Consider the following 169,248-nt stretch of genomic DNA (forward strand, 5'->3'; position numbering starts at 1 on the left):
CAAGCTGGGATCACCGCAGCGTATCCGCGTCACCTACGAGATGCGCCCCCGCAGGATAACACCGACAGACAGCCGGATCGTAGCCAGCATCTGACAGCCCCGTGCCGATCGCAAAGATGGTCCGTCCGAGCATCGCCATCGCGGCCTGTCCGCCGGCTTCCTCGACAGCCTCGATCGCCTGTTTGACCTCCGTACCCAGCAGCCCCGCGTCTGTCGAGAACGTGCGTGCGCCATGCATGAGTTGTTCGATCGTCGGGGTCGCAACCAGCGCCGAGAGCGCTCGTTCGCCAGCGGTGGTTACGGCCTCCGTCTCCCCAGAGAGGACCGACTCCGTCGAGAGTTCGCCGAACGTGCAGTATTCGATCCGTGGCGACGCAGGGACGCCGTCGAGTTCACCAGAGCCGGGTGCGCCCGGCTCCAGTCGAATCGGTACACCCCCACGGGCTTGCGCGACCACATCGCCGAGGCCGGTCCCCGCTTTGACTTCCGCGCGGTGGGCAATCGCGGTGAGTTCGTTGACAGACCGACCACAGTCGAAGTGCGCGTTCGCCACGAGGGCGGTGCCGAGCGCGATCGCACCGGAAACACCGAAGCCCGCCCCGAGCGGGAGCGGAGTCTTCGCATGGACCTCCGCAGAGACGTTAAGCGATCGAAGCACCGACATAACAGGCTCGATCGACGTTGGCTCTCCGTTCAAAATGACAGTCGGGTCTGTGGCTGGCGAGATCGAAACCGAAACACCGTGGCTGAGCGCGATCCCAGCCCCGCGACTGCCAGCGACAAGCGGATCTGGGTCTGGCTGTGGGCTGAAAAATGCCGTGATATGACCGGGAACGAACGCGGTCGGTGCCGGATCATCGCTGCCGTCCATGTGTTCGTTTCGAACAGTGACACCGCAATGAACCCTTCTTTTTGACTAGTCAAATGTTAGTCGGTTGTTGCTACCGAAGTTCGAACTGATGTATTACCTTACTGGTATGGATTGGACTTCATTATATCGCCCGTCATACTATAAAATGCAATTTATGACATCGGCCAGTGCGTTATTGTTGGGTGCACAGGGCGGATTACTACAGTCTTCACAGACGCAAACTGAGATATTCGAGTACATTCTGAGTGACTCGCTGCTAGCGAGTTCGTTCGTTGTCAACATCGCGCTCGCGGGGTTGACGATCGTCGCGATCGCATACCTCGCGAGAAACGTGACTGATCCACGGGCGAAGCTCATCGTCATCTCGACGATGCTCATTTCAGTTGTTTCGATTTCAAGCTACACGGGGCTCGCGTCAGGGCTAACCGTGAGTTTCCTCGAAATGCCTGCTGGGCACGCCTTAGAAGGCCAAGAAGTGTTCACTATGTGGGGGCGGTATCTCACGTGGGCGCTTTCGACGCCGTTCATCCTGATCGCGTTGGGGCTGCTTGCAGGCTCTAACCTCACCAAGATCTCGACGTCGGTCGCGTTCACGATCGCAATGTGTGTCACGGGGCTTGCCGCAGCACTCACCACCTCGTCTGTCGTCATGCGCTGGTGGTGGTTCGTGCTGAGTTCGATCTTCTTCCTCGTCATCATCTACATCCTGCTCGTCGAGTGGCCCGCAGATGCACAGGCCGCAGGGACGACGGATATCTTCAACACGCTGAAGATCCTGACCGTCATCACCTGGTTCGGCTACCCACTGCTTTGGTTCCTCGGCGTTGAGGGAATCGCAGTGCTGGGAACGGGCATCACCTCGTGGGGCTACAGCCTCCTCGACGTGATCGCGAAGTACGGGGTGACGCTGCTCATCGTGACGTACGTCGCGAAGGAGCCAGACGAGGTCACCGCCGGGTCCAATTACGGTTCCAGCCTCTCGAAGGTCGTCCCGTCGGACGACTGAACAGTCCGAACAATCAATTCCGGGTCGATCGCACGGTGCAGGCGATCGACGTCCTTTTTTAAAAGAAATAAGAGGAATACTGATAGGCACATAGTGCGTAAGGGTGTGTGTGTCGGGGCATCACGTACTCAGTGTCGTGCCGGAATGGAACGATCAAATCGCCACTGCGATAGCTGATCGTGGACATCGTGTCACAACTGCAGCAACACCGACGGAAGCGGTTGCAATCGCGCTGTCGGACCCGATTGACCGCGTCGTCGTTAGCGACGAACTCGGCGATGAACTCGAAACGCTCCAGAGCGTGCTGGCAGAACACTGTCCAAGGCTGCCCGTGGTATCGTTCTCTCCGAGATCAGCTAAATCTGTGGGCACAAAAGCTAATGAGCAGTCCGCGGCGCTTGTGCACGCAGATCGGACGGACGCACTCGAAGATCTGGTCAGGGAACTCGAGACGGCCGAACCGCCGGTCCAAACGGACCCAACAGCACGATCGGATTCATCGCGTTCGTCTACGCGTAACTCGACAGCAATAGAGGACGGAGATCCGACAGTCAGTGGGCTGAGCGACGACCAACTGTTTCGGGCGATCGACCACGCGCCCGTTGGAATCAGCCTGACTGATCCTTCCAAACCGGATAACCCACTCATATATGTCAATGACGCGTGGAAGGAGATCTGTGGCTACGAGCGCTCGGAGGTGATCGGAGAGAATCCTCGGCTGTTGCAAGGATTAGAGACCGATGAAGAAACAGTCGCTGAGATCCGCGAGGCGATCGAAAACGACGAGCCAATTACGACGCGAATTAAAAACTACACCGCCGACGGCAGCCCCTTCTGGAATGAATTGACCGTCGCTCCTGTTCGCGACGAGATCGGTAGAGTTCGCCACTACGTCGGATTCCAAAACGACGTCACGCACCTACACGCGACAGAGGAACTCGCCGAACAGCGTCGGACCGATCTTGCTCATGAAGTTGCCGTGCTCGAACGGATCCTCTCACGAGTGAGCGGGCTCTTGTACACCGTCACGCAGATACTTGTCACCGAAACCAATCGTCGCGCGGTCGAGTCACGGATCTGTGAGGTTGTCGCCGAAACTGACGGCTACATTGCTAGCTGGTTCGGTACAGTTGATGAGGATGATTCAACGCTGACAATTCGAACCGCACATGGGGTCTCAGTGAACCAATCAGAGCCCCTCGCACTCGAATCAGTACCCAGGGAACTCGTCGAAAGCCAAGTCGACGGGGCGGTACGCTCAATCGATCTCTCGGCTGTACAAGACGAACGTCTCGTTCCAGAGGCCGGCAACTCAGAGGCGCTGCTCGTCGTCCCGCTGCAGTACTCACCGAAGCGCTACGGACTATTTTGTGTGTACACCGATGACGCAGACATACTCGACAATCGCGAAAAGGAGCTGTTCGAATCGATCGGCAACACGATTGCGGCTGGGCTCCACGTGATCGAAACAGTTCGGATGCAAACCACAAAGCGGGTTCACGAGACGCGCTTTGAGATCGCAGATCCGTCGTTCGTGCTTGCAGACATTGCAGCCCGGATGGAGACAGACATTGAGTACACGGGAATCACCGGCGGAGGAGAGGGATCTGGATACGAACTGTACCTCCAAGCAAGCGGACCGATCGACCACGAAATCAACGGCCTCACCGGCTGTGAGTCCATCGAGTCCGCGCGGGTGATTACCGAATCTGAGACGTCGGTGACGTTCTCGGTGACGGCGACGGCGCTTTCTCCGTTCGTCGAACTCTCGCAGTACGGCGCGTCGGTCGTCGACGCGGCGGCGAGCCCAGAGTGCGCAGAGATTGTCGTTGAATCCCCGGCTGAACAAGACGTCAGATCAATTTTTGAACGACTCGAATCGATGTACGAGACGGTTCGACTAGTGTCCCAATGCGAGCGCGATCGCCGCCGCAAGCCACAACAAGAGTTCAGCGCACAGCTAGATACAGAACTCACAAACAGACAGCAGACGGCGATCAAAAAAGCGTACTTCAACGGCTACTTCGAGTGGCCGCGGCCAGTCGACGGGAGTGAGGTCGCCGAAACAATGGATATCTCAAGACAAACGTTCCACCAGCACCTCCGGGCCGCAGAAAAAAAGCTGATCGGAGCGTATCTCGGCGAGTGACGCGTTTGGATTGTTGCAGCCACACCGCCGAGCGATCGCGTGTGAATTAAACTGTCGAAGCCGGGGTTACGGCGAAAGCCGCTGGCGATCGCGCGGGAACAACACGGCCTCGCGGATGTTCTCTAAGCCGAGAACGGTCATGACGAGCCGCTCGCCGCCGAGTCCGAAGCCGGCGTGTGGCGGCATCCCGTATTTGAACATCTTCGTGTAGTACTCGAACGCGTCGGGATCGAGGCCCTGTTGTTCGAATCCCTCGATCAGGTGCTCGTAACGGTGTTCGCGCTGACCACCCGAGACGAGTTCCATTCGCGGGTGCATCAGATCGAAGCCGGTCGACAGCGATTCATCGTCTTCGTGGTCCATAATGTAGAACGGCTTGATATCCGAGGGCCAGTCGGTGATGAAGTAGTGCTCGCCGACATCCTCGCCAAGGGCGTGTTCGCCCTCTGTCGGGAGGTCGTCGCCCCAGACGAGCTGTTCGTCGAGCGCGCCTGTGGCGTTGATCCGTTCGATCGCCTCCTCGTAGGTGAGCCGCGGAAAGTCACCCTCGGGGACCTCGAACTCGTCGGCAATACCGAGCGCGTCGAGTTGGGCCTCGCAGTTCTCCGCAACCGCCTCGTAAACGGACTTGACGATCGCCTCGGCGACGTCCATCGCCTCGGTGTGGTCACAGAAGGCGCCCTCGAAGTCGATCGAGGTCGCCTCGTTGAGGTGTCGCGGCGTGTTGTGTTCTTCTGCGCGGAAGATCGGCCCGATCTCGAAGACGCGTTCGATGCCCGAGCCCGCAATGAGCTGTTTGAAAAGCTGTGGGCTCTGGTTCATGAACGCCTCCTCGCCGAAGTAGGTGATCGGGAACAGCTCTGTGCCGCCCTCCGTACCGGTTGCGACGATCTTCGGGGTGTTGATCTCCGTGCAGTCGTGCTCACGGAACATCTCGCGGGCCGCACGCTGAATCTCGGAACGAATCTCAAAGATCGCTTTTACTTCCGGTTTGCGGAGATCGAGCGTCCGGTTGTTGAGCCGCGTCGACAGCTCTGCGTCGACCTTCCCGGAGGGGTCAAGCGGGAGTTCGGTGTCGGCCGCAGCAACGACCTCAACTGCCGTCGGTGTGATCTCGACACCCGTCGGCGCGCGCGGCTCTTCGTCAACTGCGCCAGTCACTGAGATAACAGATTCTCGGGAGACGCCGAGCCCAGTTTCGACGAGGTCGTCGTCCATCTCGTCTTTCTCGAATTTGACCTGGATCTTGCCCGTCCGATCGCGGAGAATGAGAAAGGCGATGCCGCCGAGGTCGCGGATCTCGTGGACCCATCCGGCGACGGTGACGTCTGCACCCGGCGCTGCGTCTTCGGTATACGTTCGGTTTCGCATACTCATTGGTTGCCGTGGGATACGCATAAAAGACCCCGTTTCGATCCGATCGATCCGGCGACTAAAAAACAAGTAACCCGGGCGATCCGATCGGGAGTAAACGTGTCCCTGTGTCCTCACTCAGCCGACGGCGAGGTCGAGTGGGCGTCTTTGACCCCGTCGACAGTTTGTGCGACCGCGTCACAGCCTGCGTCGTGGAGCAGATCGCCGACGACTACCACATCTGCGTGCTGACCCATCTCGTAGGCTGCATCGTAGTCGCGGATTCCCCCGCCGTAAAACAGCGTTGCATCGTCGAGTCCATCCTGCGCAGCAGCGACGATCTCGGGGTCGCCAAACGTTCCAGAGTACTCGATGTAGACGATTTCCTGGCCGAACATCTTTTCGGCGACGCGGGCATAGGAGGCGACATCTTCGGGTGATTGATCGCAGTCAGCCTCGGTGTACTCCGCGACGGACGCATCGGGGTTCATCACGATGTACGCTTCTGTCGTGGTTCGGTCCCAATCGAGGCCGTTCTCGATGCGGACCCACTCTTTGTGTGCGCCCACGATCCAGAATGGATCTGTCGAATTGAATACCGTGGGAATGAGGTAGCCATCGAGCGCCGGCGAGTCGATGACGACGCTCGGGTTCGAAGGCTCTTGATACAGCGGCACGTCGTAGGCCGCACACGCATCGATCACCCGCTGCATCTTTTCTTCGGTCATCCCGAGGGTGCCGCCGATCTCGATCGCGTCTGTGCCAGTTTGACAGACGTCCTCGAACGTCTCACCGGCCAGCAGCTCTTTGTCGGGATCGATCTTGAGGATGTGATCCCACGCCTCCCACGGATAGGTCATTACTGGTTGTTGTTCCGTGTGATAATAAAAAGCGTGCGATGGCGGATGGCAGCGGTATCTGTGCCGCAGTCGAAGGCCACAGCCGATCGAGAGCGTCAGCGATCGACAGCCCGCACCCCCAACACCGACGCAGATACCCCGCCGATCGCCGTCGGAAGCCAGAAGATCCCGCCGCGAAACACCAAGACTGCCGCGGTGATCGACGCGACAGCCACGCCGGTTGTCGGCACGAGTAGCCCAACGAGTGCGGCTTCGATGCCACCGAGGCCACCGGGCAGCGGCGCGGCTCCTGCGAGGTACGAAAGCGGCACGACGAACAGTGGAACGTACAACGGGATCGGCTGCCCGATCGCCGCGAAGGCGGCCCCGAGCGCAGCAGCCTGACAGAGCCACCCAGCGAGAGAAAACCCAACAACACCCACGAGCGCGGTTCGATTCTCCCCGATCACCTCGATCCGATCAGTAAATCCCGACAGCCGATCGGCAATCGCCAGTTCGATTCCAGCGGGGTCGATCCCGAATCGTGAGAGCCGCCGAGCGATCCAGCCGACAGCCGGTGGGACCCGATCGACGACGATCGCCCGATAGTGCCACAGGATCCACAGAACGAGCACCATCGTGGCGATGACCACCGCGGCTGATCCGACGGCCGTCTCGATCCGATCGCTGAGCGCGGTCGTTGTCGCGTGGTAGCTGACCCCAACAGCGATGAGCGAGACTGACGGCACCACGTTGAGTACGTCGACGGTGGCGATCCCGGCCAGTCCAGTTTCGTAGCGCGACCCAGAGACATTCGAGATGAGAAGGGCGGCGACCGGTTCCCCGCCGGCCTGTCCAAACGGGGTGACGTTGTTCGAAAACACGGCACCCGCGTAGACGAGCACCGCCGTTGGCACGGACATGTCGACGTCGAGTGTCAAGAGAACGGCACGAAGCATGAGACTCCACGCGAAGAGCCACCCAAGCGAGAAGGCGATCGTGACCGCGACCAGCCGCAAATCAGCCGAAACTAGCGCGTCAAGCACGCGTTGTGGCCCCACGATCGCAAAGAGCACAACGAGAATCGAGATTGCCCCGATCGCGCTGAAAACGGTGGCCCAGCTGCGCCTCGCTGTCATACCGAACATCGGGGAAGGTATCGACTTGAAATGTCCGATACGATGAGATACAGCAAAATATCTGGGCCAGTTCGCAGTCTTACCAGAGACCGACAAAAATAGGTGCTCGCCAAGTGACGTTCCCGTAGATGGAGGACCAGCGCTTCCTCGAGTCTGAGTGGGATTACTGCATCGTCTTAGATGCGTGTCGGTATGATACGTTCGCGGAGGTGTACAATGAATACCTCGACGGAACCCTCGAAAAGCGTCGCAGTGTTGGGTCCTCGACGCCGGAGTGGGCGTTTCGGACCTTCACTGGCGAGCACGATATCGCGTATTTTTCAGCCAATCCGTTCATCAACAGCCTCGGAATCCCACTAAACGAACTCAAGTGGGGGGCGAGCTGTGACTACGACTGGACTGCAAGCGAGCACATCTCGACAGTGTTCGACGTGTGGAAGTCCGGATGGGACGACGACCTCGGAACCGTCCCGCCTGCGAGCATGATCGAGGCGTTCGACGCCAACACGGCGGCGATCGATCGCGCCGACAGAACAGTCGTACACTACATGCAGCCACATGCGCCGTACCTTGCACGCGAGAAGAGTGGAAAGCTCACCCAGATTCAAAAAGGAATCAAACGACAAGAAGACGCCGACGAAGGCGACGGTAGCGCGCTGTCGGGGCTTGCGGACACGATCCGCCCGAAGATCGAGGGGCGCCTCGACAACAGCACCCTGGCTCAAAAGGCCGGGCTGTGGCTCGAACTCGATCCGGCGGACGTGCTGAAAAACGGAACTCGCGAGGCGGCGCTGGCACTCTACGAGGAGAATCTCCGCATCGCGCTCGAATCGATCGCCGACCTCGTCGAGCGCCTCGACGGTCGCGTCGTCGTGACCGCCGACCACGGCGAGGCGTTCGGCGAACAGGGCGTCTGGGAGCACCACATCGAGACGCACATCCCGCCACTCATCGAGGTCCCGTGGCTCGAGATCAGCCGGTGAGGACACACAAGGAGAACTTCGAACATGAAGGTATCACACTACTTCGAGTTCGAAGAGCACGTGACCGGCGGGATCCGCGAGTCCGTGATCCACCAGCGGAAACTTCTCGATCGGCTTGGAATGGAGTACACAACCGAGCCAACACTCGACGCGGACGTCTTCGAGTGCAACCTCGTCGGGCCGCGGTCGGTCTGGTACGCCCGACGGGCTCGAAAGCGCGGAATTCCAGTGATCGCCCACACCCACGTCACCGCCGAGGATTTCGGTGACAGCTTTCGGTTCACGAACGCGCTCTCGCGACCGTTGCGGCCGTATCTTGAACGAGCCTACGGGCTCGCAGATCATCTCGTGTGTCCCTCCGAGTACAACCGAGACCTGATCAAATCCTACACAAATACCCCGACGACGGTGATTTCGAACGGTGTCGATCCTGAGAAGATCGATGGGCTTGAAGCGCTTGAGGCGACCTACCGCGATCGGTACGACCTCAACCCGCCAACGGTGTTCATGGTCGGCCACGTGATGAAGCGCAAAGGGCTGGAGACGTTCGTCGAACTGGCCCGCCGGATGCCGAACATCGACTTCGCGTGGTTCGGCCCGATCGATCGAGCCCTGAAAGGCAGAGAGACGAAACGGCTCATCGACAACGCGCCCGAGAACTGCACGTTCACCGGCTATATTGAGGATATCCGGGGCGCGTACGCTGCCGGCGACATCTTCTGCTTCCCAACTCACGAAGAAAACGAAGGGATCGCCCTGTTGGAGGCGATGCTCACGGGCCACCCGGTCGTTGTCCGTGACATTGAGACGTTCTCGTGGCTCGCTGACGGCGAGGACTGTCTGAAGGTCGACGGCGGTGTACAAGCGTTTGAGACTACAATCGAACGGCTCACCGACCCCGAGTTCCGCGACCGACTTGGGACAGCCGCCGCAGCGAGAGCGGAGGGGTTCACACTTGCGTCGATCGCCGACCAGTATCGATCGCTGTACGAAACGATCGTCGAATCGCACGCACAACCAATCGCCGATCAACACACCAAACTCGCATGAGAATTGGATTTTTTACTGATAGTTACTTCCCGGGGATCGATGGCGTCACGTACACGATCAAGCTGTGGCGTGAAAAACTCGAAGCGCGCGGCCACGAGGTGTACATCATCTACCCAGACGGGGACTACGAGCCGGGCGAACGGGAGATCCCGATCCGATCCCTCCCGAATCCCTTCTATCCGGGGTACCGCGTGCCGACGTTCAAGCCGCCATCATCGCTGCCCGAGTTGGATATCGTCCACTGTCATGGGCCGGCTCCTGCGAGCCTCCTCGGGCGATACTACGCACACGAACACGATCTGCCGGCGGTCTACACCCACCACACACCGATCGAGGCCTACCTGGACCAGAGTGTCGGCGTCGAATCAGTCGCTGAGGCGATCGGACGACTCTACGTTCCCCTCGAAAACGTCTACCTCCGGAGCTTCGACGTCGTGACTGCCTCGACCGAGCGGATCGGCCGGCGCGTCGAACACATTCCGTTGCCGGTCGGGATCGACATGGACTTTTTCAAACCGACCGAAGAGCGGTGGTACCGTAATCGGACGGTGATCGGCTACAGCGGCCGGCTGAGCATGGAAAAACACGTCGCAGAGATCCTCAAGGCGGCACACGAGCTCCCTGAATACGACTTTGTCATCGTCGGCGACGGCCCCCAGCGCGACAGGCTCGAACGAGAGGCGCCGGAGAATGTCGAGGTTCGTGGCTTTCTGCCGCGTGAGGAGTTGCCGATCTTCTACTCGTCGCTCGACGCGTTCGTCACCGCCTCAAAAGGCGATACACTCGGGTTGTCGACGCTCGAAGCCAACGCCTGTGGGACGCCCGTCGTCGCTGCCGACACGCCGCCGTTCGATCGGACGATCCAGGCCGGCAACGGCGAGCGGTTCGCTCACGGCGAAGTCGACGCCATGCTTGAAGCGATCGAAACGGTCCTCCAGACCGATCGGGATACCCGGGCAGCGGTTGATCGCTTCGACGTCAGGCGGACGATGGAGGATCTCGAACACATCTACCGGCGATCGAAGAATCCGACGGGCGATCCGGCTCCCGCGGAGGTCGGCGTCAGCGCAGACGACCTTCCAAGAACATAACAGCGCTCACAGCAGTCCGAATAGCGTGCCGGTGAGGAGGATCGCCCACAGGACCACGCCGGCGACAGAGAGCTCGTTTAGCCGCGTCGATCGGGCCGCCCGTCGGGCCGCACCGGCCGCAAAGAGCCCGATCGCAACGACGACGAGCATTCGGTGAACGACGACGTCGACCGGCAGCGATTCGATTCCGAGATACCCGTAATCGAGCCACAGACCGACTGCGAACGCGCCGCCAGCGACGACGGCAGCGTCCAACCGGCGTTCGAGCCCGGCGGCGATGAGATACGTCCCAACCGGGAGGCCGATCGCAATGAACGGGTACAGGAGTGCCGCGATTCCGTGCATCGAGATCCCGGTGTACTGTTCGAGCGCGATTCCAGCGAACCGGACGCTCAAAAGCAACGCGGGGATGAATCCAGCCAACAGCAGGTGTTCGAGTTCGATGCGATCGGCGGCCACAGCGAGGCGACGGCGATCGGCGGCGGACAGGTGCGTGCGAAGCCGATCGCGTACCTGACCGATCGAGCTGACGCCGACAGAGAACCCAAGGAGAACCCCGGCCGCGATCGTTCCGAGCAGATCGACAAAGGTCGCCCAGCCGTCGGCGTCCGAGCCGTTCTGGTTGCCGAGGTAGATCCGGCTTACGTCCGTCCTCGGCTCGATTCCCGGCAATCCCATCAGGTCAGACTCCACGCGGACCTGCGCTTCCTGTGAGCCATCCACGCGGTGTCTGAGGGTAAACCAGTCGAAGTGTTCGCTGTGGGTCTGCATCGCGACCCATGGATCGTCTGGGTTCGGATTCTCGTACAGCCGGATGTGGTAGCGGTAGCCGTAGTACGTCCCGTCGTGGACCTGGGCGGTTTCGGTGATCCACCGGCCGCTGGAGCCATCACCAGGATTGACGTATGCATACCTCGTCGCCCCTGAGGTTCGCGACCACGTGATCTCTGTTGAGCCGATCGAGATTCCCTCGTCGACGCTGTCGTTCGAGCCGTTGAAGAGTGCGTGTGTCTCCGGATCGGCTTCGAGTTCCTCTTCGTCGCTTTCGGTCCAGTCAGCGTCGCGAGCCTGCGTCAACAGCGTAAGTACCGAGTCGGCGTCGCCAACAACGACGACATTGACCGGACTGCGTCCCTCGAAGGATTGCTTCGAGTTCAGAAACGGCCAGAAGCCGCTCTCGCCGTCTGTCGGATGAATGAGTTCCGGTTCAGCGTCGGGCTGTTCAGGAGCCAACTCGTTCGTCGCCGGCGAAAATAACAGTGAGGGGCCGCCGACGAGGAGAAACGCGATCGAACATAGCGCGAGAACCACGACGATCGATCGACGCATGTGTCTGTCGTAGCATACGAGTGGACTTAATCTGTTGTGTCGGCGATCGTGACGTTCCTTGCTGTCGCGTTGTAGATCGTGACATGCTGTCGAGGCTGATCACGGTATACCGTCGAGGTCGATCGCGCTGAGATCAGCGTGCTCGCGGAGTAGCGCTGCCGCGGCGGCGTAGGGATCGTGTGCGGCGTCTCCAGCGTCCCCGGAACCATCCAGGCAGTCCGGATCAGGACGCGATCGATCGGCTGACGCGTAGACCGCATCGACAAACGACTCTCTGACGCCCTCGTTTTCGAACAACCCATGGAGGTACGTTCCGAGTACCTGCCCGCGTCGATAGCCAAGCGAAGCCGATCGAGTTCCGTTGCGGACGAACGGCAGCGCCTCCCGGGTAGCCGCTGACTTGGCGTCGTCAACCAGCGTCGTTTCGCCGGTGTGGATCTCATAGCCCGAGACGGTCCCCGTCACGCCCGAAATCGGCCCCGTACCGTCGATCGACAGCTCGATCGGCCGAACACGCTTTTCAGCTGAAAACACGGTCCGAACGGGAAGCAGCCCGATTCCAGTAACTGTCTCGTCGTCGATCGTCGTTTCGGTGGTTGCCTCCGCGGTGACGTTCTCCAGGCGCTCGCCGAGCATCTGGTAGCCGCCGCAGATCCCGACGATCGGTCCGTCGAACCGGCGGATTCGATCGGCCAGCCCGGATTCAATGAGCGCAAGAAGATCGTTGACAGTGTTCTTCGTGCCCGGCAAGACGATCGCGTCAGCGTCCGACAGGTCTGCTGAGAGCGGGACGTACGCCACGCGGACACCGGGAACCATCGCGAGCGGTTCGAGGTCGGTGACGTTTGACGCCCGGGGGAATCGCGGGACGGCAACGGTAACAGTCTGTTCCGATGGAACCTCGTCGTTGCCGACGATCGCGCGATCGCCCGCTGCGGGCAGCGAGACGCTGTCTTCCTCTGGAAGGCCGGGGTCGTCGTACGGGAGCACGCCGAGAACGGGGACGCCCGTCCGCTCCTCAAAGGTGTCGAGGCCGGGATCGAGCAGGGACGTGTCGCCGCGGAACTTGGTGATGAGTGCACCACAGACGCGAGCGCGGAGGTCCGCTGGCATCAACTCAAGCGTTCCCACGAGCGACGCGAAGACGCCGCCGCGTTCGATATCCGCCACAATCAGGATGTCAGCGTCAGCGAACCGGGCTGTCTCGACATTTGCGAGATCGCGGTGATGAAGATTGATTTCGGCAATCGACCCTGCGCCCTCGGCGACGATCACGTCGTGACGGTCAGCAAGACGGGCGTGGGCAGCGATCGCCGCCTCGCGGGCGTCCGTCCACCCGTTTTCGTAGTACGATCCCGCCTCGAAGTGACCGAGTCCGACGCCGTCGATCACCAACTGAGACTCGCCATGGCCGCGTGGTTTCAACAGCACGGGATTCATTTCGGTCGTCGGTGGGACACGAGCGGCCCGCGCCTGAACGTACTGAGAGATGCCGATCTCGCCGTAGGCGGGTCCGTCGGTCGTCGGTCGCGGGACCGCACGGGCATTGTTGCTCATGTTCTGGGCCTTGTACGGCGCGACCGATACGCCGCGATCGGCGAGCACCCGACACAGCCCCGCGGCGACGGTGCTTTTCCCGACGTGGCTCGCGGTACCGGCGACGAGGATCGTCCGGGCTGAATCCGACGCCATCGCCGCTCAGTACTCGGTGCCGCGGCGGGCGCGCTGGCCGGCGTCGATCGGGTGTTTGCGTTTCGTGACCTCGGTGACGAGATCCGCGGCGTCGTAGACGTACTCGGGTGCCGCGTGACTACCAGTGAGCACGAGTTCAAGGCGATCGGGCGCGCGATCAATAACCTCGAGGACGTCCGAGTCGTCGATCAATTCCTGATCGGCCGCGTAGAGGATTTCATCGAGGATGAGCATGTGGACCCCGTCCTCCGGTGGCGCGTCGAGGTCGATCGGCCCAGAGAGGTCCGCGTCGGCGCTCGCTTCGAGGAGCTCGAACGTCCGTTCCAGGGCCGCTTTGGCGTTGGCTTGGTGGGAATCGTCGTCGCTGCCGTCGGCGAGTCCGTGCCAGCCGTAGTGGCCGGTGTTCTCGTAGCTAAATCCGGGCATGGCTGCGATCGCGTTGTACTCGCCACGAACCGCCTCGACGCTGTCTGCGCCGCCTTTCATGAACTGCAGCATGTGGACGCAATAACCGTGACCCGCCGCGCGAAAGCCCATTCCCATCGCCGCGGTTGTCTTACCTTTCCCATCACCCCACCACACCTGCACGAGTCCGAACTCCTCGGGGGCATCCGGGGAGATTTCGTGGGCGGTTGGCGTGACACCGCGTCCGGGCGTATTTTTCCGTACCTCGGCTGGATCGGTCATGCTCGCAGTGAGGGAGGCGATCGATTAGTGTGTTGTGCTGTCTGGTGCGGTATGTCGGTGGCCTCGAGACTCACCGATCGATCGAATCAACAGCGGCACGGGCCGTCGTTTCGACGCCGTACTCGGCTGTATCGACAGATTCTGGGATCGACTCGTCGGCGTATCGCGATCGGAGCGACGCACAAAGTGCATCTCGCACGCACGCGCGAGCGGCAGCACCGACGTCAGTCGCCGACCCCGAAAATTCGCACGCGTGGCCGTTTGGATCACAGCCGACGACGATCGCATCGCTCGTCGTCCCGGTAAATCCCGTCAGGGCGAGTAGCGTCGCCGTCTTGGCCTCTGTGACAACCGAGACGAGGTTTGCGAGCGCGCCAGGCGGCAGTGATGCCGTCGTTGTCAAGATGACGTTTACTGTTCCGGGCCTGTATTCCGATGGTTGATCGGGACACGATGGGCGATCAGACGCCGTCGATTGTGCGTCCGAATCAGCAACAGACATCGGCAGCGTTGCAGGGTTTGAGATGCCAGCGGTGACGATCGCTTCCACGCCGTCGAGACGAGCGCGCCGGGCGTGGACAAGGTCCACCCCTGTCAGGAGCGCCGGCCCAGGATCTTCGAAGCTGGCAGTCGAACAGCGACGATCGACGTACTGACGGAGATCAGTCCGCCCCCAGCCGTCCGGAACCGAGATGTTGTACGCCGCATTGGCACGCGTTCGACCGCCGTCGAACCCCGTCGAAAGCCACTCCGTTTCTGGCCGGCGGGCCTGTAAGACGCCCTCGCGGATCGCCGGTTCGAGGATCGCCTCAGACATCCAGGGCCTCCAGCAGCCGATCGTTCTCCGATCGACGTTTTACGGCGACTCTGACGTGCGAATCAAGTCCACGGAACGATCGCGCGTCGCGAATCGCCACGCCGTGTTCACGCGCGCGGTCGATGATGCGATCGACCGACACGTCTGGTACCTCCAACAACAAAAACGGCGCGTCCGACGGTAACACCTCGAAGCGATCGGCAAGCCGATCGGCCAGCCGCTCGCGCTCGTGTTCGACGCGATCGATCGTTTCCTCGACGAACACAGTCCGCCCGAGACAGTGCTCACCGACTGCGGCCGCAGGTGTAGACAGCCCCCACGTGGGTTGGGCAGTCACGAGACGCTCAGCCAATGAGTCGGTTGTCGCAAGAAACCCCGCCCGGAGTCCGGGGAGTCCGAAAATCTTGGTGAGTGATCGGGCAACCACCACGCCCTGTCGGTCGGCCATCGACGACTCACGGGTGAAGTCGAGAAACGCTTCATCGACGAGCAGCGTCGTGTCGGCGGCCGTACAGCGCGCCGCGAACTGTTCGAGCCGATCGCGATCGTACGTCTCCCCGGTCGGGTTGTTCGGGTTGCAAACGATCGCCAGCGCGTGGTCCGCCGGATCGATATCGAGCACGCGATTGTGGTCGACAAACGTTGGGGTTGCTCCCTGTAGGCGGACCTCTCGAGCGTATTCGCTGAAGCTCGGTGTCGGAACGATCGCCGAATCACCCGCCGAGAGTTCACACTCGAGGGCGAGTCGGATCCCGATCAGCCCGCCAGCGGTGGGGACGATCGTCGGCGAGGGCCCATCGTCGTGGGCTATCGAGTCACTGGTGGTTCCGTTCGCGGCCGCCGATCGTTCCCAGTCGAGATACGTCGCCGCAGCAGTCCGGAAGGCCGGATAGGCAGGGTCGGGATATCGGCGGGCGCGATCGAATGCTGCCTCGTAGACATTCCGTGTACCCGCCGGCGAGACCGGATTTGTGTTCGCGCTAAAATCGAGCACGTCGGGATCTGTGTCGCCGCCGTGGACGACACGGCTGACGGTGTCGATCGCCTCGGAGTCCATTGGCGTTCGTCGGCGCTGGACGTACTTAATCCTCCAGTTGCGCGCTTACTCTGGAATGAGCCGGACGATCGGCGCGTCGGCGTCGTCAACAGCCACGTACAGATGTCCCGCGTCAGGATCGACTTCGACGGCTCGGACCCGCCAGCCGCGATCGGTCAGGATCGGATCGAGCGGCGTGACCGATCGGCCCTCTATCGCAAAGTGTCCCAGTTCCTGCCCTGCGAGGTTTCCCACGAACAGATCGCCCTGCCACTCGGGGAACGCCTCGCCGTCGTAAAACGCCATGCCAGCGGGCGGAAAGCCTCCCGATTCGCAGGGCCAGTAGTACACCGGGTCGACGATGTCATCCCGTTCGTGTGGATCGACGCCGATCGGCTCGCCGGAGTCGTACGTACAGGCGTAGGTCGCGATCGGCCAGCCGTAGTTGCCGCCGCGTTCGATGATCCGGATCGAGTCCCCGTCGTTCTCGCCGTGTTCGCTCTGCCAGAGATCGCCGGTCTCGGGGTGGACCGCCATCCCCTGGGCATTGCGGTGGCCGTAGCTGTAGATCGAATCGCGTGCGTCAGAATCATCAACGAACGGATTATTATCTGGGATCGATCCATCGGGTTCAAGCCGGAGGGTCGCGCCGAGTTCGTTCGTCAGGTCTTGGGAGACGTGGTCTGGCCCGAAATTTTTGAACTGTCTGTCACCGGTGGTCATGTAGACCATCTCGTCGGACCCGAAAGCGATCCGCGAGCCGTAGTGAGCCGTCGAGTCGACGAACGGTTCGGCGACGTGGAGCACTGACACGTCCCCGAGTTCCCAGGAGTCGCGATCGAGTTGGCCGCGACAGAGGTGTGTTGCTGTGTCTCCCGCCTCATTTCGGGCAGCATATGTGAGGTATACCCACGGTTCATCGGGAAATGCGGGGTGGATCTCGACGTCCAACAGCCCTCCCTGGCCGGCCGCGTACACGTCCGGGACCCCGTCGATCGACTCAGTCGTGCCGTCCTCGCGATCGACGGCGAGCAGCCGACCCGGGCGCTCGGTGACGAGAATCCGCGGGTCGTCCGGGAGAAACGCGATCGACCAGGGGTTTTCGAGACCGTCGACAACCGTCTCGGTGGCGTACGCGTGGTCATCACTATCGTCTGTTCCGCTCGTCTCGTCCGTCCCGCCCGTCCCGGTACCATCCGTCTCGTCGGGTGTGCCAGTCGGCGATCGCACACAGCCGGCGATCGACAGCGTGGCGGCTGTCGTGGCCGCCTCGAGGAGCGTTCGGCGATCTATCAACGTCGATGGGGTCCGGTTGCGATCTCGCTCATCCACGGTATAGGGCTACGTACGAGTGAGAACCGTTTCACCGTTCCGGGACAATTATAGTAGCGTTTACAATTATTTTCTCACTTCGATTCAAGAACCGGTGATTCACGCACACGCAGACCGCTTTTCGAGGTACGTGGTGCAAAGCGTTGCAAACGTTACTTAGGTGATCATACGTTTTTGCTGAAGGATCGAGACACAGGGTCGGAGGATACTATCGAAGCCTCCGGATGGCTACGATAATCGGTAAATGAGTTAGGATTGTTCTGAAACCAGTATAAAAAAGACCAGCGTGTGTGGGGAACGAACCGTGATATATGCACTTGATGAGAATCGGCTCGGGTTTATATCCAGTATCCAGCCGTATCTGTATGTGTAAGAGGTGACAGACGATGTCCACACAAGCACGTAACCAACTCGAAAGCCGCGTCGGTGGAATCACGCTCGAAGGAACGCCCCATGCTCTCTCAGCGTGGTTCGTTGTCGCACTGCGGTTCGTCATCGGCGGAATGATCCTGTTTGCAGGGATCGGCAAAATCCAGGAGTGGCCATTCGACGCTGCAGGCTACCTCGCGAACGTCGATCCAGCCAGCCCCGTTAGCGGCCTGTTCGCTGCGATGGCGTCCAGCCCAGCGTTGATGGAAGTCGTCAACGTGATCGTCCCGGTCACGCAGGTGTTGATCGGTGTCGCGCTGATCTTTGGCGGCTTCGTCCGCCTGGCTGCACTCGGCGGCGCGATGCAGATGATGCTGTTCTACCTCGGCGGGTGGAGCGGTGACTGGCTCGCGCTGTTCGACTCGACGCTCATCTACGCGATCGTCTTCCTGGCGGTCGCGGCGTTCGGCGCGGGTCGAATCCTCGGCGCGGACAAATACATCGAACAACTCGATGTCGGCGGCCAACCGCTGATCGATCGCTTCCCGAAGATGCAGTACCTCCTCGGCTGAACAGTCGCAGGGAAATTTCGATCGTACCTTCTGTTTTGTCTGTTCGCCGTATCCTGAACTCCGCTGATTGAGGACGCCCAGCGTTCTTTTCGAAACCCATTCTCCAGCTGCTATCGAGATACTGAACGACGATGGAGAATTGGCATTCATATTAGGAACTAAGCTATTATAGTTCAAACTATTATAGTTCAAACTCTAACTTCGGAGCACATATGTATCTCCCACGACAACTGGAGATATGGACCAGTTCGTCAATCGTATTGATGAACTCGATCGACTACAGACGCTCTATGAGAGTGACACTGCGGAACTCGCAATTATTTATGGGCGGCGGCAGATCGGCAAGAGCGAACTCGTTCGGCAATCGATTGCCGACCGCGACAGTGCCGTGTACTATCAGGCGGTGCAAGGAACAGCGACGACACAGCTCAGACGGTTCGTTGAGGCCGCAGCAACAACCTATCCAGACATTACGGCTATCAAAGAGGAGTGGGAACCACTGTTGAGATACCTCACCGACAGAGACGCCATCGTCGTCATCGACGAATTTCCGTACCTCATCGAATCGAACGAGGGGCTCCCGTCGATCATTCAACATCTATGGGATACAGCCGTTAGCGAGAGCCAGGCAACGCTCGTGCTCACAGGCTCTGCAATCGGCATGATTCATACCTACGTCCTCGACGGCGGCGCGCCACTCTACGGCCGCGTGTCACAGACACCGAATGGCCGGCTGGAACTCACCCAATTGCCGTTTCGATCCATCCACGAGTTCGTGCCAACGTACGATCCCGAAGAGCGGGTATTCGTCTATGGCGTCTTCGGCGGCACACCCCGATATCTCAATCCGCTCGATCCATCACGGAGCCTTGGGGAGAACATCTCGCGGCTGCTATGGGATCCGGATGGCCCACTCCACGACGAGCCCGAAACCGTGCTCCAAATGGAACTGAAGGAGGTGAACACGTATTTTTCGGTGCTGGAATCGATGGCCAGCGGGAATCGGAGTCGGAACAAGATCGCCCAGGGAGCCGGCATCGAAAGCACAAATACGTCGTACTATTTCGATCGGCTGGAAACGCTCCAGATCATCGAGAAACACTACCCGGCACTTGCCGATCCGGCACGCAGCAAGCGCACGCGATACCAGATCCGAGATCCCGTATTTCGATTCTATTTCAGATATCTCTACGGCCGTGAGGGACAGTACGAACTCTACGGCGAGAACGCCTACGAGGACCTCATCGAACCCGAATTACCTGACTTCGTCAGCGGAACGTTCGAATCCCTCTGCCACCAAGCGGTGCCAGCGCTCTATGCAGACTACCAGCTCACACAGGTACCAAGCCAGTGGTGGTACAAGAGTCGGGAGGTGGACGTCGTTGCACCAACCAACGAATCAACACTGATTGCTGGCGAAGCGAAATTCACCAACACGCCCCTCGGTTATGACGTGCTCTCGGACCTCGAAGACGACGTGGAGTACATCGATTGGACACCCTCCGAAGGTGGTGAACCGACGTACGAATTCGCCTTATTCAGCCGCTCTGGGTTCAAATCCTCTGTCGAGGAAGCCGCAGACGAGCGTGATAATCTTCGCCTCTTCGATCTGTCCGATATTGTTTCCGTTCTCGAAAGGAGCACCAAAAGCTGAATATAATCTCACTCTGCCAGTGACAGTCACAATCACCGCTGACACCACACGTTTGCGATCTGCAGATCGCGCGGGCGGTTGACGTTCACCGCCAGCGCCCGATCGCGCCGAACCACGAATTCCTCTCCCGGCTCGGCCACGACGTTGAGACCGCAGGGTGCGAGCGGCCGGTCGTACTCCTCGGGTGTAAGCGACGTGTCAATGCTAACCCCGAGCGATCGTTTCGTCTCGACTGGCACACAGACCGTCGTCGACTTTTTTGACTCAATCGAATCGAGAACTGAGTCGACGATCGACCCTGTAAGCAACGGCAGGTCTGCTGCCACGGTCAATACAGGCGTCTCAACGCGATCGAGCACGAAGCCGAGATCCTCGACATAGCCGTTACCGGGCGTTTCGATGAGTTCGACATCGCCGGTCGATCGGCCCGATCGGAGATACTTCTCGGTCTTGGGGGCGTGCGGCGACACGGCGGCGACAACGTGGTTGATTTCACTCGCAGCGAGTGCCGCACAGACGCGATCGACCATCGACCGACCACACACCTCGACGAGCGGTTTTTCGGTGTCAGTGCCGAGCCGGGTGCCACGACCGCCACAGAGGACGATCACCGTTTCAAGGCTCACAGGAACACCCACCCGAGCATCCCGGCGTGAAGTGCGATCGCCCGGCCGAGTTCGTTCGTCGCGCCGATCACGTCGCCCGTGACGCCGCCCAGTTGGCGGTTCGCCCACCAGAGGAGAACGAGCGCGATCGCCAGCGGCGACAGGAGGGCCGCAAAGATCGCGCCCGAAGCGAACGCCGGCGGGTACAGCGCAACCGGCAGCGCCGCCAGCAGGGCGACCCCGAACGATCGCGGGCCGTTCACGTCGGTCAGCTGTGATCCTAACCCCTTGTGGGCCGCCTCGCCGTAACAAATCACAAAGACCATCGCGAGTTTCGCGCCGACCTCCGCAGCCAACACGAGCCGGAAGGCAGTCAGTCCGGTCCCAACCCCACTTATTCCCGACGCACCAGTCAGGAGGACCAGAAGCATGACCGCGAGTGCGAGGGTGCCGCCAACGCCTAGTTGGGAATCGCTCATGACCGCCAGGCGATCGGCCGCATCACCGTGGACCACGGCGCCATCCCCGAGGTCTGCGAGTCCGTCGGCGTGGGTGATCCCCGACAGCAAGTAGATCGTGAGGAGATAGACCGCAACTGTGGTGTTGATCGGCAACGGCAAGACGAACGCGAGCCCCGCGACCGCGCCGACGAGCGTGCCGACGATCGGGATCGTCACCGGGAGCCGGCGGAACGCCTCCCAGTCGTCTGTTGTTGTTTCGACGGGAATCCGGGTGAAAAAGCCGATCGCAGCCCGCAGCGCCCCAATCATCTGCAATCACCACACACAGCCGTCACAGACATCTATATCGCCCCCGACGGCGTCCCAATCGCCGTGACGAGCACACACGCGCCAATAAACAACCATCCGGCCCGCGAGGCAAGGCTGACGCCGCGATCGGCCTCGTCGTGGGTCGGAAGCTGACCCAGATCGTTCAGGACGTACGCACCCGGCTTTTCGAGTTTGACGTGCAGCGCGGCGGCGATCGTCGCCATCGGCCAGCCAGAGTTCGGCGATGGCGGGCGATTCGCCCAACGACGGCCAGCAAGCAGGGGATCCGGGCTCGGGACCGCCAGCGAGATAAACGCCGCAGCGATCCGCGCCGGAAACCACATAACGACATCATCGAGCCGGGCACTCGCGGTTCCGACCCGCTTTTCAGGGTATCCGAGCATCGAGTCCAAGGTGTTGACCGCCTTCACCCATGCAGCGGCGGCGATCCCTGCCGAAAGCGGGAGCACTCCGATCGCGATCGGGCCAGTGCCGATCGAACCGACGGCGTCGACTGCACCAACCGCATACCACTGCACGAGAAATCCGACGACGGCGAACGCCCCGAGCGGCGCGACAAGTCCGTCGGCGAGGTTTTCGGCGGCGCTTTCGATCGCCGCGCTGCGGAGTTCCCCAGCCGACAGTGTCTCCGCATCGCGTCCGGCTAACGCACGGAGTTCGACCCGCGCGGCATCGAGATCGTCATCGATCAGCCCGACCACCTCGGCGGCGGTGTCGATCAGCATCCGGTGGCTGAACAGTGAAAACAGGAGCACGCCGACGACGATCGGAGCCGCCACGGGCGAGACAGCTCCGACAACGGCCGTGGTGGCCACAAAGACGGTCGCAAAGCCGATCGGCAGCACGATCGCCGCGAGTATCCCCACACTGAACGAGGATTGGTACTGATCGTCTATCGGCTCAATCACACGACCCAACAGCGCGATCGGGTGGACCGCCACGGGCGGTTCGGCGACGGTTCGATCGAGAACGGCAGCCACGACGATCGCGATCGGCAGTGAGTACAACGCGATTCCCGATGCCGGGAGCGAGGCCGGGACTGTCATACGGACGCCTCAAAGCGATCGGCAAGCGCTGAAAGCGGTGTTTCGGTGACGTTTACAAAGCGACCACTGCAGGCAGTGATCCCGCCGTCGGTGGCTGGATTGTCGCCGACGTGGGTGATCGACTCGACCGGACAGCCGAGCCGAGATGCAACGGTTTCGAATGTCTTTGGGTGCGGCTTTCGCCACCCGCAGGCAACGCTCGTGACGATTGCGTCGAACGAGGCGCGATCGAGTTCGGATCGGATGAGCGTCCGGGAGACGAGTTCAGGGACCGAACAGTTCGAACAGATCCCAACCGACCCACTGTTGGCGGCGGCGTCGACAGCAGCGACGGCCCCTGGACGCGTCTGGACCTCGGGATCGAACGCGTTTATCACCGCTCGTCTGACGGCGCTGTCCTCGAAATCAACGCCGCGACTCGCAAGCGCGGCCGAGACGTGTGCCGGAAGCGGGACCTCAGCGCCGTCCGGTGCGTCGATATGCGGTTCGACGTACGCGTCACTCCAGTCGGGCGGAACCGCCACGCCGAGCGATCGAAGCTCCTCGGCAACCACCGCCGCGGGCTCACTCGGGTACGTCGCGGTGACGAGCGTGTCGAACAGATCGAACGTAACTGCCACGGTTGACCGTACGACAGCAGCCGCTTGAAAACATCGGTCCGCAGTGTCCCCGACCGCCTCCGCCAGCTCGGAGAGTTAGCTCATCGGATAACGTTCGACTCCAGATCCCGCGGGAAGTACGTCAGCATCTCGGTCCCTGACTCGGTAATCGCAACCGTATCAGAGTGGCGGTAGCCGGCGGTGTCTGTGTACAATCCGGGCTCAATCGTGTACACGTGACCAGGTGCCATCTCGACGTCTCCGTCGTCATCCTGTGTGTCGCCCCAGCCGCGATCGATATACGGCGGTTCGTGGCCGCCGAGCCCGATGTTGTGTCCGACGTGGTGTTGGGCGAGGTCAGTAACGCCCTGTTCCTCGAAGTACTCCCAGACGAGCTGATCGACGTGGCTGACGGGGACGCCGGGACCGAGCGCATCGATCGCGATCGTCTGGGCCTCCAGCATGAGCTCGAAGTAGTGTTCGTCCTCATCGGTGTACTCCTCGACGAACATCGTCCGTTCGAGCTCTGAGTAGTAGCCGTCAACGTTCGCGGTCGCGCCGGTGATGAGCACGTCACCCGCAGAAAGTCGCTCGTTCGGGGTGTGCCCGTGCGGGAGCGCGGTCTCACGCCCGGAGATGTATCCCGCGTGGACTGGGCCGTCGCCGCGGACCCGAACGGCGTAGCGATCGCCAAGCGTGTCCAACATCACCCGGGAGGCGTCCGTCGAGGCACGCTGGCTAACCGTCGCTGGATGTTCGCCGACTTCCGTATAATCAGTGAGATACTGATGGCCGAGGTTCGCCCACTTCGCAGACTCGCGGATGAGATCGACCTCTGCGTCAGATTTCTCCCAGCGCATCCGAGTGACCCACGACTGCGTCTCGACGGCAACATACTCCGACAGCGCCGGCCCCTCGTAGCCCATCACGCCCGGCGCGCCGTCGCTGTCGGCGACGACGGACTCGACGCCGAGTTCAGCGAGCATTGAGGAGGCTGTCTCGATCGGCTTGCCGCCTGGATAGTCGAAGTAGTGGTGAACCACGTCGATTCGCGGGTTTGGCTCGACCCGTTCGACTTCGAGGCGGGGAACCGTGATCTCGATCGCCTCTGGTGTCAGACAGAGTACCACCGGCCGTTCGGTCTGGATGTGGTGAAAGCCGGTGAGGTATTCGATGCTCGTCGCGTTGAACCAGACCGCCGCGTCGGCGTCGGTCGCTGATAGTTTGTCACGCACGCGCGAGATGCGATCGTCGAACGCTTCGGGCGGGAGCTGTGTCGCCATAGCGGGCGATCGGACCGAACAAATATATGTCTCAGGGAACCGGCGGTTCGAGGTTCAACAACTGAGATTGAGACGGTGATCGAGAAGAAACGGTGCCGTCTTACCCGTCTTACGCGATCCGCGCGAACGCGAGGTTGCCGCTGATGTTTTTGATGTAGATCTCGACCTCGTCGCCTTTCTGTGCGCCGGGGACGAAGATCGTGTACTTGCCCTTCTCGGCGACGCCGTCACCCTTGCGGCCGGTGCCGGTGATCTTGACCTCGTAGGTCTTGCCCTCTTCGAGGTCCGGCACGTCGCGTTGGGCCTGTTTACGCCGGCGCTTTGCAACCGGACGGAATGCCCCACACGCCTCACAGCGGAGCATCTGGGTACGGTTCTCCATGACGAGGCGGGTATCCGGCAAGCCACATTCCGAGCAGGTGACGTACTCCTCGATGTAGGCGTCGATCGCCGCGGAGAAATCCGACGGCGTGAACGTCCCGTTGTACCGCCCCCGGCCGTTTTCAAACTGTCCGGCGGTCCCGAGCTCACGCTGGATCGTACTGTGGAGGTGCTCTGGATCCCGCGAGAGCGCGTCCGCGATCGCCGAGAGGTTCGTCAGCCGCGTAAACGCGCCGTCTTTCTGTGTTTCCGGGTCCGGAACCGACAGCCGCTCGTCAGAGCCGCTGAAGTCCGGGAGCTCATCCATCGCTCGATCGAGCCCTGCTTCGTAGTCCATATACGAGGAAACGCCGGCGTGACGTATCAATTCTTGCATCTTCGTCTTCGCCGGCACCAACAGGAAATCACGTCGGGAGTGGACTCACCACCGGTGATGCACGTGCTCGCGAATATGCGTGTCATACACGTCAGAAACGGCCGCGCGTTCGGCGTCTGACAGCGATCGTTTGTCGGCGGCCGCGACGTTCGATCGGATATGGTCGGGGTTTGTCGATCCCGGAATCACCGTGCTCACTGCATCGTGATCAAGGATCCACCGCAGCGTAAACGTCGCCAGCGACCAGTCGTCAGGGGCGATCGCCGCGAGTTCGTCGGCGGCTTCAACGCCCGTTTCGAACGGAACGCCCGCAAATGTCTCGCCCACGTCGAAGGCCTCGCCGTCACGGTTGAAGCTGCGGTGATCGTTTTCGGGGAATTCTGTGTCTTTCGAAAGTGCACCGGTGAGGAGTCCAGAGGCGAGTGGAACCCGAACGATCACGCCGACGTCGTTGGCTTTTGCCTGTTCGAAAAACAGCTCAGCAGGTCGCTGTCGGAAGGGATTAAAGATGATCTGAACGGTCTCGACGCCGTCGTATTCGATCGCTTTGAGCCCTTCTTCGACACGTTCGACGCTCACGCCGTAATGGTCGAGACGTCCTTCCTCACAGAATCGATCGAGCGCCCCAAACGTTTCGGGCTCGTAATACACGTCTGTCGGCGGACAGTGCAACTGGACTAAGTCGATGGTGTCGACCCCAAGGTTCTCGCGGCTGCGATCGAGAAATTCGCTGAGGTTTGCTTCGGTGTACCGATCGGCCTCATGTGGCGTGAGTCGTCTGCCGATCTTCGTCGCCACGGTGACATCGTCATACGCGTCGCGTGTCTCAAGCACGTCGGCGATATGTTGTTCACTGCGACCGTCGCCGTACACGTCCGCGGTGTCGAGAAACGTAATACCCGCGTCAAGCGCAGCGTTGATCGCGGCACGCCCGGTTTCGTCGGAGACATCACCCCAATCGGAGCCAATGTTCCACGTTCCGAGACCAATCTCCGTAACCTCACCGACAGCACCGAGTGATCGGGTATTCATACTCGACGCTTGTGTGCCCACTCACAAAGGAATACGGACACCGGCGATTGTCCACAGCGGACACCGGCGATCGCCCACAGCGGACACCGGCGATCGCCCACAGCGTACGCCACGCGTCAGACATCGCGTCTCACAGTACGTCAAATAGGAGATAGATTAATGTAGAATGGGCCATATCACACGGTTATGAGTAAGGTCACGTTCCGAGCCGACGACGACCTCATCGATCGGCTCGACGCGCTCGAGGTCTCGAAAAGCGAGGCCATGCGCCGAGCGCTGCGCTCATACCTCGACGACGCAAAACGTGACGCGTCTACCAGACAGTCAGACGATCCGCCGTCGAACGTAAACGATCGGCCGTTTGGATCGTTCGACGCGATGCTGACCGATCGCATCGACGAACGGATCGATCGCCGTCTGTCTGCACTACTCGCTGACCACAATGGCCGAAAATCTGCTGAGACGCCGCCGGTAACAGTAAACGTGACTATCGATGAGGCAGGCGTGCGGACTGGCCGATCGACCGAACACACGAGCGAGACCGACACAGCAGACACTGACGAACTGAATACGAATCTCGCCGACAGCGCGGCCGAACCGCGTAAGACACCACCAGCGCGGGCGGACAAATCGACCGAGTGTGGACAGTGCGGCGAGACGATCGCACCTGAGCACGTATTCTGTCCAAACTGCGGGCAGAAGGCCGTACACCGGCTGTTCTGTGAGTGTGGCGACGAGATCCGATCGGATTGGGCGTTCTGTCCAAGCTGCGGCCGACGGACACCAGCAGCAGATGTGTTACACAATGGCTGAGAGTGCGTAAGACAAACAGCGAGATTTTGTCTTACATCGCCGGTAGTTTTTTATCCTCTGCGGGTTAGGTTACCAATGCGTAAGACAGTCGTCTTACACCGGGGCCGATCGTGGATTCGATTGTGCGATCCGGCTCAGATTGTGAGACGATCACCGGCGATGTCGCCTGTCTTACCGGGGGAATACACAACTATGGAGCGTGTGACACTACGGATTCCGAAACAGCAGATCGAGGAGGTTGAACAGATGGTCGAAACCGGCCAGTTCCCGAACCGGAGCGAAGCGATCCGGTCGGCTGTCCGAGAGATGCTAAGCGAACAGAGCGAGACCGAGACGCGCCAACGGCCGACAGAGCGCAGCTGGGCGAAGGTGTAACTATGCAGGATATTGTTCAAGAAGCCCTTGAGAACGCCGAAGCCGAAAAGCGCGAGATGGACATCGACAGCGAGGGTGATGAGTTCGGTGATCCACGGATCGTCATCGTCGGTGCTGGCGGTGCCGGAAATAACACGATCAACAGGCTGTACAACATCGGTGTCGACGGCGCAGACACAGTGGCCATCAACACTGACAAACAACACCTCGAGATGATCGAGGCTGACACGAAGATTCTCGTCGGCAAGTCGCTGACGAATGGGCTCGGTGCCGGTGGCGATCCAAGTATGGGCGAGCGCGCCACCGAGATGGCACAGGGAACGATCAAAGAGGTGCTCGGCAAGGCAGACCTTGTCTTTGTCACTGCCGGAATGGGTGGTGGCACCGGCACAGGTGCAGCACCAGTCGTCTCGAAGATCGCCAAAGAACAGGGCGCAATCGTCGTTGGAATGGTTTCGACGCCGTTCAACGTCGAGCGAGCTCGGACCGTCAAAGCCGAAGAGGGGCTCGAACAGCTTCGCAACGCGGCAGATTCGATCATCGTGCTCGACAACAACCGCCTGCTCGATTACGTCCCGAACCTGCCGATCGGCAAGGCCTTCTCGGTGATGGACCAAATCATCGCCGAGACAGTCAAAGGGATCTCCGAGACGATCACCCAACCGTCGCTCATCAATCTGGACTACGCAGATATGTCCACGATCATGAACCAGGGCGGCGTCGCCGTGATGCTCGTCGGAGAAACCCAGGATAAAAACAAGACCCAAGAAGTGGTCAACGACGCGATGAACCACCCGCTGTTGGACGTCGACTATCGTGGTGCGTCTGGCGGACTCGTCCACATCACTGGCGGCCCCGACCTCACGCTCAAAGAGGCAGAGGGCATCGCCCACAACATCACCGAACGGCTCGAAGCGAGCGCGAACGTGATCTGGGGTGCCCGAATCCAAGACGAGTACAAAGGCAAGGTGCGCGTCATGGCGATCATGACCGGCGTGCAGAGCGCACAGGTCCTCGGCCCCACGACCCAAAAGCAGGCCGACAAATCCCGTGCGAGCATCGACGGCATGTCCGAGCGCAACGCTGACGAGGCACGATCGGCGACTGCAAGTGACAATTCCTGGCAATCCGACGGCGGTCGTGACCAACTCGAAAAGAACAACGGCCTCGACGTAATCCGGTAGTCAGCCCGGCCGAGCGGCCCGATTTTTATACGGCGGTAATCGCATCGACGAGCTTGCACTTTCGACACCGCGTGCCACTCGTCTTCGCCCCACAATTCTCACAGTCGTTGAGGTCGGCCTCACCGGCACCGCGATACTCGTCAGCAGCGAGCTTTGCGAGTTCTTCGTAGCCGGCGACGATCGAATGTCTCGTTCCAGGGTGATTTTCTTCGAGGTCCCATAGCAACTGTTGGATCTCACCACGATAGGCCTCACTGGCGTGGGGACATTCAGTGATGTGTGCCGGCAGATCCTTGAGATGGGCGTACAGCGCGACCTCTTTTTCAGGGATGTCTCGGAGCGGCTTCGCTCGCGGAACGAACTCGTTCTGTGTGTGGCGATCCTCAAAGCTCCCAAGACTCGCATCAAAGTGTTTTGCGACCTGTTTAACATCGCCCTCAAGGAAGTTCATCAGCGCAGTCTGAGCTTCGTCATCGAGGTTGTGGCCCGTCAGGAGTTTGTCTGCGCCGAACTCCTCGGCGTAGCGTTCGAGCAGGTCACGGCGGAACACCCCGCAGTACGCACACGGGGCCATATTTAGTGGGTCCGATTCGGCTACGTCGTCCATGCGGACGCCAAACTCTTCGTCGTAAGACACGAGTTCGTGGCGCATGTCGAGATCGTCGGCGAGTTCGACGCACGCCTCAACGGACTTGTCTCGATATCCCTCGATCCCCTCGTGGATCGTCAACGCGAGCATCTCGATGCGAGGGTCCTTCCCGAACGTCTCATCAAGGATGTGAGTGAGCACGACGCTGTCTTTGCCGCCAGAGAGCCCTATTACCCAGCATTCAGGCTCATCTGGCGTCGCATCCTTCGGAATCAGCGCGTCCGATCGGATCCGGCGACGGGTCCGCTTTTCGACCGATCGACAAAAGTGGACCTCACAGAGGTGTGCGCCCGAATACGCCGCGTTCATGACCGCCTCGCGGTCGCACTTGTCGCATTCCATTACTGGTGGTTGTGAAGCGAACGGCATACCCGTTTCGTCTGCGTTCGACAGCCGGCGATCACGACAGCCGCTTGTATGGACAGTCCCTATGACCGATATCGATATGTCGCTTGCAGGGACGATCGCCGACGTGATTTCGACGGATCCTGATGAGTTCCGTACGCGCGTGCCCGAGCGGCTCCCGAACAGATACCACCCTGATCGGCTGGACGGGCCGATCGACGCAGCGCCGCTTCCGCCAGCGTCAGCTCTAGAGGGAATGGGCGGAGCCCTAGAGGACCGAGAGCGCACGCTCGTGTGGGAGCTTTGGACTCTCAATCCGGGTGTCGGCATGACGATCACCCGCCCAGCATACCAGGATACGCCAATCCTCTACGTCAATCAGCGGTTTCGTGAGATCACGGGATACTCGATGGCCGAACTGCGTGGGCAGAACCCCCGAGTGTTACAGGGCCCAGACACAGATTCTGCGGCGATCGCCGCTCTCCGAGAAGCGGTGTCGATCTGGGAAGGTGTGACAGTGACGCTTCGAAACTACCGACGCGACGGGACGCCCTTCGAAAACCAGGTGACGCTGGTGCCGATCGCCGACGAAACGGGGACGATCGGAAACTGGCTCGGAATACAGGTACCGACCACAGATCGGTGACCACGAAACCGCTCGTTTTCTCGACCGTACGAACGTTGATTGCTCCAGCCGTTCACATAGGACCATGGCCGAAATTCCAGATGAGCGACAACTCGTGCTCCGGGCGCGTTCCCGGTTGGACCAGTGGACGAAGCGGGCCCGAGTGGAGGCGTACGCTGAACTGTTCGACGGTGACGATCCCCTCCTTTCGACTGAAGAGATGCAACTGCTCGACGCGCTCGACTCTGAACTCGAGCGAGAGGGTGGCGATGGAGTCTGGGGAACCGATCAGTACGGGATCCACACGGCAGGAACCTCGCGTTCAGATAGGCCACTCGGCGTAGTCTGTGTGTACCACCCACAGATAACCAAAGACTCCGTCCTTCGTGGGGCCGACGACCTTGACGACGAGACCGAAGAACGGCTCAACACCGCACTCTGGCAGTATAGCGAGCGGGTTGCAACAATCATCGAAGCAAAACTCGACGAGTTTGTCCGTCAGAGCTAGCGGTAAGCCTGGGCACCCGGCGGCGGGTTCGGTGTCGCCTTCGAGTACGATATCGAGTGCTCCGTCCGACAGACTCGGGTTCAGTATTTGGGACGAGTTCGCCTGATTCCCAACCGATATGTGCCGAACCGCGCAACGGGGGACATGAAACAGATACGCTTCCGAGATGAGGCGGGCACGACGCGCATGGGTACGTTCGATGATGGGACGATTGCCGCGGCCGGGCGGACGTACGCGATCGACGAGGTCGAGGTGTTGCCGCCGTGTGAGCCGACAAAGATCGTCTGTATCGGCCGCAACTACGCGAAGCACGCGGAGGAACTCGGCAACGACGTGCCGGATCGTCCGCTCTTGTTCCTCAAGCCGCCGAACACGCTGTCGGCCCACGGCGACACGATCACACTGCCGGCGGGCAAACAGAAGGTCGAACACGAAGCCGAGCTGTGCGTGGTTATCGGCGAGCAGTGCAGAAACGTCGACGCCGAAGACGCCGAAGACGTGATCGCCGGCTACACCTGTATGAACGACGTGTCAAACCGGGACGACCAACGCAAAGAGAAAAACTGGGTCCGGGGCAAGGCATTCGACAACGCCGCGCCGCTCGGCCCGGTGCTAGCGTCGCCTGAAGAGCTGCCCGACGACGCGACGGTCAGCGCGCGTATCAATGGAGAGACACGACAAGAATCCACGATCGACCACATGATTTTCAAGATCCCGGAGCTGATCGAGGAGATCACACAGTATCTCACGCTGGAGCCCGGCGACGTTATCGCAACGGGAACCCCAGAAGGCGTCGGCCCACTCGCAGACGGCGATAACGTCGAGATTGAGGTCGAAGGCGTCGGCACGCTGGAACACGACGTCGCTGAGTAGGCCCCGTCCGGTCGGCTTAGCGCCAGGGCTCAGGCGCGATACCGAGTCGTAATACAATTGGCCGGTACAGCGAGGCGATAATGATGACAACGCCGAGTTCAATCCAGAAGCCGAGATCACCGACCAGCGCATTTATTACCGAGAGCGCGCCCGCAATGATCAGCAACATCGCGATGTAGTGTGGAACTACTGCGATGACGTGGTCTAGGTCCATACACGGTGTAGGAGGTCATCTCTCGTGAATCTTCGCTCCGCCGTCACAGAGACCCGACCAACGCATGCGCGAGCAGTTCGCTCGGCGTTTCGCATGAACCGTCCAAGCTGACAGAGCACGGAAACCGAATTGATATATCGGTATGTGGTTTATTGGGTGACTCGTCGGGCTTTTACTGCCCGCTATCGGAGGTGGAGACATGGTACAGAACATCGCGGCGATCGTCCGCGAACTTGAACCCGAGGACTTCTACCTGCTTTCGGGGGTCGAACAGGGGATGCGGTTCTCCGAGTGGGTCAACCGCGAGAAGCTCCCGAGCTACTCTCAGCTCACCGCCGAGGAGATCGACTATCGGCTCGATCGCTGTATGCGCCACGAGTTAATCGAGCGCCGAACAATACAGTACGAGGGATATCAGCTCACCTTCGAGGGGTACGATGTCCTCGCGTTGCACACGTTCGCCGAGCGCGAAACCGTCGACGGCATCGGCGCACCCCTTGGCGTTGGCAAAGAAAGCGATGTCTACGAGGCGATCTCCTACAAGCCGTTGGCGATTAAGTATCACCGCGAAGGATACACGAACTTCCGGGAAGTGCAAAAAGAGCGTGATTATACCTCGGATCACCACCACGTTTCGTGGCTGTACACCGCCCGAAAAGCGGCCGAACGCGAGCACGAGGCATTGCAAGCGGTGTACCCGGACGTGTCGGTGCCGCGTCCGATCGACCAGAATCGCCACGCGATCGTGATGGAGAAGTTCGACGGCGTCGAACTCGCGCGCGCAAAACTCGAATCCGAGCAGGTCGTCGCCATACTCGATCTAATCCTCCGAGAGCTGGCAACCGCCTACCGCGAGGGCTACGTCCACGCGGACATCAGCGAGTACAACGTCGCGATCGCCGAAAGCGGGATTACGATCTTCGATTGGCCCCAGTCGGTGCCGACCGATCACGAAAACAGCGACGAACTCCTCGAACGCGACGTCCGAAACATCCACAAGTATTTCAAACGCAAGTACCCCGCCGAAACGCCATCAATCGACATTTCGGGAGTTGCGGGGGCGATCGCCTCGAAATCATTCGATTCGATCCGTTCACACGAGAAGCAATAAACTGAATTACGCGATATCAAATATCTGTATCCAGATTTCTCTAACCGTTTGTGTTCGACCACTCGTTGCAAAATATTGATAAAATGTATCGGAAACGATTTTGTGTGTGTGTATGTACACACAAACTATGGGGACAAAGACGATCGGGCTCCGTAATGATGTGTATGAGCGGTTGAAGGCCCGGAAACGAGAGGACGAGAGTTTCACTGACCTGATGGATCGCCTCTTGGATGAAACAACGGTCAGTTGGCGAGAGGGATTTGGAACACTCTCCGAGCAGGATGCCGGCGAACTTGAAGAAATTGTTGCGAACTCCCGCAATCAACTGGCAGAAGGACTGTCCACGCGACAACGAGCGGCACTGAGCGAGCTAGCAGAGAAAAATTCAGACAATGAAGCTCCTTGATACAACGTTTCTTATTCACTACTGGGCCGGACGAGAAGCGGTGAGAGAGTATCTCAGAGCGCACGAAGAAGACGAGTTTGTGACGACAACACTGAATATCAAAGAAATCGCCGTTGGGCGAGCGATTCAAGAGAAACTTGATCCAGTCGAGATTCAAACCGTTTTTGAGTGGATAACAGTCATTCCGTTTCAGGAGGAACACGCGTTCGTTGCTGGCGAGTTAGAAGCGAAACTCCACCAGGATGAGCGCATCAATCAAGACAAAATCAACGCGCTTGCGGGTGATCTGTTGATCGCCGCGGTTGGGAAAGAAACAGGTGCACCAATTGTCACACAGAATATAGAAGACTTCCAGATATTCGATGGAGTAACGGTAGATGTATACTGATATTCATCACGGCGTAGAGGGTACAATATGCAGGTTTCGAGCAGCGAGTCCGAAAGCGAACAGCGTCCAAAACAAAATGAGTAAGAATGATCCCTACAACCTCGATTCGGGGCCAGACCCAGCGACGTATGCGGCTGCCGAACCGGAGTCGACCACCGATGCCGACCGATCGGTCGCTGCGGTGGGCATTGGCCCGGGCAACCTGGAGTACCTGACACCGCGCGGACGGCGAGCGGTCCAAGAAGCAGACGTCATCGTAGGCTTTCAGACAGTTGTTGACTACATTGCCGACGAAACTGACGCCGACCTGCTCACCTGTGGCTATGCTGATGAAGCAGACGCACTTGGTGAGTTCGCCACTCGAGTGCACGACAGCGCGATCGGGACGGCAGTCCTCATGGGCGATCCAAACTACTCGGGATATCAGTTCCTCGGGAAGGTCCAACGAGTCGTCGACACCCCGGTTACGGTGATTCCGGGTATCTCTGCGCTACAAATTGCTGCCAGCCGCGCCCGGACACCGATGGAGGACACCCAATTCGTCACGCTACATAAGAGTGGATCGATCGAGGCCGATCTGGATCGGCTTGCGGAGGCAGTCGGGGAGCGCCATCTGCTCGTGCTTCCGCGTCCGTTCGACTGGATGCCGGGGGACATCGCGGCGTTTCTTCTCGATGCGGGTGCCGACGAGAGCCTTGATGCGCTCGTCCTCGAGCGGCTGACGCACGACGACGAGCAGATCACCCAGACCACACTCGGCGAGCTCAGTGTGTCTGCCGGCGGCAGTGGATCCGAGTCAACGCCGTACTCAGATCTCTCGGTTCTTGCCGTCCGAGCGCCGATCGAAGCGGAGGCCGATCGATGAACGAGAACACGGAGGCCGATCGATGAACGGCTTCGTCCTCGCCGGCACGAGTTCCGGCGTTGGCAAGACTGTCGCAACACTGGCGATCATTCAGGCACTCCAAGAGGACGGGTATAACGTCCAGCCAGCGAAAGCCGGGCCAGATTTCATCGACCCGAGCCATCACGAACAGATCGCCGGACGACCGTCGCGGACGCTCGATCTGTGGCTCGAAGGTGAGGAGGGCCTGCGTCGCAACTACTATCGGGGCGAGGGAGACATCTGCGTCGTCGAAGGCGTGATGGGACTGTACGACGGCGACGGCTCCAGTACCGCCATGGTTGCTGAGGCACTTGGGCTGCCGGTCGTGTTGGTTGTCGACGCGAAAGCCGGCATGGAGAGTGTCGCGGCAACCGCTCACGGCTTCCGCGAATACGCGTCTCACGCCGGACGCGACATCGACGTGGCCGGGATCATCGCCCAGCGGGCCCACGGCGGACGCCACGAGCGTGGAATCAAGAACGCACTGCCCGAGGAAATGACATACTTCGGACGGATTCCGCCGCGATCGGCGCTGGAAATTCCCGATCGCCACCTCGGGTTGTACATGGGCGATGAGTCGCCGCTAGAGGTGGACGCACTTACCGATGCAGCTCAGCATATCAGCACCGATCGGCTGATCGAAGCTGCGGACACACCGTCGCGTCCGCCATCGCAAGCACCATCGACAGCGGTCGATGCACGGGTCGCCGTCGCCCGCGATGCTGCGTTCTGTTTTGTGTATCCAGCAACAATCGAGCGATTACGAGAGCGGGCAGAAGTCGTGCTGTTTTCACCCCTCGCTGGCGAGGAACTGCCGGTGTGTGATGGCGTGTATCTGCCTGGTGGGTATCCCGAGTTGCACGCAGAAACACTGGCGGACAGTCCCGCACTCGACGACATTGCCGATCGTGCAGCCGACGGACTCCCAATCCTCGGTGAGTGTGGGGGACTAATGGCACTCACTGAGTCGTTAACGACCGACGAAGGAACCTTCCAGATGGCCGGCGTGTTGCCGGCAGCGGTGACAATGTGCGATCGATACCAGGCGTTAGACCACGTCGAACTCGAAGCGAGAAGCGATACCCTCACCGCGGGTGCGGGAGCGACACTCCGAGGCCACGAGTTCCACTACTCCAGCGCCGACGTCGGTGGTGATGCCGGGTTCGCCTTCGACGTCGTGAGAGGCAGCGGGATCGCGGATCAGCGCGACGGGCTATCGGAGTACCAGACGCTCGGGACCTACTGTCACGTGCACGCAGAAAGTGGGGCGTTTGATACGTTTATCGAACAGCTGTGAAACGCCCGAACGGGCGTTGTGTTACGCCAGCCGCAGCGTGATCGACTCGGCTTCGATGTCTTCGACGAACGCGCCCTGGCCACCGATCGCAACGGCGTCGCCGTCGTCGGTTTCGACCGTGAGGCTGTTTTCCACCGGAAACATGTTGTTCGTTGGCGATACGAGCCCTTGGACGACTTCGACAACGCGGCCTTCCACGGTGACGGGTTCGTTCGTCTGAGTGTCGCGGCCAGTTACCTCTGCGCGGAGTTCTGATTCGGACCACAGCCACAGCGTCGACTGGAAGACAGCCCGCCGGAAGTCGGTGTACGTGGCGGGGAGCTCATTGGGTTCTGCAACTGAGACCTCCTCAGCGACCGGCCAATAGTTCCCGAAGAACGAGCCGACGATCACCGGGCCGAGCTGTTCCTGTGCGAAGACGATTGCCTGTCGGCCGGTGTTCGATCGGACGAGCATTTCGGCGGGCGCAACGAGCCCGAGGCGACGATCGACGGTGACGAGCGTCGGCATAAGCTCACGCCAGATTCGCGTGACGCTGGCGATCGAATCTGCGTGTTCGGGCGGCTCAGTTGTTCCTGAGACGATGAGCAACACGAGGACACCACGATCGACCGCACGTTCGAGGGCCGGCCGAATTACCTCAAGCATCGCTTTGGGCACCGAAATCGTGAGTTCGGCTTCGGCTTCGTCAATGAGTGTTTGGAGGCGTTTCTCGACGGTGACTTTTGATTTGATTACCTCGAACTGCTCGATAGCCGGTTCGGTCCGCGAAAAGCGCGCCTCAAGGGCCGGCTGCATGGATTGAACATCGTCTGTCAGTTCGGCGACGACCTCCTCGGGGTCTCTGGCTCTGATGACGGTTGGCACCACGTGATCGTCCACGTCGACGAACCCGCGGGCTTCGAGCGTCTCGCTCACGCTGTACACGTAGCGTTTCGAGACGCCCGCAGCCTCTGCGATCGTACTCGCCTTCGCTTCGCCGTGTTCGAGCAGCGTCAGGTAGGTGTCGATCTCCTTCGCCGAAAAACCGAACCGGCCGAGGAGATCCCGCAGCGTCGAATCGTCCATATACCACAGAGCCCACGGAAGCTATTTATATACCATGGTGATTGCCCACGTTTTTTGAAGTTATGAATAACAATTACACCAATAATTTATACGTGCGGAGTACGCTGGATTCGGTAATGCAGTTACGCGACGCGCTGGACGATTACAAGCGATTTCGGACAGACGAGCGGCGACTCCCGGGTGAACGTCGGACGACACGAGGGCGGTTTTCCGGCGACGAGGGACGGTTAGTACACGTCTCGCCTGACGGATCGATCCGCGACTTTGGCTATCCGCTGTCGGGATTGACTGGGATAACGCGATCGCGGTTCGGGATCCACGTCGCTGGGCAGACGAGGTGGTTCACTGCGCAAAAAGACACGCAACGATATGTGGCGGACTCCTCGATCGTCGAAACCACCCACAACACGTGCGTGGGGACCGTTGTGCAGCGCGATTTCACGGCCGGTGGCTGCCACCTGACCGGGTTCGAACTCAACGTTGATCCGACGCTCGCGGGCCCGATCGTCGACTCAATCAAACTCGTCGCTGCAGTGTCGCTGTCGCCCGACGGCCGAGACACCAGAATCGGAACGCTCACGCACGAGGCAGCGATCGAGGTGTACCACGGGACCGAACACGACTTTTTCGCAAGCGCAACCGCCGTTGAATCTGTCCGTGGACAGGTTCCCGGAGTGTTCGAAGAAATCCTCGCTGAAGCTCCGATGGAGTACCCGCTGCCCCCTGCGGATGGACGCTACGAGGAGGACAAACTCAGCGGTGATTTGGTCTGTCACGTTCCGCTCGAGTCGGGCTCGACGGTCATTGGGACGCTGTTGACAGACCAGACAGAGACCGATCGCGAAGCTGCGGTAACCCAGCTCACCGAGCAGGTCGAATCCGGTCAGGCCTGGCTCTTCGATCCGGATCAACGGGAGGCCACCCAAATCGCCGGTGGTCCGACCGAAGCGAGTGCCCAGAGTGACCTCGTTCGAGACGACCTCCACGTGCTGTCACTGTTGTCCGCCCCGTCGGGGCTGCGAATCGCCGGCCCAGATTTCGATCCGTACTATGTTCACTCGGGCGGGTACGGCTATACGTGGTTTCGCGACGACGCGGAGATTTCACGCTTTCTGTTGGACGCCGACGATCGGCTCGAACTTGGACTTGACAGCTGGCACGAACGGAGCGCGCGGGCGTACTGTCGGACCCAACGCGAGGACGGAAGCTGGCCGCATCGGGTGTGGCCACGAGACGGCTCACTCGCGCCCGGGTGGGCAAACGCCCGACTCGAAGCCGGCAGCGACGACGACTATCAGGCAGACCAGACCGCGAGCGTCATCTCGTTTTTGACGTCCTACCGTGGCAAAATCAACGACCGAACGCTGCGCGAGCAGGTAGACAGCACGCTCAGAGACGCCGTCGATAGTCTCGACGACACCCTCGAGACCGATGGGTTGCCGATGGTCTGTCAGAATGCGTGGGAAGACACGACTGGCCGGTTTGGCCACACCGCCGCGACTTTCCTCGAGGCCTACAGCACCCTCGCAGCAACAGACCTGTCAATCGCTGACCACGCCGCCATGCAGGCCGATCGCGTCTACGAGGCAATCGACCGGCTGTGGGTCCCCGAGCGAGGACAGTACGCGATGCGTGAGTGCCAGAGCCCTGTACGATCGGCTGGCACGTGGCTCGACCCGCGGGCAGATTCGGCGACGCTCGCACTCGCAGGGGCACACAAGTCGTATGCAGCGATCGGTACTGTCGACGACCAGCGGCTCGATCGGTTAGTTGCGCACATGGAGGCGATCGTCGATCGGCTGTACCGCGATCCGGACGGCACCCCTATCGAAGGCCTCGTTCGCTACGAGGGCGACGACTGGCGGACCGGCGAACAGGCCGGCGAGAAGATCTGGACGGTGTCGACCGCGTGGGGGGCAAACGCAGCCGCCCAGCTCGCAGTGCTGCTTGGGTCAGATCCCCGAGCCGAGGAGATGGACGCGCTCGCACGCCAACTGCTGGCACTCATCCGTCCTGACGGACCACTCTGTGCGCCGACGGGATATCTCCCTGAACAGTTTTTCGACGATGGAACCCCAGACAGCGCCACACCGCTTGGCTGGCCGCACGCGCTGCGGACGGCAACCGCAGTGTTGCTACGCGAGTCAGCAACGACGACAGGTATAGCAACGGGCGAGTAAAACAAACGGACGTTACGCCAGTGCGGAGAGACGCTGTTCGTCAGCATTGACGACCTCACCGTCAGGGTCAAACAGGTGCAGATCGCGATCGTCGAAGTCGACGGTGATGCGATCGCCGATCGCAGGCTCCACGTGAGAGTCGACGCGGACGATGAAATCCGTCGCGAGATCGAGATGAATGTAGTTGTCGCTGCCGACGGGTTCGACGACGTCGACGGTGGCGTCGATTCCATCGGTGTCGACCACGTGGACATCTTCGGGGCGGATCCCAGCGGTCAGTTGCGTCTCAGTGTCGATCGTGGCCGAGTCAGTCTGGTAGCGGAACGAGCCATCCTCGCTTTCCAGTGCAACCGCGTCGCCAGCCGGTCGGGCGAGCACGTCGATGAAGTTCATGCTTGGCGAGCCGACAAAGCCACCGACGAACTCGTTGACGGGGTGTCTGTACACCTCTTTTGGGGCGCCGATTTGCTGGAGGACGCCGTCTTTCAGGATGGCCATCCGATCGCCCATCGTCATCGCCTCCTCTTGATCGTGGGTGACGTAGATCGCCGTGATGTTCAACTCCTCCTGGAGCCGCTGGATCTCGGTACGCATCTCGACGCGGAGCTTCGCGTCAAGGTTCGACAACGGCTCGTCGAAGAGGAATACGTCGGGCTCGCGGACGATCGCCCGCCCGAGCGCAACGCGCTGTTTTTGTCCGCCTGAGAGCTCGTCGGGCTTTTGCTCGAGTAACTCGCCGATCCCCATCATATCAGCGGCCCACTCGACCTTCTCGCGGCGTTCGGACTCTGAGAGGTCAGTTGACATCCGTAGCCCAAACGCCATGTTCTGGAACACGGTTTTGTGCGGGTACAGCGCGTAGTTTTGAAACACCATTGCCACGTCGCGCTTGCGTGCGGACTGGTCGGTCACATCTTTTTCACCGATGTACACCCGCCCGTTTGTTGCGCGCTCGAGGCCGGCGACCATCCGCAGCGTTGTCGATTTGCCACACCCCGACGGGCCGACAACGGTGAGAAACTCGCCGTCCTCGACGGTGATCGACACGTCGTCCACCGCGACGATATCGCCCGCGTCGAACTCCTTTCGGAGGTTTTCGAGCCGTACAGTTGCCATATACTCTGTGTGGGGGTGTGTCAGGGTATAACTCTTTTCCTTCTGGAGAGATTTGTGATGCGATAATTCATCGTGAATTTAGAAGTGGGATGAAACGGTGGACGACAGCTACGAGTCTGATTCGTGCCAGACTGCGGCGGAAACGGGCGGAAGTGTGATCTCACATCCCGTCGCGCCTGTTTTGACACCGTCTGTAGAAATGAGGACATCGACAGCGGATCCGGTGGTAGCACTGTCTGTGCGGCCAACGGGAATCGAAACAGAATCAGCGCCGCGGTTGAGTCCTACCACGGTGTCCGGATCCCCAAGCCGCCGATAGATGAGCAGATCGCCGGCAGATCGATCGCGATCGAAGCGAACCCGACCGTTGCGGAGTGCATCATCCGCTGTTCGGGTCGCAATGAGTTCGCGAACAAACGCACGAAGGTCGAGATCCTGCTCGGTGCGGTCCCAGATCATCGGTCGGCGGCAGTCGGGATCGTCCCCGCCGGTCATTGCGATTTCGTCGCCGTAGTACAGACACGGCGCGCCGCGGAAGGTCAAAAGCAGTGTCAGCGCGAGTCGGAGGCGATCGCGATCGCCATCGAGGCGGTATAAGAGTCGGGGCGTGTCGTGGCTGCCGAGGAGGTTGAACATGACGTCGTTGACCCGATCGGGATACCGCGCGAGGAACCGATCCATTCGGTTTGCGAACCCGGCGGCGTCGATTTCCTCGTCAACGAGGAAGCCGTAGACAGCGTAGCTGAACGGATAGTTCATCGCGGCGTCGAACTGATCGCCCTCCAGCCACGGCTGGGCGTTGTGCCACACCTCGCCGAGGATGTACGCGTCGGGTTTGATGCGTTTCACTTCCCGGCGGAACTCCCGCCAGAAATCGTGATCGACCTCGTTGGCGACGTCGAGCCGCCAGCCGTCGATGTCGACGGTCTCAATCCAGTAGGTCGCCACGTCGAGAAGGTACTCGCGGACTTCGGGGTGTTCGGTGTTTAATTTCGGCATATACGGCTCGAAGGCGAACGCGTCGTACGTCGGTCGAGGCTTCTCGCGGATCGGGAACTCACGGATGTGAAACCAGTCTGCATACTCGGAGTCCGCGCCGTGTTCGAGGACGTCTTGGAACGGCTCGAACCCACGTCCACAGTGATTGAATACCGCGTCGAGTACCACGCGGATGTCCCGATCGTGAGCTGCGTCCACGAGCTGTGAAAGCGTTTCTTCATCACCGAAGGCAGGGTCGACGCTCATGTAGTCAGTGGTGTTGTACTTGTGATTCGATGGGGACTCGAACACCGGCGTCAAGTACAGCGCGGTTGCGCCGAGATCGTCCACGTAGTCGAGGCGGTCGATGATGCCCTGGATGTCGCCGCCGAAGAAGTTCGATCGGGTCGGTGCGTCTTCCCAGTCGGCGACATCGTCTGGATTGCGCGAGGGGTCACCGTTTTCGAACCGTTCGGGAAAAATCTGATAGAACACCGCGTCGGCGGCCCACGCAGGAGGGCCTGCGATATCGATCGGATTGATGAAGGGATACTCAAAGTAGTGTAGTGCCCGCTCAGTCCCCTTCGTGGGAAGGTCGGTTACCGACCCCGGTTCGAAGCCCCACTCGGTGAGCCACAACGACTCCTCGCCGTCTGCGAGGTAGAAGGCATAACAGAGCCGCCGATGGGGCGGTTCGATCGCGACCTGCCAGTAGTCGTGGGTGTCATCTCGGCCGATCCGCTCCATTGGCACGCGAGTCGCGCTTTCGGGAAAGTCGTACTTGTCGGCTGCGAGCAGTTGCACCCGTTCGACGTCACCTCTGGCTGTTTTAATCCGGATGTGGACCGTCGTCTCCGTGTGTGCGTACGCCTGATTGCTCTTTGGGCGATGAGAAACCGCCCCGCGACAGATCGTCATAGTGGGAATGTGACGGAGTCTCCGGGCTAATCCACGTTGCCACGCCTGGATCGATCACTCGAAGATACACCGTCTTGTGTTTCGTAAAGATCCAACACGGGTGCTTTATACTTGTGGTGTACAATTACATCATATGTATACCAGTGTTTGAGCGGTCCTAAACTCTGTTTTCGCCGTTTTTAGAAATTCGAACAATAACTATCACGAACGTCTATCCCCAACCTTTAAATCATTGAATTTATTATTCATCATAGATTCACGCATGACCTGGAAGCGACGAAAACTGCTGACGACACTGGGTGGAACAGGCGCGGTCGCACTGGCTGGCTGTGCGAGCGTCGAAGAAGACGGCAACGGTGGGAACGGCGGCAACGGTAACGGTGGAAACGGAAATGGCGGCAATGGTGACGACGGGAACGGAAACGGCGATGAGACTGTCGCCGGTGAAGCCGAGATTTGGTACGATCTCTCAGAGAGCGAACTAGAGATTATGGAAGGCTCGATCGAGGAGTACAATGCTTCGACGGACTTCGAGATCGAAGGCGTCGACGTCGCAGAAATGCAGGATCGGTTAACAAGCGCGATCCCAACGGGTGAGGGGCCAGATGTGTTCATCTGGGCACACGACTTGGCAGGTGATTTCTCCGACAGTCAGTTCCTCTCCGCACAGACGGGCAACTTTGATTTGGACGTGTTCACGCCAGCGGCGCAAGACGCCGTCGAGTTCGAAGGAGAGGTGTACGGGTTGCCGTTCGGCGCAGAGACCGTCGCGCTGTTGTACAACCGCGAAATAGTCGATGAGCCCCCAGAGACGATCGAAGAGATGCAGTCGATCATGGACGAGTACCACGATCCGGCGAACAACCAGTACGGCCTGTCGTACCCAATCGATGCGTACTTTGTGAGCGGGTACGCCCACGCCTTGGGCGGATTCTATTATCAGACAGACGGCCACGAACTGGGGCTCACAAATCAGGAAACAGTCGACGGACTCAATATTGTGATCGAAGAACTCTATCCGTACTCGCCGGATGATCCAGAATACGACCCACAGATGGCCGTGTTCACCGAGGGGAACGCACCGTTCGCGATCAACGGTCCGTGGGAGCTCGGGAATTTCGACTTCGACACTGGCGTGACAAAGCTGCCGGCACCAGACGGAGGCACGGCGTCACCGTACACGGGCGTGCAGATGTTTTATTTCGCCGACGGCGTGGAGGATGAAGATTCGACGGCCGAGGCCGCGCGTGACTTCACAGAGTGGTATACGACGAATACCGACGTGTCGAGAGAACTGGCCGAACAGCAGGGATTGATACCGGTACTCGATGAGCTTGCTGGGACAGACGATCTCTCTGATGCAGTCCAAGGATTCACCGCTTCGCTTGCGGACGGGACACCGATGCCAGCACATCCACGGATGAACGACGTCTGGGGGCCCGTTGAGGACGCAGTTGGCAATACACTAAGTGGGGAAATGTCTCTTGAAGATGCGCTCGCAGATGCCGAAGAGCGCGTCCGGGACAACTGGGAGTAATGGCAACGAGCGACGTCACCCGTCGGGTCGCCGCGATCGAACCGCCTCGGTGGGTGAGTGACAACGTCGGGCTGTTTTTGGTGCTACCAGGGCTGTTTTTCTTCCTGTCGTTCGTGGCGATCCCGCTTGTGTATCTGATCGGGCTCTCTGTGACGGACGCGACACTCGGGACGATGTTTCGCGACGCACCCGGGTTGTGGGGCACGGTCTTCGGCGAGGCGCAGTTCGTTGGAGTCGAAAACTACGCCTCACTTTTGACTGATTCGCAATTCTACCGATCGTTCGGAATCACGTGGCTGTTCGTCGCCACAAGTGTCGTCGGCAAGGTGCTCCTCGGCGTTGGGCTGGCGATGTCGTTAACGCATTCGTGGGTCCGCGGCAAGCGCGCGATGCGTGCACTCGTCATTCTCCCGATGGGACTACCCGCAATCTTCACCATCACTGTGTGGCGCGGGGTGTTCTCTTCGGCGCAGTTCGGACTCGCAAACCAGCTGCTCGGGGCGTTCGGCATCGGATCGATCGCGTGGTTCAACAGCCGGTGGCTCGCGTTTGCGACGTACAACGTCGCAGAGATGTGGCTTGCGTATCCGTTCATGGTCATAATCACCGTCAGCGCGCTACAGAACGTTCCCACGGAGCTACACGAGGCCGCGAAGGTCGACGGCGCGGGATTCTTCCACCGGTTTTGGCACGTCACCGTGCCAGCGATCAAGCGGCCGGTGCTGTTTGCGTCGATCCTCACTGCCGCCGCGTCGTTCCAGCAGTTTTTGATCCCGTTCATCTTCAACCGGGGCGGACCCGCGCGGGCGAACGAGCTCATGCTCCTGTATGGCTACCGTGAAGCGTTCACCTCTGGCGAGATCGGCGAGGGGTCAGCAATCATGCTGACCGCGGTCGCCATCATCGGCCTGTTCATGATCGTTGCCGCAACGAAAGGCGAACTCGCGGAGGGAGCACACGGATGACGCTGCTTTCGTCTATCGCCCAGAAGATACGGGCGGATCTCCGGGCGATTCCGGAGGCGATCGCCGACTGGGGCAAAAAATCGCGGTACAAGATCGATCTGTATCGGCGCGGCAAGATCGGGGCACTCCAGCTCATCGCCCCGGTACTCGCGACTGCAGGCGCACTCGTGCTCGTCACCGCACTGTTGTTCCCGGTGTACTGGATCGCGCTGGCGGCGCTGTCGGGCGACGGCGGCTCGCTGTACTCCGCGAGTGGATTCAAGCTGCTCCCGGATGGATTCAATCCTACGCTGCTCATAACTGAGGGCGATCTCTGGATGGGAATGGATCTCTCGGCGTTCGTGTGGGTGATTGGGGACCTCGTGATCCCGAGTCTCCGGATCAGCATTCCGCTGACAGGGCTCAGTATCGTCACAAACGAGATTGTGTTGTTCGAGGCCGCGAACTACGGCGTCGACAATCCCTCACAGTTCACCCACTACGCGTGGAACTCGCTGACGGTCGCGATCCCAACGGTGATTCTCGCGATGGCTGTCGTGGTTCCGGCGTCGTACGCACTTTCGCGGCGTGAGTTCCTCATGCGAAGGAAGGTGCTGTATGGCTACATCCTCTTTACCCAGGTCGGCGGCGGGCTCGGACTCGCGATGCTCATCGCTGTTTTCGCGATTTTTGCGGAGCTCGGGCTGACGAACGACAAGTTCGCGCTGGCAGTCTACTATGCGGCAATGGCGGTGCCGTTCAACACCTGGCTGTTGAAGACGTTCATGGACTCGATCCCGGCGTCCTACGAGGAGGCCGCGGTGATGGACGGCGCGCCGCCGTGGCGGGTGGTTTGGGAGATCATTCTCCCGCTGTCGAAGGCCGGCCTCGCGGCTGTGTTCATTTTCGTGTTCCTCACCGGGTGGATGGAGTTCATCGTCGCCCAGACCGTGCTGCGGCCCGAAAACTACACACTGCCGGTTGGGCTGTTCGCGTTGATCGACGAATACACCGTGCCGTGGGCGCGATTTTCGGCGTTCGCGCTGACGTTCGCCGCACCGCTGATGTTCATCTACCTCTTCGCGCAGCGGTACATCGAGTCGGGGTTATCTTTCGGCGGAATGGAAGGATAGCTGCCCCGACGCGAGTTTTCCCAGCGGCAACGCGGTGGCTTTCGAAGCCCTTAATTGACCCACGAGGGTAAATCATACAACTCGCTGGTGTGCGGGCTTCCAGTGGGCACCCGAACAGTCGGGACGATATGTGGCGGTCTGACCGCTGAATCATCAATCGCCCGCGGTGAAACAATGGCACGAAGCTTCTACTCACACATCAAGGAGGCGTGGCGAAACCCCAAGGAGGGGAAACTCGCCGAACTGCAGTGGCAACGAAAACAAGAGTGGCGCAAGCAGGGCGCGATCGAGCGGATCGATCGCCCGACCCGGCTTGACAAAGCTCGCGAACTTGGCTACAAGGCCAAACAGGGCGTCATCGTCGCTCGCGTGTCCGTCCGCAAAGGCGGCGCACGGAAAGAGCGCTTTACCGCCGGGCGACGATCGAAGCGCCAGGGCGTCAACCGGATCGGTCGCCGCAAGTCGATCCAGCGGATCGCCGAAGAGCGCGCGACGCGCAAGTACCCGAACCTCCGCGTGCTGAACTCCTACTGGGTCGGCGAAGACGGCTCCCAGAAGTGGCACGAGGTCATCCTCGTGGATCCGAGCCACCCGGCGATCGAAAACGACAGCGACCTCTCGTGGATCTGTGAGAGCCAGCACACCGATCGCGCGCTCCGTGGGCTGACGAGCGCGGGCACAAAAGGTCGCGGCATGCGAAAGCGCGGCAAAGGGACCGAGCACGTGCGCCCCTCTGTCAACGCGAACAGCAACCGCGGCAAATAACGCGTCTCGAAACTCTCGTTTTTTGTCGACCAACACCCCTAGCGACGCAATTATCAGAGGTCGAGAATTTCGGCCGTGGATTTAGTATTCGACAGAAGAACGTCTGCGCATGCAGTCATCGCTTCGAGACGGATACGAGTCTCTGCTATGGAAAACGATGGACGTACTCAGGGTGACAGAATCCGTCGAGCGGAAGATCCTCGTCGCAGTCGGCATTCAATTCAGCGTGTCGATCGGGATGTTCCTCGCGCCGCTCATGGTTTCGGGCACCACGCTCTTAGTAACGCAAGGCGGGCTCTTTTTTGCGGCCGGTGTCGCGTTCGTCAATACAACGCTGATCGCCCGCCGCGATCTGGTCACTCCACTCGACCGTATCGCGGCTGCGATGGATTCGATGGCTCGCGGGCACGTCGACACCGATCCCATCGAAACCAGCCAACGCGATGAGGTTGGCGCGCTCGCCCAGTCGTTCAACGGCCTCCAGTCGTATCTGCGGACGGTCGGCGGACAGGCCGACGCGCTCGCCGAACAGTCCTTCGACGATCCGGTGCTCGAAGAGCCAGTGCCGGGACCGTTCGGCGAATCGATCACGACGATGGCCGAGCGGTTAGAAGCGCACACCACCGAACTCAAAGCTCGCTCTGCGCGGCTCGAAGGGCTCGTCGCTGCGTTCGAGTCGTCAACGGCGGCAGCTGGTGACGGCGATCTGACAGCGACGATCGACGCCGATCTCGGCGGTGATGGGACGTACCGACAGGTAATCGGCGGCTACAACGAGCTGCTGGGTCGCCTCGGCGGATCGATCGGCGACGCTAGCCGGTTCGGCCGGACCGTCGCAGCGTCGGCCGACGACGTGGCCGACCGGGTGGGTGAACTCGATCGCGCGGGCACGGAGATTGCCACAGCAACCGACGATATCGCCGCGGGTGCAGAAACACAGCGCGATCGGCTCGAATCGGTGTCTTCGGAGGTAAATACCCTCTCGGCGACCGTCGAGGAGATCGCCGCAACCGCTGATGCCACAAGCGACACTGCGACGACCGCAAACGAGATCGCTCGGACGGGACAGACAGAAGCAACGGAGACGCTTGCGGATCTCTCTGCGATCGAGTCAGCCATTGAAGACGTGTCTGCGTCCGTTGAGGCGCTGAGCGGCCGGATCGACGAGGTCGACGAGATCGTCGCGCTGATCGAAGAGATTGCCGAGGAGACGAACTTGCTCGCGCTCAACGCGTCGATCGAAGCCGCGCGCGCCGACGGAGGCGACGGCTTTGCGGTCGTCGCGGATGAGGTCAAATCGCTCGCCGAGGAGGCTCGCGAATCCGCCGAGGAGATCGCGACACTGCTGTCTGAGATACAACAGCGTTCCGACGAGTCGGTTTCGGAGGTCCAGACCACAAAAGACAGCGTCGCCGAGAGTATCGACTCCGTCGAGTCGTCGTTGGAACGATTCGACGAACTCGCCGCGGTCGTGACTGACGTGACCGACAGCGTCCACGAGATTAGCGACGCGACCGATCAGCAGGCGCGATCGGCTGAGGACGTCGCTACGCTCGTCGAGGAAGTGACCGAGATCAGCTACTCGACGGCCGACGACGCCGAGGCCGCCGCAGCGGCCGCAGAAGAGCAGACGACCGCGCTATCTGGTGTCGCCGAAACCGTCGAAGAACTCTCCACTGGCGCGACGGAACTGGCCACGATGTTGGGACGCTACGAGACGCCCAGAGAGCGCGAGGAGGCGGCAATCGAAGAGTCGGCGGCGGTGCCAACCGTAGACTGAGCGGCCCGCTGTGAGCGTGACCACGGTGGCCGGCGAAGGCTTATTTCGGACGCTGTCGAACCAGACGGTATGACACTCTCACTCAATTCGACACAGCTCGATCGATACTCCAGACACATCATCATGGACGAGGTCGGACCCGAGGGCCAAGCGCGCCTGCTGTCGGGATCGGCGCTGGTCATCGGCGCGGGCGGGCTGGGCGCGCCGGTAATTCAGTATCTCGCCGCAGCAGGCGTCGGGACGATCGGGATCGCCGACGATGACATCGTCGAACGGTCGAATCTCCAGCGGCAGATAATTCATACTGACGCGAACATCGGCACCCCAAAGGTCGACAGCGCGGCGGCGTTTGTCGAAGCGCTCAACCCCGACGTGGCCGTGGAGACCTACGAAACCCGTGTGACCGCCGGCAACGTTGAATCGTTGCTCAACGGCTACGACGTGGTCGTCGACACCTCCGACAATTTCCCGACGCGATATCTCGTCAACGACGCCGCGCGGCTCGCGGGTGTGCCGGTGAGCCACGGCGCGATCTACAAGTTCGAGGGACAGGTGACGACACTCGCTCCGGACGGGCCGTGCTACCGATGCCTGTTCCGTGAGCCACCCGAGCCTGGTGCCGTACCGGACTGTGCGACTACCGGGGTGTTAGGAGTGTTGCCCGGAACCGTCGGGTGTATTCAGGCGACAGAAACGGTGAAGTTGCTGTTGGACGCCGGCGAGCCGCTCGTTGGCCGACTGCTGTTCTATGACGCGATGGACATGAGTTTCGAGACGATCGACTACCAAGCGAACCCCTCGTGTCCAATCTGTGGGGACGATCCGATCGAGTCGATTGAGGGAATCGAGTACGAGAGCGGCTGTCAGGTCCGCGCTGACTGACCTGACGCTCGGTTTGTCGGTAGCTCTCCAGGCAAAACAACCGCTTGTCCGATTGTTTCGGTTCACGGACATTTTTGAAATCGGTTGTCGAGTAGAGAGTATGGACGGGCTCGCAGAGCTGTTGAATGACACCCCATTCGTGGCAGACATGGGAATCGAGGTACTCGAAGCGGCCGACGGAACGGCGATCGGTCGGCTCGAACTGGCTGAGAGACACTCATCGGTTCCGGGCGGCGGTGTCGCTCATGGCGGAGTCACGTACGCACTCGCAGATACCGTCGGCGGCGCGGCGGCAATTTCGCTGGCCGGCGAACCAACGCCGACGATCGACATGCGGATCGACTACCTCGCACCCGCAAAAAGCGACCTCCGAGCGGAGGCGACAGTCGTTCGTGCCGGTGGAACCGTGACCACCGTCTCGGTTCGGATTACCGACGCAGACGACACACACGTCGCCGACGCACAGGGAACATTCAAATCAGCCGGCGGAACCGAGACCTCTGTGTGGGGAACGCCAACCGCCACGGAGTCAGCCGATCGAACCGCAGACAACTCCCGGCAGGACAGAGGGTGATGCTAAGGGTTATTACTTTTAGGGTATCTTATTAATATATGACTGTTGTCAGCGTCTCGATGCCCGAGGAACTTCTCGAACGGATCGATCGCTTTGCGGACGAACACGGCTATACCGGCCGCAGCGAGGTCGTTCGTGAGTCCGCACGGAACCTACTTGGGGAGTTCGAGGACAAACGCCTCGAGGATCGAGACCTGATCGCAATCGTGACGGTTCTTTTCAATTACGAGACGACGAGCGTCGAAGAGCGGATGATTCGGCTCCGACACGAACACGAAGGACTTGTCGTTTCGAACTTCCACAGCCACGTCGGGAATCACTACTGTATGGAGCTTTTTGTTCTCGAAGGCGGACTCGAGGATATCTCGACGTTTGTCGGAAAGGTACGGGCGACCCAAGAAACACTCACCGTCGATTATTCGGTGATGCCGGTCGACGATTTCGGTCCGTTTGCGTCTGAGATGAACAGCACACACGGCCACGATCACGATACCGCAGACCAATCGACACAAACAGAGTGAGACCGATCAAGAGCGGGCTTCGGCTGGCTCGTCTGCAGTCGACGAACGGCCGATGAACGAACCAGTCTTTACGTAGCGCCGAGCGCCCTCGACTGAGACGACCGCGAGGACGATTCCGGCGATCACATCGAGTAGCCAGTGGATACCGAGATACATCGTCGAAATGAAGACGCTGACCGCCAGCACGATCGAGATCCACAGCCAGATCGGATACTCTCGTCGGGTATGAAATGCTAACAGCGCGACAGTCGCTGACAGTGACGTGTGCAGTGAAGGAAACACATTCGTTGGGACGTTGACCGACCGCGTGAGGAACTGAAACTGCGGATACGTATCGAACAGCAACGACTCGACGAGACCTGGGCCAAACGAGTTTCGCGGACCGTACGCAATGAATATCAGATAGCATATCAGTCCGAGGCCGTAATTCAGCGTGTACGCGAGGACCAGGCTTCGAAAGTGCGTCTGGTCAGACAACGAAAGGTACGCCAGAAACGGGAAAATCAGCAAAAACCCGTAACCAAACACGTAGATGTATGAAAAGTACGCAGTAAGCAGTGGCGTCGCAAGCGACTGAATGTAGATGACGACGCCGCCCTCAATCTGCCTGATGAGCGGTGTGATGTTCCAACCGAACACCCACGAGAGGTTTTGCGTCGCGTCGCGAATCAACCCATTGGTTACGAGCACGACGAGAAGGACAGCGATGAGATGCTTCGCATCGAGCAGTCGGGGAATGGCCTCTTTTCGGAGTTCGAGCAGTCGCGCAGGACCGATAAACGCGATCGAAGCAACGAGACACGCTGAGACGATGACGATCGCGACCTGAGTGAGTACAGATACTAATCCCATTAGCGATTCCTCACGACGAGTTCGTCCTCATCGTTGAACTGAAAGCCGTGTTCAGTAAACTGTTCTCTGGCCATCGTGACGTTTAGTTCACCGGACCCGTCGTCGAAGAAGGGAACGATGGGATCGCGTCCATCCCACTCAAGCGACGGCGCGAGCCACTCGGTTCCAGCAACCGGACTTGTGATCGGCTCTCCAAAATCATCGGTCACATCCGCAACGAGTGCAGCCTTGTCAAGCAGTTGTGCAACGGTACGTCGAAAGTGGGGATTGCCAAGCGGCGATCGACGCGTATTGAATCCGAGATGGTAGAATCCGTGTGATGGGCTGACGATGAGGTCGAGCGCAGATTCTTCCCTGATCCGAGGGATAACGCCAGGACCGAGTGTCGAAAGCGTCGCGTCTGCATCGCCGATCGAGACCAACTCAACCGCGCTGCTGTCTGTACCTGCCAGTTGAATCTCCAATCGATCAAACGCAGGCCCAGACCCATACGGCTCAGGTATTGTTGTTTCGCGGCCGTCAACGAGAAAATGTTCGTCGAACAGTTCGAATGCGGCGCGTTCGCCATCAGTCGCCGATTCGAATCGAAGCGGACCACTTCCGACGGGTTCGGGGTTGTTCCACACAACTGCTTCGGTTGTTTCGCTGTTGACTTCAATCCCGGCGATCGTCGCAGGGCCAGTCTTGTCAGCCCAGACGTGTTCGGGGAGTAGTGGGACGGTGAGCGCAGTCGGCGCGATCTCACGACTCACATCGTCGAAGGAAATTCTGGCTGACCTATCAGATTCAACGACGACATCGGAAACAAGCGAGGAGCGCCCACGGTATTTTGATGTCGGGATCGGATCCTCGGCATTTCCAAGCGACGTGTCCGTGAGGAACTGGTAGGTAAACGCGATATCATCAGCGGTGATCTCGGTCCCATCGTGCCACGAGAGATCCGGGCGAACGCTAACAGTCGCTTCGACCCCGTCGTCACGCCGATCCCAGTCAACAGATTGGGCGAGCCACGGGATCAGTTCGTCGCCATCGCGCCTAGTGAGTGGATCGTAGAGCAGTCCGATAATCGCGCCGTGCCGTCGGAACTCCGCGGCGATCGGGTTCCGGTTGACCGTAATCCGTTGGTCATTACTCGCCAGCCGGAGGGTGTCTGTCTCATCGTCAACACGGGTAATCCCCAATAACCCGAGCGGAGCGGTTGGCCGGACTGGATTCCACTCATCAAATTGGTCGGTCCGAATTGCCGTCAGTTGATCAATGAGTGCGATCGGAACGAACGGCGCAGTCCGTGCGAGATGTTCTTGCAGGTCGAAGACAGTCTCACGGCGTTGGCCACCGCTCTGTGCGCGTTGGGCCTCAAGGAGATCGTTACATTCGAGATTGGTGAATCCGAATGGATTCTGCCACCCGGGCTCAGCGTCGAACATTGAGTGCGACAACGGGTAGAGTGCGTCGGGATCGAACTCAAACTGTTCGGGAAATTGGCCGACGTAGATATCGAAATTGTGGTTGATGAGGACCTGTCGGTAGAACTCCTCGGGTTCCAGTGGCGTGAGCTGCGCGTCAATGCCGACCGCATTCAGTGACTCAACGAGTCGGTTCGCAGTCGCGAGCCCAAAGGGAGCGGCGTCACCAGGGATCGTCTTGACGTCGAGTGAGAGCTGTTCAGGACGGTCGCGGCCGGCAACATTTCGAGCTTGGCGGACGCAGCCAGCGCTTGCGAGTACGCCGAACGCACCGCCGGCTGCGAGGAGCGATCGGCGAGTCAGCGTGGAGGATAGTGCGTTCGACATTCGTTGTTCTCTGTAAAATATTGCGTGCTACATATAACAGTACTGCGATCGGCCGTCAACTATCGGCGTCGGTACGAACGTTGGTGGTTAGCGGCCTTCGACGAGTCGGCGGAGCTGTTCTGGTGGCACAGCCCCCCGAGCGGCGTATCCGTCGTAGGCGAACGTCGGAACGCCCGTAATCCCGTGGCGCTGGGCGTCAGTGAATCGCTGTCTGACGTCCTCACGGAGCGTTTCGTCGTCCAGGGCCGATCGAACGTCCTCGCCGTCGACGCCAGCGTCGGTCGCGAATTTGACTAACAGCTCGGTATCGCCGATGTCGCGGCCCTCTTCCCACAGCGCCGCAAAAATAGCCTCGTCGAAGGCAAGCCACGTCTCGTAGTCGTAGTGTTCGTGCACATAATAAGAGGCGATCTGGGCGGGTAGTGAGTCGATGTCGGTCGCGATGTCGAGGTCCATGTCGACGTCATATTTCTCTGCGAGGCGGCGGACGTTTTGTTTCGCCTGCTGGAAGTACGCGTCGTCTTTGCCGTCGTCGATCGAATGATCCATCGTCCCGTCCGGCCGGCGCTTCTGGCTGCGAAGATCGAACGGATGCCACTCGATCTGGAGTTCGTCTTCGCGTGTCTCCTGATACTGGTCGAGAGATGTCCGGCCCAGATAACAGAATGGGCAGACGTAATCGGAGTAGACGGTGATCACTGCTGGGTCCGCGTCAGCCGATCTGTCCGTCGCCGTAGATGAATCGTTTTGATTGTGGCTCATGGTAGTCTGAAGTCGTTCGACAGGGAAGAACGTACGGTGGTTTTCGTGCCAGCCTGCACAGCCGGTCACGCCCAACCAACTGACGCTATCGAGAGTAGCGACGATCACGTCAACAGCGCGATCGACATACGTATGATTATCGAGTAGTATCACCTACGTATGATCTCGTACGAACCACGATCGCCGCCAGTTGCGGCGACGATCGCCGGCAGCGACAGCGGTGGCGGCGCAGGCATTCAGGCGGATCTGAAGACGATGGCGGCCCACGGCGTCTTCGGCACCTCGATCGTGACCGCAGTGACCGCCCAGAATACCCGTGGCGTCGAAGGGTCGTATCCGCTCGACACCGAGCAAGTCCGAGCCCAGTACAAGGCTGTTGTCGATGATTTCGACGTTGGAGCGATCAAAACTGGCATGCTCGCGACCGCGCCGATCGTCGAGACCGTCACCGCGTCGGTTCGGTCCTTTGAAGGGCCAGTCGTTGTCGATCCAGTGATGATCGCTGCGACGGGCGATCGACTGTTGAGCGAAGCCGCCGAGGACGCCTACGGCGAACTCATCGCCGAGTCGACGCTCGTCACCCCGAACGCCGACGAGGCGACAGCGCTGACCGGAATGCACATCCGAACGGCGGCGGATGCAGCCGCAGCGGGACGAGCACTCGTCGATCGCGGGGCGGACGCGGCGCTCGTGAAAGGCGGGCATATCGACGGCGAGACCGTCGTCGACACGCTGGTGCGTCGGAAGAGAGACGCCGTGGCGGTCGATCGCTTCGAACACGAGCGCGTCGACACCGACGCGACCCACGGTTCGGGCTGTACGCTCTCGAGTGCGATCGCGGCGCGGCTGGCGCGCGGAGCGGCTCTCGACTCGGCGGTCGAATTGAGCGTCGAGTTCATGGGTCGTGCGGTCCGCTATGGCGTCGACGTCGGTGGCGGCCCCGGAGCGGTCAATCCACTCGTCGACAGCAGAGAGTAACGTCAGATCGAGAACGGATCGGCCCCGAATCCTTCATGGACGACAAATTCGAACGCATTGACGATGTAGTGTGCGAGGAAGACCGCCACAAGGCTATCGGTCACGATGAACAGCCACGCCAACGCGAATCCAAGCGAGCCCGTAACCGCGATCCCGGCTTTGCCCTGGGCGCCGTGGCCGAGCCCGAACGCGACCGAAGAGCCGATCGCCAACAGCCACGGCGAGACGCCGAATCCGGTGTGCATCGCCCCAATCAATACCCCGCGGAACAACAGCTCTTCGAATCCCGCGATGACCGGAAGCACAACGACGAGCAGGACGATCCAGCCGCCGATCGATTCCGGGGCGAGCAGCGTTCGAAGCCGTTCAGATCCAGAGAGCCCCCACTTTTCGGCGTGGCTCGCACCCATCTCGTTGAGCACATAGAGCACAACCCCGGTTGCGGTCCCGAGTGCGAGCGCACTCGGTGAGAGGCCTGCGGGATCGACCCCAATCGCCGACAGGGGGATCGCCGCGAGCCAGATGGCCGAAACGAGCAAGCCGGCAAAAAGCCCGTGCGTGAACAGCACGTTTGCGAGCAACAGCCACGAGGGAATATCGTCAGACCCCGAGGCGACCCTCTCCTCCGGTGCCGGTGGCCCGATTGCAGCGGGATCTTCAGAGGACGATTCAGGTGGGGCTGGCTCGGACCGATCGTCCACGGCGGACTGTAGATCGGACTGATTATCCACAGTCGAGGCTGGCTTAGATCGGTCGTCCGCGATCGGGGTCGACTCAGATCGATCGTCTGCGATCGTCGGCGTCAGTTCTTCACTGCGGGTAACCGCCGGGCTCGAAGCACGCGCTAAGCCAAGCAACAAAAGCAAAAGAACAAGCGAGACGGCTGTAAACGCCGTCCACGCTGTCATCGTCTACTGCGGACTCGGACTCTTCGGGCCGGCGACGGCCTGGTTGTCCGCGAGCGCAGAGCCGGTGATGCTTTTCAGCCGCGAGACGAGCGAGTCCTTGTCGCCCTCGCTTTCGAGCGCGATGTCGAGTACCTCGCTGATATGGCTGACCGGCCGAATATCGACCATCTCATCGTACTCGTCTTCGATCATCACGTCCTGTTCGTTCGCCTTCGGGATAATGACCGTATCACAGCCAGCCTTTGCGGCGGCCTCGATCTTGTGAGTCACCCCACCGACGGGAAGCACGTCGCCGCGGACCGACAGCGAGCCGGTCATCGCCAGCGATTGGCGCACGCCGACATTCTCAAGCGCGGAGATGACCGCCGTGGCGACGGTGATCGACGCGGAGTCGCCGTCGACACCCTGCTGGCCGGTCTGAACGAACTGGATGTGAACGTCTTTTTCGGCCAGATCCTGATCGGAGAACTTCTTGATGATTGCCGAAACGTTCTGGACAGACTCTTCGGCCATCTCTTTGAGTTGTCCGGTCGCGATCACTTTTCCGGGCCCCTGTGAGGGCGTGACCTCCGCCATCACGGGAAGCATAATGCCTGAATCTTCGCCCATCACGGCCAGCCCGTTGACGCGGCCGACCTCGTAGCCGTCCGAGACCTGCAGTTCGTAGTCCTTGCGGCGCTCGATGAACTCGTCGGCTAGCTGCTGTTCGATCGATCGCGAGCGCTGTTTGGCCTGTAGGACGTGGTCACGGGTAGTGTATTCGGCACCCTCGCCGCGAGCGATGTCGCCGGCGACCCGAACCAGCCCACCGAGGTTCCGGAAGTGAAGCGTCAGATGACCCTTCCGACCAGCCCGGCGCTTGGCTTCGAGGATAACCTCCTCGATTGCCTCGGCCTCGAACTCCGGCAGCCGACCGTCGTTTGAGACCTCTTGGGCAACGAACCGTGCGTACTTGCGGCGCATATCGGGGGTGTCGTCGATCGTGTCGTCCATGTACACCTCGTAGCCGTATCCCTTGATCCGGCTGCGCAGTGCCGGGTGCATGTTCTCCATGGCGTCGAGGTTCCCCGCTGCGATCATGATGAAGTCCGTCGGGACCGGTTCGGTCTGGACCATCGCACCCGAGGAGCGCTCGCTCTGGCCGGTGATCGAGAACTCGCCCTCCTGGATGGCTGTCATGAGGTGCTGCTGGCTGCGGATGTCGAGGGTGTTGATCTCGTCGATGAACAACACGCCCTTGTTGGCTTTGTGGATCGCACCGGCCTCGACGCGGTCGTGGCTCGGCGTCTCCATGCCACCGGACTGGAAGGGGTCGTGGCGGACGTCACCGAGCAGTGCACCCGCGTGCGCGCCGGTTGCGTCGCGGAACGGCGCGGACTTGGTGTCGGCGTTGTTCACGAGCAGGTTCGGCACCATCGCGTCGCCGCCACGGGAGGCGTAGCGGAACGCGAGGTAGATGATACCCGCCGCGAGGATGCCAAGGAGGATCTGCCCGGCGATGATGAGCGCGTAGCCGAGCACCACCGCGATGATGATCCACATGAGGAACGTCCGCATCTGGTTGCGCTTTCTGGCCTCCTCTTTGTGGGCCTCGACGATCTGTTCGCCCTTGCCCGCAGGGACCGTCCGAACTTTCGGCTTGTTGCCGTCGTCAGGGTTGTGGTAGACGAGAACGTCCTGCAACTCCTCTTTCGGGAGCAGTTCGGTCATCGCCTTTGCGAGCATCGACTTGCCGGTCCCCGGCGAGCCGATCATCATCACGTGGCGGCGCTGCTTTGCGGCCTTGATGATGACGTCGCGGGCATGTTCTTGTCCGATTACCTGATCGACAAGCCGATCGGGGATGTCGATTCCCTCGGTTGACTCGATTTTGAGGCCCCCAAGCAGGTCATCTTCGTCGATCTCATCGGCAATTTCCGCGTTTACTTCAACATCACTGCCGAGGTCGTCGATCGACGGGAGATCCTCGTCGGCTTCGTCTTCGGCTCCATTGTCGGACGCCTGTCCGGTGTCGTCACCAGCGCCATTCTCGTGGATCGGTTCGAAGATTTTGTCGTCGGTATCGGCCTGATCAGGCTCGGATGCCGACGGCTCACGGGGGACGTCCGTGTCAGTCCCCTCAGTGCGGCCCGATGGGTCGCCCGAACCGTCAGCGAGATCCGACGAACGCCCGTCTTCTATCGGGCTGTCGTCGTTGTCGGTTTGATTGCTCATAGAATCTTTTCGCTACATGAAATCACGTGCTGTCGACTGATATACTTTCTCCCACTCGCCGCGTTTGCCGTTTCGGTATAAAATGCCGGTAGCCGCGTTCTACGTCCAATTGAGCGGATCTACCTCGACTCGCGGGCTTTATAAATAATCCGTTTGAAATACCAGTATGCGTGGGTTCTACATCGGCCGGTTCCAGCCGTACCACCACGGCCACCACCACATGGTCGAAGAGATCGCCGAACAGGTCGACGAACTCGTTCTTGGAATCGGCAGCGCGGGCGACTCACACTCCCCGCGAAATCCGTTCACCGCCGGTGAGCGGGTGATGATGGTGACGAAATCAGTCGCGGAGTTCGATATGACGACGTACGTCGTCCCGATTGAAGACCTCGATCGAAACTCCGTGTGGGTGAGCCACGTCGAGAGCATGTCGCCGGCGTTCGATGTTGCGTTCTCAAATAATCCGCTCGTCGTCCAACTGTTCACGGAGGCCGGCGTCGAGGTGCGTCAGTCGCCGATGTTCAAACGTGAGATCCTTGAGGGCACCGAGCTTCGACAACGAATGATCGACGGAGACGAATGGCGCGACCTCGTGCCCGGGCCGGTAGTAGACGTGATCAACGAAATCGGCGGCATCGAACGGATCCAACGGGTGAGCGACACCGACGCAGACAGCGTATGATCACGATCGCCTCCGATTTTGGTTCGGTGTATCCGGCCGCGATGAAAGGCGTGATTCTGCGGGAGACAGATGCGAGGCTCGTGGACATCGCGCACGATCTCCCTCGTCAGGACCCACGGGGAGCGGCGTTTTGGCTTCGATTTGCGCTTGTCGAGTTCCCGCCGGCAGTCCACCTCGCGGTTGTTGATCCGGGCGTGGGGACCGATCGCCGGCCGATCGTCCTCCGTGCGGGCGAACACGCGCTCGTCGGTCCAGACAACGGCTCGCTTGTGCCAGCCGCGCGAGCGCTTTCGGACGGCGCGATCGACGCGTACGAGATCGAGAGTCCGGATCCAGCCTCCGCGACGTTTCACGGTCGAGATGTGTTCGCGCCCGCAGCTGCGTGGGTTAACGAGCAGGGTGTCGATGCGATTGAATCGATCGACCAACTCTCGGCGATCGAGCGCTACGTCGATCTCACACTTCCAGAGCCCGACGTTTCGGGCACACAGATCGACGGGACGGTGCTCGTCGTCGACAGCTTCGGGAACGTAATCACAGACATTCCGGGGTCGGCGATCGATGCGGTTGATCGCTGTCTGGTCAACGGCGAGTCGGTTCTGGTCGTCGAGACGTTCGAGGCGGTCGATCGTGGTTCGGCGCTCGTTACTGTCGGGAGCCACGGCTACGTCGAATTGGACGTAAACCACGGCCGCGGCGACGAGCGCTTCGGAATCGATGCGGGAGATTCGATCGAGCTAGTGCTCGTCGACTGCAACGAGTAATAAAAAGGGGAATTGGGCGAAGCGGCGTTTACTCGGCGGCGATCACGTCGTCGATCCGGAGGATCATCGTCGCAGACTCGGTGGCAGACTCGACCGCCTCGCGTTTGACCGCAGCGGGGTCGAGGATACCCGCGTCGATCGGGTTGCCGATCTCACCTTTTTGTCCGGTTGCGATAACGCCGGCGATGCCCTCGCTGTCGTAGCGAGCGCGGAGGTCGACGAGCGCGTCGATCGGGTCCATGCCGGTGTTCTCCGCCAGCGTGCGCGGAAGCGCGTCGACTGCGTCGGCAAACGCCTCGATGGCGAGCTGTTTGCGGCCTTCGACACCAGCGGAGCTGCTGCGGACGTGTTCGGCGATCCCGACCTCGGTCGCGCCTGCACCGGGAACGACGCCGCCGTCTTCGAGCGAGTCGATGACGACGTCGATCGCGTCGTTGAGCGCGCGTTCGAGCTCGTCAACGATGTGTTCGGAACTCCCCCGAACGAACAGCGTGACGTTCTTGGCGTCGCTGCCGCCCTCAACGAACGTGAGGTCGTCGTCGCTGAACGTCTCGACAGAGATCGAGGCCGCTGAGCCGAGATCGGACGCTTCGATGTCCTCGAGCGTGCCGAGGCGCTTTGCGCCGGTCGCGCCTGCAAGCGCCTTTGCGTCCTTTGATTTGACGCTCTTGAACGCGAGGATGCCCGCGTCCGCGAGGTAGCCGGCGACGCGGTCTTCGATCTTTTTCGTACAGAATAACACGTCGACGCCAGCCTCCGAGAGTGCCTCCGCGTAGCCGCGGAGCTCGCCCTCTTCGGCTTCGATCGCCGCGTTGAGCTGATCGACAGAGGTGATGTTATACTCGGCGTCAGCCTCGCCGGTCCGGACATCGAGTTTCGAGTCCAGAATGGCGACGGTTGCGTCTTCGACCGATCGCGGCATGTTGTCGCTGACAGGCGCTTTGTCGATAATAACCCCTTCGACCAGCTCCGTTGCACTCGTCGATGCGCCGGTACGGGTGTGGATGCGGATCTGCTCGCGTGGGGCGTCCGCGCCGGCGACCTGCTGGACCGCGCTGACGACCTGCTCGGCGAGGACATCGGCGGTCACGTCGCCGGTTCCCTTGCCCGTCATGCTCGATTCGGCGACCTGTTTGAGGACCTCGTCGTCAAGATCGACATCGAGAACCTGACTGTCGATCGCCTCCTGGGCGATCCGAGCAGCCTCGTAGTAGCCTTCGACAATGACTGTGGGGTGAATATCCTGTTCGAGCAGATCCTCGGCCTGCGCTAATAGTTCGCCGGCGAGCACGGCAGCAGTCGTGGTACCATCGCCGACCTCGACCTCCTGTGTTTCTGAGACCTCGACGATCATCTGTGCAGCGGGGTGTTCGATGTCCATCTCGTTGAGGATCGTCGCGCCGTCGTTCGTGATGACGACGTCCCCAGACGAGTCGACGAGCATTTTGTCCATCCCGCGCGGACCGAGCGTGGTTCGTACGGCGTTCGCGACGGCTCGTCCAGCCCGAATATTCGAGTCTTGGGCCTCCTGGCCGCGCGTTCGTTGACTACCCTCCGAGAGGATGAACAGTGGTTGCTGCATTCGTGATGCCATGATGAGTAACCTCGTTAGGGAGATGGTTTGCGGTTCTATATAAATATTTCTAATTCAATCGAGGAAATCGCCATACTCCGGCACGATACGGTGTGTCACACACCGGATCAATGAGGTGTCGATCGGGTCAATACCAAGCCGTGAAACCCATGTATCCCGCCCGTATGAGTACACACGATGTTGGAGCTCGAACACGGCTTTCGCATCGTCGATGTGCACGCACACCTCGACGCTGATGCGGTTGCCGTGGAAGTACACGGTCGAGATATCACACCGGAACGGCTGGAACGAGAGCTCCACCAGGCAGGAATCGTCCGATCAGTGGTCGCACCAAGTCCCAGCGCCCCAGAGAAAGGATATCTCCGAGCCAACAACGCCGTCGCACGGCTGAGCGTCGATCGGCCATTCCTCGCATTTGCCCGGTTAAACGGTCCACGAAGACCCATTGTCGGGACCGGCTCGCGGCTTCGGAACACCGTCTCTCGGCCGGACGATCACCACACAAACCCAGACGACGTCGAACAGTACGCCTACGACGATCGCTTTCATGGATTCGTCGTTGATCCCGCCGCTGATGGGGTTCCAACACCTGCGGTAATAGAAACATTACGACAGGTCAAATCGCCCGTGTTGGCGTTTGCGCGCCCGGAGAGCCCGCCAAGTGCGATCGTGGAGGCGCTCTTGCCAGCCCCGTACCCGGTGATCGTGACTGGCTTTGGGGGCTACCCGATGGATCGCGATCGGATGGAACAATCGATCGAACTCCTTGGAGAGTTCGATTCACTGTATCTGGATACCTGGGCGGTGCGGTACCGCGATTTACTGAAACGCGGGTTGTTAGAGCACCCTGATCGAATCCTATTTGCGAGCGGAACGCCAGAGATTCATCCGAACGTCGCAGTCATGGAAATCCTCACGCTCGACGTCTCTGAAGACGCGATGCACCGTGTGTTCGATAAGAATCCGAGACGTGTGATACCTGGACTCGGCCCCGGTACCGTGTGACCGCGGCCGCCAAATTGTCGATCAGCCAGTGATCGGTCAGTCGCTTGGCGGTCACTCGGTCGACAGCTCAACGCCACGCCAGTCGTATCGCGCGACCGCTCGGTCGGCCCGTTTCGAAATCCCGTGCGGGTTTCGGGTCGCGGATCGATCGCGGGCGCGGGCGACCAGGCCATCTGAGAATCCCGTTGCCATCCCGCCCATCACTCGCCAGCCGGAACCGAACCATGCGGTCGGGCGGTTGTCGCCGTGGAGGACGTCACGGGCGGCCGCGAGGCTATCGCTGGTGGCGTGTGACAACGTCCGTCGAAGGACCGTCGGACGGATTCCGTAGTTCTTTGCGAGCCGATATGCGAGTGCGCGGTACTTCCAACCCCAGTCGCGCTCAGGAGGAGACGCACCCGGCTCGGGCGTGGCCGCCATCGCAGGCTCGTAGGCGACCGGCTCGTCCATGCCTGCGAGGCGGTGGGAAAGATCTCGGGTTCCGCCAGTTGCGAGATACTCATCGTAGCCATCCGCAGCAAGGAGCGTATCCGCGTCGAAGACCACGTTGCCACGCTCGAGGTAAACGACTTCTCTGCCGGCAATCGACCGCCGCTCAGGCCCACTCGTCGAGGTATCTGCTTCGGCTGCGACGGGCCCAGTGACGACTTTCGCCTCCGCGAGCCCGGCTTCGATGCCTGCAAGCCAGTGAGGTGTGGCCCGCAGATCGTACCCTAAAAGCGCGATCACGTCGCCGGAGGCGACCTCAATACCGGCATTTCGGGCAACGTTGACCGTTCGATCGGAAATCTCGACGAGCACATCGACATCGTCTCGATCGCGGATCATCCCGGTCGTCCCGTCCGCAGAGGGGCCGTTGACGACGATCGTCTCGGCGGCAGGCGCGACAGCCGTCAACGCGTCCAGACAGCCGGCGAGTTGGTCGCGGCCGTTGAGCGTCGGGACGACCACCGACAGATCCATAGTTGGTACTCGACGAGCGACTACATAAAAGGCCGGATGGCAGACGGCGGGTCAGTCAACGCCGTCAACCAGCGGCTGAAAAATGAATTCCTCTCAGGTGTTGAGGTAGTACACCTGTTTGCGGGCGTCTTTGAAGCTGTACCGCGAGCCGATGAGCCCGGATTCATCGAGGCGGTTCAACGCGTACCGGACAGTGCGATCCGGTAACAACGATTCCTCGGCGAGTTGGCCCTGTGAGAGTGGCGCATCGGTTTCGAGTACTTTTGCGACGAGCTTGGCGCTCGGTGGGAGTTCGCGGAGCCGATCGCGAAACTCCGACTCTGAGAGGTGTTCCTGGCGGTTCGCCTCGACTGGACTAGTGCTCATACTATCCATGAGTCAGAGCTACATGGTAAAGGTTAGCTACATATAGGCCCAACAGATCAATATAATATAATGTGCTAATATCACACTAAATTTGTATGGTAGTTTGTGATGATAATTCGATTATAAATCACACAGCGATGAGAAGTGGGAGTCATCAGTACGGTTTTACTCCTTCGGCGTGCAGAACGTGATACCGTGAAAGGAAAGGAGTGGTATCAGGCCGACGAGGTAGCCGAGGAGTACGATAACAAGCGATTCTCGGAGGGCGGCCGGCTGATCGACCGTCGTGAGAAGGCCGCGGTTCTGTCGGCGCTCGGACCCGTCGAAGGCAAACAGATCCTCGAAGTCGCCTGTGGAACGGGTCGATTCACCGTCATGCTCGCCGATCGCGGCGCGGACATTGTTGGACTAGACATCTCACCGGCGATGATGGCAAAAGGACGACAAAAAGCCAAGGATGCGGACGTCGCCGATCACGTCGAGTTCATGCGCGGGGACGCCGCCCGGTTGCCGTTTCCGGACGATCACTTCGACGCAGTGTTTGCAATGCGGTTTTTCCACCTGGCAGATACCCCAGTCACCTTCCTCCGAGAGCTGCGCCGCGTCTCGAAGTCACAGGTGTTTTTCGACACCTTTCGGCGGCCGAGCACCAGAGTGTTATACAACTGGCTGTTGCCGATGGGTTCACGCCTCTACTCGAACCGAGACGTCGAGAGTCTCTTGGCCGACGCAGAGTTACGGCTCGAAAACGCAAGCTACGACTTCGTGTTGCCGTACGGGTTTTATCGGAGCCTCCCGGGATCGATCGCGCGGCCGTTTCGCTCGATTGACACCGCAATCGGGGCGACAGAAATTGGCGATGCGATCGCCTCAGTCTCGTATTGGGACACTCGCGTCGAGTGAGCAGGGCGCTTCGTTGTAGCGCTATATTTCTTCGTCGACGATTTCGCCGACCGCAAAGTTCGATTTGACCTCGGTGACCTCGATTTTGACCCGTTCACCGACCTCCGCATCGGGCACGATAATCACGTAGCCGCGTTCGACGCGGGCGATCCCGTCGCCCTGTTTGCCGAGGTCTTCGATTTCGACGTATCGGAACTCGCCGGGCTCGACCGGCGGCTGTGGGCCGTCAGTCGGGACGTGCTCCTCATTTTGGGGAGCCGTATCCGAGTCTGGCGTCGCCTGCGAGATGAGCGCCACGCGGTACGTTTTGCCGGCTTCGATCGAGCCGGTTTCGATCTCACGGCGGGGAACCTCAACCGTGTACGTGTCGCCGTCGTCAGTCACTTCCGCGCTAAACAGACAGAGGAGTCGATCCGAGATTTCCATAGGACGTACCCAAACATATGCGGCGATACTCATAGAATTACCGCCCGAGCGTGGTTCAGTCGGAATCGATCGGGCTGCCATCGGGTCGCTTTGGCCCCTCCGAGTCGTAGATGACAACCGGCTCGTCGCCAACACGAGTGTACGAGTCGCGGACACCGATCGCCTCGGTCAACTCCCGAATTACCCGCGTTTTCAGCGCCGCAGCAAGCGCTTCGGCGTCCGATCGCGAGATGTCGCGGCCAAGTCCCTCACACTCGTGGGCGCGAACGTGCCCGACCTCGTCGACCGCCTCGCCCATCGGCTGGCTGGTGCCGCCGAGAGCGACGCTGAACGGGTATGTCTGACAGATCAGCGGTCGGTCCTCGTGTATCGAGCACGCGCCTACGCCGTTAGTCTCGGTGTAGAAGGTGCAGTCGCCACAGCCGTCGGTCGATAGCGCCCACTCGAACGTCTCGCCCGTCTGCGTGCCGTCTGTCTCCGAGAGTCCATACGGCATCGGCCTCGCAACGTCGCGCCAGTCGTAGCCAGTCACGTCCTGAATATCTCTGATTTCGTCAGGGAACACCGTTGCAGTGTGAGGCTCCCGGTCGCCGTCATGGCAGCTGTCCGCAGAGTCGTCTTCGGCCGTCGAGTCGTTCTCGGTTGGTTCGTCGTAGCCTTTACAACACGCCCCACAGCGGGTGCACTCGAAGCCGATCGACTCGATCGCATCTGCGAGGTCCGACACCGACAGGTCACAGGCGCGATCGAGTTCGGCTTCGAGCGATTCCATACAGTCGTTCGCGGACGAAGCGACAAAACCCCGTCGGCAGGTGGACAACCGGCCGTCACAGCATTGTGGCGATCGAGCCGTCCCACGCAAGTTGTCCCTCCGCAGCCAGCTTCTCGAGGTGAGCGATCGTGCTCAGGCGAGCAAGATCGCGGACCCCAGCGAGATCTGTGTCGTAGGCCGCCTCGACGATCGCATCGGGATCGCGCGCGCCGTCAGCGACTGCCTCGTAGATTCGGCGTTCGCGGTCGAGGCGATGCCGGATCAGCCGCTCGATCGTCCCAGCCGGGTCGGTAATTGGCTCGCCGTGTCCAGGGTACAACACGTCCGGATCGCGGTCGGCAAGCAGTCTGAGCGACCGGAGATACACGGCCATATCTGCGCCCTGTCCGCCAACGAAGACACTTCCTGGTTCGATTGCCAGATCGCCGCAGAAAATCGCGGTCTGTTCTTCCTCGAGTTCGTAGGCCACGTGATCGGGTGCGTGTCCGGGTGTGGTGATCGCCGTGAGCGGGCCGATCCGATCGCCGTCTCGAAATGTCGACCCGGGATAGAGGTCGATCGCCGCCGCAAGCGCGTTCTCGGCGCCGTGGAGCGCCCAGATGGCCGCATCGGTCTGCATCCCGTACGCCACGACGCCGCCAAGATGATCTGGGTGGGTGTGCGTCAACACAATGTGTGCTGGGGGAGTGTCGGCGATCGCCGTATCAAGCGCAGGGGTTCGACCGGCAGGATCGACGAGAACCGGTTCGTCGCCGTGGACCAGGTACGTGTTCGTCTTGCCAGTTGGGACTGTGCCGTCAACAGGGACCGGAAACCGATCGACTCGATCGCTCATCAGTCAGCGTCTCCGACGTCAACCGGGCGATCGTCCCCGCCGGCGAACGCCGAAAGGTCGACCGTCCCGTCGAGTGCGTCGCTGAGATCCGCCGTTGAGGCGTAGGGCCGCCCAACAATGAGGTCGCCGGCGCGCTGGCGACCGATCTCCGGCAGCGCGGTGAGTTCGGCCATCGACGCGGTGTTGAAATCGAACGGATACGGGACTGCGGTGACCGATCGGTAGCCGTGATCGACGATCGCAACGTCGATCACTGATCCAAGCGGCCGCTCGCCCGGAAGACCGACGAGAAGCGGATACGTCCCAAGTTGGCGGCCAAATGTCCGGCCATCCTGGTGATACTCCAGATGCACGTCCGGAAGGACGGTTCCGACCGGCGCGAGCCGTTCGAGCATGGGCTGGTCGATTTCCTCTCGAATCTCGCGTTTGTACGATTTGAATCGCTGTTTGTGGTCTTCGGCGATCGCCGCGCCCGTCTCAGACATCTCGGTCCCTGAAAACGCCATGACCTGCCGGATGTTGATCCGTCTGACCATCAACCCGACGTCGTACACCCGCTGGAGGAAGCGCTTGTTGTGTTCGAACGTCTCCAGGGACTCACCTTTCAGCCCGTGGAGGAGATTAATGCCAGGAAGGAGCTTCGGCAGGCGGTTCGCGGCGTCAGGGCCGTGGGTTGGCGCGTCCGCCGGGTCCTCGCCGGGTCGCCAGCCGGCTTCCTCGTTGACGACTTTGATCGCCTCGAAACACTCGTCAGCCGTAACGTTGAGGTTGTTCTCTTCCTGGACGATCGGATCGGCCGATTCAAGTCCGAACGCCGCCGTGTCGCCGGGGGTGTTGTGCTCGGCGATAATCCGGATGCACTCGCGGCTCTCCTCGGGCCAGCGGGCGATCGTGATCGGGTTCATGTTGTCGAGGTGTAACGTCCCAATGTCTGGAACCGCCTCGCGGATCCCCCCGTAGAGCTCTCTGAGTGCGTCTGGGTTCGGCGCCTCGCCGTCGCCGCCGAACGCGAGGATGTCGGCCTGTCGGCCCAGCCGGAAGTGGTTCGCGCCGCGATCGGCGAGTGCGGCGACCTCCGAGACGACTGAGTCGGCCGTCCGGAAGGCAGGATTTCCGTACAGCGGCTCTGTACAGAACGAACAGCGGTACGCACAGCCCCGAGAGGTCTCCATCTCGCAGATGAGATGGTCGGGGTGGTTCGGGTGCTGTTCGACGACGAACGCGCCCGCAGTCGCCCAGCGATCGAGTTCGACGTTATCGCGCATCCGGTTGTTGAACCCCTCGAGCCCACTTTCGATGAGATCGAAGGCGGCGGCCTCAACGTCACCCTTTGCGACGAAATCGTAGTCGAGATCCTTGCGCTCGGTTTCGATGCCGCCGGCGTTCTCTTCACCGACGCCGAACCGAACCGGTCCGCCCATGAGCGCAACGCCGTCGGCCGTCCACGCCAGCTCTTTGACTTCGTCGGGTTCGGCTGGTGTGCCGCCGACGTACTTGCCGGGGACCGTCATGCCCCCGACGTAGATGAACAGGTCTGCGTCAGCGACGTCACCGCGTTTGTGTCGGTCCTCGCGGAGTTCGTCGATCGTGTGATACGTGATCTGCGACTCGGGAACACCGGCGTCGACGAGCGCTCCCGCGGTGACCCGTGGGTACGTCGAAATGTACGGCGGCACACCGAAATGCGCCGGCTCGTCTACGTACCCGTCGACGATCGTGACCGTGAGATCTGACGGGTCTATCATGGGCGTTGATTGCGCGGGAAGACGGTAAAGTCGTGCGGATCAGCCGGCGTGTCTGTGACGGCGAGCGCCACTCGATTTAAGATGCTCCCGACCCAACAGTTTCGTATGCCTTCGACAAAGGAAATCAGGTGTCTCAGCGACGACTGCGAGTTAGACATGTTCGAGAATCATTATACCTACGACGTCCCTGAGGAGCACAGCGTTGCAGACCTTTCATGTCCGTACTGTGGCCGAAACGACAGCCTCGAACTCATCGAATTATGAACGGGTTCGCAGAATACGGCCGATCGGCTGTCAACGCGGTACTCTCGCGAGTCGGTCGCAGCCTCGGACAGGTACAAGAGCGGCGACCGCTCTCGTACGATCTGCTCGAAACTGACGAGGAGTACCTTGTCGTGTTTGACGCGCCAGGGGTCGAACCCGAAGATGTCCAGGTCAAGTTCGCCGACACAACGCTTGAGGTCCGACTCGATCGCTTCCGGAACTTCTACGATGGCTTTGAGATGCGGTTCCCCGGCCGTGGTCTCCGCCTGTCTGGCTCAGTTACCCTCCCGGATGACGCGAGCGTGACCGGCGTAGACACGAACGCCGCAGCGACGCTCACCCGATCGGGCACACTGCAGGTCACGATTCCGAAATCCACGAAGACACAGAGTCTTAAAGTCGAAGCCGAACCGGAGCCAGCAGACGAAACCGAGTCTGAGCCAGCAGAATCCAGCAGCGACGACACGTAGCCGCCCGCGTGCGGTGTTTTAGTTTCACACGGGAAAGTCAGCGTCAGGGTCGACGACCCGATCAACGTTCGGTGGGAGTGACCAGTCAGTCACAAGTTCAAGCAACTGAACGAGCATTTGGCCGGTCGCTCCCCAAACAGTGTAGCCGTCGACGCGAAAAAAGTGGATCCGTATATCGCCGTAGGACGGATGATCTCGGCGTTCGGATTCGTAGTTGTCTAAGTCGATAAGCTCACCAACAGAGAGCAACACGACCTCGGCGACCTCCGCTTCGTTTGGAACAAACGGTTGCTCTGGGACCGTTGCAACGAATGGTCGAACCGCGTACCCAGTGGACGTCTCGATCTCGTCGAGTTGGCCAACAAATGAGACTGTTTTGGGAGCCAGCCGAACCTCTTCGTAGGCCTCTCTGAGCGCGGTGTCGCGGAGATCAGTGTCGATCGGTTCCCGCCCGCCACCTGGAAAGCTCATCTGTCCGGGGTGTTCGCCGAGATGTTCGGCGCGCTTCGTGAACAGTACGTGTGGCTCGCCGCTACGATCGACAATCGGTGCGAGCACAGCCGCCTGTCTGCGCGGATTGTCAATCGTCCGCGGACAGTGCTCACGCAGCGGTCCAAAGTCCAGTGTGTACACGTCCTTGCTCGCAGCTACGGCGTTCTTGGATAAAAATCCGATCGGATACAGTCGGTCTGCGAAACGTTACTGGACAGCGGGGGATGCATCCGCGAGATCGGCGGCGGCAGCGGTACGAACGTCGTCGGGGTCGATCGGCGCATCGGCCCACGCGGGGAGACGATCGTCGCTTATTGGCGGCGCGATGGCGTCGGCGTACTGCTCGACCTGTTCGAGTTCCCCAGTCCGATCGTACTCGAAGCCGTTGAACGCAGCATCGATCGCGTATTGGTCGACGAACTCTCCAGCAACCGCACGGTAGCGACCCGCAAGTGTCTCGAAATCAGGGTCGATACCGTGCTCTGTGAGCGTCTGAAAGAGGGTCTGACCAACAGATCGGCTCATATCAGACAGGCCAGTCGGCCCCTCGACCGAGCGGTGTTCGTGTTCGTAGCTCCCCAGATCAACCTGTGCGGTTCGATCGAACCCAGCGTGCGGGAAGACCTCGCCGAGCGTTCCCACCTCGAGTCCCCACGATCGGGGAAGCCGGACGTGTTCGAGCAGCTCCGACGTCGCGGCAAACTCCCCAGCAAGTGCGTACCGGAACGCGCCGAAGTACTGGAGGATCTCGGCGTCGTGAGTGTCCGAAAGCGCCCGAATGATCGGCGCGTAGAACAGCCGAAACAGCCGACCGTAGAGGCGGTTGTTCTCGATTCGGGCGTAGTAGCCCTTCGAGAATGTGTACCCGTGGGCCAACGGGAACACGAGCCGTGGGACATAGGTCGCGTTGTACGTCTTTGTGTCGGCGTCGTGGACAGCGACAAATTGTGAGTCAAGTGCAAGCCCGAGTGCGAGCCACAGATCGCGGCCTTTGCCCCGCTCGCCGTCGAGTCCGTTGTTGGCGAGCAGCGCCGAGACCGCTGGTCCGCTACACCAGAGCAGTTCAACGTCGAGGTCGAACCCCGCGAGCCAGGAACGAAAGGATCCAACCGAGTCAGCGTTGGTTCTGAGGGGGACGATGACGCGTTCGGGTGAGACGCGTTCAAGTTCTGTGAACATACGGATCGCTGCTGGGGACTCAAACTCGCGTTGGGTCATCGGCACGACGACGGCAGTTCGATCGACGGGCGCGGGCTGGCAGGCCGTCGAAAACGAGTGGAGCGTAGAAATTCGCTCTTGGACATACTCCATTTACCACGTTTAGGGGAGATTCACCCAAATATGTCTCGGTGGCGATCAATGCGGTGAGTGTAGTGATTCGGTAAACGACCCGATCAGGCGCTCGACTCCCCAGGGAGGTAGCCGGCACGATCGACAGCGAACAGGCCGAGGCCTATGAGAATGAGCACGGCTGCCGCAGCACCGAACACCGCATCATAGGTGTAGCCCGCCTCGATTACGTACCCAGTTGCCGACGAACCCGCAGCCTGAACGAGCATCGCGATCGAGCTGAACATGGCGTACGCGCTGCCCCGCGTAACGTCTGGCAGCGTATCGAGCAGGTAGGTATCGACCGCCGGAAACGCCGTGTGGATCACGAAGCCAATGAGTGTGGTCATAATGACGATCGCCGGTACTGAACCGACGATGGTGAGCACAAGCAGACACGTCGAAAAGGCGAGCACAATTCCAATGAGGTACGGCACGTGCGGGAGCCGATCGGCCAGATCGCCGCCAAAAAAGAACGCCGGAACGCCCGCAACAAATACGAGCGTCAATAGAGTCGAAGCCATACCCGAAGAGAGCCCCTTCGCCTCCATATACAGCTCGTAGAAGTTGAACAATCCCTGCCAGACGAACGCGATCGCGCCGATCAACACGACCGCTGTGGCAATAATTCGCCACTCGGTCTTCGCCGCACCGAGGAGATCGCGATCGGCCGTACCCGCAGTCGGGAGATCAGTTCGACGGGCAGCGAGCCAGGTGTAGGCCGTGACGATCGCACTCGCGGCGGCGATTGCCCAAAGCGAGAGCCGCCAGTCGACGAGCAGCGTCACCGCGACGAACGGCGCAGCGATGACCGCGGCAACCTGGCTTGCAGTCCCGTGGATACCCATCACGCGACCGACGCGTTTAGGATACAGTTCGCTGAGCAGCGGATTCGCGGAGACAAAATAGACCCCCGAGGCCAGACCCATAAGGAAGGCACCGACCATGAGTTGGACGACCGTCACAGAGGTTGCAGCGATCGCCGAGGCGATCGTGAGGATGACACCCGATGCCAACACCACGTAGTGTCGAGGAACTCTCGTAAGAATCCAGCCCGTCGGGAGTCGAAGGGACGCGCTACCAACCCACGCGAGCGTCACGATGAGCCCCGCAGTTCCCTCGCCGATCGCAAACTGGTCGATGAAGACACTCAAAAGCGGCGCGAAGACGATTCTGGCGAGGTTGACGAGAAAGACCAACCCACAGAGCGAACCAAAGAGCCGTGTACGTCCCACAGCGAGCGTATCCATTGGGACGGTTCAAACGTTCCGAAATGTGCTCGACAGCCGCGAGAATCAGGCGTCAGACGAATGGCTGCCGGAGTACAGGGTCTTTTTGAGAGTCCGAACCGAACCGCCGGGTATGGACTCAACTCGGAAGGGACTCAGGAAGGGCGATCTCTACAAGGACAACTACGAGCGGCTGAAATGCAGCACGTGTGAGAAGACACTGAAAAAAAAGAACGATCCTGATGAGGTCTTTTCAGTCCGAACGTGCCCGGAGTGCGGGATGGAGTGGAAAGAACTCAGGTGACATGCCACGAGCGAGAAACAAACGCAACTGGTACTGATTGTTAGGAGAGGTCGGTCCCGCACTGGTACGGACGATCACGGGCCTGTTGGACGGGAAGAATCGCCTGTTTGACCATGATTTATGTTTAAAATAGTGAACATACGGTATTTCGAGGAGTTCGGACAAACTTCTTAACGGATGGCCTTGAGTATGAACTGTATGGGCACCGCTGTCAGCGCTGGGGAGCGTTACGCCGAGTTAGCGGACTTCGTCCAGTCTGAACCCGCACTTGTCTTCGCCGGAGTCGTGTTCGCACTGGGGCTCATTGCAGCGGCGTACCTCGTCGCTCGGTGGCGGCGGCCAAAGGGGAAACGCTTCGCGAAGCTGATCGGCGAACGCGACGAGATCACGATTCTCATGCATCCGAACCCCGATCCCGATGCCATGTCGGCTGCGATGGGGGTCGCCGCACTCGCCGAACAGTTCGATACTGAGAGCACGATCCAGTACGCCGGGCAGATCCGCCATCAAGAAAACAGGGCGTTCCAGACGGTGTTGGACCTCGAGTTCGATCCGATCGACCACGTGACCGATCTCGACGCCGAAGATGTTGTACTAGTCGATCACAACGAACCACGGGGGTTCACCGGCGCAGACGGCGTGTTGCCGATCGCAGTGGTCGACCATCATCCAGGCGATGGCACTGGCGAGTTCTTCACCGACGTTCGGACGGACTACGGCGCTTCTGCGAGTATCATCGCGGAGTATTTCAGAGATATTGGCGCGACGCCCGTTCCGGCCGATCGACACGCGAGTGAGACCAGATCGAAGTACACCCTCCCCTCGGCAGTGGCGACCGGGCTACTCTGTGGGATCCTTACTGACACGAACCGACTGACGATCGGTGCGACCGCCGCAGACTTCGACGCGGCTGCGTACCTCTATCCGGGGGTCGACGACGACAGGCTCGATCGAATCACGAACCCCGCGGTTGATGCGGAAGTGCTCGAGGTGAAAGCTCGGGCGATCGCCGGCCGGAAGATTCGAGGCTCATTTGCGGTGTGTGACGTCGGCTCGATCAACAACGCAGACGCGATTCCACAGGCGGCTGACGAACTTATTCGGCTCGAAGGCGTGACTGCGGTAGTCATCTGCGGGGAACGCAACGGTACGCTTCATATCTCCGGGCGCTCGCGAGACGATCGAGTGCATATGGGTCGAGCGCTCGAGAACGCGGTTGAACATGTGCCGAACGCCGGCGCTGGCGGCCATGCCCGCATGGGTGGCGGGACGATACAACTACAGCCTGGATTACCCGATGGCGGGGAGACCTCCCCAGAGTCACAGTTTTCTAGAGACTCGTTCACTGACCGACTGTTCAAAAGTCTCGCTGGCGACGTCTGATCCGTATCCTTTTGCGCGCTCCGAACCGACCGAACGCTATGGGAACCGCGGACGGCACCTGGCGGTACCGCGATCGCTTCGGCGGATCGTACGGCCGAACATTCTTCCGGCGGTACCCGCCTGGGGTGTGTTCGAGCATTGGGCTCGGGACGTATCTCGGCGCGGCGACTGACGAGCGCGACGAAGCGTACGTGGAGGCGATCGTCGAGGGACTCGAACACGGGGTCAACGTCGTCGACACGGCGATCAACTACCGAAATCAACGGAGTGAGCGGGCAGTCGGCGAGGCGATCGAGCGGGCCGATATCGACCGCGAGTCGATCGTGGTTTCGACGAAGGGAGGATTTCTGCCATTCGACCGCGAGCGGCCAGCAGACCCAAGCCAGTACATCCGCGAGACGTTCATCGACAGCGGGCGAGTCGATCCAGCTGGACTGGTTCGAGGCAGCCATTGCATCGAGCCAGCGTTCATTGACGACCAACTGGACGCGTCGCTCGCGAACCTCGGCGTAGAGACGATCGACTGCTACTACGTGCACAACCCCGAGACACAGCTGCTCGAACGCGATCCAGCGGCGGTGTATGACACGCTCGAATCGACGTTCGAACGGCTCGAACGGCGGCGGGCAACCGGCGATATCCGTCAGTACGGCCTTGCGACGTGGCACGCGTTTCGAACCCCCTCATCTGACGATCGGCATCTCTCACTAGCGCGGCTGCTCGATCTTGCGGCCTCGGCAGCCGATCGGGTCGGCACAGTCGAACACGGGCTGACGACAATCCAGCTCCCGTTCAACGTTCATATGGCGGACGCGTTTACCCAGAAGTGCCAGACGGTGACTGCGGCGGACGGAACCACACGATCGGTGAGCGCGCTCGAATTCGCCCACGAGCACGGACTGTTCGTGTTTACAAGTGCGAGTATTGGACAGGGTGAGTTGTCGGAGGGGCTACCAGCAGACATTGCGGAAACAGTAGCCGGCGACACCGCAACCCAGCGGGCGATCAACTTCGCTCGAAGCGCACCGGGAGTTACCTGTTCGCTCATCGGGACCGGCTCGCGGCTGCATCTCGCAGAGAACGCCGCAGCCGGGACGTTCGATCCGTTGGGTGCGAGCGCGTTCGACGCAGTGTTCGAGTAGGGCTGACAGCGTGGCGGCGGTTTCGGGCTGTCACGGGGGGAACGTTGATACGTTGGGACATGAGATATCGAGGCGAAATGAGCTATCGGATCGCATTGATCGCTCACGATCGAAAAAAGGATGACCTGATCGAGTTCGCACAAGCCCACGAAGAAACTCTACTGGAGGCAGACCTCCTCGCGACCGGCACGACCGGCAAGCGGCTAATGGAGGCAACAGACCTCTCGATCGATCGCAAAGAGTCCGGCCCACTGGGAGGCGATCTCCAGATCGGCGCGGAAGTTGCCGACGGAATCTGTGACGCCATTATTTTCCTTCGGGATCCGCTTCGTGCACAGCCCCACGAGCCAGATATCTCCGCACTGTTGCGGATCTGTGATGTTCACGATGTGCCGTTGGCGACGAATGTTGCGTCAGCAAATCACGTGTTGGACGGGCTGTACCCCGACTGACCACCTGAATTATCAGTGCTGAATCCTACAGCACAGCAGTTATGATGTTTGATCGGGTCGAGACACGTATGGAGTTGGTTTCGTATGCTGTTGCGATCGGACTCTCGATCGTGCTCGTCGCCTCGCTTGCAGCGCCGGTCGGCGCGATGGTCGGTGCCGGTCACGACGCGGAGATAGACGGACTCAACAGCGCCGAGACCGGACAGGAAGTATCACTACCTCAACAACAATCACCTGTCGGTGCGTGCTTTCCCGGCGATGGCTACGAGCTGACGATCGGTTCAGAGGGCCCGCAGATCGACGCAATCGTCCACTATTCGCTGTTGACAAACCTCGGTGCACCCGGATCGGTAGGGATCGAGATGGCCGGTACTACTGGTAGCCAGTATATTATCACACTTCGGACCGGCGTGTTGTTCGAGGGCGTCGGGGATGCGCAGTCGTTCGTTACCGACCCCGTCTCGCAGTTTTCGGTCGCCTTCGAGTTCGACTTCTCGCTGCCAATGTTTGCAGGGGTCACAGGCGGTGATTTTGACTACAATAGCGACGAGGCACCGATCGATCGACCGATCGGCGATGCAGTCTGTGAGTCCAGTACTGCCTGAGATTCACAAAGAGGCGTTTGTATTACCGTTCGACAGTGAGCGTAGCCGTTAGCACTGCCCCATTCGAGAGCGCAGCGACCAGATCGCGATCGAGGTCTGCAGCGGCTTTGTCCGTTCCAACGGCAACCGTCCGATCGTCGACATAGTCGCTCGTACGCACGACTGCGCTGCGATCGCCCTCGAACGTGAGTGCCGGATCACCACGGCCGACGATCGTCTCCATGTGACCGTCGGCTTCGAGCGTAATCTGTATCCTCGCGTCCGCGTGCGCACACGCCTGTTTGAATTCGTCAGCGAACCCAGCGGGCGTTCGATCGGCCTCGATGGCGAGAATACAGTCACCCGCAGGGGTGAGCCAGCCGTCGCTCGTGAGTTCGAGTGTGCTTTTGTGTTCGGCTGAGACATGTTCGTGGCCCCGTGCACGAATTGTCTCTGAGAGATCGCTCATGTGGAGCCGTCGACCCTCGCCGCTGAAAGCGCTAGCGGATTACCGGGGCCAAGATCACGGGCCGAAGCCGGTAACGTTACTCTCGCGAGACCGTGATCGTCACCGCACCGCACGCACATTCGTACACCCGACGCGTCCCGAGTGGGGTTGTCATAGCCAAGCGAAACGCCGGCTCGTCGAGCGAGCGATCGCAGCCTGGTGCGTCGCAGACAAGTTCGATCTCCTCGAGCATATACACACAGATGGTTGCCGAACATATCAACCCGCGCCAACCGCTCGGTGAAAGTGAAAGTGAAAGTAAACCACACTCACCGGGAGACACAGGTCGTGTTTTATATGCCAGCGACAAAAACATGGTACCAGCTAACATGCCGAATTCGGGAGGTATGGTACCTGTAGACACCCGATTTCTCACCGACATATTTATGTATGGCAGGTGAGTATGTGCAGGTACCAGAGCGCCTCCGGCGCTGGTGGCATCGCACGCAGAATGATCGGGAATTATTATCCACGGAAGATTGCGTATCGACAAGCCACTGCCACGCGCGGAGCGGTGATGGTATCGAGGTTCAAATCATGAGTATTGCTGAGGAATTCAACATCGAAGAGCTCGACGAGTCAGACAACGTAGACCTAACAGACGAACAGCTAGAAGATGGTTCGAAGGGGCAGCTTATCAAGCGTGCCGGCCAGCTTCGAGACCGACGAAACGAACTCAACCAGATGGCCTCTGAACGGGCCTCTAAACGAGACGACCTGAACGCAAAAACACGCGAAAAGGTAGATAAGGCCCAAGAACACCGCGAACAGCGCGATTCGCTCAACGAGCAGGTCCAAGAGCACAAAGAAAAACGCAACGAGCTGAACGCGGAGGCCAACAAGCTGTTCGACAAGGTCGAGTCGATGAAAGAGGATCTCGAACTCGACGATGGAAAGTCGATCGAAGAGCTCAAAGAGGAGATCCAAGCGCTCGAATTTCGACAGCAGACCGAGGTTCTCTCCGCAGAGGACGAACGAGAGCTGATCGAGAAGATCGAGGACAAACGCGAGGAACTCGCAGGGAAAAAAGAGAAGGTCGAAGACGGCGGCGAACTCGAAGCACTCGTCGAGGAGGCAGAAGAGGTCCGATCGGAGGCCTCAAAACACCACCAGAAGGTGACTGAACTGGCTGACAAGGCCCAAGAGCACCACAACCAGATGATCGAGGCCTACCGCGAGGCCGACGACGTCCGCGACCGTGCCGACGAGATGCACGAGCTGTTCGTGCAGGCACAGGAAGCGGCCGACCGCCACCACGAGGACTTCGTCCGCGTCCAAAAGCGGCTCCGCGAACTCGACAAGAAAGAGGAAAAAGAGCGCAAGGACGAGCGTGCCGAAAAGCGCGAAGAAGAAAAGGCCGAGGCCGAGGAGATCTACCAGAAATTCAAGGAAGGCGAGACCCTCGATACCGAGGACCTGATGAAGCTCCAGAAGACCGGCCTTCTATAACCACACCGCTCCGGTGTTTTTTTCGAATTTGTTTAGCAGAATCGACCCGTACCTGCGGGTGTGATCCAGTTTAGCCGATCGGCGTACGACGAGATCGTCTACCAGGCGTACAACGGTGGCGACGAGGAGATCTGCGGCGTGTTAGCCGGCGAGTACGACGCAGGCCACAGCCGCGTGACGGACACGTACGCGGCTGAGAACGTCGCCGAAACACCCCAGACGAGATACGTAATGGACCCAGAGGAGCAGTTCGAGATCATCGAAACAATCGAGGACGCGGGGTTAGAAATCGTCGGCTTCTATCACTCTCATCCGGCCGGTCCGACGAATCCAAGCAAAACGGACGCCGATCGGGCGACGTGGCCGGAGTATTCGTACGTCATCTGTGCGCTCGATGGCTACCCGTTCGTCGGGTCGTGGCGTTGGCGGGCCGATGAGGAAGCCTTCGAACAGGAGACGATTGCGGTCGAACAGCACTAGCTGCAACCAACACACATAGCATTTATCAAGTGTCTGGAAGCCATTCTGTGGAAACAGCGACGATAATGAAGGAAGTTACACCAGCGGAGGTCAAAGAACGAATCGAGTCCAGAGACATCCAGGTTGTCGACATTCGATCGCCCGCAGAATTCAAGCGGGGGCACATTCCAGGAGCGATCAACATTCCGATGATGGAGCTTCCCGTGCGCGTTTCAGAAGTCGACTGGGGCGATGAGATCGTCTGTGCGTGTCCGATCGGACAGTCCTCGATTCAAGCCGCCCGCCTGCTCGCGAGCTTCGAAGGCGTACCAGACGATGCGAGCGTTGCAAGTATGGAAGGCGGATACGAGGCCTGGGACTACGAACTCGAACACGAGTGCTAAACCGTCTCGTTTTGATTTTTCTGCAGCGTAGGTTCAAACAGATTGTTGATACACACCGCTGACCACACAGTATTTCCTAACTTGAGGTTGGGAAACCAAGCGTCCATCCGGTGGATATTTTTTACTTGCCGTTCGAGTAGCAACAGTAAACTCACAGGCGGCCACGTACGGGATGGCTTTTTATTTCGTGGGGTGCTTCGAGCGATTGTGACCACGCTCGTTCTCTGTGTCGATCGGACAAATGACATCGCCGGCAAGACGAGCGTGCAGTTTCCCGTTGCCGGCTGGGAGGCAGTTCGTTCGCTCATCACGGAGATCGGACTCGCAGACCCCGAGAGTTCTGCGGTTAATTGCCTGCTTGAGGCGCTTCGCGTGACAAGAGAGCTTCGTGACGAAAACGAGTCAACCGTCGTCGCCGTGGTATCCAGCGGCGGTGACTCGCTCGTGAGAACCGATCGATCGCTCGCTGACCAACTCGATACCCTCATCGATCGCTACAGCCCGGACTCGGCAATCATCGTCACCGACAGCGCACAGGACGAGCGGGTAGTGCCAGTGATCGAAAGCCGGCTGCCGGTCGACGGAGTCGATCGGGTCGTCGTTCGACAGGCACGAGACATCGAATCAACGTACTACCTCCTCAAGCAGTTCCTGGCGGATGAGGAACTCAGAGCGACCGTCCTCGTTCCGCTCGGAGCTGGGCTCTTGTTACTGCCGGTCCTTTTGATCCGATTTACGCTTGCGGTAGCACTTGCAATGCTCGCGGCGTTGCTCGGCGCGGGGCTGCTGTACAAGGGGTTGGGAATCGATGTACTCGTCGAAACCATTCCGGAGCGGACGCGTGAAGCGCTTTATTCCGGACAAGTATCGGTCGTGACGTACGTCGTCGCCGGAGGGCTTGCGCTTGTTGGCATATTTATTGGCGCGCTTGCAGTGTCTGAGCCAGTCGCGGAGAACGCGGTGTTGCTCCCCGCGATGGAGTTCATCCACAGCAGCGTGCCGTGGCTTGCAACCGCAGGCGTCACCGCCAGCGCTGGTCGGCTCCTTGACGAACTTATCACCGGCGGAGAAAACCGGACACAGTACCTCAATCTACCAGTCGGTATCATTGCGGTCGGTGTCGTTATCCGCGGATTTTCGGGCTACTTTCTCAACCAGGGAGTCACCATGGCAGGGATCGTCCTGAACGCTGGCCAGCGACTCGCCGCATTCGTCGTGTTGGGATTGCTGATCAGTCTGGTGGGAATTCGTGTAGTAATGTCGATCGGGGACGCAGTTGAACTCACTGCAGAAGAGAGTCGGTGATTGCCGGGTCACTCACCGATGTGTACTCCGGATGGTCGATAGCCGATTAGTTCGTCGCGCGATGTTCGCCGTATTTGATTCCCAGTCCAACCATGAGTGCACCGAAAATTGCCATTGATGGTGCGACCATCATGAGAACTGTGTCGGTGGTCATAACACCAGACCCGGCGAGGCCGCCGACACCGATCGCAATGATGACCGCGTACAGTACGAGCGTCGTAACACCGTTGAACTCCATACGATCGATAGGAGTTCCTGAAAAGTAATCCCGTCGATCGAGAGTGCCCGACGCCAATCACGTAGGTGATAGCGACGGTCAGTCGTTTTTCGGCCGAATGAGGTTCGCGAGTGCAACCAAGAGGCCGAGCCCCCATCCCAGCGGGACCGAAATCGCGAGCCACATCAACACGTACCCGAGGCCGGGTAGCCCGAAGTCTTCACCAAATGTCTCGAGATTGCCCGCTGCGTGGAAGTACTCGTTGATCCCACCGACACGAAGCGGGTTCGCGAGGATCCACGCCGCGAGATCATAGCTCGCCGGCAGGATGATGCTTCCGAGCGGTTGATAGGAGATCGCTGCAACGATCGGCGGGAGAAACAGTGCCGTCATCGCAGCAGGGTACGCCAACAACACCGTCGTGGCTCGCCCGCCAACCCGGCTGAAAAGCACCGCCAATCCCGCCGCAACGGTTGCGACAGCACTGGCCGCCAACACTGCCATGAATCCATCGAACGGGAGCCGGATGCGGGCAAGAACAGTAAGCCCACCCCAGACGACTACTGAAACCAAAACGACCCCGATGATCCCAAGCCGTGTGGCTGCGGAGTCGAACTTACCGGCGTAAAATCTTGTCGCAAAGCCGATCAACAACATCGGATAGCCGATAACGACAAGTGGGAGCCCGATCGCAGCCCACGCGTAATACCCAATCTTTTGCGGCAGCGTTTCTGGCATCCACTTTCCAAGCACTCGACTCGGGTTCAACTGGCGCGGAAACAGGATCTCCATCCACGTCTCGTGAAGGCGAATGATGTCGATCCGGATCGCGCCAAGTAACCCCGGTGACCCACGTGACATTGTTGAGTACTGTCGGCTGGGGGGATGTGAACTTTGTGACTTTTCGGCTCGAATACGTAAATGCCAGACTATCTGACCGTCCGAACGCTCGAATGCGTGGATCCGGAGGTTACTGATTCCACGGTCCAAAAGACGGATCGACCCGGCGATCGGTGCGGTCGATCGCGTTGATTTGAGCGATTTCCTCGTCGGTGAGTTCAACATCGACCGATCGCCAGTTATCGAGGATGTGTTCCTCGCCGGTGGCTTTTGGAATTGCCGTGACGCCCTTCTCGCGAAGCCACGCGAGGCTGACCTGCGCGGCAGAGACGTCGTGTGCCTCAGCAATCGAAGTCAGTTCAGAGACGTTGAACACCTCACCGCGGGCCAGCGGCGAGTACGCGACGACCTCAATATCGTGTGCGGCGCTCGCCTCACGGACAGCGTCCTGCGGCAACAGTGGGTGGCATTCGACCTGATTTGCGAAGATCGGCGCGTCGCTCAGTTCGACAGCGGTCTCGATGTCCTCGGGCTCGAAGTTGCTGATCCCGATCCGATCGATTGTGCCATCGTCGTACAACTCGTTGAACGCGCGCAGGGTCGGTTCGGGCTCGTATTCGCGGGCTGGCCAGTGGACGTACAGTAGATCAACTGAGTCGACACCAAGGCGATCGAGACTCGCCTCGGCTGTTTCGAGCACATCCTCGTAGGCGAGGTTGTCGATCCACACCTTCGTCGCGAGGAACACGTCCTCTCGATCGACATCTGCGCGGGCAATGCCCTCGCCGACGGCTTCTTCATTGCCGTACGCTTGGGCGGTGTCGATGTGGCGATACCCCGCGTTCAGCGCGGTTTTGACGCTCTCGACACACGCCTCGGGGTCGTCATTTTGCCACGTGCCGAGCCCGAGCATCGGCATCTCATTGGCTCGCGGGCAGTCCGTCGTGGTAGGCAACTGTGTTGAATCCATACGCGGTGATACATGGCGACGACTCAAAAGGAAATGGAAACCGGACGGTTCGACGCGCGTCACCGCGAGTCAGTCTTCAGTCAGTCGATTGTCGCCCTAAAATCAACCCTCAGGGCCGACGAGAACAAAGTTCCAACGTCAGGACTACTGCAATGAGAAAACGCACAAGCTTGATAACCGCTATGGATAGATACATAAATATGAGTGAATCAGACAATCGACACCAGTTCTCGGTTTCGGCGATCGGCAACACCGAGACAAAAGCGACCGTCTCGGTACGCGATTTTGAGTTCGTGATCGACGAGCCAGCCACCCTCGGGGGGACAAACGAGGGACCGAACCCTGTCGAGTATCTACTCGGCGCGTGGGCGGGCTGTATGAACGTCGTCGCCCAGAAGGTCTGTAAGGAACACGGCGTCAAACTTGACGGGCTCAACATCGAAGTCGAGGGAGATCTCGACCCCCGAAAGTTCCTCGGCATGGCCGAAGAGCCTCGCGCGGGCTTTCAGGAAATCCGCGTCGAACTTGCCGCCGAGACAGACGTTGACGAAGAGATGCTTGAGACCATTGTCGAAGAAGTCGAAGCCCGCTGCCCGGTTGGCGACAATATCATCGACCCGACGCCAACCGACGTGACGATCACGGCCGTCTGAGTCGATCGACCGCCCGACGATCCTCGTTTATGATGTTGATATCACTGCCGTCACTGAGCAGCTTCTGGAGTTGCTGTGGCAGGCTTATTATGTGAAGTACCTCGGGGTCAAGCCCCGAGGCACTCTGCCTGCTTTCTCTGTAGAGCTATGTCCTCGAGACAAATACGGTGAAGCCATTATCAGACATCTACGCGTTGTTTCACACAGTGGACAGCGGTTTCAGCGGCTGACGAAAGTCGTACTGTGGCCCGATCGTAGCGACGTGTCCTCGGCTGAGGACCAAAAGAGGAGCGGACCAGACTAGTTCCAGCTCGATCGATTCGCGATCCGCTCTTTGGCGTACTGAGCCAGGAACGGAATGTCTGAAAGATGCAACAGCTTCCGCAGCGCGGGGAGGTTGCCGCCGTTTATTTCTGAGAGTGAGTCGAAACCAAGCTGATCAAGATCGGCCATAAGCGTATCATAGCGCTCGTTCGGTGCGAGATACAGTAGTTGGGTCATCGTCAACCGCGATCGCATCTTCGGGGCCACGTTTTCGTGCCACAGCGTATCGTAGGTTTCCATCGCTGCCGCAGAGACATCTGGCTTTCTGGGTGTGAGGCATTTGTCGACAGTGATGGCGGCCGCGCGCCCAGAGCGCATGCCCTTATGGATGCCCTCTCCCCACAGCGGATCGATCGTCGGAACGGTGTCGCCGACCGCCATAAAGCGGTCGGTGCTGAGCTTCGCGGGCATCTGGATGTGCGCTGAGCCGCGGTGTTGGTTGCCTTCGATCTTCTCGGCAGTGTCAAATCGCGGATCGCTCTCGAGCCAGTACTCGAGATAATCATCGACAGTCATCCCCGCCTTTGCATACTCTTGATGGCGGTTGTTCTGGATGTAACAGAGCCCGACCTTGGCGGTGTCCTCGCCGGTGTGAAAGATCCACGAGTACCCCCCGGGCGCAAGTTCGTGGTCAAGCCGCAGCATCATCGCGTCGTGGAGGTCCGCATAGCGAGGATGGTCAATCTCGATTCCTTCCATCTCGTACTCGATGCCGATCGCCTGATTTTCCCGTTTCAGATCGCAGACATCGAGCGCTTTTGCCAAGGGAGCGGCCGGGCCGGTCGCGTCGATCACGATGTCGGCATAGACCTCCTCGTCGCCGTTGTACCGGACACCACAGATCTCCTCGCCGTCCATGATCGGCCGGGAGACCCGCGAATCGAACCAGTATGTTGCGCCTTTCTTGCGGCTATCTTCGACGAGGAACCGTTTGAAATCCGCAAACTCTAAGACCGCACCGGCCTGCGGCTGCACGAAGTGGTTGTTTGGTGATTCGAGCACGACGCTGTCGGTGAACTGCATCACCACGTCATTAGGAATCCCAAACGACGCCATCATGGAGGGAAACGTCCCTGCGGTGGACTTGTTGCTCTGTCTCGGGAATTCGTCTTCGGACTCGGTTTCGAGTACGACGACGTCATAGCCCCGGGCTGCGATGTCCCGCGCGCACTGTGCTCCCGCGGGGCCCGCCCCGGCAACTATCACGTCGAAACGGTCGGACATATACTCAAAAGTATAGCCTCGTGATAATGAGTGTTTCCGAAATCAACTGACACGGCCAGATTCCGACGGAAAAGACAGGTCAGATACCGATGACGAGAAGCGCTTGCTCAGTAGAACTCTCGAACCAAATCCATCGCGTCTTCGGGCGCGCCCTCGCCGATCTCGGTCATGTCTTCGGTGACGCCGTGGGCCTCGCCGTACGGCACCGCGTTCTCGTCGCGGTACATCACGCCCTGATACTCCTTTTCGGAGTCAAGGATGACCGATTTGGCGGCCTCGTAGTCGGTTGGATCGTGGCCGTCGTCTTTGAGGTCGACAAGCGAGTCACGGAAGTAGTCATAGGTGTCGACGTCGTTGAACGTCACGCAGGGGCTAAACACGTTGACGAAGCCGAAGCCGTCGTGTTCGATCGCCTCCTGGACGATCTCGGCGTGTCTGAGCGCGTCCGAGGAGAACGACTGTGCGATGAAACTCGCACCTGAGGCGAGTGCCAGCGCGAGGGGATTCACCGGCGACTGTTTCGGTCCCTCCGGGGAGGTCGAGGTCTCGAAGTCCGATCGAGATGTTGGTGAGGCCTGTCCCTTCGTGAGGCCGTAGATCCGGTTGTCCATGACGACGTACGTCATGTCGATATTGCGCCGAACTGCGTGGATGAAGTGGCCCGCGCCGATCGAGTAGCCATCACCGTCTCCGCCAGCGACCATCACCTCGAGATCGGGGTTTGCGAGCTTCACGCCCGTCCCGACCGGCAGCGCGCGGCCGTGGACGCCGTGGAGCGCGTAGCTGTGCATGTACGTCCCGATCTTCCCCGAACAGCCGATCCCGGCGACAATGAAGGTGTTGTCTGGATCGTTACCCGTGTTCGCGAGGGCTTTCATCATTCCGTTCATCGTCCCGAAGTCACCGCATCCGGGACACCACGTCGGCTGTTTGTCCGATTTAAAATCGGTGAATCTAACGTTCGAGCTCATTGGCTGACCTCCGCGGGTGCTGTGTCCGCGAGTGTGTCGGTAATTCTCTCTGCGAGTTCGTCGGCCTTGAACCGCACGCCGTTGTACTTGTTGATCCGATCGACGCGACAGAGTGCGTCGTGTTCGAGCACGTCGGCAAACTGGCCGGTGTTGTTACATTCGACGACGATCACATTCTCGGCGGCGTTGATCTCCGCGGAGAGATCCGGCCGCGGGAAGATGTACGGCACCGAGATGACGTGCACGTCGATATCGTCGGCTTCGAGCAGTTCGAGCGCCTCAATGAGCGCGCCCTCGTTCGACCCCCATGAGATGACAAGGTTATCCGCGCCAGGGGTTCCGTATTCGCGGTAGTCGAAGGACTCGCGTTCGATCGCGCTTTCGACCTTCCGGTTGCGCTTGTCGACCTGTTCGACGCGCATCTGAGTGTCCTCTGTCCGTCGACCGAGCTCGTCGTGCTCGAGGCCGGTCGACATGTGTGCGCCCTTGGCGGTCCCGGGTTTCGCACGCGGACTGACCCCGTCATGTGTGATCGCGTGGGTTCGGAAGTGACCGGACTCGTCGAGCCACTCGTCGATTTCGTCTTCGTCGACGAGTTTGCCGCGATCGATCTCGACGGCGTCCATGTCGAACGCCTCGGGTTCGAACGTCTGTTCAGTAACCGCAAGCGCGAGGTCGGCGGTGAGGTACACCGGGATGTTGTACTTCTCGGCGAGATTGAACGCCTCGACGGTCTTCCAGAAGCACTCGTCGATCGTCGTCGGCGCGAGGACGAACCGGGGAACCTCGCCGTGGCCGCCGTAGAGCATCTGGTTGAGATCGCCCTGTTCCTGTTTGGTTGGCATTCCGGTCGAAGGCCCCGATCGCATCACGTCGACGATGACGAGCGGCGTCTCACTGGTGGCAACGAGTCCAAATGTCTCGGTCATGAGATCGATGCCCGGCCCGGAGGTGGCGGTCATCGATCGTGCGCCTGCGCGGGCGGCCCCGAGGGCCATGTTGATCGCGGAGAGTTCGTCTTCGGCCTGCACGACGTGGCCGCCGTAGTGCTCAATCCGGCCGACGAGGTACTCCATGACGTTGGTAGCGGGCGTGATCGGATACCCGGCGTAGAACCGGCAGCCTGCGGCGAGCGCGCCCATGCCGATCGCCTCGTCGCCGTTGAGCAGCACATAGTCGCTGTCGGTTGTCTCCAGGCTATAGTCGAACTCGTGATCGTACTCGTCGGTGACGTAGTCACGGCCGAGGCGGGCGGCCTGTTTGTTATTGTCGACGAGCTTCTGGCCCTTGTTGCCGAAACGTTTCTGCAAAGCCGAATCGAGGTTCTCGATCGGGAAGTCGGTGACTGCACACGCCGCGCCGAGTGCGACGACGTTGCGCATGATTGCGCCGCCAGCGTCCTCGGCGAGCGATTTCAACGGGACGTCCAGCCCGACCATCCCGTCTGGAATTTCGACGTTCTGCATCGTCGTCCGATCGCCGTCGTAGACGATCACCGATCCTTCGTGTAGTTCTGAGAGGTTCTCCTCGATCGTGCGCGGGGTCAGCGCGATCAACACGTCGAGTCGGTCCACGACGCTCTGGACCTGCTCGACCGACGTGCGGATTTTGTACGCCGTATATCCACCGCGGATACGTGACGCGAAATCCTTCGACGTAAACACGTGTCTCCCAGCCCGAGAGAGCGCCTGAGCGAAGATCTTCCCAGTGGAATCGATTCCATCGCCGGCTTCGCCACCGATGGCCCAATTGAAGTCCGCAGGCATATGCTATCGTCCGACCCTTCCAGTGGACAAATCAAAAGCCTTCTGAAAGGGGGCCCTCTCAGATTCTGGAATGATCCAAAAAATCCCCGTAAGAAGGACAACAAATGGGTTGTTTTTATCGGTTAACCAGGGACCGAATCATCGTTTCCTTCGTAAATAGAGCCACAGGTTTCTTTTCGGAAGACACGAGACGATCGTGTGCTGAGCATTTGGTGTACAATTGATATTGGTACTGATTCACAGACAGACGGTTTGATGTATTCCATGCAACCACCGACCTGATGAGACGTCGAGCAGTGGGAGGCGAGATATTCGATGGTGGATGCGGTCTCACCGAACATCTCTATTAATACCGTCACATAGATGTAAGCAGGAAGCCCACGATTTCAGTCGTAGCAAAAATAGCCGCTGTGGGGGCCTAATCGTCCGTTGTCTGCGGGGGTACGGGTATCGTACGGTTGCTGGTTGAATATGATTCGATGAGATCGTTCTCTGCGATCGTTCCAGTGAGCTGTGGCACGGCAACCATCTGATCTTTTTCAGCCCACGATTGAAGCCCTTTGGTGTCTTTCGGAAGGCAGTGGCCGCCGTATGGCCATCCCCCCTGCATGCCCATGTTCGGTCCGAACCAAGGTGAAATATGGCGAATTCCCATCAGCACATTGTTTGGATCGATTTCATACGGTTCTGTCTGATGACTTTGAGATGCAAGTCGCCACATCTCATTAGCGAATGATATTTTTGTGGCCCCAAGCACACTACTTCCAAATTTGATGAATTCTGCCTCAGTCGGCGCAACCTCGACGTAGGCAGAGACCTTCGCTCCGAAGGCACGTTTGACCGTGTCTTTTGCTTTCTGTGTATTCGCACCGACGACGAGGGATTCTAGCTGTTTGAGATCTTCGTAAGCACTGTCTTCAAACAGAAACTCCGGTACCATCGCGTAGTGGGTCAAGCCGAACTTATCGGCGAGCGTTTCGGTCGTCGTCGGAGGTACCGTACTTCGAATAGCAACCACTTGAGGATCCTGTTTCATCAGCGTCTCAAGTGCGCGCTCGACAATGTCTGTCTTCATTTGACCAGAATCTGCATCGTACGGCGTTGGGACCGAAATAATTGATAGCTCGGCGTCGATCGATTCAGTTGGATGGGCGGTTCGATATCCGGACTCAGATAGCTCCCTGAGAACGCGGTCGTCGATATCTTTGAATACGACACGATGACCCCAGTCAGCAAGTGCACGTCCTGTTGCACTCCCAACAGTACCTGAACCGATGATTTCAATTGTAAGATCCGATTGCTCGCTCATACGAGATCACTCTGGAAAATGTTGATATGTGCAACTTGCTGAATATGGATATTGCGCGGCTGTGCCGGTTGTTTTGCGACGTAGCTTAGACCGATAGTCATGGTACAGCCGATATCAGGGTACACAGATGATAGTAAAAATTAACATATTCTTGATTGTCAAAAAAATCTGAAAGTAAGGTATACCTAGTCTAACACTGTTTACTGGCGGTTGATGGAGTTTGACGTGATCAATGCCACGTCGGATACCACGGTAAATATCACATCAAAACGCCGAGCGGTAACACAGACCTACTGTACACAGTACGCGAAACTCACGTGGTTGAGTTAAAACAGACCAACCGGATAAGTATATATTAAAGAGAAATTCGTACCGAAAGCCCACATTTCGAGGTGGCGATGGAGTTGAAAGGAGAACGGTTCGGAAACAGTATGAAAACACTTAACAATACTATCGTCACGTTTGCACGGCTTTGCAACAGGTATCCGCATATTCGGTTCGAGACCGTTTGAGCCGATCTGTCCTGAACAGCAGTAGAAGATAATTGCAAACGCTACGATAATCATCAACGACAAGCAAACAAACAATCTTTCACCCGCCAACGCCACCTTCGAGTATGGACGCAACAGTCACGGTCCGATCGACGTCCGAGGTCGGCGCAGACACGATCGCGATCGAGTTTGATTCGCCGGACGGCTTCGAGGCCGAACCGGGTCAGTTCGTGAGGCTCACCGGAACCGTCGACGGCGAATCGTACGCGCGGTTTTACACGCTCTCTTCGCCCGACATGACCGAGAGCTTCGAGGTGACAATTGGTATCGACGAGGCAGAGGGTGGCCCGTTTTCCGCGCATCTTGCCTCGCTGTCGGCGGGCGACAGCTTGGAGATGGCGGGACCATTCGGAAGCGACTACTACGAGGGCGAATCCCGTGTGGTCGTGCTCGCAGGCGGACCCGGTATCGGTCCGGCTGTCGGGATCGGCGAGCGGGCGCTCACAGAAGGCAAACAGGTTGCGATCGTCTATGCAGACCGCGAACCCGCCCACGAGGCCAGACTGGCCGAACTTGAAGCCACCGGCGCGACCGTCTACGTGGTCTCAAGTGCGATCGAGGACGCCGTCGCGGCGACACTCTCCGGAGAGCCCGGCGAGCAAGTGTTCGTCTACGGCTTCGGATCGTTCGTCGACGAGGCAGAGGCGGCGATCGACGCCGCTGGCGGCGATCCCACAGAAGCGAAGGTCGAAAATTTCGGGTAGCTCGATCGTCCTGACGTTCCACGCCGAGTGGCCCACCCGGAATCCTTAATGATTAGTCCGGCAAAAATTGCGGCATGTACGACCCCGACGAGCTCGATCGGATCCGTGAGGCGAAAGCCGAGTGGGACGAGACAACTCTCGGACCGACGCTAGAACGGTTTGGGGAGCGAAAAGAACGGTTTGCGACGGTCTCGAACCTCGAGGTCGATCGGCTCTATACCCCCGCAGATGTCGCCGAGTTGGACTACCTCGAGGATCTCGGTTTTCCGGGCGAGGAACCGTACTCCCGTGGGGTCTACCCGACGATGCACCGCGGGCGGACGTGGACAATGCGGCAGTTCGCTGGCTTCGGGACCGCCGAGGAGACGAACGATCGGTTTCACTACCTGATCGAAAATGGTCAGACCGGCCTTTCGACGGCGTTCGACATGCCGTCGCTTATGGGAAAAGACTCCGACGACCCCCTCTCGGACGGTGAGGTCGGCAAAGAGGGAGTCGCGGTTGACACCCTGCGTGACATGGAGATTCTCTTTGAGGGAATCGACATCGGCGAAGTGTCGACTTCTTTTACCATCAACCCGAGCGCACCGGTCATCTATGCGATGTACGTTGCACTCGCCGATAAGAAGGGCGTCCCTCGTGAGGAGATCCGCGGCACCCTCCAGAACGACATGCTCAAAGAGTTTATTGCCCAAAAGGAGTGGGTGATCCCACCGGAGCCGTCGCTGTCGCTTGTCACCGACGTGATCGAGTTTGCCGCCGCCGAAACTCCAAATTTCAAGCCGATCTCGGTGTCGGGATACCACATCCGAGAGGCTGGCTCGACGGCGATCCAGGAGCTCGCGTTTACGCTCGCGGACGGCTTCGCATATGTCGAAGATGCGATCGACCGTGGGCTCGATGTCGACGAGTTTGCGCCACAGCTATCGTTCTTTTTCAATTCACACAACTCGATTTTCGAGGAGGTCGCGAAGTTCCGCGCGGCGCGACGGATCTACGCGCAAGTCATAGACGGGTGGTACGACGCCGACGATCCGCGATCGAAACAGCTGAAGTTCCACACCCAGACCGCCGGTCAGTCGCTGACCGCCCAACAGCCGCTGAACAACATTGTCCGGGTGACGATCCAGGCGCTGGCAGGCGTACTGGGCGGTACCCAGTCGCTGCACACGAACTCCTTCGACGAGGCGCTCGCGTTACCCTCCGAGGAGGCCGTTCGAGTCTCACTTCGGACCCAACAGATCATCGCCGAGGAGTCCGGCGCAGCCGATTCGATCGATCCGCTGGGCGGGAGCTTCATGATCGAGTCGCTCACTGACGAGACCGAACAGAAGGCGATGGCCTACATCGAGGAGATCAAATCGATGGGCGACGGCTCAATCCGCGACGGCGTGCTCGCCGGGATCGAGGAAGGCTACTTCCACCGGGAGATCCAAGACGCCGCCTACGAGTATCAATCGCGGGTCGAAGCCGGCAAAGAGACTGTCGTGGGAGTGAACAAATACACGATCGATGAGGATACGAGTCCGGATCTCCTCCACGTCGACGAGACGACCCAGGACAGACAGCTCGATCGACTCGAATCGGTGAAAGCCGATCGCGACGACGCGGCCGTCGATCGCACACTGGGAGAACTCGAGGCGGCGATTGATGCCGGCGAAAACGTCATGCCGGCGATGGTCGAGGCGGTAAAAGCGTATGCAACAATGGGCGAGATTATGGATATCTTCGAGGCCAAACACGGTAGCTATCAGGAAATGGTTCGGCTCACGTAGCCATCGAATCGATCGTGATTTCGATCGAGAATCCGGGCAAAGTATACCTGACTGGACGTTCCGTATGGTGGTATGGATGCGCCCACGGGCGATCGGTCCTCGTCCGACGAACCACCGTTCGATGATCCAATCGAGCCGCCGACAGCGTTCGTCGAAACCGCCAACGTGTCAGATCGATCGATCTACGAGCGGTTCGACCGCTCGTGGCCTGCGTGTTGGGGCGAGGCAGCGGCGCTGCTCGAGTGGGAGGCCCCCTACGAGACGGTGTTGGACGACACGGATGCGCCGCTGTATCGCTGGTTTTCGGACGGCGAGCTGAACGCCTCGTACAACTGTCTCGATCGACACCTTGAGGAGCGCAAAAACCAGGTCGCGATCACGTGGATCGGCAAGCGTGACGAGCGCCAGAGCTATACCTACCTCGATCTCCACCGGGAGGTCAATGCGGCAGCAGCAGCCCTCCGAGAGCTCGGCGTCGAGGCCGACGACGTCGTCACGCTGTACCTCCCGATGATCCCACAGCTACCGATTATGATGCTCGCGTGCGCGCGGATCGGCGCGCCCCACAACGTCGTCTTCGCGGGGTTGTCCGCGGAGGCGCTCGCCCAGCGGATGGGGGCTGCAGAGTCCGAAGTACTCGTGACGTGTGACGGCTACTACCGCCGCGAGGACGCGTTCAATCAAAAGAGCAAGGCCGATAACGCCCGGATTCGACTCGACTACGACCTCTCGGCAATGGTCGTCGTCGATCGACTCGGTCCAGAACTTGCCGTGCATCTCGGGAACAACGAATACGACTATGACGAACTCGTGACGGCACACCGAGGCGAGACCGTCGAGCCGGTCGCCCGAAACGCGACAGACCTGCTATTTGTGATGTACACGTCCGGGACGACCGGCGAGCCAAAGGGCGTCGAACACGCGACGGGCGGGTACCTTGCACACGTCGCATGGACGACGCAAGCAGTGTTAGACGTAAAGCCCCAAGACACCTACTGGTGTGCAGCCGACATCGGCTGGATTACCGGCCACTCCTATGGGGTGTACGGCCCGCTCGCGCTCGGGACCACCTCGATCGTCTACGAGGGGACTCCCGATTATCCGGACAGAAACCGAATCTGGGAGCTCATCGAGCGAAACGCGGTAAACGTGTTCTACACCGCACCGACAGCGATCCGATCGTTTATGAAGTGGGGCGCGGAGTTTCCCGAGCGCCACGATCGCTCGTCGCTGCGGTTGCTCGGAACCGTCGGTGAGGCGATCACCCCACGGGCATGGCGGTGGTACCGCGAGCACGTCGGCGACGGAGAGACCCCGATCGTCGACACGTGGTGGCAGACCGAAACCGGTGCGATACTACTCGCGACGCTGCCGGGACTCTCGAAGATGAAGCCGGGCGCGGCGGGCCCGCCACTACCAGGCATCGACATCGCGGTCGTCGACGAGACCGGTGAGCCGATCGCGCCGGGTGAAACAGGATATCTCACGGTAACGAAGCCGTGGCCCGGGATGTTGCGCGGCCTGCGCGGCGGCACGGATCGATACATCCGCGAGTACTGGCGCGAGACCGACAACGGATGGGCGTATCAGACGGGTGACGGCGCGACGATCGACGAGGACGGCTACGTGACGATTCTCGGGCGAGTTGACGACGTGATCAACGTCGACGCCCACCGACTGACAACGACCGAACTGGAGGCGGCGATCGTCGAGGTACCGGGGGTAACAGAAGCGGCCGTGGTCGGCGACGGGGCAGGACTGATCGCGTTTGTGACGGTTCGTCACGACACCGGCGAGGACGAAAAGTTGCGTGAGGCGATCCGCGCACGGTTGCGTGAGGCGATCGGAGCGGTCGCAGTCCCCGATCGAATTGTGTTCACGCCCGAACTCCCGAAGACGCGGTCCGGAAAAATCATGCGTCGCCTCCTCGAAGATATCGCGTGTGGCAACGAGTTCGGCGACATCAGTGCGCTCAGGAATCCCGAGGTCGTCGGAGAGATCAGTTCGACGATCGGAAATACGTAATGGCGTTGGTCCGTCGATCGGGCGAGTGTCAGGAGGACAGCTGTGAGTAGCCGACGCGAGCCGACCCCGCCCAGCGAGCGAATCGTCAGCATCGACGTGCTTCGTGGGTTCGCCCTGCTTGGTATCCTCTTGATCAACGTGTGGGTTTTCGCGATGCCAGAGGTGACGCTGTCGAATCCCACAGTTTACGGCGATTTTAGCGGAGCCAACTACGCCGCGTGGTTCGCCAGTCACGTCCTCGCCGAGGGGAAGATGATCTCAATCTTCACACTGCTTTTCGGCGCGGGCGTGTTGCTTTTCACCGAGAACAAACCTGGAAACGCCATCGGGCTGTTCCAGCGGCGCAACGCGTGGTTGCTCGTGATCGGACTGGCGCACGCGTACCTGCTTTGGTACGGCGATATACTCGTTACCTACGCGCTGTGTGGGTTCGCCGTGGTGTACATCCGCGAGTGGCCCGCCCGGACCCAGATCAGCGTTGGAATCGCACTGCTTGCGATCATTTCTGTCTCTGAGCTGGCGGTGGCGATCTCAGTCGGGGAGGACGCGATCCGCGCCCAGTGGGAGCCGACCACGGCGGCGCTGCAATCGGAGATCGAGACCTACCGATCGGGCTGGCTCGCGCAGATGGACCACCGCGTCCCGACCTCGTTCCGCCGGCAGACAAGCGGCTTCATCGGCTACTCGGCCTGGCGAGTCGGTGGGCTCATGGCGATCGGCATGGGGCTGTACAAATCCGGCGTGTTAACGAACGAGCGATCGGCCCGAGAGTACCGCAGGCTGGCACTGGCGAGCGGGACTTTCGGGTTCGCGATGGTTCTCGCCGGCGTGTGGTACATCACAGCCGCCGACTGGAGCGCCGGGGCAGCGCTGTATTTCCGGCAGTTCAACCACTGGGGGAGCCTGTTTGTCGCAGTCTGTTACGTTTCGGGCATCATGTTGTTTTGCCGCCGATGGGGCGAGGGGATCGTCGCAGGCGCACTCGCGGCGGTCGGCCGAACCGCACTGTCGAGCTACCTGCTGCAGACTGTGTTGGCCACGTTGATTTTCTACGGTCATGGGCTCGGCCTGTTCGGCTCGGTGAGCCGCGTCGAGATGCTCGGTGTCGTGGGTGTGATCTGGGCGGTGCAGCTCCCGCTATCGGTGCTGTGGCTTCGGTACTTCCGATTCGGGCCGATCGAGTGGCTCTGGCGGACCGCAACCTACGGCGAACGACAACCGCTTCGGAAAGAGAGATCGTAGTGTGTTTCGTATTTGTAGAATATCCGAATCAATTAGTCGGATAAATTCAGCGGATATACTGCAACTAGACGGATAATATGTGGTGAGTATGAAAGAACGCTGCTCACGCCGAGTCGTCAACATTTATTATTTCGTAATTTCGTAGTAAAACGAAATGAGCGGATCGGACCTTGGCGTGAGCGAGCCAGCGTACGAAGCACTCGTCGAGCACGCGCCGACTCACCAGGCGGCGATCGCCGTCCGGCTAGGGGGCGAAGCCGGCCTCCGGAGCGCGGAGATCCCACGCGTTCGGCCGAGGGGTCTCGATCGGAGCGGGCGGGTAACGGTGCTTTCGGTGCCTGGCGAGACGGGGATCGACAGAACCGTACCGCTTTCGAGCTCGCTTGTCGCGGCGCTCGATCGGTACGCCGACACCGCTGGGGTTGACAAGGAGACACCGTACGTGCCGGTGTCGGTCCGTCGGGTGCAGATGCTGGTCACAGAAGCGGCAACAGCGGCTGAAGCAGCCGTGGGGATCGATCCAGACGGGATCACACCCTCGGCGCTCAGACAGCGCTTCGCGCGGACGCTGCTTCGCGAGCGTGGCGTCGATCCGCGGATTGTCCGTGCGATCGGCGGCTGGGCGTCGCTCGGATCGCTCGATCCCTACGTCGAGGAACCGCCGCAGTCGGAGATCATCAGGGCGTTTACAAATCCTGCACAGCACTCCGATAAACAAGCAACTGCGGGCTGGCTTGTGGCTGCCGTTGAGGCGATCATCGAAAGTACTGATCGGAAAACGCTGTACCGTCGCGTCGTCGAAGCGTTCGTATCTGTTGATCGGTGGGAATACGCATGGATTGGGCGTCGCGACCACAATGCTCAGGAGACGGCAGTGCTTGAGATCGCACCAAAGCCCGAACAGACGAACGGTCTACAGACGGTGGATCAATCGTTCGAGATGTCCCACGAAGAGGTGCCTGATGCGGGAACAGACCCGTTCGTCTCCGCAGACCAGACGACAGCGGCGGTCGCGTGCGCAGACGGCGAATCGACGTACAGCATCCTCTGCGTCCGTGCGAGCGACGGTCATCCAATTGAACCGGCAGACAAACAGGCGCTTTCGATCATCGGCCGTGGTGTAGGACAGACAATCACGGCGTATCGCTGGCGAGATCTGTTACACTCGGATACGGCCCTCGCCCTCGATCTCGCCGTAGAAGACAGGGGAGCGTTTCTCACCGCGGTAAGCGCAGAACTCGGCTGTCAACTGCGGCTCAACTCGACAATCGCTGTGTCGAATACGGCCCTACTGTGCTACGTAACAGTCGTGGGTGCGACCGCCAAGGCCGTCGCAACAGTCGCCGATCGATTCGAAGCGATTGATGATCTCCGTGTCGTCAATACAGTCGAAAACGGCGCGACTGTCGGGTTCGTCGCTCGCGGCGATTCAATTGTCCACGGGATCACGATGCAGGGAGCGCAGGTCCGAACAGCGAACGCTGCGGAGGGACGGCTTGACGTCGTCGCAGCGGTACCCACGGGAACAGACGTTCGTGCGATTCTTGACGGTCTTCGTGTGGACTATCCCAAAACCAGACTTGTTCGACGGCGGACAATCGATCGCCCGCCGACGCCCGCGGAAAATCCTCGTAATGAACTGCTTGAGGGATTGAGCGATCGCCAGCGCGCGACGATTGAGGCGGCCTACCGCGGCGGCTACTTCGATTGGCCTCGCGGCAGCACGGCCGAGGAGATGGCTGACGCCATGGACATCTCATCGCCGACGTTCCACAATCACCTGCGGAAAGCCCAACGGGCGCTGTTGGATGCAGTGTTCGAGACGGTCAGTGGCGAACAGATGGCGAACAGACAGCTCTAATAAAAATGATTATTTTGTATAATTAGCACCCCCGTTTATTAGGGCATACTAATTGTATTACGATAGCCATGACAGATGATGACGGAGAACTCGAAGCACGGCTGGCCGAAGGTGAGTCCTTCGAACCACCCGCGTCGTTCGTCGAACAGGCGAACGCGGCTGATCCAGCCATATACGAAGAGTTCGAAGAGAACTGGCCGGAGTGTTGGGAGCAAGCAGCCGACCTCATCGATTGGTACGAAGACTACGACGAGGTATTAGACGAGAGCAACGCCCCGTTTTACGAGTGGTTCGTCAACGGAAAGACAAACGCCTCGTACAACTGCCTCGATCGCCACCTCGAAGACCGTGGGGACGAAATCGCCCTCCAGTGGGTCGGTGAGCCAGTTGATGAGGCAGACCGAGCGTTCACCTACGAGGAACTCCACAAAGAGGTAAACGAGTTCGCAGCTGGGCTTCGCGATCTCGGCGTCGAAGCGGACGACGTCGTTACCATGTACATGCCGATGGTCCCCGAATTGGCGATCGCGCTGTTAGCGTGTGCACGCATCGGCGCGCCTCACAGTGTCGTCTTCGCAGGCTTTTCTGCAGACGCGCTCGCGACGCGAATGAACGCTGCAGAGTCGGAGTATCTCCTGACATGTGACGGCTACTACCGACGAGGTGACCCGCTCGATCACTTCTCGAAGGCGAACAATGGACTGTCTGGGGTTGACCACGACGTCTCGACGATCGTCGTCGATCGGCTGGGCGACGACGGCTTCGGCCACGATCTGAGCGACGACCAGACCGCCTACGCCGATCTCATTGCCGAAAACGAGGGCGCGACGGTCGAACCGGTCGAACGCGACGCTGAGGACATGCTGTTTTTGATGTATACCTCAGGAACGACGGGCAAACCGAAGGGAGTCAAACACACAACGGGCGGCTATCTCTCGTGGGCCGCCTGGACCGCACAGAACGTTCTCGACATCAAGCCCGAAGATACCTACTTCTGTTCGGCCGATATTGGCTGGATTACCGGGCACTCGTACATCGTCTACGGCCCGCTCGCGCTCGGGACGACGACGATGATGTACGAGGGGACCCCGGATTACCCGGACAAAGATCGCCTCTGGGAAATCATCGAAGAGTACGAGGCAACGCAACTGTACACTGCGCCAACGGCGATCCGGGCGTTCATGAAGTGGGGTAGATCCTATCCGGATAAACACGACCTCTCCTCGCTACGCTTGCTCGGGACGGTCGGCGAGCCGATTAACCCCCGCGCCTGGAAGTGGTACTACACCCACATCGGCGACGAGGAGTGTCCGATCGTCGACACGTGGTGGCAGACCGAGACCGGCGGGATGATCGTGACGACGCTTCCAGGGCTTAAAACGATGAAACCAGGGTCGGCCGGACCGCCACTGCCGGGTGTCGACGTACGTGTGGTCAATGTCGCCGGCGAGGAGGTCGATCCCGGGCAGGCAGGGTACCTCACCGTTCACAAGCCGTGGCCAGGCATGTTGCGGACGCTGTACAACAACGATGAGCGGTTCATCAAGGAGTACTGGCAGGAGTACTCAGATCCAGAGGCCGACGAGTGGGTGTACTTCCCTGAAGACGGGGCAAAAATCGACGATAACGGCTACATCACTGTCCTCGGACGGGTCGACGACGTAATCAACGTTTCCGGGCACCGGCTGGGGACGATGGAGATCGAATCAGCGATCGTCGGCGTCGAGGGCGTCGCCGAAGCCGCGGTTGTCGGGGGCAGCCACGACATCAAAGGCGAGGCCGTCTACGCCTACGTCATCACCGAAGAGGGATACGAAGAGAACGAAGAACTCCGCCAGCGGATCATCGACGGCGTGAATGAGGCGATCGGGCCGATCGCAAAGCCCGAATCGGTCGTGTTCACCCCGGAGCTGCCGAAGACGCGATCGGGCAAGATCATGCGGCGGCTGCTCGAAAACATCGCCAACGGCGAGGAACTCGGGAACACGAGCACGCTGCGAAACCCTGACGTCGTCGAAGACATCCAAGCGAGGGCACAAAACAGCTAATATAGGCATTATTGAGCAGGAACTGATCGGCTGGTGACAGCCGGTCGATCGATCTCGTGTAGACACCTGAACACAAACCACAATGAGAAAATACGCTCCCAAACAGCAATGACAGACACTGACAGCCACGATGCCGCGACCGATTGTTCCGTCGAGACTGACGGCGGTGTGACCGCGGGTGCAGCACAGGCGCATCGACAGACAGACTACCTCAGCTCGGAGGTAAACCTGCTCAAGCCGAGTACGCCCTACATGCGCGAACACCTCCGCATCGTCTGGACCGGCTTCATTATCTGGGCGCTCGTTGTGTTCGGGCCGGTCACACTCACACGGCTGGCACCGGAGATGATGACCGTCGAGATGCCAATACTTGGATTTCCACTGCACTATTTCCTCGTCGCGATCGGCGCGCCCGGCGGTGCGTTGATCCTGTCGGCGTGGTACGCCTGGCGGCGAGACGCACTGGATGAGAAGTACGGAATCGAACACGACATCGTGGAGGGCGAGCCATGAGCAAAGCACTCACCATCGTTCTGCAGTCGGAGTTGCTCCCGGAGGGACTCAACGTCTCGTTCAAGACGCTGCCGGCGATCCTTGTGATCGGGATGCTCTTGGTGTTTATTGCGATCGGCTTCATTTTCCGGGTTGCTGATGCCGAGAACATGTGGGTTGCCGGGCGGTCGATCGGCAACCTCGAAAACGGGATGGCGATCGGTGCAAACTGGATGTCTGCGGCGTCATACCTCGGGATGGCAGCGTCGATCGCGCTGTCTGGCTTTTACGGGCTGGTGTTTGTCGTCGGCTGGACGACGGGCTATTTCATTTTGCTCATCTTCCTGGCCGCACAGCTTCGCCGATTCGGCAAGTACACCGCACCAGATTTCGTCGGTGATCGGTTTAACTCAGACACGGCGCGGGCGATCGGCGCGGTCACGACGTTCCTGATCGGGTTCGTCTACGCGATCGGACAGGCCCGCGGGATGGGCCTCGTTGGCCTGTACATTTTCGGCGATCTGGGTATTCTCGGTCTGAGCGGCTACCAGGCGATGGTCATCATCATGATGGCCATTACCGTCGGCTACCTGACGTTGTCGGGAATGTTGGGTGCGACGAAGAACATGGCCGTCCAGTACGTCATCTTGATTATCGCGTTCGTCGCCGGACTGTACGCGGTTGGGTTCGTAAACGGCTACTCGACGGTGCTGCCACAGATCGAATACGGCGCACTCATTGGCGAGCTCAGTAGCGAATTCTCCGAGCCGTTCGTCGGCGAAGGCTACTACCTGTGGATCGCAACCGCCTTTTCGCTCATCGTCGGAACCTGCGGGCTTCCGCACGTCCTCGTGCGCTTTTACACGGTCGAAAACGAGCGGACTGCGCGGTGGTCGACCGTCTGGGGACTGTTTTTCATCTGCATCCTCTATTTGAGCGCGCCGGCGTTCGCGGCGTTCGGGACCGACCTGTACGGCAGTGAGCTCGGTGCAGTGTACGGTGATCCCGGGATGACCGCCGAGGCGGCCGACGTGATTGTCGTGCTTGCCACACAGCTTTCAGGGCTCCCGGAGTGGTTCGTCGGATTGGTCGCGGCTGGCGGTATTGCAGCGGCGATCGCAACCACCGCTGGGCTGTTCATCGCCGGCTCCTCGGCGATCTCACACGACATCTACACGAACATCATCAATCCCGAAGCGACCCAGCGCCAGCAGGTCTTCGTCGGGCGGCTGAGCATCGTTGCGCTCGGAGTCATCACGACGCTCGCGGCACTGGATCCGGCGGCCCCGATCGCCGCGCTTGTCTCCTACGCGTTTTCGTTGGCCGGCGCGGTGTTGTTCCCGATGTTCTTCCTCGGAATGTGGTGGGAGAACACAAACAGACAGGGCGCGCTTGCAGGCATGACGACAGGGCTCACCATCTGGTTTATTCCAATGATAAACGAAGTCGTCCCAACGTATATCAGCGGCCTCGATGCACCGCTGAACGCGACGCTCGAACAGTGGGTGCCTGCGATCGGCTCTGCGCTCGTCGCTGTCCCAATCGTGTTCGCAGTGACGATCGTCGTGTCGCTGCTCACCGATGAGCCGCCGATAGAGACAAAACGAATCGTCCGACAGTGTCACAGTCCAGAGCCGATGCGTCAACAGCAGACTGCCGAAGACGTTGTCGCAGCTGACGGTGGGGAAGACGTCGCGACCGATGGCGGCCAGGACGTCGCGACCGATGGCAGCCAGGACGTCGCGACCGATGGCGGCCAGGACGTCGCAACCGATGGCAGCCAGGACATCGCGACCGATGGCGGCCAGGACGTTGCGACTCATCGCGACGAAGACGTTGCGACGGACGGAGGTGAGTGCTAATGTACGATCGGATTCTCGTGCCGACCGACGGCAGCGACGTGGCAGAGACCGCACTGAATCACGCGCTTGATCTCGCCGACAGGTACGACGCAGAAATTCACACACTGTACGTGGTCGACATCGATTCAGTTAACCTCAGCTTAGGGACCGAGCAGGTCGATCGGCTCAAGCAGGGCCACTACGAGGAAATGGACGAGGTTCGCGACCGTGCGGATGCCGCGACGGGGACGATCGCCAACCGCGCTACCGCACACGGAATCGACGTCGTAGAACATGTCTCGGCGGGCCGACCACACAAGCTCATTGCCGAGTACGCCGAAAACCACGACATCGACCTCATCGTGATGGGCAGCCACGGCCGCGCAGGCGTCCGGCGGGCACTGCTCGGGAGTGTGACCGAGCGGACGCTGCGATCGACGCACGTCCCGGTGTTGGTGGTCGATCACCACCCCGAGTAGCGGCCCAACGCACCGTTGAGACGTGCAGAGACGAATCGACGCTTTGAGAAGCGATCGAACGAAGGAACAAATAGCGTACTAATGACAGTCCGTGACCAACTCAAGACACACCTGCGGGAAAACCGTCGCGGGATGCTCTTCGATTTGACTTTCGCGATCGTGTGGGTCACCGCGGTGACGATCCTCGTCGACTACGTGTTCGTCGGCGCGCCGACCTGGGCATACTACCTGTTTTTGGCAGCCGGCGTCCCGGGATACTTCGGGTTTGTGTGGTCGTGGGATGCGGCGAGGAACCAACAGCAGTGAGTCGGCGACGCTAATCGGATGCGCTACAGAGTATCGCCCGATGAACTCCGAGCGATCTTTACTCAGCGAGAGAATCCCGCCGTTCACGGCGGGCGAGGATGTCACTCTGTGTCGGTATCGAGCCACTCGTGGAGACATCGTTCATCACAGATGTATCGAGCGGTCTCGCGATCGCTGTCAGCCGAGACTTGCAATCGGACGACAATGTGTCGTTCTGAGAGCGGGAGATCAGCTGCGCAGTTTGCACACGGCTCAATCGACTCGCCGCGTTGATCCCACAGTCGGTGGTGGTTGATCCGTCGAATCTGTGCGGACGTGTCGAATCCCGGCGGCGTTTCGCCCGTGTAATCCGAAAGGGACATACTGGCTATTCGCAGCGACAGTCCGTAAGTATTTTCAAAAGTTTGATACATACACAGACGGTATCGTACCAATTGGTAACCGTGTAAATGTATGCCACAGCGATCGAACGCCAGTGAGTATCGCTCGATTACGCCGTCAAATCGTCGGATTCGGTTTGTTTGACCAAGAAAACGGGAATTTCGGTCTGTTTGATCACGGTTTCGGCCACGCTGCCTAACAGGAGTCGATCGAGCCCCGATCGGCCGTTGGTTCCCATCACGATGACGTCGGCGTCCTCCTCGTCAGCGTATCCGACGATCGTATCCGCCGGAATTCCCTCGCGGATGACGGTTTTCGTGTCGATGTCCGCCGCTGCGGCCTTTTCGGCGACCATTGAGGTCGCCCGCTCGCCCTCAGCAGTTAGTGCCTCACGGATCTGTTCGGAGCCGAGTTCGGGCGCCATTCGGCCGAGGCGCTCGTGATCGACGACATAGAGAATGTCGAGGTCAGCGTCGTGTCGCTCCGCAAGGTCCAGTGCGTGTTCAAGCGCTGCGATCGCGGCGTCGCTGCCGTCCGTTGGAAGGAGAATTCGATCGTACACGAACAGAGATTACACAGCAGGGAAATTGAATCCGACGGTCTGTTCTCATGAGTTGGCATCGGTTAGATGACGAGCGGTGTGGTGGCAGAGACGGCCGATCCCAATACATTTGTTCACATACGACAATAATACGGTATGGGTGTCGCGTACGCCGCTGTTGAGGCGGCCAACCTCCTCGCAGTCGTGGTGTTAGTGGGGGCAACAATATCGATGGTGCTCGTCGTGCTTCCGGTGGTTCGTCGGGGAATCGTTTCGACGGCAGTCGTGCGGTCGATCGGCCGGCGCTTTGCCGGTGTGACTGCCGTGTCGGGAACTGGAGTGCTCCTCACGGAAGCGTATCTCACGTCGACACAGCATACACTATCATCGCTTGTGACAACCATGTCTGGCCGACTCGTGCTGGCATCGATGCTCCTTTGGGTCGTCTTGGTTGCCTGTGTGACGGTCGGGACGGGCCGGTTCGCGAAAGCCGTGGCGACCGGAGAGACAGAAGCCGCTGCCGCACGAAGTCGGCGCTGGTACGAGATCTCAGCGATCGTGGGCGCGGCAAGCATCGCGTTGACTGGGTTGTTTTGAACCGGGCCTATCGGTCGTCGCAGTCGACGTTTCAGGTGTACTTCCCAAGAAGCTGTTCAAACTGTGATTTCGGCTGTGCGCCGACGATCCGCTCTTCGGGTGAGCCATCGGCGAACAACACGAGGTTCGGAACGCCTTGTACGCCGTACTGAGCTGCGAGACCCTGATGTTGGTCGATGTCAACCTTTGCGATCGCAGCGTCGGTTTCAGCAGCCAGTTCTTCGAGCGTCGGCTCGAGCATCTTGCACGGCCCACACCACTCCGCAAAGAAATCAACGAGTACGACATCGTGGGTATTCGTGACTTCAGCGAGGTGATCGGGGCCGTTGATGTGAATCGGCGTATCGGGGGAATCAGCGCTTTGACTCTCGTCTTCGCCGGATTCGTCGGCGAGTTGCGCCGCTAGCTGTTCGCGTTTTTGTTCGCGGATCGCGTCGAGGTCGTCTGAACGACTCATAGAGGGTGATACGGTGTGAAGAGAGATAAGTATTGTCCAAGTTGTGCACAACTGCTGGAAAACCGCCGGGGCGGAAAACCCGCGATCGGCGGGCAGCCTACAGTCCGCCAGCACCGGAGGCGGTTTCAGGGAGTGTAGCCGCTTCAATCGGGAGCCCGAGTTCTTCAAGCGCAGCTTTCAGGTGTTCGCCTTTTGCGTACTCAGAGCCGTCCGCGACGCGCTTTTGATGTGCAAGCGCAAGTACCTCGCCGCGGCGATCGTCGGGAATCTCGTATTTGTCCGTCGAGAGTTCGATCACGAAGCCGTTGTGGTCGGTCGTGTACAGCGAGTAGAAGATCCCGCGGTTGAATTCGTTGAACCGATAGCCGTTATGGCGCAGGCCCTGTTTGACTTCTTCGAGTCGCTCGGGATCGAAGCTAAAGGAGATGTGGTGGACACCACCCAACGGCGTGCGCTGGGGCGATCGATTCGACTGTCTGCCGTCCTCGACGAAGAACGTGATAATCCGGCCGTCACCAGCGTCGAAAAACAAGTGCGTCACGTTTGGTGCGTCGAGATTCGGCTGTTTGAGCACGAGCGACAGCCCGAGGATGTCACGGTAGAACTCGATCGTGTCCTCGGCGTTGCTGCCGACGAGCGTCACGTGGTCAACACCGGTGACGCCGACAGCGCTCTCTGGGTTTTCGGCGGTGATTGGGGCGTCTAACTGATCGGCTGGAGTTTGATTGCTCATACGCTGTATACGTGTTCAACGCGTATATATTCGGCAGCGACGATCGCGTGACCACGTGACATCGGTGTCCGGTGATGGGTGTGCACACCGAGCGCGGGCGATCCGCTGAGAGAGATCAGCGGTCTGGGGTCTGGCGATCGTACGCTCCCTCTTTGCGCAGCCGTCCGGCCCGTTTGAGCACCGCCGGAGTCCGGCACACCCCGGGCTCGCCGGCGGCCTGCGGCACGACGCAGTTGTTACAGTTCTCACAGACGACAGCGGTATCTCCGTCGGCGTCTGCGGCGAGCAGACGGGCGGGTAGCTCCGGTTCGGCGTAGAACGGCCGTCCAAGCCCAACCATGTCGCAATCAGTCCCCAGGAGTCGATCGATCGTCCCACGCGTCCGGATCCCGCCCTCTGCGAGGACAGGCATATCGACCTGGCGGCGCACCCGACAACACAGTCCAGCGTTCCACGCAGGTTCGAAGTCGTAGACGAACGACTCCACACGATTTGCGGCAGCGACAAGTGCGGCTCGCAGCCGTCCGCCAAAGGCGTCGGCGTACCCCGCCTCGAAGCGATTGTCGCGCCACGCTCGGCCCGGATACTCGCCTTTGATGATACTCATGTCCCAGAAGACCGAGCCCGTGACCGGGACAACCGCGTCGTAGCCGATCGCGTCGAGCCGTCCACAGATACCGATCGCCGCGTCAACGTCAAGGCGGCGACGGATGATGGGCGGGGCAGCTTCCTCGGCAGGGACCTTTGTCATGATCGGGACAGATCCGGCCTGCGATCGGATCTCGTCGTAAACGAGTTCAAGGAACCGAACACCGTCGGCAAACTCGTCGTCGCGGCGGTTGTAAAACGGCGAGAGGAACTGGTGGATGATCCCCATGTTCGCGCCAGCGAGGTGGACGATGTCGTAGCCGGCGTCGACCGCGTAGCCGGCTGCACGGCCGAAATCCGCCGCCAGCGCGTAGACCTCGGCGGTCGTCATGACGTGTGGATCGTAGCTGAGAAGTCCCGTCTTTGCGATCGCCCGCAGTAGTGCCGGCGGCTCCGAAACTGCGAGCTGAGAGAGTGCAGGGTGACGCTCGCGAAAGCCGGCGTGCCAGGTTTCCATGCTTCGCAGCCCGCCGTGTTCAAGCTGGATTGCGATCGACGCGCCGTGGTCGTGGATCCGATCGGTGAGCGTCTGCAGGTCCGAAACGAAGTCCAGATCATCAACGTAGGTCATTCCCGGCGCGGCACAGCCGCCAGGTGAGCGGACGATCGTCGCACCCTGACAGACGAGTCCCGCGCCGGCGGCCGCCGCTGGTTCGAGGTCGGCAACGAGTGTCTCGATCGCATCGGGCCCGTTGCCCGCACACTCTAAAAGTGGGGCGCGATACAGGCGGTTGCGAACCGCGTGGCCGCCGATGTCGATCGGCTGGTGCAGCGTCGCCATCAAGCGAATGTACGGCACCCGCACGCTTATGTATTGGTAGAATCAGCGGCGCAGCTCAAGACACGCAGGCCGTTCGCTGCCCGGTTCGGTCCCCAGTTGCTCGTGGCTGTGGTGAAAGAATCGAAGCTTCGCCCCCGTCTCCTCGGCGATCGGGTCGAAACACACCCGCTGGTAGCGAGCATTGTCGAGGAGATTGACCATCACGCCAGATTCGTGCTGTGAGACTGACTCGTAGGGGCACGCACAGACTGGACACCGATCGGGACGCTTGTCGGGCACCTCCATACGTACACAGAGGATTTAGCCGGACAAAAGCGTACAGTTGGCGAGCAGACAGTCAAAAGAGAGAGTCCCTGACGGGGCTGCTCGTTCGATTCGTCGTCGAATCAAGCGTGTGTCGATCAGACCGCAGGCTGTTCAGTCGGGGTGTGACCGTCCTGCATCGTGGTCTCAGGGCGGACATCCGCCCACGTGTGGCCGATGACGTAGTACGCAGCGACAACCGCATAAAACGACACGAATGCCGCAGCGATGAAGCCGGCAACCGGGATTGCACCAACGAGTCCACTAACGATACCGCCAGCAATGATGAGCGCCGCCGCGGTAAGCCAGCCCATCGCGTACGTTCGATCGACGAGCGCCGGCCACAGGGTCCGGATCGCGAAGCCGTCACGGATTCGACCGGTGTCGGCGTAGTGTGCGATCGCGGCCGGCGAGATGTACATCCCGGCCAGCGCGATGACGACCCCGAAGAGCCCGACGAGGACGACAACGCCAAACCCAACAACGCCCGAAAGCGTCGCCAGTCGTGGGGGAAGCGATGAGGCCGACAGGACAGACACCGCCGCGATCGCGGCCGCGATTGTCAGGATGAGCGCGGGCAATACGAGGTACACAAAGACGATGACCGACGCCTTTGCGCCGTCGACAGTGGTGTCGACCCACGCCTCAAACGCTGGTGGTTCGTCGTTACCGCTCGACGTACGACGGATAACCTCGAGGATGTATCCGGTTACGGTGAACACCGGGAGCAAAAGCGGTGAAAGAATGAGCAACAGGCCCCCGATGAGTATCGTTTTGACGGGGTCTGTGGACGATCGAAGGTATTGAACTGACTCGTTGAACATGGTGAATCGAAGGTATGAACGCGCTGTGACTACTTAAATAAGTGCCTGGGACATGTGAGCGGCAAGATGACCGCGATAACAGGTAGTGGATCAAAAGCCGCCTTCCCGATCGAACATCTCCGCCGAGAGCGGTGCAGGATCACCCTCGGTGACGTTGTACCGCGAAAAATCAGTCACACCGGCGGCCTCGAGGATGTCTTCGACGTACTCGGCGTTGCCAGTGTACTCCGCAGGGTCATTCGAGAGCATCGTAAGCACCGCGTCAGAGACGATTTCGGGCGTTCGCCAGTCGTCTTCGGTTCCCAGCCCAAAGTACCGCGTGGCGCGGGTGTCGACCGCCGTCTTCGGCCAGAAGGTGTTACAGCCGATGTCATGCGCTGCGAGCTCGTCGGCCAACGAGAGCGTAAGAAACGACATCCCGAGCTTCGACCAAGCGTAGGGGGCCAACCCGGGAGCGCGATCGACCGTTACCGGCGGCGCGTTCGTCAAGATCCAGCCCTCGTCCGAATCGGTCAGATGTGGGATAAATGCCCGCGAAACGAGGTACGTCCCACGGACGTTGACGTCTGTGAGCAGATCGAAGCGCTTCGGCGGAAGGTCCGCGACGTTCGCAAGCTGGATCGCACTCGCGTTGTTGATGACGATGTCGACGCCGCCGAATCGGTCGATCGTCCGCTCGGCGGCCGCTTCTACCGCCTCGGGATCGCGGACGTCCAGTTGAACCGCGAGCGACTCAACGCCGCGTGCGTCGCATGCAGCAGCCGTCTTGTGAATTGTTCCCTCGAGATCGCTATCAGTGTCATCGACCGTCTTGCCGGTGGAGACCACGTTACAACCGGCATCCGCGAGCGCAAGGGCGATCGATTTACCAATACCGCGGGTCGTCCCGGTGATAAATGCGGTTCGGCCTGTGAGATCCGGAATGTCCATGGATCCACCACGATCGGTAGTGGGAAAACTGTACGGGTGTGGATTGTTTATTAGAGCAGCTCGATCGGAGTCCACCTCGGTGGATAGCAGATATAAGTAGGCTCTCGTGAAAGCGAGATGTATACGATGTGTTCGCGGTTCAACACCGATCCCGAAGCAATACAGCAATCGATCGACTCAGTCACGTTGCCAGCCTGGTTCGATCCGGTGTTTAATCGATACGAACGGACAATTGGTGACCGCGATCGGCTGCTCTGGAAGTGGCTATATCACATTATCCCGACGTTTCAGCTCTCATCAGTGCCAGAGACGTACACCGACGCTGCACGGAACGCGAATTTCGGGATGTCGGTATACATGACGATTCTTGACGATATCGCCGAACGACATTGCGATCGGCCACTGTTCGAGGCCGGCAGACAGATCCCGTTTTCGAAGGTGACCCCACGAGCACCGGCTGATGACGACGGTGCAGTTCTCTCGTTACTCGAGAAGGTATGGGAGCAAACCGAGTCGTTCCTCGCGAAGGGGCCCCGGGCGGACGAGTTCCGTGAGATCCTGGAGTTCGACCTCCGACAGTCGCTCAACACGATGGAGTACAATCGGCTCGTAAACACCGACCCACGGATCGTGAGTTGTCGATCGATCGATCGCCGCGACGTGTATAATATGCTATTGTTCATTTATACTGACATTGATCTTGCGTTCTCGCCGCGGTTCGACCGCAACGAGCACGCCGCATTTCGTGACTTCGTGTGGGACACACAACGGCTCGCACGAATCAGCAACTGGGTGACCACGTGGGAACGGGAGGTCCACGAAGGCGATTACACATCAAAAGTGGTCTTACGTGCGGTCGAACGGGGTATCGTAACAATGGACGGGTTGGACAACAACCCAGATGATGCCATTGCGCGCATCCAGGCATCGGATATCGAATCCGAACTGTTAGCCGAGTGGGATCGGCGCTACACCGAGCTTCAATCGAATGAGATCGGGCTGGCAAGTATTGATGCCGCGGCGTTCTTAGACGGGATACAATACATTCGCATGGTCGATGAGGCACTTCGAGGAAAAAAATAACCGCTTGCAGTGTGTCGCGAGCGGTTGCACGCACCGGTCGCCAGTTCGTCGTCGTGTACCTTCTACGAGTCCAGAGGTTATGAACTGACGATCGAATACAAAGATCACTATGCGACCACGTCATTAATATACACATCCCGTATAACGTTGTTACATAAATGTCGGGGGAAGATCGATGCGTGTACCAGGAGGTGTTCGAGTCGATCCAGAACCCCGTATTGATCATCGACCCGAACTTTGTCATCGAGGATGCAAATCCTGCTGCGGCCGAGTTTCTCGATTATCCGTCGAAAACGGCGTTACAAGGAACTGCGGTTTCATCGATGCTATACGATCCAGATGTTATTGAAGAAGTTGCCGAAGCAATCGCTGCGGGCAAGCCCTGGGAAGGCCGAACCGAACTCCTAACACACGGTGGGGAGGTAATTGCTGGACGCGGATCGGCCGTCCCGATTACTATCGATGGGGAGTTTACTTGTATCGCCGGGCTATTTGTTGATCTGACGAGACAGGAACAGTACAGCCGCTCGCTCAACATTTTGAACCGGGTGCTGCGGCACAATATCCGAAATGAGATAAACATCATCCAAGGGACACTTGGAATGATCGACGAAGACTGTCTCGCCGAGGGAGATGTCGAACGACTCAACTCTGTGGAAAAACGGCTGGCCACGATCGTCGATCGAGCCAATACTGCGCGGCGTCTTGAAGAGTTATTAGACTTTGATGACGACCAGATCGAAGCAACCGTTCGGATCGATGAACTGCTCTGTGAGGCGATCGCGACAGTCGCATCCGAGTACCCAGAGGCGAAGTTCGTGTTCCCAGACTCGTTCGGGGCACGCTATGCGACCGCGAACCGGACAGCGGTGCGGGCATTCGAGGCCGTGTTAGAAAACGCCGTCGAACACAACGATACCGCGGAACCCACTGTCTGGATCGACGTCAGCGAAAACGACGATTCGGTTACAGTGGAGATTGAAGACAACGGTCCAGGGATTGATCCCGAACGGGAGGATATCGTGTTCGGTCGCGAGGAAACAGACCAACTCAACCACGGAGACGGAATTAGCCTGTTTTTTGTCGATCAACTGTTCCGGATATACGGCGGCAGTGTAGGGGTCCAAGCGGGCGAGGAGGGCGGAGCACGATTTTGTTTGACGTTTCCACGGACAGGAGACACTGAGTAGGGCTACTCCGATCGGTTTGACTCCCACAGCCGGATCCACGCCGCCAATGGCGCACGATTGCCGTCGATCGTCACCCGAACAGTGCCGTCAAACCGCCAGCGCGCACGCGGCGGGTCTTCGCCAAAGCGGGCTGGAACGTCGATCGACAGTTCCTCGGCAGTCAACTGGATCGCTTCAGATCGATCGACACCCTCGTCTAAGAGCCGATCCATGATCGACAGCCATGATTCATCTGAATCGTCCGAAGAGTGCTCAAGCGTGTCGGCTGCTGCTGGGTCCGTTCGTCCGCTCATACGTACCTGTTGGAGCGCAGCTACCTTACTCCACCGGCAATTCCCATCCAGTGCTATCGCATCGTGTTGCCGACCAGTCTTCATCCGCCTACCCGAGGCGTCGGAGCGTCGCTTTGAAGATCCCGATCGGCAGGACGGTCACGTTTTCATCGCGGATAACCGATCGAAGAGCGCTGTCGGCGGGGAGTCCGTTCAGCCGGACAATTGGGGCCCGCCGAACCTGGAGTTCGATCGGCGGTAACACCGCGGCGGGGTCACGACCAGGAGGAACAGCCTGCACAAAAAGCGGTCGGAGACGATCGAGTGCGGTTCGGAGTCGAGAAAGCGAGCGAAACGATGGGGCGTTGAGTATAATTCGATTGTCCTCAGACCAGATCGAAAACGACGTGCCGTCGGTTTCGAGTTCGAGCGAGACGTCGATCGAGAGGGTTGGTGACACAGCTAGTCGTCGCGTTCTTTCGTTCCAATGGTCAGCGTTCCATCGATGCGCCAGTGTGCGTATTCAGGATCCGCTCCGACCTTGCTCGGTACGTCAATCTCCATATCTTCGAACTCATAGGTCATTTCTGCACCGCGACCGGTGAGCCGATCGTACAACGCGATCGCGAGCTCGGGCCACGTCTGTGCCTCCGCCTCGTCGTACCGACCGGTGGACCCTTTCTGTGTCATACCCAATTGTTCGATCGCCAGCCGCTTAATCTTCCGGTTCGCTGCCCTGTCGCCTGAGCATCACTGGTGAGTTCAAAGATGCAAGGCAGGATTCCACGGGTCACCTGACCCGTGGTGGAATGCCGACAAAGACCAAAATAAAAATTTTAAATAACCAAACTACTTATTGAAAGTAGAGTGGACGACTACCTGAGACGTACAGCCATCACCCGCATCACCGTGAGCGACGAGCAAGACGCTGAATTGCTCGAAGCCACGATTAGCGACTGGCAACATGGAGCCACTCTCGCCTCCCAAATTGGATGGAGAGAAAACGAGGACTCCAAATATGATCTCCAACAACTCGCGTACTCGGATGTGCGCGAGGAAACTCGTCTCGGGAGTCAACACGCAATACTCGCCACTCACCAAGCCGCAAGCGCACTCAAAGGCGTCAACGAACTCAAAGACAAAGGCGGAAAAGTCTCGTGTCCCGAGTTCACCAGTCCAACCATCAAATACGATGCAAACACACTGACGCTCTTTGAGGACAACACTCTCTCACTCACCACCGTTGAGAGTCGGGTTCGGTGTGAACTTGTTCTCCCAGACGACGAGGACGGCTACCAGTACCAATTCTTGAACGACGACGAGTGGAGCGTTACCGAAAGCACGCTCACCGCTCGTGACGGTAACTACTTCTTGAACCTCGGGTTCCGTAAACCGAACCCGTTCGATGATCAAGAATCTCCTGCCGAGGACAGAACAGTTCTCGGAGTAGACCTCGGAATCGATAACCTCGCCGTCACCAGCACTGCACAGTTTAAATCGGGAAAGAAACTGGTTCACGACCACGACCAATTCGAGCAAGTTCGTGGCGGTCTCCAACAAACGGGGACTCAATCGGCTCACCGAACACTTGTTGCACGAGGCGACCGAGAAGAACAGTATTCACAAGACAAACTACACCGTGTCTCAAACGCGATTGTTGAGGAAGCCGTCGAACATGAGTGTAGTCACATCGTGTTCGAGGACTTGGAGTATATTCGTGAACGGATGCCGAACGCGAGGAAGTTCCACCAATGGGCGCACCGCAAACTCGTTCAGTTCGTGACGTACAAAGCCGAATCACTCGGTGTTCGTATCGAGTTTGTGGACGCGGCGTATACGAGTCAGCGATGTTCTGAGTGTGGACACACGAGTCGTGGGAACCGACTTGTGCAAGCACGCTTCGAGTGTGAGAAGTGCGGTAAAGTGCTTCACGCAGATTACAATGCGGCGAAGAATATCGGGTGGCGGTTTGTCCGTCGTGGGCTAAAGGACTCACGGCGGACGGGCAACAGTCAACTTGCCCTCAAGTCAGGAACAGTGACGCCAAACCGGGGATTCGTCCCGTACTCCGTAGTGAGTTAGAGGCTGAGAACACTGACAAGCCCCGGGTCACCCGACCCGGGGTCGTTGACCGATCTCAACTATTAACCCACCGGCCGATAGAGCGTCAGTATGACCGAGATACATCCCGACCAACGCGTTGCCGTACTGGCAGACTCACAGAATCTCTATCACACCGCGCAGAGTTTGTATTCGCGGAACATCGACTACTCTTCGCTGTTGGAAAAGGCAGTCGCAGATCGATCGCTCGTGCGGGCGATCGCGTACGTTATTCGTGCAGATTCACCTGAAGAGGAGAAGTTCTTCGAGGCGCTCGTCGACATCGGCTTCGAGACAAAAATCAAGGCGATCAAGACATTCGGCGACGGCTCGAAGAAGGCCGACTGGGACGTCGGAATGAGTCTCGACGCGGTGACCCTCGCGAGCCACGTGGATACGGTTGTCCTGTGTACCGGTGACGGTGACTTCTCGCGGCTGTGTTCACATCTCAGACACGAAGGAGTCCGCGTCGAGGTGATGAGCTTTGGCTCCTCAACTGCCGAGGAACTGATCGACGCCACTGATGCCTTTATTGACCTCGCCGAGCGCGAAGATACCTTCTTGCTTTGAGGATGTCTGACAGCACCACCTCGGAGACAGAGCCGTTTCCGGTCGAAATACTGGCTGTGCCGTTCATTGTTGGAATGGCCGTCGGAATCGCTTTCGGCCGCGTCGCGTTTCAGAGCACGCTCGTCGGTTTCGCGATCGGGGTTGCCCTGTTCGGGCTGCTCGCGATCGTCCGTGTTCGGCTACTGCCGGTTCGATCGCAGTAGGGGTCGAACGGCGATCGTCGCGGACTCGTGACGCAACCGATTTGTACGGCTACGCGGTATCGCGTGCATGAGCAACCTCGCCGATGAGACCGCCCTTGATCCGCTCCGAACGATCGCGGACTACCAGTTCGGCTCGGGCGCGGGCCCGGCGCTGTTTCCGGCCGACGAACCGATCGAGATCCGTCGATCGAGCGGCGGCCGCCCGCGACAGGTGCTCGTTTCCGGTACCCGCGTGGTCTCCTATGGGACCGACGGCCGATTCAGACTGGGCTACGAGGGCGGCAAACGACTCCAGGCAGCGCTGGACCCGCCGGCCTACCGGGTTGTCGTCGGCGACGAATCTGCTCCCTTCGTCCGAGACGGAAAGAACGTCTTTGCGAAGTTCGTCACCGAGGTCGATCCGGTAATCCGCCCCGGCGACGAGGTGCTGGTCGAACATCACACCGGCTCGCTGTTGGGCGTTGGCCGCGCGGAGCTATCGGCGGACGGGATCGAAGATTTCGAGTCGGGGATGGCCGTCAAGGTGCGGGACGGAACGCCCGAGTAAGTGGCTAGGAGGGCGCCTCTATCGAAAAAACTGGATTTATTCATAAGGATCAACAGACAGTCGTTGGATCTGATTCATGGGAGTGTCGTAGCCAACCAGAGATTTCGGTACCGCTTGAAATCCCATGTTATGATGTGTTCGTTCGATCTAGTTGCCCGAACAGCGAGGAAACTAAATATGTGTAGAATCTACACATAAACGGATGGCTGAAGAGAAAACCCGCATCGATTTCAACGCTCCGCGGTCCCTCGTCGAGCGCGCCGATAGTATCGTTGAAATCCTCAATATCTCTCGCACTCGCCTCTTAATCGATGCTCTAGAAGACGAACTCGAAGAACTCGCAAACGACAAAGAATTCCGTCGACGACTGAGCGAGGCCTACTACGATGGCCGGATCGAGTATGACACCGTCGAAGCAATCCTCGGTCGTGAAGAGGCGATGCGGTTGAAACTCCTCCGGGAATCAATTACCCGGACACCTCCCATACCCAAACTCGAGAGCGACCTCCCGAGTGATGAGACGTTCTATGACGGCGAAATTGTCGAATGGACAGAGTCGAGTTCGGCTGAATCATCGGATGACAAATCACGTGGATACTGATGGCAGAACAGCCCGTCGCTGTCGTCGACACGAATGTACTATTAAATCTCGCGACACCAGTCGTTGACGGGCGGACACGGGCACCTTCTGGTGCAGATCCACTCAAAACACTCCTCACCGCCTACGATGTTCATACACCCGCAAGTGTCCTTGGCGAGGTCACCGAAGCGACAGGGGACAATGACCTCCTCGCTGCAGCTGCCGATCTCGTGCTCCAAGCAGCCAATCATGTGACGACACACGACGTTGACGATCGGACCAACGGACCACTCGATTATGGGCTCGATCGCGGAGAATCCGATTGTATCTGGCTGGCTAACGAATTGGAGACAGACCTGTTCATCACCGATGAGTTCAATACGACCAACTACTTGTTCGTCGCCCTCGGGCTCAATGATCGGAATATTCTCTTTACGACACCGCACATCCTCTGCACACTCGGAAGCCACGAGATACTCCCCGCAGAATACGTCGATGCGGCACTCACCTACTACGTCGAAACAAAAAACTGGGATGCACAATATGTGACCCAATTGCGGCAACTGTATCTCCGCGATTGATTTCCTCTCCGCGCTGAAGCGCGAGGATTCCTCTGTGGGGGAAGCGACAGTCCCGTGGACACTGCTCGATCACCGAACCGAAACGATCTCGACGTCAAGGACGAGCGTTCGCCCTGCGAGTTCGTGGTTGAAATCCACCTCGACGACGTCGTCGCGGATCGCCGTCACGTCTCCGTGCATCCCGTTTTCGGCGTGGACGTGCAGCCCGATTTCCGGCGGTTCCCCGACCATCCCCTCGAAGGTTTCGCGATCGTACTCACGGATTTTCTCGGGGTCGAACTCGCCGTAGGCCTCCTCGGGTTCGATTTCGATCGTTGCTTCCTCGCCGGCAGCGAGCCCAATGATTGCCTCCTCGAGTCCCTCGATCACCGCCCCCTCGCCGACGACGAACGACAGCGGAGTGTAATCGTCTGGATCGCGTCCCTGTGCCTCTGCGAGCCCTGAATCGGCCGCGACCTCCCACTGGGAGGTCCCGAAGACGGTGCCGTCGGGGAAGCGGCCGGTATACTCGACGACCACGTGGTCGCCCGGTTCGATGCTCATAGAGGCCGTTCTGTGCGACCAGGGTAAGGTTCGTCGATCGTGGCGACTTGCGGAGAGTTACACACTCTGGCAGGGAGACGGGGATCAGTCCAGTTCCACGCCGCTTTTGCTAATCGTCACCCGGTTTGTAGGCCCCGGGGCGTTTTTCAATAGTATAAATCCATACCGTTTGGTCAGTCTGAGTTGCCTTACAACCGAGCCGAAACGCACCGATTCGGAGTTTTGAGTGGGGCACACCAGTAAGCGGCTCCAGGTAGTCGATCGGATCGCGCCACTGGTCGGTAACGATCTCATCGAGCTTTGAGACAATACGCTCCTGTTCGTGCGACTGGAGCTTCTCGTACGCCCGTTTTGCAGGCTCAGTGAACTTTTAATCCCACTCGTCGTCACTCGCTGGCATTCGTATCTTGATTCAGACCTGCTCGAATCTCGTCGCTGCTGTAGGTTCGCCCCTCGCCGGTCGCCAGTTGGTGTTCGCTAGCGGCGATGTCCTTCCACCCCTTACCAGTAGTTGGCAATATGATCCAGATTTATATACGAATCCGACTGAATAGCGACTGGAACGGCATTATACGCGTTCCGAATTGAATAAAGACAATCAAATTGCCAACAACTGTTACGCGAGAACGAGGGATGCTTGATAGCATCCCGGAGCGCCTATCGAATAAACTCGCTTCGGGACGGGAAGTTTTCGGCCCGCCACGTCGCATCAAGATCGTCGAGAAACGCCTGTGGAATCTTGAGCGTGATCGTCGTCATGTTGGGGTCGTCGTTGGCCCCCGCGTCAGCATCGGATATACCTGCGTATTACGTGCGTATTATGGTAAGCGTTGTCGATGGGTGAGGATGAATCAGAGAATACCCGCGACCCCGATCGCTTCCAGAAGTGGCACACCGGCAACAATCGAGCCGAGGAGGTACCCGCCGATCGCCCCGCCGTTCAGAAGCGGCAACCCGGCGTGTGCTCGGCCTTTCAGGACCATCCACATGAGCACGAGCAATCCGAGAAGGGTGCCGATCGCCGCAGCTAGTGCCGGCGTGTTGAGCTCGATAAGCGGGAGGTTGTAGTTCGGTGCCGAAGAAAAGAACGCGGCACTGGCAACGAGGACCGCAGGGATCACCGCATCGCCGAGGCCGATAAACAGGGCGTCACGATCGCCGATCGGGTTCGGGTTCGCGTTCGCGTTCGCGTCCGCGTCGGCTTCCTGAACTGCCGTGTCATTGCTTTCCGTGTTGTCAGCGGCTGTTGTAGCCTCGTTTCCGTCCTGATCGTTCTCACTAATGGGCGATCGATCCTCGTCGAACATTGAGTACGACAGCGAGAGGGGAACGACGAGGATGACTGGGATTCGAAGGTCCATGACACCGTCGGCGAGATCGAGCATGTGTTCGGTGCCGTAGACACTGATCGCGTCGTACACCGCAAGGACCGACAGGAGGATCAACGCCGGGAGGAGCCCGAATGAGATCCCGAACAGTCCCGCCGCGCCTGCGCCCATCAACACGCCAGCGGTGTCGATGACGTACCACTCTGGGTAGACAAACAGCGCGATCGCGACGATCGCTCCCAGCCCAATACTGACCAGGGGCGAAAACAGCGCTGAAAAGACGTAGAATGCGAGCATCCCGCTGACAAAAATGATGAGCCCACGGATGATCCAATCGAGGTCGTATTTGAACGCCGCGAGCATGAGCACAGTCGCGATGAGAATCGCCCCAATGTAGACGACGCTGTTTGTCGGATCGTCGGGGTTCTCGACGGCCTGGTATCCCTGCTCGAAGAACGTCTGGACGAGCGCGAGCGACCCAGCCTGCACGAGGACGAAAAGCAACACCGCAAAGGCGACGCCGCGGTACGCACGGGAGGTCATTGGTCGGTATTATGGGAGGGGCCGTTTGCCGGTTGTGGTTTGCTGCGGAACGATCGGCCGGTCAGTCACCGCGGCTGGCGCGTCTCACTGGCGATCGGCTGGGCGATCAGCGCGCGTAGAGCTTCTGGCCGACAATCTCCGCGAGCGTCCGCGAGCCGGTGAGCGTGATCCCAATGTAGGGCCGATCGACCGGTCCAAACACGTCGACGACCCGGCCGACCGTCGTCATGGATTCGTCGATAACCATCGTCCCGATGTCGGGATAGGCGGCGTCTTCACAGCGGACGATCGCTAGTCCGCCGGCGGTTCGAGAAACCGTCCCGACGCGCGTGAGGCTCACGTGATCACCCACAAGAGAATGCCTCGGGTCATCAGTCTCTGAGGATCCCTAGATAGGCGGCAACCGCATGCACAAGGTCGTTTTTGGAGGAGTCGTCCGATCGATTCACGAGCACTCGCCCGCGAGCCTCGTACTCTCTTGAGTACGTCGCGTCGCGTTCGATTGTGGCATCGTAGCCGATCTGCTGGACAGCCTTCGCCAGTTCGTCGACGGTCGGCTCCTCGACTGCGAGGTCTTCGGGAACCCGTCGGCCGTCCGAGCGGCTCAACTCGGCGTCGAAGTACGCAGGGTAGATGACGTTTTCGACCATGCAAGAGGTGGCGCGGCCGATCGTAATACCGTTTCGGAGCGCGGCGGCGATTACGGTGGCCGCGGTATTCGACGAGTCTGCGACGGCTTATCGATCCCGGCGCGCGAGCAGGGCGCTCAACGCGATCGCGAGTGCTGCGGCGGCGATTCCGAATCCGGGAACGCCGTCGTCGGCGGTGGAGTCACTCTCTTCGGCATCGTCTTCCCCATCATCTGTGGCCGTATCTTCATCGTCGGTAGAGAGCCGATCGCGCGCTTCCTCGCGACTCACAAAGTCGCCCTCGTCGTAGGCGTCAGGATGGAGCTGCATCGTGATGTTTTGCGTCGCGTATACCACGCTGCGTGGTGCAGGCTGGTTGAGATAGTTCACGTCAACGCTGGCCGTGGCATTCTCTTGTCCAGCTGTCGTCGAGGCGTAGGGCTCTTCATCGACGATGTATCCGGTGTTTTCAGTTATCAGAAGGACTTCAGGATCGAGTTCGAGGATGCGCTCGTCGTTCATCTGCTGGTAGCCGTTGAACTCTTCAGCGCCGAGGTTCTCCGCGCCAGAGGTGACGACAATTTCGTGGATGAACGTCTCCCCACCGACGACGTATCCGCCGCCGAGTGGGTACATGAGTCCAGGACGATCGACGTCTGCAGTTGCATTCTCGACCGACTCGACGTTCGCGTCCATCCAGGCGATTGCCTCAGCGGCTCCCTCGCAGTTGCCCGTTAGCTGCCCGGTGACTTCTGTTGCCGTCGCGACGTCTTCAAAGTCAGTATCCTCTGGGAAGTGATAGACCGTGATTCCGGTGTCGCGCAGCGCGGCGATCGTCTCCTCGTCGGTCGAGTTCGGCGCGAGTACGAGATCCGGCTCTGTCGCGACGACTCGTTCAACGCTCACACCGATGTCCGTCGAGGAGACGTTCGCCACGTCATCGTTCGGCATCCCCTCCAGGTAGTGGGCGAACTGGGAGGTGCCAACAACCTGCTCTCTGCCGCCGATCTCCCACATGATCTGGGCGGCGCTCGGGTTCGTCGTCGTCACCCGTTCGGGGCGCTCTTCAATTGTCACTGTTTCGCCGGTTGCGTCTGTCACCTCGATCGGAAACTCACAGGATGCGTCGACCTGTGGATTGGCGTCTGAACGATCCGATACGCTCGCAGGCCCGATCGCTGCGGCGGGCGCGGCGGCGAGCATCGAAATCACAAGCAACGCCGCGAGGGCAATCGAACCGATCAGCTGTCTGTCTCGCATTATCCAGATCCAGACGCTAACCCAATAAGTATTTATCTAATGCAAGTGCGTTTGCAAACAATGGGCGTTCGACAGCGAGCAGCAACGTACTCCGCAGCGTTAGCAGTGCTACTCGCGGTCGTTATGACAGTCAGCGCGGGAATGGGGCCGGTATACATCGAGCCGATCGCGGTGACGAAGGTCATCCTGAACGCGGTTGCAGTCCCGGTGGGAATGACTCTCTCGTCGACGCCGATCAGCGCCGGTCCGCTGCAGGCACCGGCGATCGAACTCGTCTGGCACGCGCCGTTTTCGTTCGGGACCGAACGCGTTCACGAGCAGATCGTCCTTGGCGTCCGATTACCGCGGATTATCCTCGGGGCGACAGTCGGGTTCGCGCTCGCGACCGCGGGGACGGTCATGCAGGGGTTTTTCAAGAACCCGATGGCCGATCCGTCGATTATCGGCGTTTCTTCGGGAGCGGCCGTCGGCGCGGTCGCGTTCATCGTCGTTCCGTCTGCGATTCCCTTCGGTATTGGGTTACGCGGCGCCGCGTTTGTGGGTGCGGTCGTCACCGCGTTTCTCGTGTACCTGATCGCCACCCAGAGCGGGCGAACGCCGGTCGCGACACTCTTGCTCGCAGGGATCGCCGTGCAGGCGTTTCTCAGCGCAGTGATCTCGTTTTTGCAGTTGTACAGCGGCGAGAGTCTCCGACAGGTCGTCCACTGGCTGATGGGCCACCTCGGCAACGCCCGCTGGGGAGACGTGGGTGTGACCGTCGTGTTAGTGCCCGCGTTGTTCGTGATCATCCTCGCGTACGGGCGCGATCTGAACGTGTTGTTGCTGGGCGAAGCGGACGCGAAGAGTCTCGGGGTGGAGGTCGAACGGACGAAGAAGATCCTGCTCGTGTTGTCGAGTGTTATCACTGCCGCCGGGGTGGCTGTCTCGGGCGTGATCGGCTTCGTCGGCCTGATTGTTCCCCATATGGTCCGGCTGATTGTCGGCCCTGACCACCGGGTGTTGTTGCCCACCGCGGCGCTCGCCGGTGCGTCGTTTCTTGTGCTCACCGACACGATCGCCCGGACTGCCCTCGGTGGGTCTGACATCCCCGTCGGCGTCGTGACCGCGGCGCTCGGGGCCCCGTTTTTTTTGTACCTGCTTCGATCCCGGGAGGTGCATTCGCTGTGAGTAACGTGCACGCTGTAGGGTCCACGAGTGAGGACACAGCCACAACCGAGGACACAGCCACAACCGAGGACACAGCCACAACCGAGGACACAACGGAGCCGATCGTGTCGGTCGAGAATCTCAGGGTTTCACTCGGCGGAACAGACGTGCTTCATGACGTCTCGATCGACGTACCCGAGGGGCGGTTGGTCGGACTGATCGGCCCGAACGGCGCAGGCAAGACGACGCTGCTTCGGGCGATCAACGGAACCGTGTCGATCGATTCGGGGCGTGTAACCGTCGCGGGCGTTGACGCGGCGACCTGTTCGTCGCGTCGACTCGCACGGCTTGTCGCAACCGTCCCACAGACGACGACGCTGTCGTTCGGGTTTTCAGTCCGTGAGACGATCGAAATGGGCAGACACCCACACATTTCGCGGTTCGGCGCGATGGACGACACCGACGTGGCGGCCGTCGAATCGGCGATGGCGGCGACGGCGGTCGAAGCACTGGCCGATCGGTCGATCACCGACGTCAGCGGCGGCGAGCGCCAGCGGGTGTTGCTCGCACGGGCGGTAGCTCAGGAGACGCCGGTGTTGGTCCTCGACGAGCCGACCGCGAACCTCGATATCAATCACGCCGCACGCACGCTGGAGTTGGTCCGAGACGCCGTAACGAGCGAAGCGCTCTCGGGTCGGGCGGCGATCGCTGCAATCCACGACCTCGATTTGGCCGCGCGCTACTGCGACGAGTTGGTGTTGCTTGCTGATGGCGAAATCAAAGCATACGGCTCTCCGGAGGCCGTGCTGTCGGCGGAATCGATCGGCTCGGCGTTCGCCACGGAGGTGGCGATCGGAACCGATCCAGTCACCGCAACCGAGCGGGTCGTGCCGCGGGCGACAGTCCCAGCAGGTGCCGCAGATACCGATTGTTACGTCCACGTCCTCGGTTCTGGGATGCTTGCCCGCGAGACGATCGCTCGGCTCGCTGAGACGGGGTGTTCAGGGAGCGTTGGACCGATTCCGACAGGCGATATCGCCGCCGAGACAGCGCGGCTCAACGGGTTCTCGATCGTCGACGCACCCGCGTTCAGGTCGCTTTCGATGACTGTGAAAGATCGGGTTCGAGCGCGCTGTCAGGAGTCCGATGCGGTGGTGGTAACTGAGGCGATCGACTCCTGGCAACGACGCCTGCTCGCTGGGCTCGACTGTGAGACGATCGCGGTAAGCGGTGGACCAACACAATCCACCGAGGGTTCTCCTGCGGGCAATGCAGACAGCGTCGATCACCGGTGTTCGGTCGAAGAGTTGGTCGGCGAACTGTTCGATCGCGACGAGACATGAGAGACGGCGCGATTCGCTAGCGTCAGACTCGCCAGCGATCGTGGAGTCGATCGCCGACGATCGTGCCGATCAACACGGAGATGACGACGAACGAGCCAACAGAGATGAGCACAAACGTGAGCCACTGAGAGATGGGGTCGGTTGGGGGCCACAGGAATCGCCTCGACGCAGCGACCGCATCACGGAAGACAACGAGTTGGAGGAGGGCGACGACCGCGCTCACCACCGCGCGGGTTTTGAGCCGCTCGATCGACGGACCGGGATTTGGCTGCGGAAACCGATCGTCGTCAGGGAGCTCGTCCATGCGAGCGGTAGCAGGTGCGATCGAAAAGGGTCGTCGGTCACAGTGCGATTCAGAATAAAACGGTTCGCTTACCCGCGTACACTGCGATCGGTTTCGTATGAACGACGAGGCGGCTGTTCCGTGCGTTCGCGTCCCACGAACCGACGGCGAAAAGACGCGACAGGCGCTCGCAACCGCAGACCTGCTCGACACGGAGCACGAGATCACCGTCGACGGTGAGACGCTCTACATCCCGGTCGTCGACCCTGAATCAGTTTCCGACGACTATGACATCGTCCACCGTTCAGCCGAGCAGCGCAGCTCTCCGAAGTCACCGGCTGAGCTGCTCGGGTACGAGCCCTCGATCGAACGCCTCGGGGATCTGGTGATCCTCGACGAGGACGACCCCGATCGAGCCAGAGAGATCGCCGACGCGGTCGTCGACTCACACGTTCCCGCGCGGGCGGTGTTGAACCGAGCCTCGCCGATTCAAGGCGAGCTTCGGGTCCGCGAGTGGGACGTGTGCTACGTCGACCCGGATGTCCTGGGCGATCGATCGCCAACAGAAACGATTCATCGCGAATACGGCCACGAGTTCGAACTCGACGTCGCGTCGGTGTACTTCTCACCACGGTTGGCAACCGAGCGCCACCGCGTGATCGAGCAGATCGAACCGGGTGAACAGGTGTTCGACATGTTCGCTGGTGTTGGTCCGTTTGCGATCCCGGCCGCGAGTCAGGGCGCGACGGTGATCGCGGTCGATCTCAACGAGACCGCGGTCGAGTACCTGCGCCGAAACGCCGACAGAAACGACGTGGCCGATCGCATCCAGGCGATCCACGGCGACGTCCGCGAGGTCGCCGCCGAGTACGAGAACTGGGCCGACCGGATTGTAATGAACCTCCCACATAGCGCCGAGGAGTTCGTTGAGACGGCGATCGGACTGGCCGGCGAAACGTGCGTGATCCACTATTACGACATCCAGCCGGACGACGATCCGTTCGACGCGGGGATTGAGGCGATCCGATCGGCTGCTGGGGATGAGTACGAGATTTCGGTGCTTGAGGAGCGGGCCGTGCGATCGTACGCGCCACACGAAGAGAATATTTGTCTGGATGTGCGACTCGATCGGCGGACGTGACGGTGGAGATCGATCGCAGCGTATGTTTCGCAACTCTTATTTAATCGATTGGGGTACTATGGAGTAGACACCGATCGATCGGTGGCGTGCCGGAGTAGCTCAGCTGGCAGAGCGAATCCTTCGTAAGGATTAGGCCGAGGGTTCAAATCCCTCCTCCGGCTCTTTTGTCGAACAAAGTGAGGCGAAGAGCTAGCAGTTTGATCTGGATCGGAGAACATAACAAAGCAAAGTGACTCAGTTCAAATCACCGCCGAGTTTTATCATCGAACGCACGCCGCTCATCGATCCCGACCATGGACGCGATAAAAATACCCGGCCAAAGTGAACACAGGAGAGATGTAGAGCAATGTCAACAGATACCAAGACAGCACGTGCGGAGTGGGGTACCCGATTTGGGTTCCTCATGGCAATGATCGGCGCTATGGTCGGCGCTGGAAATGTCTGGCGGTTCCCCTTCGTAATGGGACAAAATGGCGGCGGTGCGTTCATCGTCGCGTTTGTGACACTGCTTTTTTTCATAGCCGTACCAGGACTGATAGCCGAGACGGCGTTCGGTCGGTACACAAAAAAGGGAGTCATCGGATCGTTCAGGGAGGTGCTTGGCCCCGGTGGCGCGGTCGGTCTCGGCGTAGTGGTGGTGATGGTTAACATTGCGTTGATGTCGTATTACTCGCCGCTGATTGGATGGACGATGTACTACGCTGGGCACTCGCTGTTGTTTAGCTTCACGTCAGCGGGCTTCGAGGCCGAAGCGTTCATGAACGCCTTCTTTGCGAACTCCGCGCTCATGATCGGCTTACACACCGTCGTGATGGCGACAGTCGCTGCAGTCCTGTTATTGGGTATCAAACGCGGGGTTGAGCGTATCGTCGTCGTTGCCGTGCCCGCGATGGTCATCTCGCTTTTTATTATGGTGATCCGTGGGATTACCTTGCCAGGAGCAACCGAAGGGTTAGCCTTCGCGTTCAGCATCGACTGGGTGTACCTCACATACAGCAGTACGTGGATCGAAGCACTCGGCCAAGCACTGTTTTCCACCGGTCTCGGGTGGGGGATCGCGCTCACAGTTGGAAGCTACCTGCGTGAGTACGACGACGTCCCGCTTGGCGGCGGTGTGTTCACTGCGATCGGCGAATCCAGCATCGGGATCCTCGCTGCGTTGGCGATTTTTCCGATCATCTTCGCCGTTGGTGTCGAACCCGACGCCGGAGCGGGTCTCGCGTTTGTTTCGCTCGTGCAGGTCTTCCCCGAGATACCGCTGGGTGGTGTAATCGGGATCATGTTCTTCGGGGGGTTTTTCCTCGCAACGTTCACCTCCGGGCTTGTGATCACCGAGGTAACTGTGACGACAATCAGTGAGGAGACCCGGCTCAGTCGCCGCGGGACCGTCCTTACCGTCTGTACCGGGATCTGGGCGCTGGGACTGCCGAGCGCGTACTCGGTCGACTTCCTCGACTTCGTGGACGTAACATTCGCGAACTGGGGACTCCCGCTGGCGACGCTTTGTATCCTGTTTGCGATCGGCTGGGTCATGGGTCCAGAACGACTTCGGCATCTGGCAGTGAACCGCAACGCAGGGATCCACATTGGATCGTGGTGGGATCCGGTCGTCAAATACCTGACCCCGACGCTTCTCGTGTTCATCATGGGGTATTTCGCCTACGATCAGTTTGGCTCGGACGTCATGATCGCCGGGATGGTCGTGCTTGTGGCGTTCCCGGTGGCCGGATATGCGATTATGTCCGTGGCCGACGGAGGAAGACAGACGTCGACAGCGGTTGACGCCCCAGGAGGTGACGACTGATGACGACGTTGTCGCTCGAAGCGCTGACGATGCTCGGCTTCACGCTGGTTGCATTCTACGGGGTCGCCGGATGGGCGCTCATTCGCACCCTTCGACAGGAGGGCCAAAAAGTAGAACTGATAGAAGGCCAGGGCCGTGTTGACACGTACTCACCGAAAGGGCTGGCAGCGCTGGGCAAATGGATAGACGCTCACCCTGATGATCCATACGCTGAAGAGGCCCGTGAACAGTACAACGAGTGCGTCGAGGCGCTCCAGACGATCGATCAGCCGTTCTACGACTGGTCGGACACCGAAATAAAATCGCTCGATCGGAAATAGAGCATGCAAACTGAGATTCTTGTCGAGACGATAGACACCCATACTGCGGGTGAGCCGACCCGAATCGTCGTCGGCGGTATCGATCAGACGTCGCTGCGGGGCGAGTGCGTCGCCGACAAACGCGACCGGTTCAAAACGCACCACGAGGACCTCCGGGAGTTGTTGATGTGTGAACCCCGCGGACACGACGGCATGTTCGGCGCGGTGGTTGTTCAGCCGACCATACCGGCGGCAGACGTCGGGATGTTCTTTATGGATGCTGGCGGGTACCTGGACATGTGTGGTCACGGCACGATCGGTGCGATCACGGCACTCATCGAAACCGGCCAACTGCACGCGGCCGGTCAGATTGTTGTCGAGACACCCGCTGGGCTGGTCCGGACGCGGCCAACGGTTTCCGGCAGTCGAGTCAAGCGAGTCGCCGTTGAGAACGTCGACTCGTTCGTCCTCGAGAAAAAAACAGTCTCAGTCTCCGAGATTTGCGACGTTCCAGTAGATATCGTCGTCGCCGGCAACGTCTTCGCACTGGTCAATGCCGCTTCAATCGGGGTAGCGCTTGACCGTGAGGCCACCACTGAACTCATCGACCTCGGAGTCGCGATCCGCGAGGCGATCAACAATGCTGGAGTAATAGTTAACCCATTAACACAAGATCCCCGGGAGGTATCAATTGTCGAATTGTACGAGACGGACGATGGTGTCGATCGAAACGCAGTCATCTTTGGAGATGGACAACTCGATCGCTCTCCCTGTGGGACGGGAACCTGCGCGAAAATGACGTTATTGTATGAACATGGAGCGCTTGATGTCGACGAACCCTACCACTATGAGAGTCTGCTTGGCACTAGGTTCGTTGGCCGACTCCGTGACGTAACGGAGCGAAACGGCGTCGTCGTGACTGTGCCGGAAGTGAGCGGAACCGCCTTCATCACGGGGAAGCACACGTTCTTCCGGAACGAAGATGATACACTTGGCGGCTTTTCATTATCGGCGTGATCGAGACGACGAAACATTCTCAACGCTGCCTTCGACGGCCCGTATGGCCGTAGAGAGACGGGTATATGTGAAAACCCGACCATAGGAGTACAGAATATTTAAAATGTTGCTCAATAGTATCATGTGATATGAGAGCAACGACCACACAAACGGTCGAAAGCGCTCGGCTGACGCTCAAAATCTGGCATCCGAACTGCTGGACGCTCAAGGTGACCGATGAGACCGATGCGAGCCTTCTTGCACACACTGTGTACAACGCCACTGACGGACGAGTGAAAGGTCATTTCACCGCGTATGGGACAACCTTAGCAGACGTCGAAGCGCTGATCAACGCCACGCAAAATTCCTCGCTCACTGACTCGGTCGTAGTTATGCAGCGTCGTCACGGCTTCGACGGATCGACGATCGGGCGGAACAAGGCGTGTCGTGAGCTGTTCGTTGAGTACAGTCCGACCAACACGATAAGCGACGCACTGGCTTCAGAGGGGTTCATTCAAGAGTCACCGGTCCGGGTTCGAAACGGGATGGAATACTGGTCGGTGTTCGTCCGCGACGGCGACCGCGACCGGCTTCGCGATCGGTTGGATCGACTGCGTGAAGCTGAAGACGCCAATATTACCGTTCGACGGATCACAACCGGCGAGTGCTTTACGACTGATAGTACCGACCGACTGCCGCTTTTAACCGAAAGACAACGTGAGGTGTTCGAGTTAGCCTGCGAGTACGGCTACTACTCGTGGCCCCGGAACGTGACCACACGAGAGCTCGCCGAGCACGCGGGGATATCGAAAACGACGCTGCTTGGGCACCTCAGAAAGGCCGAATCGAAGCTTCTTGATCCCGCGATTGAAGCAGTCAGCTGACCAGCTCGTGAAAGGTAAAGCCCCGGATTTCCCCGCCGTATGGGCATAGAAACTTATAACTGAGTGCTGGGCAGTCGTCGAATCGAGCCTTTTTATTCACCCGCCCCCACAGAGACGGACGTGAAGGAGACGTACCGTCGTGAAGAGGACCGCACCGGCTTCGACGAGACCACGAACTACCTCACGGTTACCCTCGGAAAGCTCGTGCCGACAGCACTGGCCCGGCGGGCCGTCGCAATCGACATCGAGACCGATCGCCTGACCTACCGGCAGGGCGAGCCCGTCGAGATCACGGTGACGCTCCGCAATCGCCTTCTGGTCCCCGTCGAGGTGCCGACGCCGACACGTCGACGCTGGAGCTGGACAGTTGATGGCGTGCTCGAAGCGACGGAAGCGCCGCGGTACGTCCGGGAGAACGCGTTCTCGTTCGCATTCCGCGCACGCGAAGAAAAAACGGCACGAGTCGTCTGGAACGGCTGTATTCGTCGATCGGGCCCGGACGGCCTCGACCACGACGAACCAGTCAGCCGCGGTGAACACACGATCGGCGCGTTCGTCGCGATCGGCGATCCGGGCGATCGACCAGAAGCAGAGACAACCGTTCGTATCGAGTGATCCAGCGGGGAGAAACGGGTGAGTCCTCGCGGTGCAGATGGGAGGTCAGTCCTCGCGGTGCAGATGACAGGCGACGACATGTCGATCGCCAGCGAGTTCGGGGGCGACCTCGTACATCGGTTCTTTTTTCGCACAGATGCTTTGATCTGCAAACGACTCGGTGAGGAGTGCCTCCGCCTCGTCGAAGCGATCGGCCGCGATGTGGTCGATCGCATCGGTAACGATCCGACCGGCCTCACCGCGGAGGTCGACATCATCGAGGAATCGCGATCGGACTGCCGAGGGCTCTCGTTCCTCGAAGTTCCGGCGTTTGACCGCCCGCTGGAATTCGACGACTCGCCGCCACTCGTCTTCAGCGAGGTCGTACGCCTCCGGCTGGATGAGTTTCTGACACCGGGTTCGGAACCGACAGCCCGATGGCGGATTAATCGGCGAGGGCACGTCCCCTCGAAGAACGGTCCGTCGATCGGTCGCCCGCGGGTCCGGCGCGGGAATCGCGTCGAGTAATGCCTGCGTGTACGGATGTTGGGGATTCTCGAAGAGCTCTTCTTTGTCCGCAAGTTCGACAACCTGCCCGAGGTACATGACCGCGACGCGATCGGAAATGTGCCGGATAACAGAGAGGTCGTGCGCGATGAAGAGGTACGTGAGGTTGAACTCGTCTTGGAGCTCCTGCATCGTGTTCAGTACCTGTGCCTGAATCGAGACGTCGAGCGCGCTCACCGGCTCATCGCAGACGATGAAGTCTGGGTTGACAGACAGCGCGCGAGCGAGGTTGACCCGCTGGCGCTGCCCGCCCGAGAAGGCGTGTGGATAGCGGTTGTAGTGTTGCGGGTCGAGTCCGACCTTCTCTAGGAGCTCTTTGGCCCTGGCTTCTCTGCCTTCCGGGTCGAGCATGCCGTGGGCTTTCATCGGCTCTTCGACGATCGGACCGACCTTCATCCGCGGATCGAGCGAGGATTGAGGATCCTGGAAGATCATTTGCATGTCTTTTCGGGTCCGTCTGAGTTCCTCGCCGTCAAGTTCGGTGAGGTCAGTCCCCTTGAAGTAGATCGATCCGTCCGTGGCATCGAGCAATCGGAGGACAGTCCGTGCGAGCGTCGACTTCCCACAGCCGGACTCGCCGACCAACCCGAGCGTCTCACCCTTGTGGATGTCGAAATTGACGTTCTCGACGGCTTTGACGTACGAAGACTCTCGCCGGACAAACGGGAATTCGCTGTCCATCGTGAGCCCGCCGAGGAGCCCCGAGTCGTTGTTGTAATACTTCCGAAGGTTCTCGACGCGGACGAGCGGGTCGCTCTCACTGGCAGTTCGGCTCATCTGTCACCTCCGTCGGCCTCAGCCTCTGACTCCGTCTGGGTCAATCCTGCGCTGAAACCACCGGTCGCATCGGTCTCAAGCGGTGGGCTGGCGTCGTAGCCGACGTCGAAAACGTCGTACTTCACACAGGCCGCATTGTGTGGTCTGTCGTTCGCTGAGAGGTCTCGTGGCTCGGGATGGACGCGCTGGCAGACCTCACGGGCCTCCGGGCACCGCGAGTGGAACCGACAGCCAGACGGCGGATTGATCGCCTCCGGCATCACCCCCTTGATCGGATCGAGCTCCTCGATCGTCTCATCGGGCCGCGGAATCGAGTTCAAAAGCGCCTGCGTGTAGGGATGTTTGGTGTTGTAAAACAGGTCGTCGACGTGGGCCTGTTCGATGATCTCGCCGAGGTACATCACGTTCACCCGATCGCAGATCTCCGCGACAACGCTCATGTCGTGGGTCACCCAGATGAAGGCGGTGTCGTATTTCTCCTGGAGTTCGGCGACGAGTTCGAGAATCTGCCCCTCGACGGTGACATCGAGTGCGGTCGTCGGCTCGTCGGCAATGATGAGGTCCGGGCGGCAGGCGATCGCCATCGCGATCAACACCCGCTGGCGCATCCCACCAGAGAACTGGTGTGGATACTCATCGTAGCGGTTTTCGGGATCCGGAATACCGACTTCCCTGAGCATGTCGATCGCCTCCTGTTTGGCTTCCTCCGTGGGGAGATCGCGGTTGAGTTCGATGAACTCCCGGAGCTGCCCACCGACGGTGAACACCGGGTTCAACGACTCCATCGGGTCCTGGAAGATGATCGCGATCTCGCGGCCGCGGACCTCCTTTCGCATCTCCTCTTCTGTGAGCATCTCCTCGCTTGGGCGAGGCTCGCCGTCAGGGCCTGCTTCGAGGCCGAACAGCGTCTTTTCTTTGAACGTGATCGTCCCGTCGACGATCTCGCCAGGGCTGTCGACCAACCGGAGGATGCTGCTCGTCGCGACGGACTTGCCCGCGCCGGACTCGCCGACGAGCCCGACGATCTCGCCGGGATAGACGTCGAAGGAGATGCCGTCGACGGCCCGTACGGTTCCGTCTTCGGTGAAAAACTGTGTCTTCAAATTGTCAACGGTGAGTAGCGGTGTAGTCATGGATATCAATGTTAGTTGTTGATCCGTGGATCGAGCGCGTCCTGGAGCCCGTCACCGAGGATGTTGAATCCGATGACGGTAAAGAGAATCGCGAGCCCTGGCCAGATGCTGAACGTTGGTGCCGGCAACATGTACCCCCGAGATTGCGAAAGCATCTGTCCCCACGAGGGAGTCGGCGGTTGTGCGCCGAAGCCGAGGAACGACAGTCCGGCAACGATAAGAATGCTCACACCAACCTGCAGGGTCGCTTGCACCAAAACCGGTGCGAAACTGTTTGGGATGATATGCCGAAGGATGATGTGTCTATCTTTCACCCCCGCTGCCCGGGCGGCCTCAATGTAGTCCTCCTCGCGAATCGAAACGACCCGCGATCGGATCAGGCGGTTGAACACCGGGATAGCCGTGATGCCGACGCCGATCATTGCGAAGGTCAGATTGCGGCCGAAGGCGGTCATGAACGCGATGACCAACACGAGGAAGGGGATCGCGTAGATCGTCTCGGTGAACCGCTGGAGCACGTCGTCGATCCAGCCGCCGTAGAATCCCGAAACCGCGCCGACGAGCGTCCCGCCGACGAGCCCGATCGCCGTCGCCATGAATCCGACCGTCATGGCGACTCGTGTGCCGTAGACAAGTCTGGTGAAGATGTCACGGCCGCGGTGGTCGGTGCCAAGCGGGTGTTCGAGGACGCCCGAGCCGAACTGGTTCTCCATGCCGACCGGGGGCAGGAGTCGGTTGACCTCGTCTGGATCTCGTTCGGGGTCATACATGATCGCTTCGGCGATCGCGTAGTCGAAGATGTAGTAGTCGATCGCCGCAAAGAGTGCGACGAGCGTGATAAAACCGACAATGTAGATCCCGATGAGCGCGGTCGTATCGCGTTTGACCTGACTGAGCGTGTACCGCAGCCCGACACGGGATTTGACCTCGCCGGCACCGGATGCCGCTGTCGTAGTACTGTCCTGGGTGGGCTCAGTATCAGGATCGCCGCCGTGTGGCGTGCTCATGTCTCATCACCATAGGTTACCCGTGGATCGATATATGCGTACGCGATGTCGGTGATGATCACACCGACGACGTACGCCACCCCAAACATGAACGTCGTGCCCATAATCAGCTCGTAGTCCTGGTTGTTTATTGCGGTAATGATCAGCCGACCCATCCCCTGAATCTCGAAGACGGTCTCAGTCAACACTGCCCCGCCGAGCGCGGTCGAGAGTCCGAGGCCGATGATCGTGATCACCGGCAGCTGAGCGACCTGGAAGGCGTGTTTGCGGACGATCGTTGACTCGGGAACGCCATACGCACGGGCGAGTTTAACGTACTCACCCTGCAGGGAGTCGACCATCGCGGACCGCTCGATGCGGGTGATCTGTGCCATCTGGAGCGTGCCGAGGGCGATCATCGGCAAGAACAGGTGGTGTGCGGCGGTCCGAATTACCTGGAACTGTGTCTCGGCGCCGCGGACATCTGCGGGATCAGCCCACGGGAGAACGAGCCCCCGTGCGGGGAACCACCCGAGATAGAACGCGAAGACGATAATCAACACGAGACCGATCCAAAACGACGGCGTCGACACGCCAATGAGAGAGACAATCCGCGAGACGTGGTCTGCAGGTTTGTTACGGCGCTTCGCGGAGATAATTCCGAGCGGGATTGCCGTCGCAATCGCGAAGGCGAACGCCGAGAGCATGAGCAACAGCGTCACCGGTAGCCGAAGCATTATCATCTCGAGCACGGGACGATCGTAGTAGATGCTCAATCCGAGGTTGCCGGCCGCAACGCCTGAGAGGTACGAAAGGTACCGCTCGTGGATCGGACGATCGAGCCCGTACCTCGCCTGAATCGCCTCAACCTGCTCTTGACCGGGGTTTGGCCCCAACATGGTCTGAACGGGATCACCAGGGATCTGGTTCGCGAGGAAGAACGTGATCGTGATGATCCCGATGAGGACGGGAACCGCCTGGACGACCCGCCAGAGTGTGTATCGCGCTAGTCCCATACTATCTTGTGGTGCGTTTGTTCCGCCATGGATATAGTATCTTACGTATAGCTTGTGGCAGCTGCTAATGTTGCCGTATCGACAGCTGTCGGCTGTGTTGCCGGTGCAAACAAAGGTGTGCGGCCTGCGGTGGCGTTATTCCACCGAAACGTTGTTGTGATCGGTGAAGATCTGAACTTCCGTCGAGATTGCGTGTGCGCTGAAGTCCTCGACACGGTTGCTGATGCCGTAGGAGTTGTTCAGGTTGTACGCCGGGATGTGCACGCGGTTTTCGAGCAACGTTGTCGTCGCCTCGATGTAGAGTTCTCTGCGTTCATCGCGGTCCGGAGACTCACGTGCCTGTGTGAGCATCTCGGAGGCCTCGTCGTAGTCGTGGAACGTTCCGTTGGTCACACCTTCTGTCTCCTGGCTGAGCAGTTGGTATGCAAACGTGTCTGGATCCGGCGAACCAGACCATCCAAGCGTGTACATGTTGAAGTCGTCCTCGCTGCCGGTGACGTACAGATCGAGGAACGTCCCCCAGTCGAGCCGCTGGACTTCGACGTTCTCGAAGCCGACGTTCTGTAGGCCGTCACCGATCGAGACACCGATCTGTTCGCGCATGTCGTCCGGCGGAACGATGATCCGCCAGTCGTAATCGAAGTCGACACCTGCTTCATTGAACAGTGATTCGGCCTCATCGAGGTCGCGATCGTGTTCGATCTCGCCCCACTCGTCAAGCGGGAAGTCCCACTCTTCGGCAAGCGTTCGCGGGTACGGGCTGACCTGTCTGAGTCCCGAGGGCTCGACGAAGTTCTCGATCGCCTGGTCCATCGAGAAGCAGTAGTCGACGGCCTCCCGAACCATCGGATCCGCAGTTGGTCCTTCGTTGCAGTTGAACGCGAGGTAGAAGTAGCCGACGCCCGGCTCCTCGTCGATCGAGGCGTTTTCGTTCCCCTCGACAGTCTCGTACAGCTGCGGTGGGATCGTCTCGATAATATCGACGTTGCCGGTTTCGAGTTCGGTAACCCGCGTGGTCTGTTCTTCGATTGGGTCGAACTCGATCGTCGCGATGTTCGGAAGCCCGTTGTCGTCGTCCCAGTAGTCGTCCCAGCGTTCGACCGTTGCAAAGTTCTCAGGCTCCCACTCGACGAGTTGGAAGGGCCCAGAGGTGACCGGGTCCGTATTGTACCCTTCACGGTCTTCCTGGCGGACCGAAGCGTTGACCACGTTGCGGACCAGCGCGACCTCGAAGGCTCCATAGGGGAACTGCAGGTCGACCTGCACCGTGTTCTCGTCGATCGCTTCGGCCGTGTCAATCATGTCGAGCTCGGAGGCGTTTGCGGTCTCTTCTTCGATCGGCGCCATCAGCGTGTGGATGACGTCCTCAGCAGTGACCGGATCGCCGTTTTGGAACATCGCATTCTCCTCAAGCGGGATGATATAGCGAGTGCCGTCGCGCTCAACCGTCGGTGAGTCGGAAGCGATCTGCGGGACGATTCCGAGGGAGTCTGAGAACTCGTAGAGACCGTCGTAGATCTGTCCGGCGATCTGGCCCGACGGAACGTCGTTGAGGACGATCGGGTCCAAGTCGAGGGGGCCTTTGACCTGTGCAAAGTACAGCTCCTGTTGCGGCAGGTCGTCGCCGTTACCGTTGCCGTCGCCATTGCCGTCACCGTTGCCGTTGCCGCCGTTACCGTTACCGCCGTTGCCGTTGCCGTTACCACCGTTACCGTTACCATCGCCGGTACAGCCGGCGAGGAGGATCGAGGAGGATGCAGCCGCTCCAGTCGCGAGGAGTCGGCGTCGAGTAAGTTCGTTGCGCTTGCGTGGCATACTTATCACTTCTGACCAATCTTAATAAACGTTGCGAAGGGTGCCCGATCCCGAAACCAAACACAGGAAGATGTAAACAAACAACTTGTTAATTGGATAATAGATGAACATATCCATATTGTTAAGAGTTATTCATGATAGTAAATTCATATTCATACAGAACACATCGACATTCACACATCGCGGGTGATGGTTGTTCAGCCGATCGACCGGCGTATTCTCCGCCCATCGACCGGCGTGTCCTCCGTCCATCGACCGGCGTGTCCTCCGTCCATCGACCGGCGTGTCCTCCGTCCATCGACCGGCGTATCCTCCGCCCATCGACCGGTGTATCCCACGTGGATCGTCGTCTCAAGACCGTTCGAGTACCCGATCGAGAAATCGCTCCCACTCCTCTGTCAGGCGATCGCGTGCGGTCGCGTCGTCGACCGCCGGGGAACCATCACCGCGTTGGGGGCCGTACGCACCGAACTGTGCGTGTGTCATTCCCTCCACAGTGACGATCGTCGCCTCGGCCGGGAGATTCGATCGGGCCGCACGCTCGGCGTCTGCGTTGATCACCTCATCGTTGCTTCCCTGCACCGACAAGGTTGGAAGCGATCGATTTGAGATGTCGACATCACAGTACGCGGCGTGCAACACCAACCCGTCGAGATCGTCGGTTTCGGCGGCGTAGCGGCAGGCGGCCGCGCCACCGAGAGAGTGACCCCCGACGACCCACTGATCAATTGCGGGATAGTCTGCCCGGACTGAATCAGCCCGATCGACATCGGCGATCGCCAACTCGAGGGGAAACGTCGGGACGACGATCAGGACATCGCGTTCGGCCGCAAGCGGCGCGAGCGTCGGAATGTAGCTCTCGGGATCGACGAGTGCGCCGGGATAGTAGACGATCCCCGTGGTGGCTTCGGTCACCGGTCCGGAGGCGATCGTGTACCCTCGATTGTCGCGTTCGACGACCACGTCGTCACCGGCTTCGACGGCCGTTACCTGCTCGGGATTGGCATCGTAGCTGTAGGCGTCGGCGGCGAGGAGCCCCCCTGCGGCAGCCGCACAGACGAGCACCACAAGCCAAACTGCAATTCGCTCACCGTTCATACAGAAGAATCTCAGCGCAAGGGCGTATCCGTGTCGGTCATTGTGAGGCGATCGAAACGGTCGGAACTGGCCGTTGAACGCATTTTCGCCCCGAGACGGACGGCTTAACCTCATTCGGGACCCAGCGCTCGTATGCTCACGTTTGTCGGATTGGGACTGTACGACGAGCGATCGATCACCGTCGAAGGACAGAAAGCGATCCAGGCGGCCGATCGCGTCTTCGCGGAGTTTTACACCAGTCGACTGGTTGGTGCGACAGTTGCCGACCTTGAGGCTGCACACGGCGTCGACATCGAGGTTCGCGATCGCGCCGGCGTCGAACAGGACCCTGAGCCGATCCTCGCTGCCGCGGCGGAATCGGACGTGGTCTTTCTAACCGCCGGCGATACGATGATTTCGACGACCCACGTCGATCTCCGCATTCGCGCCGAATCGCGCGGGATCGAGACGCGAGTGATCCACGGTGTGACCGCCGAGACGGCCGCAAGCGGGCTCACCGGACTGCAGAACTACCGCTTCGGCAAAGCCGTTACACTTCCGTTTCCGTTCGTCCACGGCGGTGATGACGTGCCACAGAGCGTGGTCGACTCGATAGAGGCCAACCGTGAGCGAGGCCTGCACACGATCGTCTACCTCGATATCAAAGTCGACTACGTCCCTCGGCGGGGCGGTCCCGACGATCATGAGGAGTTCATGACCGCCGACTACGCCGCCGAGTTGCTCGCGGCGGGCTGGGCCGACGAACTAGGGGTGGTTGTCGCACGTGCGGGCAGCCCCGAGCCGGTGGTGGTGGCTGATCGGCTCTCGGCGCTTGCGAAGCGATCGTTCGGTGACCCACTGCACCTGCTCGTGATTCCCGGTGAGATCCACCACGTTGAGGCCGACGCGCTCGCCGCGCTTGCGGACGCGCCGCGATCGCTGCTGCCGGCCGAATGAGAACGCGATTCCTCCCTACTCAGTCCGCCTTTGATTGGGCGATCGCCGGATCGATCCCGACTGGTTCACGCGGGAGATCGAGTGCGGACTGCAGGTCGTGTTCCTCGCCGGTTAGCAGATAGAGGATGTCTTCGGCGACAACGAGCAGCTCAGGCAGCTGGCGGACGACGAGATACGCAATGCCCATGAGTGCGATCACCGCGCCGACCTGGCTGAGAATCCGATCGGAGACAAAAAACGACACCCGATAGGGGTTGCTGTCGCCAAAGAGGAACAGGACAACGTCGGGATACCAGTGCATGAGCTGTCGGCCCGAAACAGTGATGATGAAGATCGTCCGGAGGATGTTGAGCGCGAAGATGATCGGGATCGAGACCGCAAGCGCACGGAGCTTGCGACCGATCGGCGCTCGCACGGCGGCGATCAACCCCGAAAAGATTGCCATGCTCCCAATGCCGGTACACGCAAGCACGACTGAAATCCGGTACCGATAGCCGTCTGGGGTGCCGTCGTCGATCACCCACAGAAAGCCGGCCTGGTAGCCTTCGATGCTCTCGGTGAACTCAGGCGAGTAGCCGAGTGCAGAAATGCCGACAGCGGTGAGCTGGGCGACAAACTCGATAAGCACCTGTCGCGGTTCGGGGATGTACACGCCGGCGATCGTCATCGCCGGAATTGTCTCGAATGGGAGGTAGATGAGCCCCATCACGCCGATCGCCCGCGAGAGGATAAACAGCGTATCGCGGCCGTCATACAGTTGTTTGGCGGCATATAGACACATTGGTAGGGCGATCAAACTGAGAAAACCTTCTACGTAGCTTTGGTGTTCGAACGCAAAATACGGAAAGACGTTGAGCCAAAACAGCCCGAAGACGGTGAAGCCAGCGATCGACGTATAGCGGGCGGTATCAAGGCTGCCGTTCGATCGATGCGCACGCCACTCGAAGAGTCCGGCCGCAAGGAAGAGGCCGGTCGCCGTCCAGATCATCGCGTTCGCGAGCGTGCCGAAGGCAAATACTTCGCTCGCGAGCCACTCGATCGGCGTCATTGATAGTGTGGTGGCGATCGATCGATAAATCCCTTGTCGTTGCGGGCGCGGTTCACACAGAACCGCCAGCGGATAGCGTCCGATTGGGCCGTCTCCGAGCCAAGGTAGCTGACTGAGAACGTGTCAGTCTCCGCGCTATCGGGCGATCGATTAGCACCGGTATGTGATTGCAACGTGGATACGGAGACTCTGCGAGAGTGAGTGTCTGCGAGGACATCTTGTGATGTTTGTCGTCAGGAGGGTCCCAGACTGGCTGTAGTCGTCTCCCGGATCGATCGACCAGCGGACATCGATCGATCAGGAACTCCTACAGTAAGCAGTATCAAGCACTGGGGACAGTCAAAACGGGCACTGTTGCGTTCCGGATGACTCGCTCGGCCGTGCTCCCGAGCAGGTCACCGGCGACTTCTTGCTGACTCCGTTTGCCTAACACTATCGCGTCAGTCCCAATTTCGTCCGCGTACGAGACGATATGCTGTCGTGGGACGCCTTGTTTAATCGTCGTTACGCAGTCGATGTCGGCCCGCTCCGCTAGGTGTTCGGTGTTGGATACCGCATTCTCAGCTTGTGTCTGTGCGTTTGGATCGTCGTCGTCGAACTTCTGGGCTTTGCCCGATCGCGTGTGCATCGGGAGTTTCTCGACGATCGACAGTGCATGAAGTGTCCCGCCATCAGCGGTGATTTCGACGGCCTCTTGAGCCGCAGTGTACGATTCCTCGCCGCTGTCAACCGCAACGAGTACTGTTTCGTACATCGATTTGATATATGTAACTATCAATAATAAAATATAGGGGCAAATCGACGGTGGAGTGTTTTCGGCACTCGAACTCGTCTCCGTTGCGGTTGTCCTCATGAGTGAACCCACACTCGCCGTGACTGCACCGCTGACTCGTGTACGCTGGAGTCACGTCATCCACGTCGATACCGCACTCTTCGGCTTTGTATTCGACGTGGCGTTGGAGTTCGCGGAACGCCCACTGCTGGAACTTACTGGCGTTCGAGATGCGCGTTCTGATATGTTTCAGGTTCTCGAACGCAATCGCCGTACAGTCGTTCTCAACGGCTTCTCGAACTAATTGGCGTGAAATAAGGTTGGGCTGTGAGTCGGAAGGCCGTGCGATCAGTTTCCTGGGTCAGTATTCCTCAACGTCGACAATTTTCTTTGTCTCCTCGTGGGTGAGATCCCCGTCGGCAGAAACAACCGGCGCGTCCAGTTCACGGCCGACCGCTGCGATCAGTGCGTCGAGACCGTCCAGATATGGCCCGCCTGGGCCGACCTCGTCTGCGATCTCTCCCGCCGTCACCGCCGTCTTCTCGTCCACCTCGTACGTTTCTCCCCACGAGAGGTCAGCGCGGGCACCGGCAACATCGCCATTCGGAAGGTTTCCTTCACCGACGAGTGCTTCGGCGTAGGCCGGGACAGGCATCACCCAACGTTCGTTCTCGGCCCCACTCGCCTCGTAAAACTCCTTCGTCGCGTCGACACCGTCCAGATAGTCGATGAGAAACGTCGCGTCGAGGACCTTCATATGGTGTCCTCAGTCCGCTCTCGCATCCGCTGCTTCCGTTTCTTTTTCGACTTCCGACGCGCCTCACGGACACGATCGGCCTCCTCGTCCGACCAGCGGCCGAAGCCGTCATAGAAGTCGCCGACGTGTTCCTCGTCGAGGACGCGTTCTAACACGTCGTTGTAGCTCTCACCCTCACGCCGGAGCCGGTTGAGTTCCCGCTTCACCCGATCGCTCACCCGAATCTGCTTATCAGCAGTCGCCATCGTTACGTCAACGTTGGCGTTGACACGGCTTAGTCGTTGGGTGTGGTTAGTGAACCGCTCAGAGCGTCTGGATGCGTAATAAAATAAAAAACGCCCCGCCGGCACGAGGCCGACGAGGCGTGAAAGGGGATCAGTAGGGTGTCCCGGACGGGACAGTGTTACTGATTAGTTGTTACGGCGGGCTGCGAGCATCGCAGCGCCGATGAGCGCGACAATGACACCGAAGCCGGGCACGCCGCCCTCGTCGTTGGTCTCATCGTCGTCGCCATCGTCTTCAGCGCCGTCGTCATCATCAGCGAGTTCTGGCTCTTCGACAGTCAAGCGTCGTTCGTACCGATGATACAAATACGATCGCGTACGAACGAGTAGTATGGAGCACGTATCGGAAATCAAAGAACGGCTTCGGCAACTCAAGCCGAGATTAGAAGACTCGTATGGAGTCGACGAACTTGCCGTGTTTGGATCGTGCGCGCGAAACGAAGCAACCGAGGACAGCGATATCGACATTCTTGTTTCATTTTCGGAGCCGATCGGGTTGTTTGATCTGATGCGACTCGAAGACGAGATTGCCACAGCACTTGGGCGTGACGTCGATCTGGTGACAGATGGATCGTTGAAGCCACGCATCGGCGAGCGTATTGCCGACGATCTTGTCTATGTATGAGTGACACGGTCGCCCTTGATTAGGTCGAGGATATGGCCGAGGCGACAGAAAAGATCAAACGATTTACCCACGGAATGTTTTACGGACAGTTTCAACAGGACGAAAAAACAGTTGATGCGGTGCTTCGGAATTTTGAGGTGATCGGAGAAGCCGCAAAGAACGTTCCAGAGGAGATCCGTTCACGACACCCAGAGTTGCCGTGGCGGGAAATGGCAGGGATGCGTGACAAATTGATACACGGCTATTCGACCATTGATCTTGCGATCATCTGGACAACGATCCAAGAGGACATTCCACCGCTACAGGAGCAGCTGGTTCGGCTGCGGGATGATCTCAAATCGTAGGCACGGCGCGTCGATCGACACGCTGTTGCAGAGTCGAGAGTAGTGAATACTCCTTATTTTCACAGCGCAATTGCTCGCAATCAGCGATCGGTTACCTTCGATCGGCACGAGCGATCGATAAAATAAAAAACGCCCCGCCGGCACGAGGCCGACGAGGCGTGAAAGGGGATCAGTAGGGTGTCCCGGAAGGGACAGTGTTACTGATTAGTTGTTACGGCGGGCTGCGAGCATCGCGGCACCGATGAGCGCGATGAGTGCGACAATGACACCGAAGCCGGGCACGCCGCCCTCGTCGTCGGTCTCACCGTCGTCGCCATCGTCGTCGGCCTCGTCATCGTCGGCCTCGTCATCGTCGGCCTCGTCATCGTCGGCCTCGTCATCGTCGGCCTCGTCGTCAGCCTCGTCGTCAGCCTCGTCGTCTTCGGACACTTCTTCGACAGTCAGCGTTGCCGTCTGCTCACTGTCGTCCGTGAAGACGCCGTGCTCGTAGTCACCGGGTTCGAGGTCGCTCGTGTCGATGTCCGAGAAGGTGACAGTCGTGTCCTCGCCACCGTCGAGGGTAACCTCTTCGGAGCCGAGTTCGTTGCCGTCAACCTGGAACGTGACATCTTGCGTCGCTTCCTCGTCGCCAGTGTTCTCGATCGTTGCGGAGACCTCGATCACGTCACCCTGCTCGACGGAAACGTCGGCTGGGTCGAGATCGGAGACCTCGAAGGCTGCGGGAGCAGCCTCTTCGACGACGAGACCATCGGCGCTTGCACTGAATGCAGCGCGACGGACATCAACGTCGAAGGTGTCGCCGCTTGCTGTGCCATTGAAGTCATCGAACGAAGTCTCGAAGGTGCCGTCCGGCTGGACAACAACTTCGTTGTTCGTCGTGATGAAGCTCGAACTGGCCTCATCGCTGCGGATACGGACATCGAGTTCCGTGCCCGGTGCGATGTTGGTCGATCCGCTGATAGCCTGGTCCTCTGCGGGGAGGACGCTTACGACGTCATCGCCATCGACCTCGGTAGTGTTGAATTCACCCTCTGCGTCTTCGACGGTGAACTCGCTATCTGCGACTTCGTAGGCGTCTACAACATCTTCTTCCGAATCGAAGGCGCTGCCAGAGCCGCGGAGGAGCCGCTCATCCTGAACAGCGAACTCAACAGTGTATTCGTCGCCGTCTTCGAGCACGTCAGAGCCAACCTGCGAGTTCAGCTCGTTCTGGTCAAGTGCCACGTAGAAGACGCCGTCTTCGTCATCGTAGATGACGGTAAATGCTTCGTTGAATTCAGTCTGAGTGAGTTCAGCACTAACGTTTAGCGTTTTTGGATCCTCATTACGGTCTGGGTTCTGTTGTTCAAGATACAGCGAGACTGGGTCCACACTACTATCTTGAGCATCAGCGTTGCTGGAGCCGTTCAAGAGTGCGTACAGAGCATCTCCTGCATCGTCCTCATCAGTGCTATCGACAGCACCGGAGAGTCCAGGTGCCGTAACCTGGTGGATCAACACATCACTGCGATCGTTGTCAGTATCGAGCGCAACCGAGTCGGTCTCGGTAATCACGTCGTTTTCGATCGCACCGCTGATGACTTCGAGTTCGTCCTCGTCGTCATCATCAGCTGCATCGACGACATCTTCAAGTGCCGCAGGGCTTGTTCTCCAGAGTTGCATCTCAGGTTCGGACCGTTCGGTGATAACGAAGGATGCCACGTCGTCTGGATCCTCAGACGCCGTAGTTGCGTCCGTACTTGCAGAGGAGGCAACCTCGTAGTCACCAGAGTCTAGCATCCGGCTGTCTGAATTAAAGAATTGTTCTTCGTCTGCGTTGTTGAGTGTTGCGGTATCATCATCACCCGCGGCCGTGACAACATCGCCATCGTCAAGACCAGCGAGGTAGGTGTTGAACAGGACTGTCACCTCACCGTCATCGTCACCATCCTCAACGGAGATGTTGGCTTGGTATCCATCGTCCTCAGCGTTACCGATGAGGAGTGTTCCGTCGCTCGTTGCGTCGTCGAACTCAACAGTAAACTCGACAACGTCACCTTGAACAGCCTCGTAGCTGCCTGCGTCGAGTTCAGCTTCACCGTCACCTGCTTCGGTGACATTGACAGTGTCAGAAGTGACACTCACACCGGAGCTGAGGTCAGTTACCTCAACATCGTACGTTCCTGCTTCGAGATCGCCGAGATCGAAGTCGTACTCAGCGTTGCCGCCGAGGTCGCCTTCGTCTTCAGCAACTACGTCGTCATCCTCGTCAATCACTTCAACGAGGACGTCACGGTCGGACGAACTGGCGGAGGCAGTACCGGTGAGGTTTTCTGCGTCAGTTATTTCTGTGTCGTCCAGTTCGACATCAAGACCGAGATCACGAATCGTGAAGTTAGCAACTTCGGAGTTGTCATCCTGGTTTGTAACCTCATATTCTTCAGTCTCTCGATCGGACGTGTCAAACGGAATGACGCTGCTGTTGGATCCCGTAGATCGTTGCGCGAAATCACTGTCGCTCTCAAGATCGACGGAGAGATCCTGCGAGCCGCTCGTGATCGCTACCGTACTACCCTGGTAGACGGCACTAAGATCGTCTCCAGAGCTAATGTCTAGTGTCTCTCCCGCATAGATGACATCTTCCTCTAGGACCTCGTCGGACCCAATAAACAGCGTGACGCTATCCACACGTGGATAGACTTCACCAGTGTCGACGACGTACTGGCCGTCATCTTGCGCGACATTACTGCTATCAAAGTCAAGTTCAATGTCATCTTGTCCACCAACAGAGATGTTGATCGTATCAACATCATCAATGAGAGAGTCGTTATTCGTGGAGATCTCAATCACAGCATCTCCAGAGGAATTCTCATAGTGGACAGGAGTCTCGTTTACCGTTACCTCATCGCTCTGAGCTGCAACCGAGCCTGTAAAGGCCATCGGTACAGCCAGCATGGATAAGACCATCAACGCAGCAAGGAACACTGCACGTCCCTTGGTGCGATAGTCTGTATTATTTCCTGTCATAGTTTGTGTTTGTTCTATTGTTGCCTGACGCCTCGCAGCCGACAACGGCACCTGCCCTCGATCGCCGATCGATCGAGAACCGATCACCGCAATGCCAGCTACACGGTTTGACATCAAGCGTGCACTTCCAACATACAGTGACATTGGTAAATACTTTGTGTAGCTGTTCGTGCATGTCAAAACCTACCAAACAATGGACTGAGGCCGTCTACTGCCCAATTACGAGATCTCATATCTCGTGTTCGAGATCCGATTCGTTTGAGAGTATGACAGTCAGTTAACAGCAGAATTATCTGTGCAATCGGCCGGCAAAACCACCATATGTCGGAGAGATATCCAAGCAATCAGAACGATCGGCCAGTGAAGGCGATTACGACCCGTATCCGCTCGAAATCCGGCGATCGGGTGGATTATTCGCCCGTGCGCGATCGATTTTTACTGTCGGTCCCACGGTGAATCTTCACCATTCGCTTCAGATTCGATCGAACGTGAAACGTGAAACGCGAATCTACAGCGACTCGATCGACGAAGATCGATTTGACCCGAATCAACCGGGCTCTAACGATCAGGATCGATCGCGACCGGCTCCGAGTGCGATCGACGCGAGTACCGCAGCGATCGCGGGGGTCGACGAGCTGTTCGCGATCCGCCAGGACAGCCCGCTCGTGATCGGCCACGGCGAAACGGGGACGTTCCTCGGCAGCGACGTCACCGCCTTTCTCGAACACACCCGTGAGGTGACCTACCTCGACGACGGCGAACTCGCCGTTATTTCTGGAAGCGGAGTCGAACTGTACCGCGACGGTGAGCCGGTCGAGGTGAGGACCGAACAGCTCACCTGGGAGGCCGACGCCGCCGAAAAGGGCGGCTACGAACACTATATGCGAAAAGAGATCCACGAACAGCCCCGGGCGCTCCGACAGACCCTCTCGGGTCGGTACGACCTCGACAGCGGGACCGTCGATGTGGAAGTCGACCTGCCGAGAGAGTATCTCCGATCGATCGAGGAGATCCAGATCGTCGCCTGCGGGACGTCGAACTACGCGGGGCGCTACGCCGCAGAGCTGTTTGAGTCGCTCGCGGACGTCCGGACGACTGTCGAGATCGCCAGCGAGTACGAGTTCGACGGCGGCCGGGATCCCTGGCGGACGCTGGTGGTCGCGGTCACCCAAAGCGGTGAGACCGCCGACACCCTGTCGGCGATCCGCAAGGCGATCCGGGCCGGCGCGCGGACGCTCGCGGTGACGAACACGCTCGGCAGCACGGTGACCCGAGAGGTCGACGATAGCGTGTTCATCCGTGCGGGCCCGGAGATCGGCGTCGCGGCGACGAAGACGTTCGCCTCACAGGTCGCAACGCTCGCGCTGTTGGCGGTGTACGTGGGCCGAGAGCGCAGCGCGCTGTCGTCGAACCGAGCACGATCGGTACTGGAGTCGCTGCGGAGCCTGCCGGGAGCGGTCCAGCAGGTACTCGATCGCGAGGACGCGGTCCATGGGATCGCAACCGAGTACGCTGACTCCGAGGCGTTCTTCTTTATCGGTCGGAAGTACGGCCGCTCGGTCGCGCTGGAGGGCGCGTTGAAGCTCAAAGAGATCTCCTACGATCACGCCGAGGGCTTTGCCGCCGGCGAGCTCAAACACGGTCCGCTGGCGCTCGTGACAGCTGACACGCCCGTGTTGGCCGTGTTGACCGACGGGTCGGCGGCAGCGGAGACGCTGAACAACGTCAAAGAGGTCCAGGCCCGATCGGCCCCGGTGATCGGCGCGGTTTCAGGTGACATTGGCGAATCGTATCTCGACGTGACCTGGGAAGTCCCCGACATTGGCATGTTCGAACCGCTCGTGACGAACGTCTACTGGCAGCTATTTGCCTACCACGTGGCCAACGAGAAGGGCCGATCGATCGACAAGCCGCGAAATCTGGCCAAAAGCGTCACTGTCGAGTAGGGATGCAGTTTTTTTGATGAACCAACAGCGTCGTTTGTTGAGTCGCAGAATGCAACCGCTATTTCGGACGACTCGGCATCGCTGTCCGTCTGGAACGTCTGTTGGGATCGTCGCGGAAACCGATCGCACGATGCCCGCAAACGATGCGTGAAACATTTGCATTTGTGTATACAAACACAAACTATGGGGACAAAAACGATCGGCGTTCGAGAAGAGGTGTACGAACGGCTACGAGCTCGAAAGCGCCCTGATGAGAGCTTTACCGATCTCTTCGATCGACTGTTGGATGAGACGACTGTCGAGTGGCGTGATGGGTTTGGAACGCTTCAAGCGGATGCAGATGAACTCGAACAACTCGCGGATCGCTCACGCAACCGAACAAATACCGCCCTCAGTGATCGCCAGCGTGAGGCAGCAACAGAACTGACTGAAGGACAATCAGACGATGAAACTGCTTGATACGACCTTCCTCATCCACTATTGGGGCGGTCGAGAGTCAGTGAAAGCATATCTTGAAACCCACGAACGCTGTGAGTTCGTCACGACGACAATCAACATCAAAGAGATCGCCGTTGGACGAGCACTGCAAAACTCGCTTGACTCATTCGAGATTCGATCGGCATTCGATTGGCTGACGATATGTCCGTTTACTGCAGAGCACGCGTTCATCGCCGGGAAGTTGGAGAAGAATCTCCACCGAAACGAGTCAGTTAATAGTGACAAAATCAACGCACTTGCCGGTGATGTATTGATCGCTGCTGTCGCGAAAGAGATGGATGCAACCGTTGTAACGCAGAACGTTGGTGATTTTGCAATCTTTGACGGAGTCTCTGTTGAAACGTATTGACGGCGACGGTCTATCGGTTCGCACTTGTCAATGAAATGTGATTGTTACGGACGATCGCCCAACACCCCGCCGCGATCACCGCGGTAACGGCCGCCGGCCACCGATCGCCAGCAGGCCAGTGACTGGAATTCAATAGGCGTGATCAGTGAGGATGACGCCGATCGTTTTAAATCCAATTTTGATAGCAGGTTCACTGAGCATCCAATAAACATATTTCATTGGCCGACAGACCAATATACAAGGATGGGTAATCCCGCCACTGATGACTTGGATGGAATCAATCGCGTTCAAAAGTACGCTGATGGGACGTTGGTCCGCGTCTTCGTTATGCGGACAACACGGGATGGATACCCATCAGGATGGGCCTACAAACTACACTACGGCGCGACACGACCAACAGCGGAAACACTCAATGACGGAACCATACGCCGATACGACAATTCACACGAGGATACGAAAGGCCATGAACTACATGTCGCACCAGATCCAGAACCAGAGATCATCGACTTTCCCGGGATGGTTCCGCTCTGGGAACGGTTCTGGAGTGAAATTCCGAAAGACCAGTTCGACCTCGAATAACGACACAGTCTCAAAAAAAAGAAACTCATGACTGATACACCGCCACTCCATCCGATAGAACGCGAACAGCTCCAAGAGGAGACGAAGCTGGTTGTTACCGTTTCCTCTTCGAAACAATTCTATACCGATGTTCGGGAAGCGATCGCGGCCCAAGCCGACGGAAAGCGTACGGATTCTCCACCCACGATCGCGTTCGAGAGTTACGACGATCTCATGTCGACACTCACGCCTCGTGTGCTCGATCTTATCAAAGCGGTTCGACGAAAAGAACCAGACAGTATCAATGCGGCTGCTCGTGTGGTCGATCGCGACGTCAAGAACGTTCACGAAGAACTGACAGGGCTTGCGCAGCTAGGAATTATTTACTTTGTTGCGGAAGGCCGCAGTAAGCGTCCCGTGGTGTGGTTCGATGAACTCTCAATTACGCTTCCGTTCGATACTGAGTCAGAGGACGCCGCAGCCGCAGTATCGTAGTATCCATACCCAAACCGGTGAGATACCAGAACCGAACGCTGCGACAACCAGCGAAGCACATAAATTGTATGAGTGCATACATTGTATGAGAATAATGCCGCGGACGACGAGCACCCTCCCGGATGATCTCCACCAACTCATTGAGGGGAGTGTCGATGCCGGTATTTTCGAAAATAAAAGCGATGCGATCCGCCACGCACTCCGTGACTATTTTGCGGAAAACGAGAACGCCCGGCTTGCCGCAGCAATCCACCTCTATGATACCGACCAAGTCAGTCTCGGGAAGGCAGCTCGATTAGCGGGGGTTTCTCGGTTCGATATGCCGGCTCTCCTCCGTGAACACGGTGTTGAAGTCAAACTTGGTCCAGAAGATATGGAGGACGCCAAACGCGAAATTGATGTCGCCCGGGATCTCTGATGCGTTCGATGCCATCAAATCCGACGGTTCTCAATACAACAGCTCCGTCGAATTTCGCGTATATTGATCGCATGGATTTGGTAGACGGACTCCCGCGAGTATGTACTGTTCCCGCCGTCCAAAGTGAACTTCGTGCCGGCGTCGAGTCGTACCCGTATCTCCAGCGAGCACTCGATCGTATCGGTGACACAATTCCTGTCGTTGCGCTAGATGAGCTCGGTGACAATGCAGCCACGAACGTAGCATCCCGTCTCGACCCCGGGGAGACACAAGCATTTACTGTGGCAGAAATCTACAATGGAACGCTTGTGACTGATGACGGTCCTGCCCGCGCACTCGCTCGTACCACTGGTGTTGCCCTCACAGGTTCTATCGGCGTTCTGATCAGAGCCGTGGAGGATGATCGCCTCTCCGAAGCAACGGCCGATCGTTGGCTCAAACGGTGGATCGATGAGACAGACTACCGAGCCCCGTCTCGCGACTTCGCAGACTATCGTTAATTCGGTCTCAGCAGTTCACGATGGTTATGTTGAATATATGTAGAGGTCCCAATATAATCAAGAAAGTCGTAGTGTGCACGCTCGTTCGATTTACCCATTATCCGCGATCGGCCTGCCGCCTGCGGACGATCGCCCAACAGCCCGCCGCGATCACCGCAGCAACGGCCGCCGGCCACCGATCGCTCGAGAGATACAGCCCGTCGATCGCGAACCGCTGCGCCGTGAGCGGCCACCACAGCGGGGCCATGTAGCCCGAGGGCTTGAACAGCAAGGCGTCGAGGACAAGATGTGAGCCCGCACCGATCGCCAGTAAGGCGACGACTCGGCGGCGATACGCAGCGTCGGTGAGGATGACACCAATGGCGATCGAGATCGCTGCGCCGCCGAGGGTGTGGATGCCGCTCCACTCAAAGGGGACCGAGAGACCGGCGGCGACAACCTCACTGGGAACAACGAGCTGGATTTTGGTCATGTCCGGGATCATCGCCCCCATCATACAGACGGTCACGTACTGTGGTGTCACCCACTCATAGCGAAGCGACAGCAGTGTCCCGAGGCTGTAGCCGACGAGCGCGTGGGTGAGTAGATCAACCATTAGCGATCGCCTCCTGACCGATCACCGCGCTCGTTCGCGCGTGGTCGAAATCCTCCTGTCGATCGATCGAGTTGCCAGCCACGGAGGAACCGACTGAGCACCCACAGGCCGGCGATCGCCGAGACAGCGTACATGTAGTACAGTTCCCACGGCTCCCGGGCGTAGTTGCCCGTTGCGCGAATCGTCCACTCGTCGGTGAGCGTGCCGTGGACGACGATCTCGTCACCGATCGACACCGCACTGGCGACGTTCGTGACGGTGAGTTCGATCGGGTCCGCGAACGTCGGGTCAGCCTCGATCACGAGCGGGTCGGTGCTGCGGACGGTTCCACCGATCGTGACGCGATCCCCCGGGGCAACGTCGCTGGCGACGAGATCATCTTCGTTTGGGAAGTCGTTTCTCGTGGGATCGGGCGTGAGGGTCACCCCCGCTGCGATGAGCGTTCCACCGAAGAGGAGCGCGCAGATGAGGAGGGCGGCGAGTCGCGTCGATCGGGTGTCGATCATCTGGCTAGATGGCGATCGGGGAGTGCATCAAGCGTTTCGCTTCCAGTCTGAGCGGCGGTACTGGCGATCGCGGTACCACGCTGGGAGTGTTTGCTGGGATCGATCGAGTCAGTTTATCATCCTCTAGAGCATTATAATATCCTACCGCTGGTCAAGATTCCTCCGCGTTCACGCAGGAGGATATCAATCGTATACAATGTGAGCTACCGGTCTATTTTGCTGCGAGGTTTCACGAGGAGATGTAGCCGATCAACTGATACATAGTGCGAGCGCATACCCACGTCTTCAGGCGCGGGTCAAGCGGACAATAGCGTACATCTCTACCGACGATAGCACGGCTGGATTTCCCACCGTGTGCGATAGTTTTAACCCACCACAGAGGCATAGTGTGCAGTACGGATGAAGACCACACGACACGCAACGTACAACCTCAACTACCACATAGTGTGGATACCGAAGTCTCGCAGAACCGATGGTTCTGCGGACATCGCGGAACATGGTTCCGCTCAGTACCGCCAATCGGTACTCGTCGGTGACGTTGCAACCCGTGTGCGAGACATCCTCCACGAAATAGCCGACGAGAAAGGGTTGGAGATTATCGACCTGACCGTCCAGCCCGACCACATCCACCTGTTCGTCAGTAGCCCGCCGAAACACGCCCCGTCACTTCTCGCCAACTGGTTCAAAGGCATCAGTTCGCGGAAATACAACCACCGACACGCCGACCACGACGGAGAGAAAATCAAGTGGGCACGCGGCTACTACGCAGGAACAGCGGGACACGTTTCGAGCGAGACTGTCGAGAAGTACATCCAGCGTTGCCAGAACTCATGAGTTCTGGCTGCCTGCCAGATGTGATCTGGCAACCTCTGTAAATCGACCATGCCGTGATGGCGGTCACGGGGTCGTACTGCGGGAAGAACTGGCGTGCGTCGGGGACGTCGAGGGGTTTGAGATCGATCGTCGCCGTCCGTCGGCCGTACAGCGGTGCGCTGCCAGAGAGGACCTTGTCCTCCATGACACTGATCGACGAACCGACGAGGATGAGCGTCATACCGGTTTTCTGGATTTCCCTGTCCCAGACGCGTTGGATTCGTGACGGAAGCGATTCGTCTTCTTCAATGAGGAACGGGAACTCGTCGATAACGACGACGGCGTCTTCCTCGCCGAGTGCTTGGAAAAGCACCTCCCAGTCGCGGCGGACGTTCTGCAACGACGGGAACTGTGCGGTGGCGGTGTCAACGAACTGTTCGAGTTGATTCTGTGCCGTCGACTCGACCGCTTGGTAATAGACGGTGTCATCTCGATCGGCGATGGACTGGCGAACGAGCTCGCTCTTGCCGAGGCGACGACGACCGTAAATCACGACGAGGTCTGCCGTCTCGGATTCGTAGCAGTCCGTGAGCTGATCGAGTTCGACGTCCCGATCAACGAAGTCCTCCATACATCCGGTAACGTCCCGACTCCAATAGAACTCCCGATTTTGGAAATCGCGATTTCAGAAATCGTAATTTCTACTTTTGATTCAGATGTTCTACAGTTAGAGCAGGGCCAGTGCTTCAAGGCTTGACCTCGAGACAATTCACGTCGAGATTGTGGATGACGCGGGAACAAGCGCAGCCTCATTCGAGCCAGTCTCTCACTTCGTGGAGATACCGCACAAGCCACGAGAGTTCCGTTTGGAGATGTTCGTAGACCTTCGTGTTGTCAATTTTATCGCCATACTGATGCACAAGGATGTTTCGGAAACCAGCAGCCCGTTGCATCCTAGTGGCAGTTTCTTTAGAAAGTACACCAATATCCGCGAGGACGCCAAATCGCTCGGCGTACGTCTCAGGCATCTCTGTCGCGGAGGTGCGAATCACAATGCTGGCGATGTCGAGACACGCCTCGATCGCGGTCTGAAACTCCCGCTCGACGATTGCTCGCTGTTCTCGGTCGGACCTGTAATCCTCCTCGTCGAGTTCCCGCTTGTTCGCGAGGATTTCGATTGGCTCTTGGACGTATTCGGCTTTTTCTAGAATCCGTCTCTCGGCGTCGTCTGAGAGCGTCATACCCGGGCGTCAAGACGGTCAAGGAGTGCGTCGAACTGTTGCATTCGCTGTTCGTGTGTCTCTGAGTCATCGAGTTTGCTCTCGAATCGTCTGCGATACGCCAGTGCCGTCGACTGGTCGCCGAGAAGATGTTGCCCGGTTTCGATTGCTTCTTTCCCGACCGCTGGTCGTACCGCGTCCAGATCGGTCACATCGACGCGATCGATTTTGAGAGTCGTCATCAATGCAGTGGTGAGATCGATTCGCTGCTGGAGACGCTGGTCAGCAGTGAGAGAGTCGTCGAACGCGACAGCGATGTCGACATCGCTCTCCTCACCCGCGTCTGCCCGAGCGTGCGAACCGAACAGGACGGCGAGCGTGACCGGATACGCTGCGATGGTATCAGTGAGTGCAGCGATATCAATAGCGCATGTCTGTCTGCTCTCGTCATCAACCACCATGCCCATTATTTTGGGAGCCATCAGTTTATACATATCGGGCACTCGACACGCCTTCTGTTACTCGTCGTGACTTCCTCCCACGACTGAAGTCGTGGGCTTCCCCTCCGCTGGCACGTGATTCAGTCGTCTGAAACACCGGGGGCAACGTTCCCAGTCTCGTGACTGGTACTTTGGTTTGCGGGTGCCTCTTTGGTCGAGTGACCATCGTGTTCTACCGTCCACGCATGGTCGTTCCACTCAAGGCATGGTACCGAATTTTGGCTTCCATCCACCTTCGTGTCCTCTCCAGTGGCCGCGGGCCGAGCCATCGACCCACTCGTCTGTATCTCTATACGCTCCGCAGCGTGCTTCTGAAGGAAATTCACCGACCCTGCGATATCCGAATGCCCCTCACGTCCACACGAGTGGCATTGAAGCAAGTCTCCACTCCGATGCACGTCGTCGCTCCTACACGCGGGGCACATCGACGACGTCCCTGCTTCTGACTTCTCAGTGACTGTTATATCGTACTCGAACTCCAGAACCCCGTCGAGCCGTCGTCGGAAACGCCCGTGCGCCCAGAACAGGTCCGTCTTCTCGTTCACTGTCGCGGACCAATGCTTCTTTCGCACGTCACCCAGCGCACCGACGATGAGTTCCGTGACACCTCTCTCAGCGAGCCATTCGCCGAGGTCACGTATGAGAGCATCCATCGCGTGGTTGCGTTGCTCACCGCGCGTATGGTACGTATCTCGAATTTGCTTGCTCGACCACACGTTGTCGCCGAGTATGGATTGCAATTCAGCGATTCGTTCAGTGTGAGCGTGGAACGTGTCAAACGCGGGTCTCCCGTGGTACAGGCGATGGTTGCCTTGGCTAGTCGTGACGGCGGCGAGATTGTTCGCACCGATGTCCACCGCTGCCACTACCGTTTCGCCGCTGCTGGTAGTAGCCAGTGAAATGGGTTGATAAGAGTCCCGTCGACGCGGAGGATTGTCCTCGTCACCGACGGTTCTGTATGCAGTGAACGTTTCGGTGTCTCTATCGTACACGATCTCCAAGCGACCCTGCTTGCCCGTCCAACGGGGCTTCCCTGCAACTTCCAAGCGCACTCGCTCATGGTATCCGAGCCCGTATTTCTCTTTGAGATCCATCCCCACAGGGATTTCGAGACGGCTTCTGTCGCCGAGTTCGAGAGTGTACTGGTCGTTGCGGATGACGGTACGTGGCGTACGCTTGCCGTCTTCTTTCCAGTATCCGGGTGGACTTGGCCTATCTGCGACTGTTGAGTTGTTTGGGTCTCGGTATTTCGAGAGGAGCGAGAAATATGATTTCCACGGCTCCCAGTTTTTCTGCACGAGTTGCTGGGGCGTGCTGGAACTGAGGATTTGGATATACTGTTGGCGGTATTCCTCTTGGGTAACCGCTTGTTTGACCGTGGATTTCAACTTGCTTACGGAGACGCGGTTGTCCGCGTTGTCTGTTGTCTCGAAGAGGGTTTGTCTACGGTCGTAGTTGACTTGGTTGTTACAGGCTGCTGACGCGTCTAATAGTTCGAGGAGAAGTAGCGTATCTCGGTGAGAGCGTGGTCTCACTTCAAACGTATCACAACGCGCCATTACCACTTATTACGAGATACATGGTTATAAACACATCGGTTGGCGTCGAAGCAAATGGTTAACATGCTGGAGATCGCATGATTGCTCACTATGGATCGAGAGAGAGAAACAGGGGGCGAGTTCAAATCGGTCGTTTCCGACGACGAGGTATTGGGTGTGTTGAGCAATGCTAATACCCCTGTTTTGACGACGCAGATGATTGCCGATGAGTTGCCAGTGACTCGTCAGGCAGTATATTATCGGTTACAAGAGTTACATAAAGATGGGAGTGTGGGCCGAATGAAGGTTGGCTCTCGGGCGGTGGTATGGTGGGTTGCCGAAGAGTCGGAGTAACGTGGGAATCACTGGATAAGTGTCGTGCGTAGTTTGTGTAGTTCTTCCGACCGCTTGGACCCACGACTGAAGTCGTGGGCTTCCGCTATCTTTGTGTCAAGTGAACTACCTCTGCCTACTCGCCACCTTCGGCGGCTCCTTGAGGAAGGGGCTTACCGCCTATGAACAGCTAAGATTGTGGATTTCAAGCCCATGGTGTCAATCTGTTAGGCCAAGAGAGACACGTAGTGCTTTCTCAATCTCTTCGAGTTGTGAAGCAGTGACAAAGCCGTAGTTGTTCGTTATGCGTCCGTTGATATCGACAGTTCGTATCTGGTCAAGTTGGACATGTGAGTCCATTCCTAGTTCATCCATTGATCCGGGAAGATTGACGTGGAACGGATAGTTCGTATGACCCTTAGAAATAGGAGCGATAATAGTTGTGGGTGAATATTTATTTCCAGTATCGTTTTGGATGACAACGGATCGTCGTGATTTATAAATCTCGCTTCCGCGAGTATCGTCATCGTGCTTCCCACCTAAATCAACCCTGACGATGTCTCCTCTCCTGACTTTCATTCTATTTCCCGGGGTGGTTCTCCAAGCTGTCTGTTTGCCTCGTTCGAGACGTGGCTCCATTGTTCATTGACTTCTGTGGCGTGGACAGCATTCTCCTGATACGCCCGTGCGAGTTCCGAGTCTGATGGGTCCATTGCTTCGTCGATTGCTTCTTGAACGAGCTGGGAGAGGTTGACCTGTTTATTTTTAACCCATTCGGACTGATCTTCCCGTATCGTGATGTTCTTTCGTTCCATGAAAGTGTGTATGTAGTGTGTATTAGTAAATGTGTCGGTCAGACTCGACTCATCACGTTCTCGAATGCGTCAAGTTCGTTGTCCGTCAGTGGATCTTGCTTCCCCGCCAGATCTCGGCTCTGTTGTAGTCTCATGGGGCGGACTGGTTTGCGTGTGCTTCGAACGGTCAACTGCCTCGGGGTCAAGCCCCGAGGCTTGTCAGTGAACTCCCGCTCTAACCGAGTAACCCGGTAGGTCGGAATCGACCGTTCGCGTTCAACGTTCCTGACTTGAGAGCCAGTTGACTCGTGGCTCGTCCAGCACCAGACTTGAGCCAGTGCTGGATAAGACGCCACCCAACGTTCCGAGCGGCGTTATAATCGCTGTGCAACTGCTTCCCGCACTTCAAGCACTCGAACTCGTCACCATCTCGGTTATCCTCATGCGTGAAGCCACATTCGCCCTGGCTACACCGTTGAGACGTGTATGCAGGATTCACGTCATCCACGTCGATGCCGTGTTCTTCGGCTTTGTATTCGACGTGGCGTTGCAGTTCCTTGAACGCCCACTGCTGGAACTTGCTGGCGTTCGAGATGCGCTTCCTGATGTGTTTCAAGTTCTCGAACGCGATAGCCGTACAATTGTTCTCAACGGCTTCCTGCACGATGGCTTTAGAGATTCGGTGGAAATAGTCCGCACTCCACTGGGCGAAGCGGTCGCCAATCGACTGCATCGTGAGGTGAGCCGACCGAGTGCCTGTCTGTTGCAGGTTCCCACGCCGACGTTCGTATTCGTCGCGCCGGTGATTAAGATAGTCTGCATTACCGAGGAACGCTCCCGTCGAAGTGACAGCGACGTATCCATCCACGTTCAAGTCCACACCGAGAACCACTCCGTTCTCGGATTCTTCATCGCAAGAACTGTCAACGTCTTTCTTCACAGCGACGTGGAGGTAGTACGTTCTGTCACGCTTGTGGAGCGTTGCTTCGGCTTTCTCCCATTCGTCAGTCCAGTAATCCTCGAAAGGCGTGCCTTCCTCGTTGACCGGGGTGACGTATTCTGCGGTCACGCGCTTGTCGGTCGTGGCGAGGGATACGTGGTCGTCGTTGTACGTGATGGTTCGACCGTTGTACACGACAACACTCCCTCGAAACTCGGGCCTGCTGGCTCGTTCACCGTCGAACTTGCGGTCTTTGCAGTTCCCGAGTGCGGTCGCCGCGAGGTTTCTCGCGGATTGGACGAGACTGGATTGCAGGGAAAGTTTCTCACGAACGTCAGAATACGTCTCTTTGTGGAGCGTATTCTTGGTGTCCGTGATGTTGTAGGGGTTGTCGTCCCATCCGTGGTCAGCGACGTGTTGCGCCGCGTGTCGGAACTGCTCGAACGTCTCGTCGAGGACTTCTACGTCCTCGTCGGAAACATCGAGTTTGACTTGGATGTTCCGAACAACCTCCATACTTCATAAGTAAAGGTAAGACTATTTAAAACTACATATAGGGAGTGGGGAGTCAAGTTTGCTATCGAACGTGGTTTGTGAAGGATAGTGTCGGCTTCCTGCCCGAGGTCAAGCCTCGGGGTATCCGCCTTGAATCTTGATGAAAAACAGCATTCGAAGAGAGCGCCCGAAACCCGCCGCAAATCGGAGTTTCTGGCCGTTCTAAGAGCCGTCCTGTCGGTGCCCGCTCCAGTTCCGGCGTGGCCGGTGTCACGTGCCGAGTCGAGGCACCCCAGACACTCCCACAGCAGTCGCAAATAAAAATAGGTCCGATCGGCGACTTACCCAGCGTCAGTAAGTAGCTGGTCGAACAGTTCCGGCGTGACTGCTCCGAGCGTCCGGATCGCCGTACACCCAGGCGCCTCGAAATCATACCGATCCAGCGGTGTGGTCTCGGCTTTCACCGCCGCGGGATCGATCGGCAGCCGCGACTCGCCCGCTGAATCCCCAACTAACACCTCGACGACGCGATGGCCCAGCTTCCGATTCGAGACCACCCACAGCGCGGCCTGCGGATCAACCGCCGCCATCGCATCGTAATCGTCGGGCACGCCCGTCCGGAGGTCATTCGTTGGCCGTTCGACCTCAACGGCGATCACTACAGTCTCAGTCGCATCCAACCCGACCACGTCCAATCGAGTGTTTGCGTCCGGCGGCGACCAGTACCGCTCGACACGATCGATTGGTGACGATCCGTCGTTCGCCAGCGTCTGCAGCGCCCGCACCGCTGTCTCAACGCCTTTGATGTGGGCGGCAGACTCATTCGAATCACCGCGTTTGGGCTCTGGTGGGGCCCGGCCGTTGCGAATCTTCCGGAGCAGTTCCCGGCCCGCATCGGTCAGATGATAATACTTTCCCCGAAGGTCCGTCTGGAGGGTGATGTATCCGGCTTCTTCCAGCAGTGCCTCATCGCTCGCAGTACAGCCCGCAGCCTCTCGCAGCGGGAGCATGGTGTCTGAGACAATGTCCCACGCACGGACGTCGATCGCCCGCCGCCGTGCGCGCTCGATCAACCGCAAAAACATCAGCTGTCGAACCGTCACCGGGGCCGTCTTTGCCTCCCAGGGATCAACCGTAAGACCGATCTCGACGATCGGCAACGAATACGCACTCGGAGCGGTCTCCTGCGAGCAGGCTGCGGTCGCCGCCCAGACCCCATCGAACGTCGGGGGCCACCGTTTTGGATGCGATCGATCAGCCTCGAGCGACGGCGACGATGCGGTCGATGTTGAGTCTGTGTCTGGATCCGTGTCTGCCCGCCCCCCAGACTCACGCCCAGCGCCGACGGCCCCATCTGCACACACCACCGAATCGGTCCCAGGATCGTACGCGATCGGGGCGGGCAACGAGGTCTCCTCGAGCCACAGGGTGTGGCTGAACGCACGGCGGATCTCTGGGTCCGAGAGCTCGGTGTGGGTACTGCTGACGGTCGCTTCAACGACCCACTCGTACTCGAGCGAGCGGGTTCGACACGCCCGGATCGCCTGCGAACACTCGGCGGCAACCCCCGCTGTGGCCCGCTCGGTTGAACCGGCTGCAGACGCAGAATCGGTCTCGTGTGTGGGCGCTTCGTCCCACTCGGGATGGCCCTCCCGTAGCTGTGGGGCAGCGACCACGAACGGCTCAAACGGCGTTTGCCCCCGTGGCGCACGGGTCCGCACAAGCCAGTCACCAACCAGCAGCGTCGCAGCGATCCGGTTGGCCGCCCGTTCAGCATACTGATGGCTTAGGGCCGCCTGGATCGCCGCCGTGTCGGTGTGACCAACAATGAGCGTACCGATGTTCCCGCGGATGTGTTCGCGAAGCTCCTCACCGAACTGCGCTAACAGCTGGCTCATCAGGTACACCGAAATGTCGAACGAACGGCCCTCCGAAAGCAGATCCAACAGCGTCTGGAGGTCGCCCAGGGTGTGGGCTTCATCCAGATACAGATTCGCCAGTGGTCTGTCGCCGCTGCGGCGGCCGTCGCGTTGGCGCAGCCGGCCGGCGATGAAAAATCGAGTGACGATCGCCCGCGCAAGCGTTTCGCGGTGGGCACTGTTGAGCCCGCCCATATCGATGATTACCAGCCGATCGCTATCCAACAGCGAATACCAATTTACCTGCGCGGTAGGGTCAGCAGGCACCGTCCCGAAAGCCTCGCCGACCAAGGAGGTCCGCACCAACGGGGTGATACGACGGAGCGCACCGTTGACAAGCGCCGAGCGCATCTTTTGGGAGTCACTCGCCTGTGCCTCCAACAGTTGCTGGAACCGCCCGTCATCAACGCTGACAGAAAAGGTTCCATCCCGGAGTTTCTGGAGTTCGGCGATGAGATCGGTCACCGAAAACGCATCGACGCCCGAGCGAAAGATCGCGGTCGCAACCGACCGCAGCAGTTCAATCGATTGGGCGGCCGCCCCAAAGGCCTCTTCGTCGCCGCCGGCGGCCGCAAACACGTCGATCGCCGCCTCGACGACGATCTCGATGAGCCGTTCGCGGCTGATCGTGAGTTCCTCGGAGGAAAGATACGGCCGCAGATCAAACAGCGGCAGCCGCGGCAGCGCTTCGGCGGCATCCAACACGACCACCTCCGAGAGATCACCGTCCGCATGATAGTACATCGGCAACAGCTCTGCGGCAAACCCGCCCTTTGGATCGACGACGAGATCGAGCCCCTCGGTCGCGAGGGCGTTGTCCAGACAGGCGATCTGGGCGGTGGTGGTCTTGCCCTCGCCAGTCCGGGCGAGATGAGCAACGTGTCGGCGCTGCAGGGCCGGGGGGATCGACAGCGTGCGATCGGCGACCTCCTGGCGGGTTCGATACGGACGGCCAATCGTCAACCCCGGTCCACTGAACCGTTCGGCCACCCGCCCGCCGGCGCTGTGTTCACGCAACTGGAATGCAGAGGGTACTTCAGAGTCAGACTCAGAGTCAAACCCCATTGTCACGGGCTGTACCTGCGGTTGTTTTTGCCGTGTCCACGATCATATTTACCAGTAGTGTTTGTGGGAGAATCCATGTTGGCCCGTTTACCAAGTGAGATAAACTCCCGAATCTGGTCATCGGCGACGGCAATCGTGGCTCTGCCAGTGCGGGGGTCGCGCGGATCGATGGCTGCACGTAGCGACGGCTTTGGGAAGACGACGCCATTGCGAAGCTGGTAGGTTGCGGTCCGGGGGTCCGCTGGGATCGGCTGCACAGTCGGTGAGGCCGGCGAGATCTTGCTGAGTGTTGGCAGGATCGACCTAGACGCAGAACCAGTGCGCTGATCAGTCAGCTCGACGGCCGAGATAAAGTATACTTTGCTGGTCTTGTCGACGTAGGTGTCCCACGATTCGTGCGTCAATCTATACAACAGTTTATCATTAAGTCGATGAAGGTAATCGGAGTTTGTCAGTACCGTGCGTAGGTCATTTATCGGCAATGAGGGCCTGTCCTCAGAGGTGAATATATTGATCCCAAGAATCCGGGGAACGTCCTGTTTCGACAGTGCTTCGATCGTAGCCTGCAACCGCGTTTTTTCTGTGGTCTCCTGATGGGGGTCTGTTTTGGGTGGCACGATCGGGGCCGTAAGATCGACAGCGAGTGTGTGTGCATCTGTAATCTGGTGGCCCCCCCACCGTTCGAAGGGTTCGTTCAGCCCGACTCGGTCGACAGGACTGTTGAGCTCGTCGCGTGCGTCAGAGTAGTCGTCTTTTCGGAGTACGTACAGTTCAACCGATGAGGACGTCCCAGTTGTCAACACGATGCGCGCAAATCCATCTTCGCCGTGAAGACCCTCCGTAGATTGGCCTTTGAGGATCTTTTTGACAGCCCCACGAGTTGTGCTGTCGGCCGCCAAGTGATAATACTTGGGGTCTTTGGGGTCCATCTTTGGCTCTGTAGGTCCGTTGCGCAAGGCAGAACGGAGTGAGTTCAATTGTGAGATAACTTCACGCATCCCGTTCACCTCGCGGCGTCGGTGTGTCCTCACCTGTAGACGAGTCGAGGAGTCGATCAAGAGTCTCAGATTGAGTGTCGATCGGTGAGGGGTGTTGTGTCGAGCTGCGACTCCAACGGTAATACCGCAATAGTAGGCGCGCTTCTTGCCATTTACTGTACGCGTAGAACGCTGGGATTGCGAGTAAAATTGCCAAGATGAGTCCCGGTGTAAAGATGAGAATCAGCCTGAGAATCAGTTCAATCACGAGCCCGCCGTCGCTCAGGTCCGCAATCCAGGCGGCACTGGCGGTCACGAGTGTGCTGTAGATGTCAGTGCTATTCAACAGGGCTGTAACTGGTATCGCGATGACTACCTGCACGTATGCGTCTGCAGTACCAGGATAATTGTGATCGGTTCGATTCGAAGAGGAGGAGTGTGTTGAATCTGGAGGATTTTGTCCGTTCATCAGAAGCAATTATTGCCCCAATAATAAAATATTTTACGGATCCCCCCAATTAATGTTATCCTTTTGCTGACGTGGCTGGCGACGCCGTGACGACGCTGCGAACACACAGACCTCACAGCCTGACACACAGAACGCTCCCAGCGTATGCACTCGCCCACACAGCCACAGTGGGACTCCCAAAGCGCTATCGGTACGGTCGTCGATCGCTGCGGTCGACGCCCACCGCCAACGAACAACGCTTGTCAAAAAGTCTCATCAGTGCCGGCAGAACGAGCCGAATGGACAAGAACCTGTTAGAACCCAACCTACGACCGCACACACTGGAACACACCAACACAGACACAAACGCCACACAGTCTCCACAGTGTGACAAACCCGTATCCGGTACTGAGCGGGATTGTCACGGGCATATACAACTCAGCTCGTGTCTCACCGTGTCGACAACAGTATCGACCGCCAAGTAGGCTCATACGACAGCATGTCAGTATCTACTAATATTACAAACACCGATCGGCCCAACCAAACCCACGCTTGTCGGCCGGCGAGTCGGTCACAGCCACACCCACAGACTCCCAACCCCACCTGAGACTGCTAGCTGCACCAGAGGGCGGTCGGCCACAAGTGCCCGCCGGCAATCGGGTCGAATCCAACCAGCACCCGTCAGGTAGGGGCCACCACACGGGAGGACCGACACGGCGCCCACAGCACCCAACCACACCAGGCGGGGCAAATACCCACCCAAGCGCAGACCACGTAAGTGACCGAGTGCGGCCACTGCGTTGCCACCAATCGAACACCACCGCACCCGCTCTCGCCCAACCAATACAGCCCCACACAGCCATACACAGCCACACAACGACAGTGTGTGACCGCCGCACTGACAACAGCCGTTCGGGCCGTGACAGCGCCGACAGGCGCCCTCGATCGGTCTCAGCGCCGCAGAGGACGCTGCCAAACCCACTGGCTGGCCGGTAACTGAACGCCGAGCCGACACCCCACCGGTCACCCGCCCTGAGATCACAGCACACACACCACCGCAGACACAGGCGATCGACAGCGGGGCCGACGCCAACAGCACAGACCCAACGTGGTGAGACCCACAGTACAGTACAGTACAGTACAGTACAGTACCACCACACCGACCGCACCACGGTAATCGATCCTCGAGCACCACACGATCTGGGCCGTCTTTTGACACCCACCACAACTGAGCCCGCCAACCGAAAAAAGAACCTCACACACAGAGCGCACTGATTCGGCTTGATCGAGGGTCGATCGATCACCTACCACTCATCACCGACCATAGCCCACAACGCACACGGCACACCCAACCAACGGGTGAGAAACCACATCGATCGACTCGAATGAACGGAAATTAAATCCACTGACCTGAAAGCGACGATCGACGCCAAAGAGCGATCACCACGCCACACCCCGCCAGTGTTCGCTACGGCTGCAGGCACAATCGAACACCGATCGGAGACACAAATAAAGAGCACAAGGAGGGCGATCGAGAGCGCCCCGAGTGAGCTACGTCGAAGCCACGAGACGAAACACACCGACACAGGGAGGCGTAACCAGTCCACAAGAGCTATCGGGCGGGCGTGCTCCCCAAGAGCGGATGGCTGGCCGCTGAGTCGACACTCCCCTGCGCGGAGATGCGACCACTGACCGCCGCATCGACACACTCAGGCTGTCATCCCGCCCAGTCGCAAGCGAGGGTCTGCGGAGAGAGGAGATCGAGACACGTGGGTTGGCTGGTGTGCAACTGGAACGTACCGCTTGCACCTCCCAGCATGGCCCAAAGACACGACACAGTGGTGGGCGCCACCACAGAGTCGACGATCGCTCACACCAACGGGGAGGCAAGCCAATCCATGATCGATCCAACTACGAGCCAACGCCACAGTTTGACGGCTGGCCTTCGAAAACCCGAACCCACCGAAGCTGAAATCGCTGCGATCGACAGGACCGCCAGTGCCAGTTTGAACATGGACACCACCATCGCCAGCAAAGCGAAAGCGGGCTCCGATCGCCGACAAACCGGCAGGCCATCGATCGACGCTAAGTTCCCAGCCAACAGTCGCCGGCAGACGGGTCGATTGGCCGCTAATCGATCGGCCACAGCGAGAAGTTCCTCCCATGGAACCAGGTCGGGCAACTACCACCGGATAGGGGAGATCGGCGTGTCGTACATGTGAGTCTATGTTCCGGACAACGCCAGTATCTGTCACAGGGCTATGAGCGGCGTAGCATCGGTTATAAGATCTATAACGTGATTAAAATAAATACGTACTTGTGTCAGTAAGTACTGAGTAATTGTATTAAATCGCTTTTTTCATCTAACTATCAATCATACTCTATCTTATATTTGTTCAGAGTCGGGACGATCGAGCAGACCATTTTGTTCTAAAAGCCAACACCGATCAGTCCCTAATAAGTGTGGAACTCCCCTACGAACTCGATACATCCGAACGACGGAGCGATGCCGTAGCGTGTGGTGCGGTTTCGAATCGGGTTCACGAAGTGAAGAACAACCTCCCAATACTATACCGTCAATTGGCCACCAAGTAACGTCGATGGGATCGGAACCGCTAGGGGCCTCCGCACTACTGGCACCATCCAATCGTACCCATCTTCACTCGGATCGGAAGACCACCACTACAACTACTTACAACATCTCAAACGAAACTGCAACTGCTCACAGACCATGCACCTCAATCGACCTTATGATTGCACAAAGGGCTACCGTATAGTGTATCGATCGATCGGTCGTCGTCGGTCACCATCACGGACCCACCCCGGACGATCGGCCGAAGACACCAGCTGTCCACGGAACACAGATGAGGAGCGATCGACCACGCTAGACACACCTCGTACCGAGTGAACACGCGATCGAGTGCGTGTTTCCGCTGTAACCATGTCTGGTAACGAGAGCAATTCACAAATGCGATCGATCGTACGTCATCAAATAACGACGATAGCCGATTAGGGAGGAGACTCTCACCACAATTTCAAGTGAAGCTGATGAAACAGTGCTGTGTCTGTGTGAGTCTGATCGATCCCAGAAGCAAGTGTAAATATAGTTAACGCATTGGATATATATTCTAGTAGGCCGTACCAGTACATATGTCCAACAGCACAGACGAAGAGACCAACACGTCAATGACACGTGGAGAGCGTGTTCGCGCAGCAGCGCGATCGCTCCGGACGCCGCGTACCGCTTCGTGGGTTGCTACGGAGACCGGCGTCTCAGTCAAAACAGCACAAAAGTATCTTGAGCAGCTCGTTGCGGACAACGTCCTGCGGAAAATTACGCAGGGTGAGCAGACACGCTACTGCGTTGATCAACTGATGGCGACGTATCGAGAAGTCGCAACGCTCCAGCGCGAGCACGACCGAGAAAAACTCACAGCAGCACTTGCGTCGATGCGTGCGAAGATTACCGCCTGGAAGACATCGTACGACGCCGAAACCCCCGGTGAACTTCGAGCGAGCATTGCCGAGCTTGACGACAAAGCAGAGATCAACACTCGTCGGGAAGTAGCGACCGAATGGGAGCATCTTGAAGATCGCATCCCGGTCATTCGGGCCGCACTCAACGAGTATGAATGGGCACAAAGGCGCGATTCAATTTCTGTGTGACGAATGGGGCTTTCAGGCACGATCGACAGCTCCGTCTATCAGGGGCTCAAGGATGTTCTACTCGGTATCCGGTAGTCACAACCGTCACCTACGAGCCTGACAGCATCGTCAAAAAATATCTTCGCGCCGAAATTGACCCAACACGCGTTGCTCCGCCGACGGGTCCAAAACCACCAACGCTCGATGTTGAGTGGCGATTCACAACGGCGACCCAGCACTATCGCATTCACTACGCAGATCCAAACACAGGCTTAAATTGCGGATGGCATCGTGACGAAGACCATCCCGAACTTGGGCCACTCCACTTCCAGTACGAGACGCCAACGACTGGGGATGCTGACCGCCATCCCGATAAGTTCAAAAAAACGGTCCCAACCGAGATACTGTGGGCCGCACTCGATCGGCTCTTCGAAACGAAAGTACCAGAACTCACCGAACGGTAGCCCACCAACACCACCACAGATCCACCACAACCGACCATGGATCACGTTCAGCTCGTTGCGGATATTCCACCACCACCACAGATCCACCACAACAGACGTCCCAGGCGGGATCACAACTGCTTACAGCCCACCACCCCTCCCAATCGACCCTGTGGTTGCACGACGCGCTACCGGACGGTGTATCGCTCTCACATACCGATTGATCTGAGACCGGAGGGACCCCACCATGTCCGCATAATTCCCTACGCGGTAATGCGGTTCATTACATCACGAAGCCGCTCGTTCTCCCGAAGGACGTCGATCGTTGTACCGTGATCAGCAGTATTCAGTTCAGCACGCGAAAATTGACGTGTCGCGCCCAATTCGATCAAGACTGTCAGACGGCAAACAATCGCGCCGGGGATTGGGGGACGATCGGCCAAAAACACCAGCTGTCCACGGAATACAGACGAAGCGCGATCGTCACGAAGGACACGCACACCTCGTACCGAGTGAACCCGCGATCGAGTGCGTGTGTACGCTCTGATATCCTCCACACGGCTAAAGCCGTGGGGTTGAATCCACGAGTAGCGGAAGGTTCGCAGGTTCGCCGTCGCGGGGGACGATGACCTGCGTTTCGGGCCGTACCAGTTCGGCCCCCGCCTCGGACAGCGGTTTCGAGAACTTGCCCAAGGCTCGTTTGCCGATATTCAGCGCACTATTCTTGTCTGCGTTGTCGTCAAGCCCACATTCGGGTCAATGCATTCACGCCCACTCGCTAGGTCACGGTCCCATCGTCAACGCCATTGATCGAGCCAAATGTGTTCTCCATGCAATTCTTCGGGCGGATAATGATCCAGCACGCGTTCGATGATTCGTACTGCTGCTTCCGGCTGATCACGTAGAAAAATCGGGTCAGTATAAATAACGATACCATTGTGGTCAACATCGTCCCCAACCGTACCGGCAAAATCTTTCTTGTCATGGGTGACCAGTAAATACCCCTGATCGGCGCAGTATTCGAGCAGTTGGCGATCGTTTGTTGCTTCCCCGAACAGATCATTGGCCTTCAGGACCTCGAATCCACTCGATCGGAGTGTCGTAATGAAGACGTTCGGGACGTGTTCGTCGGTGAGAAAACGCACCGTCACTGTGCCGGGGTCGGCGGGGCAAGTGCTGTTTCTGCGAGCCGCTCTTTGGTTCGCGCACGGTCACGACGGAGTTCACGCATCTCGGTTGAATGCTCGTGATAATAGGCAAGTGCAGTATACACCTCCGCGAGCGTCCGATCGAGCTGATCCGCAACGTCCGCCGGCGAGCAACCTGAACCGACGAGTTCGTACACGTCAAATACGCCGATACGTGTCTCCGCGATTCGTGGCTCACCTCCGAGGACGTCTTCCGTCGCCACGATTTCGACCATGTAATTAATTGGTGTTCACTATATTTAAATGTTGACAGCCCGCACATCCAACCATCTGAGCAACGTATCGCAGTATGTCACACCCATACAGTAGTTCACACCGTATATTTTCAGCACAAAACAGCCATACATGTAAGCGAAATAGAAAATATGAGGTGGAAAATGCGAAACCCGTCGGATGACGAAAGCTCCCGAAAAGAGCGGACACTCATAGTCGACGACAGGGGGCGAGTTACGCTTCCAAAAGACGTCCGAGAACAGTTGGGAATCGAATCGAACGATGAGCTACCGGCGACGCTTGTCGGCTCCGTCCTGGAAATCAACCCAAAGCCGAGTTCGGAATTAGCGCTCGCAACGGCTGGCCGCGATGACTGGGAGAACACGACGCCAATCGATGCAGGAGACGCGCTCTTTGGATCGAAGGATGAGCGATCGGGAAGCTCTTTACTCGGCATCTCGGTGATACAACTATCTGGCTCCGTTGGTATAGTTGTTTTTATAGTAGGTATACGTATATCTCTGTGAGCGCTCTCGTGGGAGCTATAGCGCGAATAGTATACGTGCGGCCGTCGCGACAATATGTATGTATAGATTGTATATAAACATGTATACTAAGATTGTGGATTTCAAGCCATGGTGTCACAATATAATACTAACCTAAGATTGTGGATTTCAAGCCATGGTGTCACAATATAATACTAACACTGGAGAGGTGGGTATTCCGGTTGCTTCGTGAGAAAATTTCAACCGATAATAGATGAAATTTGAAGCAAAAACTTCTTAAACACATATATCCGAATATATTGTATGGTCAAAACCATTCGAGTATCCGAAGAATATCATGAGTGGTTGACGGCACACAAGGAGGGTGACGAGACGATGGAAGAGACGCTTCGCCGAATGACGCGCGGCCCTCGGCCGGGCGACGTCGCCGGACTCCTAACCGAGAAAGAAGCCGAAGCGGCCAAAGAAGCAGTGGCGGGGCTCCGAGAGCGTGACCGCGACCGTCTTGATGCGGCCCAGATCGCCTTCGACGGCAGTGACAGCACCGAATGATCATCGATTCGTCATTCCTTTTTGACCTTATGGCAGAGGACCCAGATGCGTTCTCGAAGGGTTGCGTAACAGCTACAAAAAATACGAGTAAACAGTATCTAATAGCATGATTCATACTCGAAAGTATTACTATTACCTGTAGCGAATTTACAAGAGTCACATGGCCCTCAAACACGGTCTATACGAACGTTCAGGAGGTTTTTGTGACATTCCACACTCTAGCAAGCCGTTCCGCTGGAGTGCGTGCTTCGATGAAGCGTCCTGCACGTTGCTGGTGCTGGGAACGTCACTTGAAGGATATCCCTACGGTCGCCCGGTGCGTCCCGCGAGAAGCACGAAAATAGAGAGTAGCAACGTAGTGAGGCCCAGCCACTCACAGCAAAACACTGCTGATTGCTACCGAAAATAGGAACGGTGTGGAACTCGTTGAGAACGGCGAGATGCAGTGGCTGCCAACGCCAGTGGTCGCAGAGGCGTACTACGGTGTTGCCACCGTCCGCAGCACCACCACCGAGCAGGAGTTGCGGAATCGCCTTCTCGGGTATCCTCGTATTGAGGTTGACGACGAGATCGCACGGAGAGCTGGCGAACTCCTCGCGGCGGCAGATGACCGTGCCGGATCGAACGCGGGTGTCGGGGCGAACGATGGCTACATCGCTGCGATGGCTGACGTCCTCGATGACGCGGTTCTCACAAACAACGTCGACGATTTCGAAAGGCTGGGCGTGCCAGTTGAAACCTATTGATCGCCGAGATTGTCTCACCCCGATCGATTTCAGCAAGCAATGTAGCGGCTTGATCGTTGGTCCGCAACGTCCCGAAGACCCACAGATTCGTATCGAGGATCTTCACGTGTCCGATCCGTACACCTGCTCGGCCGTTTCCTCGCGTGCTTCGGTGACGGCGCGTTCGAGATCGTCCGGATCGACTTTTTCCCCGAGTGCTGTAAGCTGGGTGTCGATAGCACGATCAGACTCGCGGCTCTGTTCGGCCTGCGCTAGCAGCTGTTCAAGTCGAAGTGCGGCGATCGCCGTGTCGTCGTTGAGATCTCGGAGGTGGCCACGGCAGGCTTCTTTGATGAACTCACTCTTATTCGTGTAGATTCCCGTTTCCTCGAGGAACCGTTCGATTTCGGTATCAAGTTCGACAGGGAACTTGACGCTGACACTGGCGTACCTCATAGTAATACCATCGTGCTACGATAATATAAATGACGCGCTCGAACGGGATGTCGGTCATAAGAGTGTCGCGGGTAAACGCCGGGATTCTCTCCTCGTAGAAAGATAGCTTTTTCATAAAATAAGTTGTTATACTCTATAGTGATTTAGTACTAGTAATGAATACGAAATCAATAAAAAATATAAAACAGGGATTGTCACGGCGGGAAGCTCTCGCACTAGCCCGGCTCGCAAGTCAGAACCAGACCATTATTACAATCGACGACATCCAGACGGCCATCGATGTCCCGTACGACAACGCAAAGAAAATTGCGAACAACCTCGTGCACAAGCGGTGGCTTGACCGATTGAAAAGCGGGACCTACCTCATCGTGCCACTGGCCGCGGGTGAGACTGCCGAGTACACCGAACACGAGTTCGTGATCGCCGCCCACCTTGTCGACCCGATGTACATCGCTTACTGGACCGCCCTCAACTACCACGGGTTGACAGAACAGGTTCCACTGACAGTGTTTGCCGCGACCACAGCACAGGTACCGGCCCGAGAAATTCACGATGTGACCTACACGTTCGTCACGGTGACCGAAGAGAAGTTCTTCGGCTACGATCCGGTGGCGATCGACGCCCAGCAGGTGAACGTAGCGAGTGTGGAAAAAACCCTCGTCGACTGTGCCGACCATCCGGAGTACTGCGGTGGCATCGGTGAACTGGCGAAGGGGCTGGCAGCCGCTGACTTTGAGCAGGCGACGCTGACCGAATACCTGCGCCGGCAGGGGAATGGGGCCGCGATCAAACGAATCGTATACCTTGCGGACCGCTTGGAGATTGAGCTTGAACAGCGAGACGAGCTTGTTGCTGGGTTCACCGCTGGGTATTCAAAACTGGATCCGACTCGCGGTGACGAGGGACGACATGTGAGCGAGTACCGATTGCTGGTGAATGTGCCAGCGGACGAGATCACGACCATGGTCGGTGACAGATCGTGATTTCTGATGCGAGAGTGCGGGCGTTGGCACGGCAGGACGGAGTGACGGCGGGGTTGGCAGAGAAACACTATGTGAACTCGTGGGTGCTGTACGCTATTGCGACCAGCCCCCTCGGTGAGTCTCTCGTGTTCAAAGGCGGGACAGCACTTAGCAAGCTGTATTTCCCCGAGATCTGGCGATTCTCTGAAGACCTCGATTTTACTGCAACTGAACAGCTACCCGATATTGAGCGGATCCTGGAATCAACGCTTGCTGACATCGAGGCAGAATCTGGGATTCGATTCGAGATACGGAATATGCACGCGGCCGGTGAGCCGGTTGAGTATGTACAGTTCGGTGTCCAGTACGATGCGGTGTTGGGCCAAAAGAACACAACGGACCTCGATATCACGTTCAACGAGCCACTGGTATTCCCGATCGTCAATCACGAGCACACGTTCGAAGACGTTCCCACGTTCAGCCTTGCGGCGTACAGTATGAAGAAATCTTGGTGGAGAAGCTTCGGAGCCTGTTTCAGCGGGCGCGGGCCCGGGACTACTACGATATCTACCAATTGCTGGAGCAGGAATCGTTCGACGACGCGAAGATTGTCGCTGCCGTACACGAGAAAGCACGTGCGCACGAGGTGGAGATAGCTCTGGCGCAGGGGGTGCCCGAGGACGACGTGGAGGCGGTTCGGGCATACTGGGACCGAGGCTTGAATCGGCTCGTCACAGAGCAACTCTCGTTCGATGCGGTGATTGAGCGAATCGACACATACCTCAAGCAGTTGGAGAGCGTGACGGAGTGAGGACTGTTTTTGCTGATCTGACTAAAGCAGGTGGGCTTTCGCCTCGCAACCTAGTAACTGCCGAGCAAACATGTCCGTATTCGTACTGCCTGGGTACTCGTTCTCGTAGCGCTCCTGGAGATCACGGAGTCGGTGCGTCCGATCGTACGAGGTCTCAGCTTGACTTCGGAGGCCTTCGAGGAAGAACGTAAGCCACTCGTCCCACGCCCCGTCCTCACTCACCGCACGCATGCGTTCGACGTACTCGACTGTGTGACGGTTGAAGTACGCGCTCGGGTAGATATACGTAGACCTCTATGAGCTCTCTCGTGGAAGCTATAGCGCCAATAGTATACGTGCGGTCGTCGCGACAATATGTATGATCTATCCAAATGAAGTGTGATCGTGGAAGCTACACAGAGACTCCTCTCAGAACTCAATCAGGAATACCGCGTTCTGCTAAAGAAATAACGGATA

The 169,248-nt window shown here is 59.0% G+C and carries 180 protein-coding genes, 1 tRNA gene and 4 pseudogenes; 91 read left to right on the plus strand and 94 right to left on the minus strand.

The annotated features are described in order from the left end of the window. Positions 1–10: 10 nt before the first annotated feature. Complete coding sequence (locus E5K03_RS04115) at positions 11–871, minus strand: pantoate kinase (RefSeq protein ID WP_138005098.1); 861 nt, start codon at positions 869–871, stop codon at positions 11–13. A gap of 154 nt (positions 872–1,025) precedes the next feature. Between E5K03_RS04115 and E5K03_RS04120 the strand changes: the two genes are divergently transcribed. After that, a complete protein-coding gene (locus E5K03_RS04120; protein ID WP_138005099.1) occupies positions 1,026–1,877 on the plus strand; it encodes a bacteriorhodopsin in 852 nt (283 codons plus the stop codon). A gap of 109 nt (positions 1,878–1,986) precedes the next feature. After that, on the plus strand, positions 1,987–4,026 hold the full coding sequence (locus tag E5K03_RS04125; protein ID WP_171006587.1) for a bacterio-opsin activator domain-containing protein: 2,040 nt from the start codon (positions 1,987–1,989) through the stop codon (positions 4,024–4,026). 66 nt (positions 4,027–4,092) lie between these two features. On the opposite strand, the gene aspS is transcribed toward E5K03_RS04125, so the two are convergent. The 3 genes from aspS to E5K03_RS04140 all read right to left on the minus strand — a co-directional run bounded on the left by aspS (position 4,093) and on the right by E5K03_RS04140 (position 7,357). Continuing rightward, positions 4,093–5,397 (minus strand): aspartate--tRNA(Asn) ligase, encoded by a 1,305-nt coding sequence (aspS, locus tag E5K03_RS04130; protein WP_138005101.1) that lies wholly within the window; start codon positions 5,395–5,397, stop codon positions 4,093–4,095. Between the two features lie 116 nt (positions 5,398–5,513). Then, positions 5,514–6,239, minus strand: a complete 726-nt coding sequence (locus tag E5K03_RS04135; RefSeq protein ID WP_138005102.1) for a phosphoglycerol geranylgeranyltransferase — start codon at positions 6,237–6,239, stop codon at positions 5,514–5,516. A 95-nt stretch (positions 6,240–6,334) separates the two neighbouring features. After that, entirely contained in the window at positions 6,335–7,357 is a 1,023-nt protein-coding gene (locus E5K03_RS04140; protein ID WP_138005103.1) for a lysylphosphatidylglycerol synthase transmembrane domain-containing protein, read from the minus strand. A 128-nt stretch (positions 7,358–7,485) separates the two neighbouring features. Between E5K03_RS04140 and E5K03_RS04145 the strand changes: the two genes are divergently transcribed. The 3 genes from E5K03_RS04145 to E5K03_RS04155 are packed head-to-tail and all read left to right on the plus strand — an operon-like array spanning position 7,486 to position 10,481. Further along, the gene (locus E5K03_RS04145) at positions 7,486–8,340 is read left to right on the plus strand and encodes a hypothetical protein (RefSeq protein ID WP_138005104.1); all 855 of its coding nucleotides are present in this window, start codon (positions 7,486–7,488) and stop codon (positions 8,338–8,340) included. 24 nt (positions 8,341–8,364) lie between these two features. Further along, a complete protein-coding gene (locus E5K03_RS04150; protein WP_138005105.1) occupies positions 8,365–9,390 on the plus strand; it encodes a glycosyltransferase family 4 protein in 1,026 nt (341 codons plus the stop codon). After that, the gene (locus tag E5K03_RS04155) at positions 9,387–10,481 is read left to right on the plus strand and encodes a glycosyltransferase (RefSeq protein WP_138005106.1); all 1,095 of its coding nucleotides are present in this window, start codon (positions 9,387–9,389) and stop codon (positions 10,479–10,481) included. The genes E5K03_RS04150 and E5K03_RS04155 overlap by 4 nt, the downstream gene beginning before the upstream one ends. A 6-nt stretch (positions 10,482–10,487) precedes the next feature. Here E5K03_RS04155 and E5K03_RS04160 read toward each other — a convergent pair whose 3' ends face one another. The 6 genes from E5K03_RS04160 to E5K03_RS04185 form a co-directional block, all read right to left on the minus strand. Beyond that, positions 10,488–11,810: a hypothetical protein gene (locus E5K03_RS04160; RefSeq protein ID WP_138005107.1), complete on the minus strand. Its 1,323-nt coding sequence runs from the start codon at positions 11,808–11,810 to the stop codon at positions 10,488–10,490. A gap of 99 nt (positions 11,811–11,909) precedes the next feature. Then, the gene (locus tag E5K03_RS04165; RefSeq protein WP_138005108.1) at positions 11,910–13,502 is read right to left on the minus strand and encodes a cobyric acid synthase; all 1,593 of its coding nucleotides are present in this window, start codon (positions 13,500–13,502) and stop codon (positions 11,910–11,912) included. Positions 13,503–13,508: 6 nt separating this feature from the next. Next, on the minus strand, positions 13,509–14,189 hold the full coding sequence (locus tag E5K03_RS04170) for a cob(I)yrinic acid a,c-diamide adenosyltransferase (RefSeq protein ID WP_138005109.1): 681 nt from the start codon (positions 14,187–14,189) through the stop codon (positions 13,509–13,511). Positions 14,190–14,259: 70 nt separating this feature from the next. After that, complete coding sequence (locus E5K03_RS04175; protein ID WP_138005110.1) at positions 14,260–15,006, minus strand: adenosylcobinamide amidohydrolase; 747 nt, start codon at positions 15,004–15,006, stop codon at positions 14,260–14,262. Further along, positions 14,999–16,063, minus strand: a complete 1,065-nt coding sequence (locus tag E5K03_RS04180; RefSeq protein WP_138005111.1) for a threonine-phosphate decarboxylase — start codon at positions 16,061–16,063, stop codon at positions 14,999–15,001. The genes E5K03_RS04175 and E5K03_RS04180 overlap by 8 nt, the downstream gene beginning before the upstream one ends. 45 nt (positions 16,064–16,108) lie before the next feature. After that, a complete protein-coding gene (locus E5K03_RS04185; protein WP_138005261.1) occupies positions 16,109–17,335 on the minus strand; it encodes a PQQ-dependent sugar dehydrogenase in 1,227 nt (408 codons plus the stop codon). 425 nt (positions 17,336–17,760) lie between these two features. Between E5K03_RS04185 and E5K03_RS04190 the strand changes: the two genes are divergently transcribed. After that, complete coding sequence (locus E5K03_RS04190) at positions 17,761–18,315, plus strand: DoxX family protein (RefSeq protein WP_138005112.1); 555 nt, start codon at positions 17,761–17,763, stop codon at positions 18,313–18,315. Between the two features lie 238 nt (positions 18,316–18,553). Next, entirely contained in the window at positions 18,554–19,969 is a 1,416-nt protein-coding gene (locus E5K03_RS04195; protein WP_138005113.1) for an ATP-binding protein, read from the plus strand. 32 nt (positions 19,970–20,001) lie between these two features. Here E5K03_RS04195 and E5K03_RS04200 read toward each other — a convergent pair whose 3' ends face one another. From E5K03_RS04200 to E5K03_RS04230, 7 genes are all read right to left on the minus strand, one after another. After that, positions 20,002–20,595: an NTP transferase domain-containing protein gene (locus E5K03_RS04200; RefSeq protein WP_240729931.1), complete on the minus strand. Its 594-nt coding sequence runs from the start codon at positions 20,593–20,595 to the stop codon at positions 20,002–20,004. Continuing rightward, positions 20,592–21,344: an adenosylcobinamide-GDP ribazoletransferase gene (gene cobS, locus E5K03_RS04205; protein WP_138005114.1), complete on the minus strand. Its 753-nt coding sequence runs from the start codon at positions 21,342–21,344 to the stop codon at positions 20,592–20,594. The genes E5K03_RS04200 and cobS overlap by 4 nt, the downstream gene beginning before the upstream one ends. Before the next feature lie 32 nt (positions 21,345–21,376). Continuing rightward, positions 21,377–22,411 carry a CobD/CbiB family cobalamin biosynthesis protein gene (locus tag E5K03_RS04210; protein ID WP_138005115.1) on the minus strand — a complete coding sequence of 345 codons (1,035 nt, stop codon included), beginning with the start codon at positions 22,409–22,411 and terminating at the stop codon, positions 21,377–21,379. After that, positions 22,408–23,031: an HAD family hydrolase gene (locus E5K03_RS04215; RefSeq protein WP_138005116.1), complete on the minus strand. Its 624-nt coding sequence runs from the start codon at positions 23,029–23,031 to the stop codon at positions 22,408–22,410. Before E5K03_RS04215 ends, E5K03_RS04210 begins: the two co-directional genes overlap by 4 nt. An 80-nt stretch (positions 23,032–23,111) precedes the next feature. Beyond that, entirely contained in the window at positions 23,112–24,293 is a 1,182-nt protein-coding gene (locus tag E5K03_RS04220; RefSeq protein WP_138005117.1) for a M24 family metallopeptidase, read from the minus strand. Positions 24,294–24,402: 109 nt separating this feature from the next. Further along, a complete protein-coding gene (locus E5K03_RS04225; protein ID WP_138005118.1) occupies positions 24,403–25,011 on the minus strand; it encodes a translation initiation factor IF-2 subunit beta in 609 nt (202 codons plus the stop codon). Between the two features lie 84 nt (positions 25,012–25,095). Continuing rightward, positions 25,096–26,082, minus strand: coding sequence for an aldo/keto reductase (locus tag E5K03_RS04230; protein WP_138005119.1), 987 nt, complete (start codon positions 26,080–26,082; stop codon positions 25,096–25,098). Positions 26,083–26,268: 186 nt separating this feature from the next. Here E5K03_RS04230 and E5K03_RS04235 point away from each other — a divergent pair, with 186 nt between their 5' ends. From E5K03_RS04235 to ftsZ, 3 genes are all read left to right on the plus strand, one after another. Next, positions 26,269–26,895, plus strand: coding sequence for a double zinc ribbon domain-containing protein (locus E5K03_RS04235; RefSeq protein WP_138005120.1), 627 nt, complete (start codon positions 26,269–26,271; stop codon positions 26,893–26,895). Between the two features lie 192 nt (positions 26,896–27,087). Continuing rightward, a complete protein-coding gene (locus tag E5K03_RS04240; RefSeq protein ID WP_138005121.1) occupies positions 27,088–27,270 on the plus strand; it encodes a ribbon-helix-helix domain-containing protein in 183 nt (60 codons plus the stop codon). 2 nt (positions 27,271–27,272) lie between these two features. Beyond that, positions 27,273–28,454 carry a cell division protein FtsZ gene (gene ftsZ, locus E5K03_RS04245; protein WP_138005122.1) on the plus strand — a complete coding sequence of 394 codons (1,182 nt, stop codon included), beginning with the start codon at positions 27,273–27,275 and terminating at the stop codon, positions 28,452–28,454. Between the two features lie 25 nt (positions 28,455–28,479). Here the strand turns inward: ftsZ and ncsA are convergent, their stop codons facing one another. Next, a complete protein-coding gene (gene ncsA, locus E5K03_RS04250) occupies positions 28,480–29,445 on the minus strand; it encodes a tRNA 2-thiolation protein NcsA (RefSeq protein WP_138005123.1) in 966 nt (321 codons plus the stop codon). 88 nt (positions 29,446–29,533) lie between these two features. Between ncsA and E5K03_RS04255 the strand changes: the two genes are divergently transcribed. The 3 genes from E5K03_RS04255 to E5K03_RS04265 all read left to right on the plus strand — a co-directional run bounded on the left by E5K03_RS04255 (position 29,534) and on the right by E5K03_RS04265 (position 31,454). Further along, the gene (locus tag E5K03_RS04255) at positions 29,534–30,094 is read left to right on the plus strand and encodes a PAS domain-containing protein (RefSeq protein WP_205742951.1); all 561 of its coding nucleotides are present in this window, start codon (positions 29,534–29,536) and stop codon (positions 30,092–30,094) included. A gap of 64 nt (positions 30,095–30,158) precedes the next feature. Next, positions 30,159–30,581, plus strand: coding sequence for a DUF7539 family protein (locus tag E5K03_RS04260; protein WP_138005124.1), 423 nt, complete (start codon positions 30,159–30,161; stop codon positions 30,579–30,581). A 144-nt stretch (positions 30,582–30,725) separates the two neighbouring features. Beyond that, entirely contained in the window at positions 30,726–31,454 is a 729-nt protein-coding gene (locus tag E5K03_RS04265; RefSeq protein WP_138005125.1) for a fumarylacetoacetate hydrolase family protein, read from the plus strand. 16 nt (positions 31,455–31,470) lie between these two features. Here E5K03_RS04265 and E5K03_RS04270 read toward each other — a convergent pair whose 3' ends face one another. Beyond that, on the minus strand, positions 31,471–31,668 hold the full coding sequence (locus tag E5K03_RS04270) for a hypothetical protein (protein ID WP_138005126.1): 198 nt from the start codon (positions 31,666–31,668) through the stop codon (positions 31,471–31,473). Positions 31,669–31,867: 199 nt separating this feature from the next. Between E5K03_RS04270 and E5K03_RS04275 the strand changes: the two genes are divergently transcribed. From E5K03_RS04275 to E5K03_RS04295, 5 genes are all read left to right on the plus strand, one after another. Beyond that, positions 31,868–32,779, plus strand: coding sequence for a serine/threonine-protein kinase RIO2 (locus tag E5K03_RS04275; protein WP_138005127.1), 912 nt, complete (start codon positions 31,868–31,870; stop codon positions 32,777–32,779). A 127-nt stretch (positions 32,780–32,906) separates the two neighbouring features. Continuing rightward, positions 32,907–33,185, plus strand: coding sequence for an antitoxin VapB family protein (locus E5K03_RS04280; RefSeq protein ID WP_138005128.1), 279 nt, complete (start codon positions 32,907–32,909; stop codon positions 33,183–33,185). After that, positions 33,172–33,573, plus strand: coding sequence for a PIN domain-containing protein (locus tag E5K03_RS04285; protein WP_138005129.1), 402 nt, complete (start codon positions 33,172–33,174; stop codon positions 33,571–33,573). The genes E5K03_RS04280 and E5K03_RS04285 overlap by 14 nt, the downstream gene beginning before the upstream one ends. A 76-nt stretch (positions 33,574–33,649) precedes the next feature. Next, positions 33,650–34,438 carry a cobalt-precorrin-7 (C(5))-methyltransferase gene (locus E5K03_RS04290; RefSeq protein WP_138005130.1) on the plus strand — a complete coding sequence of 263 codons (789 nt, stop codon included), beginning with the start codon at positions 33,650–33,652 and terminating at the stop codon, positions 34,436–34,438. Positions 34,439–34,460: 22 nt separating this feature from the next. Beyond that, positions 34,461–35,756, plus strand: a complete 1,296-nt coding sequence (locus E5K03_RS04295; RefSeq protein WP_138005131.1) for a cobyrinic acid a,c-diamide synthase — start codon at positions 34,461–34,463, stop codon at positions 35,754–35,756. 21 nt (positions 35,757–35,777) lie between these two features. On the opposite strand, the gene E5K03_RS04300 is transcribed toward E5K03_RS04295, so the two are convergent. Then, positions 35,778–36,824, minus strand: coding sequence for a TrmB family transcriptional regulator (locus E5K03_RS04300; RefSeq protein ID WP_138005132.1), 1,047 nt, complete (start codon positions 36,822–36,824; stop codon positions 35,778–35,780). Positions 36,825–36,940: 116 nt separating this feature from the next. Here E5K03_RS04300 and E5K03_RS04305 point away from each other — a divergent pair, with 116 nt between their 5' ends. After that, a complete protein-coding gene (locus tag E5K03_RS04305; RefSeq protein WP_138005133.1) occupies positions 36,941–39,004 on the plus strand; it encodes a glycoside hydrolase family 15 protein in 2,064 nt (687 codons plus the stop codon). 12 nt (positions 39,005–39,016) lie between these two features. Here the strand turns inward: E5K03_RS04305 and E5K03_RS04310 are convergent, their stop codons facing one another. Beyond that, positions 39,017–40,120, minus strand: a complete 1,104-nt coding sequence (locus E5K03_RS04310) for an ABC transporter ATP-binding protein (protein ID WP_137197334.1) — start codon at positions 40,118–40,120, stop codon at positions 39,017–39,019. Between the two features lie 108 nt (positions 40,121–40,228). Beyond that, on the minus strand, positions 40,229–42,016 hold the full coding sequence (locus E5K03_RS04315; RefSeq protein ID WP_138005134.1) for a glycoside hydrolase family 13 protein: 1,788 nt from the start codon (positions 42,014–42,016) through the stop codon (positions 40,229–40,231). 262 nt (positions 42,017–42,278) lie between these two features. On the opposite strand from E5K03_RS04315, the gene E5K03_RS04320 reads away from it, so the two are divergent. The 8 genes from E5K03_RS04320 to E5K03_RS04355 all read left to right on the plus strand — a co-directional run bounded on the left by E5K03_RS04320 (position 42,279) and on the right by E5K03_RS04355 (position 50,152). After that, a complete protein-coding gene (locus tag E5K03_RS04320; protein WP_138005135.1) occupies positions 42,279–43,553 on the plus strand; it encodes an extracellular solute-binding protein in 1,275 nt (424 codons plus the stop codon). Continuing rightward, positions 43,553–44,518: a carbohydrate ABC transporter permease gene (locus E5K03_RS04325; protein ID WP_138005136.1), complete on the plus strand. Its 966-nt coding sequence runs from the start codon at positions 43,553–43,555 to the stop codon at positions 44,516–44,518. The genes E5K03_RS04320 and E5K03_RS04325 overlap by 1 nt, the downstream gene beginning before the upstream one ends. Next, a complete protein-coding gene (locus E5K03_RS04330) occupies positions 44,515–45,630 on the plus strand; it encodes a sugar ABC transporter permease (protein WP_138005137.1) in 1,116 nt (371 codons plus the stop codon). The genes E5K03_RS04325 and E5K03_RS04330 overlap by 4 nt, the downstream gene beginning before the upstream one ends. A 174-nt stretch (positions 45,631–45,804) precedes the next feature. Further along, the gene (locus E5K03_RS04335) at positions 45,805–46,395 is read left to right on the plus strand and encodes a 50S ribosomal protein L15e (protein WP_138005138.1); all 591 of its coding nucleotides are present in this window, start codon (positions 45,805–45,807) and stop codon (positions 46,393–46,395) included. A gap of 109 nt (positions 46,396–46,504) precedes the next feature. Next, on the plus strand, positions 46,505–48,175 hold the full coding sequence (locus E5K03_RS04340; RefSeq protein WP_138005139.1) for a methyl-accepting chemotaxis protein: 1,671 nt from the start codon (positions 46,505–46,507) through the stop codon (positions 48,173–48,175). Between the two features lie 69 nt (positions 48,176–48,244). Continuing rightward, a complete protein-coding gene (ubaA, locus tag E5K03_RS04345; protein WP_138005140.1) occupies positions 48,245–49,057 on the plus strand; it encodes an SAMP-activating enzyme E1 in 813 nt (270 codons plus the stop codon). Between the two features lie 100 nt (positions 49,058–49,157). Beyond that, the gene (locus E5K03_RS04350; RefSeq protein ID WP_138005141.1) at positions 49,158–49,631 is read left to right on the plus strand and encodes a PaaI family thioesterase; all 474 of its coding nucleotides are present in this window, start codon (positions 49,158–49,160) and stop codon (positions 49,629–49,631) included. 38 nt (positions 49,632–49,669) lie between these two features. Further along, positions 49,670–50,152 carry a CopG family ribbon-helix-helix protein gene (locus E5K03_RS04355; RefSeq protein WP_138005142.1) on the plus strand — a complete coding sequence of 161 codons (483 nt, stop codon included), beginning with the start codon at positions 49,670–49,672 and terminating at the stop codon, positions 50,150–50,152. Positions 50,153–50,158: 6 nt separating this feature from the next. Here the strand turns inward: E5K03_RS04355 and E5K03_RS04360 are convergent, their stop codons facing one another. The 3 genes from E5K03_RS04360 to E5K03_RS04370 form a co-directional block, all read right to left on the minus strand. Then, a complete protein-coding gene (locus E5K03_RS04360) occupies positions 50,159–51,004 on the minus strand; it encodes a phosphatase PAP2 family protein (RefSeq protein WP_138005143.1) in 846 nt (281 codons plus the stop codon). Beyond that, complete coding sequence (locus E5K03_RS04365) at positions 51,004–52,797, minus strand: ABC transporter substrate-binding protein (RefSeq protein WP_138005144.1); 1,794 nt, start codon at positions 52,795–52,797, stop codon at positions 51,004–51,006. The genes E5K03_RS04360 and E5K03_RS04365 overlap by 1 nt, the downstream gene beginning before the upstream one ends. Positions 52,798–52,884: 87 nt before the next feature. Further along, positions 52,885–53,559 (minus strand): DsbA family oxidoreductase, encoded by a 675-nt coding sequence (locus E5K03_RS04370; protein ID WP_138005145.1) that lies wholly within the window; start codon positions 53,557–53,559, stop codon positions 52,885–52,887. A 159-nt stretch (positions 53,560–53,718) separates the two neighbouring features. On the opposite strand from E5K03_RS04370, the gene thiD reads away from it, so the two are divergent. Continuing rightward, on the plus strand, positions 53,719–54,537 hold the full coding sequence (gene thiD, locus E5K03_RS04375) for a bifunctional hydroxymethylpyrimidine kinase/phosphomethylpyrimidine kinase (RefSeq protein ID WP_138005146.1): 819 nt from the start codon (positions 53,719–53,721) through the stop codon (positions 54,535–54,537). A gap of 2 nt (positions 54,538–54,539) precedes the next feature. Here thiD and E5K03_RS04380 read toward each other — a convergent pair whose 3' ends face one another. Continuing rightward, positions 54,540–55,445, minus strand: coding sequence for a CPBP family intramembrane glutamic endopeptidase (locus E5K03_RS04380; protein WP_138005147.1), 906 nt, complete (start codon positions 55,443–55,445; stop codon positions 54,540–54,542). 3 nt (positions 55,446–55,448) lie between these two features. Next, positions 55,449–57,659, minus strand: coding sequence for an ATP-dependent protease LonB (gene lonB / locus E5K03_RS04385; RefSeq protein ID WP_138005148.1), 2,211 nt, complete (start codon positions 57,657–57,659; stop codon positions 55,449–55,451). 166 nt (positions 57,660–57,825) lie between these two features. Between lonB and E5K03_RS04390 the strand changes: the two genes are divergently transcribed. Both E5K03_RS04390 and E5K03_RS04395 read left to right on the plus strand, forming a co-directional pair. Then, positions 57,826–58,341 (plus strand): nicotinamide-nucleotide adenylyltransferase, encoded by a 516-nt coding sequence (locus E5K03_RS04390; protein WP_138005149.1) that lies wholly within the window; start codon positions 57,826–57,828, stop codon positions 58,339–58,341. Next, positions 58,338–59,105 (plus strand): SAM hydrolase/SAM-dependent halogenase family protein, encoded by a 768-nt coding sequence (locus E5K03_RS04395; protein ID WP_138005150.1) that lies wholly within the window; start codon positions 58,338–58,340, stop codon positions 59,103–59,105. Before E5K03_RS04390 ends, E5K03_RS04395 begins: the two co-directional genes overlap by 4 nt. Before the next feature lie 28 nt (positions 59,106–59,133). Here the strand turns inward: E5K03_RS04395 and thsA are convergent, their stop codons facing one another. Beyond that, positions 59,134–60,687, minus strand: coding sequence for a thermosome subunit alpha (gene thsA / locus E5K03_RS04400; RefSeq protein WP_138005264.1), 1,554 nt, complete (start codon positions 60,685–60,687; stop codon positions 59,134–59,136). Positions 60,688–60,876: 189 nt separating this feature from the next. Here thsA and E5K03_RS04405 point away from each other — a divergent pair, with 189 nt between their 5' ends. After that, a complete protein-coding gene (locus E5K03_RS04405) occupies positions 60,877–61,704 on the plus strand; it encodes an amidohydrolase (protein WP_138005151.1) in 828 nt (275 codons plus the stop codon). A gap of 51 nt (positions 61,705–61,755) precedes the next feature. Here E5K03_RS04405 and E5K03_RS04410 read toward each other — a convergent pair whose 3' ends face one another. After that, positions 61,756–62,667: a glycosyltransferase family 2 protein gene (locus E5K03_RS04410; protein ID WP_138005152.1), complete on the minus strand. Its 912-nt coding sequence runs from the start codon at positions 62,665–62,667 to the stop codon at positions 61,756–61,758. 93 nt (positions 62,668–62,760) lie between these two features. Then, complete coding sequence (locus tag E5K03_RS04415; RefSeq protein WP_137197353.1) at positions 62,761–63,033, minus strand: winged helix-turn-helix domain-containing protein; 273 nt, start codon at positions 63,031–63,033, stop codon at positions 62,761–62,763. A 195-nt stretch (positions 63,034–63,228) separates the two neighbouring features. Here E5K03_RS04415 and E5K03_RS04420 point away from each other — a divergent pair, with 195 nt between their 5' ends. Further along, a complete protein-coding gene (locus tag E5K03_RS04420) occupies positions 63,229–63,936 on the plus strand; it encodes a class I SAM-dependent methyltransferase (RefSeq protein WP_138005153.1) in 708 nt (235 codons plus the stop codon). A 21-nt stretch (positions 63,937–63,957) separates the two neighbouring features. Here the strand turns inward: E5K03_RS04420 and E5K03_RS04425 are convergent, their stop codons facing one another. From E5K03_RS04425 to E5K03_RS04440, 4 genes are read right to left on the minus strand one after another with little or no spacing between them, the layout of a single operon-like run. Continuing rightward, positions 63,958–64,362 (minus strand): TRAM domain-containing protein, encoded by a 405-nt coding sequence (locus E5K03_RS04425; RefSeq protein ID WP_138005154.1) that lies wholly within the window; start codon positions 64,360–64,362, stop codon positions 63,958–63,960. A gap of 55 nt (positions 64,363–64,417) precedes the next feature. Beyond that, positions 64,418–65,134: a YkgJ family cysteine cluster protein gene (locus E5K03_RS04430; protein WP_138005155.1), complete on the minus strand. Its 717-nt coding sequence runs from the start codon at positions 65,132–65,134 to the stop codon at positions 64,418–64,420. Between the two features lie 55 nt (positions 65,135–65,189). Next, the gene (locus E5K03_RS04435) at positions 65,190–65,969 is read right to left on the minus strand and encodes an MBL fold metallo-hydrolase (RefSeq protein WP_138005156.1); all 780 of its coding nucleotides are present in this window, start codon (positions 65,967–65,969) and stop codon (positions 65,190–65,192) included. Further along, positions 65,969–67,714 (minus strand): radical SAM protein, encoded by a 1,746-nt coding sequence (locus tag E5K03_RS04440; RefSeq protein ID WP_138005157.1) that lies wholly within the window; start codon positions 67,712–67,714, stop codon positions 65,969–65,971. The genes E5K03_RS04435 and E5K03_RS04440 overlap by 1 nt, the downstream gene beginning before the upstream one ends. Positions 67,715–67,819: 105 nt before the next feature. Between E5K03_RS04440 and E5K03_RS17080 the strand changes: the two genes are divergently transcribed. Together E5K03_RS17080 and E5K03_RS04445 are read left to right on the plus strand one after the other, a co-directional pair. Further along, positions 67,820–67,978, plus strand: a complete 159-nt coding sequence (locus E5K03_RS17080) for a DUF7559 family protein (protein WP_171006588.1) — start codon at positions 67,820–67,822, stop codon at positions 67,976–67,978. Then, on the plus strand, positions 67,975–68,448 hold the full coding sequence (locus tag E5K03_RS04445) for an Hsp20/alpha crystallin family protein (protein ID WP_138005158.1): 474 nt from the start codon (positions 67,975–67,977) through the stop codon (positions 68,446–68,448). The genes E5K03_RS17080 and E5K03_RS04445 overlap by 4 nt, the downstream gene beginning before the upstream one ends. Positions 68,449–68,472: 24 nt before the next feature. On the opposite strand, the gene E5K03_RS04450 is transcribed toward E5K03_RS04445, so the two are convergent. The 3 genes from E5K03_RS04450 to E5K03_RS04460 form a co-directional block, all read right to left on the minus strand. Then, positions 68,473–69,072, minus strand: coding sequence for an NUDIX hydrolase (locus E5K03_RS04450; protein WP_138005265.1), 600 nt, complete (start codon positions 69,070–69,072; stop codon positions 68,473–68,475). 75 nt (positions 69,073–69,147) lie between these two features. Continuing rightward, the gene (locus tag E5K03_RS04455) at positions 69,148–70,251 is read right to left on the minus strand and encodes a glycosyl transferase family 2 (protein WP_138005159.1); all 1,104 of its coding nucleotides are present in this window, start codon (positions 70,249–70,251) and stop codon (positions 69,148–69,150) included. Between the two features lie 83 nt (positions 70,252–70,334). Further along, positions 70,335–71,504 carry an MFS transporter gene (locus E5K03_RS04460; protein WP_138005160.1) on the minus strand — a complete coding sequence of 390 codons (1,170 nt, stop codon included), beginning with the start codon at positions 71,502–71,504 and terminating at the stop codon, positions 70,335–70,337. Between the two features lie 127 nt (positions 71,505–71,631). Between E5K03_RS04460 and E5K03_RS17085 the strand changes: the two genes are divergently transcribed. The 5 genes from E5K03_RS17085 (at position 71,632) to E5K03_RS04480 (ending at position 75,384) form a co-directional block, all read left to right on the plus strand. Next, positions 71,632–71,802, plus strand: coding sequence for an HVO_0758 family zinc finger protein (locus E5K03_RS17085; RefSeq protein WP_170967565.1), 171 nt, complete (start codon positions 71,632–71,634; stop codon positions 71,800–71,802). Between the two features lie 198 nt (positions 71,803–72,000). Beyond that, complete coding sequence (locus E5K03_RS04465; RefSeq protein ID WP_138005161.1) at positions 72,001–73,185, plus strand: DHH family phosphoesterase; 1,185 nt, start codon at positions 72,001–72,003, stop codon at positions 73,183–73,185. Between the two features lie 38 nt (positions 73,186–73,223). Further along, a complete protein-coding gene (locus tag E5K03_RS04470; protein WP_138005162.1) occupies positions 73,224–74,327 on the plus strand; it encodes an aldo/keto reductase in 1,104 nt (367 codons plus the stop codon). 77 nt (positions 74,328–74,404) lie between these two features. Further along, the gene (locus E5K03_RS04475) at positions 74,405–74,779 is read left to right on the plus strand and encodes a methylglyoxal synthase (protein ID WP_138005163.1); all 375 of its coding nucleotides are present in this window, start codon (positions 74,405–74,407) and stop codon (positions 74,777–74,779) included. A gap of 68 nt (positions 74,780–74,847) precedes the next feature. Continuing rightward, positions 74,848–75,384 (plus strand): DUF7332 family protein, encoded by a 537-nt coding sequence (locus tag E5K03_RS04480; protein ID WP_138005164.1) that lies wholly within the window; start codon positions 74,848–74,850, stop codon positions 75,382–75,384. Between the two features lie 22 nt (positions 75,385–75,406). Here E5K03_RS04480 and E5K03_RS04485 read toward each other — a convergent pair whose 3' ends face one another. Next, positions 75,407–75,832 (minus strand): DUF371 domain-containing protein, encoded by a 426-nt coding sequence (locus tag E5K03_RS04485; RefSeq protein WP_138005165.1) that lies wholly within the window; start codon positions 75,830–75,832, stop codon positions 75,407–75,409. Positions 75,833–75,908: 76 nt separating this feature from the next. Next, positions 75,909–76,064: a hypothetical protein gene (locus E5K03_RS17090; protein ID WP_171006589.1), complete on the minus strand. Its 156-nt coding sequence runs from the start codon at positions 76,062–76,064 to the stop codon at positions 75,909–75,911. A gap of 344 nt (positions 76,065–76,408) precedes the next feature. On the opposite strand from E5K03_RS17090, the gene E5K03_RS04490 reads away from it, so the two are divergent. The 4 genes from E5K03_RS04490 to E5K03_RS04505 all read left to right on the plus strand — a co-directional run bounded on the left by E5K03_RS04490 (position 76,409) and on the right by E5K03_RS04505 (position 79,488). Continuing rightward, positions 76,409–77,320 (plus strand): coiled-coil protein, encoded by a 912-nt coding sequence (locus E5K03_RS04490; RefSeq protein WP_138005166.1) that lies wholly within the window; start codon positions 76,409–76,411, stop codon positions 77,318–77,320. 60 nt (positions 77,321–77,380) lie between these two features. Continuing rightward, entirely contained in the window at positions 77,381–77,800 is a 420-nt protein-coding gene (locus tag E5K03_RS04495) for a desampylase (protein WP_138005167.1), read from the plus strand. 62 nt (positions 77,801–77,862) lie between these two features. Further along, positions 77,863–78,183, plus strand: coding sequence for a rhodanese-like domain-containing protein (locus E5K03_RS04500; RefSeq protein ID WP_138005266.1), 321 nt, complete (start codon positions 77,863–77,865; stop codon positions 78,181–78,183). 207 nt (positions 78,184–78,390) lie between these two features. Beyond that, entirely contained in the window at positions 78,391–79,488 is a 1,098-nt protein-coding gene (locus E5K03_RS04505; RefSeq protein ID WP_138005168.1) for a DUF373 family protein, read from the plus strand. Between the two features lie 46 nt (positions 79,489–79,534). Here E5K03_RS04505 and E5K03_RS04510 read toward each other — a convergent pair whose 3' ends face one another. From E5K03_RS04510 to E5K03_RS04520, 3 genes are all read right to left on the minus strand, one after another. Continuing rightward, positions 79,535–79,726, minus strand: coding sequence for a DUF7333 family protein (locus E5K03_RS04510; protein WP_138005169.1), 192 nt, complete (start codon positions 79,724–79,726; stop codon positions 79,535–79,537). A 78-nt stretch (positions 79,727–79,804) separates the two neighbouring features. Next, entirely contained in the window at positions 79,805–80,566 is a 762-nt protein-coding gene (locus E5K03_RS04515; RefSeq protein WP_138005170.1) for a hypothetical protein, read from the minus strand. Positions 80,567–80,675: 109 nt separating this feature from the next. Further along, entirely contained in the window at positions 80,676–81,515 is an 840-nt protein-coding gene (locus E5K03_RS04520) for an aldo/keto reductase (protein WP_138005171.1), read from the minus strand. Between the two features lie 200 nt (positions 81,516–81,715). Here E5K03_RS04520 and E5K03_RS04525 point away from each other — a divergent pair, with 200 nt between their 5' ends. Next, positions 81,716–82,168 carry an OsmC family protein gene (locus tag E5K03_RS04525; protein WP_138005172.1) on the plus strand — a complete coding sequence of 151 codons (453 nt, stop codon included), beginning with the start codon at positions 81,716–81,718 and terminating at the stop codon, positions 82,166–82,168. 300 nt (positions 82,169–82,468) lie between these two features. On the opposite strand, the gene E5K03_RS04530 is transcribed toward E5K03_RS04525, so the two are convergent. The 4 genes from E5K03_RS04530 to E5K03_RS04545 form a co-directional block, all read right to left on the minus strand. Beyond that, complete coding sequence (locus E5K03_RS04530; protein ID WP_138005173.1) at positions 82,469–83,716, minus strand: digeranylgeranylglycerophospholipid reductase; 1,248 nt, start codon at positions 83,714–83,716, stop codon at positions 82,469–82,471. 107 nt (positions 83,717–83,823) lie between these two features. Then, positions 83,824–84,687 carry a 2-oxoacid:ferredoxin oxidoreductase subunit beta gene (locus E5K03_RS04535; RefSeq protein ID WP_138005174.1) on the minus strand — a complete coding sequence of 288 codons (864 nt, stop codon included), beginning with the start codon at positions 84,685–84,687 and terminating at the stop codon, positions 83,824–83,826. Beyond that, positions 84,684–86,453 (minus strand): 2-oxoacid:acceptor oxidoreductase subunit alpha, encoded by a 1,770-nt coding sequence (locus E5K03_RS04540; protein ID WP_138005175.1) that lies wholly within the window; start codon positions 86,451–86,453, stop codon positions 84,684–84,686. The genes E5K03_RS04535 and E5K03_RS04540 overlap by 4 nt, the downstream gene beginning before the upstream one ends. A 418-nt stretch (positions 86,454–86,871) precedes the next feature. Continuing rightward, positions 86,872–87,762 carry a hypothetical protein gene (locus tag E5K03_RS04545; protein WP_138005176.1) on the minus strand — a complete coding sequence of 297 codons (891 nt, stop codon included), beginning with the start codon at positions 87,760–87,762 and terminating at the stop codon, positions 86,872–86,874. A 616-nt stretch (positions 87,763–88,378) separates the two neighbouring features. Here E5K03_RS04545 and E5K03_RS04550 point away from each other — a divergent pair. The 10 genes from E5K03_RS04550 to E5K03_RS04595 all read left to right on the plus strand — a co-directional run bounded on the left by E5K03_RS04550 (position 88,379) and on the right by E5K03_RS04595 (position 101,086). Beyond that, a complete protein-coding gene (locus E5K03_RS04550) occupies positions 88,379–89,017 on the plus strand; it encodes an FAD-dependent oxidoreductase (protein ID WP_138005177.1) in 639 nt (212 codons plus the stop codon). A 74-nt stretch (positions 89,018–89,091) separates the two neighbouring features. Then, positions 89,092–90,792 carry a methylmalonyl-CoA mutase family protein gene (locus E5K03_RS04555; RefSeq protein ID WP_138005178.1) on the plus strand — a complete coding sequence of 567 codons (1,701 nt, stop codon included), beginning with the start codon at positions 89,092–89,094 and terminating at the stop codon, positions 90,790–90,792. 72 nt (positions 90,793–90,864) lie between these two features. Continuing rightward, a complete protein-coding gene (gene acs, locus E5K03_RS04560; RefSeq protein WP_138005179.1) occupies positions 90,865–92,817 on the plus strand; it encodes an acetate--CoA ligase in 1,953 nt (650 codons plus the stop codon). A gap of 42 nt (positions 92,818–92,859) precedes the next feature. Further along, positions 92,860–94,059 carry a DUF418 domain-containing protein gene (locus E5K03_RS04565; RefSeq protein WP_138005180.1) on the plus strand — a complete coding sequence of 400 codons (1,200 nt, stop codon included), beginning with the start codon at positions 92,860–92,862 and terminating at the stop codon, positions 94,057–94,059. Between the two features lie 154 nt (positions 94,060–94,213). Next, positions 94,214–95,920 (plus strand): bacterio-opsin activator domain-containing protein, encoded by a 1,707-nt coding sequence (locus E5K03_RS04570; protein WP_138005181.1) that lies wholly within the window; start codon positions 94,214–94,216, stop codon positions 95,918–95,920. A gap of 68 nt (positions 95,921–95,988) precedes the next feature. Further along, complete coding sequence (acs, locus tag E5K03_RS04575; protein ID WP_138005182.1) at positions 95,989–97,968, plus strand: acetate--CoA ligase; 1,980 nt, start codon at positions 95,989–95,991, stop codon at positions 97,966–97,968. Between the two features lie 108 nt (positions 97,969–98,076). Continuing rightward, a complete protein-coding gene (locus tag E5K03_RS04580) occupies positions 98,077–98,481 on the plus strand; it encodes a DUF4212 domain-containing protein (protein WP_138005183.1) in 405 nt (134 codons plus the stop codon). Continuing rightward, positions 98,478–100,322, plus strand: a complete 1,845-nt coding sequence (locus E5K03_RS04585) for a sodium:solute symporter family transporter (protein WP_138005184.1) — start codon at positions 98,478–98,480, stop codon at positions 100,320–100,322. Before E5K03_RS04580 ends, E5K03_RS04585 begins: the two co-directional genes overlap by 4 nt. Then, complete coding sequence (locus E5K03_RS04590; protein WP_138005185.1) at positions 100,322–100,780, plus strand: universal stress protein; 459 nt, start codon at positions 100,322–100,324, stop codon at positions 100,778–100,780. Before E5K03_RS04585 ends, E5K03_RS04590 begins: the two co-directional genes overlap by 1 nt. An 81-nt stretch (positions 100,781–100,861) precedes the next feature. Continuing rightward, positions 100,862–101,086, plus strand: coding sequence for a hypothetical protein (locus E5K03_RS04595; protein ID WP_138005186.1), 225 nt, complete (start codon positions 100,862–100,864; stop codon positions 101,084–101,086). Positions 101,087–101,187: 101 nt separating this feature from the next. Here the strand turns inward: E5K03_RS04595 and E5K03_RS04600 are convergent, their stop codons facing one another. Both E5K03_RS04600 and E5K03_RS04605 read right to left on the minus strand, forming a co-directional pair. Continuing rightward, positions 101,188–101,448, minus strand: coding sequence for a hypothetical protein (locus E5K03_RS04600; RefSeq protein ID WP_138005187.1), 261 nt, complete (start codon positions 101,446–101,448; stop codon positions 101,188–101,190). Positions 101,449–101,576: 128 nt separating this feature from the next. Continuing rightward, on the minus strand, positions 101,577–102,029 hold the full coding sequence (locus E5K03_RS04605) for a universal stress protein (RefSeq protein WP_138005188.1): 453 nt from the start codon (positions 102,027–102,029) through the stop codon (positions 101,577–101,579). A gap of 135 nt (positions 102,030–102,164) precedes the next feature. Between E5K03_RS04605 and E5K03_RS04610 the strand changes: the two genes are divergently transcribed. Beyond that, complete coding sequence (locus E5K03_RS04610; RefSeq protein ID WP_138005189.1) at positions 102,165–102,605, plus strand: hypothetical protein; 441 nt, start codon at positions 102,165–102,167, stop codon at positions 102,603–102,605. Positions 102,606–102,636: 31 nt separating this feature from the next. On the opposite strand, the gene trxA is transcribed toward E5K03_RS04610, so the two are convergent. The 6 genes from trxA to E5K03_RS04640 form a co-directional block, all read right to left on the minus strand. Further along, a complete protein-coding gene (gene trxA, locus E5K03_RS04615; protein WP_138005190.1) occupies positions 102,637–103,062 on the minus strand; it encodes a thioredoxin in 426 nt (141 codons plus the stop codon). A gap of 97 nt (positions 103,063–103,159) precedes the next feature. Then, positions 103,160–103,795, minus strand: a complete 636-nt coding sequence (locus E5K03_RS04620; protein WP_138005191.1) for a VOC family protein — start codon at positions 103,793–103,795, stop codon at positions 103,160–103,162. 115 nt (positions 103,796–103,910) lie between these two features. Continuing rightward, positions 103,911–105,224 (minus strand): oxidoreductase, encoded by a 1,314-nt coding sequence (locus E5K03_RS04625; protein WP_138005192.1) that lies wholly within the window; start codon positions 105,222–105,224, stop codon positions 103,911–103,913. 42 nt (positions 105,225–105,266) lie between these two features. Further along, positions 105,267–105,509 (minus strand): hypothetical protein, encoded by a 243-nt coding sequence (locus E5K03_RS04630; RefSeq protein ID WP_138005193.1) that lies wholly within the window; start codon positions 105,507–105,509, stop codon positions 105,267–105,269. 116 nt (positions 105,510–105,625) lie between these two features. Beyond that, positions 105,626–106,351 carry a DUF4013 domain-containing protein gene (locus E5K03_RS04635; protein WP_138005194.1) on the minus strand — a complete coding sequence of 242 codons (726 nt, stop codon included), beginning with the start codon at positions 106,349–106,351 and terminating at the stop codon, positions 105,626–105,628. 90 nt (positions 106,352–106,441) lie between these two features. Further along, positions 106,442–107,281, minus strand: coding sequence for an SDR family oxidoreductase (locus tag E5K03_RS04640; protein WP_138005195.1), 840 nt, complete (start codon positions 107,279–107,281; stop codon positions 106,442–106,444). A 117-nt stretch (positions 107,282–107,398) separates the two neighbouring features. Between E5K03_RS04640 and E5K03_RS04645 the strand changes: the two genes are divergently transcribed. Both E5K03_RS04645 and E5K03_RS04650 read left to right on the plus strand, forming a co-directional pair. Continuing rightward, a complete protein-coding gene (locus E5K03_RS04645; RefSeq protein WP_138005196.1) occupies positions 107,399–108,364 on the plus strand; it encodes a hypothetical protein in 966 nt (321 codons plus the stop codon). Positions 108,365–108,522: 158 nt separating this feature from the next. Further along, entirely contained in the window at positions 108,523–109,554 is a 1,032-nt protein-coding gene (locus E5K03_RS04650) for a sensor histidine kinase (RefSeq protein ID WP_138005197.1), read from the plus strand. A 2-nt stretch (positions 109,555–109,556) separates the two neighbouring features. Here E5K03_RS04650 and E5K03_RS04655 read toward each other — a convergent pair whose 3' ends face one another. From E5K03_RS04655 to E5K03_RS04665, 3 genes are all read right to left on the minus strand, one after another. Continuing rightward, positions 109,557–109,847 carry a hypothetical protein gene (locus E5K03_RS04655; RefSeq protein ID WP_138005198.1) on the minus strand — a complete coding sequence of 97 codons (291 nt, stop codon included), beginning with the start codon at positions 109,845–109,847 and terminating at the stop codon, positions 109,557–109,559. An 88-nt stretch (positions 109,848–109,935) separates the two neighbouring features. Next, a complete protein-coding gene (locus E5K03_RS04660; RefSeq protein WP_138005199.1) occupies positions 109,936–110,286 on the minus strand; it encodes a hypothetical protein in 351 nt (116 codons plus the stop codon). A gap of 2 nt (positions 110,287–110,288) precedes the next feature. Beyond that, positions 110,289–110,516, minus strand: a complete 228-nt coding sequence (locus E5K03_RS04665) for a hypothetical protein (RefSeq protein WP_138005200.1) — start codon at positions 110,514–110,516, stop codon at positions 110,289–110,291. A gap of 177 nt (positions 110,517–110,693) precedes the next feature. Here E5K03_RS04665 and E5K03_RS04670 point away from each other — a divergent pair, with 177 nt between their 5' ends. The 6 genes from E5K03_RS04670 (at position 110,694) to E5K03_RS04695 (ending at position 114,407) form a co-directional block, all read left to right on the plus strand. After that, positions 110,694–111,908 (plus strand): RNA-guided endonuclease InsQ/TnpB family protein, encoded by a 1,215-nt coding sequence (locus E5K03_RS04670; protein ID WP_138005201.1) that lies wholly within the window; start codon positions 110,694–110,696, stop codon positions 111,906–111,908. A 90-nt stretch (positions 111,909–111,998) separates the two neighbouring features. Beyond that, on the plus strand, positions 111,999–112,496 hold the full coding sequence (locus E5K03_RS04675; RefSeq protein WP_138005202.1) for a LabA-like NYN domain-containing protein: 498 nt from the start codon (positions 111,999–112,001) through the stop codon (positions 112,494–112,496). Positions 112,497–112,498: 2 nt separating this feature from the next. Beyond that, positions 112,499–112,699, plus strand: a complete 201-nt coding sequence (locus tag E5K03_RS04680) for a hypothetical protein (RefSeq protein WP_138005203.1) — start codon at positions 112,499–112,501, stop codon at positions 112,697–112,699. Positions 112,700–112,766: 67 nt separating this feature from the next. Further along, the gene (locus tag E5K03_RS04685; RefSeq protein WP_138005204.1) at positions 112,767–113,246 is read left to right on the plus strand and encodes a PUA domain-containing protein; all 480 of its coding nucleotides are present in this window, start codon (positions 112,767–112,769) and stop codon (positions 113,244–113,246) included. 202 nt (positions 113,247–113,448) lie between these two features. Then, positions 113,449–113,847 (plus strand): hypothetical protein, encoded by a 399-nt coding sequence (locus E5K03_RS04690; protein ID WP_138005205.1) that lies wholly within the window; start codon positions 113,449–113,451, stop codon positions 113,845–113,847. Then, entirely contained in the window at positions 113,847–114,407 is a 561-nt protein-coding gene (locus tag E5K03_RS04695) for a hypothetical protein (RefSeq protein ID WP_138005206.1), read from the plus strand. Before E5K03_RS04690 ends, E5K03_RS04695 begins: the two co-directional genes overlap by 1 nt. A gap of 69 nt (positions 114,408–114,476) precedes the next feature. Here E5K03_RS04695 and E5K03_RS04700 read toward each other — a convergent pair whose 3' ends face one another. The 6 genes from E5K03_RS04700 to E5K03_RS04735 form a co-directional block, all read right to left on the minus strand. Beyond that, the gene (locus E5K03_RS04700) at positions 114,477–114,950 is read right to left on the minus strand and encodes an FKBP-type peptidyl-prolyl cis-trans isomerase (RefSeq protein WP_138005207.1); all 474 of its coding nucleotides are present in this window, start codon (positions 114,948–114,950) and stop codon (positions 114,477–114,479) included. A 657-nt stretch (positions 114,951–115,607) separates the two neighbouring features. Continuing rightward, positions 115,608–115,709, minus strand: coding sequence for a ribbon-helix-helix domain-containing protein (locus tag E5K03_RS17470; protein ID WP_240729932.1), 102 nt, complete (start codon positions 115,707–115,709; stop codon positions 115,608–115,610). Positions 115,710–115,801: 92 nt separating this feature from the next. Next, positions 115,802–116,821, minus strand: a complete 1,020-nt coding sequence (locus E5K03_RS04720) for a presenilin family intramembrane aspartyl protease PSH (protein ID WP_138005208.1) — start codon at positions 116,819–116,821, stop codon at positions 115,802–115,804. A 106-nt stretch (positions 116,822–116,927) separates the two neighbouring features. Further along, positions 116,928–117,161, minus strand: a complete 234-nt coding sequence (locus E5K03_RS04725) for an H/ACA ribonucleoprotein complex subunit GAR1 (protein ID WP_138005209.1) — start codon at positions 117,159–117,161, stop codon at positions 116,928–116,930. Between the two features lie 31 nt (positions 117,162–117,192). Further along, entirely contained in the window at positions 117,193–117,471 is a 279-nt protein-coding gene (gene srp19 / locus E5K03_RS04730) for a signal recognition particle subunit SRP19 (protein WP_138005210.1), read from the minus strand. Between the two features lie 87 nt (positions 117,472–117,558). Further along, the gene (locus E5K03_RS04735; protein ID WP_138005211.1) at positions 117,559–118,710 is read right to left on the minus strand and encodes a PGF-CTERM-anchored ABC transporter substrate-binding protein; all 1,152 of its coding nucleotides are present in this window, start codon (positions 118,708–118,710) and stop codon (positions 117,559–117,561) included. 60 nt (positions 118,711–118,770) lie between these two features. On the opposite strand from E5K03_RS04735, the gene btuC reads away from it, so the two are divergent. Beyond that, the gene (gene btuC / locus E5K03_RS04740) at positions 118,771–119,877 is read left to right on the plus strand and encodes a vitamin B12 ABC transporter permease BtuC (RefSeq protein ID WP_138005212.1); all 1,107 of its coding nucleotides are present in this window, start codon (positions 118,771–118,773) and stop codon (positions 119,875–119,877) included. Next, positions 119,874–121,199: an ATP-binding cassette domain-containing protein gene (locus E5K03_RS04745; protein WP_240729933.1), complete on the plus strand. Its 1,326-nt coding sequence runs from the start codon at positions 119,874–119,876 to the stop codon at positions 121,197–121,199. The genes btuC and E5K03_RS04745 overlap by 4 nt, the downstream gene beginning before the upstream one ends. A 22-nt stretch (positions 121,200–121,221) precedes the next feature. On the opposite strand, the gene E5K03_RS04750 is transcribed toward E5K03_RS04745, so the two are convergent. Continuing rightward, positions 121,222–121,503 carry a hypothetical protein gene (locus E5K03_RS04750; RefSeq protein WP_138005213.1) on the minus strand — a complete coding sequence of 94 codons (282 nt, stop codon included), beginning with the start codon at positions 121,501–121,503 and terminating at the stop codon, positions 121,222–121,224. A gap of 97 nt (positions 121,504–121,600) precedes the next feature. Between E5K03_RS04750 and E5K03_RS04755 the strand changes: the two genes are divergently transcribed. The 7 genes from E5K03_RS04755 (at position 121,601) to E5K03_RS04785 (ending at position 127,221) form a co-directional block, all read left to right on the plus strand. Further along, positions 121,601–122,623 (plus strand): class I SAM-dependent methyltransferase, encoded by a 1,023-nt coding sequence (locus tag E5K03_RS04755; protein WP_138005214.1) that lies wholly within the window; start codon positions 121,601–121,603, stop codon positions 122,621–122,623. Between the two features lie 88 nt (positions 122,624–122,711). Next, a tRNA-Thr gene (locus E5K03_RS04760) sits at positions 122,712–122,784 on the plus strand. 185 nt (positions 122,785–122,969) lie between these two features. Then, positions 122,970–124,427, plus strand: a complete 1,458-nt coding sequence (locus E5K03_RS04765; RefSeq protein ID WP_138005215.1) for a sodium-dependent transporter — start codon at positions 122,970–122,972, stop codon at positions 124,425–124,427. Then, entirely contained in the window at positions 124,427–124,747 is a 321-nt protein-coding gene (locus tag E5K03_RS04770; RefSeq protein ID WP_138005216.1) for a hypothetical protein, read from the plus strand. Before E5K03_RS04765 ends, E5K03_RS04770 begins: the two co-directional genes overlap by 1 nt. A gap of 3 nt (positions 124,748–124,750) precedes the next feature. Continuing rightward, positions 124,751–125,743, plus strand: a complete 993-nt coding sequence (locus E5K03_RS04775; RefSeq protein WP_138005217.1) for a proline racemase family protein — start codon at positions 124,751–124,753, stop codon at positions 125,741–125,743. A 128-nt stretch (positions 125,744–125,871) separates the two neighbouring features. Next, complete coding sequence (locus tag E5K03_RS04780; protein ID WP_138005218.1) at positions 125,872–126,606, plus strand: helix-turn-helix domain-containing protein; 735 nt, start codon at positions 125,872–125,874, stop codon at positions 126,604–126,606. Positions 126,607–126,726: 120 nt separating this feature from the next. Beyond that, positions 126,727–127,221, plus strand: coding sequence for a hypothetical protein (locus E5K03_RS04785; RefSeq protein ID WP_138005219.1), 495 nt, complete (start codon positions 126,727–126,729; stop codon positions 127,219–127,221). A gap of 45 nt (positions 127,222–127,266) precedes the next feature. Here E5K03_RS04785 and E5K03_RS04790 read toward each other — a convergent pair whose 3' ends face one another. From E5K03_RS04790 to E5K03_RS04815, 6 genes are all read right to left on the minus strand, one after another. Further along, positions 127,267–128,544: an ABC transporter ATP-binding protein gene (locus E5K03_RS04790; protein ID WP_138005220.1), complete on the minus strand. Its 1,278-nt coding sequence runs from the start codon at positions 128,542–128,544 to the stop codon at positions 127,267–127,269. Continuing rightward, on the minus strand, positions 128,541–129,677 hold the full coding sequence (locus E5K03_RS04795) for an ABC transporter ATP-binding protein (RefSeq protein WP_138005221.1): 1,137 nt from the start codon (positions 129,675–129,677) through the stop codon (positions 128,541–128,543). The genes E5K03_RS04790 and E5K03_RS04795 overlap by 4 nt, the downstream gene beginning before the upstream one ends. Before the next feature lie 11 nt (positions 129,678–129,688). Then, positions 129,689–130,684, minus strand: coding sequence for an ABC transporter permease (locus tag E5K03_RS04800; RefSeq protein ID WP_138005222.1), 996 nt, complete (start codon positions 130,682–130,684; stop codon positions 129,689–129,691). After that, entirely contained in the window at positions 130,681–131,679 is a 999-nt protein-coding gene (locus E5K03_RS04805; RefSeq protein WP_170967571.1) for an ABC transporter permease, read from the minus strand. The genes E5K03_RS04800 and E5K03_RS04805 overlap by 4 nt, the downstream gene beginning before the upstream one ends. A gap of 135 nt (positions 131,680–131,814) precedes the next feature. Next, a complete protein-coding gene (locus E5K03_RS04810; protein ID WP_138005223.1) occupies positions 131,815–133,494 on the minus strand; it encodes an ABC transporter substrate-binding protein in 1,680 nt (559 codons plus the stop codon). A gap of 351 nt (positions 133,495–133,845) precedes the next feature. Further along, positions 133,846–134,592, minus strand: a complete 747-nt coding sequence (locus E5K03_RS04815) for an alpha/beta hydrolase (protein WP_138005224.1) — start codon at positions 134,590–134,592, stop codon at positions 133,846–133,848. 132 nt (positions 134,593–134,724) lie between these two features. On the opposite strand from E5K03_RS04815, the gene dph5 reads away from it, so the two are divergent. Continuing rightward, a complete protein-coding gene (dph5, locus tag E5K03_RS04820; protein WP_138005225.1) occupies positions 134,725–135,528 on the plus strand; it encodes a diphthine synthase in 804 nt (267 codons plus the stop codon). Between the two features lie 19 nt (positions 135,529–135,547). On the opposite strand, the gene artA is transcribed toward dph5, so the two are convergent. The 6 genes and pseudogenes from artA to E5K03_RS17095 all read right to left on the minus strand — a co-directional run bounded on the left by artA (position 135,548) and on the right by E5K03_RS17095 (position 138,671). Further along, entirely contained in the window at positions 135,548–136,516 is a 969-nt protein-coding gene (gene artA / locus E5K03_RS04825) for an archaeosortase A (protein ID WP_394343962.1), read from the minus strand. 382 nt (positions 136,517–136,898) lie between these two features. Continuing rightward, a complete protein-coding gene (locus E5K03_RS04830) occupies positions 136,899–137,330 on the minus strand; it encodes a universal stress protein (protein WP_171006591.1) in 432 nt (143 codons plus the stop codon). A gap of 58 nt (positions 137,331–137,388) precedes the next feature. Continuing rightward, a pseudogene (locus tag E5K03_RS04835) lies at positions 137,389–137,652 on the minus strand (IS200/IS605 family accessory protein TnpB-related protein); the annotation flags it as partial. Positions 137,653–137,709: 57 nt separating this feature from the next. Then, positions 137,710–138,105, minus strand: coding sequence for a PIN domain-containing protein (locus E5K03_RS04840; protein WP_138005228.1), 396 nt, complete (start codon positions 138,103–138,105; stop codon positions 137,710–137,712). Beyond that, positions 138,102–138,350 carry an antitoxin VapB family protein gene (locus E5K03_RS04845; protein ID WP_138005229.1) on the minus strand — a complete coding sequence of 83 codons (249 nt, stop codon included), beginning with the start codon at positions 138,348–138,350 and terminating at the stop codon, positions 138,102–138,104. The genes E5K03_RS04840 and E5K03_RS04845 overlap by 4 nt, the downstream gene beginning before the upstream one ends. 165 nt (positions 138,351–138,515) lie before the next feature. After that, on the minus strand, positions 138,516–138,671 hold the full coding sequence (locus tag E5K03_RS17095) for a hypothetical protein (protein ID WP_171006592.1): 156 nt from the start codon (positions 138,669–138,671) through the stop codon (positions 138,516–138,518). A gap of 49 nt (positions 138,672–138,720) precedes the next feature. Here E5K03_RS17095 and E5K03_RS04850 point away from each other — a divergent pair, with 49 nt between their 5' ends. After that, positions 138,721–139,014 carry a nucleotidyltransferase family protein gene (locus tag E5K03_RS04850; RefSeq protein ID WP_138005230.1) on the plus strand — a complete coding sequence of 98 codons (294 nt, stop codon included), beginning with the start codon at positions 138,721–138,723 and terminating at the stop codon, positions 139,012–139,014. Between the two features lie 32 nt (positions 139,015–139,046). Next, positions 139,047–139,358 carry a HepT-like ribonuclease domain-containing protein gene (locus E5K03_RS04855; RefSeq protein WP_205742952.1) on the plus strand — a complete coding sequence of 104 codons (312 nt, stop codon included), beginning with the start codon at positions 139,047–139,049 and terminating at the stop codon, positions 139,356–139,358. Between the two features lie 204 nt (positions 139,359–139,562). On the opposite strand, the gene E5K03_RS04860 is transcribed toward E5K03_RS04855, so the two are convergent. Next, positions 139,563–142,478, minus strand: coding sequence for a DUF7827 domain-containing protein (locus E5K03_RS04860; RefSeq protein ID WP_171006593.1), 2,916 nt, complete (start codon positions 142,476–142,478; stop codon positions 139,563–139,565). 374 nt (positions 142,479–142,852) lie between these two features. Here E5K03_RS04860 and glmS point away from each other — a divergent pair, with 374 nt between their 5' ends. From glmS to E5K03_RS04895, 7 genes are all read left to right on the plus strand, one after another. Continuing rightward, positions 142,853–144,310: a glutamine--fructose-6-phosphate transaminase (isomerizing) gene (gene glmS / locus E5K03_RS04865; protein ID WP_240729934.1), complete on the plus strand. Its 1,458-nt coding sequence runs from the start codon at positions 142,853–142,855 to the stop codon at positions 144,308–144,310. Positions 144,311–144,493: 183 nt separating this feature from the next. Continuing rightward, a complete protein-coding gene (locus E5K03_RS04870) occupies positions 144,494–144,769 on the plus strand; it encodes an antitoxin VapB family protein (protein WP_138005233.1) in 276 nt (91 codons plus the stop codon). Then, positions 144,756–145,157 (plus strand): PIN domain-containing protein, encoded by a 402-nt coding sequence (locus E5K03_RS04875; protein WP_138005234.1) that lies wholly within the window; start codon positions 144,756–144,758, stop codon positions 145,155–145,157. The genes E5K03_RS04870 and E5K03_RS04875 overlap by 14 nt, the downstream gene beginning before the upstream one ends. Positions 145,158–145,400: 243 nt before the next feature. Continuing rightward, positions 145,401–145,736, plus strand: coding sequence for a toxin-antitoxin system TumE family protein (locus tag E5K03_RS04880; RefSeq protein ID WP_138005235.1), 336 nt, complete (start codon positions 145,401–145,403; stop codon positions 145,734–145,736). A gap of 27 nt (positions 145,737–145,763) precedes the next feature. Next, a complete protein-coding gene (locus E5K03_RS04885) occupies positions 145,764–146,210 on the plus strand; it encodes an HVO_A0114 family putative DNA-binding protein (protein WP_171006594.1) in 447 nt (148 codons plus the stop codon). A 94-nt stretch (positions 146,211–146,304) separates the two neighbouring features. After that, the gene (locus E5K03_RS04890; RefSeq protein ID WP_138005236.1) at positions 146,305–146,628 is read left to right on the plus strand and encodes a UPF0175 family protein; all 324 of its coding nucleotides are present in this window, start codon (positions 146,305–146,307) and stop codon (positions 146,626–146,628) included. Between the two features lie 71 nt (positions 146,629–146,699). Next, positions 146,700–147,128, plus strand: a complete 429-nt coding sequence (locus tag E5K03_RS04895; RefSeq protein ID WP_240729935.1) for a twitching motility protein PilT — start codon at positions 146,700–146,702, stop codon at positions 147,126–147,128. A 97-nt stretch (positions 147,129–147,225) separates the two neighbouring features. Here the strand turns inward: E5K03_RS04895 and E5K03_RS04900 are convergent, their stop codons facing one another. Together E5K03_RS04900 and E5K03_RS04905 are read right to left on the minus strand one after the other, a co-directional pair. Continuing rightward, positions 147,226–147,723, minus strand: a complete 498-nt coding sequence (locus E5K03_RS04900) for a metal-dependent hydrolase (RefSeq protein ID WP_138005238.1) — start codon at positions 147,721–147,723, stop codon at positions 147,226–147,228. Next, on the minus strand, positions 147,723–148,229 hold the full coding sequence (locus E5K03_RS04905; RefSeq protein WP_138005239.1) for a hypothetical protein: 507 nt from the start codon (positions 148,227–148,229) through the stop codon (positions 147,723–147,725). Before E5K03_RS04905 ends, E5K03_RS04900 begins: the two co-directional genes overlap by 1 nt. A 399-nt stretch (positions 148,230–148,628) precedes the next feature. Between E5K03_RS04905 and tnpA the strand changes: the two genes are divergently transcribed. Then, complete coding sequence (tnpA, locus tag E5K03_RS04910) at positions 148,629–149,063, plus strand: IS200/IS605 family transposase (RefSeq protein WP_138005240.1); 435 nt, start codon at positions 148,629–148,631, stop codon at positions 149,061–149,063. Positions 149,064–149,094: 31 nt separating this feature from the next. Here the strand turns inward: tnpA and E5K03_RS04915 are convergent. The 4 genes and pseudogenes from E5K03_RS04915 to E5K03_RS04930 form a co-directional block, all read right to left on the minus strand. After that, positions 149,095–149,673: pseudogene (locus tag E5K03_RS04915) on the minus strand (AAA family ATPase); the annotation flags it as partial. Positions 149,674–149,851: 178 nt separating this feature from the next. Further along, positions 149,852–150,283, minus strand: a complete 432-nt coding sequence (hepT, locus tag E5K03_RS04920; RefSeq protein ID WP_138005241.1) for a type VII toxin-antitoxin system HepT family RNase toxin — start codon at positions 150,281–150,283, stop codon at positions 149,852–149,854. Then, positions 150,280–150,723, minus strand: a complete 444-nt coding sequence (gene mntA, locus E5K03_RS04925) for a type VII toxin-antitoxin system MntA family adenylyltransferase antitoxin (protein ID WP_171006595.1) — start codon at positions 150,721–150,723, stop codon at positions 150,280–150,282. Before mntA ends, hepT begins: the two co-directional genes overlap by 4 nt. 119 nt (positions 150,724–150,842) lie before the next feature. After that, positions 150,843–152,321 (minus strand): transposase, encoded by a 1,479-nt coding sequence (locus E5K03_RS04930; RefSeq protein WP_138005243.1) that lies wholly within the window; start codon positions 152,319–152,321, stop codon positions 150,843–150,845. A 90-nt stretch (positions 152,322–152,411) separates the two neighbouring features. On the opposite strand from E5K03_RS04930, the gene E5K03_RS04935 reads away from it, so the two are divergent. Further along, entirely contained in the window at positions 152,412–152,654 is a 243-nt protein-coding gene (locus E5K03_RS04935) for an HTH domain-containing protein (RefSeq protein WP_137197505.1), read from the plus strand. Positions 152,655–152,852: 198 nt separating this feature from the next. Here E5K03_RS04935 and E5K03_RS04940 read toward each other — a convergent pair whose 3' ends face one another. The 6 genes from E5K03_RS04940 to E5K03_RS04965 form a co-directional block, all read right to left on the minus strand. Further along, entirely contained in the window at positions 152,853–153,212 is a 360-nt protein-coding gene (locus tag E5K03_RS04940; protein WP_137197506.1) for a type II toxin-antitoxin system PemK/MazF family toxin, read from the minus strand. After that, complete coding sequence (locus E5K03_RS04945) at positions 153,209–153,448, minus strand: hypothetical protein (RefSeq protein ID WP_205742953.1); 240 nt, start codon at positions 153,446–153,448, stop codon at positions 153,209–153,211. The genes E5K03_RS04940 and E5K03_RS04945 overlap by 4 nt, the downstream gene beginning before the upstream one ends. A 214-nt stretch (positions 153,449–153,662) precedes the next feature. Continuing rightward, positions 153,663–154,883 (minus strand): RNA-guided endonuclease InsQ/TnpB family protein, encoded by a 1,221-nt coding sequence (locus E5K03_RS04950; RefSeq protein WP_138005244.1) that lies wholly within the window; start codon positions 154,881–154,883, stop codon positions 153,663–153,665. Between the two features lie 320 nt (positions 154,884–155,203). Beyond that, positions 155,204–157,846, minus strand: coding sequence for a TraM recognition domain-containing protein (locus E5K03_RS04955; protein ID WP_138005245.1), 2,643 nt, complete (start codon positions 157,844–157,846; stop codon positions 155,204–155,206). A gap of 2 nt (positions 157,847–157,848) precedes the next feature. Further along, positions 157,849–158,775: a hypothetical protein gene (locus E5K03_RS04960; RefSeq protein ID WP_138005246.1), complete on the minus strand. Its 927-nt coding sequence runs from the start codon at positions 158,773–158,775 to the stop codon at positions 157,849–157,851. 61 nt (positions 158,776–158,836) lie between these two features. Then, positions 158,837–159,292, minus strand: coding sequence for a hypothetical protein (locus E5K03_RS04965; protein ID WP_138005247.1), 456 nt, complete (start codon positions 159,290–159,292; stop codon positions 158,837–158,839). 3,129 nt (positions 159,293–162,421) lie between these two features. On the opposite strand from E5K03_RS04965, the gene E5K03_RS04970 reads away from it, so the two are divergent. Both E5K03_RS04970 and E5K03_RS04975 read left to right on the plus strand, forming a co-directional pair. Then, entirely contained in the window at positions 162,422–162,937 is a 516-nt protein-coding gene (locus E5K03_RS04970; RefSeq protein WP_171006596.1) for a DUF7342 family protein, read from the plus strand. Further along, positions 162,934–163,380 (plus strand): hypothetical protein, encoded by a 447-nt coding sequence (locus E5K03_RS04975; protein ID WP_240729937.1) that lies wholly within the window; start codon positions 162,934–162,936, stop codon positions 163,378–163,380. Before E5K03_RS04970 ends, E5K03_RS04975 begins: the two co-directional genes overlap by 4 nt. Before the next feature lie 540 nt (positions 163,381–163,920). Here E5K03_RS04975 and E5K03_RS17875 read toward each other — a convergent pair. The 3 genes and pseudogenes from E5K03_RS17875 to E5K03_RS04990 form a co-directional block, all read right to left on the minus strand. After that, positions 163,921–164,115: pseudogene (locus tag E5K03_RS17875) on the minus strand (RNA-guided endonuclease TnpB family protein); the annotation flags it as partial. A gap of 41 nt (positions 164,116–164,156) precedes the next feature. Further along, positions 164,157–164,504 carry a DUF5615 family PIN-like protein gene (locus E5K03_RS04985; protein ID WP_138005248.1) on the minus strand — a complete coding sequence of 116 codons (348 nt, stop codon included), beginning with the start codon at positions 164,502–164,504 and terminating at the stop codon, positions 164,157–164,159. A 2-nt stretch (positions 164,505–164,506) separates the two neighbouring features. Continuing rightward, on the minus strand, positions 164,507–164,782 hold the full coding sequence (locus tag E5K03_RS04990) for a DUF433 domain-containing protein (RefSeq protein ID WP_138005249.1): 276 nt from the start codon (positions 164,780–164,782) through the stop codon (positions 164,507–164,509). Positions 164,783–164,944: 162 nt separating this feature from the next. Here E5K03_RS04990 and E5K03_RS04995 point away from each other — a divergent pair, with 162 nt between their 5' ends. From E5K03_RS04995 to E5K03_RS05010, 3 genes are all read left to right on the plus strand, one after another. Beyond that, entirely contained in the window at positions 164,945–165,307 is a 363-nt protein-coding gene (locus E5K03_RS04995; RefSeq protein WP_138005250.1) for an AbrB/MazE/SpoVT family DNA-binding domain-containing protein, read from the plus strand. 282 nt (positions 165,308–165,589) lie between these two features. Further along, positions 165,590–165,838, plus strand: a complete 249-nt coding sequence (locus E5K03_RS05000; protein WP_138005251.1) for a hypothetical protein — start codon at positions 165,590–165,592, stop codon at positions 165,836–165,838. Positions 165,839–166,254: 416 nt separating this feature from the next. Further along, a complete protein-coding gene (locus E5K03_RS05010) occupies positions 166,255–166,584 on the plus strand; it encodes a type II toxin-antitoxin system VapC family toxin (RefSeq protein WP_205742954.1) in 330 nt (109 codons plus the stop codon). A 102-nt stretch (positions 166,585–166,686) separates the two neighbouring features. Here the strand turns inward: E5K03_RS05010 and E5K03_RS05015 are convergent, their stop codons facing one another. Beyond that, on the minus strand, positions 166,687–167,019 hold the full coding sequence (locus E5K03_RS05015; protein ID WP_138005252.1) for a ribbon-helix-helix domain-containing protein: 333 nt from the start codon (positions 167,017–167,019) through the stop codon (positions 166,687–166,689). 155 nt (positions 167,020–167,174) lie between these two features. Here E5K03_RS05015 and E5K03_RS05020 point away from each other — a divergent pair, with 155 nt between their 5' ends. Together E5K03_RS05020 and E5K03_RS17475 are read left to right on the plus strand one after the other, a co-directional pair. Beyond that, on the plus strand, positions 167,175–168,002 hold the full coding sequence (locus E5K03_RS05020) for a type IV toxin-antitoxin system AbiEi family antitoxin domain-containing protein (RefSeq protein ID WP_138005253.1): 828 nt from the start codon (positions 167,175–167,177) through the stop codon (positions 168,000–168,002). A 125-nt stretch (positions 168,003–168,127) separates the two neighbouring features. After that, positions 168,128–168,792, plus strand: a pseudogene (locus tag E5K03_RS17475) (nucleotidyl transferase AbiEii/AbiGii toxin family protein). Positions 168,793–168,813: 21 nt separating this feature from the next. Here the strand turns inward: E5K03_RS17475 and E5K03_RS05030 are convergent. After that, entirely contained in the window at positions 168,814–169,023 is a 210-nt protein-coding gene (locus tag E5K03_RS05030) for a hypothetical protein (protein WP_240729938.1), read from the minus strand. Positions 169,024–169,248: the final 225 nt, after the last annotated feature.

Origin of the sequence: Halalkalirubrum salinum (genome assembly GCF_005543295.1) — an archaeon.
Classification (GTDB): Archaea; Halobacteriota; Halobacteria; order Halobacteriales; family Haloferacaceae; genus Halalkalirubrum; species Halalkalirubrum salinum.

Bases quoted from the DNA above. Each gene is read 5' to 3' on its own strand.
- acs (WP_138005182.1), top strand. From the start codon at position 95,989: ATGACAGATGATGACGGAGAACTCGAAGCACGGCTGGCCGAAGGTGAG.
- E5K03_RS04325 (WP_138005136.1), top strand. From the start codon at position 43,553: ATGGCAACGAGCGACGTCACCCGTCGGGTCGCCGCGATCGAACCGCCT.
- E5K03_RS04875 (WP_138005234.1), top strand. From the start codon at position 144,756: ATGAAACTGCTTGATACGACCTTCCTCATCCACTATTGGGGCGGTCGA.
- aspS (WP_138005101.1), bottom strand. From the start codon at position 5,397: ATGCGAAACCGAACGTATACCGAAGACGCAGCGCCGGGTGCAGACGTC.
- E5K03_RS04140 (WP_138005103.1), bottom strand. From the start codon at position 7,357: ATGACAGCGAGGCGCAGCTGGGCCACCGTTTTCAGCGCGATCGGGGCA.
- acs (WP_138005179.1), top strand. From the start codon at position 90,865: ATGGATGCGCCCACGGGCGATCGGTCCTCGTCCGACGAACCACCGTTC.
- E5K03_RS17470 (WP_240729932.1), bottom strand. From the start codon at position 115,709: ATGACGACGATCACGCTCAAGATTCCACAGGCGTTTCTCGACGATCTT.
- thiD (WP_138005146.1), top strand. From the start codon at position 53,719: ATGATCTCGTACGAACCACGATCGCCGCCAGTTGCGGCGACGATCGCC.
- E5K03_RS04800 (WP_138005222.1), bottom strand. From the start codon at position 130,684: ATGAGCACGCCACACGGCGGCGATCCTGATACTGAGCCCACCCAGGAC.
- E5K03_RS04580 (WP_138005183.1), top strand. From the start codon at position 98,077: ATGACAGACACTGACAGCCACGATGCCGCGACCGATTGTTCCGTCGAG.
- E5K03_RS04155 (WP_138005106.1), top strand. From the start codon at position 9,387: ATGAGAATTGGATTTTTTACTGATAGTTACTTCCCGGGGATCGATGGC.
- E5K03_RS04135 (WP_138005102.1), bottom strand. From the start codon at position 6,239: ATGACCTATCCGTGGGAGGCGTGGGATCACATCCTCAAGATCGATCCC.
- btuC (WP_138005212.1), top strand. From the start codon at position 118,771: ATGGGCGTTCGACAGCGAGCAGCAACGTACTCCGCAGCGTTAGCAGTG.
- E5K03_RS04965 (WP_138005247.1), bottom strand. From the start codon at position 159,292: ATGAACGGACAAAATCCTCCAGATTCAACACACTCCTCCTCTTCGAAT.
- E5K03_RS04610 (WP_138005189.1), top strand. From the start codon at position 102,165: ATGGGTGTCGCGTACGCCGCTGTTGAGGCGGCCAACCTCCTCGCAGTC.
- E5K03_RS04845 (WP_138005229.1), bottom strand. From the start codon at position 138,350: ATGGCGACTGCTGATAAGCAGATTCGGGTGAGCGATCGGGTGAAGCGG.
- E5K03_RS04360 (WP_138005143.1), bottom strand. From the start codon at position 51,004: ATGGGATTAGTATCTGTACTCACTCAGGTCGCGATCGTCATCGTCTCA.
- E5K03_RS04455 (WP_138005159.1), bottom strand. From the start codon at position 70,251: ATGGAGTATGTCCAAGAGCGAATTTCTACGCTCCACTCGTTTTCGACG.
- E5K03_RS04795 (WP_138005221.1), bottom strand. From the start codon at position 129,677: ATGACTACACCGCTACTCACCGTTGACAATTTGAAGACACAGTTTTTC.
- cobS (WP_138005114.1), bottom strand. From the start codon at position 21,344: ATGATTGGGGCGCTGCGGGCTGCGATCGGCTTTTTCACCCGGATTCCC.
- E5K03_RS04665 (WP_138005200.1), bottom strand. From the start codon at position 110,516: ATGACACAGAAAGGGTCCACCGGTCGGTACGACGAGGCGGAGGCACAG.
- E5K03_RS04150 (WP_138005105.1), top strand. From the start codon at position 8,365: ATGAAGGTATCACACTACTTCGAGTTCGAAGAGCACGTGACCGGCGGG.
- E5K03_RS04880 (WP_138005235.1), top strand. From the start codon at position 145,401: ATGGGTAATCCCGCCACTGATGACTTGGATGGAATCAATCGCGTTCAA.
- E5K03_RS04625 (WP_138005192.1), bottom strand. From the start codon at position 105,224: ATGGCGACGCTGCACCAGCCGATCGACATCGGCGGCCACGCGGTTCGC.
- E5K03_RS04525 (WP_138005172.1), top strand. From the start codon at position 81,716: ATGAGTGAATCAGACAATCGACACCAGTTCTCGGTTTCGGCGATCGGC.
- E5K03_RS04285 (WP_138005129.1), top strand. From the start codon at position 33,172: ATGAAGCTCCTTGATACAACGTTTCTTATTCACTACTGGGCCGGACGA.
- E5K03_RS04885 (WP_171006594.1), top strand. From the start codon at position 145,764: ATGACTGATACACCGCCACTCCATCCGATAGAACGCGAACAGCTCCAA.
- ncsA (WP_138005123.1), bottom strand. From the start codon at position 29,445: ATGGAATGCGACAAGTGCGACCGCGAGGCGGTCATGAACGCGGCGTAT.
- E5K03_RS04960 (WP_138005246.1), bottom strand. From the start codon at position 158,775: ATGGACCCCAAAGACCCCAAGTATTATCACTTGGCGGCCGACAGCACA.
- E5K03_RS04695 (WP_138005206.1), top strand. From the start codon at position 113,847: ATGGCAGAACAGCCCGTCGCTGTCGTCGACACGAATGTACTATTAAAT.
- E5K03_RS04275 (WP_138005127.1), top strand. From the start codon at position 31,868: ATGGTACAGAACATCGCGGCGATCGTCCGCGAACTTGAACCCGAGGAC.
- E5K03_RS04640 (WP_138005195.1), bottom strand. From the start codon at position 107,281: ATGGACATTCCGGATCTCACAGGCCGAACCGCATTTATCACCGGGACG.
- E5K03_RS04860 (WP_171006593.1), bottom strand. From the start codon at position 142,478: ATGTCAAACCGTGTAGCTGGCATTGCGGTGATCGGTTCTCGATCGATC.
- E5K03_RS04515 (WP_138005170.1), bottom strand. From the start codon at position 80,566: ATGTCACGTGGGTCACCGGGGTTACTTGGCGCGATCCGGATCGACATC.
- E5K03_RS04370 (WP_138005145.1), bottom strand. From the start codon at position 53,559: ATGAGCCACAATCAAAACGATTCATCTACGGCGACGGACAGATCGGCT.
- E5K03_RS04340 (WP_138005139.1), top strand. From the start codon at position 46,505: ATGCAGTCATCGCTTCGAGACGGATACGAGTCTCTGCTATGGAAAACG.
- E5K03_RS04410 (WP_138005152.1), bottom strand. From the start codon at position 62,667: ATGGATCTGTCGGTGGTCGTCCCGACGCTCAACGGCCGCGACCAACTC.
- E5K03_RS04120 (WP_138005099.1), top strand. From the start codon at position 1,026: ATGACATCGGCCAGTGCGTTATTGTTGGGTGCACAGGGCGGATTACTA.
- E5K03_RS04225 (WP_138005118.1), bottom strand. From the start codon at position 25,011: ATGGACTACGAAGCAGGGCTCGATCGAGCGATGGATGAGCTCCCGGAC.
- srp19 (WP_138005210.1), bottom strand. From the start codon at position 117,471: ATGGTCGAAAACGTCATCTACCCTGCGTACTTCGACGCCGAGTTGAGC.
- E5K03_RS04780 (WP_138005218.1), top strand. From the start codon at position 125,872: ATGAGAGCAACGACCACACAAACGGTCGAAAGCGCTCGGCTGACGCTC.
- E5K03_RS04735 (WP_138005211.1), bottom strand. From the start codon at position 118,710: ATGCGAGACAGACAGCTGATCGGTTCGATTGCCCTCGCGGCGTTGCTT.
- E5K03_RS04850 (WP_138005230.1), top strand. From the start codon at position 138,721: ATGGAGCACGTATCGGAAATCAAAGAACGGCTTCGGCAACTCAAGCCG.
- E5K03_RS04295 (WP_138005131.1), top strand. From the start codon at position 34,461: ATGAACGGCTTCGTCCTCGCCGGCACGAGTTCCGGCGTTGGCAAGACT.
- E5K03_RS04260 (WP_138005124.1), top strand. From the start codon at position 30,159: ATGGCCGAAATTCCAGATGAGCGACAACTCGTGCTCCGGGCGCGTTCC.
- E5K03_RS17080 (WP_171006588.1), top strand. From the start codon at position 67,820: ATGCCTTCGACAAAGGAAATCAGGTGTCTCAGCGACGACTGCGAGTTA.
- E5K03_RS04995 (WP_138005250.1), top strand. From the start codon at position 164,945: ATGCGAAACCCGTCGGATGACGAAAGCTCCCGAAAAGAGCGGACACTC.
- E5K03_RS04230 (WP_138005119.1), bottom strand. From the start codon at position 26,082: ATGAATACCCGATCACTCGGTGCTGTCGGTGAGGTTACGGAGATTGGT.
- E5K03_RS04115 (WP_138005098.1), bottom strand. From the start codon at position 871: ATGGACGGCAGCGATGATCCGGCACCGACCGCGTTCGTTCCCGGTCAT.
- E5K03_RS05000 (WP_138005251.1), top strand. From the start codon at position 165,590: ATGGTCAAAACCATTCGAGTATCCGAAGAATATCATGAGTGGTTGACG.
- E5K03_RS04305 (WP_138005133.1), top strand. From the start codon at position 36,941: ATGCAGTTACGCGACGCGCTGGACGATTACAAGCGATTTCGGACAGAC.
- E5K03_RS04680 (WP_138005203.1), top strand. From the start codon at position 112,499: ATGTCTGACAGCACCACCTCGGAGACAGAGCCGTTTCCGGTCGAAATA.
- E5K03_RS04175 (WP_138005110.1), bottom strand. From the start codon at position 15,006: ATGTCTGAGGCGATCCTCGAACCGGCGATCCGCGAGGGCGTCTTACAG.
- E5K03_RS04810 (WP_138005223.1), bottom strand. From the start codon at position 133,494: ATGCCACGCAAGCGCAACGAACTTACTCGACGCCGACTCCTCGCGACT.
- E5K03_RS04465 (WP_138005161.1), top strand. From the start codon at position 72,001: ATGGGCACCGCTGTCAGCGCTGGGGAGCGTTACGCCGAGTTAGCGGAC.
- E5K03_RS04320 (WP_138005135.1), top strand. From the start codon at position 42,279: ATGACCTGGAAGCGACGAAAACTGCTGACGACACTGGGTGGAACAGGC.
- E5K03_RS17090 (WP_171006589.1), bottom strand. From the start codon at position 76,064: ATGCTCGAGGAGATCGAACTTGTCTGCGACGCACCAGGCTGCGATCGC.
- E5K03_RS04855 (WP_205742952.1), top strand. From the start codon at position 139,047: ATGGCCGAGGCGACAGAAAAGATCAAACGATTTACCCACGGAATGTTT.
- E5K03_RS04945 (WP_205742953.1), bottom strand. From the start codon at position 153,448: ATGGAACGAAAGAACATCACGATACGGGAAGATCAGTCCGAATGGGTT.
- E5K03_RS05015 (WP_138005252.1), bottom strand. From the start codon at position 167,019: ATGAGGTACGCCAGTGTCAGCGTCAAGTTCCCTGTCGAACTTGATACC.
- E5K03_RS04620 (WP_138005191.1), bottom strand. From the start codon at position 103,795: ATGAGCAATCAAACTCCAGCCGATCAGTTAGACGCCCCAATCACCGCC.
- E5K03_RS04930 (WP_138005243.1), bottom strand. From the start codon at position 152,321: ATGGCGCGTTGTGATACGTTTGAAGTGAGACCACGCTCTCACCGAGAT.
- E5K03_RS04490 (WP_138005166.1), top strand. From the start codon at position 76,409: ATGAGTATTGCTGAGGAATTCAACATCGAAGAGCTCGACGAGTCAGAC.
- E5K03_RS04895 (WP_240729935.1), top strand. From the start codon at position 146,700: ATGGATTTGGTAGACGGACTCCCGCGAGTATGTACTGTTCCCGCCGTC.
- E5K03_RS04330 (WP_138005137.1), top strand. From the start codon at position 44,515: ATGACGCTGCTTTCGTCTATCGCCCAGAAGATACGGGCGGATCTCCGG.
- ubaA (WP_138005140.1), top strand. From the start codon at position 48,245: ATGACACTCTCACTCAATTCGACACAGCTCGATCGATACTCCAGACAC.
- E5K03_RS04550 (WP_138005177.1), top strand. From the start codon at position 88,379: ATGGACGCAACAGTCACGGTCCGATCGACGTCCGAGGTCGGCGCAGAC.
- tnpA (WP_138005240.1), top strand. From the start codon at position 148,629: ATGAAGACCACACGACACGCAACGTACAACCTCAACTACCACATAGTG.
- E5K03_RS04530 (WP_138005173.1), bottom strand. From the start codon at position 83,716: ATGTCCGACCGTTTCGACGTGATAGTTGCCGGGGCGGGCCCCGCGGGA.
- E5K03_RS04890 (WP_138005236.1), top strand. From the start codon at position 146,305: ATGCCGCGGACGACGAGCACCCTCCCGGATGATCTCCACCAACTCATT.
- E5K03_RS04195 (WP_138005113.1), top strand. From the start codon at position 18,554: ATGGACCAGTTCGTCAATCGTATTGATGAACTCGATCGACTACAGACG.
- E5K03_RS04570 (WP_138005181.1), top strand. From the start codon at position 94,214: ATGAGCGGATCGGACCTTGGCGTGAGCGAGCCAGCGTACGAAGCACTC.
- E5K03_RS04180 (WP_138005111.1), bottom strand. From the start codon at position 16,063: ATGGACTCCGAGGCGATCGACACCGTCAGCCGTGTCGTCCACGGCGGC.
- E5K03_RS04335 (WP_138005138.1), top strand. From the start codon at position 45,805: ATGGCACGAAGCTTCTACTCACACATCAAGGAGGCGTGGCGAAACCCC.
- E5K03_RS04635 (WP_138005194.1), bottom strand. From the start codon at position 106,351: ATGTTCAACGAGTCAGTTCAATACCTTCGATCGTCCACAGACCCCGTC.
- E5K03_RS04315 (WP_138005134.1), bottom strand. From the start codon at position 42,016: ATGACGATCTGTCGCGGGGCGGTTTCTCATCGCCCAAAGAGCAATCAG.
- E5K03_RS04390 (WP_138005149.1), top strand. From the start codon at position 57,826: ATGCGTGGGTTCTACATCGGCCGGTTCCAGCCGTACCACCACGGCCAC.
- E5K03_RS04870 (WP_138005233.1), top strand. From the start codon at position 144,494: ATGGGGACAAAAACGATCGGCGTTCGAGAAGAGGTGTACGAACGGCTA.
- E5K03_RS04720 (WP_138005208.1), bottom strand. From the start codon at position 116,821: ATGACCTCCCGTGCGTACCGCGGCGTCGCCTTTGCGGTGTTGCTTTTC.
- E5K03_RS04685 (WP_138005204.1), top strand. From the start codon at position 112,767: ATGAGCAACCTCGCCGATGAGACCGCCCTTGATCCGCTCCGAACGATC.
- E5K03_RS04425 (WP_138005154.1), bottom strand. From the start codon at position 64,362: ATGGAAATCTCGGATCGACTCCTCTGTCTGTTTAGCGCGGAAGTGACT.
- E5K03_RS04485 (WP_138005165.1), bottom strand. From the start codon at position 75,832: ATGAGCGATCTCTCAGAGACAATTCGTGCACGGGGCCACGAACATGTC.
- E5K03_RS04630 (WP_138005193.1), bottom strand. From the start codon at position 105,509: ATGGAGGTGCCCGACAAGCGTCCCGATCGGTGTCCAGTCTGTGCGTGC.
- E5K03_RS04590 (WP_138005185.1), top strand. From the start codon at position 100,322: ATGTACGATCGGATTCTCGTGCCGACCGACGGCAGCGACGTGGCAGAG.
- E5K03_RS04595 (WP_138005186.1), top strand. From the start codon at position 100,862: ATGACAGTCCGTGACCAACTCAAGACACACCTGCGGGAAAACCGTCGC.
- ftsZ (WP_138005122.1), top strand. From the start codon at position 27,273: ATGCAGGATATTGTTCAAGAAGCCCTTGAGAACGCCGAAGCCGAAAAG.
- E5K03_RS04280 (WP_138005128.1), top strand. From the start codon at position 32,907: ATGGGGACAAAGACGATCGGGCTCCGTAATGATGTGTATGAGCGGTTG.
- E5K03_RS04970 (WP_171006596.1), top strand. From the start codon at position 162,422: ATGTCCAACAGCACAGACGAAGAGACCAACACGTCAATGACACGTGGA.
- E5K03_RS04255 (WP_205742951.1), top strand. From the start codon at position 29,534: ATGACCGATATCGATATGTCGCTTGCAGGGACGATCGCCGACGTGATT.
- thsA (WP_138005264.1), bottom strand. From the start codon at position 60,687: ATGCAGCAACCACTGTTCATCCTCTCGGAGGGTAGTCAACGAACGCGC.
- E5K03_RS04540 (WP_138005175.1), bottom strand. From the start codon at position 86,453: ATGCCTGCGGACTTCAATTGGGCCATCGGTGGCGAAGCCGGCGATGGA.
- E5K03_RS04775 (WP_138005217.1), top strand. From the start codon at position 124,751: ATGCAAACTGAGATTCTTGTCGAGACGATAGACACCCATACTGCGGGT.
- E5K03_RS04765 (WP_138005215.1), top strand. From the start codon at position 122,970: ATGTCAACAGATACCAAGACAGCACGTGCGGAGTGGGGTACCCGATTT.
- E5K03_RS04430 (WP_138005155.1), bottom strand. From the start codon at position 65,134: ATGGAATCGCTCGAAGCCGAACTCGATCGCGCCTGTGACCTGTCGGTG.
- artA (WP_394343962.1), bottom strand. From the start codon at position 136,516: ATGATCTGGACGGCGACCGGCCTCTTCCTTGCGGCCGGACTCTTCGAG.
- E5K03_RS04480 (WP_138005164.1), top strand. From the start codon at position 74,848: ATGGAGTTGGTTTCGTATGCTGTTGCGATCGGACTCTCGATCGTGCTC.
- E5K03_RS04270 (WP_138005126.1), bottom strand. From the start codon at position 31,668: ATGGACCTAGACCACGTCATCGCAGTAGTTCCACACTACATCGCGATG.
- E5K03_RS04470 (WP_138005162.1), top strand. From the start codon at position 73,224: ATGGGAACCGCGGACGGCACCTGGCGGTACCGCGATCGCTTCGGCGGA.
- E5K03_RS04220 (WP_138005117.1), bottom strand. From the start codon at position 24,293: ATGGCGACACAGCTCCCGCCCGAAGCGTTCGACGATCGCATCTCGCGC.
- lonB (WP_138005148.1), bottom strand. From the start codon at position 57,659: ATGAGCAATCAAACCGACAACGACGACAGCCCGATAGAAGACGGGCGT.
- E5K03_RS04290 (WP_138005130.1), top strand. From the start codon at position 33,650: ATGAGTAAGAATGATCCCTACAACCTCGATTCGGGGCCAGACCCAGCG.
- E5K03_RS04905 (WP_138005239.1), bottom strand. From the start codon at position 148,229: ATGATCGACACCCGATCGACGCGACTCGCCGCCCTCCTCATCTGCGCG.
- E5K03_RS04900 (WP_138005238.1), bottom strand. From the start codon at position 147,723: ATGGTTGATCTACTCACCCACGCGCTCGTCGGCTACAGCCTCGGGACA.
- E5K03_RS04830 (WP_171006591.1), bottom strand. From the start codon at position 137,330: ATGTACGAAACAGTACTCGTTGCGGTTGACAGCGGCGAGGAATCGTAC.
- E5K03_RS04445 (WP_138005158.1), top strand. From the start codon at position 67,975: ATGAACGGGTTCGCAGAATACGGCCGATCGGCTGTCAACGCGGTACTC.
- E5K03_RS04510 (WP_138005169.1), bottom strand. From the start codon at position 79,726: ATGGAGTTCAACGGTGTTACGACGCTCGTACTGTACGCGGTCATCATT.
- E5K03_RS04940 (WP_137197506.1), bottom strand. From the start codon at position 153,212: ATGAAAGTCAGGAGAGGAGACATCGTCAGGGTTGATTTAGGTGGGAAG.
- trxA (WP_138005190.1), bottom strand. From the start codon at position 103,062: ATGAGTCGTTCAGACGACCTCGACGCGATCCGCGAACAAAAACGCGAA.
- E5K03_RS04990 (WP_138005249.1), bottom strand. From the start codon at position 164,782: ATGGTCGAAATCGTGGCGACGGAAGACGTCCTCGGAGGTGAGCCACGA.
- hepT (WP_138005241.1), bottom strand. From the start codon at position 150,283: ATGACGCTCTCAGACGACGCCGAGAGACGGATTCTAGAAAAAGCCGAA.
- E5K03_RS04770 (WP_138005216.1), top strand. From the start codon at position 124,427: ATGACGACGTTGTCGCTCGAAGCGCTGACGATGCTCGGCTTCACGCTG.
- E5K03_RS04675 (WP_138005202.1), top strand. From the start codon at position 111,999: ATGACCGAGATACATCCCGACCAACGCGTTGCCGTACTGGCAGACTCA.
- E5K03_RS04935 (WP_137197505.1), top strand. From the start codon at position 152,412: ATGGATCGAGAGAGAGAAACAGGGGGCGAGTTCAAATCGGTCGTTTCC.
- E5K03_RS04585 (WP_138005184.1), top strand. From the start codon at position 98,478: ATGAGCAAAGCACTCACCATCGTTCTGCAGTCGGAGTTGCTCCCGGAG.
- E5K03_RS04145 (WP_138005104.1), top strand. From the start codon at position 7,486: ATGGAGGACCAGCGCTTCCTCGAGTCTGAGTGGGATTACTGCATCGTC.
- E5K03_RS04165 (WP_138005108.1), bottom strand. From the start codon at position 13,502: ATGGCGTCGGATTCAGCCCGGACGATCCTCGTCGCCGGTACCGCGAGC.
- E5K03_RS04405 (WP_138005151.1), top strand. From the start codon at position 60,877: ATGTTGGAGCTCGAACACGGCTTTCGCATCGTCGATGTGCACGCACAC.
- E5K03_RS04355 (WP_138005142.1), top strand. From the start codon at position 49,670: ATGACTGTTGTCAGCGTCTCGATGCCCGAGGAACTTCTCGAACGGATC.
- E5K03_RS04160 (WP_138005107.1), bottom strand. From the start codon at position 11,810: ATGCGTCGATCGATCGTCGTGGTTCTCGCGCTATGTTCGATCGCGTTT.
- E5K03_RS04690 (WP_138005205.1), top strand. From the start codon at position 113,449: ATGGCTGAAGAGAAAACCCGCATCGATTTCAACGCTCCGCGGTCCCTC.
- E5K03_RS04645 (WP_138005196.1), top strand. From the start codon at position 107,399: ATGTATACGATGTGTTCGCGGTTCAACACCGATCCCGAAGCAATACAG.
- E5K03_RS04395 (WP_138005150.1), top strand. From the start codon at position 58,338: ATGATCACGATCGCCTCCGATTTTGGTTCGGTGTATCCGGCCGCGATG.
- E5K03_RS05020 (WP_138005253.1), top strand. From the start codon at position 167,175: ATGAATACGAAATCAATAAAAAATATAAAACAGGGATTGTCACGGCGG.
- E5K03_RS04440 (WP_138005157.1), bottom strand. From the start codon at position 67,714: ATGATAGACCCGTCAGATCTCACGGTCACGATCGTCGACGGGTACGTA.
- E5K03_RS04600 (WP_138005187.1), bottom strand. From the start codon at position 101,448: ATGTCCCTTTCGGATTACACGGGCGAAACGCCGCCGGGATTCGACACG.
- E5K03_RS04555 (WP_138005178.1), top strand. From the start codon at position 89,092: ATGTACGACCCCGACGAGCTCGATCGGATCCGTGAGGCGAAAGCCGAG.
- E5K03_RS04190 (WP_138005112.1), top strand. From the start codon at position 17,761: ATGTCCACACAAGCACGTAACCAACTCGAAAGCCGCGTCGGTGGAATC.
- E5K03_RS04170 (WP_138005109.1), bottom strand. From the start codon at position 14,189: ATGACCGATCCAGCCGAGGTACGGAAAAATACGCCCGGACGCGGTGTC.
- E5K03_RS04310 (WP_137197334.1), bottom strand. From the start codon at position 40,120: ATGGCAACTGTACGGCTCGAAAACCTCCGAAAGGAGTTCGACGCGGGC.
- E5K03_RS04700 (WP_138005207.1), bottom strand. From the start codon at position 114,950: ATGAGCATCGAACCGGGCGACCACGTGGTCGTCGAGTATACCGGCCGC.
- E5K03_RS04535 (WP_138005174.1), bottom strand. From the start codon at position 84,687: ATGAGCTCGAACGTTAGATTCACCGATTTTAAATCGGACAAACAGCCG.
- E5K03_RS04545 (WP_138005176.1), bottom strand. From the start codon at position 87,762: ATGAGCGAGCAATCGGATCTTACAATTGAAATCATCGGTTCAGGTACT.
- E5K03_RS04210 (WP_138005115.1), bottom strand. From the start codon at position 22,411: ATGACAGTCCCGGCCTCGCTCCCGGCATCGGGAATCGCGTTGTACTCA.
- E5K03_RS04755 (WP_138005214.1), top strand. From the start codon at position 121,601: ATGAACGACGAGGCGGCTGTTCCGTGCGTTCGCGTCCCACGAACCGAC.
- mntA (WP_171006595.1), bottom strand. From the start codon at position 150,723: ATGGTGGTTGATGACGAGAGCAGACAGACATGCGCTATTGATATCGCT.
- E5K03_RS04955 (WP_138005245.1), bottom strand. From the start codon at position 157,846: ATGGGGTTTGACTCTGAGTCTGACTCTGAAGTACCCTCTGCATTCCAG.
- E5K03_RS04840 (WP_138005228.1), bottom strand. From the start codon at position 138,105: ATGAAGGTCCTCGACGCGACGTTTCTCATCGACTATCTGGACGGTGTC.
- E5K03_RS04380 (WP_138005147.1), bottom strand. From the start codon at position 55,445: ATGACAGCGTGGACGGCGTTTACAGCCGTCTCGCTTGTTCTTTTGCTT.
- dph5 (WP_138005225.1), top strand. From the start codon at position 134,725: ATGCTCACGTTTGTCGGATTGGGACTGTACGACGAGCGATCGATCACC.
- E5K03_RS17085 (WP_170967565.1), top strand. From the start codon at position 71,632: ATGGACTCAACTCGGAAGGGACTCAGGAAGGGCGATCTCTACAAGGAC.
- E5K03_RS04655 (WP_138005198.1), bottom strand. From the start codon at position 109,847: ATGAGCGGACGAACGGACCCAGCAGCAGCCGACACGCTTGAGCACTCT.
- E5K03_RS04475 (WP_138005163.1), top strand. From the start codon at position 74,405: ATGAGCTATCGGATCGCATTGATCGCTCACGATCGAAAAAAGGATGAC.
- E5K03_RS04650 (WP_138005197.1), top strand. From the start codon at position 108,523: ATGTCGGGGGAAGATCGATGCGTGTACCAGGAGGTGTTCGAGTCGATC.
- E5K03_RS05030 (WP_240729938.1), bottom strand. From the start codon at position 169,023: ATGCGTGCGGTGAGTGAGGACGGGGCGTGGGACGAGTGGCTTACGTTC.
- E5K03_RS04300 (WP_138005132.1), bottom strand. From the start codon at position 36,824: ATGGACGATTCGACGCTGCGGGATCTCCTCGGCCGGTTCGGTTTTTCG.
- E5K03_RS04435 (WP_138005156.1), bottom strand. From the start codon at position 65,969: ATGAGCGATCGAGTCGATCGGTTTCCGGTCCCTGTTGACGGCACAGTC.
- E5K03_RS04520 (WP_138005171.1), bottom strand. From the start codon at position 81,515: ATGGATTCAACACAGTTGCCTACCACGACGGACTGCCCGCGAGCCAAT.
- E5K03_RS04415 (WP_137197353.1), bottom strand. From the start codon at position 63,033: ATGAGCACTAGTCCAGTCGAGGCGAACCGCCAGGAACACCTCTCAGAG.
- E5K03_RS04805 (WP_170967571.1), bottom strand. From the start codon at position 131,679: ATGGGACTAGCGCGATACACACTCTGGCGGGTCGTCCAGGCGGTTCCC.
- E5K03_RS04365 (WP_138005144.1), bottom strand. From the start codon at position 52,797: ATGTCGAACGCACTATCCTCCACGCTGACTCGCCGATCGCTCCTCGCA.
- E5K03_RS04750 (WP_138005213.1), bottom strand. From the start codon at position 121,503: ATGGACGAGCTCCCTGACGACGATCGGTTTCCGCAGCCAAATCCCGGT.
- E5K03_RS04950 (WP_138005244.1), bottom strand. From the start codon at position 154,883: ATGGAGGTTGTTCGGAACATCCAAGTCAAACTCGATGTTTCCGACGAG.
- E5K03_RS04350 (WP_138005141.1), top strand. From the start codon at position 49,158: ATGGACGGGCTCGCAGAGCTGTTGAATGACACCCCATTCGTGGCAGAC.
- E5K03_RS04235 (WP_138005120.1), top strand. From the start codon at position 26,269: ATGAGTAAGGTCACGTTCCGAGCCGACGACGACCTCATCGATCGGCTC.
- E5K03_RS04240 (WP_138005121.1), top strand. From the start codon at position 27,088: ATGGAGCGTGTGACACTACGGATTCCGAAACAGCAGATCGAGGAGGTT.
- E5K03_RS04265 (WP_138005125.1), top strand. From the start codon at position 30,726: ATGAAACAGATACGCTTCCGAGATGAGGCGGGCACGACGCGCATGGGT.
- E5K03_RS04815 (WP_138005224.1), bottom strand. From the start codon at position 134,592: ATGAACGGTGAGCGAATTGCAGTTTGGCTTGTGGTGCTCGTCTGTGCG.
- E5K03_RS04790 (WP_138005220.1), bottom strand. From the start codon at position 128,544: ATGAGCCGAACTGCCAGTGAGAGCGACCCGCTCGTCCGCGTCGAGAAC.